149 protein-coding genes, 4 tRNA genes, 1 other RNA gene and 1 pseudogene are annotated in these 173,168 nt (G+C 74.4%); 82 read left to right on the forward strand and 73 right to left on the reverse strand.

Translation table 11 applies throughout. From position 1 onward, the window contains the following. The first annotated feature begins 283 nt into the window (after positions 1-283). Positions 284-1,567: a hypothetical protein gene (locus ACI8AR_RS05350; RefSeq protein WP_457050054.1), complete on the forward strand. Its 1,284-nt coding sequence runs from the start codon at positions 284-286 to the stop codon at positions 1,565-1,567. 3 nt (positions 1,568-1,570) lie between these two features. Here ACI8AR_RS05350 and ACI8AR_RS05355 read toward each other — a convergent pair whose 3' ends face one another. Both ACI8AR_RS05355 and ACI8AR_RS05360 read right to left on the reverse strand, forming a co-directional pair. Beyond that, positions 1,571-3,082, reverse strand: a complete 1,512-nt coding sequence (locus tag ACI8AR_RS05355; protein ID WP_457050055.1) for an aminoglycoside phosphotransferase family protein — start codon at positions 3,080-3,082, stop codon at positions 1,571-1,573. Between the two features lie 237 nt (positions 3,083-3,319). Continuing rightward, positions 3,320-4,108: a glycoside hydrolase family 16 protein gene (locus ACI8AR_RS05360; protein WP_457050056.1), complete on the reverse strand. Its 789-nt coding sequence runs from the start codon at positions 4,106-4,108 to the stop codon at positions 3,320-3,322. 400 nt (positions 4,109-4,508) lie between these two features. On the opposite strand from ACI8AR_RS05360, the gene ACI8AR_RS05365 reads away from it, so the two are divergent. After that, the gene (locus ACI8AR_RS05365; RefSeq protein WP_457050057.1) at positions 4,509-5,561 is read left to right on the forward strand and encodes a GNAT family N-acetyltransferase; all 1,053 of its coding nucleotides are present in this window, start codon (positions 4,509-4,511) and stop codon (positions 5,559-5,561) included. A gap of 175 nt (positions 5,562-5,736) precedes the next feature. Next, positions 5,737-7,092 carry a glycoside hydrolase family 16 protein gene (locus ACI8AR_RS05370; RefSeq protein WP_457050058.1) on the forward strand — a complete coding sequence of 452 codons (1,356 nt, stop codon included), beginning with the start codon at positions 5,737-5,739 and terminating at the stop codon, positions 7,090-7,092. Between the two features lie 40 nt (positions 7,093-7,132). On the opposite strand, the gene ACI8AR_RS05375 is transcribed toward ACI8AR_RS05370, so the two are convergent. From ACI8AR_RS05375 to ACI8AR_RS05390, 4 genes are all read right to left on the reverse strand, one after another. Next, positions 7,133-8,047 carry a beta-1,6-N-acetylglucosaminyltransferase gene (locus ACI8AR_RS05375; protein ID WP_457050059.1) on the reverse strand — a complete coding sequence of 305 codons (915 nt, stop codon included), beginning with the start codon at positions 8,045-8,047 and terminating at the stop codon, positions 7,133-7,135. Beyond that, on the reverse strand, positions 8,040-9,506 hold the full coding sequence (locus ACI8AR_RS05380; RefSeq protein WP_457050060.1) for a lipopolysaccharide biosynthesis protein: 1,467 nt from the start codon (positions 9,504-9,506) through the stop codon (positions 8,040-8,042). The genes ACI8AR_RS05375 and ACI8AR_RS05380 overlap by 8 nt, the downstream gene beginning before the upstream one ends. 31 nt (positions 9,507-9,537) lie before the next feature. Next, positions 9,538-11,622, reverse strand: a complete 2,085-nt coding sequence (locus ACI8AR_RS05385) for a hypothetical protein (RefSeq protein ID WP_457050061.1) — start codon at positions 11,620-11,622, stop codon at positions 9,538-9,540. Positions 11,623-11,977: 355 nt separating this feature from the next. Continuing rightward, the gene (locus tag ACI8AR_RS05390; protein ID WP_457050062.1) at positions 11,978-13,321 is read right to left on the reverse strand and encodes a glycosyltransferase; all 1,344 of its coding nucleotides are present in this window, start codon (positions 13,319-13,321) and stop codon (positions 11,978-11,980) included. Positions 13,322-13,450: 129 nt separating this feature from the next. Here ACI8AR_RS05390 and ACI8AR_RS05395 point away from each other — a divergent pair, with 129 nt between their 5' ends. Continuing rightward, positions 13,451-14,554 carry a GNAT family N-acetyltransferase gene (locus ACI8AR_RS05395; RefSeq protein ID WP_457050063.1) on the forward strand — a complete coding sequence of 368 codons (1,104 nt, stop codon included), beginning with the start codon at positions 13,451-13,453 and terminating at the stop codon, positions 14,552-14,554. Between the two features lie 38 nt (positions 14,555-14,592). On the opposite strand, the gene ACI8AR_RS05400 is transcribed toward ACI8AR_RS05395, so the two are convergent. The 5 genes from ACI8AR_RS05400 to ACI8AR_RS05420 all read right to left on the reverse strand — a co-directional run bounded on the left by ACI8AR_RS05400 (position 14,593) and on the right by ACI8AR_RS05420 (position 20,408). After that, the gene (locus ACI8AR_RS05400; RefSeq protein WP_457050064.1) at positions 14,593-15,969 is read right to left on the reverse strand and encodes a glycosyltransferase; all 1,377 of its coding nucleotides are present in this window, start codon (positions 15,967-15,969) and stop codon (positions 14,593-14,595) included. Positions 15,970-15,980: 11 nt separating this feature from the next. Then, on the reverse strand, positions 15,981-16,829 hold the full coding sequence (locus tag ACI8AR_RS05405) for a polysaccharide deacetylase family protein (RefSeq protein ID WP_457050065.1): 849 nt from the start codon (positions 16,827-16,829) through the stop codon (positions 15,981-15,983). Positions 16,830-16,914: 85 nt separating this feature from the next. Beyond that, positions 16,915-17,841, reverse strand: coding sequence for a glycosyltransferase family 2 protein (locus ACI8AR_RS05410; RefSeq protein WP_457050066.1), 927 nt, complete (start codon positions 17,839-17,841; stop codon positions 16,915-16,917). Between the two features lie 530 nt (positions 17,842-18,371). Next, positions 18,372-19,208: a glycosyltransferase family 2 protein gene (locus ACI8AR_RS05415; protein ID WP_457050067.1), complete on the reverse strand. Its 837-nt coding sequence runs from the start codon at positions 19,206-19,208 to the stop codon at positions 18,372-18,374. Positions 19,209-19,865: 657 nt separating this feature from the next. Then, positions 19,866-20,408 carry a metal-dependent hydrolase gene (locus ACI8AR_RS05420; RefSeq protein WP_457050068.1) on the reverse strand — a complete coding sequence of 181 codons (543 nt, stop codon included), beginning with the start codon at positions 20,406-20,408 and terminating at the stop codon, positions 19,866-19,868. 454 nt (positions 20,409-20,862) lie between these two features. Between ACI8AR_RS05420 and ACI8AR_RS05425 the strand changes: the two genes are divergently transcribed. After that, positions 20,863-21,111 (forward strand): hypothetical protein, encoded by a 249-nt coding sequence (locus ACI8AR_RS05425; protein ID WP_457050069.1) that lies wholly within the window; start codon positions 20,863-20,865, stop codon positions 21,109-21,111. A 44-nt stretch (positions 21,112-21,155) separates the two neighbouring features. Here the strand turns inward: ACI8AR_RS05425 and ACI8AR_RS05430 are convergent, their stop codons facing one another. Continuing rightward, positions 21,156-22,358, reverse strand: a complete 1,203-nt coding sequence (locus ACI8AR_RS05430; RefSeq protein ID WP_457050070.1) for a glycoside hydrolase family 3 N-terminal domain-containing protein — start codon at positions 22,356-22,358, stop codon at positions 21,156-21,158. Positions 22,359-22,444: 86 nt separating this feature from the next. Here ACI8AR_RS05430 and ACI8AR_RS05435 point away from each other — a divergent pair, with 86 nt between their 5' ends. After that, on the forward strand, positions 22,445-23,101 hold the full coding sequence (locus ACI8AR_RS05435) for a TVP38/TMEM64 family protein (RefSeq protein ID WP_457050186.1): 657 nt from the start codon (positions 22,445-22,447) through the stop codon (positions 23,099-23,101). A gap of 21 nt (positions 23,102-23,122) precedes the next feature. Here ACI8AR_RS05435 and ACI8AR_RS05440 read toward each other — a convergent pair whose 3' ends face one another. Then, positions 23,123-24,283, reverse strand: a complete 1,161-nt coding sequence (locus ACI8AR_RS05440) for a nucleotidyltransferase family protein (RefSeq protein ID WP_457050071.1) — start codon at positions 24,281-24,283, stop codon at positions 23,123-23,125. A gap of 243 nt (positions 24,284-24,526) precedes the next feature. Here ACI8AR_RS05440 and ACI8AR_RS05445 point away from each other — a divergent pair, with 243 nt between their 5' ends. Both ACI8AR_RS05445 and ACI8AR_RS05450 read left to right on the forward strand, forming a co-directional pair. Continuing rightward, the gene (locus ACI8AR_RS05445; RefSeq protein ID WP_457050072.1) at positions 24,527-25,726 is read left to right on the forward strand and encodes an asparagine synthase-related protein; all 1,200 of its coding nucleotides are present in this window, start codon (positions 24,527-24,529) and stop codon (positions 25,724-25,726) included. Between the two features lie 2 nt (positions 25,727-25,728). Further along, on the forward strand, positions 25,729-26,136 hold the full coding sequence (locus tag ACI8AR_RS05450) for a lasso peptide biosynthesis B2 protein (RefSeq protein ID WP_457050073.1): 408 nt from the start codon (positions 25,729-25,731) through the stop codon (positions 26,134-26,136). Positions 26,137-26,138: 2 nt separating this feature from the next. Here the strand turns inward: ACI8AR_RS05450 and ACI8AR_RS05455 are convergent, their stop codons facing one another. Next, a complete protein-coding gene (locus ACI8AR_RS05455) occupies positions 26,139-27,869 on the reverse strand; it encodes an ABC transporter ATP-binding protein (protein WP_457050074.1) in 1,731 nt (576 codons plus the stop codon). Between the two features lie 304 nt (positions 27,870-28,173). Between ACI8AR_RS05455 and ACI8AR_RS05460 the strand changes: the two genes are divergently transcribed. After that, positions 28,174-28,308 carry a lasso RiPP family leader peptide-containing protein gene (locus ACI8AR_RS05460; RefSeq protein WP_457050075.1) on the forward strand — a complete coding sequence of 45 codons (135 nt, stop codon included), beginning with the start codon at positions 28,174-28,176 and terminating at the stop codon, positions 28,306-28,308. A 169-nt stretch (positions 28,309-28,477) separates the two neighbouring features. Here the strand turns inward: ACI8AR_RS05460 and ACI8AR_RS05465 are convergent, their stop codons facing one another. From ACI8AR_RS05465 to ACI8AR_RS05485, 5 genes are all read right to left on the reverse strand, one after another. Beyond that, positions 28,478-28,618 carry a lasso RiPP family leader peptide-containing protein gene (locus tag ACI8AR_RS05465; protein WP_457050076.1) on the reverse strand — a complete coding sequence of 47 codons (141 nt, stop codon included), beginning with the start codon at positions 28,616-28,618 and terminating at the stop codon, positions 28,478-28,480. A 127-nt stretch (positions 28,619-28,745) separates the two neighbouring features. After that, a complete protein-coding gene (locus ACI8AR_RS05470; RefSeq protein ID WP_457050077.1) occupies positions 28,746-29,690 on the reverse strand; it encodes a hypothetical protein in 945 nt (314 codons plus the stop codon). Then, positions 29,687-30,892 (reverse strand): asparagine synthase-related protein, encoded by a 1,206-nt coding sequence (locus ACI8AR_RS05475; RefSeq protein ID WP_457050078.1) that lies wholly within the window; start codon positions 30,890-30,892, stop codon positions 29,687-29,689. The genes ACI8AR_RS05470 and ACI8AR_RS05475 overlap by 4 nt, the downstream gene beginning before the upstream one ends. Further along, complete coding sequence (locus ACI8AR_RS05480) at positions 30,873-31,124, reverse strand: PqqD family protein (RefSeq protein ID WP_457050079.1); 252 nt, start codon at positions 31,122-31,124, stop codon at positions 30,873-30,875. Before ACI8AR_RS05480 ends, ACI8AR_RS05475 begins: the two co-directional genes overlap by 20 nt. Before the next feature lie 109 nt (positions 31,125-31,233). Continuing rightward, positions 31,234-31,674: a serine O-acetyltransferase gene (locus ACI8AR_RS05485; RefSeq protein ID WP_457050080.1), complete on the reverse strand. Its 441-nt coding sequence runs from the start codon at positions 31,672-31,674 to the stop codon at positions 31,234-31,236. Between the two features lie 280 nt (positions 31,675-31,954). On the opposite strand from ACI8AR_RS05485, the gene ACI8AR_RS05490 reads away from it, so the two are divergent. From ACI8AR_RS05490 to ACI8AR_RS05505, 4 genes are all read left to right on the forward strand, one after another. Next, on the forward strand, positions 31,955-33,133 hold the full coding sequence (locus ACI8AR_RS05490; RefSeq protein WP_457050081.1) for a glycosyltransferase family 4 protein: 1,179 nt from the start codon (positions 31,955-31,957) through the stop codon (positions 33,131-33,133). Then, complete coding sequence (locus tag ACI8AR_RS05495) at positions 33,130-34,209, forward strand: glycosyltransferase (protein ID WP_457050082.1); 1,080 nt, start codon at positions 33,130-33,132, stop codon at positions 34,207-34,209. Before ACI8AR_RS05490 ends, ACI8AR_RS05495 begins: the two co-directional genes overlap by 4 nt. 222 nt (positions 34,210-34,431) lie before the next feature. After that, positions 34,432-35,892 (forward strand): lipopolysaccharide biosynthesis protein, encoded by a 1,461-nt coding sequence (locus ACI8AR_RS05500; RefSeq protein WP_457050083.1) that lies wholly within the window; start codon positions 34,432-34,434, stop codon positions 35,890-35,892. Next, a complete protein-coding gene (locus ACI8AR_RS05505; RefSeq protein ID WP_457050084.1) occupies positions 35,889-38,321 on the forward strand; it encodes a glycosyltransferase in 2,433 nt (810 codons plus the stop codon). The genes ACI8AR_RS05500 and ACI8AR_RS05505 overlap by 4 nt, the downstream gene beginning before the upstream one ends. A 3,640-nt stretch (positions 38,322-41,961) precedes the next feature. Here the strand turns inward: ACI8AR_RS05505 and ACI8AR_RS05510 are convergent. Further along, positions 41,962-43,266, reverse strand: coding sequence for a glycosyltransferase family 4 protein (locus ACI8AR_RS05510; protein WP_457050085.1), 1,305 nt, complete (start codon positions 43,264-43,266; stop codon positions 41,962-41,964). Positions 43,267-43,394: 128 nt separating this feature from the next. Between ACI8AR_RS05510 and ACI8AR_RS05515 the strand changes: the two genes are divergently transcribed. The 3 genes from ACI8AR_RS05515 to ACI8AR_RS05525 all read left to right on the forward strand — a co-directional run bounded on the left by ACI8AR_RS05515 (position 43,395) and on the right by ACI8AR_RS05525 (position 46,848). Then, positions 43,395-44,456 carry a glycosyltransferase gene (locus ACI8AR_RS05515; protein WP_457050086.1) on the forward strand — a complete coding sequence of 354 codons (1,062 nt, stop codon included), beginning with the start codon at positions 43,395-43,397 and terminating at the stop codon, positions 44,454-44,456. Continuing rightward, the gene (locus ACI8AR_RS05520) at positions 44,453-45,547 is read left to right on the forward strand and encodes a glycosyltransferase family 4 protein (protein ID WP_457050087.1); all 1,095 of its coding nucleotides are present in this window, start codon (positions 44,453-44,455) and stop codon (positions 45,545-45,547) included. The genes ACI8AR_RS05515 and ACI8AR_RS05520 overlap by 4 nt, the downstream gene beginning before the upstream one ends. 575 nt (positions 45,548-46,122) lie before the next feature. Continuing rightward, positions 46,123-46,848, forward strand: a complete 726-nt coding sequence (locus tag ACI8AR_RS05525) for an FkbM family methyltransferase (RefSeq protein ID WP_457050088.1) — start codon at positions 46,123-46,125, stop codon at positions 46,846-46,848. A gap of 159 nt (positions 46,849-47,007) precedes the next feature. Here ACI8AR_RS05525 and ACI8AR_RS05530 read toward each other — a convergent pair whose 3' ends face one another. Continuing rightward, positions 47,008-48,042: an acyltransferase family protein gene (locus tag ACI8AR_RS05530; protein WP_457050089.1), complete on the reverse strand. Its 1,035-nt coding sequence runs from the start codon at positions 48,040-48,042 to the stop codon at positions 47,008-47,010. Between the two features lie 248 nt (positions 48,043-48,290). On the opposite strand from ACI8AR_RS05530, the gene ACI8AR_RS05535 reads away from it, so the two are divergent. After that, on the forward strand, positions 48,291-48,812 hold the full coding sequence (locus tag ACI8AR_RS05535; protein WP_457050090.1) for a helix-turn-helix domain-containing protein: 522 nt from the start codon (positions 48,291-48,293) through the stop codon (positions 48,810-48,812). A gap of 491 nt (positions 48,813-49,303) precedes the next feature. Here the strand turns inward: ACI8AR_RS05535 and ACI8AR_RS05540 are convergent, their stop codons facing one another. The 4 genes from ACI8AR_RS05540 to ACI8AR_RS05555 all read right to left on the reverse strand — a co-directional run bounded on the left by ACI8AR_RS05540 (position 49,304) and on the right by ACI8AR_RS05555 (position 54,997). Continuing rightward, the gene (locus ACI8AR_RS05540; protein ID WP_457050187.1) at positions 49,304-49,807 is read right to left on the reverse strand and encodes an acyltransferase; all 504 of its coding nucleotides are present in this window, start codon (positions 49,805-49,807) and stop codon (positions 49,304-49,306) included. Between the two features lie 360 nt (positions 49,808-50,167). Continuing rightward, positions 50,168-52,054 (reverse strand): glycosyltransferase, encoded by a 1,887-nt coding sequence (locus tag ACI8AR_RS05545; protein ID WP_457050091.1) that lies wholly within the window; start codon positions 52,052-52,054, stop codon positions 50,168-50,170. After that, positions 52,047-53,360 carry an O-antigen ligase family protein gene (locus ACI8AR_RS05550; protein WP_457050092.1) on the reverse strand — a complete coding sequence of 438 codons (1,314 nt, stop codon included), beginning with the start codon at positions 53,358-53,360 and terminating at the stop codon, positions 52,047-52,049. Before ACI8AR_RS05550 ends, ACI8AR_RS05545 begins: the two co-directional genes overlap by 8 nt. Before the next feature lie 2 nt (positions 53,361-53,362). Further along, positions 53,363-54,997, reverse strand: coding sequence for a P-loop NTPase (locus ACI8AR_RS05555; protein ID WP_457050093.1), 1,635 nt, complete (start codon positions 54,995-54,997; stop codon positions 53,363-53,365). Between the two features lie 85 nt (positions 54,998-55,082). Between ACI8AR_RS05555 and ACI8AR_RS05560 the strand changes: the two genes are divergently transcribed. Next, entirely contained in the window at positions 55,083-55,301 is a 219-nt protein-coding gene (locus tag ACI8AR_RS05560; RefSeq protein ID WP_457050094.1) for a hypothetical protein, read from the forward strand. Between the two features lie 258 nt (positions 55,302-55,559). Here ACI8AR_RS05560 and ACI8AR_RS05565 read toward each other — a convergent pair whose 3' ends face one another. Both ACI8AR_RS05565 and ACI8AR_RS05570 read right to left on the reverse strand, forming a co-directional pair. Further along, the gene (locus ACI8AR_RS05565; RefSeq protein ID WP_457050190.1) at positions 55,560-56,090 is read right to left on the reverse strand and encodes an acyltransferase family protein; all 531 of its coding nucleotides are present in this window, start codon (positions 56,088-56,090) and stop codon (positions 55,560-55,562) included. 43 nt (positions 56,091-56,133) lie between these two features. Then, a pseudogene (locus tag ACI8AR_RS05570) lies at positions 56,134-56,724 on the reverse strand (acyltransferase family protein); the annotation flags it as partial. Between the two features lie 234 nt (positions 56,725-56,958). Here ACI8AR_RS05570 and ACI8AR_RS05575 point away from each other — a divergent pair. Beyond that, positions 56,959-58,452, forward strand: a complete 1,494-nt coding sequence (locus ACI8AR_RS05575) for a sugar transferase (protein ID WP_457050095.1) — start codon at positions 56,959-56,961, stop codon at positions 58,450-58,452. Between the two features lie 18 nt (positions 58,453-58,470). Here ACI8AR_RS05575 and ACI8AR_RS05580 read toward each other — a convergent pair whose 3' ends face one another. The 3 genes from ACI8AR_RS05580 to ACI8AR_RS05590 form a co-directional block, all read right to left on the reverse strand. Next, positions 58,471-59,985, reverse strand: a complete 1,515-nt coding sequence (locus tag ACI8AR_RS05580; protein WP_457050096.1) for a sugar transferase — start codon at positions 59,983-59,985, stop codon at positions 58,471-58,473. A gap of 177 nt (positions 59,986-60,162) precedes the next feature. Continuing rightward, positions 60,163-60,291 (reverse strand): hypothetical protein, encoded by a 129-nt coding sequence (locus ACI8AR_RS05585; RefSeq protein ID WP_457050097.1) that lies wholly within the window; start codon positions 60,289-60,291, stop codon positions 60,163-60,165. Between the two features lie 75 nt (positions 60,292-60,366). Continuing rightward, positions 60,367-61,449, reverse strand: a complete 1,083-nt coding sequence (locus ACI8AR_RS05590; RefSeq protein WP_457050098.1) for an LCP family protein — start codon at positions 61,447-61,449, stop codon at positions 60,367-60,369. 316 nt (positions 61,450-61,765) lie between these two features. On the opposite strand from ACI8AR_RS05590, the gene rfbB reads away from it, so the two are divergent. After that, positions 61,766-62,761, forward strand: coding sequence for a dTDP-glucose 4,6-dehydratase (gene rfbB / locus ACI8AR_RS05595; protein WP_457050099.1), 996 nt, complete (start codon positions 61,766-61,768; stop codon positions 62,759-62,761). Beyond that, a complete protein-coding gene (locus ACI8AR_RS05600; RefSeq protein ID WP_457050100.1) occupies positions 62,758-63,603 on the forward strand; it encodes an SDR family oxidoreductase in 846 nt (281 codons plus the stop codon). Before rfbB ends, ACI8AR_RS05600 begins: the two co-directional genes overlap by 4 nt. On the opposite strand, the gene cysC is transcribed toward ACI8AR_RS05600, so the two are convergent. Then, entirely contained in the window at positions 63,584-64,621 is a 1,038-nt protein-coding gene (gene cysC, locus ACI8AR_RS05605) for an adenylyl-sulfate kinase (RefSeq protein ID WP_457050101.1), read from the reverse strand. The genes ACI8AR_RS05600 and cysC overlap by 20 nt on opposite strands. A gap of 316 nt (positions 64,622-64,937) precedes the next feature. Here cysC and ACI8AR_RS05610 point away from each other — a divergent pair, with 316 nt between their 5' ends. Both ACI8AR_RS05610 and galE read left to right on the forward strand, forming a co-directional pair. Next, on the forward strand, positions 64,938-66,257 hold the full coding sequence (locus ACI8AR_RS05610) for a UDP-glucose dehydrogenase family protein (RefSeq protein WP_457050102.1): 1,320 nt from the start codon (positions 64,938-64,940) through the stop codon (positions 66,255-66,257). A 56-nt stretch (positions 66,258-66,313) separates the two neighbouring features. Next, positions 66,314-67,300 carry a UDP-glucose 4-epimerase GalE gene (galE, locus tag ACI8AR_RS05615; protein WP_457050103.1) on the forward strand — a complete coding sequence of 329 codons (987 nt, stop codon included), beginning with the start codon at positions 66,314-66,316 and terminating at the stop codon, positions 67,298-67,300. Here galE and ACI8AR_RS05620 read toward each other — a convergent pair. The 5 genes from ACI8AR_RS05620 to ACI8AR_RS05640 form a co-directional block, all read right to left on the reverse strand. Beyond that, positions 67,288-68,364, reverse strand: a complete 1,077-nt coding sequence (locus tag ACI8AR_RS05620) for a putative glycoside hydrolase (RefSeq protein WP_457050104.1) — start codon at positions 68,362-68,364, stop codon at positions 67,288-67,290. The genes galE and ACI8AR_RS05620 overlap by 13 nt on opposite strands. Before the next feature lie 36 nt (positions 68,365-68,400). Further along, positions 68,401-70,056, reverse strand: coding sequence for a DUF4832 domain-containing protein (locus ACI8AR_RS05625; RefSeq protein WP_457050105.1), 1,656 nt, complete (start codon positions 70,054-70,056; stop codon positions 68,401-68,403). Between the two features lie 149 nt (positions 70,057-70,205). Beyond that, positions 70,206-70,421, reverse strand: a complete 216-nt coding sequence (locus ACI8AR_RS05630) for a hypothetical protein (RefSeq protein WP_457050106.1) — start codon at positions 70,419-70,421, stop codon at positions 70,206-70,208. 70 nt (positions 70,422-70,491) lie between these two features. Next, entirely contained in the window at positions 70,492-72,210 is a 1,719-nt protein-coding gene (gene pelF / locus ACI8AR_RS05635) for a GT4 family glycosyltransferase PelF (RefSeq protein WP_457050107.1), read from the reverse strand. A gap of 79 nt (positions 72,211-72,289) precedes the next feature. Further along, positions 72,290-73,735 (reverse strand): hypothetical protein, encoded by a 1,446-nt coding sequence (locus tag ACI8AR_RS05640; RefSeq protein WP_457050108.1) that lies wholly within the window; start codon positions 73,733-73,735, stop codon positions 72,290-72,292. A 349-nt stretch (positions 73,736-74,084) separates the two neighbouring features. Between ACI8AR_RS05640 and ACI8AR_RS05645 the strand changes: the two genes are divergently transcribed. After that, complete coding sequence (locus ACI8AR_RS05645) at positions 74,085-74,942, forward strand: hypothetical protein (RefSeq protein WP_457050109.1); 858 nt, start codon at positions 74,085-74,087, stop codon at positions 74,940-74,942. 37 nt (positions 74,943-74,979) lie between these two features. On the opposite strand, the gene ACI8AR_RS05650 is transcribed toward ACI8AR_RS05645, so the two are convergent. The 11 genes from ACI8AR_RS05650 to ACI8AR_RS05700 form a co-directional block, all read right to left on the reverse strand. Next, positions 74,980-75,795, reverse strand: a complete 816-nt coding sequence (locus tag ACI8AR_RS05650; protein WP_457050110.1) for a metallophosphoesterase family protein — start codon at positions 75,793-75,795, stop codon at positions 74,980-74,982. Next, on the reverse strand, positions 75,792-77,768 hold the full coding sequence (locus tag ACI8AR_RS05655; protein ID WP_457050111.1) for a PIG-L family deacetylase: 1,977 nt from the start codon (positions 77,766-77,768) through the stop codon (positions 75,792-75,794). The genes ACI8AR_RS05650 and ACI8AR_RS05655 overlap by 4 nt, the downstream gene beginning before the upstream one ends. Next, positions 77,765-79,222, reverse strand: a complete 1,458-nt coding sequence (locus tag ACI8AR_RS05660; protein ID WP_457050112.1) for a lipopolysaccharide biosynthesis protein — start codon at positions 79,220-79,222, stop codon at positions 77,765-77,767. Before ACI8AR_RS05660 ends, ACI8AR_RS05655 begins: the two co-directional genes overlap by 4 nt. Then, positions 79,219-80,337 carry a GNAT family N-acetyltransferase gene (locus ACI8AR_RS05665; protein ID WP_457050113.1) on the reverse strand — a complete coding sequence of 373 codons (1,119 nt, stop codon included), beginning with the start codon at positions 80,335-80,337 and terminating at the stop codon, positions 79,219-79,221. The genes ACI8AR_RS05660 and ACI8AR_RS05665 overlap by 4 nt, the downstream gene beginning before the upstream one ends. Further along, on the reverse strand, positions 80,334-81,503 hold the full coding sequence (locus tag ACI8AR_RS05670) for a glycosyltransferase family 4 protein (protein WP_457050114.1): 1,170 nt from the start codon (positions 81,501-81,503) through the stop codon (positions 80,334-80,336). The genes ACI8AR_RS05665 and ACI8AR_RS05670 overlap by 4 nt, the downstream gene beginning before the upstream one ends. A gap of 5 nt (positions 81,504-81,508) precedes the next feature. Then, positions 81,509-82,933 (reverse strand): beta-galactosidase, encoded by a 1,425-nt coding sequence (locus tag ACI8AR_RS05675; protein ID WP_457050115.1) that lies wholly within the window; start codon positions 82,931-82,933, stop codon positions 81,509-81,511. Further along, complete coding sequence (locus ACI8AR_RS05680) at positions 82,920-84,560, reverse strand: phospholipid carrier-dependent glycosyltransferase (protein WP_457050116.1); 1,641 nt, start codon at positions 84,558-84,560, stop codon at positions 82,920-82,922. The genes ACI8AR_RS05675 and ACI8AR_RS05680 overlap by 14 nt, the downstream gene beginning before the upstream one ends. After that, complete coding sequence (locus ACI8AR_RS05685) at positions 84,557-86,023, reverse strand: glycosyltransferase family 4 protein (RefSeq protein WP_457050117.1); 1,467 nt, start codon at positions 86,021-86,023, stop codon at positions 84,557-84,559. The genes ACI8AR_RS05680 and ACI8AR_RS05685 overlap by 4 nt, the downstream gene beginning before the upstream one ends. Beyond that, positions 86,020-86,883 carry a glycosyltransferase gene (locus ACI8AR_RS05690; protein WP_457050118.1) on the reverse strand — a complete coding sequence of 288 codons (864 nt, stop codon included), beginning with the start codon at positions 86,881-86,883 and terminating at the stop codon, positions 86,020-86,022. The genes ACI8AR_RS05685 and ACI8AR_RS05690 overlap by 4 nt, the downstream gene beginning before the upstream one ends. A 1,973-nt stretch (positions 86,884-88,856) precedes the next feature. Then, positions 88,857-89,909, reverse strand: coding sequence for a PHP domain-containing protein (locus ACI8AR_RS05695; RefSeq protein ID WP_457050188.1), 1,053 nt, complete (start codon positions 89,907-89,909; stop codon positions 88,857-88,859). Then, a complete protein-coding gene (locus ACI8AR_RS05700; protein WP_457050119.1) occupies positions 89,906-90,451 on the reverse strand; it encodes a DoxX family protein in 546 nt (181 codons plus the stop codon). Before ACI8AR_RS05700 ends, ACI8AR_RS05695 begins: the two co-directional genes overlap by 4 nt. A gap of 141 nt (positions 90,452-90,592) precedes the next feature. On the opposite strand from ACI8AR_RS05700, the gene ACI8AR_RS05705 reads away from it, so the two are divergent. Then, a complete protein-coding gene (locus tag ACI8AR_RS05705; RefSeq protein WP_457050120.1) occupies positions 90,593-91,234 on the forward strand; it encodes a hypothetical protein in 642 nt (213 codons plus the stop codon). A 231-nt stretch (positions 91,235-91,465) separates the two neighbouring features. Here the strand turns inward: ACI8AR_RS05705 and ACI8AR_RS05710 are convergent, their stop codons facing one another. Both ACI8AR_RS05710 and ACI8AR_RS05715 read right to left on the reverse strand, forming a co-directional pair. Continuing rightward, positions 91,466-92,908, reverse strand: a complete 1,443-nt coding sequence (locus ACI8AR_RS05710) for a phosphatase PAP2 family protein (RefSeq protein ID WP_457050121.1) — start codon at positions 92,906-92,908, stop codon at positions 91,466-91,468. A gap of 72 nt (positions 92,909-92,980) precedes the next feature. Then, entirely contained in the window at positions 92,981-93,514 is a 534-nt protein-coding gene (locus ACI8AR_RS05715) for a CGNR zinc finger domain-containing protein (RefSeq protein WP_456928309.1), read from the reverse strand. 94 nt (positions 93,515-93,608) lie between these two features. Between ACI8AR_RS05715 and ACI8AR_RS05720 the strand changes: the two genes are divergently transcribed. The 6 genes from ACI8AR_RS05720 (at position 93,609) to ACI8AR_RS05745 (ending at position 98,001) form a co-directional block, all read left to right on the forward strand. After that, positions 93,609-94,811, forward strand: a complete 1,203-nt coding sequence (locus tag ACI8AR_RS05720) for an MFS transporter (RefSeq protein ID WP_457050122.1) — start codon at positions 93,609-93,611, stop codon at positions 94,809-94,811. A gap of 94 nt (positions 94,812-94,905) precedes the next feature. Then, positions 94,906-94,994 (forward strand) — tRNA-Ser (locus ACI8AR_RS05725). Positions 94,995-95,206: 212 nt separating this feature from the next. Then, positions 95,207-96,046 (forward strand): class II glutamine amidotransferase, encoded by an 840-nt coding sequence (locus tag ACI8AR_RS05730; RefSeq protein ID WP_457050123.1) that lies wholly within the window; start codon positions 95,207-95,209, stop codon positions 96,044-96,046. A 59-nt stretch (positions 96,047-96,105) separates the two neighbouring features. Then, complete coding sequence (locus ACI8AR_RS05735; protein WP_457050124.1) at positions 96,106-97,299, forward strand: carboxylate-amine ligase; 1,194 nt, start codon at positions 96,106-96,108, stop codon at positions 97,297-97,299. A gap of 69 nt (positions 97,300-97,368) precedes the next feature. Next, positions 97,369-97,441: transfer RNA gene (locus ACI8AR_RS05740), tRNA-Arg, on the forward strand. Positions 97,442-97,812: 371 nt separating this feature from the next. Further along, positions 97,813-98,001: a hypothetical protein gene (locus tag ACI8AR_RS05745; RefSeq protein ID WP_457050125.1), complete on the forward strand. Its 189-nt coding sequence runs from the start codon at positions 97,813-97,815 to the stop codon at positions 97,999-98,001. Positions 98,002-98,052: 51 nt separating this feature from the next. Here ACI8AR_RS05745 and ACI8AR_RS05750 read toward each other — a convergent pair whose 3' ends face one another. Beyond that, positions 98,053-98,523 (reverse strand): DUF6194 family protein, encoded by a 471-nt coding sequence (locus ACI8AR_RS05750; RefSeq protein WP_457050126.1) that lies wholly within the window; start codon positions 98,521-98,523, stop codon positions 98,053-98,055. 63 nt (positions 98,524-98,586) lie between these two features. Here ACI8AR_RS05750 and ACI8AR_RS05755 point away from each other — a divergent pair, with 63 nt between their 5' ends. Next, complete coding sequence (locus ACI8AR_RS05755; protein ID WP_457050127.1) at positions 98,587-99,327, forward strand: MerR family transcriptional regulator; 741 nt, start codon at positions 98,587-98,589, stop codon at positions 99,325-99,327. 121 nt (positions 99,328-99,448) lie between these two features. Here the strand turns inward: ACI8AR_RS05755 and ACI8AR_RS05760 are convergent, their stop codons facing one another. From ACI8AR_RS05760 to ACI8AR_RS05770, 3 genes are all read right to left on the reverse strand, one after another. Further along, positions 99,449-100,294 (reverse strand): universal stress protein, encoded by an 846-nt coding sequence (locus tag ACI8AR_RS05760; RefSeq protein WP_457050128.1) that lies wholly within the window; start codon positions 100,292-100,294, stop codon positions 99,449-99,451. Beyond that, complete coding sequence (locus ACI8AR_RS05765) at positions 100,291-101,715, reverse strand: amino acid permease (protein WP_457050129.1); 1,425 nt, start codon at positions 101,713-101,715, stop codon at positions 100,291-100,293. The genes ACI8AR_RS05760 and ACI8AR_RS05765 overlap by 4 nt, the downstream gene beginning before the upstream one ends. Before the next feature lie 64 nt (positions 101,716-101,779). After that, complete coding sequence (locus ACI8AR_RS05770) at positions 101,780-103,096, reverse strand: alpha-hydroxy-acid oxidizing protein (RefSeq protein WP_457050130.1); 1,317 nt, start codon at positions 103,094-103,096, stop codon at positions 101,780-101,782. A 264-nt stretch (positions 103,097-103,360) separates the two neighbouring features. Between ACI8AR_RS05770 and ACI8AR_RS05775 the strand changes: the two genes are divergently transcribed. The 9 genes from ACI8AR_RS05775 to ACI8AR_RS05815 all read left to right on the forward strand — a co-directional run bounded on the left by ACI8AR_RS05775 (position 103,361) and on the right by ACI8AR_RS05815 (position 112,643). Continuing rightward, positions 103,361-104,290, forward strand: a complete 930-nt coding sequence (locus ACI8AR_RS05775; protein ID WP_457050131.1) for a hypothetical protein — start codon at positions 103,361-103,363, stop codon at positions 104,288-104,290. 25 nt (positions 104,291-104,315) lie between these two features. Beyond that, the gene (locus ACI8AR_RS05780; protein WP_457046739.1) at positions 104,316-104,813 is read left to right on the forward strand and encodes a MarR family winged helix-turn-helix transcriptional regulator; all 498 of its coding nucleotides are present in this window, start codon (positions 104,316-104,318) and stop codon (positions 104,811-104,813) included. A gap of 101 nt (positions 104,814-104,914) precedes the next feature. After that, entirely contained in the window at positions 104,915-106,405 is a 1,491-nt protein-coding gene (locus ACI8AR_RS05785; protein WP_457050132.1) for an HAD-IIIA family hydrolase, read from the forward strand. Beyond that, positions 106,402-107,412, forward strand: coding sequence for a glycosyltransferase family 9 protein (locus ACI8AR_RS05790; RefSeq protein ID WP_457050133.1), 1,011 nt, complete (start codon positions 106,402-106,404; stop codon positions 107,410-107,412). Before ACI8AR_RS05785 ends, ACI8AR_RS05790 begins: the two co-directional genes overlap by 4 nt. Continuing rightward, positions 107,409-108,389, forward strand: a complete 981-nt coding sequence (locus tag ACI8AR_RS05795) for a glycosyltransferase (protein ID WP_457050134.1) — start codon at positions 107,409-107,411, stop codon at positions 108,387-108,389. The genes ACI8AR_RS05790 and ACI8AR_RS05795 overlap by 4 nt, the downstream gene beginning before the upstream one ends. Next, complete coding sequence (locus tag ACI8AR_RS05800) at positions 108,386-109,630, forward strand: glycosyltransferase (protein ID WP_457050135.1); 1,245 nt, start codon at positions 108,386-108,388, stop codon at positions 109,628-109,630. Before ACI8AR_RS05795 ends, ACI8AR_RS05800 begins: the two co-directional genes overlap by 4 nt. Before the next feature lie 20 nt (positions 109,631-109,650). Continuing rightward, positions 109,651-110,331: a D-sedoheptulose-7-phosphate isomerase gene (locus ACI8AR_RS05805; protein ID WP_456935626.1), complete on the forward strand. Its 681-nt coding sequence runs from the start codon at positions 109,651-109,653 to the stop codon at positions 110,329-110,331. Next, entirely contained in the window at positions 110,328-111,695 is a 1,368-nt protein-coding gene (gene rfaE2 / locus ACI8AR_RS05810) for a D-glycero-beta-D-manno-heptose 1-phosphate adenylyltransferase (RefSeq protein ID WP_457050136.1), read from the forward strand. Before ACI8AR_RS05805 ends, rfaE2 begins: the two co-directional genes overlap by 4 nt. Positions 111,696-111,725: 30 nt before the next feature. Next, on the forward strand, positions 111,726-112,643 hold the full coding sequence (locus ACI8AR_RS05815) for a glycosyltransferase family 9 protein (protein ID WP_457050137.1): 918 nt from the start codon (positions 111,726-111,728) through the stop codon (positions 112,641-112,643). On the opposite strand, the gene ACI8AR_RS05820 is transcribed toward ACI8AR_RS05815, so the two are convergent. The 7 genes from ACI8AR_RS05820 to ACI8AR_RS05850 all read right to left on the reverse strand — a co-directional run bounded on the left by ACI8AR_RS05820 (position 112,634) and on the right by ACI8AR_RS05850 (position 120,770). Next, positions 112,634-114,247, reverse strand: a complete 1,614-nt coding sequence (locus ACI8AR_RS05820; protein ID WP_457050138.1) for a VWA domain-containing protein — start codon at positions 114,245-114,247, stop codon at positions 112,634-112,636. The two genes, ACI8AR_RS05815 and ACI8AR_RS05820, sit on opposite strands and share 10 nt — an antisense overlap. Positions 114,248-114,397: 150 nt before the next feature. Next, positions 114,398-115,375 carry a UDP-glucuronic acid decarboxylase family protein gene (locus tag ACI8AR_RS05825; protein ID WP_457050139.1) on the reverse strand — a complete coding sequence of 326 codons (978 nt, stop codon included), beginning with the start codon at positions 115,373-115,375 and terminating at the stop codon, positions 114,398-114,400. A gap of 169 nt (positions 115,376-115,544) precedes the next feature. Further along, complete coding sequence (locus ACI8AR_RS05830; protein WP_457050140.1) at positions 115,545-116,885, reverse strand: ABC transporter substrate-binding protein; 1,341 nt, start codon at positions 116,883-116,885, stop codon at positions 115,545-115,547. A 112-nt stretch (positions 116,886-116,997) separates the two neighbouring features. Beyond that, positions 116,998-118,161 carry a branched-chain amino acid ABC transporter permease gene (locus ACI8AR_RS05835; protein WP_457050141.1) on the reverse strand — a complete coding sequence of 388 codons (1,164 nt, stop codon included), beginning with the start codon at positions 118,159-118,161 and terminating at the stop codon, positions 116,998-117,000. 5 nt (positions 118,162-118,166) lie between these two features. Next, positions 118,167-119,048: a branched-chain amino acid ABC transporter permease gene (locus tag ACI8AR_RS05840; protein WP_457050142.1), complete on the reverse strand. Its 882-nt coding sequence runs from the start codon at positions 119,046-119,048 to the stop codon at positions 118,167-118,169. Positions 119,049-119,083: 35 nt separating this feature from the next. Then, entirely contained in the window at positions 119,084-119,896 is an 813-nt protein-coding gene (locus ACI8AR_RS05845; RefSeq protein ID WP_457050143.1) for an ABC transporter ATP-binding protein, read from the reverse strand. Next, the gene (locus ACI8AR_RS05850; RefSeq protein ID WP_457050144.1) at positions 119,889-120,770 is read right to left on the reverse strand and encodes an ABC transporter ATP-binding protein; all 882 of its coding nucleotides are present in this window, start codon (positions 120,768-120,770) and stop codon (positions 119,889-119,891) included. Before ACI8AR_RS05850 ends, ACI8AR_RS05845 begins: the two co-directional genes overlap by 8 nt. 177 nt (positions 120,771-120,947) lie before the next feature. Between ACI8AR_RS05850 and ACI8AR_RS05855 the strand changes: the two genes are divergently transcribed. Next, complete coding sequence (locus ACI8AR_RS05855) at positions 120,948-122,183, forward strand: PucR family transcriptional regulator (protein WP_457050145.1); 1,236 nt, start codon at positions 120,948-120,950, stop codon at positions 122,181-122,183. Positions 122,184-122,256: 73 nt separating this feature from the next. Here the strand turns inward: ACI8AR_RS05855 and ACI8AR_RS05860 are convergent, their stop codons facing one another. From ACI8AR_RS05860 to ACI8AR_RS05870, 3 genes are read right to left on the reverse strand one after another with little or no spacing between them, the layout of a single operon-like run. Then, positions 122,257-122,490 (reverse strand): DUF2630 family protein, encoded by a 234-nt coding sequence (locus tag ACI8AR_RS05860; protein WP_456928332.1) that lies wholly within the window; start codon positions 122,488-122,490, stop codon positions 122,257-122,259. A gap of 38 nt (positions 122,491-122,528) precedes the next feature. After that, positions 122,529-123,440: a prephenate dehydrogenase/arogenate dehydrogenase family protein gene (locus tag ACI8AR_RS05865; RefSeq protein WP_457050146.1), complete on the reverse strand. Its 912-nt coding sequence runs from the start codon at positions 123,438-123,440 to the stop codon at positions 122,529-122,531. Beyond that, the gene (locus ACI8AR_RS05870) at positions 123,437-123,880 is read right to left on the reverse strand and encodes a PaaI family thioesterase (RefSeq protein ID WP_457050147.1); all 444 of its coding nucleotides are present in this window, start codon (positions 123,878-123,880) and stop codon (positions 123,437-123,439) included. The genes ACI8AR_RS05865 and ACI8AR_RS05870 overlap by 4 nt, the downstream gene beginning before the upstream one ends. Here ACI8AR_RS05870 and ACI8AR_RS05875 point away from each other — a divergent pair. The 5 genes from ACI8AR_RS05875 to ACI8AR_RS05895 all read left to right on the forward strand — a co-directional run bounded on the left by ACI8AR_RS05875 (position 123,879) and on the right by ACI8AR_RS05895 (position 126,322). Beyond that, entirely contained in the window at positions 123,879-124,586 is a 708-nt protein-coding gene (locus ACI8AR_RS05875) for an O-methyltransferase (RefSeq protein WP_456935614.1), read from the forward strand. The genes ACI8AR_RS05870 and ACI8AR_RS05875 overlap by 2 nt on opposite strands. Beyond that, the gene (locus ACI8AR_RS05880) at positions 124,583-125,086 is read left to right on the forward strand and encodes a tRNA adenosine deaminase-associated protein (protein ID WP_457050148.1); all 504 of its coding nucleotides are present in this window, start codon (positions 124,583-124,585) and stop codon (positions 125,084-125,086) included. The genes ACI8AR_RS05875 and ACI8AR_RS05880 overlap by 4 nt, the downstream gene beginning before the upstream one ends. Further along, positions 125,083-125,739 carry an HAD-IA family hydrolase gene (locus ACI8AR_RS05885; RefSeq protein WP_457050149.1) on the forward strand — a complete coding sequence of 219 codons (657 nt, stop codon included), beginning with the start codon at positions 125,083-125,085 and terminating at the stop codon, positions 125,737-125,739. Before ACI8AR_RS05880 ends, ACI8AR_RS05885 begins: the two co-directional genes overlap by 4 nt. Then, positions 125,736-126,224 carry a nucleoside deaminase gene (locus ACI8AR_RS05890; RefSeq protein WP_457050150.1) on the forward strand — a complete coding sequence of 163 codons (489 nt, stop codon included), beginning with the start codon at positions 125,736-125,738 and terminating at the stop codon, positions 126,222-126,224. Before ACI8AR_RS05885 ends, ACI8AR_RS05890 begins: the two co-directional genes overlap by 4 nt. Before the next feature lie 10 nt (positions 126,225-126,234). After that, positions 126,235-126,322, forward strand: a tRNA-Ser gene (locus ACI8AR_RS05895). Between the two features lie 69 nt (positions 126,323-126,391). Here the strand turns inward: ACI8AR_RS05895 and ACI8AR_RS05900 are convergent. Together ACI8AR_RS05900 and ACI8AR_RS05905 are read right to left on the reverse strand one after the other, a co-directional pair. Further along, positions 126,392-128,071, reverse strand: coding sequence for a protein kinase domain-containing protein (locus tag ACI8AR_RS05900; protein ID WP_457050151.1), 1,680 nt, complete (start codon positions 128,069-128,071; stop codon positions 126,392-126,394). A gap of 43 nt (positions 128,072-128,114) precedes the next feature. Further along, the gene (locus ACI8AR_RS05905; protein ID WP_457050152.1) at positions 128,115-128,462 is read right to left on the reverse strand and encodes a hypothetical protein; all 348 of its coding nucleotides are present in this window, start codon (positions 128,460-128,462) and stop codon (positions 128,115-128,117) included. Positions 128,463-128,626: 164 nt separating this feature from the next. Between ACI8AR_RS05905 and ACI8AR_RS05910 the strand changes: the two genes are divergently transcribed. Then, a tRNA-Ser gene (locus tag ACI8AR_RS05910) sits at positions 128,627-128,711 on the forward strand. Positions 128,712-128,758: 47 nt separating this feature from the next. Here the strand turns inward: ACI8AR_RS05910 and ACI8AR_RS05915 are convergent. Then, a complete protein-coding gene (locus tag ACI8AR_RS05915; protein ID WP_457050153.1) occupies positions 128,759-129,700 on the reverse strand; it encodes a DMT family transporter in 942 nt (313 codons plus the stop codon). Between the two features lie 190 nt (positions 129,701-129,890). Between ACI8AR_RS05915 and ffs the strand changes: the two genes are divergently transcribed. The 21 genes from ffs (at position 129,891) to ACI8AR_RS06020 (ending at position 151,433) form a co-directional block, all read left to right on the forward strand. Then, an RNA gene (ffs, locus tag ACI8AR_RS05920) (signal recognition particle sRNA small type) lies at positions 129,891-129,986 on the forward strand. Between the two features lie 97 nt (positions 129,987-130,083). Continuing rightward, positions 130,084-130,755 carry a YceI family protein gene (locus ACI8AR_RS05925; protein ID WP_457050154.1) on the forward strand — a complete coding sequence of 224 codons (672 nt, stop codon included), beginning with the start codon at positions 130,084-130,086 and terminating at the stop codon, positions 130,753-130,755. 124 nt (positions 130,756-130,879) lie between these two features. Then, positions 130,880-131,740: an IclR family transcriptional regulator gene (locus tag ACI8AR_RS05930; RefSeq protein WP_457050155.1), complete on the forward strand. Its 861-nt coding sequence runs from the start codon at positions 130,880-130,882 to the stop codon at positions 131,738-131,740. Beyond that, positions 131,737-132,207: a pyridoxamine 5'-phosphate oxidase family protein gene (locus ACI8AR_RS05935; RefSeq protein ID WP_387988425.1), complete on the forward strand. Its 471-nt coding sequence runs from the start codon at positions 131,737-131,739 to the stop codon at positions 132,205-132,207. The genes ACI8AR_RS05930 and ACI8AR_RS05935 overlap by 4 nt, the downstream gene beginning before the upstream one ends. Then, a complete protein-coding gene (locus ACI8AR_RS05940; protein WP_457050156.1) occupies positions 132,171-133,445 on the forward strand; it encodes a M20 family metallopeptidase in 1,275 nt (424 codons plus the stop codon). The genes ACI8AR_RS05935 and ACI8AR_RS05940 overlap by 37 nt, the downstream gene beginning before the upstream one ends. After that, positions 133,442-134,482: an ABC transporter permease gene (locus ACI8AR_RS05945; RefSeq protein WP_456939113.1), complete on the forward strand. Its 1,041-nt coding sequence runs from the start codon at positions 133,442-133,444 to the stop codon at positions 134,480-134,482. Before ACI8AR_RS05940 ends, ACI8AR_RS05945 begins: the two co-directional genes overlap by 4 nt. Beyond that, positions 134,479-135,678: a substrate-binding domain-containing protein gene (locus ACI8AR_RS05950; protein WP_456939112.1), complete on the forward strand. Its 1,200-nt coding sequence runs from the start codon at positions 134,479-134,481 to the stop codon at positions 135,676-135,678. The genes ACI8AR_RS05945 and ACI8AR_RS05950 overlap by 4 nt, the downstream gene beginning before the upstream one ends. 4 nt (positions 135,679-135,682) lie before the next feature. Then, positions 135,683-137,200 (forward strand): sugar ABC transporter ATP-binding protein, encoded by a 1,518-nt coding sequence (locus ACI8AR_RS05955; protein WP_457050157.1) that lies wholly within the window; start codon positions 135,683-135,685, stop codon positions 137,198-137,200. Further along, entirely contained in the window at positions 137,197-138,174 is a 978-nt protein-coding gene (locus ACI8AR_RS05960) for an ABC transporter permease (protein ID WP_457050158.1), read from the forward strand. Before ACI8AR_RS05955 ends, ACI8AR_RS05960 begins: the two co-directional genes overlap by 4 nt. Next, on the forward strand, positions 138,171-139,055 hold the full coding sequence (locus tag ACI8AR_RS05965) for an amidohydrolase family protein (RefSeq protein WP_457050159.1): 885 nt from the start codon (positions 138,171-138,173) through the stop codon (positions 139,053-139,055). The genes ACI8AR_RS05960 and ACI8AR_RS05965 overlap by 4 nt, the downstream gene beginning before the upstream one ends. A gap of 28 nt (positions 139,056-139,083) precedes the next feature. Further along, positions 139,084-140,232 carry a pyridoxal phosphate-dependent aminotransferase gene (locus ACI8AR_RS05970; RefSeq protein ID WP_456939108.1) on the forward strand — a complete coding sequence of 383 codons (1,149 nt, stop codon included), beginning with the start codon at positions 139,084-139,086 and terminating at the stop codon, positions 140,230-140,232. After that, entirely contained in the window at positions 140,229-140,888 is a 660-nt protein-coding gene (locus ACI8AR_RS05975; protein WP_457050160.1) for a bifunctional 4-hydroxy-2-oxoglutarate aldolase/2-dehydro-3-deoxy-phosphogluconate aldolase, read from the forward strand. The genes ACI8AR_RS05970 and ACI8AR_RS05975 overlap by 4 nt, the downstream gene beginning before the upstream one ends. Beyond that, positions 140,885-141,856 carry a sugar kinase gene (locus ACI8AR_RS05980; protein ID WP_457050161.1) on the forward strand — a complete coding sequence of 324 codons (972 nt, stop codon included), beginning with the start codon at positions 140,885-140,887 and terminating at the stop codon, positions 141,854-141,856. The genes ACI8AR_RS05975 and ACI8AR_RS05980 overlap by 4 nt, the downstream gene beginning before the upstream one ends. A gap of 59 nt (positions 141,857-141,915) precedes the next feature. Then, positions 141,916-144,234 carry a DNA polymerase III subunit gamma and tau gene (locus ACI8AR_RS05985; protein ID WP_457050162.1) on the forward strand — a complete coding sequence of 773 codons (2,319 nt, stop codon included), beginning with the start codon at positions 141,916-141,918 and terminating at the stop codon, positions 144,232-144,234. A gap of 59 nt (positions 144,235-144,293) precedes the next feature. After that, a complete protein-coding gene (locus tag ACI8AR_RS05990) occupies positions 144,294-144,635 on the forward strand; it encodes a YbaB/EbfC family nucleoid-associated protein (protein ID WP_457050163.1) in 342 nt (113 codons plus the stop codon). Positions 144,636-144,671: 36 nt separating this feature from the next. Next, the gene (gene recR, locus ACI8AR_RS05995) at positions 144,672-145,271 is read left to right on the forward strand and encodes a recombination mediator RecR (protein ID WP_456938477.1); all 600 of its coding nucleotides are present in this window, start codon (positions 144,672-144,674) and stop codon (positions 145,269-145,271) included. A 192-nt stretch (positions 145,272-145,463) separates the two neighbouring features. Next, complete coding sequence (locus tag ACI8AR_RS06000) at positions 145,464-147,170, forward strand: ABC transporter substrate-binding protein (protein WP_456928345.1); 1,707 nt, start codon at positions 145,464-145,466, stop codon at positions 147,168-147,170. A gap of 88 nt (positions 147,171-147,258) precedes the next feature. Then, positions 147,259-148,263, forward strand: coding sequence for an ABC transporter permease (locus ACI8AR_RS06005; protein WP_456928346.1), 1,005 nt, complete (start codon positions 147,259-147,261; stop codon positions 148,261-148,263). Positions 148,264-148,279: 16 nt separating this feature from the next. Continuing rightward, entirely contained in the window at positions 148,280-149,221 is a 942-nt protein-coding gene (locus ACI8AR_RS06010) for an ABC transporter permease (RefSeq protein ID WP_457050164.1), read from the forward strand. Beyond that, on the forward strand, positions 149,218-150,297 hold the full coding sequence (locus ACI8AR_RS06015; RefSeq protein WP_457050165.1) for an ABC transporter ATP-binding protein: 1,080 nt from the start codon (positions 149,218-149,220) through the stop codon (positions 150,295-150,297). Before ACI8AR_RS06010 ends, ACI8AR_RS06015 begins: the two co-directional genes overlap by 4 nt. Next, positions 150,294-151,433: an ABC transporter ATP-binding protein gene (locus tag ACI8AR_RS06020; protein WP_457050166.1), complete on the forward strand. Its 1,140-nt coding sequence runs from the start codon at positions 150,294-150,296 to the stop codon at positions 151,431-151,433. The genes ACI8AR_RS06015 and ACI8AR_RS06020 overlap by 4 nt, the downstream gene beginning before the upstream one ends. A 3-nt stretch (positions 151,434-151,436) precedes the next feature. Here the strand turns inward: ACI8AR_RS06020 and ACI8AR_RS06025 are convergent, their stop codons facing one another. Next, positions 151,437-151,796, reverse strand: a complete 360-nt coding sequence (locus ACI8AR_RS06025) for a Rieske (2Fe-2S) protein (protein ID WP_457050167.1) — start codon at positions 151,794-151,796, stop codon at positions 151,437-151,439. Between the two features lie 99 nt (positions 151,797-151,895). Here ACI8AR_RS06025 and ACI8AR_RS06030 point away from each other — a divergent pair, with 99 nt between their 5' ends. Beyond that, a complete protein-coding gene (locus ACI8AR_RS06030) occupies positions 151,896-153,965 on the forward strand; it encodes a TPM domain-containing protein (protein ID WP_457050168.1) in 2,070 nt (689 codons plus the stop codon). A 32-nt stretch (positions 153,966-153,997) separates the two neighbouring features. Here ACI8AR_RS06030 and ACI8AR_RS06035 read toward each other — a convergent pair whose 3' ends face one another. The 4 genes from ACI8AR_RS06035 to ACI8AR_RS06050 all read right to left on the reverse strand — a co-directional run bounded on the left by ACI8AR_RS06035 (position 153,998) and on the right by ACI8AR_RS06050 (position 157,444). After that, a complete protein-coding gene (locus ACI8AR_RS06035; protein ID WP_456938470.1) occupies positions 153,998-154,426 on the reverse strand; it encodes a PPOX class F420-dependent oxidoreductase in 429 nt (142 codons plus the stop codon). Continuing rightward, on the reverse strand, positions 154,423-155,394 hold the full coding sequence (locus ACI8AR_RS06040; protein ID WP_457050169.1) for a pirin family protein: 972 nt from the start codon (positions 155,392-155,394) through the stop codon (positions 154,423-154,425). The genes ACI8AR_RS06035 and ACI8AR_RS06040 overlap by 4 nt, the downstream gene beginning before the upstream one ends. Before the next feature lie 34 nt (positions 155,395-155,428). After that, positions 155,429-156,340 (reverse strand): DUF5996 family protein, encoded by a 912-nt coding sequence (locus ACI8AR_RS06045; RefSeq protein WP_457050170.1) that lies wholly within the window; start codon positions 156,338-156,340, stop codon positions 155,429-155,431. A gap of 117 nt (positions 156,341-156,457) precedes the next feature. Further along, complete coding sequence (locus ACI8AR_RS06050) at positions 156,458-157,444, reverse strand: pirin family protein (protein ID WP_456928355.1); 987 nt, start codon at positions 157,442-157,444, stop codon at positions 156,458-156,460. A gap of 167 nt (positions 157,445-157,611) precedes the next feature. Here ACI8AR_RS06050 and ACI8AR_RS06055 point away from each other — a divergent pair, with 167 nt between their 5' ends. From ACI8AR_RS06055 to ACI8AR_RS06065, 3 genes are read left to right on the forward strand one after another with little or no spacing between them, the layout of a single operon-like run. Further along, on the forward strand, positions 157,612-159,234 hold the full coding sequence (locus tag ACI8AR_RS06055; RefSeq protein WP_457050171.1) for a circularly permuted type 2 ATP-grasp protein: 1,623 nt from the start codon (positions 157,612-157,614) through the stop codon (positions 159,232-159,234). After that, positions 159,228-160,178 carry an alpha-E domain-containing protein gene (locus ACI8AR_RS06060; RefSeq protein WP_456928357.1) on the forward strand — a complete coding sequence of 317 codons (951 nt, stop codon included), beginning with the start codon at positions 159,228-159,230 and terminating at the stop codon, positions 160,176-160,178. Before ACI8AR_RS06055 ends, ACI8AR_RS06060 begins: the two co-directional genes overlap by 7 nt. Further along, positions 160,175-161,077 (forward strand): transglutaminase family protein, encoded by a 903-nt coding sequence (locus tag ACI8AR_RS06065; RefSeq protein ID WP_457050172.1) that lies wholly within the window; start codon positions 160,175-160,177, stop codon positions 161,075-161,077. The genes ACI8AR_RS06060 and ACI8AR_RS06065 overlap by 4 nt, the downstream gene beginning before the upstream one ends. A 41-nt stretch (positions 161,078-161,118) precedes the next feature. On the opposite strand, the gene ACI8AR_RS06070 is transcribed toward ACI8AR_RS06065, so the two are convergent. Beyond that, the gene (locus ACI8AR_RS06070; protein WP_457050173.1) at positions 161,119-161,892 is read right to left on the reverse strand and encodes a hypothetical protein; all 774 of its coding nucleotides are present in this window, start codon (positions 161,890-161,892) and stop codon (positions 161,119-161,121) included. 221 nt (positions 161,893-162,113) lie between these two features. Between ACI8AR_RS06070 and ACI8AR_RS06075 the strand changes: the two genes are divergently transcribed. Continuing rightward, positions 162,114-163,874, forward strand: coding sequence for an ABC-F family ATP-binding cassette domain-containing protein (locus tag ACI8AR_RS06075; RefSeq protein ID WP_457050174.1), 1,761 nt, complete (start codon positions 162,114-162,116; stop codon positions 163,872-163,874). A 92-nt stretch (positions 163,875-163,966) separates the two neighbouring features. Here ACI8AR_RS06075 and ACI8AR_RS06080 read toward each other — a convergent pair whose 3' ends face one another. Then, positions 163,967-164,674, reverse strand: coding sequence for a hypothetical protein (locus ACI8AR_RS06080; RefSeq protein WP_457050175.1), 708 nt, complete (start codon positions 164,672-164,674; stop codon positions 163,967-163,969). A 185-nt stretch (positions 164,675-164,859) separates the two neighbouring features. Here ACI8AR_RS06080 and ACI8AR_RS06085 point away from each other — a divergent pair, with 185 nt between their 5' ends. From ACI8AR_RS06085 to mnhG, 8 genes are all read left to right on the forward strand, one after another. Then, the gene (locus ACI8AR_RS06085) at positions 164,860-166,035 is read left to right on the forward strand and encodes a sensor histidine kinase (RefSeq protein ID WP_457050176.1); all 1,176 of its coding nucleotides are present in this window, start codon (positions 164,860-164,862) and stop codon (positions 166,033-166,035) included. Then, positions 166,032-166,691 carry a response regulator gene (locus ACI8AR_RS06090; protein ID WP_456938459.1) on the forward strand — a complete coding sequence of 220 codons (660 nt, stop codon included), beginning with the start codon at positions 166,032-166,034 and terminating at the stop codon, positions 166,689-166,691. The genes ACI8AR_RS06085 and ACI8AR_RS06090 overlap by 4 nt, the downstream gene beginning before the upstream one ends. Positions 166,692-166,808: 117 nt before the next feature. After that, positions 166,809-169,676: a Na+/H+ antiporter subunit A gene (locus ACI8AR_RS06095; RefSeq protein WP_457050177.1), complete on the forward strand. Its 2,868-nt coding sequence runs from the start codon at positions 166,809-166,811 to the stop codon at positions 169,674-169,676. After that, positions 169,673-170,191 carry a Na(+)/H(+) antiporter subunit C gene (locus ACI8AR_RS06100; RefSeq protein WP_457050178.1) on the forward strand — a complete coding sequence of 173 codons (519 nt, stop codon included), beginning with the start codon at positions 169,673-169,675 and terminating at the stop codon, positions 170,189-170,191. Before ACI8AR_RS06095 ends, ACI8AR_RS06100 begins: the two co-directional genes overlap by 4 nt. Then, positions 170,188-171,846 (forward strand): Na+/H+ antiporter subunit D, encoded by a 1,659-nt coding sequence (locus ACI8AR_RS06105; protein ID WP_457050179.1) that lies wholly within the window; start codon positions 170,188-170,190, stop codon positions 171,844-171,846. Before ACI8AR_RS06100 ends, ACI8AR_RS06105 begins: the two co-directional genes overlap by 4 nt. Beyond that, the gene (locus tag ACI8AR_RS06110; RefSeq protein WP_457050180.1) at positions 171,843-172,397 is read left to right on the forward strand and encodes a Na+/H+ antiporter subunit E; all 555 of its coding nucleotides are present in this window, start codon (positions 171,843-171,845) and stop codon (positions 172,395-172,397) included. Before ACI8AR_RS06105 ends, ACI8AR_RS06110 begins: the two co-directional genes overlap by 4 nt. Further along, positions 172,394-172,696: a monovalent cation/H+ antiporter complex subunit F gene (locus ACI8AR_RS06115; protein WP_457050181.1), complete on the forward strand. Its 303-nt coding sequence runs from the start codon at positions 172,394-172,396 to the stop codon at positions 172,694-172,696. The genes ACI8AR_RS06110 and ACI8AR_RS06115 overlap by 4 nt, the downstream gene beginning before the upstream one ends. Further along, positions 172,693-173,168 (forward strand): monovalent cation/H(+) antiporter subunit G (gene mnhG, locus ACI8AR_RS06120; RefSeq protein WP_457050182.1); only part of this gene is annotated, 476 nt, incomplete at its 3' end. The genes ACI8AR_RS06115 and mnhG, both read left to right, overlap by 4 nt.

Consider the following 173,168-nt stretch of genomic DNA (forward strand, 5'->3'; position numbering starts at 1 on the left):
CGCCGGAATTGCATGATCAGTCAAAAAGAACACGCTGCGTGATTCCGTGGAGCATTCATCGGGAAGCCGGGGTCGGGAGTTCCGACTCAGCGTGACCGTGGCCGGACCATCCGTCATGCGCCGGCCGGTCGGGGGTGGTCCGGTGCCGTCGGGCGCAGCGTCGGACGCCGGCTCGTCCACCTCCGCATGGACGGCGCAGGAGGCGCCGCCGCCGTCGCCGTCCGTCTAGCGTGAGCCTCGCCGCCGGCGCAGGCGGGGATGCGCGACGTCGAGGAGAGCCAGGATGACCACGGGGCTGGGCGACACATGGCCGACCACCTCTGCGACTGCGCTCGACGAGGCGGTGCTCGCAGCCCTGTCCGCCCTCGACGAAGCCGGGGTGACCTTCGCCCTGCTCCGGGGAGGAGACGAGCCCGCCAGCGGTGGCGACGTCGACGTCCTCGTGGCGGAGACCGACCTCGCCACGACGGAGGGCCACCTGCGTGCTGCCGGCTGGCTGCGGGTCCCCGCCGCCGGGCACGGTTCACACCGTTTCCACGTCCGCTACGACGCGGGAACCCGCAGGTGGTCCGAACTCGACCTCGTCACCCGCATCGACCTCGGCTCGCTGCAGGGCTATCGGACCGATCTCGCCGCGGCCTGTCTGGCCCGCCGGGGGTACCGGGACGGCCTGCCCGTCCTGGATCCGGACGACGCCTTCTGGCTGCTGTTCGCCCAGCAGGCCTGGAAGCCGGCGACCCCGTACCGGCAGCGCCGGCTGGTACAGGCCGCACGGCGGGCGTCTGCCCGGGGCCCGGTCGCCGATCTCGTCGCCTGGCTGCTCCCCGGCGGCGCCGCCGCCCTCGAGCCTGCGCTCGTGGCCGCCCGCGCCGGCGATGCAGGGCGGGTGGCCGCGCTCCAGCGGCGGCTGCGTGCCCGCTGGCGTCGGGCCGACGGCGGTCGTGTCGTCGTGCGGCAGGTCGCCAACTGGGTCCTGCAGCGTGCCCGGTTCGCGCAGGAGCGCGGGTCCTCCCTCGCGTTCCTCGGGCTCGACGGGGCCGGCAAGTCCACCGTCGTGGCCTGCCTGCGGGACGAGGTCCGCTGGCCGACGGTGTCGCTCTACATGGGGGTGTGGCGGGAATCCGCCCTCGACCGCCTCGTGCGGCCGATCGTCGGGGCGCAGCTCCTCCTGCGGCTCGGCCGGTTGGGCCGGACCGCTCTGGTGACCCGGTACCACCGTGCCCTCGGCAGGATCGTCCTGCTCGACAGGTACATCGTGGACGCCACGCTGCCCTCGCCCGACCTGGACTGGAAGGGGCGGGTGAGCGCGGCGCTCGTGCTCCGCACCGCGCCGGCCCCTGACCGGATGGTCTTCCTCGACGCGCCCGCCGAGGTGGTCTTCGCCCGCAAGGGCGAGATCGGCATCGAGGAGCTCGACCAGCGGCGCGCGCACTACCAGGAGCTGCAGGCGCGCTCTCCGCAGTGGGTCACCGTGGACTGCGACCGGCCCCTCGAGCAGGTCCTGGCCGACGTCCACGCGATCGTGTGGGACGAGCTGGTGCGGACGAGGGCCCTTCCGGACTCGTAGCCGTCACGGCAGCAGCCGGTCGAAGCGCGCGAGCGCGTGCTGCCACAGCGCGAAGTCGCGATCCGGCTCGAACGCGTCCGCGAGGAACCTCCTGGTGGCGGCGTCCTCGGACGTCCCGGTGGGCCGCAGCCGCGTGAGCAGGCTCGCCGAGGACCGCGCGAAGGTCGCGAGGACCAGTGGCGCCAGCAGGGCCTCGTCGAGGCCGACGGTGGCGGCGTAGCGCCGCAGCCAGGGTCCGGCCCAGGCGCCGGGACCGGTGAAGGCCTCGTCGAAGGCGCGTCGCTGGCCGGGCCGCTCGAAGGTCGCCCGCAGCGACTCGGCGACGTACTGCAGGAGGAACACCAGGTCGTGTCCCGGCATCCCGTGGACCTCCGCCCTCTCCCAGTCGACCGCACCGAGCCGGCCGTCGCGGGTGCGGACCAGGTTGGGGTGGCCGAGGTCGCCGTGCTCGAAGACCAGCGGCATGTCGCACCCGCGCAGGGGCTCGAGCCGCGTGATGGTGTCGGCCACGAGGTCGGGGACCGGATCGAGCCCGACCGAGGCCGCGACGTCGCCGAGCGGACGTGCGACGAGCCGGTCGAACCAGGCCGGGTCCTGCCGCGTGCTCCCCGTCGTCGGCAGCGTGGAGACGAGACCCAGTGCCGCCTCGAGCAGGCCGTCCGGATCGGCGCGGACCGCCTCCGGTCCCGCGGCAGTCCCCTGCACGGCGGTCTCGAGCAAGAACGGACGGCTCCCGGCCGACAGCGCCAGCACCTGCGGCGCCTGGCCGGACAGGGCGTCGGTGCGGGCGGCCAGCCCCCGCAGGACCGCACCCTCGTGCTCGATGCCGCTGGTGTCAGTGGGACGGCGGGGCGTCTTGGCCACCCCCAGCATCGAGCGGGTGCTGCGGTCGAAGTACAGGCAGATGACGTGCCGGGAAGCCTCGAACCAGGGGGTGATCAGCAGCCGTGACGGCGGGGACGAGCTCCCCGTGAGTTCCCGCTCGGCGGTGTACGGGAGGGGAGCGCCGCGGTCGTCCGGCGGCACGGTCGTCGTCGGGTGGGTCCCGGGCCGGGCGACGACGGTGAGGTCCCGCGCGATGCGCTCCGCCAACCCCGCCTTGTTGAGGGCTCGTGCGACGAGCGACTTGGCCAGGCCGAAGCGGACCCCGTGGTGCCGTTTGAGCATCTCGTCGATCGCCGGCGAGTCGTCGGTGGCGACGAGGTAGGAGCAGCGGGTGCGGTCGGGTGCGTGCCAGTGGGTCCGTTCGACCTCCAGCCCGAGCTCCCGTAGCCGACGGCGAGCCGTCCTGAGCGAACCGGTGCCACCGGGCAGCCGCGACGCCACGCCGCCTCTGCTCAACCGGACCAGGACCCGGCCCCCGGGACCCAGTGCGGAGCCGAGCGGTGCGCGCGGCGAGAGCCCGTCGTTCCCGGTCGGGACGACGAGCACGTCGAGGTCGGTGGACCCGTCCCCGGGCCCCGCCACGACGTCGACACCGAGCTCCTCGAGGACTCGCCGCTCGTCGTCGGGCACCGGGCCGAGGTAGCCGACGCGTCGGAGTGGTCGGTCCGGGAGCAGGAACCGCCAGTCGAGGGACCGCCAGAGCTCGAGGGGGGCCGGTGCGTGACCGGAGGGATCCTCCCCGACGGTGGGGACCCTGACGCTCATCCTTCGGCCTCCATGACCGACACCCTTCGACGAGTGGGACAGCGGTGCCCAGGAGGACGACCGCGTCGTGCCGCCGGTCCGGGGCAGGGGCGCCGCCCACGGTCACCGGGCGGCCGGCCGCCACACCCGGACCCAGTCGACCCTCATCTCCGAGCCCACGGCGGGCTCGTGCCCGTCCTGCACCGAGAGGTTGAGGATCAACATCAACGGCAGCGACGTCACGTCACGGGCGGCGACCTCCGGGTAGGCCTTGCCGTCCACGTACGGAACAGCCTGCGAACCGTCCCACAGCAGGCCGTACACGTGAAGACCGTTCCGGTAGTCGACCTCCTGTTCCCCGTAGGGCGCGGGGCCGGACTTGTCGGCGTCGTCGGGATAGCCCTCGGGGTAGTGGTTGAACGACGGCCGGCGGTCGGACTCCGTGCCGAAGAACTCGAAGACGTCGATCTCCGGCGGCCACCGGTCAGGGGCCACCAGCCAGAACGCCGGCCAGCACCCGTCGCACTGCGGAACGCGGATCCGGGCCTCGACATAGGTCCCTGGGGCGACCTCGTGCTGGGGCTGTGTCGCCTGCACGACACCGGAGCGGTAGGGGTAGGTCCGGCCTTCGAGTCGCCGCTCGTCCTCCTCCACGCGGAGGACCAGTTGCCCGTCGACGACGCGGACGGACGAGGGGGAGAACCAGGCGGCCTCGCTGTCCGGGACGAACGGCGGGTCGCCGGTGTCCGTGCCGTAGCGGTTGGGCTGCCACACCTCGAGGTCCAACGAATCGCCGTCGAACTCGTCGCCCCACGCGAACGTCCACGGACCCGCAGGGCCCACCGGAGCCGGCGGTGTCCCCGTGATCTCCTCGCCGGACGCCAGGACCTGGCCGGTCAGGACCCCCGCCACGACCACAGCCGCCGACGACACGGCCAGCAGACGCCACCGACGAGGCGACGACGACGCGGACCAGCGGGGACTCCCCGCTCCGGATCGAGGGAGCCGGGCACGAGGTGCCCCGGCACGGGATGTCGTGTCGTCGCTGATGACCCACTCCCCCGGCAACCGACGAGACGGCGTCCATCGGCACCGACCCGGCGACGCGCCGCTCTCGCCGGGTGCGCCGCGGCCCGGAGTCTCGCAGGCGAGGAGGGAGCAGTCGAGTGAGGTGGTGACGGAGCCCACGCGCGCGGCGCAGGGCATGTACGTCCGCTGTCATGTGGTGCAGCCTGAGCCGGTTGCCGGGCCGGCGGGACCGCCGGCCCACCCGGCTCTCAGGTTGGGAGGACGTGTGGAGGCGGTCAGGCTCGTGACGCCCGCGCCACGAGACGTCTGGACGAGCGTGCTGGCGGAGTTCCCCGGCGCGACGATCTACCAGACGCCCGAGTGGTTCGACGCCGTCGCAGCGGCCAGCGGATCGACGGACGTCAGCCGGCTGTACGAACTGGAGGACGGCCGCCGGCTGGTCCTACCCCTGCTGCGCAGGACTCCTGTTCCGGGGCTGCGGTTCGACGAGTCCTATCCGAGCAGCTACGGCTCGGGGGGCCTCCTGGCATCGGGCGGTCTCCGGGAGACCGACGTGTCCCTCGTGCTCACCGATCTCCTGGACGGCGACGCCGCCGTCTGCCGGGTCAAGGGCAACCACGACACCTTCGGGGCGTGGGAGGCCGGTCGGGTCCCGGGGGTGACGAGCGTCCCGCGCCAGGTGGAGGTCCTCGACCTCGACGGTGACTTCTCCACCGTGTGGGAGCGGCGGTTCTCCTCGGCCGCCCGCCGCGCGGTCCGCAAGGCCGAACGCTCCGGTCTCGACGTCGAGTGCGACACGACGGGGCGGCTGGTCCCGGACTTCTACCGCCTCTACCTGCAGTGGACCGAGCGGCGGGCGGGCGAATCGGGCGTGCCCCGGCGGGTGGCCGTCCTCCTGGCCCGGCGTCGGGAGCCGCTGGAGAAGTTCCGAGCCGTCGCAGCCATCCCCGGGGACGGATGTCGTGTCTGGGTCGCCCGGCATGCCGGGGAGGCGATCGCCAGCATCGTCACCCTGGTCCACGGGGAGCATGCCGTCTTCTGGCGCGGATACAGCAGCAAGGCCGCGGCTGGGCCGACCGGGGCGAACAACCTGCTGCAGAGGTTGGCGATCGAGGACGCCTGCAGGGCCGGATGTCGCTTCTACAGCATGGGGGAGTCCGGTGGGGTCGAGTCGTTGGTCCGGTTCAAGCGGTCCTTCGGCGCCACCGCCAGGACCGCGGTGGAGATGAGGGTGGAGCGGCTGCCGGTCGGCCGTCTGCAGGCACTGCGGGACGGGGTCCAGAACCGTGCCGCCGAGGTCCTCGCCACCTTCCGGCGGATCCGCAACGGGACGTGAGCGGCGGCGGAGCCGCGGTCCTCTGCCTGCCCGGGAGCCGGACTTGTCTGTACCGTCATCCGCCTTCAGCCCGTGGCCGGGTCCTGCCCCGTGACCGCCCGGGACTGCTGGCCCGCCGAGGAGCAGTGGGGGTCGTGTGCGCGTCGACTGGGTCCGTAGCCGGGGGGCGGGTCTCGTGTACGCGGGTGCCGTCGTGCTGCTGCTGCTGTCCGTCGTGACGATCAGCGAGGCCCGCGAACACGACGAGGCGGTGTTGAACCCCTCCGCGCAGGACCACCTCTCGGACTGGCGGGTGGGATGTGAGGACGGCGCTCTGTCCCTCGGCCGGGCCGAGATCGACGACGGGCCGGAAGGGCGCACCACGGCCGTCGAACTCCGTCATCCGGGTGGTGACCGGGACTGGTGCATGGCCATGGTGGGCCTCCGGGATCCCGAGGACTTCTTCCACGTGGGCCGGACCTACCGGCTCCGGGCCTACGTCCGTGACCTCGACGCCTCCGGGCGGAGCGCCGGGATCCTCCTGGCCAACGACAACTTCGCGGAGCGGCCGACGGAGGAGACGAAGTACGAGGGCTTCACGGACGACTCGTGGCACCTCCTGCAGCGGACCTTCGTCGCCACCTCCCCTGCCGGCCCGGACACGGCCCTGTACGTCGACCTCCCCGTGGAGGGCCCCCTGCACTGGCAGATCACCTCCGCGAGCGTCCAGGAGGTCGAGCTCCCGGAGCCCGCCGTGTTGTGGGGCGACTCCAGCCCGTCCCTGCGCATGACGTTCGACGGGCCGGAGGGCAGCCGCCCGGACGGGGACGTCTGGACGTACGAGGTGGGCGGACACGGCTGGGGCAACGACGAGGTGCAGTCGTACACGGACAGGACCTCGAACGCCGCACTCGACGGTCGCGGTTCCCTGGTCCTCACGGCTCGCGAGGAGGCCGTGACGGGTCCCGACGGGATCGAGCGACAGCACTCCAGCGCACGGCTGTCCACGGTCGGCAAGTTCGCCATCCCGCCGGGCTCGTACGTCGAGGCCACCCTCCGCGCGCCCGCGGACAAGGGGGTCCGGCCCGCGTTCTGGTTGATCGGAGCCGACTTCGAGGAGGTGGGGTGGCCGGCCTGCGGTGAGCTGGACGTCATGGAGGGGACCCAGCGGAGCCGCTCCATGGTGCGCCAGACGATCCACTTCCCTCGTGCCCACGACCTCGACACGGACGCGCCCTACGGCGAGGCCGCCCCGGGGGGCTACACGACACTGGACAGCCCCCGTGACGGGGCGTTCCACCGGTACGGGGTCTACTTCGACGACGAGGTCGTGCAGTTCTACGTGGACGGTGAACCGACGCTGGGCCTGACCAGGACCCAGGCCGAGGAACGTGGTCGGACGTGGCCGTTCGGGCAGCCCCAGACCGCCGTGCTCAACGTCGCTCTCGGGCCGGACCTCACGGAGGTCGACTTCCCGGTCAGCATGGCGGTGGCCGAGATCGCGGTCTGGCGGGGCGGTGTCCCTCCGACGCCGGACGTCCGGGTCGACTGATCAGGCCACGGCCCGTTGGCCGGGGCGCGGATCGGATCGCTCACACCCGCAGTTCCGTGTCGATGAGGTCGAGCACCTCGGGATCCTCGCTGCGGAACTTCCGGGCGAACAGCTTGGCGTGCTCGGGCACACGGTCGGGCGCGAGACCCCGGACTCCAGCCGGCTCCAGGGGACGCGCCCGACGAGCTCGGGCGAGGTCGGCGAAGTCCTCCCTGCTGAGCCACCGGGGGTGGTGCCCGCCACGGGGGAACCTGTAGTACCAGGGATTGGCCAGACACGGCTGCAGCGCGTCGGAGCCCACGATCCCGGGACTCGCCAGCACGGAGGCGGCGAAGCTCTCGTCGGGGACGAACGTGGTCCGCCAGAACCGCATCAGGTCCGGACGGTCCTCCATCACCCGCAGCAGCAGCTGTACGTGGTGCCGGGCGTAGATCTTCCACTGGGAGGACGCGCGGAGCTCGAGCCCCTCGGGGAGGCGCCGTCGTACGGGCCAGCGGAGCGGGCGGCCCCTCACCGTCACGACGTTGTCGTTCCTCACCAGGAAGCGGTACCGGAACCGCCACTCCCCACCGCCGCTCCACTGGGCGAACGGGAGTGCGCGGTTGTACAGGTAGGAGTGGCCCCGCCACGGCTCCAGGGCAGCGAGCAGGCCGTCCACGGACAGCAACGGGTAGTCCGCTCCACTCAGCAGCGCCACGTGTCGAGCGGTCGTGGCCCGGACCGCTGCCTCGAGGCCGGCGAGCTCCGCGCGTACCAGTGACCAGCTCGAGATCCGGGTGTCCAACCGCGGCAACATCGTCACCCGGCCGGCGAGGCGACCCATCTGCTCGTATGGTCCTGGGCCGGTCTTGACGTCGCAGTGCAGGAACACCGGGAGGCCGTCGAGCGCCCGGACGAGCCGGCCCACGTGCGCGGCGTCGGTGTGGGCGAGGACGACGACGGCGAGATCACTCATCCTGCGTCCTCGCCGGTCGTGGACGGGCGGGCGTCACTCCGGTCCGCGCGAGGAAGACGAACGCGAACCAGGCGAGGGCCGCGAGCACCACCGCCGCGCGGGCGACGATTCCGGTGCCGGCGGGGACGGTGGCGATGAGGAGCGTCGCGGCGCCGGTGGCGAGCAGGCCGACGAGGAGCCCGGTCGGAGGTCGCGTCACACGGATCAGGGTCTGCGCCCGCCGGATCATCAGCAGGTGGAGGACCCCCAAGGAGACCAGTGTCGCTGCCGCGGATCCGGTCAACCCGAGGAGTGGGATGAGAACCAGGTTGAGGCCGACGTTCGTGGTCCCGGCGATCCCCTGAGCCAGTGCGACGTACCCGGTGCGGCCCTCGGCCATGAGCGTCCGAGTGGCCGAGAGGCCGGCCGTGTAGGGGATCGCGCTGGCGAGGACCACGGCGTTGACCATCAACAGCGTCTCGGGCTCGTACTCGGGAGGCGCCCAGATCCGGAGCACGAGCGGAGCTCCCGCGGCCAGTCCCACGAGGACGGGCATCAACAACCGGTACAGGGTGTCCCGGCTGGCCGCGATGACCGCTGCCCGTTCGTGGGACTCCTTGAAGGAGAAGATCCGCGGCATCCACGACGTGTTCAGCACCCCGAGGAGCAGCATCGGCAGCGCCCCGACGTTGTAGGCCACCTGGTAGCGGGCGACGGCGGTGGCCCCGAGCTCGGACTGGACCATCAGCCGGTCGGCCGAGTTGAGGACGAACGTGGAGAGCACCGCGGGGACGAGCGGCAACCCGAAGGCGAGGGCCCGCCCGAGCATGGCGCGGTCCCGGGGACGAGGGAGCCTCGGAGGCGTCATGACCAGGGCGACCGTCATGGCCACGACCTGAACGCCGAGCTGTCCCAGGAGGAACATCGTCGCCGTCGGCTCCACGCCGATGACCAGGAGCAGGCTCGTGGCCTCCGCGACGACGGACTGCAGCAGGCTCACCGTGCTGAACGCAGCCAGCCGGTCCTGGCTCCGCAGCAGGGCGAGGGCGCTGTTCGTGACCGCGGACGCGCCCGCCCACAGGACCGCGACCCGGACCGGGCCGGAGTAGGCGTCGAACCCGAGCGCGACGGCCCACAGGGGCCCGGTCAGCTCCAGGCACACCGTCACGCCGGTCGAGGCGACGATGCTGAACCCCAGCAGGGTGGCCGGGTCCCGACGCCCTCCGGACTGTGCGTACCGACGCTGGATGGCGGTGTACAGACCGAGGCCTGCCAGGACGAAGGCGACCTGCATGACCGCGTTGGCAGCGACCACGTCGCCGAACGCCGGCGCGGCCAGAGCCCGGGTCATGAGAGGGGTCACCAGGGCAGCGGCGACCAACTGGACGCCCCACAGGATCATGTAGACCGAGTCGCGGCCGAAGAATCCGCGGAGCGCGTCGGAGACGACGTCGTCCAGACGTCTCTCCTCGGCGCGCACGGGCTCTGACGGTTCGCTGCTCGGCGTCGCGTCAGCCATCCGCGGCTGCCCGGTAGGCGTCGAGGTCGAGGCGGAACAGGTAGGTGCCGTCCTGCAGGAACGAGATGGACCAGTAGGGCGAGGAGGCGAAGGCGTCCCGGAGAGCAGCGGACTGCTCGAGGGACCGCACGCCGTAGGCCTCCCCGTAGCGGGCACCGGTGGGGGACCACAGCGCGTACAGCTCGACCTCGGTGTCGGGCGCCTCGGTGTATCGGACGAGTCCGGCGGTCAGGCTCGTCATCTCTGACGTCGGGTCCAGACCCGCCGCCTCCTCGACCGGTAGGTCGATCACGTCCCTCCCCCAGATGGCGTGCCGGCCACCGACGACGTCCGGAGAGGTCGGGTGATCCCCTGGGTTCAGCAGGAGCATGTAGTACGGCTCGGGGGGGTTGGGGCCGCCCTGGGCGCGGAACTGCCGTACGGCGGTGTAGTCGGAGGAGCGGATCACGTTCGTGGCGTCCAGCCCGAACGAGGCGATCCCGAACGTGGTGGCCAACACCGCCGATGCGACCACGACGGCCACCCGGGAACGCAGGGCCTCGCCGGCCAGGACGGGACCCGCCATCACGGCGAGCCAGGGGATGCCGAAGAGCGCCGCGCGGAACACGCCCTCTTGCCCGTAGGGCTGGAGGGCCACGATGACCAGGCCCACGGACGCGCAGAAGCCGAGCGCCCAGTAGCGGGCCTCGCGTCGGTGCTGCAGGAACGCGACGAACGCCAGGCCCGTGACGATGCCGATCCCGAGCAGGGACGCCCAGACCGTGTGACCGACCACCGGGAGCCGCTCGAGGGTGGGTGCGCTGGTGGTCTCGGGCGGCTCGAAGTTGCTCAGTCGGCCGAACGCGTCCAGCGTCAGGAACCCCGCCACGGCACTCCAGTGCGTCAGGGACCAGGCCAGGGCGGGCCCCACGACGAGAGCGGGCGTCCACCACGGACGCAGCTGCCGGAACGCGACGAGGACGACGAGTACCCCACCCGTGATGTAGGGACTCAGCTGGTGCGAGACGGCCAGCGTGGCACCGGCGATGAGGACGACGGGGAGGCGGGGGACCGCCTGGGTCCGCGTCACCGCGACGGCGATCGTGGCCATGCCGAGCACGAACCCGACCGACTGCGGGGAGAAGTAGTCGGCGCCGATCGCGTCTGCGAGGACGGCCAGCGTCACCGCCACCCAACACTGCGCGGACGTGGTGAGGAACTGGCCCGCGAGGTAGCGCAGCACCACCACGCGGAAGACCCCGAGCAGTGCCGGCCAGGAGGTGGCGAGCACGAGGGGATCGGAGATGCCGGCGACGCTCGACAGCCAGGCCATGGCGTCGAAGAACCCGGCGTAGGCGTTGTACACCGCGACGCTGGAGTCGAGCGTGCCGTGGGCTTGGATCTGCTGGATGAAGTCGACGTGCTTCGCGGCCGACTGGGATCGCGGTCCGTCGTAGACCAGCGCCGGAGTCGCCGTGAGCACCACGACGAGCAGGAAGACCGGGACGGCCTTGCTGTGTTCGGGCCGGCCGCGCAGGGCCAGTGCGCCCAGGACGAGTGCCAGGCCGAGATACCAGAGCGGGCCGACGCGCGTCAGGAACCCGAGATAGCCCGGGTCCAGGTGCCGGTGGCCCAGGGCGGCCGTGACACACGCGAGGCAGCCGACGACCGCCATGGCCGTGGCTGGCAGGCCCTCACGGACGTGCCGGGCAGCCGACGAGCGAGTGGGGGCCAGCGGGAGCCATGGGGACGGCCATGCGGGACTGTCGTCGGCCCGTACCTCGTCCCTGATCCGCAGCAGCCCCAGCAGGTGGAGGGGCAGCGCCACCGCGGCGACGAGCAGGAACGACACCAGTGGATGCCAGTAGCCGATCCCGATGAACAGCATCGGCACCGAGGTCGCGACCGCGATGCCGGTGACGAAGGTGAGAGCCAGGCGTTCGTAGCCACGGATTCCCGGGACGACCTGCCACGGCGCAGCTCCCACCCCGACACCGAGGAAGAACAGCAGGGCGGGCTGTCGGAAGCCGTCGCTGCCGACCAGGGCCGCCAGGGAACCCACGGCGAGGCTCAGCAGGCTGGACAGTCCCAGCACCACGCGGAGGACGCGGCTGGCGGCGGCGTCAGCCTGCCGATCCGATCCCCGCCGGGGGCGGCTGGAGACGCCCTCGGGGAGTTCGACGACACTCACGGAGGCGACGACCTCCCCGCGCCCGTGGTGGCGCGAGGGTCCGCATCGCGTGCCGGGCGGTCCGCTCCGTGCATGGAGGATGGCATCGACATCCCGGCTCTCTCGCCCCCCGCAGGATCTCCCAGACGATCCGGCCCGAGAGTCCGGCCACCGTAACAAGCGAATCGGGATCGGAGAGACCTGCTCGTCCTCAGTTCCACGGGCCGACGCGGTGGCCGGCCGCCGCGTCGTCCCGTGGTCGTCCGGCGCCGCCGGCGGACGATCAACCGCAGTCGGCTCTGCGGGCCGCGAGCCGGCTGCGCAGGTATGCGACCGGGCCGTAGAGGTAGCCGAGACGCTCGAGCCAGCGCAGCTGGGACGGGTACTCGCCCACCCCGGCCTCGGCGCCGCTGCGGTGGGACCGCAGCAACGCCGCCGGCAGCAGCTTCGGCACCCGGCGCGCGAGGTCGGCGGCGATCCGCCGGTCCGAGAGGAACCACTTGGTCAGCAGTGCGGTCATCCCCGCGGAGTAGGTGAACACCTGCCAGTACAGGTCCGGGAACTCCGCCCGGTGCTCGTGACGGACGGAGGCGGTCGGCTCGTAGGCGATCCGGTGGCCGTCGAGGACCACCGCGAGGAACAGGTCGAGGTCCTCCGCCCCGAACGCCGGGGTGGCCGGACCCAGGGTCGTGTCGAACCCGCCCCGGGCGAGGAAGTCCTCACGCCGGAACGCGACGTTGTTGGACGCCCCGAAGACGCCCGCGGTGTAGGGGTAGAGCAGGGTGTCGCCCCGGTTCTCCTCGAGGTCGTAGAGCCTGGGTTCGAAGCCCAGCCCCATGCCGCCGTACACCTCGAAGGCCTGCTGGGCCCGGGTCTCGAGGGAGCCGGGGAGCGTGAGACCGGCGACGCAGACGACCCGCGGGTCCTTCCGGAAGCCGGCGACCAGACCGGAGACCCACAGGGGGTCCACGACGGCGTCGTCGTCCGTGAAGGCGATGATCTCGCCCCCGGCCTTCTCCGCGCCGATGTTGCGCGCCAGCGACGCGCCGGGACGGGTCTCGCGGACGTACCGGATGCGTGGGTCGCCCCCGAACCGGTCCTCGACCACGTCCCGCGTGGAGTCGTCCGGGGGCGCGTTGTCGACCACGACCACCTCGAAGGCCGGGTACGTCAGCTGCAGCATCGAGTCCAGGCAGGCGGTCAACTGCTCGGCGCGGTCGCGCGTCGGGACCACGACGCTGACGAACGGTGCCGGAGGCGTCGGCTCCAGCGCCTCGAGGCAGCGGTGCCGCTCGTGTCCGGGCGGGCACGGCTGGTCCGCGCTGCTGAGCCCGTCACCGCGCAGGTGTCGCGCGATCACGTCGGCCAGCCGGTCCTCCACCCGGCCGCGGACCTGCTCCGGGGTCACGGGGCCGCCCGAGAGGTCGACGTCGACCGAGCCCAGCGGCTGCCCGTGGAGCCGGACGACGACATTCGCGTCGGTCCACCCGTCCGCGTCGAGCTGGGGGAGGGGACCGGACAGCTCGACGTCGAGGACCCTCGTCCTGCGCTGCTCGCCCGTGGCCGGTGCGGGGACCCCCTCCACCCACCGGCGGAGTCGGGAGTCGAAGCGACGACCGAGGCTCACCACCGCATCTCCCCTTGCCTCGGCAGCCTCACCGCTGCGATGTGGGCGTCCTGACGGCCCGGGCTGGCCCATCATGTCCGGGTGCGGCCGGAGGCTAACCGGTCCGCGAGCGAAACGGGGAGGGCTCGAGTGCACGTCGACGTGGTCCGGCCGGAGGAACTCGGGCCGGCGGAACTCGCCGGCTGGGAGCGGATCCAGGCGGACGACAGGACGTTGGACAGTCCCTTCCTCAGCCCGGGGTTCACGCGCGCCGTGGCCCGGGCCCGTCCGGCGACCCGTGTCGCGGTGGTCTCCGGGGACGGTGGCGCGACCGGGTTCCTCCCCTTCGAGCGCGGCCGGCGGGGCACCGGGCTGGCGGTGGGCCTGGGGTTGTCCGACGTGCAGGGGGTGGTGGCGCCGCTCTCGTGCGACCTCGACCTCGGCCTCGTCCTGGGGGCGTCCGGCACCGGCCTCTTCCGCTTCGACCACTGGCTGGCGGCCCAGCGGCGCTGGTTCGGCTCCCTGCCGTCCCGGCTGGTCCCGGAGAGCTCACCGGCCCTCGACCTCGGCGCGGGTTTCGACCGCTACCTGGCACAGCAGCAGGCGTCGTCGAAGTCGCTGTTGCAGTCGACGGCCAGGAAGCGGCGGAAGCTCGAGCGGGAGCACGGACCCGTCCGCTTCGTCCTCCACGAGCCGGACCACGGGATGCTCGACCGGGTGCTCGACTGGAAGTCGAGCCAGTACCGCCGGACCGGCAGGCGTGACCGCTTCGCCGACGAGGGGAACCGCGCGCTGGTGCACTCCCTGCTCGACGTCGACGAGGCGACGTTCGGCGGGTTGCTCAGCGTGCTGTACGCCGGGGACTCGGTGGTCGCCGCGCACCTGGGGCTGCGGTCGCGCACCACGGTCGCCTGGTGGTTCCCCGTCTACGACCCCGGCTTCGCCGCCTACTCCCCGGGTCTGGTCTTCCTCCTGGACCTGGCGCGTGCGATGGCCGAACGCGGCCTCACCCTGCTCGACCTGGGCAAGGGGGACGAGTCGTACAAGGACCGGCTCAGCAACACCCGGCTGCCGCTGCTGCGCGGCTCGGTGGCGCGCAGTCCCCTGCGGCATGCGGCGCACACGGCTCGCCAGTGGCCCGGCGAGCGGTTGGTGCAGGTCGTGCTGGACTCACCCCGCCTGCGCCAGGTCAGCCGCGAGGCCCTGGCCCGGACGGGCGAGCTCCGCGAGCGGCTGGCCCGCTCCCGGCCCTGACCTCGCCCGGCGGGCGGTGCGCCGCCGGGGAGGAGCGGTCACGACGCGGCGGCGCGCGCCCCCGCGGTGTCCGTGGGGGTCGTGTCACCGACGGCGTCGCCGGGTGAGCTCCGGGGGATCGTGTGCGTCCGCGACGTCGCCAGGACCCGTCGCGTGTGGCGCCGACTCCGCAGGTAGGCGACCGGCCCCACGAGGACGCCGAGCAACTCCAGGACGCTCAGGACAGCCGGGAACGACTCGGACTTCCGCTTGTTCTTGTCCGAGGTCGGGCGGAGCAGCAGGAGGACACCGCGGGGGACACGTCGCAGGACCTCCCAGGCCGTCCACGGGTCGTCGAGGCACCACTTGGTGACCGCCGCGGCGAGTCCGATCCCGTAGCGGAACATCTGGCGCCGCAGCGCTTCGTACGAGCGCCGGTGCCGGTGCCACATCAGGGCAGCCGGCTCGTAGACGATCGTGTGCCCCGCCAGGATCGTCCGCAGGGAGATGTCGAGGTCCTCGCCGCCGTGGGCGAGCGTCCCCGCCCCCAGGTCGACGGCGAAGCCCCCGATCTCCCGGAGCACGTCGGCGCGGAACGCCATGTTCGCCCCGGAGCCGAACTGCCCTGCGTTGAAGGGGTACAGCGGGGACGCGTCGCGGTGGGGCGTCGCGTCGAACACCCGCCTCTCGAAGCCCTTGTGGAAGCCGCCGTACTCCTCGAGCCACAGCTGGGCCCGGGTCTCGATCTCCGCCGGCAGGATGGCTCCGGTCACGCAGGCCACGGGCACCGTGGACTCGAACCCCGCGACCAGGCGCTCGACCCAGTGGTGGTCGACCAGGACGTCGTCGTCGGTGAAGACCACGATCGATCCCCGTGCCGCGGCCAGCCCGGCGTTGCGGGCGAAGGAGAGGCCTTGGCGCGGCTCGTGCACCCACCGGACCCGGGCATCACCGGCGAAGTGCTCCTCGAGTGCCCGACCCAGCGCGGCCGGGTCGGCGTCGTTGTCCACCACGACGACCTCGAGCGGTGACCACGAGCTCGTGAGGATCCGCCGCACGCACTCGACCGTCGGGCCCACGTTGCGGAAGCTCGCGACGCTCACCGTGACCAGTGGCGACGCGCCTGCCGTGGACCGCGTCGGGACCGGCCCGTCGGCCCCGGGGATCGTCAGGTCCTCGACGGACCGCGGCGCGGGACGGCCCCGTCGGGCTGCGGCCGCCACCAGCTGCGGCCGCAGTGCCCGCCAGGCCGACTCCGCCGTGGCCCGGGCGACCTCCTCGTCGGGACCGTCGACGTCGAGGATGCCGAGTGGCTCGCCCAGCCAGCGCACCAGCACCCGCGCCGTCGCATGGGTGGGACGCACCTCGGGATCGGGGTACTCCACCTCGCCGGAGGCGAGGTCCACCGCCAGCACCCTCACAGGGTGGAAGGTCACCTGCTGCTCCTTCACCGGTAGTCCGAGCCCGGCCGGCCCCGCAGCACCGCGCGGCCGCGACGGTAGGCGCGCCAGGCGGTCGTGGGGAGGGACTCCCGGGAGGGGAGGCTCTCGGGTTCGCGCGGCTCCAGCCAGGCCCTGAGCTGCTCGGTCGTCGTCGACGCCGTCACGGTCAGGCGGGAGACGCGGAAGTGGTCCTCCGCCGGAGGGCTCAGCCGGTTGCGCACCGCGGCGGCCGACGCGTAGCCGGAGCTGCGGGCCGCACGACGGACCCGGGGCCCGTGGTACCCGTGCGGGTAGGCGACGCTCGGCACCTCGCGTCCGAGCGCGTCCTCCAGCAGGGCCTTGGGCCGGGTGAGCTCGTCCCGGAGGCTGACGCGGTCCAGCGTGTCCAGCTGCGGGTGGCTGTGGCTGTGTGCACCGATCTCGCACCCGGCGTCGACCAGGTCCGCCAGTTGCGACCAGGCCAGCATCCGGTCGCTCGGGCCGGGCTCGCGTGGGGGCCCGCCCTCGAGCCATCCGGTCGTCACGTACACGGTGCCGGCGAAGGACCGTTCGAGCAGTGCGGGGAGGGCGGCGTCGGCGAAGTCTGCGTAGCCGTCGTCGAACGTGACGACGGCCGTCCTGCCGTCGTCGGCCGGCCCGACGCCCTCCGGTCCCGCACCGGAGGACCGCTCCGCGAGCAACTGGCTGAAGGTGGTGCACCGGTAGCCGGCGGCCACGAGGCAGTCCAGCTGGGCCCGGAACGCCTTCGGCGACACGGTGAAGGGCGCTATGTGCGTGCCCGGGGCGTCCGTCACGGCGTGGTAGAGCAGCACGGGCACCGGGGCGGGGCCGCCGGCTCCCGTCCCCCGCGTCACGCCGGCACCCTAGCGATCGGCCGTGACGGCGACCAGGTGCCCGCCGCCGCGCAGGGGGAGACGTCAGGCGCACGCCCCGGCGAGCTCACGTGGAGGGTCCTCCGGAACGGGCCAGCTCCACCCGGCCCCGCAGGTAACCGGCGACCGTGACGGCCGTGCCCTCGACGATCGCCCACGCCCGGGCGCCGCCGGAGCGGTCGCCGCGGGTGAGGTCCCGGAGACCGCGCAGGACCCCGGCGGGCAGCGTCCTCCGGACGTACGCGCGCTCGCTCGACAGCGCGGAGTCGGCGCCGGCGAGCCGGCTGACCAGCGCCTTCGACCGTCCCTCGGCCCAGCAGCGACGACGGAAGTACGCCCGGGTGGCCCGGTCCGCGGTCACCCTGTGCCGGCAGAGCGCCGTCGGCTCCAGGAGGATCCGGGCCCCGGGGCGGACGTGGGCTGCCCGGATGGAGAACTCGGTCTCCTCGCAGCCGGCGGCGTCCTTCCCCAGACGCCCCATGCTCGTGTCGAAGCCCCCGGCGGCGAACACGCTGCGGTGGAAGCTCATGCTCGCCCCGATCGGGTTGCGGACGGCAGCCCGGGTCCGCGGGAGCCCCCTGTAGCTGCACCCCACCACCCACAGGAACTCGTCCGGGAACCACGCCGGTCGCGCGACCAGCCACTCGGGGAGCACGCCGCCGCCGACACCGATGACGCGCTCGTCCGAGTACGCAGCGAGGAGCCGCTCCGCCCACCGCGGGTCGGCGGCGGCGTCGTCGTCCAGGAAGGCGACGACGTCCCCGGTCGCCAGGGCGACCCCGGTGTTGCGCGCGCCGGAGAGACCCCTCGCGCCGGTGTTCGGTGCGGTCCTGACGTCGGGGAAGGCCACCTCGGCCCGGGCCAGCAGCTCCGGGTTGTGGTCGCTGACGAGGACGACCTCCGCCGGCCGGCAGGTCTGCCGCCTCAGGCTCTCGACGGCCGCGCAGATGGCGTCCCACCGCTCCAGGGTGTACGCGCAGATGACGACGCTCATGCGGAGCGGTGGACTCCCGACCGCTGGGCTCCCGGGGGCGGTCACGGGGCCGGGTGGTCGTCTGGCAAGGGATCTCTCCTCGTCACACCGGGGGACACGCACCGGGGTGCAGATGTCTGGCTACTCTGTCGTGGAACGGGGTCTGCGTGTCCACGCTGGATCTCCGTTTCGAGGGACGATCTGGTCGAGTTCCACACGGGGGTCAGCGCCGTGCTCCGGTCCAGCCGAGCGGAGGAGGGGTCCCGATGAGGAAGGCCGTTCCGGTCCGTCCTGCTGAGCAGGCAGCCGAGCGCGCCGCCGTCGCGCCGGCTCCCGCCCCGGCAGCCTCCCCGCAGGCGGTGGGTCGCACCCGGACCTGTGCGTGCGGGCACCCCAGGGCCGCCCACCAGCACCACCGCCGTGGCACCGACTGTGCGCTGTGCGGTTGCGCCGCGTACAAGGGGCGGCTCAGGACCCTGCTGGGCCGTCTCTCCTGAGCCGGTCCAGCAGGGTCCTGAGCCGCGAGGCCGTGGGCGGCACCCGGTGGCCCCTCAGGCGCTGATCGGCGTGACCGGCTCCGGCCGGTCGGTCGACACCTCGGGGGCGCTGCGCGGTCGCGGGATCGCCGCGGCGCCCTGGCCGGCGGGTGAGCGGCGACGTGGCAGCGCCCGGTGTCGCCCACGCCCGCGCCCTCTTCCGTTGACCCGCTCGACGGCGAGCGCCCAGAGGACGCGGCCGCCGTCGCGCCAGGTGTTCAGGTTGCTCTCCCCGTGCAGGCGGGCGAACTCGAAGCTCGGCACCTCGGCGATCTCGAACCCGGCCTTGGCGACCCGGGTGTTGATGATCGTCTCGATCTCGAAGCCGTCCCCCCAGAGCTTGCCGGACCGGCTCCGGTCCGCCGCATCCAGCTCGAGAGCGGGCAGGCAGTACGCCCAGAACGCGTTGTAGCCGTAGCACAGGTCCGTGTACCGCGTGCCGTACAGGAGGTTGACCGCCCGGTTCAGCCAGCGGTTGCCCCAGGCGCGCGTGCGCGTGATGTCCGTACTCCCCCCGCCGAGTGCGAACCGCGTGCCCTTCGCGAAGTCGGCGCCGGCCGTCAGCGCGGCGACGTACTTCGGGATCTCGGCAGGGTCCGTCGACCCGTCCGCGTCGAGCATCACCACGACGTCGCCGGTGGCGGCCGCGAAGCCGCAGGCCAGGGCGTTGCCCTTGCCGCGACGGTTCTGGGAGACCACCCGGACGTCGGGGCGCAGGGACCGGGCCACCTCCACGGTGTCGTCGACGCTGTGGCCGTCCACGACGATCACCTCGTGCAGGCCCCCGGGAAGTCGGCCGAAGACGTGGGGCAGGTTCTTGGCCTCGTTGAGCGTGGGGATGACGACGCTCACCCTCGGCTCGGGTGTCCGCTGGGGGTCCGCCCCACAACGGATCGCGACGACTCTCGGCCGCATGAGATGTCCTCTCACTGCTGGATCGGGGACGGGCCCGGTTTCGCCATTGCTCGCTGCCGGGCCGCGGCGACCAAGAGAGCCCAGCAGGTCATTGCGTACCCGCATGACTGATTTCATCGCCGCGTGACCGCATCCATTGCTCATCACCGGCACCTCCCCCGTGAAGTTGCCGCCCCGGTGACGTGGGCCTCCGGTGACGGCCAGCAATTACTACTTGAGGGTGAAAGTGCTGTCCAGAGTTCCCCGCCCGTTGGTCCGCGGTTCAGGGGCAGCCGTGGGGGTTGCGTGGCAACTCGCCGAAGCCGACCACGTTGAGTGATCGCCGAAACACTGACGTGGGGACGGTCAGCCGGGTGACTGTCGAGTCTCGGTGGTCGACCAGCGGTGAGACCACGATCCGGCGACCGCCGCGATGGCGGGATCGATTGCTCACCGTCACCGCAGCCCGGGACCTTCGGCCCTGGTGTGGTCGACGGAAATGCCCCGCCGATGTGCCGGAGGAGGATGGGACCGGTCATCACGGAAATGGGTCCGAGCAGCCTCAGTCTCTCGAAATCGCCTTCGGGGCGAGGTCGTTGTCGCATGTCCGGATGGTCATGACGCGGGCCGCCTCTCGCGCGGGAAAAGCGACGCACGCACATTCTGGATGACTGCGCACAAGGCAGCGATCACGATGAACCCCGCGTGCACCTCGTACGGCAGCAGCACGGATCGGTCGTCGAAGGGCCAGAGTGCGGGGATCCCGGGTCCGGTCGCCACGTCTCGCGCCAGGTGCAGCAGCACGCCGGCGGCCACGCCGGCTGCCGCCGCCCGCCACCGGGGGACGGCGAGGGCGACGACGGTGGAGACGAGCACGGTGGCGAGCGAGTGCGTCACCGGACGGCCGCCCGGCGCGGCCGTGAACGCCCCCCACAGGTAGAGGGGGACGTGGTCGGCATCGATGGCCACGGCGGCCACCAACGCCCAGGGCACGATCCGGGTCGCGCCGACGGCGGCCAGACCGAGCCAGGCCGTCAACAGGTGCGCCGGTTCGTCGAGCAGGCCGATCACCGGGATCGGCCACGGCCTGGCCGAGGCGACGAGGTCGAGGGTGAGGATGCAGGCGACGGCCAGAGGTGGGGCCGCCAGGCGGAGCACGCGGCCCGGCGTCGCACCTCCCACCCGTCCATCCTGGCGCACGGTGCAGGGGTCACGTCCCCGAGCTCGGCGCAGCAGCACCGGCTGACGCCGAGCGGGTCGGTCGGTGGGGCCGAGGGGGCGCAGGCAGCCGCCGTGCGTCTCGCCGTCGAGCCGGCCACCGCAGGTGGAGCCGTAGTCCTCGTACGGGTCGCCGACGAACGCCTCGAAGCAGAGGTCGTCGCAGGCGGACCTGCTCGCCGGCGCCCGGCGAGCAGGTCCAGCACGACGAGGGGTCGGCGGTATCGGCGCTGGAGGGCTCCGTCCCGTTCGTACGCGACGGAGCGGCCCCGTCGTCCGGCCGTCCAGAGGCGTTCCGCCGGACGGACGGTCGACGCGCCACACGTTCGTCCCACCCCGCGTGGGCGGGACGTCCGGCCGCGCCCGGCCGTTCCTCCCGGATACCGTCCTGCGGGTGATCCGCTGGGCCTGTGCCGTGGTGGTGGGCGCGGTCCTGTCCGGCTTCGCCTTCCTCCTCCTCACGGGGAGGTACGACAACGACGGTCCCGTCGTCGTGCGCATGACGCCGGAGCACGGGCTGCACCTGGGGGACGTCTTCGTGCTCGTCGCGTGGGCGGTTGCCATGGCGTTGTTGCTCGTGCTCGCTCGGACCGGCGGCCGTCCGGCCGGCGGCACGGGCCGGCGTCACGACGGCGCGCCCTGACGACGGCGCGCCCTGACGACGGCGGGCCCCGACGCCGTCGCCCGTCAGCCGAGCAGACCCGCCTGCGCCTTCGCGATGAGTGCGGTGCGGACGGCTGCGTCGACGGTCGCCGAGAACTCCGGGTCGGACTCGGCGCGGGCGAGGACGGCGTCGCGCATCTCCGGGTAGACGTCCTCGGTCACGGTGAGCACGAGCGTGCCGCCGGCCTCGAGGAAGCGGACGGCGCGGTCACCGGGCGGCACGTCCTCGAACGCCGCCGCCGCGCCGACGTCGTCGGTGATCACCACGCCGTCGAAGCCGAGGAAGCCGCGCAGCAGCGTCGTCACGACCTGCCGCGAGAAGGTGGCCGGCGCGCCGGGGTCCAGCCGGGGGTAGGTGGCCGAGGAGAGCATCACGAACGGGTCGGCCTCGGAGCGGGCGAGCTCGCCGAACGCGGCCACCTGCTCGCTGTCGGCGGTGGTCACGTCGTCGGTGACGCCGGCGGCCTCGTCGGTGTTGGCGTCGACCAGCCCGAGGCCGGGGAAGTGCTTGAGCGTCGCGGTGACGCCGTGGGCGGCCAGGCCGTCGACCACGGCGCGGACGTCGGGGACGACGTCGGCCGCGGTGTTCCCGTACTGGCGGCCGAAGGCGCCGATCGGGTCGTTCGCGGCCTCGGTGCCGGCCGGGACGACGTCGGCCACCGGCGCGAGGTCGAGGTTGATCCCGGCCGCGGCGAGCTGGGCGCCGAGGGTGCCGGCGAGGGCGGCGAGCCGGTCGGGCGGGAGCTGCCCCTGTTCGGCCGCGGAGGGCAGCCGGTCGAAGCCCGGGCCCTGGAGCGACTGGACCTGCCCGCCCTCCTGGTCGACGGCGATCCAGGGCCGCGGCCCGGGTGCGGCGTCCGTCCAGCGCCCGGTGACGGCGGCCAGGTCGGTCGCGGCGGCCTGCGAGCGGCCGGCGAGGAAGACGCCGCCCACGCCGTCGGCGACCAGGGCGTCGCCGGGGGAGAGGTCCTCGAGCCGGACGCCGACGACGAACAGCTGCGCCACCTGTGCGCGGCGGTCCATGCCGGCCAGGGCCATGTCCACCTGCTGCGCGACCGGGTCCGCGGGGGGCGCAGTGGGCTCGGCCGTCGTGGTCGGCGGGGGGCTGCTGCTCGACGTGCTGCTGGTCGGCTGCGCGCTGGTCTCCGGGGAGCCCGAGCAGGCGGCGAGGACCAGGCAGACGAGCGCGAGCAGGACGGCCGGGCGGGTCCGGACGGGCGGGCGCATCAGGCTCCTCGGACGGGGCGGCGGGCGGTCTCCCCAGTGTGCCGACCGGGGTCGACGGCCCGGCGCGGCACCATGGGCGGGTGCGGATGACATGGGTGCGGGCGGCCCTGCTGCTCGCCGTCCTCGTCGCCGGCACCGTCGTCGCGCTGACCGTCCAGCTGCCCGACGTCGGCGCGGTGCGCCGCTGGGTCGAGGGCGCCGGCGTGGCGGGACTCGTCCTGCTGGCTCTCGCGAAGGGGGCCCTGCTGGTCGGCCCGGTACCCCGGTCGGCACTGTGCGTGCTGCTCGGTGTCGTCCTCGGGTTCTGGACCGGCGCGGCCGTGGCCTATGCCGGTGGCCTGCTCGGCGCGCTGGCCGCGTTCGCCCTGTCCCGGTCCCTCGGGCGCGACACCGCCGTGCGCCTGGCCGGGCCGCGGGTCACCGCCGTCGACCGCGCGGTGGCCGGCCGGGGCCTCCTCGCCGTCCTTGTCGCGCGGCTGCTGCCGGTGGCGCCGTTCGCCGTGGTGAGCCACGCGGCGGGGCTGTCCGCCGTGCGGTTCCGGGCCTACGCGGCGGGGAGCGCGCTGGCCCTCGTGCCCACCACCGCCCTGCAGGTGGGAGTGGGTGCCTCGGTCCCGGGGCTGGCCGCGCGCGCCGGGTCGCCGGTGGTGCCGGCCCTGATCGGCGGGATCGCCCTCGTCGCGGCGTGCAGCGTGTGGCTGCGCCGGCGGCGGGCCGGTGCGGCTGAGGCGGAGGCCGGCTGAGGCGGACGCGGCGCCCGGGTCTCAGCCCCCGGCCTGCGAGGCCACGAACCGGAGGTAGCGGTCGCGGTCGCCCAGGGCCTCGGGTTCCGCCCGGAGCGGGTTGACCCGCCGGGGTGGGGGACCACGGTGCACCCTGCGCCAGGGGTGGTCCGGGTCGTGGAGCACGGGGCGGACGAGGTCGTCCGCCACCGACCGGAGCAGGGCGCGCCGGCTGCTGGGCGTGTCCGCCCGGCTGGACTCCACGAGGAGGCGACCGGACAGTCTGCGGTCGGTCGGCGCGCCCAGGGGGCGTACGGCATCCACCGCGCGGACGAGGGTCCTCCAGGCCGCGCCCTCGGGTGCCAGCCCGCGGAGCAGCCCGGGGGGGACGACGGCACGGGCCAGCCGTGCTGCGCGCTGAAGCGCGACGGCCGCGACGACCCCTGCGCGCGCCGCGCGGGTCCGCTCGAGCAGCTCACGCCATGCGACGCCCGTAGCGACCACCTGCTGGAGATCCCGGTACCAGGAGAGCTTCTGTCCGCCGGACAGGATCGTGTGCATGCACAGGTGGAGCAGCGTGTCCGTCGTGTCGAAGGTCGGGACGGCCGTTCCCTCGACCCGGACGGTCCGGCGTCGACCGAGCATCCCGCCGATGGAGATGGGGAGCTGGGTGCGGAGCTCCGGTGTGTTGAGGACGTGCCAGTGCAGGTCGAGCGTCGTGCCGTGGGGCAGCAGGAGGACAAGCTCCGCCCGCTGCTGGGCCAGCGCGTGGGTGAAGTTGCGGTCGACGAGTTCGGCTCCGGCGTCCTCCAGTGCCGTGAGCGCCTCCCCGAAGCCCGCCGGGTCGACGACGACGTCGAGGTCGAGGAAGGACCGCTGGCCCGGGGTCGCGTACCAGTGGTCGGCCAGTACCGGACCCTTGACCGCCACCCACGGGACACCGCAGCTCTCGAGGACCCCGGCCATGTCCACCAGGTCGGCGTGCGCCTGCATGCTGCCCACCACCGCGCCCACCGCCTGCCGGCGGAACTCCTGCCGGACCTGGTCCGGGGCATCGGTGCGGTCGAGGAGCCCGTTCACCCGGGGCGAGAGCCCGTGCTCACGGGCGAGCCCGGGGAGCTGCTCCCAGCCCTCGGCGTCCAGCGGGGGCAACGGGGCCTCGTCGGGGAGGGTGGCCACCAGGAACCGCCGTGCCGAGCTCATCGACCTCCTCCCGCAGGTGATCATCCTCGCATCCGTGGACACGGGCCTGTGCCAGCCTCACGCACCCGCGGCCGCCCGGCATCCCCGGCTGGGCTCCGCGCCGGCGCCACCCCGGCGGTGGGGCGTCGCGGGACGACCTGCGCGGACTATCGTCCACCGGGCGCCGCAGGCGGGATCGACCTCGGGGTGACGAGCCCCGGCCGCCCGGCTCCGGTCGCTGCCGGCGAGGCGAGGTGGAGGTCCATGGCGGGGCAGATCGTCCGCCCCGGCGAGCTCCGCCACGTCGCGCGCCTGAGCGGCGACGAGCTGGCGTGGGGATGGCCCCACGGTCTCGACCCCACCGTGACCGCGGTGGGGTCGCGCCGGGCCGAGGGCGGGCATCCGCGGCAGGTCCTCGAGCGGCTGGTCCGGGATGCGCTGACCGCCGGGCCGGTCTTCGTCTCCTTCTCCGGCGGCAGGGACTCCAGCGCCCTCCTCGCCGTGGCGACGCACGTGGCCCGGCGGGAGGGCCTCCCGTTGCCCGTCCCGTTGACCTCCCGCTTCCGCGGCGACCCCGAGGCGGACGAGACCTCGTGGCAGGAACTGGTGGTGCGGCACCTCGCCCTGACGGACTGGGTCGTCGTCGACGCGTCCGGCACGTCCGACGCGGTCGGCGAGTGGTCGACGGCGGTCCTCGACGCGGTGGGGCGCAACGTGTTCCCGCCGGGCGCGACCCGTTCCGGGGTGCGTGCCGTGCACGCCCGGGGCGGCACCCTGATCGGGGGCGAGCCGGGCGACTGGGTGCTCGGGACGCACCGGATGACGTACGTCCGGCACCTCCTCCGCCGTCGCGGCCGGGTCGGCCGTCGGGGATGGACGGCGGTCGCGGAGGCCCTGGCACCCGCTCCCGTCCGCGGCGCCCTGGCCGCCCGGCGCACCGGTTCCCTGCCGTGGCTGCTCCCGGAGGCGGCGCGTCGCCACCGCCGCGCAGCCGCCCGGGACGCCTGGGACGACCCCCTGTCCTGGGACCGGGCGGTGCGCAGCCTGCTGCGCCGGCGCTTCGCCACGCTCGGGCTGCCGACCGTCGCCGCGGTCGTCCGCGCCCACGGAGCCGAGCCACTCGAGCCCTTCGGGACCCAGGCGTTCGTCGACGCGTTCGCTGCCTGGGGCGGCCGGTCGGGCCGGCCGGGTCGTACCGACGTCATGCACCTGCTCTTCGGCGACCTGTTGCCCGCTGAGGTGCTCGGCCGGCAGTCGAAGGCCGGCTTCAACCGTCAGGTGTTCGGTGCGGCGACGCGCGCCTTCGCCGAGTCCTGGACCGGTGCCGGGGTCGACCACGGCGTGGTGGACGCGGAGCGCCTGCGTGAGGAATGGCTGGCCGACCGGCCCGACGGCCGCTCGCTGGGCCTGCTCCAGGAGGCGTGGTTGGCTGCGAGCGCGACACGACGGGGAGGTGCGGTGTGAGGGTGCCCTGGAGGCAGTGGCCGGAGGTGGCCCGGGTCCTCCTCGTGACGCTGCTGGTGGAGGTGGGACTGCACGTCACCACGCTGCCCCGCCTGACCAGGTGGTGCGGCATCCGCCTGGACGTCACGTCGGGGCCGCTCCTGGACGCGCCGCCCGTGCACCTCGCCCGTCCCATCCGGCACCAGGCCCGGATCGTCTACGGCGTCCTGCGGCGCTGGCCCTTCGGGGACACCTGCCTGCGCCGGTGCCTGGTCCTCGGTCAGCGGGTCCGTGACCTCGAGCCGGTCCTGCGGATCGGGGTCGGTGTCGGTGAGGACGGGGGCTTCACGGCGCACTCGTGGCTGGAGATCCAGGGGCAGAGCCTGGACGTGGAGTCCCGGTCCTTCCGCCAGTTCGGCGCCGACGCCTGACCTCAGGACACGCGGTAGGACCCGGCCTGCAGGCCGTACAGCTGGGCGTACAGGCCCTGCCGGGCGATGAGCTCGTCGTGCGTGCCCTGGTCGACGACCCGGCCCTCCTGGAGCACGACGATGCGGTCGGCCAGGTGCAGGTTGCCGTACCGGTGGGAGACGAGGAGGACGGCCCGGTCACCGGCCAGCCGCCGCAGGTCGGAGAAGAGCTCGTGCTCGGTCCGCGGGTCGAGGGCCGAACTCGGTTCGTCCAGGACCAGGAGCGAGCTGGGCCGGACGAGTGCCCGGGCCAGGGCCACGCGCTGCCACTGCCCGCCCGAGAGCTCGACGGCGCCCTCGAAGGAGCGCCCCAGGATCGTGTCCAGCCCGTGGGGGAGTCGCAGGACGGCGTTCTCCATCCCGGCTGCCCGCAGCGCGGCGCGGATGCGCTCGGGGTCGTGGGACGAGGTCAGCTCGACGTTGTCCGCGACGGAGAGGTCGTACAGGACGAAGTCCTGGTAGATGGCGCTGACCGAGGCCCGGACGGCCGCACGCAGCGGGTCGTCCACCGGTTGCCCGTCCCAGCACACCTCCCCCTGCGTCGGGGCGTACAGGCCGGCGACGATCTTCGCCAGGGTCGACTTCCCCGAGCCGTTCTCCCCGACGAGGGCGACGAGCTGGCCGGGGAGGATCTCGAGGTCGACGTCGGCCAGCACGTCGCGGTCGGTCTCCGGGTAGCGGAAACCCACGCCGCGCAGCGCCACGCCTGATCGCAGCGCGAGCGGGGCGGGCGAGGAGGCCGGCATGACGGCCGCCTCCTGCAGGAAGACGTGCAGCTCGTTCAGGAAGTCGCTCGACTCGAGGATGGAGCCGACGGAGGCGAACACCCGGTCCAGCGCCGCGCTGAGCAGCCGGACGGCGACGACGGCCGCGCCGGCGCCCGAGAGGCTCATCCTGCCCGCGGACACCAGCCAGACGATGAGCGTCAGCGCTCCCGCCAGCACGGCCCCGGTGACGAGGGCGTTGGCGACGCCGAGGAGCTGACGCCGGCGGACGTGGCTGCCCAGGCCCGCCCGGTACTCGCCGGAGAGCCGCAGGTGCCGCTGCTCCGCCTCGGGCTGGAGGTGGAAGGAACGCACCTCCTTGGCGAAGGCCTGCTCGCTGAGGACGCGGCGGTAGTAGTGGCGCAGCCGGAAGGACGGGCTCCAGCGACGGACGAAGGCCATCTCGGTGCTGCTGGCCTTCCGCGACAGCAGGATGCTCGGGAGGCCGGCCAGCAGGAGGACCGGGACGAGGAGCGGCTCGATGGCCAGGACCGCGGTCGTGAGGGCGACGACGGTGACGGCGCTGCCCACCAGGCCGAGAGTCGCCGTGGCGATCGTCAGCGGCCGACCGAGGGCGTTGTTCTGCAGCCGGTCGGAGCGCTCGGCGAACGAGGGCGACTCGAGCAGTCCGAGGTCGACCCGTCCGGTGACCTCGAGCAGCTCCCGCCAGGTCTGGGTGCTGATGTCCTCGGCGAGCAGTCGCTGCTGCTGGGCCTGCAGGCTCCCCGCCGCACCGCTCACGGCGGTCGCCAGGGCGAGGACCACGAGGGCGCTGGTGACATCGGTCAGGCTGACCGCGTCACCCGGATCGGTCGTCAGCAGGACGTCGAGGGTCAGCTTGGCGGCGTAGACCAGCGCGGTGGCCGCCACCGCACCCAGCACCTGCAGCAGTGCCGCGAGGACGAACTGGCGCGGGCTCGCCTTCGCCACGAGGCGAAGGGCCCGGAGCGCGGCTGCTGCGGCCGACCCGGCGCGCCGCTGCGGCATGGATCCTCCTCTGACGTCCCGCGGGCCGCCGTACGTGGTGCTGCTGGACCCGGGACCGTAGGCCACGGGCCGTCGCCCCTCTCCGCGGACGGGGCGGCGTCGGCACCCGGACGAGGGACCGGCCCGTGTGAGGTGGCGCACGCCTCCTCTGCGGGCTGTGGTCAGGGCCCCGACGCGTGTCTACCCTGCATTCGAGAAGGACCAGTCCGCACGTCGGGCTCTCGGACGGGGGAGAGGGGGTACACCCATGGAGAAGTACGAGCCTCCGGTCCTCGAGGTCCTCGGTTCGGTCCGCGAGCTGACGTTGGCCACCAGGAGCGGCGACCGGCTGGACGACACGTTCCCGGCCGGCACGCCGATCAGCCAGCTCACCGTCTCCTGAGACGAACGACGACGAGCCTGTCCGAACTCGGTTCGGGCAGGCTCGTCGTCGTCCCGGGAGAGGGCAGCCGACGCGAGGCGCTGGCTCCGAGAAACCGAGAAGAATCGCGAAAAGACTCGTGCCACCTCCCGATGGGAGGTGGCACGAGTTCCTCAGGACCGCGGTCGGGTCAGGAGGTGACGACGATGTCGACGGTGCCCTTCGACTGGCGAGTGACGTTGTCGATCGTCGTGTCCTTCCCGTTCGCGAGGGTCAGCTCACGCACGGAGCCGATCTCGTTCAGCTGGGGCGCGACGTAGGTCTGCTTCATGACATACCTCCCCTCGTTGTCCCCGTGACCTGCAGAAACAATAGCGCGCAACATGATCGTCTAACAGTCCTGGGTGATGCATATCACACGCCATTCGACTTCACTGTCGAAGACGGACGCCCGTCTCCTACCCGGCGGTGATCCCGTTGACGCAGAGCGCCTCCAGCAGTTGGTCGGGAACCGTGGGGTCGAAAGGCGGGCCCCACGGGAGATCCACGACTGCTACCGGGATGACGGAAGCCAGGTCGGCGACGAGCGTGAACTGTTGCGCCAGGGTCGACTGATCACACCAACCCAGCAGTCGGGGGAAACGCAGGAGCGCCGTCATGCCCTCCGCCGGGCTCAACCGGTGCACCGTCACCGCACGGGCTTCCGGAGCAGGCCGGGGGACCAAACAGGCGCGCAGGGGCAGGCGCGGGGACGTGGTCATCGGCAGGTCCACCGCGGTCCGGCCGTCGGCCGTGCGCCGCGCCGCCGTCCCGTCCGCCAGTGCCGCTGCCTTGTCCCGGAGCCGCGACTCCAGGCCTCCGCGGTGGACCTCGACGTCCTGGGGCGGGAGGGACGCGACGTGCAGGACGTCGTCGGTCACGAGCGGGTGGCCGGCCTGGGCGAAGAGGGTCGCTACGGTGGACTTCCCCATGCCGGCCCTCCCCACGAACGCCATTGCGGCACCGGCGACCTCCACGGCGCTGGCGTGGAGGACGAGGCGGCCGGCCAGAGTGAGGTGCAGGCTCACGAGCGCGCCCGCAACCAGGACGGACACGAACGCCTCGTCGATCCCGGGCTGGTGGTGGATCTCCACGTGGCGGACTCCCGGGTCCGCCCGCATGACACACAGCCCCGGCCAGCGCAGGGTGACGCCCTGCTCCGTCCGGCTGAACGAGTAGAAGACCCTCCCGTCGGCATCGGCCAGCGCCAACGGCGAGCTGCCGGGTGAGTCCTCCGACGGCACCGGTTCATCGCTGCCGCGGGTCACCGTGAGGTTGGGGTCGGTCCCGCTGTCGTCCGTCGGCATGGGCAGGTCGTACGACGACGCGATCACGAGGCCGTGGGCGCGGTAGGTGTGCGTCATCGGATTGCCCCCTGCTGCGCCAGCCACGCGGCCTGGAGCAGACTGCTCGTGCCTGCGTCGAGGACGTCGGCCGTCCAAGTCGCCCGGAGCGCGTCGACGTCCACCCATCGCCGGTCGACCCCCTCGCCCGACCACCTCTCGATCACGGCGCGGGTGTGCCGGTGGAAGCGCGAGCCGTTGAAGACCCCCTTCGTCCGGCGTGCGCAGACCGCCTCCGGCAGCGATCCGCCGGACAGCAGCCGGGTACCCGTTCGACGATCGGGGAGCCCCCGGGGTCCACCGAAGGACGCGAGGGCGGCGAGCACCCGCGGATGGGCCAAGGGGGCCGCCAGGCGGCTGCCCCAGCGCTGCGTGAGGACCTCCATGGTGCGTGAGCCCAGGACGGTGCCCCGCCGCGCCGCTGTCGACCGGACGCCGTTGTCCCAGCGCAGAGGATCGTGGAGGCTCTCCCGCGCATCGAGCCAGCGCGACCGCCGGCCGGCTGCCGGGGTGAGCCACTCGAGGCGGCGTCGGGAGGCGAGGATCCCGGCCGCGACGACTCCGCGTGGGAGGGCCGCGTGGAGGGCCTGCCGCCGTCCGGGTGACGGGAGCCGTCCCCGGTGCCGGACGGCTGCACTGAGGATGGTCGCCCGCCGGGCGCCCAGTACCTCGTCCCCGTGCTCTCCGGACAGCACCGTGGCGCCGGCCGCCTCCTGGGCGATGGCGACGGTCGCCCCGATGGCCGGTGGCCAGAGCGAGTGCCCGCGCTCGGCGAGCAGCGGGGCGACGAGGGGACCCACCACGTCCAGCTCGTCGTCGATGTCCCGGATGAGCCACGGCGGCCGTTGCCCGCGTCCCCGGAGGTGGTCCATGAGGAGGTCCTGCCACTCGTCCTCGTCGGCGGCCGGGTCACCGGGATAGCGGAAGGTGAGGGCGGTCGGGAGTTCCACGCCGGCTTCCGCCGCCACGTCACACGCGACGGCCAGGACCAGGGAGGAGTCCCGCCCACCCGAGAACGGCACCACGCAGGGCCCCGCGAGGACCTCCTCCCGCAGCACGGCCCGGAGCGCCTCCGCCGGGTGCTCCGTGGACGGGTCAGTAACGACGGCGTCCGGAGCCCACCCGTACACCCAGGAGACGCTGACCTCGAAGGACGTCGGCTCGTACCAGGCCTCGTCGGCGACCGGCCCCCCCTCTAGGCGATCACTCGAGGAGGCCGGCATCACGGAGGTCGCGCAGGAAGGCGTTCACGTCAGCGCGCAGGACGTCCTCGGTGACCTCGTACCTCTCGAGCAGCGAGGACACCAGCTGGTCCTCGGTCCGCTCCTCGCCGAGCATCGAGACGATGTCCACGCCGACCCCAGAGACGGTCAGGTACCGGGACGACCGCAGGTCCAGGAGCACCATCTCGTCCCCGAGCTCACGTGTGGACAGGTCACCTGAGCGCAGTCGCACGACGCCTCCCCGTTGTCTGCAGGACCATCGGTCCAGTCCTCTCCGGATGTTATGGCCCGCGACCTGCCGGTTCATCCGCAGCTGACCCGTTTGGGGTCGATCACAGGCTTCACCGCCGTGGCGCGGCGCGGGCCGGTGTACCTAGCGCGACGTGGCCGTCGGGGATGTCGTCGATGACGACCGAGCCGGCGGCGACGACGACGTTGTCGCCCAAGGTGACTCCTCCGAGCACTGAGCTTCCGGCGTAAACCTGCACCTTGTCGCCGAGGCGCGGCTGCCCCGTACGGCCCCCATGCCCCAAGGTGACTCCTTGGTAGAGCGCCAGTCCGGCACCCGCGACGACCTCGTGACCCACCACGACGCCGACACTGTGCACCAAGTTCAACCCAGGGCCGATCTGAGCTGCAGGGTGGATCTCCGCACCCGCGATCTTGATGACGTGTCCCTGGATGAGCAGTGCTACGGGCCGTAGGGCCGGCCATTGCCACATTGCATGACTCAAGCGAAACCACAAGACAGCTCGCACGCGCGGGTACAGCAGGACCTTCACGACGGCCTCCAGCAATGCCCGACCCGGCGGGGCGCCCCAGAGACCGGCCATGTGCCGTAGGTCCTCCGTCAGTGTGACTCGCCACCCGGGTGATTGCGACGAGGCGGATGACTCCCCCGATGCGTGTGAAGGTGATTGGCGGCCCGTGTCCACGTGCGGCATCCTCCCTGTTCGGTGCGGGGCCGGCGCGCTGGTGCGCGGCTCGGAGCAGGCGTGTGAACGAGAAATACTCGACTGAGCAGGACCTTGGACCCGGTTGGTCACGTCAGGAAGGCATGCAGTGCACCGGATCATGTACGTCGGCCACACGGCGAAGCCGTCGGGTGGTGAGATCGCGCTGGTCCGGCTGTTGTCCGCCGTTCGCGGGCAGGTTGATCCGCTGGTCGTCCTGGCGGAGGACGGGCCGCTCGTGGCGCTCTTGGAATCTGAGGGCATCGAGGTCTTGGTCCTTCCGCTGTCCGAGTCGACCCGGGAGATGCGGAAGGAACGGCTACGTACGCCTGCGGCGGCCCTGGCGCAGTTCTTGACAGTCGCTGGATACGCGCTGCGACTCCGCCGGTTAATCCGGCAGCGACAGGTGGATGTCATCCACACGAACACACTCAAGGCCGGTTTCTACGGGTGCATCGCGGCTCGCCTAGCCGGCGTGCCGAGCGTGTGGCACGTGCGGGACCGTTTAGCCGAGGACTATCTACCGCGGCTCGGTGTCCTCGCGGCCCGGTTAGCGCTAGCCGTCCTGCCCACGCGCATCATCTGCATCAGCCGAGCGACCGCGGAGACCGTGGAGCAAGGAGTCCTGGCCACTCGGCGGAGCCGGATCCTGGTCGCGCCGGTTTATGACGTGCTTGACGTCCCCCTGTCCTCGTCATCACTTTCGCCCAGGTCCGAGAGCGCCGAGTTCCGCATCGGGATGGTCGGCAGGCTCTCTCCGTGGAAGGGGCAGGACGTGGTGGTGCGGGCCGTCTGCTCGCTGCCTTTCTCGTTCCGTCTCGTTCTCGTGGGTACGGCGATGTTTGGTGAGGACGAGTACGTGGAGCAGCTGCACGCGCTGGTCGAGGACCGGGGGCTGAAGGGGAAGGTCGAGTTTCGTGGATTTGTGGACGACGTACTGAGTGCCCTTCGTGAGTTCGACGTCCTTGTGCACGCGTCGACCGTTCCTGAGCCGTTCGGTCAGGTGGTGGTGGAGGGGATGGCCGCCGGCGTCCCGGTGGTGGCCTCGCGTGCCGGTGGGCCAGGTGAGATCGTCACTGACGGGGTCGACGGACTGCTCTACGAGCCGGGGGACGTCTCCGGGCTCGCGGAGCGGATTCGAGCACTCCACGGGGATCCGGCCCTGGCTGAGCGGCTGGTGCGCAACGGGCTGACCCGCGCGAAGGACTTCGCGCCGGGCGCCGTCGCACCGGCTGTTCTGGCCGTGTACGACGACCTCGTGGCGCGACACGAACGGGGTAGAGCATGAAGGTCGTCATCGTCCACGACTACCTGACCCAGCGCGGGGGGGCGGAGCGGGTCGTCCTAGAGATGGCACGGGCGTTCCCCGGGTCGGCGATTCTCACCTCGGTCTACGCCCCGGACCGCACCTACCCCGAGTTCCGTGACCTGGACGTCGACACCTTCTGGCTGCAGCGCGGCCCGCTGCTGCAACGGGACCCGCGGCTCGCGCTCCCGGTGCTGGCCGACGTCTTCCGGCGGCGGAAGGTGTACGGCGACGTCGTCCTCTGCTCGAGTTCAGGGTTCGCACACAAGGTGGGCGTCCGCGGACGGAAGATCGTCTACTGCCACAACCCCCCGCGATGGCTGCACCAGTGGGACGACTACAAGATGGGTCTGGGTCCCGCTGAGCGGGCGCTGGTCAGCCTGATGCGGCCGTACCTGTGCCGGCTCGACCGGAGCGCGGCACTGGAGGCGGCCAGTTACCTGGCCAACTCCCGCAACGTGGCTGCTCGGGTCCACCAGGCCTACGGCATCGGGGCGACTGTGGTGCACCCTCCCCGCGGTCTCGACCCGGAGGGGCCGCACGAGCCGGTGCCCGGCTTGCCCGAGCGCTTCCTGCTCACCGTGGGCCGCCCCCGGGGATACAAGCGCACCGACCTGCTGGCGCACGCCGTCGCCGGGATGCCCGACCTGTGCCTCGTGACCGTGGGCAGCAAGCCGGACCGGAGGTGGCCGGCGAACATTCACCAGCTGGTCGGGATCTCGGACGCCCAACTGCGCTGGCTCTACGCCCGTGCCGAGGGCCTGCTGGCCTGCTCCTTCGAGGACTTCGGCCTGACTCCCGTGGAGGCGTTCGGCTTCGGCACCCCGGTCGCGGCGACCCGTGAGGGCGGCTACCTCGAGACGTGCGTCAACGGGCTGACGGGCTCCTGGCTCGACGCCACCTCGATCGACTCCCTCCGGGCGACCATCCGCGACTTCACGGAGCGCTCGTGGGACGCAGAGGCCATCCGTCAGCACGGGGAGAGGTGGACCGCTCCTGTCTTCCGCCAGGAGTTGCACGAGGCCGTAAGCCGAGTGCTCAGTGAGACGCACGTCTGAGTCGACGCTCCGTATGTGCCGCCTCATCCGAGCTGTCGATCGTCGCCGTGTGTCTGGAGCAGCTCGGTCGTCCGGTCAGAGGTTGTCGTGACTCAGCACTTACCGAGCGCGGGAGAAAGGGACGACGCCGCCGAGAGGCGTGCGCACCTCCAGCGGGACACAGTCCGGGGCTCCTTATGGACCTTGCTGGCCTCGCTAGTCAGCATGCCCTTGAGCTTCGCCGTGAGCATCGTCGTGGTGCACTCGTTGGGGCCGACGGAGTATGCGCGGTTTGCCGTCTACGTCGCGGTCTTCGCCGTGGTGCTGCCGGCGCTGAACGGCGGCATCAGCGAAGCAACCATGCAGTGGTTGGCATCGATGCACGCGACCGGCGACCGGAGTGGCGTCACCGAACTGGTACGGCGATGTGCCGGCTACCACCTCCTCGTGCAGGGGCCGATCACCGCCCTGGTGACGTGGTTCCTCCTCCGGGACGCCGCTCTCCCGTTCCTGTTCGTGGCCGTCGGGTCGAACGTGGCCTATGCAGCGGTCGAGACGAGTTCAGTGGTTCTCATGGGCACCGCCCGCAATGCCCTGGTGGCACGTTTCGGGCTCGTGATGAATCTTGCGTCATCGGTGGCGGTGGCGGGAACTGCGACGACACAGCACACCGCGACCGCCACGTGGGCGGTACAGGTGGCGGCGACGACGATCGGCCCGTTGTTGGCCTTCCTGGCTCTACCCAGTCATATGCGTCGGGCCGTCCTGACGCCGTTGTTGCCTTGGCGCTTCCCCGTAGGCTTCCGTACGTATGCGGTCAGCGCCTATCTCAGTGGACTCGTGGGAATCCTGGTGTTCGGACGGAGCGAGATCTTCGTCCTGGAGTTGCAGGACGCCGTCCTCCCTGTGGCGCTGTATGCGGTGGCAACAACGGTCGCAGGAAAGATCACCGTGCTCGTCGACTCGGTGATGGGCCCCATAGCCCCCGCCAGCGCCGCCCTGGTCGCGTCGGCTCCGCACCTGGCTGAGCGAGCACTGGCCCGCGCGCTCCGGACGAGCGCTTTGCTCGGCGGAGCGTCCGCAGCTCTGATCCTGCCGTCGGCGACCATCCTCCTGGGCCCTCTCTTCGGCGAGACCTATGAGGCAGCCGAGGGGGCCTTCATCGCTCTAGGCCTGGTCAGTTGTGTCCAGTCCGTCGCCTCGCCCTTGAACGCCTTCGCCTTCGCGACGCGCAGTGCACCGGGAATCCTGAGGATCAACATCATCTGCTTGGCGGTCGATGCGGCCTTGGCGTTCAGCCTCATCCCGTCGTTCGGTCTGACGGGCGCCGTCATCGCCAACTGCGGCGCGCAGATGTTGAGCCTCGCCCTCACCGCGCGGCTGGTCGCTCGTCGGACGGACTCCTCACTGCGGATGGTCGCCCGGTCGAGCCTGCCGTTCGTCTCCGGCCCCATCGCTGCTGCCGTGGCACTAGCCGCTGGTTTGAGCATCCCGTCCCCGATCGGCGGTGTCCTCGTTGCACTGGCAGCGGGTAGCACGGTGCTGCTCCTGTTTCTCATGACTCGACCGGCTCTGCGACTCGAGGATGAGGACGCACAGGCCATCGAAACAGCCTTGCCCGCCGTCCTCCGAAAGGTGTTCTCTCGCATGTCGACGCGCCTGCCGCTCGTTCGCCGCGCACGGGATGGCGAGCCGACGGCATGACTGCCGTCGATCCTGGAGCCCGACCGCTTCATGTCTTGCTGTTCAGTCCGCTGGCGCACCGGGACCCTCTCTCCGGTGACACGTCGTACACCGACTCGCTTCTCGCCGAGCCTCCTGGTGGCGTCACGTACACCACTTACGACCAGGCATTGAAAGACGGGACGCTCCGCGTCCTCGGTCGGAAACCGTGGCGTCGGGGTCCTGGCCGTCGTGATGTCCTCGTCTTCGTTGCCCGGACGGTCGAGCTGGCGCTGAGGCGAATGGGAGTGATGTTCCGCGAACCGGTCTGGCACGTGTCGATCGAGCCCGGGACCTACGACGTCGTGCACCAACACCTCTTTGCAGTACGTCAACTAGGGCAGAGGACTCCCGTCGTATCGAGCGCCGGCTATCCGCTGAGCGACCTCTACCGCGCCCGGGACGGATGGAGCGCCGCACGCGTTGCCGTGGCTCAGCGGCTCGAGCAGTGGTTGTCACGGTGGTGGACTGTGCACACCCCGTGGCTGCACCCGTCCTATGGCAATGTCATGACCGTGTACAGCGAGGCATTCCGCGACTGGCTGGTCGACCGCGGAGTGTCACGCCGGCAGGTCAAGGTGATCTCCACCGGACTTCCCCAACTTCGTGTGCCAGAGAAGCGGGGCGACGGTTGGACACTGGGTGTGATCGCTCGAGCGTTCACTGCCAAGGGTGGGCCTGTCGCGCTGGAAGCCTTTCGCCTCCTCCGAGCAGTCGACTCCAGGTGGCGGATGATCGTCGCCACCACCGAGGCGAACGCGCGTGGGCTCACCGCGCAAGCGGGGGTGGAGGTGATCGTGGATGCCGACCGGAACAGAATCCTGGCGGACGTCCTGCCGCGGGTCGACCTCCTCATCGCCCCCACGAAGGCCGACTGCGGTGCGCCCTACGCGGTGCTCGAAGCGCTTCAGGCTGGGACGTGCGTCGTCACTTCAGACCTGCCGTGGCTCGACGACCGTCTCCAGCCCCCTGCCGTCCACCGGGTACCCCCGGAACCACAGGCGGTGGCGGAGGCCGTCGGGGAGGTGGTTCGAGGCGGACTGAGCGCCGCCCAGGACGCTGCCCGCATGCTGTGGGCCGGTACCTTCTCGATGCAGGCGCTCGGTCGCGATTTGCGGGAGGCCTATGACGAGGCCGTCAATCGCGCCAGGGGTGCGCAACTCCGTCTCCTGGTCGTGGCTCTTCCCAGGGATGTGGCGGACACGCCCTTCGACGGCTTCGCCGTGCGTCATCGAGCGTTGATCGTCGCGCTCGCTGAGGACTTCGACGTGAGCCTGCTGCTCCTCGGCGAGGAGGACGGCCCTGGTGCGGACTGTGTCCCCGGGGTGACGCGCACCGTCCGAACGCACCGGCCTACGTCACCGGGGACGCGGGGTGCGCGGCTGAGGACGGCGTTGCGGACAGCGGTCGGACGGAGAGTCGATGCGGAACGCGAGCTGCAGGACCTGGTCGCGACCTTCGATGCCGACGTCGCCGTCACCATCGGGCCCTGGCTCCACGATGAGTACCGCCCGGTGTGGCGGCAACTGCCGTCAGTGCACCTCTTCGAGGAGGAACTGACGCAGATGATGGAACTGGCGCCCCAATCAGCCCAGGCCCATCTCCTCCGCCGCGTCGAGTGGGCGCTGTACTCGGTGGCGCGGGCACAGCCCCTGGCGGTCGCCGCCATCAGCCCACCGGAACTCGCGCGCGCTTCGATCCGCTTTCCGAGAGCTCGGCGTAGATACCTCCCCTTCACCCTGGATCCCACACAGTGGCCGCGTTATGAGACGGCCGCGGACGGCGACGTTGTCATCGTGGTGGGCAACTTCGCCGAGGAACGTAACGCCGAGGGGCTCGTCGACGTCCTGGACGAGTTGGTGCGCCGGGATCTCGGTGACGGGACGCCCGTGGTCGAGGTCGTCTCGGGCCCGGGGGTCCACCCGTCACTGGAACGTTTCCTCGAGCTTCCTTGGGTCCGGCACGTCCGTCCTCCCGGCCCCATCCACGAGGTCTACCGAGAAGCATGGGCCGCTCTGGTACCTGCCTGGAGGGTGACGGGTCAGAAGACGACGATCCTGCAGGCGTGGGCGTGCGGGGTACCCGTCGTGTCGTCTCGGCAGTGTGCGCGCACGGTGGGCGCGGAGGAGGCGATGGCCGTCGGCGACGATGCGGCCGCCCTCGTCGACCACCTGCTGCAGTTGCGGGATCGACCGGAGGAGCGGCGTCGTCTGGCCGCTCAGGGCTCGGCCACGCTGGCCGCGGACTTCGACCCAGTCGTGCAAGCGAACGCATTCCGGGCGCTCGTCCGCGCCGTGTGGCGAGCCGGCCGAGGCACGGAGCGCCGTAGAAGGCGACGGGCGAGGGCAGCTGCGGCCAACGAGCCGGCACAGACCCCGACGAAGTCGGCCCACCGGGTCCAGTCCCCCTGACCCGCCGTGACTCGAACATCCCCGTCGAAGAGGGACGCGGCTGGCTGAGGTTCCGCCATGGACTCGCTGGCGGGCGCAGCGGCTTCTGACGCATGGCCACTCGTGGCGCCGATCCCGTCAGTCGCCCCAAGGTCCGGGCCCAGGGTCGCCGCCGTCGGTGTCGGTGTCGGTGTCGGTGTCACAGACCCCGCCGGGGGACGTCCCGGTGCCGGCGTCATAGAGGTGGCATCACCTTCGTCCAGGCCGCTGGGATCCTGGGGAGCGGTCGACGCTGCATGTGAGGTGGTGGCGTCCGTGGACGTCCGTGTTGTCGGGGTGTCCGTGGTCGTCGCGGTGTGCGGGACGGCGTTCGCGTCGGAGCGAGACCGTATCGGCTCGATGTCGTACGCCGCCACCTCGAGGACGATGGCCGGGGCTGCCGCGCTTGACCCGAACTCAGCTCTGCTCGCGGCGTCGAGAGGCCACCAGGTCGGGGGCGCGCCTCCGTTGTAGCCGGAGTAGTTGACCGCCTCCACGGTCACGCGCACATCGGTTACGGCTCGGGATGGGAAGGCAAGTTCTGTGCTGCGTTCGTAGAAGACGTCGCGAGCCTCCGCGACGGCGACCCACGGTGCGTCTGCGCCATCACGGACGTCGATGGTGAACGTGCGTAGACCGGGAGGAACGCTCGCCAGAGAGTGGGAGGTGACGATCACCCGATCGATCACCGAGCGCTGACGGAGCCTCATGGTGAGCCATGGCTGCTCATCGCCGGGGGCCGATGCCCAGGCGGCGAGTTGTGGCCACTCCTGGGCGTTCCAGGTGGCGCCGGCCACCCCGTCGACCGCAGCCGCTGCCGGGTTCGGCAGCTGTGCGCTGCTGGCGCTCGCCGATGCTCCTTCGAGCGCGTTCGGCCCGTAGGGCGCAGGCGCGATGACCTCCAGTTGTTCCGCAGCGGGACCGACCAGGTAGGTGACTGCGCCAGATACAGCGAGGGAGGTGCCGCCGTCCGTGATCGTGAGCGAGCCCCGAGCGCCCAACTCGTCGACGCGGGTGACCGCCGACGTGCGGCCAGTCCTCGGCTGGAGGCGTATTTCGGTACGGAGATCGTCGCTCCATACGGCCAGCACGGGCGCCTTGTCCCCGCGGCCCGAACTGAACCTCGCCGCGTAGGTGTGCGGCACGCCGGTGCCCACCCAGCCTGTGAATGACCTGGTGCCCAGGACTGACCGGCTGGTCATGAGGGCCAGCGCGGCCGGCTTGACGTAGTCGTCGATCTCGATGGCGGAGAAGGTGACGCCGCTGTCCCCCCAGTTGCCCTCGGGGAGGAAGTAGGACCAGTGCTCGACGCCCAGCGCACGGTGCCACAGCTGTGCGCGGGCGCTGTAGTCGGCCTGGGCCCACAGGTCGAAAGAGCCGTCGGACCACCAGGCGAGTTCGGTGACCCACGCACGGACGTCGGGCTTCACCGCTCGGGCCTGATCGAGCAGCCGGCGGATCATATCCGGGGTCCCCTGCTCCTCGTAGGAGCGGTTGTGACCCGAGTAGGGGTGGAGTCCGAGGACGTCGAGGGACGCCAGTCCGCCGGACTGGATGATCCCCTGCCAGTAGCCCATGTCCATCCCGACGACACTGCCGCCGACGACCGTTGCGGTCGGATCGGCGGACTTGACCGCCCGGTGGAAGGGCTCCAGCACTCTGCGGACGTAGTCCGCGGCCGAGCCGAAGGTCGCGTTCGGTTCGTTCCATGCTTCCCAGGCGTCGACTCGGTCGCTGAAGTGGGCGACGACCTCGCGGACCTTGCGCTCCCAGGTGCCGTCGTCGACGAAGGCTCGTTCTGGCCCTCCCTGCCCGACCTGCACGACCAGGGCCACCCCTGTGCGTTCGGCCAACGCTGCGGCGGCGGTGAGGTCCGCGGCGTAAGCCTCCCAGTGGAAGGCGCCGTCCCGGTACAGCTGCCGCCAGTCGAGCTGGACTCGCGTGGCACCCGTGCCGAGCACGTCGGCCAGCGCGACGGCTCGTGCCGGTCGGGGACCGCCCCCGTCCGCACCGGGCGGGAGGTCACCGATCCGCAAAGTGTGCTCGGGAGCCCCCACGGCATAGTGCAAACACGTGCCGCTGACAGCCCGGCCGTCGTGGAGGAGGCGGGCGTCCACCTCGTAGACGCCGGGGCGGGGCGTCGGGACGGTGAGGGCAGCGCCACCAGGGACCACGGCGGCGCCGACGGTAAGGCTCCGGGCCGGGACCGTGGTCCTACTGCGGACCTGCTCGGCTGAGCGCACGGTGTAGCTCACAACCCAGGTCCCCGTCCGTGCCGACCAGGACGGGTCGAATACCGCTCGTACCTCCGGCGTCGTGCCGGTGGGGAACCACTGGTCGGGAGCCGCTGTCACCAGGCCTGCCCCGAGACCGAGAACCGGTGCATCGGGTGGGCCGGCCAACGCCTCGACGGTCGCGAGGGGTAGGACTGAGATGGCCTGGTCAGAGGTGAAAGGGGCGCCGCTCGCGTAGTAGAGGTCGGATCCGACGACGGCGGCGGCCGGGTTGTGCGGCAGTTGCCCGAGCACGGCCGTCGAAACGGTGCCCGTGACCACGCCGTTCGTGTCCGTGATGACGAGGCCCTGGTAGCCCGCCAGCAGGAGATATCGACCGGTCGAGCCCAACACAGCCTGTCCGTCGTAGAGCGGCAAGGGAGCGCCGGTGGCAGCGCCCGTGGCGCGGGGGTAAGTGACCTCATTGACGAGACGCATAGCCGCGTCGTAGTGCCGGAACCCGCCTTGACCGCGGACGAGTGCTCCTCCGTCGGGAAGCGGCGTCAGGTGCCCCTCGCTGCCGCTCGCCCAGGGTGCCGTGCCTTGAGGCGTGCCGGTCTCGTCGAACAAGTGTGCTGTCGTGCCCGACACCCGGTCACTCACGACGAGGCGCCAACCAGAAGGAGTCTGCAGGCCAGATACGGCCGTCATGGGAGCCGGGAGGCTGAATTGCCAGGGGAGGGTCCAGACCACCTGCCCCGTGGATGCGCGTTTCACCAGGGTGAATTCGCGGTTGTAGGTGTACGTGGCGCCAGAGGGATCCACCGCGAGCCCCGACTCCCCTTCGACGTCCACGGTCCGCACGGGAGTCCCGTCGAGTGAGAGCACACGGATGATGCCCTGGGTGTCATCGCGGACGAAGAGTTGGCCTCCGTTCACGGCGAAGTCGGACACCGCACCGGCGACCGTGATGACGCGTGGAGTCGCCGAGGTCAGCCCTGGCTGAGCGGTTGGATCGACGACGCCGCACACCGGAACCGCAGTGGTGAAGGAGTCCGGGGACACGGTCGCTGGCCCAGTCGCGTCCGCCGTCGATGTCAACATCGACAGTGCGAACAGCGCTGCCAACAGTACGCACGACTCGCGGAACCCCACACTCATGCATCGGGCGATTGCCGCGGTCAGAAGATCCCCCAGGCCGGTGAATCCTCTCGCTGATCGCCTGGGCAGGAGAACGCAGCGGGTGCCTGCAGCAGCAACGGTGGAGGCCGTTGGACTTCCGCGAGCCGCCGGAGGACCGGAATGCGCGACCGCTGACCCGGTCAGGGGCAGATCGAGACAGGACCGGCCGCAACACGCGGTCGTTGGTCTGCCACGCTCTACCGCGCCAGCGACCCTCCGGGTTGCCGCTAGGTCCTGAGCCGATCGGCGATCGACAGGGCGCCTTCCTGCAGAGCATCGACGACGCGACCCGCTGCTCGCGTCCATGCTGCGTCACGGCGCAGCACGGGTGCGGCGAAGGGGCGCCGCACCCCGCCAGACAGTGTCGCGGTCTGACCGAACTCGGCGACAGCCATGCGGCGCCGCAGCCGTGGACTACGGGGCAGTGGAACCTGCCCGTGCCGTCCGCTGAGTACGTCCTCGTAGAGCTGAGCCTGCCGGGAGGCGACGGCGTCCCAACGGGCAGCAGAAGCCTGTTGCGCGCCCCGTGCGCGGAGCTCCGTGTACCGACACGCGTCGTCCACGGTGGCACGCACAGCGAGCGCGAGGCCGTCCACGTCTCCCTCTGGTACGAGGACCGCGGCGGGACCGCCCACCTCCGGGATCGCCCCGGACGCGTAGCCGGCTACGACCGCTCCTGAGGCCTGCGCCTCGAGGATGATGCGGCCGAACTGCTCCACCCATGTCTGGGTGCGGGTGCTGGGCACCAGCACGACGTGCAGGCCCCGGTAGAGGCGGGCGAGAGCCGCCTCCGACTGCCACGGGAGGAACTCGACCGCCTCGGCGACGCCCATGGCCCGGGCCAGTTCCCCCGCCGGACCACCCTCCGGCCCCGCGCCGATGACCAGGAGCCGAGTGGGCCTGTGGGACCGGAGCGATGCCAGGACCCGGATCGCATCCTGAATCCCCTTCTCGGGTACCCATCGCCCCACGATCCCCATACGGATCTCGTGGTCGCCCGCCGCTTGGGCACCGAGGGAGTACATCGGGTCGACGCCCAGCGGGAGCACCTCGATGCGGCCGGCAAAGCCCTTGCCGCGTGCGACAGCCGCCGCCTGCCGTGTGCAGGGATAGAGCGCCTGGACGCGGCGGTAGGTCGCGGTCTCGTACTGCGCGAACGGTGGCGGTAGACGCTTGTCCACGTTCTGTGCCGTGTACATGGTGACGGGGCAGGTCCCAGCGACCCGGAGCCATTGGCGTGCCGCAAGGCTGAACGGTTCCTCGTGGACGTCGAGCACATCGGGCGAGCGAGCGGACAGGAGGTCCACCAGTGCCGTGGGATCGCGGTAGACGTGACGGTTGACGTCACCGGCTCGGCGGGTCTCCAGTTCAATGACCTCAAAGGGTTCGTCCGACAGGCTCAGCTCCGCCCCGCTCTCAGGCCAGGACCGCGGGACGACGAGCGTGACCTCGATTCCCAGTGCCGTCAGTGCCCGCTCGCGGGCGCGGTGTGCCGGATCCCGTCCGGCGTGGTAGACCCGAACGACCCGCACAAGCCCTCCTTGACCTGGGAGTTCGGAACTATAGTTCTGCTCGCGTGGCGCTGCCGCACAGCGACCTGCGCGGGGGCGGAGGCAGGAGGCTGCTAGTGCGCGAGCGGGCGGAGCCCGGGTCACCCCGCGTGGCCCTCATCAGCCTGGAGGACTGGGACGCGATCTGGCGGCGCAACCAGCACTTGACCGCTCATCTCGTCGGCTCGGGTCTCGTTGACTCGATCGACTTCCTCGAGCCGCCGCTGCTGCGACGTCGCCGGCTTCGGCCGCGGACACCGCTCCCTGGAGTCCGAGCTGTCCCCTTGACCCTGCGTCTGCCGAAGCGGGCGGGAGGGCTCGTGGAGCTCGGGACGAGGCTGCGGCTCGGCGCGCTGAGAAGGGCGGACGTCCTCTGGGTCAACGACCCCGCGCTCGGCGTCCACTGTCTCCGCCGCGGGCAGCCAGTGGTCTATGACGTGACCGACGACTGGCGTTCGTACGACTTCCCGCCCCGCATCGTCCAACGCATCATCAAGGCGGAGGACCTACTCGCCCGGAGGGCGCGCACAGTCGTCTGCAGCGAGGAACTGCGCGACAGGTGGCAGGAGCGTTACTCCGTCGAGGCAGCAGTGGTGCACAACGGGGTCGACGGGGCGGCCTGGCGTGCAGCGGTCCCGCACCGCTACGACGGTCCTGGCCCGCACGTCGGGTACGTCGGGACGCTCCAGCCAGAACGCCTGGACGTCGACCTCGTCCTCCACGTGGCCGATGACGAGGCGATCGGCACGCTGCATCTCATTGGTCCGGACGCGCTGGACGACGCAAGCCGAGGCAGGCTGCGGGCCCATCCAAGGGTGGTCCTGCACGGCCCGGTTCCTTCGGCCGACGTGCCGTCGAGGACTAAAGGTCTGGACGTCGTCCTCAGCCCGCATGTGGTCACGTCCTTCACCTTGAGTCTCGACGCCATTAAGTCCTACGAGTACCTCGCCAGCGGAAGGCCCGTGGTGGCCACTCCGACGAGCGGCTTCCACCTGATGGGCGGTCGTCCCGGCATCTACGTCACGTCGCCGGCATGCTTCACGTCCGCCGTGCGCACGGCGTTGGCCGGACCACGGCCGGCGCCTGTGGCGGACGAGCTCGACTGGAGTGCTCGGGCGCGGCAGTTCGCCGCAGAACTCTTGGCCAGTCTCCCTGAGCGCCGGCCGCGATGAGGGTCTGGTTGGCGCCGAGTGCCTTCGCCCCCCATAGGGGAGGAGTCGAGGAGGTGGCGCTGCGTCTCGCCCAGCATCTGCAGGCGGCCGGCGACGAGGTCCTCGTCGTCACCAACCGCTGGCCGCTCGATCTGCCAGAACAGGATGTGGTGGAAGGCGTCGATGTCATGCGGCTGCCGTTCGCCTTGCCTGCGGCCCGTCCCTCCGCCGTCCTCCGCTTTTTCCGCGAGCGCCGTCGTCATGTCCAGTTGCTGGAAGAACTGAAGCAACCCGACGTCGTCCATGTGCACTGCGCGTCGAGCCAATTGCCCACCCTCGGTGCCTACACGCGACGTCGCGGTGTGCGCTTGGTGCTGTCGACGCACGGGGAAACGGCGATGGACGCCCAGGGGCTCTTCCAGCACAGCGCCTTTATGCGCTGGTCACTCAGACATGAGGCCACCCATGCATCCGCTCTGACCGCGTGTTCCGCGTGGGCAGTGAGGGCGACGGCATCCGTAGCGCCAGTGTTCGCGAGAGCCGAGGTTGTCCTCAACGGCGTAGACATGGGCGCGTGGCCGCAGATGCCGGTACCTGAGGAACCAGTACTAGCCGCCTGGGGTCGACACGTCCCGCAGAAGGGATTCGACCTCTTGTTGCGAGCACTGCCGCTCGTCAGGCAGGTGGAGCCTCGAGTGCGCTTGCTCCTCGGCGGGGCCGGCGAGGAAGCCGAGCACTTGAGGTCCATCGGTGTAGAGGGTGTTGACTTCGTTGGACCACTCGATCGGCCGGCGCTGGTTGCCATGTTGAGACAGAGTCGCGTTGTGGTGGTTCCCAGCAGGGTAGAGCCGTTCGGGCTCGTGGCCGTCGAGGCGTTGGCTGCGGGGCGAGGGCTCGTGTATGCGCGAGGAACCGGACTCACAGAAGCGTCCGGCGGGCTCGGGCGCGCGGTGGACGTCCGCAACCCTACGGCGCTCGCCGAAGCCTTGGTGGCGGAGCTTCGAGATCCGACGCCGGCGGCAGCGGGCCGAGCATGGGCAGCGAGCCTCGACTGGAGTCGGGTCGCTGAGCGCTACCGCTCGTTCTACCTAGAGGCAAACTTCAGCCGCTGACACTGTGGCTTCACTGAGTCAGGCGGACGTCTCCTCAGCTTCACAAGCGCGCGGGGCAAGGGCTTCTTGGTGACCGAGACCGCCCCGCGCCCGCTTGAGTGCGACGGAGGCACCACCCCGAACGGTCCGTGGACACCGCCCATCTATCCGACCCCGCCCACGGCGTCTGCGGTGCCAGAGCCGACCACCCCACCCATGCGGTGACCGCCCCATCCGCCTGCTCGAGGAGCGCCCCGTCGACCCGCCGCGAACCCGTCGAGGTCAAGGAGGACGGCCGCTGATGGCCCGGCTTCCAGTCGCGGTAGCTGCTCGGCAACGACGACCGCGGATGGGTCGCGCAGGTGGAGTACGTGATGCAACACGACTACGGCGCCGGCAAGCACCTGGCGTGCGTGCGCCCGGAACGGGTCCGGGTCGCCGGTTGACCCGTCGCACACCGGCGACACGCTGTACTAATGCTTGTGACGCAATAGCCGCCCAATCCGCCTACCTGCCCACAACATCCTATCTTGAGCGGTAGCAGCGGCCTCTTAACCGGGATGGCTGGCGGACGACAGTCGTGGCAGTCTGCCAGGGTGACACTTTGGGGGCGTATCCAAGGTATTCTCGGCCGCTTCGGCTACCAGTTGCAGAAGATCCCACTCGAGGGCTCCCTCGACCGTGACCTCCAGCGGGTGATCGCTGATCGAGGCATCGACACCGTCCTCGACATGGGCGCACACGTCGGCTCCTACGCCAGCCGACTGAGGCAACACGGGTATGCGGGGCGGATTGTCAGCTTTGAACCGTCGGAGCGGCCGTTCCGAGCGCTGGCCAGTAAGACGGCCGGCAATAGGTCTGCCCGGCAGATCGCCCTTGGCGACACATCAGGTGTCGCCGAGTTGTTCGTGTACGCCGAGCACGAGGAGTTCACCAGCCTGCGGAAGCCGTCTGACTATGGTCGCGAGCACTTCGGCCTAACCGTGCAGGACGTCAAGCGAGTGCCCGTGCGCCGCCTTGATGACGTCGCAGCTGAACTCGAACTCAACCCGACAACGACTTTGGTGAAGATCGACACCCAAGGGCACGATCCTGCTGTCATCGCAGGCTCACCCAACTTCCTAACCCGTGCTGCGGCCCTGCAAGTCGAAGTCCCCATGTTCGGCTTGTACGAGGGGGCGCCCAGCGGACCTGCGTTCGTGCAGAGCATCCTCGACACGGGTTTTGATTTGGTTGGCCTCTATCCCGTGCACGAGCATCCCCGGCCACTCATCCCGGTCGAGTTCGACGGCCTGTTTGCCCGAGGGGCGGCGGCAGGCTAGAGCGTGCACAACGTGATTGGCGCGTGCCTTGAGGAATTGACGGAGAGGACGTCTGGCTAGGAACTGCGGCAGTGGTGCTGCCGGCACCTCGCGAGTCCGCGGTTAGCCCTCGCTCCCGCGATCGACGTGGCGGCCGCTGCCCCCTCCCTCATCTGCCCTTCAGCTCCGCGGTGCGGTACAGCTAGGCCGCCGGGCCGTGGCCGCCAGTAGCAGGCGTTGGCAGGGGCGCTCGACGGCCACGTGCAGCAGGCAGGCGAGCGCCGTGGCAATTACGAGGCCGAGCGCGGCTACGGCGGCCGGGGTGGCGATGTGCTCGTTCAGCCGCTCGAGGACGAACGCGTGGACGAGGTAGAAGGCGTAGGAGACGTCCCCGGCGAAAACGAGCCAGCGGTGCGTCAACCAACCGCGGCGGCCGGCGCGGTCCGCTTGGGCGGCCCAGGCAATGACGAGTGCGAACGCTGGCGCCAGCAGCGTCTCCGGCAACGGGCTGGGCACTTGTAACGCCCGGCACGCCAGCGCGCCGATGAGGAGGGGCCCGAGTGCTACGGGGAGCGGGATCCGCGGCACCCGGCCGGTGCGGAGCGCGCCTGCTAGCAGAACTCCGATGGCGAACTCGCTGCCGCGCAGGAGCGGGTTCACCAGCGCGGCAACTGGGTGTCCAGTGCGGTTCAGCACCTCGCTGAGCACGATGGCGGCGAGCCACCAGCCGGCCACGGCCGCTGGCGCCCAGCGGCGCGCGGCAAGGCGTCGTAGCCCGGGAAAGGCGGCGTAGAAGGCGGCCTCGCAGGAGAGCGACCAAGCGGGGCCGTTGACGCTGAAGGCCAGCGGTATGGAGTCCGTCCAGGCCTGCACGAGGACAATCGCCAGCAGCAGGGCCGCCAAATTTGGGTGGCCGGTGACGCCGAGGTAGGCGGCGGCCGCCAGCAAGGTGAGTAGGTAGACGGGATAGATGCGAGCGAACCGGCGCCAGTAGAAGGTGCGTGCGGCGGTGCCCTCCCTGGCCGTCCAAGCAAGCACAAAACCGGACAGCACGAAGAAGAAGCCGACGCCGATGTAGCTCTGAGAGAAGATCTTGGCGGCCGGCGCCCAGCCGACGTCCCGGCCGACGTGAAACAGGAAGACCGCTAGGGCCGCGAACGCACGCAGGCTGGTCAACCGGGGCAGCCGACTGTGCTCAAAGGCTGGCTCAGTCACCCGAGGGATCCTGCCTCAGCGCTTCTCGCATCGGCATGTCGAACCGTCTTCGCTTCCCCAAGTTGGTGCCAATGAGTCGCCTGCGGACTTAACAGTAGGTGTCGGTCCGGACGCCTACCGTCCGCCCCGTGTCCGCAGACTCTCGCCCCCTTGACTCGGCGCGCGCCGTCAAGGTGCAGTTAGCCGACGGCCGGAAGTGGCCCGCTTACGACCTCGTGCATGGTTAGCCGATGACTTGACCGTGCTGTGTGCAGGACGGGCAGGGTCAAGATGTGTCGAGCACTCTTCCCCGTGCCGCCGCGGTCGCCGATCGCCGGGTGACCGGACTGTCTCGAGAGGTCCTGGCCGAGCTGGTCGCCGAGCGGGGACCGCGCTGGCAGGCGCGCCGGGTCGCGCGGCTGGCCGATCGGCCGCGTCGGCGGGCGATCGGAGCCGGCGCCCGATACCGGCTGGTGTTCGTCGACCGGCTGCTGGCCACCCTGGTCCACCTGCGCCACGGGGTCACCCACGACGTACTGGCCTGCTGGTTCGGGGTGTCCCGTTCGACGATCACTCGGGCCATTGCGGAAGTGCGCCCGCTGTTGGCCGAGCGCGGCTGCACCGTGGGGGGCGGGCTCCGGCTGCGCACCCTGGCCGACGTGGTCGCCCACGTGGGCGCCAGCAGACAGCTCGGCCTGCTCGATGCGACCGAGGTGCGGGTCCGTCGCCCGGCGGCCGGCCGGGCCGGCGGCAGCGGTTGGTCTCGGGCAAGACCCGGGCCAACACCGTAAGGCGCTGGTGATCACCGATGCGGAGGGGCAGCGGTTGTTCTGCGGGCACATCCGGCCGGGCGCCATTCACGATCTGACTCAGGTGCGCCAGGCCGGCCTGGCGGAACAACCAGATCCCGGTCTTCCCCGCCGTCGCCGCGGTGCACGAGGCCGAACGTAGAGCCCATTCCTCGAAGCGGATCTGCGTCGAGCACGGCATCAGCCACCTGAAGAACTGGCGAGCCTTGACTCGCCACCTCGGCCGCCGAGACCACCTCGAGACGATGCTGCCTGCGGTCGCCGGACTGGTCTCCAGCCAGGAACGAGCCCCCCGATCCGAACCGCTCCACCGCTCACCAAGGCCTTACCGGCTGGCACCGCCGCGTGATCGAACTTGCCCCGAGCAGGTCATCGACCGCCCGCCGCTAACCATGCACGAGGCCGTAAGGCCATGACGCAGGAGAGCGTGGCGGATGCGGCGTTCCTGATCGCTTTGGACTCGGTGCGCGCGGTCATCCACCGTCGTGTGCTGATGGGAGTGGCTTCATAGGCCGTGCAGGCACACCGGCGACCAACACGTTCGGGGGCACGTCACGTGTGACGACCGCGCCAGCAGCCACCACCGCTCCCGCCCCCACTGTCACTCCGGGGAGAATCAGGGCTCGTGTGCCGATCCAGGCGCCATCGTGGATCGAGACGGGTAGCAACGTTCTGGGCCCCCCGCGTCGTCGGGGGTCGCTGTAGTCGTGTACCGACGTGAGGATGGAGACGCCGCTTCCTAACGCGACATCTGCGCCAATGGCTACAGGGGCCGATGCGTCGATGAAGCAATCCCGATTGATGAACGACCGTGCACCAATCGTCACTCCAGCCTCTTCCGTGAAGCGGGCCCCAGCGAAGATGATGGCTGTCGAGTCCACGTGGACCCCCAAAGAGCGCACAAGCCTGGGGCGGAACCGGTTGGGTGTCAATTCGTGTGCAGCAATCCAGGCCGCCAGTCGCCCCTTGGTCCCCATCACGCAGCCAACATACTGAAGGTTGGCGGTCAACAGGTCATCGCGGTCGCGCCAGAGAGCAGTGCAGTCGTCGATGGCGGTGGTCGCGTGCTGTCATGCCGTTCCACGGCAGCGGGGACGAGGTCGCTTCGACGCGACCTCGTTCTCGCTGCGCCGGGGCATTCGCATTCGCCGGAGTCCGTCTCAGAAAGTGCCCTGGTGTCGCCGCGGCGTCGGGCACTGGGGTGAAAACCCGACGCCTAGTTGAGGTGGTGAGGGAGGATCGATCTCCTGCGATGGCTGCAGGATGGTGTCAGAGATGGCGTAGAGATCGCGACGTTCGAAATCTCCTGCTCGCCGTGCCTGCCCTTGCTTTGTTGCCTACCTCTCGCGCTGTGGGGAGAGCCCCGAGTAGAGGTCACTCACCACGTTGACATGGTAGTCCAAGTTGAACGCTTCGCGCTGACGCCTGCGTAGTCGCGTCCCCTCGGCCTGCCGCTCGGCCTCCGACATGTCGACGATCTTCCTAAGTTGAGTTGCCGCGGCTGCCACGTCTCCCGAGAGAAAGGTCCAGCCCTCCTCGCCAACAAGTTCGTAGTGGGCGCCACCGTCGCTAGCCAGCACGGGGGTCCCATGCGCCATCGCCTCGGCCACGCTGAGTCCGAACGGCTCCGCCGTCGCTGGTGCAAACAGGAGCGAGGCGCGACGGAGGAGGGTGGCGGTGTCCGCGACGTGGCCGAGGAATCGCACGCTGTCCTGGATCTCGAGGCGAGCCGCCAGTTCCTCGAGTTGTGAACGCTCCGAGCCAGAGCCCGCCACGTGGAGTTCCCACCCGTCCTGGGCAACCCCGCTGGCGGCCCAGGCTTCCAGTGCCACCTCCGTCGCCTTCTCCCGCTCCAGCCTGTTGAGGCACAGAACGACCCGGTCGCGAGGCTCCTCACCGGCGGGCTGCGACCGGACGCCATTGGGGATGACCGTCGCCGGCTCGTGGATGGCGTCAGCGACGAAGGAGCTGATGGCGATCTGGCGGCGGATCCTCGTCCGGACCAGCCGACCAAGGGCCCGCACCGGCAGGGAGGAACCTCGGGGGCCGGCGAAGTGTCGGGTGGAGACGATCGCTGCGCGATGCCAGGGAGACGCCAGGACGGCAGCGAACTCAGCGGCCGTCATGTGCGCGTGGAGGATGTCCTGGCGCCCCAATCGCATCAGCTCTCGGGCCGCGCTCAGCACCGTGGCCGCGGGGCGGTAGCGGGCCGCTCCCAGTTCGGCCGGCATGCGCTCCGGGTCTCCGCCGATGACGGTCACCACCGCACCTCGTGCAGCCTGCTCCCGGGCCACCTCACACACATAGCGTTCGACCCCGGCGAAGGCGTCGGTCACGACGACGTGGGTGATGCGCCGTCCCGCTGGGGCCGTCCGAGAGGGCAGCGCCGCGACCTGGCGCGGTCCTCGGAGGTACAGGGAGGCCCGCGCCCGCGCTGCTACTCCACGGTCGCCGCGCAGGACGAGGCCCCGGATGGCTGCCCCGAGTACAGCAGCGGCCCGGTACGACGCCCAGCCCGACGGGCCGAACCACTTGCGGATGTACGTCTCCGTGCCGGCGTGGAAGAGCACCTCGCGACGGCTGAGGTCGGTACTGGTCCCCGCACCCTCGTGGAGTGCCGTCACCCCGGGGAGTTCGGCCGTCCGCCAGCCGGCCTCCACGGCCCGCCGTTGCCAGTCGGTCTCCTCGGCGTACAGGAAGAACCGCTCGTCGAACCGGCCGACCTGGTCGAGCGCTTCCCGGCGGAGCAGCAGCACCGCGCCGACGCAGAACTCTGGAGGGGGAGGCGCCAACCGCGTCAGGCCTAGAGCCTCTCGCCACATGCGTCCCGGTGTGGGGAACGGCCAGCGAACCTGCTGAAGCTCCTTGTTCGCAGGATCGGCGAGCGCCGGCGAGAGCGCTGCGATCTGCTCGGCTCCCGGTGCGTGGAGAGCGGTGTGCAGGGCGTGCAGGCCGTCGACATCGAGGATCGCGTCGGGATTGAGCAGCAGGACGTCGGTGCCCGGTTCCAGATGCGCGATCCCGAGGTTCACCCCGCCGGCGAAGCCGAGGTTGCCGCCGGCGTCGACGTACTCGGCTGCGTTGCGGTGGGCGACGGCCTCGACGTCGGGGTCAGCGGAGTTGTCCACCACGACCACCGGTGCAGCGCGCTCCAGTGCGCGTAGACACGCGTCGAGCTTCTCGGCTCCGTGATATGCGACGACGACGACGGCGAGATCACCCACGACTCACGTCCAAACGGCGGTTGACGGCCATACCGAGCAGCAACCAAGGCAGTACCGGTGTCCCGCGGACCCAGTACACGTCCACGAACCCGTGCACGATGACCGCGGCCTGCACGGCCAGGGCCACGGCGACGTATGGGTTAACCCGTCGGCGCCGGTAGGCAACGAGCGCCGTTCCCACGACGAGCAGTCCGAAGGCGATCAGTCCCGGGTATCCCACGTCGCCTGCGGTGCGGATCGCCAGGTTGTGGGGGTCGATGGTGTAGGAGTCCTGCCCCGGGATCCCGGTCCGGTAGTTGCCCGGCCCGACGCCGAACACGGGGTTGGCGTCCACCAGTTGCCAGCCCTGGTCGGCGTAGGTCTCCCGGAGCGCCACCGAGTACTGCGCCGCGGTGAGATCGCCCATGGACGTGCCGGCAGCCCCGGTGCTGAAGTCGGTGGTCCGGGACAGGACCTCGTCCGGCAGCAGTCGGTAGCCGACGACGACGAGGACGACGAGGGGGACGACCGCCGCCAACGTCCGGCGCCAGCTGCCCAGCCCGCGCAGGAGCAGGACGACGACGATGCCCACCCCGGCGCCCAGGAGCGCTCCCCGGCTCTGGGTGAACACAAGACCGGCGCCCAGGGGGACGAGCAGCGCCACTCGCCAGGTCCAGGTAGGGGCGAGTGCCAGGGCCAGGACCATCGCGTTGGCGATCATCTGCCCGTCGGGGTTCTTGTTGCCGGTCAGCGGCGGTGCGTCCCCGCCGGTCAGGATCCACGCCAACGCGAGGACCACGGATCCGAGGATGAAGACGGCGACGACAGCGCGAGCGGTCCTGGGCTGCAGGACCACGGTGCCGAGGACGAGGGGGACGAGGAAGAGCTGGTACGTCTGGACGCTGTTCAGGGCCACGGTGACCGATCCGTGCACCAGCATGACTGCGACGAGCCAGACGGCGAAGGCGGCTCCGCACAGGAGCAGCGCACGTGTGTCCCGACCCCGGTCGCGCCACGACGGCTCCAGCAGGAGGCAGACCAGCGCTCCGACGAAGGCCAGGGCGAACAGGGCGTCGGACGCCGTGACCTGCGTTCCGCCGGCGGTCGCCCCGATGCCCAGGAACGGAAGCAGTGCAGCCCCCAGCACGACCGGCACCTGTGGTCGCAGGACCAGGACCAGAAGCAGGGGAGCCGCCGCCATCAGGTACGCGTAGCGGGCGTGCTCCTGGCTCCAGAAGCCCACGAGGAAGGTCAGGGCCAGGAGGGTGACCAGGCCGAGGGCGCGCGACGCCTGCCGCCCGCGGACCGCCGTCGGCAGTACAACCATGGTCAGCCCACTCCGGGGGCGGAGCCCTGCACGCTCTCTTCCCGTCGGGCGGGCTCCATCGTGTCCGGAGGGGCACTGGACCTGCGGTGACTCCGGGGGAGCCGCCGGGGTCCGAGGCGCTCAGGGCTCTCCTCGCCGCCGTTCACAACGAGCCCCACGAGCGGGGCCTGCACCGTGCGCACGGCGTCCCGCGCTCGGCGCAGCCGGTCCTTGGTGGCGACGCCGACGCGGGCGACCAGCAGGACGCCGGCCGAGTGGGCCGCCAGGAACAGGGCGTCCGCCACCGGCAGCACCGGTGGGGTGTCCAGGACCAGGACGTCACAGTCGGCCAGCAGCGCCTGCAGGACCTCCGGGGTTCGCGGCCCGGTCAGCATCTCGAGCTGGTGCGCGTCGGGCGGACCGGCGGGGAGGACCCGCAGGGGCGTCCCCGAGACGTCTCGGAGGGCAGCGGCCACCGTGGACTGCCCCGCGAGCACCTCCGCGAGACCCGGCCCCGCGGGGAGGCCGAAGAGCTCGTGCAGGTGCGGGGCCCGGAGGTTGGCGTCGACGAGCACGACCCGCCGACCGCTGCCGGCCAGAGCGAGGGCGACGTTGGCCGCCAGGGTGGTCACCCCCTCCCCGGACGAGGCGCTCGTCACCACCAGGGACCGGGGTGGGCCGTCGGTGCGGGCGAACGCCAGGCTCGCCTGGACCGCGCGGTAGGCCTCGGCCCGTGGGCTGTTCGGAGCGGCCCGGATGGGCAGCGGCTGCTTGGGCTCCCGCTGGGGGACCACCCCGAGCACCGGGAGGTTCAGCGCCCGCGCCATGTCCTCGGGGTCGTGGATCTCCCGGTCGGTGGCCTCGCGGAGGACCACCAGGCCGACGCCCAGCACCAGCCCGAGCAGCAGGCCCATCGCCAGGTAGAGGCCGCGGTCCGGGCTCGTCGGAGCGCCCGGCAAGGGTGCCGGCGTGAGCGTCGTCAGCTGCTGCGCGCTGCCGGCGACGCCGGGGTCGATGCCCTCTAGAGCGTCGGGAAGTGCTGCCGGGTAGGCGTTGGCCACGGCCTGCGCCCAGGCGGCCTCGCTGTCGGTCACGGTGATGGAGAGGAAGGGGGAGGCGCCGTCCGCCGAGGCGGTGACGTCGATGGGGGTCCTCGCGGGCAGCCCCGCGGCGTCGGCGGCCTCGGCGACGACTTCCTCGACCACCGGTGCGGTGCCGGCGAACCGGGACAGGTCGAGCGCCCGCTGTGCCGCGGCCTGGCTCTGCGACGTCCCGCCGGCGTCCGTGTCGGGAGCAGGACCGGTCGTCGCGACGAGGACAATGGTTGTCTGGTAGGTGGGCGTCTGCAGCCAGGCGGCCGCGGCCGCACCAAGCACGGAGGCCAGGACGATGAGCGCCAGGAGCTGCCACCGCCGCCTCAGCACGCGGACGAAGTGAGTTAGGTCCAACAGGCGCCCCGTTCCGTTGTTGGTCTTCCCGTGATTCTGCCGCTCGGCCGCTGAGGCGCCATTCCACGGCGTCCTCAACCCCACGCCGACCCAGGGGAGTCCTGGAGGTACCGGCCGTGACGGACGCCTGGAGTGGCCCGGCGAGCGGACATCCGACGCTCTCGCCAGGGTCGCACGCCCGGGCTGACGCGCCGAGGGCTCCGCGACCATGCGGCCGGTGAGCTACCCGAAGTGGGGAGGGCGGATCCCCTCGAAACTCGGGTGCGCGCCGGCCGCCCGCGTTACCGTGGGAGAGGTGATCCGGCGGGGCGCGGCTCTCGTGCTGGTCGCCTTCGCGACCGCGTTCGTCGGGTCCCTCGTCTTCCTCGACTACCCGGAGGAGGGGGCCATCGTCGCCTCCTTCTCCCAGTCCCACGGCCTCCACGCGGGGGACCTGCTCCTGCTCGGCGGTTGGGTGCTGGTGATGGCCCTAGCGGTCGTGCTGTACCGCGGGTCGGGCCGGCACCGGGACTGACCGGTCCTGCAAGGCTGCGTGACGATACCGATCTGCAGCCTTCCACTGAGAGATGTCCGGCTGGGCACGCCTCTCCGCCGCTGCGGATCCCATTACCTGGTAGCCGCTGACAGCCACGTTGCCCGGCATCGGATACGCCAGGCGGTACGCGGGTGTTAGCTGCGGACCTCATTCAACCCCGCTGAATAGCGACTGAGCCGCGGCCGACCCTATCCGCGGCGGCTCTACCTCGATCGCTATGAAACGTCGGTCGGCTCGTCAGTGATGACTGACGCTGTCCGCAACCGCACCCGGCCGACGGCTGCGGTGCGAGCGAGTGACGGTCTCCACCCACCGCCACGCCGCAAAGAGCATCACCAGTGTGGCGGGCAGAGCGAGAGCGGTGACGACGAGCGCTGCCGGACGTCCCGAGAGACCCCAGCGGACGCTGGCCCAGATCGCGATGAGCACCAGCGGGATGTGCAGCGCGTACAAGCTGTAGGAGCGCTCACCGAGCCATCGCAGCCATGGCCAGTTGAGCGGATTGCGTCCTGAGGCCGGCACGTCCGCCATGGCGAGCATCAGCGCGACGAAGGCGACCAGCCAGGCGGCATCGTGCGCGTACTCGGACGAGAGCGCCGGCAGTTGGCACATCGCGAGGAGTAGGGCCAGCACGCCGACGGGGGCGCCCAACCACCAGGGAAGGCGCCATCCGCGAGCCAGGACCTCCGCGACGAGGGCGCCGGCGACGAACCACCTGGCCAACCCGAACACGGGGAACCCCAGGTTCAGCAGGCTGATGCCCTTCACGACCGCTACGACCACGACCAGCGACCGCGAAGGGGTTGTAGCGCCGCATCGCCCAGAAGACGAGAGGGAAGAGCAGGTAGAGCTGGACCTCGAACGCGATCGACCACAGCGGTCCGTTGATTTGGTACAGCCAGTCGCTGTTGAGGTTGTGAACGAAGAAGAGGTGGCTGATCAATCCTCCGATGGAAGCCTGTTCGCTGGACCGGTTCTCCGGGCGGAGGGGGATCTCGGGGAGTACCAGGACGGTGACCAGACCGAGCAGCAGCGCGACGTAGTAGACGGGAGCGATGCGCCACGCTCTACGGGCGAGGAAATGCCGGTAGGTCGTCGGAGGGCGCCCCGCCTGTCGCCGAGCCCGCTCGCTGTAGTACAGCGAGAAGCCGGAGACCATGAGGAACAAGAAGACCATCTCTGTCCCGAAACGGAGTGGCCAGATCACATGATCGACGATGGGAGCGTCCCTGATACCCGTCAGTGGCATGGTCGGGACCAGGTAGACCATGTGGCCGAGTGCTACGACGACCGCTGCCAGTCCCCGCAAGCCGTCGATGTACGGCAGTCGTCGCACTCCGTGTTGTGTTGCAGTGTCAGCCGTCCCCGGCGCGTCACCCCCGTGCACCGCGACAGCATGCATCGCAGTGCGTCGAGCAACCACCGCACGCGTTTCTGCTTCCCCGGCATGAGCTGTGCGCCGTCCGGCATGTCATCCGGCTCACAGGCCATCTCCCCGGCATGACGAAGCGGAACATGACTGCTAAGTTGCATGCAACCGGTTGAGGGCTCACCTTCTTGATCACAACGAGGTCCGCCCCCGGGTCTCTTCGCGCAACACGTCGCACGGGGGTGCGCTTTGACGGCACAGGCAGGCATGGAGAGGACCGCCCGACCGGCCCGGCAGACGGCCGGCGCCGGCTGGTCGCTGTTCGCGTCCCGTCTGCGCGGCGAGGGGACCGTCGCACGCCGGGCCTGGCGGTCGGGGTACGTCCGCCGAGCCGTCGCTATCGACGCTCTCTGCGCCGGCGTCGCCGGTCTCGTCGGCTACGGCGTCCGGTTCGGTCCGGACGCCGCGGAGGTCACCCACGGCTCGATCTGGTTCGGCGCCTTGCTGCCGGTCGTGTGGGTCACCGCGATGCTCGTCGCCCGCAGCTACGAGCAGCGCTTCCTCTGGGTCGGCGCGGAGGAGTTCCGCCGGGTGTTCGCCGCCGCCGTCATGCTGCTCGCCGGCGTCGGCACCGTCTCCTGGGCCTTCGACCTCGACGTCGCCCGCGGCTACGTCGTGGCCGCCCTGCCGCTCGCCACCCTGCTGACGCTGGCCGCCCGCTACGCCCACCGGCAGTGGCTGCACCGGCGCCGGGCCGAGGGCCGGTACCTGCAAACGACGCTCCTCGTCGGACACCGGGGTGGTGTCGCCGCCCTCGACGAGCAGGTCGACCGCGAGGCCTACCACGGCCTGCGGGTGATCGGCTGCTGCCTGCCGACCGGTGCCGACAGCGCCGCCGATGCCTTCAACGGCCTGCCGGTGCTCGGCGGCCTCGACGAGGTGGCCGACGTGGTCCGCCGGTACGAGGTGGACACGGTCGCCGTCCTGCCCTGCCCCGAGCTCGACGGGCCGGCGCTGCGTCGGCTGGGCTGGGAGCTCGAGGACACCGAGGCCGAGCTGCTGCTGGCGCCGGCCGTCACCGAGATCGTCGGCCCCCGGGTGCGCATCCGGCCGGTCAGCGGGCTGCCCCTGCTGCACATGGAGCGCCCGGAGCTGCGGGGTGTCCGGCGGCTGACCAAGGAGGCGTTCGATCGCACCGCCGCGCTCCTCGGCGTCCTGCTCCTGGCCCCGCTGCTGCTCAGTGTCGCCCTCGCAGTCAAGGTCACGAGCCGCGGCCCGGTCTTCTTCCGCCAGGAGCGCGTCGGCCGCGACGGCCGGACGTTCCGGATGCTGAAGTTCCGCAGCATGGTCATCGGTGCCGACCGCATGGTCGACGCGCTCGAGGCCGGCAGCGACGGCAACGGCGTCCTGTTCAAGAAGAAGGACGACCCCCGGGTCACCCGGGTCGGCCGGGTCATCCGGCGCTACTCGATCGATGAGCTGCCGCAGCTGTTCAACGTGCTCACGGGGGAGATGTCCCTCGTCGGCCCGCGGCCGCCCCTGGCCCGCGAGGTCGAGCGGTACGGCGTGGACATGCACCGCCGCTTCCTCGTCAAGCCCGGCCTGACGGGCCTGTGGCAGGTCAGCGGCCGCTCGGACCTGTCCTGGGACGACTCGGTCCGCATCGACGTGCGCTACGTCGAGAACTGGTCCCTCGTCTTCGACTTCATGATCCTCTGGAAGACCGTCGGCGCCGTCCTCCGTGGCCGCGGCGCCTACTGACCACGGATCTCGGGACCGTCAGTACGCCCCGGAGCCGCGCAGGACGGCGCCGACCGTCTTCAGCAGGATCATCAGGTCGAACGCCAGCGACCAGTTCTCCACGTACCGGACGTCGATCCGGACCGAGTCGTCCCACGAGAGGTCGGACCGGCCGCTGACCTGCCAGAGCCCGGTGAGGCCGGGCTTGACGAGGAAGCGGCGGTGCATGTCCACGCCGTACTTCTCCACCTCCTTGGCCAGCGGAGGACGAGGCCCGACCAGGGACATGTCGCCCCTCAGCACGTTGATCAGCTGGGGCAGCTCGTCGAGGGAGTACCGGCGCAGCATCCGGCCCACCCGGGTGACCCGCGGGTCGTCCTTCATCTTGAACAGCACCTCGTTGCCCGCACCTGCGGACGACAGCTGCGCCTCCAGTCGGGGGGCGTCCTGCACCATGCTGCGGAACTTGAGCATGGTGAAGGTCGTGCCGCACCTGCCCACCCTCTCCTGACGGAAGAGCACCGGCCCGCGGCTGTCGAGGCGCACGGCCACCGCGATCCCCAGGAGCAGCGGTGCCAGGACGAGCAGTCCGACGGCGGCCGTCGAGCGGTCGACCAGCTCCTTGGTGAACCTGCGGACGCCGGTCAGCTCCGGGCGCTCCATGTGCAGCAATGGCAGGCCCGCGACCGGCCGGATGGACACGCGGGGACCCACCACGTCGGTGACCGCGGGAGCGAGCAGCAGCTCGGCGTCGGTGTCCTCGAGCTGCCAGCCCAGCCGCCGGAGCGCCGCCCCGTGGACCTCGGGCCCGGGCAGCACGGCCACCGTGTCCACCTCGAACCGCGTCACGACGTCGGCGACGTCGGTGATCCCGCCGAGGACCGGCAGGCCATTGAAGGCGTCGGCCGCGGTCGACCGCTCGTCGGCCGGCAGGCAGCACCCGATGACCCGGTATCCCTGGTGGGGTGACCGCTGCAGCTGCTCGTCGAGTGCCGCGACGGCGACCCGCGAGCCGACCAGGATCGTCGTCTGGAGGAACTGCCCGCGCTGCCGCTCGCGGCGCAGCCAGTGCCGGTGGGCGACCCGCTCGACGAGCGTGAGGAGGGTGGCCAGCGGCAGCGTCAGGACGACGAGACCGCGCGCCACCTCCAGCTGCATGGCCCAGGAGATCGTCCCGACGGCGGCGAGCAGCGCCACGGCGGCGCCGAGGACCCGGCGGTACTCTTCGACGCCGATCCAGAGGAACCGCTCCTCGTAGGTCCGAGCCACCAGCATGGCGGGCAGCCACCCGACCGGGACGAGCAGTGCCTCCCACACGGCCGGCCGGGGACCACCCGCGCCGAACACCTCGAACCACAGGTAGTAGCCCAGGGCGCCGGCGAGCACGGCGCACGCGGCGTCGAGGGCCACGGCGCGCCACACGTAGCGCCCGCGCCAGGCCCGCCGGGCCGCCGTGCCCTCCCCGCGGATGCCGGGGGCGAAGACCTCCCAGCCGTCGGCGGAGGAGCGTGCAACGGCTGGATCGCGCGAGCCGTGGATGCTCGTGGCGGACATGTTTCACTCCCCGTTGCCCCCGTGGCGGCTGACCTGCCGAACTGCAGGTCAGCGCTGGGTCATTGCGCCACGGGACCCCGGATCACACCAACGGCAGTGGGCCGGGCCACTCCGGCAGAGCGTGGTCCGGACTGAACGCAGCCGGATCGGTACGCGGAGGTACGGCCACGACCACGCCTACGCGGGGCGGCGGACGAACGTGCGCGCCGGCGCCACCCCGCACAACGCGGCGGCCAGCAGGACGTGCCCGTGCTCGGCGACGAACACGTTGAGCGCCAGCCAGGTGGAGCCGAGGAGGAATGCCACGGACGGATCCTCGGCTCTGCGGCCGCCCGTGATCACGAACGCGTGAGGTGTCCGTGACGGGCGGGGGGGCGGAGGTCAGCGGGGAACGTCGGGCAGGGCCTGACGGTCGAACTCGCCGGCGTTCTGCGACAGGGAGTCGTTGCGCAGGTAGGCCCACATGCGCCCGCCGGTGACCTCGTCGAGGTAGACGACGCTGGCCGCGCCCTCCGTCCCCGTGCCCAGCACGGGGGCGGTGAACGAGTCGACGCTCTCCGGCCGCAGCTCGCGCAGCGAGTAGGCCAGCGACAGCAGGTCGCCGTTGCCGAGGGTGTCGTCGACGGCGACGGCGCTGGTGACGGCGAGCAGCGCGGCGTCGAGCCGGCCGGGGTCCGACAGCGTGCCGGAGCTGAACAGCCGGCTGAAGACTGCCTCGATGAACTGCTGCTGGCGGCGCACCCGGTCGAGGTCGCCGCCCTCTAGGCCGTAGCGCTGCCCCAGGTACCAGCGGGCCTGGTCCCCGTCGAGGTGGTTGACCCCGGCCGGGAAGGTGTACGGGCCGTTGCTGGTGGTCTCGGCGACGACGACATCGACCCCGCCCAGGTCGTCGGTGACCTGGACGATGCCCTCGAAGTCGATGGCGACGTAGTGGTCGATGCGGACGCCGGTCACCTGCTCGACGGTCTGGATGAGCAGGGTCGGCCCGCCGAACGCGTAGGCGGCGTTGATCTTGTTCATCCCGTAGCCGGGGATGTCCACCCACGAGTCGCGGGGGATGGAGACCAGCTGCGCGTGCTGCCGGTCGCCGGAGAAGCGGGCGATCATGATCGCGTCCGAGCGGCCGCCGGAGGCGATGCCCTCGTCCGCGCTGCCGCGGCTGTCGGTGCCGACCAGCAGGAAGGTCACGGGGTCCGCGCCGGCCTCCTCCACCGGCGTCGCGGGAGCCGGGCGCGCGTCCTCGTCCAGGTCGGTGAAGACGTCGGTGACCCGGTCGATGTTGCCCGCGTACCGGTCGGTCAGGAACCACAGTGCGCCGCCGACGAGCACGGCCATCACGGTGAGGAGGACCGCGAGGGCGACGAGGAAGCGGCGCAGCCCCCGCCGTCGGCCGCGCGGCTGTCCCTCCGTGGTGGGCTCGTCGGCGACCAGCGTGGACCCCGCGCGTTCCTGGTCGTCGCTCACAGTGACCCCCGTGACTGGTAGTTGCCCCTGAGGCTAGGGGCGGACCAGCGCATCCGGTGCCCGGGCCCACCCCCGTGGGGTGGGGCGGCGCGAGGCTCGGTAACGCTGTGGAGTGGCTCCTGACACGCTTGGGCAGGACCGGAGCCCCGTCGGCTCTGCGGGACGGAGCACCGTGGGGACACTGGGATGACGCCGGTCCTCTTGCTCCGTGAGGGGGTGCGGAGGGGTCCGTGCGACCGCGGGGACCGGATCGCAGGGCAGGATGGCCCCGCCGCCCGCGGGCGGCCGTGACCCCGCTATCGCAGGAGGACCACCCGTGCGTCTGCTCGTGACCGGTGGCGCCGGCTTCATCGGCGCCAACTTCGTCCACCAGACCGTCGAGCGCTTCCCGCAGTACGAGGTGACCGTCCTCGACGCCCTGACCTACGCCGGCAACGAGGCCTCGCTGGCCGGCGTCAAGGACGCGATCGGCTTCGTGCACGGCTCGATCACCGACGCCGCGCTCGTCGACGACCTGGTCCGCGACAGCGACGCCGTCGTCCACTTCGCCGCCGAGAGCCACAACGACAACTCCCTCGCCGACCCGGCGCCGTTCCTGCAGACCAACGTGATCGGCACGTACACGCTGCTCGAGGCGGTGCGCCGGCACGGCGTCCGGTTCCACCACGTCTCCACCGACGAGGTCTACGGCGACCTCGAGCTCGACGACCCGGCGAAGTTCACCCCCGAGACGCCGTACAACCCCTCGAGCCCCTACTCGTCGACGAAGGCGGCCTCCGACCTGCTGGTGCGTGCGTGGGTCCGCTCCTACGGCGTGCAGGCGACGATCTCCAACTGCTCGAACAACTACGGGCCCTACCAGCACGTCGAGAAGTTCATCCCGCGGCAGATCACCAACGTGCTCATCGGCCGCCGTCCGCGGCTCTACGGCGCCGGCCACAACGTGCGCGACTGGATCCACGTCGACGACCACAACGCCGCCGTCCACGAGGTCCTCGAGCGCGGCCGGATCGGCCACACCTACCTCATCGGTGCCGACGGCGAGGTGGACAACCGCACCGTCCTCGCCACGATCCTCGAGCTGATGGGCCGGCCGGCCGACGCCTTCGACTCGGTCACCGACCGGGCCGGGCACGACCTGCGCTACGCCATCGACGCCACCAAGCTGCGCGAGGAGCTCGGCTGGCGGCCGCGCTACACCGACTTCCGCGACGGCCTGGCCGCGACCATCCAGTGGTACCGGGACCACGAGGACTGGTGGCGGCCGCTGAAGGACCAGGTCGAGGCGGCCTACGCCGCGCGGGGCCAGTGACGACGGTCGTCCTCGGCGCCGGCGGGCAGGTCGGCCGCGCGCTGGCCCGCCGGTTCCCCGGGGCGGTGGCGCTGACCCGGTCGGACCTCGACGTCGGCGACCCCGCCGCGGTCGCTGCCCACGACTGGTCCGGCGTCGACGTGGTCGTCAACGCGGCCGCCTGGACCGCTGTCGACGCCGCGGAGGACCCGGCCAACCTCGCCGCCGTGCGGGCGGTCAACGTCGACGGCGTCGGCGCCCTCACCGACGCAGCGCGCACGCATGGCTTCCTGCTCGTGCACTTCTCCACCGAGTACGTCTTCGACGGCGACCACCACGGGCCGATCCCGGAGGACGCGCCGGTCCACCCGCTGAGCGTCTACGGGCGGAGCAAGGCCGACGGCGACGCGCTGGTCACTGCACTCGACCGGCACCTGCTGCTGCGCACCACCTGGGTGGTGGGGGAGGGGCGGAACTTCGTGCGGACGATGGCCGGCCTCGCCGACCGGGGCATCAGCCCGTCCGTCGTCGCCGACCAGGTCGGCCGGCCCACGCTCGCCGACGACCTCGCCGACGCCGTCGCGCACCTCGTCGAGCGCGGGGCGACGGGCACCTACAACGTCACCTGCGGGGGTGAGCCGGCGTCGTGGGCCGACGTCGCGGAGGTCGTGTTCGCCGACCGCGGCCGAGACCCGCACGACGTCCGGCGGGTGAGCACCGCCGAGTACACCGCCGACAAGCCCGGCCTCGCGCCGCGGCCGCTCAACAGCGTGCTGGACCTGACCCGGCTGGAGGCGACCGGCTTCGCGCCGCGCGACTGGCGCACCGCCGTCGAGGGCTACCTCAAGACCCTGGACGGCTGAGCACCGCCGCGAGCACCTGGTGGGCGCACTCGTCGACGTCGCGCCCGGCGGTCTCCACGGTCACCTCGGCGTCGGTCGGCGTCTCGTAGGGATCGCTGATGCCGGTGAACGCGAGGATCTCGCCGCGCCGCGCCCGGGCGTACAGGCCCTTGCGGTCGCGGGCCTCGCAGTCGGCCAGCGAGGTCGCCACGTGCACGAGCACGAAGCTGCCCGGCCCGGCCTGCGCCTCGACCTCGCGCCGGACGTCCGCGCGCACCTCCGCGTAGGGCGCGATCGGCGCGCAGACGGCGATGCCGCCGTGCTTGGCGATCTGCGCCGCGACCCAGCCGATCCGCCGGACGTTGGTGTCCCGGTCGGCCTTCGAGAACCCGAGCCCGGCGGAGAGGTGGTGCCGCACCTCGTCGCCGTCGAGCAGCGTCACGGTGCGCCCGGCCTCGATGAGCAGCTCCACCAGCCGCGCGGCGATCGTCGACTTCCCGGCACCGGACAGGCCGGTGCAGAGCACCACCGTGCCGCCGGTGCGCGCCGTCCCCGGCCACGGGCGGCTGCCGAGGAGCGAGGCGCCGTGGGCGGCGGCGAGCTCCTCCGGCGTGACCTCCGGCGCGGCCGGGGTGACCGGCACCGGCACCACGATCACGTCCCGCCCGCGCTCGCAGACGGCCGCCCAGGCGGCGGCAGCGGACGACAGCGCCGCGGAGTCCGGGGGCAGGCCGGCCGCGGGCACCAGCGCGAGCAGCCGCTGCGGCAGGTCCGTGACGTCGTCGGGCGGCAGGCCCACCCAGGCCACGGTGTCGGTCCAGCCCTCGTCGTGCAGCCGCTCGGCCACCGCGGACGGTGGCTCCCAGCGGGGCACCTCGACGACGGTCAGGTCGCCGTCGGCCGCCGTCGCGACCAGCACGCCCTGCGCGTCCTCGTACTCCTCGGCGGGCGGCAGGTCGGGGCGGGGCGCGAGGCCCGCGCGGTAGCGGGCAACCGCCGCGACCTGGGTGTCGTCGAGCCGGGCACGGGCGTCGGGCATGGCGTCATCCTGCCCGGATCCCGAGGGGGCCGGTCAGAGACCGCGGCGCACCTCTCCACACCGGCAGGCGTACAGGCCCGCTTGCCCCACCGGGTCGTCGCCCGCCCACCGGAACAGGTGCACGTGCAGGACGCCGGATCGGCGGCCACGGAGCAACTGCAGGGGGAGACGCACGGCGCGATTGTGACAGGCGGGAGCGTGCGTGGGGCGTGACCCGTCCTCCCCCGGACGAGGGCCCGTCCCGGTCCGACGGGCGTGACCAGCACCTTCGTGATGCACTTCGGGAGCTGAGTGTTCCGGACGTGAGGAGGCGGCGGTGCGGATCTCGGTCATCGGCTGCGGCTACCTGGGTGCGGTGCACGCGGCGGCGATGGTGGAGCTGGGCCACGAGGTGGTCGGGATCGACGTCGACCAGCGGAAGATCGCGGCGCTGTGCGCGGGACGGGCGCCGTTCTTCGAGCCGGACTTCGAGCAGCTGCTGGGGCAGGCGCTGGGGTCGGGACGGCTGAGCTTCAGCGCCGACGTCGCCGACGCGGCCGGCGCCCGGGTCCACTTCGTCTGCGTGGGCACTCCGCAGCGCCACGGCGAGTACGCCGCGGACCTGCGGTTCGTGCAGGCCGCCGCGGAGTCGCTGCTGGCGGTGGTGCAGCCCGGGGACCTGGTGGTGGGCAAGTCGACCGTGCCGGTGGGCACCGCGGCGGAGCTGGCGGCGATGTTCGCCGAGAAGGTGCCCGGGGTGCTGCTGGCCTGGAATCCGGAGTTCCTCCGCGAGGGCTTCGCCGTCGCCGACACCCTGCATCCGGACCGGCTGGTCTACGGCCTGCCCGCCGACGGTGACGGCGCGACCGCCGAGCGGCTGCTCGACGAGGTCTACGCGCCGATCGTGGCCCGCGGCACGCCGAAGGTGACCACCGACCACGCCACCGCGGAGATGGTGAAGACCGCGGCCAACAGCTTCCTGGCCACCAAGATCTCCTTCATCAACGCGATGGCCGAGCTGTGCGAGGCCACCGGCGCCGACGTGAAGCTGCTGGCCGACGCGATCGGCTATGACGACCGGATCGGGCGGAAGTTCCTCAACGCCGGCCTGGGCTTCGGCGGCGGCTGCCTGCCCAAGGACATCCGGGCGTTCATGGCCCGCGCCGGGGAGCTGGGGGCGGATCAGGCGCTGACGTTCCTGCGCGAGGTGGACAACATCAACATGCGCCGGCGGATCCGGATGGTGGAGTTGGCCCGCGAGGTGCTCGACGGGTCGCTGCTGGGCAAGAGGGTGGCGGTGCTGGGCGCGGCGTTCAAGCCCGATTCCGACGACATCCGCGACTCCCCGGCGCTCAACGTCGCCGCGCAGCTGCAGCTGCAGGGCGCGGTGGTGTGCGTGACCGACCCGGCCGCGATCGACAACAGCCGCCGGGAGTGGCCGCAGCTGGACTACACGAGCACCCCGGAGGAGGCCGCCGCCGGCGCCGACGCGGTGCTGGTGCTCACCGAGTGGCGGCAGTACCGCGAGCTGGACCCCGTGCAGTTCGGCCGGGTCGTGGCCCGCAGGCGGGTGCTCGACGGGCGCAACGCCCTGGACCGCGAGGCGTGGACCGCCGCCGGCTGGACCTACCGCGCCCTGGGCCGCCGCGCCGGCTGAACCGGTGTGACCGAACGGACCCCGGGACCGGCGCCCGGGGCACCTAGGCTCGGCCGGTGACCTGGCTCGTGACCGGCGGCGCCGGCTACATCGGCGCACACGTCGTCCTCGCCATGCGGGAGGCGGGGGAGGCGGTGGTCGTCCTCGACGACCTCTCCACCGGCGACGCCGACCGCATCCCCGGCGTCCCCCTCGTCGTCGGCAGCGTCCTCGACGGGCCGCTCGTCGGCCGCGCCATGCGGGAGCACGGCGTCACCGGCGTCGTCCACGTGGCGGCGAAGAAGCAGGTCGAGGAGTCCGTCCGCCGTCCGCTGCACTACTACCGCGAGAACGTCGAGGGCCTGCGGGTGCTGCTGGAGGAGGTGACCGGCGCCGGCGTCGACCGGTTCCTCTTCTCCTCGAGCGCGGCGGTCTACGGGATGCCCGACGTCGACCTCGTCGGCGAGGACACCGACTGCCGCCCGGTGAACCCCTACGGGGCGACGAAGCTGGTCGGTGAGCGCATGGTCGCCGACGTCGCGGCCGCCACCGGTCTCCGCTACGTGAACCTGCGCTACTTCAACGTCGCCGGCACCGGAGCGCCCGCGCTCACCGACCGCGGCGTCTCCAACCTGGTGCCGATGGTCTTCCAGCGGCTCCAGGACGGGCAGCCGCCGCTGGTGTTCGGCGACACCTACGACACCCCCGACGGGACCTGCATCCGCGACTTCGTGCACGTCTCCGACATCGCCACCGCCCACGTGGCCGCCGCCCGCGGCCTCGCCGACGGCCGGGTCACCGCGCTGACGGCCAACATCGGCCGCGGCGAGGGGGTCTCGGTCCGGGAGATGGTGCACGTCATCCGCGAGGTCACCGGGACGGCGGGGGAGGCGTGGTCCGAGCCGGTGGTCGTCCCGCCGCGCGCCGGGGACCCTGCCCGGGTGGTCGCCGCCGCGGGACGGATCCGCGCGACGCTGGGCTGGGAGGCGCAGCACGACGTCCGGGCCATGGTGTCCTCGGCGTGGGAGGGCTGGACGGCGTCCCGGGGCGCTCAGCGCCGGTAGACCGCGCCCTCGTGCGGCTGGAGGGTGACCTTCGCCGGCGCGGGCTCCCCGGTGGCGGTCCGCAGCCCCGGCGGCACGGCGAGGGTGACCTTGCGGCGCCTGTTCTCGTTGAGGTTGACCCCCGCCCAGCCGGACTCGAACTCCCGTGACCACGCGTTGCCGCGCTGCTGGGGCCGGCCGAGCGGGGCGCCGAGGTCCCACTCGAGCTCGGGCCGGAACGGCGTCCCGCTGTACCCGTCGTGGTCGGTGGCCGAGTAGTACGCCCGCTCCTCCGGGCCGAAGACCATCAGCGCGGCCAGGCCGTAGAGGAAGTTGGGGTGGTCGTCCCGCCCGTCGGTCGCCGTCCGGACGATGGTGATCCCGGGGCCGGCCAGCTCGTCCATCTGGGCCAGGGAGCTCCCCGGGTCGAGGAAGTCCCCCGGCCCCCAGGCCAGGAAGACCTCCTCGAAGCCCCCGCCGTAGGCGGCGTGCCGCGCCCAGCGGCCGGGATCCCGCCGGGACTCGGCGATGTTGGGGACCAGCAGCTTGCCCATCTCGTTGAGCCGCTTGCCCGCCTGCGGGACGAACTCGTCCATGGTGCGGCGCAGGTCGGCCATCGTCCGCCCGCCCTCGAGCGGCGGGCGCAGCCCGTAGTAGTCGTCGTAGACGTCGTTGTCGGCCATGAGGCCGTCCCACGGGGTGTCCTCGAGGAAGTCGGCCGCGTTGTCGCACCACCGCTCGCGGTAGTCCGGCTCCCAGACCGCCATCTGCCAGTGGCCCGGGTAGGTCGCCCACTGGATGCGGGCGCCGTCCTCGCGGTGGGCGAACCACTCCTCGCCGGCCTCCTCGGCCTCCTCGAGGCTGACCCCGGACGTGTACACGGGCCCGGTCTCGAAGTCGCGCACCGAGGACAGGCACCGGTAGGCGAGCACGGTCATGTCCGGCCGCTGCTCCTTGAGCCGGGCGGCCGCCTCGTCCTCCCAGGGCTGGAGGATGGCGACCTGGTAGTGCTCGACCGCGAAGTCCAGCTGCTCGTCGGACAGGGGGTCCTGGTACCGGATCCAGGCGCCGCGACGGGTGACCATGCCAGCAGCCTGTCAGGTGCGCCGCGCCGGGGCAGGTCAGCCGACGGTGAGGACGTGCCGGAGGTCGTTGCGGCCGGTCGCCGGGTCCCACAGCCCCGCGTTGGCCAGCCGGACGGCGTAGGCCGGGTTCCCGGCCAGCGACGGCGCGGCGTCGGGCAGCGCCAGGGCGAGCGACCACGGGCCCGGCGCCGTCGGGGCCGCGACGTCGAAGGTGAGCGTGCGGGACGTCCCCGGGGTGAGGCTCCGCACCTCCACGGGGACCGGGACGGCGACCGTCTGCCCGCCCTGGCCGAAGACCACCTGCACCGGCCGGTCGGACAGCGGGGCGGCCCAGCCGTCGTTGGTCAGCGTGAGCGTCAGGGACACCGTCTGGCCCGGCCGCGCCGTCGTGGGGAACGAGCCGGACACCAGCCGCAGCCGGTACCCCAGGGAACGGGCGGCGGTCGCCAGGCCGTCCTCGCCCCAGGAGTCGAGGACGCCCCGGTGGAAGTCGGCGTTGAGGAAGGTCCAGTGGTAGCGCGCCAGCTCGGTGGCGGCGGTCGGCCACTGCGAGCGCGTGCCGTACGTCCCGCAGGTCTCACCGCCGACGGGCACCGTCGCCGACTGGGCGGCCAGCCACGTGCGGTCCCCGTCCGAGGCGAACGTGCCCATGTCGGTGTCGCTGGCGAGGAAGCAGTCGTCGTGGATCCCGACCCGCGCGGCGTCCGCGCCGCTCACCAGGCGCTGCTTGACGGCGGGGTAGCGGACCTGCACCCAGATGTCCGGTGACGTCGCGTCGAGGAGGGCGTCGAGCACCTGGCCGCGGCGGGCCCAGTCGGCGTCGGTGAGCGCCCACGGCTCGGCCGGGTCGGAGGCGTACTGCTCGGAGTAGTACCACTCGCCCCAGCGGCCGACGAAACCGGCCTGCAGCACCGCGAGGACGTCCGCGCCGGCGTTCAGCACCGGCGCCAGCTGCCGGACGTGGCCGACCGCTCGGGCCGGGGGCGCGTCGCGACCGTCGTCGGGGGAGTAGGCGAAGCGGACGACCAGCTGCACGCCGGCGGCCCGGGCCGTGTCGAGGTCGGCGGCGACCTGGGCCAGGAAGCGCGCGTCGACGGTGTCCCGGTCCACCAGGCCGCCCAGGTAGAACACGCGGTAGACCAGCGTCACCGCCTCGGCCGTCCGCCACGTCGTCAGCGTGCCGGCGTCCAGCGGCGTGTAGGCGCTGCCGTCAGGGGACCAGCGGGTCTCGGTGTAGTGGGTGAACCCGCGCTCGGGGTTGGCGATGACCTCGTCGGAGGGCGGGTAGGCGACGCCGACGGGCGCGGCCGCGCCGGGGGTCGTGGCCGGCGTCGACGTGGTGGGCGCCGCGGTGGTGCTCGGGGTGGGCGCCGTCGTGGGCGGCGTCGTCGTGAGGGTCGGCGTGGTCGTAGGGCTCGGTGCAGGTGGCCGGCCGCGGCCCGCGCCGAGGCCGGCGGCGGCGGCGCGGAGGGCCTCGCGGACGCAGGGCGAGCGGTCCGCGCAGCGCCCGTCCAGCGCGGAGGGGGCAGCCGCCTCCACGGCGACGTCGGCAGGAGCGGACGGCGCCACGGTCACGGTCACGGTCACCGCCAGGACCAGCGCGCCGAGGGCGAAGGAGAGCCAGCGGAGGCGCCGGCTGCCGCCACGCCGGGGGAGCGGCGTCCCCGGATCGTCCGACGAGTGCCTGCCCACCCGGTACCTCCCGCCAGGGGACGGCCGGCACCTCCCCGCGGAGGAGCACGGGGGACCGGTCCGTCCGTGTGCGGGGTGTAGTCAAGCAAGCACGCAGCGCTGCGTCCATGGGGCAGTCGCACCCGCCCCAGGCGTCACAGGAGAGGTGGTCAGACCTCGAGGACGGGCGCGGGCTCCCGGACGGGCGTGCGGGAGGGCAGCGCGGAGGACTCGCGCCACCACTCGTCGGGGTCGGCCCACGGCTGCACCGGCTGCTGGGCAGGAGGCGTCCAGGCGGGCGTCGCCGCCGGCGTCCCTCGTCCGCGGCGCGCCGTCAGCAGCCAGGGGACGACGAGCAGTGCGCCGAGCAGGAAGACAGAGGCCACGGGAACTCCATCGGCACGTCCCGCGCGGTACCTGACCGCGCGCCCGTCTCCGTCGACGGGCGCGGCGATCTTAGGTCGCCGGACGCAGGCCGAGGAACCCCGGACGCAGCCGGCCGGGCCGGCGGACGACGTCCGCGGACGGCTCCCGGACCACCGGCTCGACCACCGGCGCGGTGCCGGCGTCCGGGTCGGAGGGCGCGACGGTGTTCCGGGGCGGCAGCTCGCCGAGCTCGCGGTAGAGGTCGTTGTAGGCGCGCATGGCGTCGACGAGCTGGAAGAAGTCCTCGACCCGCCCCCGGGCGTTGCGGGCGTACTCCGCGTACAGCGCCGGGTCCCCCATCAGCCGGGACAGCCCGTCGGCGAGCTGCTCGGCCATGTTCGGCGCCTTGTGCAGCGGGTCCACGAGCACGCCGCACGGCCCCCACGTGTGCCCGCCCTCGGTGGTCAGCGGGTCCTCCACCAGCTGGGCCATGCCGCCCACCTCGGTGCCCACGGTCGGGATGCCCGCGGTCATCGCCTCGAGGACGACGATCGGCTGGCCCTCGTTGTAGCTCGGCAGGACGAGGACGTCGTAGCCCCCGATCTCCGCCTTCACGTCCACGACCCCGCGGAAGGTGACGTGCGAGGACAGGCCGAGACGCTCCACCTTCTCCAGGCACGCCGCGTAGTACTCGGGCACGTGGTCCGTCGGGCCGAGCGCGTCGAGGTGGAAGCCGGTCACGCCCCGCTGCAGCAGCAGGTGCACGGTGTCCAGCAGGTCGAGCATGCCCTTGATGGGGACCACCCGGGCGATGTAGGCCAGCCGCCACACGCGGTCCTGGGGTGCGCGCGCGATGTCCTCGAGGGCGCGCAGGCGCTGCTGGTACGCCGGCTCCACCGCCGCGGGCACCATCCCGTTGGGGATGACCACGCTCTTCTCGATCGGCGCGCCCAGGTCGGCGGCCTCGGTGATCGCCTTGGGGTACAGGTAGGTGATCACCTCGGCGCTGGGGTAGCAGAGCCGCCCCATCTCGATCCACCAGGTCATCCACGCCCGCGGGGTCGGCGGGACGTCGAAGGTCCGCCAGTCGGCGGCGGTGACCGGCAGCGCCATGTCCCGGTCGAGCAGCAGGTTCACGGTGTCGCGGACGTAGAGGTTGTGCTCGGTGAGCAGGAACCGGCCGCCGTTCTGCCGGGCCGCGGCGGCGCCCATCAGCGAGGCGTAGCCGGTGGTGTGGGCGTGGTACACCCGCGCCTTCGGGAGGTCGTTGCCGAGGACGGCGCAGGCGAGGGAGAAGAACTCCCTCATCAGCCAGAAGGTGTCCACCAGCGACAGCCCCAGGCCCGCCCAGCGCCGCTGCAGCACCTGCATGAACTCCTGGGTCCCGAGCAGGGCCCACAGCGGGTAGCGCCGGGTGCGCGGGTTCATCCCCTCGTCGAAGAGCGACCACACCGGCTCCGGGTCGCCGGCGACGACGGACTCGAGGGCGTCGAAGAGGCGGTTCGCCAGGGCGCGGCGGCCCCGGCCGGACATGCCCAGGTCCCGCGGCGTGAGGTCGCGGAAGTCGGCCTGGTGCTCCTGCATGCTCAGGTAGAGCGGGTGCACCCAGCGGACGTTCGCCGGGACGCCGTACAGGTCCTCCTGCGGGCTGGCGGAGTCCCACGTGAGGTGGATGATCCCGAAGGTCAGGTCCGGGTTCTCGACCACGATGTCGTGCACGACCGCGGAGACCCCGCCCTTGAGGTAGGGGTAGGTCGACTCCATGACGATCGCGACGTCGACGTCTTCGTAGGCGGGCTGGGATGCCATCCCTGCGGGGCCTCCTCGGGCTCGGGCGGGGTGCACGCTGCTGGACGGTGGAGCGGGGGAAGAGGGTGGGAGCGCTGGGTCACCAGGACGTGGCGTGCCGCCAGAAGAGGCTGTACTCGGGCCGGCCCCAGTGGCGCAGGCAGCTGCGCAGCGCCACCGCCAGGAGCACCACCTCGACACCGGCCAGCAGGAGGTAGACGGCCGGCCCGGGCGGGAGCAGGAGGAAGGCCGCGACGCAGGCGGCCAGGTGCAGGGCGCCGAGGCCCTGGGCGAGCGTCCGTTGCCCGACGTAGTCGAGCTTGTAGGACACGACGGTCGTCATCATGAACGTCCAGGACGCGACGGCGACCGCGGCGGTCAGCCCCGCGGCCCGGGGCTCCCAGGCGACGACGCCGCCGGTGACGACCAGGACGAGCGCGGCCCCGGCCAGCCCTGTGGACAGGATGGCGGAGGCGACCGTGCCGGCCAGCCGGGACGAGTGGCGGTGCAGCCGGTCCAGCGGCTCGTCCTCCATCGCCGCGCGCAGCCGGCCGACCTCCCGGTCGAAGCGCGGCGCGAAGACGACGAAGTACGCGTTGTAGGCCAGGATCGCCGGCAGCAGCGCGAGGAACACCGTGTCGACGGCGAAGTCGCGGCCCGCGGCCAGCAGGAACACGAACTTGTCGGCCCAGAGGACCGCGCCGAGCAGGAGCCCGCGGAGCAGGTCGGCCAACACGTCGCGGCGGTCGAGGACCAGCGGGTCGGCCAGGTGCCGGACGTGCCGGCGCAGCGGGACGAGCAGCACGGCGAGCCCGGCCAGCGGCGGCAGGATCCACACCGTCGGGACGAGGAACAGCGCGGCGGCGTACGCGGTCCAGGACGCCGCCCACAGCCCCCGGTGGTCGGGGCGGTTGGTGAGCACCAGGAGCTGGACGAACAGCAGGTGGGCGACGGTCAGCGCCAGGTACGCGCCGAGCACCTCCAGCGGCCAGTCCAGGACCAACTGCACCGGGACGGCGAACAGCGCCACCACGGACAGGGAGCGCAGCGCGATCAGCGGCCAGGCGCGGCTGAAGGCGTTCAGCAGGGCGTCGGGGTCGGGCCGGTGCAGCGTCTCGCCGATGCCGCGGTAGAGCGGCATGCAGACCGACTGGCTGAGCCACGGGACGGTCATCGACGACGCGAGGACGACGCTGGTCAGCCCGACGTCCCCGATGCGGGCGGCGCTGATCTCCTCGTTCACCAGCGGGAACACGGTGGTGAGCAGCAGGACCGGCGTGAGGTGCAGGACCAGCTGGCCCACGGTGCCGAGCGGGCGCCTGCCGGTGTCCCGCGGCCACGCGAGGACCAGCCCGCCGACGACGAGCACCGCCACGGTCACCGTGAGGCCGAGGACCAGCCCGCGGTCCGGGATCGACGGGAGGAACAGTGCCCCGGCGAGCAGGAGGACGACGACCGGGATGCCTGCCAGATGTGGCCACGCTCCGTGATCGGGTCGTCTGTCGTGCCGGGTCGCCCCGAGCTGTGCGGGCGTGGTGTCGAGCACTGCTGACTCCCGTGGGTGGTACTGCCGGACCTCGCCCGTCAGCACTGACAAGGCGGCAGCGGCGAGTCTGGCACGCATTCCGGTACAGGGGAGTTGCGAAGGAGGGGCCGGCGAACGGTCCGCTACCGGTGTCTCGCGGGCAGTGAGCGGCGCGCGACGCCCGGGGGGATGCTGTGACCAAGCACACAGACCGCGGGTGCGGCCGCCGCACGGCGCGGCCACCGTCGTCACGCGCAGTGTCGGCGTCGTCGCTCGGTCCCACGCGTCAGAACCGGCCCGCCCGCCCCATCTCCCCCTCCGGTGTGACCGGACGGTCACGTCCGGGCCCGGACCTGCCGATGCCGCGCACGTGTGGACGTGGATCGTCGGCGGGCTCGCCGCGTGGGTGGTCGTCGCCGTCGCGCTCGGCGTCGTCCTGGGCAGGGGCATCCGGCTGGCCGACCGCCGCTCGCCGGGCACCGGGGTCGAGAAGCCGCTGACCCCCGCGGCGCTCGGCGGCTCCTCCGCCCCGGTCCGCCCGGTCCGCCGGCGCGTGGCGCTGCCGCCCGTCGGCGTCGGCCTGGCCGCGCTCGCCGTGGCGCTCGAGGCGGTCGGCTACGCCCTGCGCCTGCGGGGCACGACCGGCCCGGTCGCCCAGGTCCTGTCAATGGACGCCCCGTACTCCCTGCCGCGCACGTACGTGGCCGCCCTCTTCGCCGCCGCCGCCCTCGCCGCGGTCGCCGGCGCGGCGCGCAACCCCGGCCGGCGCACCTGGTGGCTGGCCGTCGGCGCGGTGGCCGGCGGGATCGCGGTGGTCAAGGCCGGCAGCACCGTGCACGTCACCGGCATGCAGGCGCTGTCCTCGGTCGTCTCACCCGCGGGCGCCGTCGTGGTGAGCGTGCTGCTCGCCGGCGCGGTCCTCGCCGTCCTCGCGTTCGTCAGCCGCGCCGAGCGCCGCGACCGCCGCCGCGTGCTGAGCACCCTGGCCCTCTACGCCGTCGCCTCGGTCGGGTTGTCCGCCGTCTCGGGCTGGGTCGGACCGCAGTGGTCCGCGATGGCGACCTTCGTCGAGGAGTCCGGCGAGGCGCTGTCCGCCGTCGCCGTGCTCATGGCCGTCCTCGTCGGTGTCGCACCGCGCCTGGTGCTGCCGGCGTCCTGGCTGCGCCGCCGCGACGACGCGCTCTCCCTGGAGGCGCCGGCGCAGCGGACGGTCAGCCCGCAGGACTGAGCGCCTCCCGCGAGCCCGGCTCGCCACGACCGGGCGGTCACCCGGCCCCGACCGGACTGCGGCCGCGCCGGGGAGCGGCCACCCGGTCCAGGAGCCGGCGCGCGTGGAGGGCCGGGGGGAACCACGCCGGCGGCGGCGCGTGCAGACAGCGGTCGGGCAGCCCGTGTCCCCGCAGCGCCTCCGCCTCGTCGGCGACGTCGAAGCCGAGCCGGAGGAACTCGACGGTGCCCGCCGCGTCGTCGAGGACGGCGCACCGGGCCAGCGGGCGTCGTTCGCGGTGCCGGGACTGTCCCACGCTGCCGGGGTTGAGCAGCCACGGACCGGCCGGGCGGCGGCGGGCCCCCCGGGCCGGCAGCGTGCCGCGCCGGGCGTCGACCAGCCACGGCCGGTGCGTGTGGCCGAGCACGAGCGTGTCGGCTCCCGGCGCCTCGTCGGGGAGCCGGGCGAGCAGCTCGAACGCGCGGGGCTCCCGGAACACGTACTCCTCCGGGTCGTCGAGCGAGCCGTGCGCCACGAGCACGTCCCCGACCCGCAGCGTGGTGGGCAGCGCCTCCAGGTACGCCCGGACGTCGGTGGACAGCAGGGTGCGGTGGACCTCGGCGCTCTGCCGGGCGTAGGCGGGGAACCGGGTCGGCGGCAGCCGGTCGAGGACGAGCAGGTCGTGGTTGCCGAGGATGCACCGCGCCCCGGCCTCGGCCAGCACCTCCACGCACTCGTTCGGCCGTGCCCCGTACCCGACCAGGTCGCCGGCCACCAGCAGCTGCTGCACGCCCCGGCGCTCGAGCTCGGCGAGCACCGCCTGCAACGCCGGCAGGTTGGCGTGCACGTCGGAGAGCACCCCGGTGCGGGTCACCAGGACACCTCGGCCGGCCCGCGCCCGCGGAGCCGGCGGTAGGTCGGCCCCAGCGCGCCGACCAGCAGCGGCAGCGGGTCCGTGAGGTCCACCGGTGCCCGCGTCTGCGCCGTCGCGGCGAAGCGCAGCCACTGCCACCGCGTCAGGCCCTCCGCCCGCGCCGCCCGGTGGTCCCGCTCCACCCGGCACCACGCCACGCCGGGGCGCGCCGTGGTCAGCGGCGGCCGGGGCAGCCCGAGCAGGTCGGCCCAGACGATGGCCGGGATGTTGGCCCCCGCCGCGGCGCCGACGCCGTGCCACAGGTTGAAGCGGGCGTTGATCTCGAGCAGCCACAGCCGGCCCTCGTCGTCCCGCTTGAAGTCGAGCTTGGCCACCCCGCGCAGGTCCAGCGCCTCGACCACCTCCCGGCCCAGCCGGGCGACGTCGGGTGCGTCGGAGGTGACCACGGAGGTGGAGTGGCCCATCTCCAGCGGGTAGGTGCGCACCTTCCGTCCGGTGAACTCCGCGGCCACCCGGCCCGCGGCGTCGACGTACACGTGGTGGCTCTCCATGCGGGTCTCCGGGCCGAAGACCGGCTGCTGGACCATCAGCTGCGCGTGCCGGGGGGCCATCGCCTCGACGAGGGCGTCGAGCTGCCCGCGGTCGTGCACGACGGTGGCCTTGGCCGCGGTGACCGCGTCCCAGGAGCGCTCCCGGCGCAGCGGCTTGACCAGCAGCGGGAACGTCAGCCGGTCGTCGAGCACCGGCCGGGCGAGGTCGAGCACGTGCCCGGGAGGGACCGGCAGCCCCGTGCGCTGGGCGAGCTCCTGGAACGCCGCCTTGTCGACCAGCTGCTCCACGAGGTCGGCCTCGGGCACCACGAAGCGCAGCGCGGGCGAGAGCTCCGCGCGCCGGCGGGAGACGAGCAGCAGGTCGTCGTCGGACTGGTAGAAGAGCACCGTCGGCTGCTCGCTGCTGCGGGCCCGCTCCAGCAGCGCCGCGACGAGCGCGTCCTCGTCGGGGCGCGGGTCGTCGACCCATCCGGACACGTACCGCGACCAGCGGTCGGGCCGGATCGGGGAGCCCACCACCGTCACGGGTGCCCGCACCGCGTGCAGCGGGATGGCGACGTCGAGGTACCCCATCACCAGCGCCTGCCCGACCGGCGGACTCCGCCGGGGACGGCCGGTGGCCGTCTCCTCCGACGGCGGCAGGAAGTAGGTCTCCGGCACCGCCGGCACCTCCCCGCCCGGGAAGAGGGCGTCGACCTGGGTGGCGTACCCCTTGACGAGCACCGGCTTGGCGTCGAGGTCGCGGTCCCAGGTCACCGGCGTCCACCCGGGAGTCGCGCGCACCGCGGCGTCCGGGGCGTCCCGCAGCACGTACGGGAAGTCGGCGTACAGCACCGTGGGCCGGGGCAGCCGCTCCGCGAGGGCCCGGGTGAGCAGGTGGTCGACGTGCCGGCCGACCCCCACCGGGCCGAGGACCAGTCCGGCGTCGATGCGTTCGGCGAGCTCGCGCAGTTCGGCGTCGAGCCGGTCGAGCAGCGCGCGGTCCCCCCGGGAGACCCGCCCCCGGTCGATGTCGAGCCGGAAGGTGGGGTAGCGGTGCACCAGCTCGGGGATCACACGTCCTGCCCGCGCCACGACCGGCGGCACGTCCCGCAACCGGAACAGCGCGTCGGGAGCACCCAGGTGGACGTGCCCGACCCCGAGGCCGGCCAGGACGTCGGCGTCCTCCCGCTGCCGGGCCGCGTACAGCTCCGCGGCGTCGCCGATCGTGCACTGCCGGAGGAAGGCACGCGCGGCCCGGCTGTGGGGCGGGGGGCCGGCCTCGGTGAAGAGGGTGGCCACGGTGACCTTCGTCCGCCGGGCCAGCGAGGTGAGCAGCGCACCGCAGGAGAGGACGGCGTCGTCGAGGTGGGCCGACAGCACCAGGACCCCCTGGCCGGCGGCCGCCACCTCCTCCAGGCGCGTGGACAACAGGTCGGTCATCGGATCTCCAGTCCATCGGTCGGCACGTCATCGGTCGGCGCCTCGTCGGGTGCGTCGTCGCTCCGGCGCAGCAGCAGGAGCACCACGCCACCGAGGACGACCACCGCCACCACCCACAGCACCGGTATCGCGCGGGCCGCCGTGAGGACGGCCACGAGTGCGGCCGTGGCGAGCGCGGCGGTCAGCGCGCGGCGCGGCGTCCGCGCCGGCAGCAGGGGCGCGGCGGCGATCCAGAGCGCGCCGGCGGCCAGGAGCGTCGTCCCCGCCACGCCCACGGCCAGGCCGGGGATGCCGGCGACGCGCCAGCCCACCAGCAGGCCCGCCGGCACGAGGACGGCCGCCGCCACCAGCCCCACCTGGCACCGCCGGTACGCCCGCAGGCCCAGCAGCACGGAGGTGAACAGCGTCAGCGCCGCATAGCCGACCCCTGCCGCGGCGAGCACCGGCAGCAGCCGCAGCGAGGCGGCGTAGCGCTCGGGGAACACCAGCAGCATCAGCTCGGGCGGCACCGTGGCGACCACGGCCGCGGCCGTCGTCGCCAGCAGCACGAAGGAGCGCAGCGTCGTGGTCAGGATGTGCTCCGTGCGGGCCCGGGCGCTGCGCAGCAGCGGGTAGGCGACCGCGACCGCGCCGGCCGCGACGTAGACCGGCGCCTTGGCCAGCGTGGACAGGGCCTGGTACCCCGCGGCCTCGGCGTCGTGCGTGGCGAGGAGGGCCACGAGCACGACGTCCGCACCGACCAGCGCGTACACGAGCAGCTGGGTGACGGCGATGTCGCCCGTCTCCGACCAGCGGCTCCGTTCGCGGAGGACACCCGGTCGCCAGCCCAGGTCGCGCCACAGCGCCGCGGGGGCGGTGAGGAGCACGAACACCGAGCCGGCCAGGAACCCGGTCAGCGCGCCGCCGGCGCCCCACCCGGCGAGCACCACGACGACGCCGAGGAGGACCCGGACGGCCACCTCCCCGATGAGCATCACGGCGTTCCGGGCGAACCGCAGTTCTCCGTGCAGCCACCCCCACACGGGGCTGCAGACGCACAGCAGGAGCGCCGCGCCCGCGACCGCGGCCACCACCGCGGGAGGCGCGAAGGCCGCGGTGACCAGCCCGGTCACCAGGGCGGCGACCAGCCCGCCGCCGGTCGAGACCAGCCAGGCGAAGGCCATCCCCCGGCGACGCTCCTCCGACCCGCGGGCATGGCTGCGGATCACGTGGGTGAGCGGCATCGGGATCAGCGCCGCGGCGAAGACGCCGACGCTGCCGAGCAGCGTGGCGGCGGCCGCGTACTCGCTGTACGACGACGGGTCCAGCAGGTGGGCCAGCAACAGCGCGCCGACGTAGCTGACCACGGCGGTCAGCGCCATGGACGCCGAGACCACCGGGCCCTGCTCCGTGACCAGCCGGCCGTCCGCCGGCGTCGGCGCGGTGGTCGCCGTGGTCCTCGGGACCGCGCTCATCGCCCTCCGCCCTCCTGGGACCGCACGGACAGCCGCCCGGCCACCGACCGGAGCCGGCCGACGGTGGCGGTCACGGGGAGCCGCTCGAGGTGGACGGCCGACCACGGGACGGGGACGCCACCCACGCGTTCCTTGAACGCCGCGACGCCGGATCCGGGATCGGACTCGCCGAGGTGGAACCGCCGGGCACCGGCCGCGCACGCGTCCTCGATCGCCAGGGACAGCAGCAGCGCGCCGGCCTGGGTCCGCTGGGCCAGTTCCCTGTCCATGACCGACAGCCAGCCGTAGGCCTGCCTGCCGGACAGGAGCACCACGTTGGCCGCGACCGGCTCGCCGTCCAGCCGGGCCGTCCAGCTGCGCACCGCAGGACCCAGGGTGGCGAGGGCCCAGGCGAGCTGTCCGACCCGGTCGCGTCGCCGCTCCACCTGGCGCGCGAGCCACAGCGGCTGGCCGCGCTGCCGCGCCCACCGCTCGACCGAACGGCGGTTGAGCTCGGCGAAGACCTCGACGATCCCGCTGTCGAGACCGCTCCGGACGTCCAGCCCCGCCTGCCCCGCCTTGCGGACGTCACGCCGCATCCGCGGACGGAAGCGGGTCGACCAGACCGTGTCCCAGCCCCCCTCGAGGTCCAGGACGTGCGCGAGGTAGGGGACGACCACCGCACCCGGCGGGGCGGCGGCGGCCCACGCGTCGGCCGCCGCGGGGCCGGCCACGACCGAGGTGCGCAGCGCCGGACGCCGCGCCAGGTCGGCGAGGACCGCGCGCGCCTCGGCCACGGTGGCGCCACCGCCGCCGGCGACGAGGGGCCCGCCGTAGCCGAGCCCACCGGGCATGGACTCCTCGCACCACCGCGCGCCGACCGGGCCACGGGCCAGCATGGGGAGGAGGAGACGCCGGCCGTTCCGGAAGTCGTAGAGCCGGCTGGCGTCGGCCCACCCGCGGGAGCGGCAGGCCCAGTCGGTCCACTCCGGCGTCTGCGTCGTCAGCACGCCCGGATCGGTGGCCACGAGCTCCCGCCACACGTCCCGAGGAGCCGGTGACACGACGCGCAGACCCCGGACGTCCCGGACCGGCTGCGGCGCCGGCGGCGTCGGGCGACGCAGGGTCGAGGTCACCGGCACACCTCCGCGGTGCGGTGGTACCGCGGACTCCCGGGGACCCCGCCCCGCGACGGGGCCACGGCGGCGCGGTAGACGTCGGCCTGCTGCCGGGCGAGGACGTCCCAGTCGTAACCCGAGGCGAACTCCCGCCCGGCCGTCCCCATGTCCCGGACCAGGTCGACGTCGCGGTACAGCGCGGCCAGCCGCGCACCGAGCGCAGCGACGTCGAAGGGCGGGACCAGCCGGCCGCAGGTGGGCGGCACCACCTCCCGCAGACAGGGGATGTCGAAGGCGACCACCGGGGTCCCGGCGGCCAGCGCCTCGACGGCCACGATGCCGAAGGTCTCCGCCCGCGACGGGACGACGACCAGTCGGCTGGCGGCCAGCAGCCGGGCCTTCTCCGCTCCGCCGACCCAGCCGGTGAACCGCACCCGCCCGGCGACGCCGAGCCGGTCGGCGAGCTGCCGGACGCGGTCCTCGTCGGGGCCGCTCCCGGCGATCACCAGGTCCCCGTCGACCTCGGCGTGGACCCGCGCCCACGCGGTGAGCAGCAGGTCCAGGCCCTTGCCGCCGAGCTCGAGGCGGCCGATGCACAGCACGTCGCGGCCCAGCTGTGCGGGCTGGTCGAACAGGCCCCGGTCCACACCGTTGCCGACGACGTCGACCACGGCCCGCGGGTTCATCGCCGTCAGCCGCTCGGCGACGCCCTCGGACACCGCCACCAGCCGCCGGTGCGTCCGCACGGCGGCACGCTCCACCAGGTGGAAGGGCAGCTTGTACTGACGGGTCTTCTCCCGCGCGTGCAACCACTGGACCATCCCCACCACCGGCCGCCGCGTCCAGAGGGGCGCGGCCATGCTGGAGAACGGCGGCAGGAAGTCCTCGACGACGAGGTCGGCGTCCCGGTGCCGCCGGACGGCGAAGGGCAGCAGGGCCACGTAGCCCAGCAGCCGGGTCAACCGGTTGCGGCCGCGGCCGATGCCGACGTGCTCGTAGCGCACCCCCTCGTGCTCGCCGTCCACGCAACCGGGCCACCGGGTGGTGAGGACGGTGACGGCCATCCCGTCGGCCACCAGCCGGCGGTCGATCTCCCGGGTGCGCAGCGACCCGCCACCGGCCCCGGGCATGAGCGGGTCCTCGAAGCCCAGGTGCAGGACCCGCATCGGGACGGCGGTGTCCACGGCGCTCACCGCCGCGCCCGGACGGGACGCCGTCCGCCGGTGGTCGCGGCCTCGATCCGCCGGGCGTAGTCGGCCAGCCCCGCGCCGGGTCGCTCGCTGAACAGGTCGTCCTCGAACGCCCAGAAGAACACCGCCATCCCGCACTCCTGCGCATACCGCGGCGCGTGGACCATCTGCTCGGCCGAGCTGTCGGTCAGCTCGTTGCCGCCGGTGCGCGGCGTGTCCGGCGACCCGGGGTTCTCGCCGACCACCTCCAGCCCGGCCTGCCGGGCGTTGGCGACCGTCCAGCGCACCGACGACCACTGCTCCACGCCCGGTTCCACGAGCAGGTCGCGATCGGCGTCCTCCGGCCGGCAGCTGTCCTGGGGCGGGTCCAGCTGCCGCGCGGTCACCGCCGTGGCGTCGTCCACGCTGCTCGAGTCGGCGTAGACCGTGCCCCAGCCGTCGCGTTCGGTGCGGGCCAGGCTCTCGGCGATGTGGGGGAGCTGGTCCGGGTAGAACAGCCCTCCCTCCAGGCTGCCGTCGCGGTCGGCGGTGCCGTCGAGCCGGGCGGCCAGCGCGGCCTCGAGGTCGGCGGGCAGCGCGCCCCGGCCGGCGAGCGGCAGGTGGACGTCGCCCTCGTAGCCCAGCTCGCGCAGGGTGCCCACCACCCACAGGACGGCGTCGGCGACGGACCGCGAGTACCAGGAGAACCACGCCCGGACCTGCTCGGTGTCCACGGCGGCGCCGTTCCACGTGGGCGAGCCCGGGGTCCATCCCGGCATGGGGGTCACCTGCGCCCCGTCGGCCAGGCCCTCGCCCCGTTGCGCGGCGGCGTCGAAGGCCCAGAACGGGTTCCTCCCGGCCGCCTCGGTGCCGGGGTAGCCCAGCTCACCGTTGACACCGGTGCCCACGCGGATGGCCGCCGCCCGCTCGAGCCCCACGGCCCGGTCCAGCTCGGCCAGGTAGTCGGCGACGGCGTCCCGCACGCCCGTGCTGAACACCAGGTTGGGCACCTCCTCGGGCCCCGTGTCGCCGTGCTGGTCGACGTAGGCGCCCCCGGGCAGCTCGGCGACCCAGCCGGGAGCCGAGTGCAGGCCGAGCGTGAGCACCACCCCGATGCCGGCGCGCTCGCACGTGTCGAGGTGCCGGCGCACGAAGGTCGCGTAGCCCTCGTCGAACTCGCCGGGGACCGGCTCGAACGCCGCCCAGCTCAGCCCCACCTCGGCGTAGCGGACGCCGGCCTCGTGCAGCGCCGTCATCCGGTCGGCGTCGCACCGTGAGCCCAGGACGCCGAACGCCAGGTCGCCGTCCTCCTGCTCGGTCGTCACCGGCACCGGCTCCTCCGGCTGCCCACCCGAGACGGCCAGCACACCCGTGACCGCGACGACGAGAGCCAGGGCCGCCGCGGCCCACGCCCACCCCCGGCGCGACCGGTCACGGCGTGCCACCGTCACGCTCCTCGACGACCGCCTCACCGGCGGTGCCGGCGTCGACCGGCGGCAGGGAAGGCCCGCCGACGCCCCGCGCGGCCGCCGCGGCCAGGTCCTCGGGGCCGACGGCCCACAGGACCGTCTCGCCGTTGGTGGGGCCCTCGTGCCGGAACAGCGGCGTGCCCTCCTCCTCGAGCCAGTCGAGCAGTTCGGGCCGGGCCCGGGCGTAGCCCTGCTCGGTCGGGAGGCTGACGGTCAGCACGTACCCGGCCCGGTTCGCGGCCAGCTCCTCCGCGGTCGACCACGCGCCGAACCGGTCGTCGTCCCGGAACGCGCGGATCGAGGTGTCGTTGGTGACGCCGACCCGGGCGTCGGCCGGCAGCTCCTCGGCCGCCCAGGCGCGGAAGGACCGGAAGCCGTCGTCGGCGGTCAGCTCCAGCCGCACGCCCATCACCGCGACGACGGCGACCAGGACGACCGCCAGCGAGACCACGGGGACGCGCAGGGACGGGCGGTGCTCCTGCACCATCGCCGCGCAGACGGCGAGGGCGGTCGCGCCCGCCAGCACGATCGGGTAACCGAAGTGCTCCTCCAGGGTGCCGAACACCGCCAGGAAGACGCCGAGGGCGCCCATGACCACGGCGGTCAGGCCGATCAGCCGGCGGCCGGGACGTCGGCTGGCCGCCGCCAGGAGACCGGCCAGCGGGCACAGCAGCAGCAGCAGGTAGCTCGTGCCGTAGGCCGACGCCTGGTCCAGGAGCCGCTCGAACAGGCTCGGGGCGCCGGGGGCGTTGAAGCCGGTGGTCTGTTCGGCGCCGACCAGGCGGAGCAGACCCGCGCCCTTCGCCTCCGCCCACAGCCCCAGGTGTCCGGTGGCCCAGAGGAGGGCGAGGTACCCGGCGTAGGGCAGCGCGATCCCGACGAGCACCGTGCCGGCCTCCCGCGCTCGCAGCGTCCGCCGCCATGCGACGGCCAGCAGCACCGGCACCACCGCGTAGATGGCGAACACGTCCTTGGTGAGGACGCCCAGGCCCAGGAGGAGGCCGGCCCCGAGCAGGCGGGCTCGCGGGCGCCCGCGCTCCGGCGCCTCGAGGTGCCGGACGAGCACCAGCAGCCCGGCCAGGACGGCGAGTGCGGCAGGTGTCTCCAGGAAGACCCGGCTGTTGTTCCGCAGGACGAAGGGCTCGAAGACCAGGAGCAGAGCGGCCAGCACCGCCGGCCAGGTCCCCGCCACCCGCCGGACCAGGAGGAAGGCCAGCGCCACCGTCAGCGCCCCGAGGGACGCGGACAGCCAGCGGAGGTCGGCGACGAGGTCCATGCCGTCCCCGGTCTCCAGGCCGAACAGGTGGATCACGGCGCTCTCGACGGCGAAGAAGGCGGGCGGGTGGAGGAAGAAGGGCCCGTCGGCCAGCGCCGGCATCTCTCCGCGGCCGAGGGAGGCCCCGAGGTCCCCGTAGTGCATCTCGTCGATCCACAGCTCGAAGCTGCGGTTGAGACCGACCGAGCGGACGAGGAGGGCCAGGGCTGCCAGGGCCGTCGCCATGAGGGGCGCGGAGGCCAGCACGTGCCGCCGCGCCCGTGGACGCGGCACCCCGCTCTCGAGCGGGTCACCGGCGGGTGCGACGGGGGGATCGATGACCGTCATGCGCTTCTCTCCAGGTCGAGGACCCCGGTGCCGGGGTCGAGGACGGGGGGTGCTGCGGGACCGGCGAGGAGGATGCGGCGGTCCACGTGCCGCAGGTGCACGTCCTGCGCGCCCATCCGGGCGAGCACGTGCGGGGCGTCGAACTCGTCGCAGCCCACCAGGACGACGGACGTCCGGCCGTCCTCGTCGACCACCTCGTCGGTCGCGCGCAGGGCCTCCTGGGCACCGGCGGCCCCGAAGGCAGGCGGAGTGCGGAAGCCGGCGAGCACGGCCATGTCGGAGCGGGCGGACCGGCGCTCGCGGCGCAGGCCACGGCGGCGGGCCTCGGCGGCGTGCATCTCCTCGAGGACCACGCCGGCCAGGAGGTCGGCGCTGCGGTCCCACGTGAAGCAGCCCGCCCAGGCGCGGCAGGCGGCCGCCGTCCGCTCCGCCGCGAGGGGGTCGGCGAGGAGGCGGAGGGTCGCGACGAGGGCGGTCCCGAAGTCGTCGGGGTCGTCCACCAGCCACCCGGTCTCGCCGTCGAGCACGGAGTCGCGGATCCCGGGCGCCTGCAGGGCCAGACACGGCACCCCCCAGGCCGCGGCTTCGACGACCGAGCAGCCCCAGCCCTCCGCGGCCGACGTCGAGGTGGTGAGCCACGCCCGGGCGAGCAGCTCGTCGCGGACCGCGTCGGAGACGCGGCCGTGGAAGCGGACGGTCGACTGCAACCCCAGGTCGGCCGCCAGGCCCTCCAGGTGCGACCGCTCGGGGCCGTCACCGACGATCTCCACCCGCAACTCGGGCATCTCGGCCGCCGACGTGGCGAGGTGGCCGAGCAGCAGCTCGACCCGCTTGTGCGGCACGAGCCGGCTCACCACGACGACCGTGGGCACCGCTGCCCGCTCCGCGCGCACCTCGGGGACGGGGATCGACCCGTTCGGCACGACGAAGACGGGCCCCCGGAAGGCGAGCCGGCGGCGCAGCTCGGTCCGGGTGGACGGCGAGACGGCGACGGTGGTCCGGGTCCCGTACACCCGGCGCGCGACCGGGCCCTCGAGGAAGCGGCCGACCGCGGCCATCGGCCGGGAGAACCGGGTGGCGAACTGGTCCTGGTGCACGTGGTGGACGACCTGCACCACCGGGACCCCCGCGCCGGCGAACGCCGGTGCGAAGAACGGGATCCCGTTCTGGCAGTCCACCACGGCGTCGAACTGGCCGCGGGTGGCCAGCAGCCGGGCCGCGGTCCGCCCGTAGACGGACAGCGGGCCACCGGCTCGCGACACCCGGACGCCGTCGATCTCCTCCTCGGCGGGCCGGCCGGGGACCGCGGCCGTGAACCACGACACCTCGGCGCCGTGCCGGACCCACCGCCGGGCGATCTCGTGCGCGTACTGCTCGGCGCCACCGGCCTGCGGGTGGCGCACGTCCCGCCAGTTGAGCACCAGGAGCCGGGATCCGCTCAGCCCGGCGGCCGTGGCGCTCACGAGGCCCTCGCCGCAGCGCCGCGCCGCACGTGCCAGACGGCGCCGAAGCTGGCGATGCCGTCCCGCCAGGGGGAGAAGGAGGACTCGCCGGCGTGGCTCCACGCCACGGGGACCTCCACGATCTCCCGGCCGGCCTGCTGGAGCCGGTGCAGCAACTCGACGTCGAAGGCGAAGCCGGTGTCCCGGCAGGTGACCAGCGCGTGCGTCACCGCGTGCCGCTCGAAGAACTTGAAGCCGCACTGGGTGTCGTGCACGCCCCTGACGACGGTGCGGGCCATCAGCCGGAAGGCGGCCCCGCCCAGGCGGCGGCCCGCGGGCTGGGCCTGCACGAACTCCGAGCCGGGCGTGTGCCGCGAGGCGATGACCGCCGCCGCGCCGCGCTCCAGGTGGTCCATCGTGGTCGCGAGGGTCTCGACCGGGGTGGCGAGGTCGGCGTCGAAGAAGCCGACGAAGCGCGACCGGCTGCTCAGCAGGGCACGGCGGACGGCTGCTCCCTTGCCCGGGCGGGCGCAGCCCACCAGCGCGATCGGGATCCGGCCGTCGCCCTGCCGCGCCTGGGCGCGGACGACGTCGGCGGTGCCGTCGCAGCTCCCGTTGTCCACGACGACGATGCGCGAGCTCCACGGCTGGTCCAGCAGGTACTGGACCGTGCGCTCCAGCGTCCGGGGCAGGCGAGCGGCCTCGTTGAAGGCTGGGATGGCGATCTCGAGGTCGGCCGGGGGGCGGGTGTGTGTGGTCCTGGGGTGGCGGGCGACCGGCGTCCGGACCGTGCGCGCCCCGGGTGAGTGGACCCGCAGGGGCCGGTCCGAGGGGGGCAGAGGACGCGGTGCGACGACGGCTGGGGTGAGGGTCTGGCTCATGATCAGCGGTCCTTCGCGTACGTGCGCATGTGCTGTGGGCACGACGGGGGCAGAAGGGAGCGGGGAGGTCCGGGGGTGGGCGGCCGGCACAGGGCCGTGCCCGGCGTCACGCGGGGAGGCGACAGCGGCCTCTCAGAGGCCGCAGGGGAACCGACCGGCGGTCAGTCCGGACGCGCGCCCGGCTCCTCGGAGACGTCGACGACGGCTCCGGACCGACCGGTGGTGCGGCCGGCGGACGCGGTCAGGACCGCGGCGGAGGAGGCGCTCCCGAGGACGGCAGCAGGACCGTCGGAGTGGTGGCTCGAGGTGGACCCGGACGCGGAGGCACCGCTGCCGCCCGGCTGGCACGGCGTGCTGGGGGCCGGCGGCGGGGGCAGGGGGATCGGAACGGGGCCGGCCGGCGACACGGGTGTCGCGGGGGCCGGGGAGACCGGCGCGTCGGCCGGGGTCTCCGACACGGTGCGCGCCGTCTGCCCGCTCCCGGAGCCTCGCGGCTGAGCGTCGTGCCGTCGGTCCGGTCCGCCGTTGACTCCGACGGGACCAGCCGTGGGGTACGCGCTCTGCACGCACGGTCCCGTGTCCACCGGCGGGAGGGACGGGTGGACCTGGAGCGCGGGCTGTGCGGCGCTCGGCGGGCCGGTGTCCGACCCGGCGGCGCGGGGAGCGGCGTCGGAGGCGGCGAGCTCCTGCGTCGTGGCGCCCCGATCCGCCGTCTCCCCGTCTCCCGTCGGGTCCGCCGGCGGCGCCGGGGTGGCCGCGACGGTCGACGTCGTGCCGGAGCTGCCGCTCGTGGTGGTGCCGCTCGTGGTGGTGCCGCTCGTGGTGCCGCTCGTGGTGGTGGTGCAGGGCGAGGGAGGCACGACGGGCGCGGGCGGGAGGGTGCCCGTGGCCGGGACCGTCGAGGTCCCCACGGTCGCGGTCGTGGGCGTGGTCGTGGTCGTGGGCGTGGTCGTCGTCGTGGGCGCGGGCGCGGGCGCGGGGCAGGAGCTGCTGGTGGGTGCCGTGGTGGTGCTGCCAGGAGGCGGTGCCGGGGTGACCGGCGCTACGGGGGTGGCCGGTGCTGTCGGGGGCGCGGGCGCGGCCGTGACGGGCGTGGGCGCGGGCGGCTCGGGCGACGGCGGAGGCGGCGCCGGCTCGGCTCCGTCGTCGGGCGCCTCCGCCTCCTCGTCGCCGGCAGGCGCCCCGGGCCCGGAGGGCTCGGTGGCGCCGTCCCCGGTCCCGTCCGGGTCCGCCGGCGGCGTCTCGCTGTCGGCGGGGACGGAGTCGCCGGGGGCCGGCGCCGGTGCAGGATCCCCCGTCCCGACCCAGGGCTCGCCCGTGTCGTCCGGAGTGGCGGGAGGTGACCCGGGTGCCGCGCCGTCCAGCGGCGCGGGGGTCGTGTCGGCCGAGGGCCTCGCCGCGGTCGCTTCCACGGAGGCGCTCGCGGCGAGCGCGCCCGGATGGGCGGTCTCGCTCGCGGCCGCGCCATCGGCGAGCACGAGCACCGTCCAGGTCCCGGCGGTCAGCACGGCGACACGGAGGAGACGGCGGAGCCAGGGCGCCGGGGCCGATCCGGGCTCAGCGTGCTGCGAGAGGTCGCGGCACGGGCGCGCGACTCCTGTCCCCAGCAGCACTCGAACCCACTCTCGTGTCACTGCGGGGGTGGCCGTGGCCCGGCCAGGAGTCACCCACGCAGGTTGGTGTCAGCGGGGGTGACACTCACGGCGCTCACTCGACCAGGGCAACCCCTTACCTCGCGAACTCGCGACGCGCCGTGACCACCGTCACCCAGGGTGATTCGTCACCCCGATCCCCGTCAGAGGGAGAGAGGCCCGCATCACTCTCAGTGATCGATCCTGCACGACCGTGGCCGTGTGTCGCAGGCGCCGCGCGGCCGTCGACGCCGCCGTCGGACACGGGGAGGAACCCGAGGAGCCGGGGCAGCGCTACCCGGGGACGTGCGCACCGCGGGGCGCCGATCGAGCGGTGACCGCTCAGGTCGCCGTCCAGTCGAGCAGCTCGTCCACGGTCCACGTGTTGACCACCCGGTCGGGATCGACGCCGGTCTCGACGGCGCGCTCGCAGCCGTTGCCCTGCCAGTCCAGCTGGCCGGGGGCGTGCGCGTCGGTGTCGATGGCGAACTGGCAGCCCAGCTCGACGGCGAGGGACAGCAGCCGCAGCGGCGGGTCCAGCCGCTCGGGCCGGGAGTTGATCTCGACGGCGGTGCCGTGCTGCACGCAGGCGGTGAACACGGCCTCGGCGTCGAAGGCGCTCTCCGGCCGCGGCCGCTGCCGTCGTCCCTCCCGCTGCTCGCGGGGGATCAGCAGCCGCCCGGTGCAGTGCCCGAGGACGTCGGTGTGCGGGTCGGCGACCGCGGCGAGCATCCGCTCGGTCATGGCCGCGGACTCGGCGCGCAGATCGGAGTGGACGCTGGCCACCACGACGTCGAGCCGGCCGAGCAGCTCGTCGGTCTGGTCGAGGCTGCCGTCGACGTTGATGTCGCACTCGATGCCGGTGAGGATCCGGAACGGCGCGAGCTCCGCGTTGAGCTCGGCGACGACGTCGAGCTGGCGCTCCAGCCGCTCCGCCGTCAGCCCGTTGGCCACGGTCAGCCGGGGGGAGTGGTCGGTGAGCGCCATGTACTCGTGGCCCAGCCCGATCGCCGCCTCGGCCATCTCGCGGATCGGGCTGCCGCCGTCGGACCAGTCCGAGTGCGTGTGCAGGTCACCGCGCAGGGTGGCGCGGAACTCGGCGACGTCGTCGGCCAGCGGCACGAGCTCGGAGTGGGCCTCCTCGAGCCGGGCCAGGTACTCCGGCACCTCGCCGGCGTGCGCCTGCACGATCGCGGCGCCGGTCTTGGGGCCGATGCCGCGCAGGTCGGTGAGCGTGCGCGTGCGGATCCGCCGGTCGAGCTCCTCGGGCCCGATCGTGTCGACGACGGCCGCCGCGGTGCGGAACGCGGCGACCCGGTGCGTGGGCTCGCGGGCGCGCTCCAGGAGGAAGGCGATCCTCCGGAGCGCGGCCGCGGGTCCCAGGGGGGTGCTCAGCTGGTCTTCCTCGCCTTCCTGGCGGCCTTCTTCTGGGCCTTGGCCGCGCGCCGGGTGGCCTTCTCGTAGTTCTTCTCCGTCGACTGCGCGGCGCGCTTGGCGGCGCGGCGGGCCCGGTAGCCGACCGACGGGCGGCCCTCCGTGTCGACGGCGGCGATCAGCAGGCCGCCGAGCAGGCCGGCGTTCTTGAGGAAGTTCGACAGCTGGCCGAAGCGCTCCTCCGGGTCCTCGTGCTCCCAGAAGCGGTGGCCGGCGAAGGTCGTCGGGACGATGCTGCCTGCCAGCGCGAGCGCGCTCAGGCGGGGCAGCTTGCCGAGCGCGAACAGCGCACCCGCGCCGACCTTGATGCCGGCGTCGATCTTGACCCACTGCTCGGTGTCGCGCGGCACCTGGACCGGCAGCTGCTGGTCCGCCGTCCTGGTGATCGTGTCGACCACCGGCTGGGCCCCCGGCACGCGGGTCTGCGGGTTGCGCAGGGTGTCGACGCCGCCGTAGAGGAACGACGCTGCGAGCAGGGGCCGGGCGATCCGGCGGACCAACATGGAGGACCTCTTCCGTCGATGGGGCGTTCGGCGTGTCCCATGCCCAGGCGGTGGTGCGGGACACCTGATCGGAACCTAGTGATCAGCACCACTCCGCGCTCGGTCAGTGCGCCCGCCGGCCGTGGACGCGATGATCGGCCGGTGCACCCGTCGGCCCGTCCGCAGTGGCGGCCCGCGTGGTGGGTGCTCCTGCTCGGGCTGGCCGCGGTCGTCCTCTTCGGGGTGGCCCTCGGAGTGCGGGTGCACTGCGGGACGGGGCAGTGCGCCGGGTCTGCCGCGCGCCGGCTGCTCGACCTCGACGCGGTCGGCGGACTCCCGCGGCTGTTCACCACCGGCGTCCTCGTCGCCGTCGCGGTGCGCGCGGGCCGCGCGTGCCGCTGGGCCACCGGCCGGGTCCGGCTGTGGTGGGCGGCGCTCGCGGCTGCGGGGCTGGCGCTGGCGGTCCTGAAGCTGGCGAGCGCGCACTCGCTGGTGGAGACGGGGACGTCCCTGCTGACGACGCTGCTCCTCGGGCTCGCCGTCGCCGTCCCGTCGCTGGGGCTGCTGGCGGGGGCGGGACGGGCGTGGGGCGTCGCCGCGACCGCCCCGGTGGTGGCAGTGCTCGCGGGCTACGCGCTCGCCGCCCTGGGCCTCGACGTGCTCACCTCCCTGGCCGGGCTGCTCGGGGGCGGTCTCGGGGCGGCGCCGGCGACGTTCGTCGAGGAGCTGGGCGAGGCACTGGCCGCGGTCGCCGTCCTGGCGGTGGTCCGGTCGGGGACGGCGGCCGCGCGCCCTGGCCGGTGAGCCGGCCCGCGGCGACGGTGGGGCGTGCCGTGTGGCGCCGGTGCCGCCCACGGCACGGCGGCGCCTCGGAGGAGCCACTCCTGCGGCGTCCCGTGCTCTCCTGCGGTGCTACGACACCGCGGAAGCACTGGCGACACCGCAGAGGGTGACCGCCGTGAGGGTGTTCCTCGCGCGTCGCGGGTGCTGCAGGACCGGCAGGGCGCGAGTGACACCCGCAACGGGGGCGCGGGGTCAGGACGTGCGGCTGCAGTACACCGTCAGCGGCGCGCGCTTGCCGAACACGAACGACGACGCCGCCTCGCCCGTCTCACCGTCGTACGCCACGCGCTGCGGGCCCGACCACAGGTGCACGTGCAGCTCCGGCGTCGCGGAGGTGGCGTAGCCGGAGCTGCGGTCGCTGATCCCGAGCAGGGCGCCGAGCACCGCCCGCGTGCGGCTGAACGGGACGTCGGCGCGCAGGTACTGCACGTCGAGCAGGCCGTCCTCCAGCCGCGGCCGCCACGCCGGCGCCAGGCCGCGCGGGGTGTAGCGGCAGTTGCCCACGAACAGGATCCAGACGTCGACCGGCCGCCCGTCGAGCACCATCGACACCGGCGTCCCGCGGCGCAGCACCTGAGCCGCGGCCACCGCCGTCGCGGTCCACCGGCCGAGCCGGCCCTCGAGCGCGTCGCGCCGCCGCACGAGCTCCGGGTAGACGCCGATGCTCGCGGTGTTGAGGAAGGGCACGCCGTTGACGTCGGCGACGTCCACGCACACCGCCTGCCCGGCCGTCACCGCGTCGGCGGCGTCCTCGAGCGTCTCGACCCCGAGGTCGCGGGCGAAGTGGTTGAGCGTCCCCGCGGGGAGGACGGCCAGCGGCAGCCCGGCCTCCAGCGCGACCGCCGCGGCGGCCGCCACGCTGCCGTCCCCGCCGGCCACGCCGAGCGCCGTCGCGCGCCCCGACCGCGCGGCCTCCTGGAGCAGGTCGCCCACGCCGCACCCCTCCGACGCCGTCAGCACCTCGGCGCGGGGCAGCAGGCGCCCGATCTCCTCGGCGTGGTCGTACCCCTCCGGGCCCGACCGCGGGTTGACGGCGACCACGAGGCCCTCGCCGTCGGGCAGGGCGGGGGCGCTGCTCCCGGGCCGCACGCGCGCCGGCTCGGTCGGGCGCACGGGCCACCACCGCCGGCCGGCCAGCGCCACGCCGGCCCCGATGGCCAGCCCGGAGACGACGTCGCCGGGGTAGTGCACGCCCACGTGCACCCGCGAGTAGCCGACCGCCACCGCGAGCGGGGCCAGCGCGGCCCCGGCCAGCGGGTTCTCCATGGCCACGCCGGTGGCGAAGGCGGCCGCCGACGACGAGTGGCCGCTCGGGAACGAGAACGTGTCCGGGGCGCGGCGCAGCTTCCGGTGCGTGGCCAGGTTCGCGAGGTCGGGCCGCACCCGGCCGAACAGCCGCTTGAGCACCGCGTTGACCACGCTGCTGGCCACCGCCAGCGAGCCCACGCCCCGCACCGCGCCCCGCCGCAGCGACCCCCGGCGCAGCCCGAGCACCAGGGCGACCGCGAACCAGAGCTTGCCGTGGTCGGCCGCCCGGGACAGCCGACGCAGCCAGCGGTCGGCCGGGCTCGCGGGCAGCGCGCCGACGGCGGCGTGCAGCCGGGCGTCCCAGTGGCGCAGCCGCAGCGGGGTCACCCGCGGGACGCTAGTGGAGGACCCCTCTGCCCCCCACCGCTCGCAGACCGCGGCGGGAGCCTGCGCGGGGCCTCAGGCCTTCCGGCGGGCCCGGTAGGCGGCGACGGTCGAGCGGCTGGCGCAGGTGTTCGAGCAGTACCGGCGGCTGGCGTTGCGCGAGGTGTCCACGTAGACGTCGTCGCAGCCCTCGGCCGAGCAGACGCCGAGCCGCTGCCACCCGTGCTGGGCCACCACCTGGGACAGCCCCATCGCCACCGTCGTCGTCAGCTGCTCGAGCGCGGAGGCGTCGGGCCGCGCGTAGTGCAGGTGCAGCTCGCCGTCGTGGTCGGTGGCGTAGGGGTGCGGCCGGGCGAGGGCGAGCAGCTCGTTGAGCCGGGCGATGACGTCGTCCTGCGTCCCGGCGACGGCGACCGCGCGGACCAGCTCGGCGGTCGCGCCGGCGCGGCGGGTCTCGGCGGGGGAGAGCTCCAGCGCCGTCTCGGGGGTGAACCACTCGTCGTGGGCGCGCAGGAACGCCACCGCCCAGTCCGGGTCCGCCGCGCGGTCGGCGTTGGCCAGGTCGATGGCCAGCTCCACGGCGTTCGACCCGTAGGTGTCGTAGTCCATGTGACTCCCTACCGCCCTGCTATCGTCGTAGGGGGTCAACGGGTCTTGACCCCCTACTGTTCCTCTTTCGCGATCTTCTGAAGTGAGTTCCGTCGTGCGTTCGTACCTGTCCGTCTGGCGCCTGCCGTCCGCCCCCGTGCTGCTGCTCGCCGGCTTCGCCGGCCGGCTGCCCTCGGCGATGGTCCCGCTGGCGCTGCTGCTCATGGTGCAGCAGCAGACCGGTTCCTACGCCGCCGCCGGCCTCGCGTCGGCGACCTACGGCCTCGCGATGGCCGCCATGGCGCCGGTGCTCGGCCGGCTCGCCGACCGGCGCACCCCGCGCCCCGTCCTGCTCGCCCAGGCCGGCGCCTACCCGCTGCTGCTCGCCGTGCTCGTGGCCGTCGTCCTCGGCGGCGCGCCGACCCCGGTCGTCGTCGCCGCGTCGGGCGCGGCCGGTGCCGCGACGCCGCTGGTGTCGGGCACCGTGCGGGCGTTGTGGTCGCGGGTCGACCCGCGGGTGCGCGGCACCGCCTTCGCCCTCGACGCCACCGCCACCGAGCTGGTCTTCGTCGCGGGCCCCACGCTGGTCGCGACGCTCGCCGTCCTGACCGGCCCGGCGTGGGCGCTCGGCGTCGCGGGCGCGCTCGCGGTGGCCGGCGCGCTCGGCATCGCGACGTCGGCGGCGCTGCGCGACTGGGTGCCCGTGCCGGCCGCCCAGCGCACCAGCCCCTTCGCCACCGTGCTCGCCCCCGGCATGCCGCGGGTGCTGGTCAGCGGCTCGGCGCTGATGCTCGGCTTCGGCGCCCTCGAGGTGGCCATCCCGGCGTTCGCCGACGCCGCCGGCTCGCCCGGGATGTCGGGCCTGCTGCTGGCGCTGTGGTCGCTGGGCTCGGTCGCCGGCGGCCTGTGGTTCGGCGCCCGGGTGGTGAGCGCCTCGCTGCCGCGCCAGTACCGGTGGCTGCTGCTCGGCGTCACGATCGGCCTGGCGCCGCTGGCCGCGGCGTCGAGCCCGTGGGTGCTCGGCGCGCTGCTGTTCCTCGGCGGGACGGCGATCGCGCCGACGCTCACCGTGCAGAACTCGCTGGTCGGCGCGCTCGCCCCGGCGCACGCCACCACGGAGGCCTTCACCTGGCTGTCCACGATGGCCACCGGCGCCTCGGCGGTCGGCGCGGCGCTCGGCGGGGCGCTCATCGACGGCCCGCACGGGGTGACCGGCAGCCTGGTGCTGGCGGTGGCCGGCGCCGCCGTCGCGGTGCTGGTGACCCTGCTGCCCGGCCGCCGCGCGGCGTCGTACCCGCGGGAGCGGGTGGCCGTCTGAGCCACGCCCCCCGGCCCGGACCCCCCGGGCTGGGAGGGCCCCGGAGGCCGCTGGTAGTCTCTTCTCCGGTGGTTCCGGGGGGACTCGGACCCCGGGAGGCTTCGCCTAGTCCGGTCTATGGCGCCGCACTGCTAATGCGGTTTGGGTTAATCCCCATCCCGGGTTCAAATCCCGGAGCCTCCGCGCACGACAACTGCACAGCACGCATGCGTGGCCCTCCGGCTGCGGATCCCGTGCTCAGCGCAGCGCCCGGTCCCCGACCGGGCGCTTCTGCTTCCCCGCCGGCCCTCCCGGGTCGTGCCACCGGGAAGGCCGTCGCCGGCGCCGCCCGTCCACCCGGCGCCTCATCCCCGGCGGGGGAGGCGCGGCGCCGCCGCGGGAGCTCTCATGGCGCCATGTGCCGCTGGCTCGCCTTCTCGGGGAACCCGGTCCTGCTCGAGGACCTGCTCTACCGGCCGGCGAACTCGCTGGTCGTGCAGAGCCTGCACTCACGGCTCGGGGTCGAGACGACCAACGGCGACGGTTTCGGCGTGGGCTGGTACGACGGCCGGCCCCGGCCCGGGCTGTTCCGGAGCACGGATCCGGCCTGGAACGACCGCAACCTGCAGGAGCTGTCCGCGCACGTGGAGGCCCCTCTCGTCGTCGCCCACATCCGGGCCTCGACGGGGACGGTGGTCCAGCAGACCAACTGCCACCCGTTCCGCCACGGCAACTGGCTGTGGGCGCACAACGGCGCCCTGGCCGACTTCCCCCGGGTCCGGCGCGACCTGGCCCTGGCCGTCGCGCCGGAGCTGTTCGCCGGGATCGAGGGCTCCACCGACTCGGAGCTGTTCTTCCACCTCGCCCTCACCTTCGGCCTCCAGGAGGACCCGCCCGCCGCGGTGGCCCAGGCCGTGGGGCTCATCGAGGAGGTCGGCCGGCGGCACGGGATCGACTTCCCGGTCCAGATGACCGTGATCACCACCGACGGCGAGACGCTGTGGGCCTTCCGGTACTCGACCGAGGGGCGGTCGCGGTCGCTGTTCACCAGCACCGACGTCTCGACGCTGCGGGCCCAGTACCCGGACAACCCGCTGCTGCGCCGGGTGACCGACGACGCCCGGCTCATCGTGTCCGAGCCGCTGGGAGACCTCCGCGGCGCCTGGCACGAGGTCCCCGAGTCCAGCTGCGTGGTCGTGCGCGGCGGCCGGCAGGAGGTCCTCCCCTTCACCGCCGCCGTCCCGGCGATGGCCTGAGCCCGGACCCCGCGAGGAGCGCGCATGACGCGGTGCCGGCCGGCGCGGCAGTGGTCCCGGTGACGTCCTCCCCGGTGCCGGTCACCCCGCCGACCGGGAGTGCGAGCGCCGCGGGGATCCCCGCGGCGGCGGCGACGACCATGGGCGTCGAGGAGGAGTTCTTCCTCCTGCGACCGGACGGCACGGCCGCCTCCCTGGCGCCCGAGCTGCTGCACTCCCTGCCCCGTGAGGTGCGCCTCCAGGCCGAGCTCATGCAGTTCCAGATCGAGAGCACCTCGCAGACGCGGACGGACCTGCGCGACGTCGCGGCAGACCTCGCCGGCACCCGGCGCGTGGTGGCCGAGGCGGCCGGTGGGTACGGCGTCCACCTGGTGGCCAGCGGCACCCCGCCCTCCGGCGTGCCCGGGCGCGCCGCGGTCACGGCCTCGGCGCGGTACCGGCTGATGCTGGACCGGTGGAGCCCGGCGGGGGAGGACGTCACCTGCGCGACGCACGTGCACGTGGGCGTGCCGTCCCGGGACCTGGGGGTGGCGGTGGTCCAGCGGGTGCACGGGTGGCTGCCGGTGCTACTGGCGCTCGGGGCCAACTCGCCGTTCTGGCGCGGCCGGGACACCGGCTGGGCCAGCTACCGGCACGCCGTCCTGCGGGCCTGGCCGACGGCCACGCTGGCCCCGCGGCTGCTGGACGCGGCGGCGTGGGACGCGGCGGTCGCCGAGCGGATCACCGCCGGGGACGCGCTCGACCCGGCCAGCGTCTACTGGTTCGCCCGGCTCTCACCGCGCTACCCGACCGTCGAGATCCGGGTCGCCGACGCCGCGCTGACCGTCGCCGAGGCCGTGCTGCTCGCCGGCCTCTGCCGTGCGCTCGTGGTCACCGCCCTGCGGGACGCGGTCGCCGGCCGCCCGCCGCCGCAGCTACCGGATGCGACGGTGGCGGCCTCGGTCGTCGCCGCCGCGCGGCGCGGGCTCGGCGGGCTGCTCCTGGACCCCGCCAGCGGGCGGTGGACGCCCGGGCGCGACGTGCTGCCCGGCCTGCTCGAGCACGTCGGGCCGGCACTCGAGGAGGCCGGGGACGCCGTCCTGGTGCGCCGGCTGTTGGAGGCGCGCCTCGCCGCGCGCTCGGGCGCTGCCCGGCAGCGGGCCCTGCGCCGGCGGGTGGGACCGGGGGCTCTCGTGCCGTCCCTCGCCGCGGCGACCCTGGCGGGTGAGCCGGTCGGGTACGAGCCCCCCGCTCCCCGGACCCCGGTCGACTGAGCCGGCAGGCCCCCGACGGCGGTCCGACGGCACCCGCTACACTCGTCCCCGTGCCGCTCGCGCGGTGCCGCACCCGTAGCTCAACGGATAGAGCATCTGACTACGGATCAGAAGGTTAGGGGTTCGAATCCCTTCGGGTGCACGTCTGGTTGAGACAGCACAGCGACCCCGTCCTCTCCCGAGGGCGGGGTCGTCGTGTGTCCGGCGCCTGTGATCTCCCCCGCTCCCACCGCCGAGCCCTCCCGCCGGGCGATCGGCGACCCACCCTCCGTCGGCCCTCCCCTTTGGTCCGGCAGGTCCGGGGGACCCGGACACCCGGGTCGCGCTGACCCGGACGGACGGGGCGCTCCCGGGTGTCCGGTTCCCGGCCCGCTCGGCAGGGCCTCCGCCGGCGGGCCGGACCCGGCTGTCGGGCTGGCCCGACAGCCGACCGGCCAGCCGGCGGGATCGGCCCACCCCGCTCCGGACAGCAGGGTCGACCCGTCCGCGCCGACAGACAGGCAGGAGAGCGACGTGGACGTGTCCCGCGACCTCGCGGGCAGGGTGGGGCCGGCGGTGATGCAGCTGCTGGGCGAGGCCAACTGGTACCTGCCCCGGTGGCCGCGCCGGCTCCCCGTGCTGCGGCACGACGAGTCGGCGCCGGCCGCCGTGCCCGCGCCGCGGCCGGCGGGGGAGGAGCGTCCCGTCCTCGTCGGCGACTGACCCGCCGGCCCGCCGGCCCCCCGGGGTGCTCCCGGTGGGCCGGCGGGGTCGTCACCGGGCGGTCGCGCGCCGCTCGGTCCGCGCCCGGGCCCGCGCGTGCGCCCGGGTCAGCAGGTCGCGCACCGTCGCCGCCGTCCGCGGCCCGGGGTCGACCACGCAGATCCAGCCCAGCCCGCCGTAGACCGGGTGTGCCAGCACGGTGTCGGCCTCGTCCGGGGCGGGCTCGTCGTCGCCGGCCGGCTCCCGCGGCGCCCGCCCGACGAGCGCGGTGAACTCCTCCCGCCCCACGCCGACGTTCACCCGGAACGTCCCGGGCCGGTCCAGCCGCGAGGACCGGTCGCCGGGCTGGTCCTTCGTCACGACCGTCGCGAACGGCTGGGTCCGCGGCACGACGCCGTCGGGCGCCCAGTAGAGGAAGACGTCGCCCCAGGCCGCCTCCGGCGAGCCGTCGCCGGGCCCCGGTCGCAGCACCAGGACGCCGCCCAGCGCGGTGACGTGCTCGATGATCTCGTCGATGCCCATGCCTTCGAGCGTGGCACTCAGGTGCTCGTGGAGGGTCGGGCCCGAGGGGGCGAGGAGGAACCGGTGCGGAGTCTCCAGTCGGGCCTGCGCACGGTCGACGTCGCCCGGCGGGCCGGGTGCTCGGTGCAGCACGTGCGCGACCTCGAGGCGGAGGGCGTGCTGCCCCCGGTCGGGCGCACCGCGTCGGGGTACCGCACCTTCACCGAGGAGCACGTCCGCGCGGCGCTGGCCCACCGCGCGCTCGCGGCCGCCGTCGGGCCGGTCCACGCGAAGGAGCTGGTCCGCGCCGCCCACCGGGACCCGCCGGGACTGCTCCGCCTCCTCGACGCCGCTCACGCCCGGCTGGACACCGAGCGGCGGGACCTGGCCCTCGCCCGCGAGGCCGCGGAGCTGATCGCCGGCGAGCCGATCCGGGACGTGCGGCCCTCGGACGCGATGGGCGTCGCCGAGCTCGCCGCGGCCCTGTGCGTGCGCCCGTCGACCCTGCGGCACTGGGACGCCGAGGGGCTGGTCAGCCCGCGGCGGGGGGCCGGCGGGGCCCGCCGCTACTCGCCGGCCGACGTCCGGGACGCCCGGATCGTCCACCAGCTGCGCCGGGCGGGGTACCGCATCGGCCCGCTGCGCGAGCTGGTGCCGCAGTTCCGGGAGACGGGTCGGCGCGACGACGTCCTCGCCGCGCTGGCCGCCCGGGACGCCGACGTCGACGCCCGGTCCCGGGCGCTGTTCGAGGGGACCGCCGCGCTCGCCGCGCTGCTCGGCGCGGGAGCCGGGGGAGGAGGTCGAGGGGCGGGGGGCCGGTCCTGACGGTCTGGCCGCGTTGGTCGGTCCACCGAGCTGTCGGTGGCCACTCGATTGCCGGCTGCCCCCGCCCACGTCCACTGTGAGCCCGGTCACACGGGTCGTCAACCCCGCCCGGGCGTGTCCCTCAGCCCTCCGTGCCGCGCGGGACGACGACCACCGGGACCGGCGCCGCGCGCACGATGCGGGTCGCCGTCGAGCCGAGGAACACCCGCGCCAGCGGGCCCAGCCGGGACGAGCCCACGACCAGCAGGTCGCCGTCGGACCACCCCGCGGCGGACACCGCACCGGGCCACCCCGCGCCGCGCGCCACCACCGTCTGCGGCGGGCCGGGCAGGCCGGCGGCCACCCGGTCCAGCTCCTCCCGCGCCTGCACGGCCCACGCGGAGGCCACCTCCCGCTCGACGTGCAGGCCGGTCTCCGAGGGCAGCATCGGATCGCGCTCGGGCGCGAAGGTGACCAGGCGCAGCGGCACGTCCCAGGCGGCCGCGGTCCGCTGCGCCCAGGCGAGCGCGGCGCGGGAGCGGTCGGTGCCGGCCCACGCGCAGCTCAGCCGGGTCACCCGCCGTCCCGGCGAGCCCGCCCGCGCGGCCAGCGCCAGCGGCACCGGCGAGGAGCGCAGCAGGTGCTCGGGCACCGCGCCCTCCCGGCCGAGGACCAGCAGCGTCCCGCCGACCTGCTCCACCACGGAGACCAGCCCGGCCGGCACGGAGGTCGCCTCGACCGCGACCGTCCGCACCTCGGCCACCCCGGCCTCCCGCAGCTCGTGCGCCGCCCGGCCCTGGCGGGAGCGCACGAGTTCGGTGACCCACGTCCGGTACTCGCGGTCCACGCGGGGGTCGAAGAAGCCCCGGGCGGTCACGGTGGCGACCACGACGTCGTCCCCGCCCGTGCGGGCGAGCGTCGCGGCCAGGCGCAGGTGGGCCTCGTCGCGGTCCTCCAGGTCGGCGGCGTGGCCGACGACGAGGGTCACCGGGGCGTCCGCAGCGCCGAGTGGGTGCGGGCGTAGGTGACGTAGACGACCGCGGCGACCGCCAGCCAGCCGGCGAACAGCGCCCAGGTGATCCCGGGCAGCCCCCAGATCAGGTAGAGGCAGAAGGCGACCGACAGCACCGGCACCACCGGGAAGCCGGGCACCCGGAAGCCGCGCGGCAGGTCCGGCTGGGTGCGGCGCAGGACGACCACCCCGATCGACACGACGGTGAAGGCGACGAGCGTGCCCATGCTGGTGAGGTCGACGAGGAAGTCCAGCGGGACGAACCCGGCCAGCAGGCCGACGAACAGCGCGACGGCGACCGTGCCGCGCACCGGGGTCAGCGTGTGGCGGTCGACCCGGCTGAACAGCGACGGGACCATGCCGTCCCGGCTCATCGCGAACAGGATCCGCGTCTGGCCGTACATGGTCACCAGCGTCACCGAGAAGATCGAGACCACCGCCCCGGCGGCCAGGACGATCGCGGGCCAGCGCGACCCGGTGACGTCCTCGAGGATCACCGCGAGGCCAGCCTCCTGCCCCTCGAACGCGCCCGCCGCCTGCGCGCCGACCGCGGCGAACGCGACCAGCAGGTACACCGCCGTCACCACGACCAGCGCGCCGACGATCGCCCGCGGCAGCGTCCGGCGCGGGTCGCGCACCTCCTCGCCGGCGGTGGAGACGGCGTCCAGGCCGATGAAGCTGAAGAAGATCGACGACGCCGCGACGCTGACCCCGGCCACGCCGAGCGGGGCGAACGGCGTGAGGTTGCCGGCGTCGAAGGCGGTGAAGGCGACCGCGGCGAAGAACAGCAGGACGCAGACCTTGAGCACGACCATGACCGCGTTCGCCCGCGCGGACTCGCTCGCCCCGCGGACCAGCAGCAGCGCGCACAGCGTCACCAGCACGATCGCCGGCAGGTTGACCGCGCCGCCCGCGCCGGGCGCGAACGACAGCGCCTCGGGGATGCGCACGCCCAGCAGGTCGTCGAGCAGCTCGTTGAGGTACTCGCTCCAGCCCACCGACACCGCCGCCGAGCTGACCGCGTACTCCAGGACCAGGCACCAGCCGACGACGTACGCGACGACCTCGCCGAGCGTGGCGTACGCGTAGGAGTACGACGAGCCCGCGACCGGGATGGTGGAGGCGAGCTCCGCGTAGCAGAGCGCGGTGAACCCGGCGGTGACCGCCGCCAGCACGAACGAGACGACGACGGCGGGGCCGGCCTCGGGCACCGCCGTGCTCATCACGAAGAAGATCCCGGTGCCGATGGTGGCGCCGACGCCCAGCCCCATGAGCTGGCCGACGCCGAGGCGGCGGGCCAGCGCCCCGCCCTCGGGCTCGGCGGCGCCGGTCTCCTCGACCATGAGCGCGACCGGCTTCCGGCGGAACAGCTGGGAGCGCACGGTGGGAGCACTCACGCGGACCTCCTCGGCGGCGGGTCGACCGCGCCCACCCTCCCGCTCCCGCTCGGGGGCGGCGACTTCAGCCCACCCGGCGGAGCACCTCCGGGCCCAGCTCGGCGACCGAGGTGTGGCCGGTGAGGCCGAGGGTCAGGTCGAACTCGCCGAGGACGTCGGAGACGACCTGGCGCACGCCGGCCTCCCCGCCCAGGCCCAGGCCCCAGGCGTAGGGCCGGCCGAGCAGCACCGCCCGCGCGCCCAGGGCGACGGCGACGAACGCGTCCGCGCCGCTGCGGATGCCGCTGTCCAGCAGCACCGGAGCGCGGTCGCCGACCGCCGCGACGACGTCGGGCAGCGCGTCCAGCGCGGAGATCGAGCGGTCCACCTGCCGGCCGCCGTGCGTGCTCACCACGACGCCGTCGACGCCCTCGTCCAGCGCCCGCCGGGCGTCGTCGGGGTGCAGGATCCCCTTGAGCAGGATCGGCAGCCGGGTGCGGGCGCGCAGCCACGCGAGGTCGGCCCAGGTGATCGAGGGCCGCGAGTAGATGGCCTGGAAGGTCTCGACGGCGGCCCGCGGCAGCGGCGAGCGCAGGTTCTCCCGCAGCGGCCCGGGCCAGGCGCGGGCCATGCCGACCATCGCCAGGACCGCGGCCAGGGTCGGGCGCGGCTGACGGTCCCGGCCGGCGGCCTGCGCGGCCTGGGCGGGCGCGGCGTCCCCGGCCTCGGCCACGCGCCGCTCCACCAGCCGCCGGAAGACCGGGTCCGAGGTGTACTGCGCGATGCCCTTGCCCAGCGCGAACGGCAGGTGGCCGAGGTCCAGGTCGCGGGGGCGCCAGCCGAGCATCGTGGTGTCGAGCGTGACCACCAGCGCCTCGCAGCCGGCCGCCTCGGCGCGCCCGACCAGGCTCTCCACCAGCTCGTCGGAGGTGGACCAGTACAGCTGGAACCAGCGCGGCGCGTCGCCCATGGCCCGCGCGCAGGTCTCCATCGGCACCGACGCCTGGTTGGAGAAGACGAACGGCACGCCCAGCGACGCGGCGGCCCGGGCGACGGCGAGGTCGGCCTCCCGGTGCACCAGCTCCAGCGCGCCGACCGGGCCGAGCAGCAGCGGGGCGGGCAGCCGCCGGCCGAACAGCTCGACCGAGGTGTCCCGGGCGCTCACGTCGCGCAGCACCCGGGGGACGACGGCCCACCGGTCGAACGCGGCGCGGTTGGCCCGCTGGGTGGCCTCCTCCCCGGCGCCGCCGGCCACGTAGGCGTAGGCGCGGGCGGTCAGCCGCTGCCGGGCCCGGCGCTGCAGCGGCCGCGCGGCGGTGGGCACCAGCGGCGTGCGCCCGTACACCCCGGCGCGGTAGACCTCGTTCTGACGGCGGCGACCGGTCCCGGCTGCTGAGTCCACGGGGTCACCGTAGTGACCCGGCTCACCGGTCCCGCCCGCCCCTCGCGCCACCCGCCGCGACGACACGCCGGGCCGTTCGCCGCGACGCGCCGCCGACCCGTCGTCAACGGACGCTCACGGACCGCATCATGGGGGAGCGCCGCCGCCGGGACCACCGGTGCCGCGGCGTGCACGACCGCTCGAGGGGGAAACGTGCCGGTCGGGTCCGTGCCGAGGTGCACGCCCCGCCCCGTCGTGCCGACGGGGCCCGCTCTGCTGTTCGCCGTGTCCGGCCTGCTGGCCGGCTGGGTGGCGCTCGCCGGCCCCGCGCTGGCCGCCGACGACCCGGCCCGGCCCGACGCCCGCGTCACCCACGGGCCGAGCTGCCGCCCCGGCGGGGTGGCGGTCGAGGTGACGGCGGGGACGGTGGCCTACGCGGTCACGCTGGCCACCACGCGCAGCCCGGACGGCGAGGACTCCGCCGAGCTCGCGCCCGGCGAGACCGTGGTGCTGCAGACCGGCGACGTCGACTGGGGCGAGACGGTCGACAGCCGGCTGGAGTACGCCGCGCTCGACGGCTCGGGGACGGCGTACACCGACGAGCTCGACGGGTTCTCCTTCACCCGCCCGGCCGAGGAGGACTGCGCCGCGATCACCGCGCCGTCGCCCCCGGAGCTCCCCGCGGCCCCGATGCCGACCCCCGTCCCGGAGCCCGGGTGGCCCGCGGACGAGGCCGTGCCGATGCCGATGCCGATGCCGGTGCCCGGCCTGCCCGTCCCGGAGCCCGCGCCCGGCGCCCCCGCCGACGGGCCGCTCGCCCACGCCTCGGTGTCGGCCTCGGCCGACCAGGTGGCGGCCGGCGGCGAGGTCGTGCTGAGCGCGGCGGGCTTCGGCGCGGGGGAGGAGGTCACCGTCAGCGGCCCCGACGGCACCGTCCTCGGGACCGCGGCGGCCGGCCCGGACGGCACGGTGGAGGTGGTCGTCCGCATCCCCGACGGCGGCGTCCCCGGGCCGACGACGCTCGAGGTGGTCGGCGCCGACAGCGCGCGCACCGCCGCGGTGGACCTGCGCGTCGCCGCGGCGCAGGCGCCGGTCGACCCCGACCCGCTGCCGCTGCCGCTCGTGGCGGCCGGGCTGGCGCTGGTCACCACCGCCACCGGGCTGGTGCTGGCCGCGGGCCGGCGCCACCCCGCGGACCCGACCGGGAGCGCCTGAGGCGGACCTGGGCGACGATGGGGCGATGCGCCCCGACGACGTGCTGACGACCGGGATCCCGGCCGACCCCGCGGCACTCGCCGGGACCGCGCCGGGCGCCGCGGAGACCTGGCTGCGGATCGTGCAGGTGCACGACCGGATCACCCACCGGGTCGACTCCGCGCTGCACCGCGAGCACGACCTGTCCCTCACCGGCTTCGAGGCGCTGCGGCGGATCGCCGAGGCGCCCGGGGAGCGCGCCACGATGGGCGAGGTCGCCGAGGCCCTCGGGCTGTCCCGCGCCGGGGTCACCAGCACCGTCGGCCGGCTGGTGGAGCAGGGCCTGGTCGTGCGCGAGCGGCGGCCGGGGGACCGGCGGCTGCTGCACGCGCGGCTCACCGAGGCCGGCCGCGAGCGCGTCCGCGCCGCCGCGGTCACCCACGACGAGCTCGTCGCGCACCTGCTCACCCTCCTGGGTGACGACGCCGCCGTCGTCACCGACGCACTCGCCCGGGTCTCCGCGGCCACCCGGATCCGCCGCTGAACAGCGGTTTCCCCCTCGACGTCCGGGAAGGCGAGCCCGGGTCGCCGGGAACTTCAAGCCCGTAGTGTTTGCGGGCCGTCGCGCCCGGGCAGGGCGCGATCATGTCCGTGAGCTGCACCGTCGTCGTGCCGACCATCGGCCGGCCGTCGCTCGACGTGCTGCTCGACGCCCTGGCCGCCATGCCCGGCCCCCGCCCGGCCGAGCTGGTCGTCGTCGACGACCGCCCCGCGGGGTCCCCGCTGGCGGTCGACCGGCCCGGCCTCCCGCCGGTCCGCGTCGTCCGCACCGGCGGCGGCGGGCCGGCCCGCGCGCGCAACCTCGGCTGGCGCACCGCCCGCACCGAGTGGATCGCCTTCCTCGACGACGACGTCGTCCCCGACCCCGACTGGTACGAGCGGCTGGCGCAGGACCTCGCCGACCTCCCCGCCGACGTCGCCGGCAGCCAGGGTCGGGTGCGGGTGCCGCTGCCGGAGGACCGCCGGCCCACCGACTGGGAGCGCGGCACCGCGGGTCTGGCCACCAGCTCCTGGATCACCGCCGACCTCGCCTACCGCCGCGCCGCGCTGGCCGCCGTCGGCGGGTTCGACGAGCGCTTCCCCCGCGCCTTCCGCGAGGACTCCGACCTGGCGCTGCGGGTCATGGACACCGGCAGCCGGCTGGTCCGCGGGCAGCGCTGGATCACCCACCCGGTCCGCCCCACCGACCGGTGGGTGAGCGTGCGCGTGCAGGCGGGCAACGCCGACGACGTCCTCATGCGCCGGCTGCACGGCCCGACCTGGCGGCAGCGCGCCGACGCCGCGGTCGGCCGCCGGCCGCGGCACCTCGCCGTCACCGCCGCCGGGCTCGCCGCGCTCGGCCTGGCCGCCGCCCGCCGTCCCCGCGCCGCCGCGGCCGCGGCGCTGGCCTGGGCCGCCGGCACCGCCGAGTTCGCCCGGGCCCGCATCGCGCCCGGCCCGCGCGACCGGGCCGAGGTGACCACCATGGCGCTGACCAGCGCGGCCATCCCGCCGCTGGCCACCTGGCACTTCCTGCGCGGCGCGGTGCGGCACCGCCGCGTGACCCCGTGGCGCGGGCTGCCCGACCTGGTGCTGTTCGACCGCGACGGCACGCTGGTGCACGACTTCCCCTACAACGGCGACCCCGACTGGGTCCGCCCGGTCGACGGCGCCCGCGCGGCGCTGGACGCCCTGCGCGCCCGCGGGGTCCGGGTCGGGGTGGTGAGCAACCAGTCCGGCGTGGCCCGCGGGATCATCACCCGCGACCAGGTGGACGCCTGCATGGCGCGGCTGGCCGAGCTGCTCGGGCCGTTCGACACGCTGCAGGTCTGCCCGCACGGCCCCGAGGACGGCTGCGACTGCCGCAAGCCCGCACCGGGGATGGTCAAGGCGGCGTGCGCCGAGGTCGACGTCGACCCGGCCCGGACCGTCGTGATCGGGGACATCGGCGCCGACGTCGAGGCCGCCGCGGCCGCCGGCGCGAGCGGGGTCCTGGTGCCCACGCCGGTGACCCGCGGGCAGGAGGTCGCCGCGGCACCGCGGGTGGCCGCCACGCTGACCGCCGCGGTCGACGACGTCCTGGCGGGCCGGTGGTGAGGCCCCGCCGGGGCACCGTCCTCGTCGCCCGGCTCGACAACGCCGGCGACGTCCTCCTGCAGGGGCCGCTGGTCCGCGCCGTGGCCGCGGCCGCCGAGCGGGTGGTGTTCCTCGCCGGCCCGGCCGGCGCCGAGGCGGCCGCGCTGCTGCCCGGCGTCGACGAGGTCTGGACCTGGGCCTGCCCGTGGATCCTCGGCGACCCGCCGCCGGTCGACGCCGCCGACCTCTCAGTGCTCACCGAGCGGGTGCGCGCGCTGGCGCCCGACGAGGCGGTGGTCAGCACCTCGTTCCACCAGTCCCCGCTGCCGCTGGCGCTGCTGCTGCGCACCGCCGGCGTGCCCCGGATCTCCGCGACCAGCGTCGACTACCCGGGCTCCCTGCTCGACGTCCGGCACCGGGTCGACGACGACCTGCCCGAGCCCGAGCGGGCGCTGTCGCTGGCCCGCGCGGCCGGCTTCGACCTGCCCGACGGCGACGACGGCCGGCTCGCGGTGCGCCGCCCCCTGCCGCGCACCGGTCACGAGCCCGGCTACGTGGTGCTGCACCCCGGTGCCTCGGTGCCCGCCCGCGCCTGGCCCGCGGAGCGCTGCGCCGAGGCCGTCGAGGCACTCGCCGACGCCGGCCACCGGGTGCTGGTCACCGGCGGGCCGGGGGAGCGGGCGCTCACCGCCGCGGTCGCCGGCACCCGCGGGACCGACCTCGGCGGGGCCACGAGCCTGCCGGAGATGGCCGCGCTGCTCGACGGCGCCGCGGCCGTCGTCGTCGGCAACACCGGCCCCGCGCACCTGGCCGCCGCCGTCGGCACCCCGGTCGTCTCGCTGTTCAGCCCGGTCGTCCCCGCGGTCCGGTGGGCGCCCTACGGCGTCCCGACCGTGCTGCTCGGCGACCAGGACGCGCCCTGCCGCGACACCCGGGCCCGCGTGTGCCCGGTGCCCGGCCACCCCTGCCTCTCGTCGGTGAGCGCCGCCGACGTCGTCGCCGCCGTCGAGAAGGTGATCGCCGCATGAGGGTCCTGGTCTGGCACGTGCACGGCTCCTGGACGACGGCGTTCGTCCAGGGCCCGCACGAGTACCTGGTCCCCGTCACCCCCGACCGGGGGCCCGACGGGCTCGGCCGCGCGCGCACCTGGGACTGGCCGGCGTCGGCCCGCGAGGTGACACCGGAGCAGCTGCGCGACGAGCACGTCGACGTCGTCGTGCTGCAGCGCGTGCGGGACCTGGAGCTGGTCCGCGAGTGGCTGGGCCGCGAGCCCGGCCGGGACCTGCCGGCGGTGTTCCTCGAGCACAACGCCCCGGGCCTGGAGGAGGGCGCCGCGCCGGTGCCGTACACCCGGCACCCGCTGGCCGACCGCGACGACGTCCCGATCGCGCACGTCACCCACTTCAACCGGCTCTTCTACGACAACGGCCGCGCCCCGACGACGGTCGTCGAGCACGGCATCGTCGACCCCGGCGAGCGCTGGACCGGGGAGCTGGCCCGCGCCGCCGTCGTCACCAACGAGCCGGTGCGCCGCGGCCGCACGGTCGGCGCCGACCTGCTGCCCGGGCTCGCCGCCGCCGCGCCGGTCGACGTCTTCGGGATGGGACTGTCCGGGCTGCACGAGCGGTACGGCCTGGACCCGGACCGGGTCGCCCTGCACGACGACCCGCCGCAGGCGGCGATGCACACCGAGCTGGCCCGCCGCCGGGTCTACGTGCACCCCGTCCGCTGGACCTCCCTCGGGCTCTCCCTGCTCGAGGCGATGCACCTGGGCATGCCGGTGGTCGCGCTGGCGGCCACCGAGGTGGTGGAGGCGGTGCCGCCGGGCGCCGGCGTGCTGTCCACCCGGCCCGAGGTGCTGTGGGACGCGGTCCGCACCTACCTGCACGACGAGGACGCCGCCCGGCTGGCCGGCAAGGCGGCGCGCGCCGCCGCGCTGGAGCGGTACGGGCTTCCCCGGTTCCTCTCCGACTGGGACAGCCTGCTCGAGGAGGTCACCCGATGAGGGCGCACCGGGGCACCGGCGCACCGCTGCGCATCGACCTGGTCAGCGAGCACGCCTCGCCGCTGGCGGCCATCGGCGGCGTGGACGCCGGCGGGCAGAACGTGCACGTCGCCGCGCTGGCCGCGGGCCTGGCCGCACGCGGCCACGAGGTCACCGTGCACACCCGCCGCGACGACCCCGACCTGCCCGACGAGGTGCCCACCGCCGACGGCTACGCGGTCAGCCACCTCACCGCGGGCCCGGCCGAGGCGCTGCCCAAGGACGACCTGCTCGGCCACATGCCGGCGCTGGCCGCCGCGCTGCGCGCCCGCTGGGCGGTGCGGCCGCCCGACGTCGTGCACGCCCACTTCTGGATGAGCGGGCTCGCCGCCGTCGAGGCCGCCGGCAGCCTGCTCACGCCGGTGCCGGTGCTGCAGACCTTCCACGCCCTCGGCTCGGTCAAGCGCCGCCACCAGGGCGACGCCGACACCTCCCCGGCCGGGCGGATCGAGCTCGAGCGGGACCTGTGCGCGACGGTCGACCACGTGGTGGCCACCTGCAGCGACGAGGTCTTCGAGCTGCGCCGGCTGGGCCTGTCCCGCGACCGCGTGTCGATCGTCCCGTGCGGCGTCGACACCGCCGTGTTCACCCCGCGCGGCCCGGTGGCGCCCCGCTCGGGCCGGCCGCGGCTGCTGGTGCTCGGCCGGCTGGTGGAGCGCAAGGGCCAGGAGGACGCCGTCCGCGCGCTGGCCGCCGTCCCGGACGCCGAGCTGGTCGTTGTCGGCGGCCCGCCGGCCGGCGCGGTCGACGCCGACCCCGAGGTCCGCCGGCTGCGCGCCGTCGCCGCGGAGGTCGGCGTGGCCGACCGCGTGTGCTTCGCCGGGTCGGTCGCCCGCGCCGACGTGCCCGCCTGGGTGCGCTCGGCCGACGTCGTCCTGGCCGTGCCCTGGTACGAGCCGTTCGGCATCACCCCGCTCGAGGCGATGTCCTGCGGCCGCCCGGTGGTCGCGACGGCCGTGGGCGGGCTGCAGGACTCCGTCGCCGACGGTGTCACCGGCGACCTCGTGCCGCCCCGCGACCCCGCCCGGCTCGGCGAGGTGCTCGCCGCGCTGCTGGCCGACGACGCCCGGCGCGCCGCCTACGGCGCGGCCGGGGTCCGGCGGGCCCGCGCCCGCTACCGGTGGGCCCGCGTGGCCGCCGACACCGAGGCCGTCTACCGGCAGGTCCTGTCCACCCGGCGTCCCGTCGAGGCCGTCCGATGAGCGCCCCTGGAGGTCGCCCCGTGAGTGTCGCTCCCCACCATGCCCACGAGAGCACTGCCGGCGGGGTCGTCTCGCCCGACTCCTGCACGCACCTCACCGGCCGCGACCACGTCGCGTCGCTGCACGCGGCGATGCGCAGCCTGGACGCCTCGGTCGACACCCTCGACCGCTGGGGCCGGCTGCTGGCCGACGTGCTGTGCGGGGAGTCCCGCGGGCGGCTGTTGGCGGCCGGCAACGGGGGGAGCGCCGCGCAGGCGCAGCACCTCACCGCCGAGCTGGTGGGCCGCTACCGCGCCGACCGGCCGCCGTTCTCCGCGATCTGCCTGACCGCGGAGACCTCCTCGCTCACCGCGATCGCCAACGACTACCCGGCCGACGAGCTGTTCGCCCGCCAGGTCGAGGCGCACGGCCGCGCCGGCGACGTCCTGGTGCTGCTGTCCACCTCCGGCCGCAGCCCGAACGCCGTCGCCGCCGCCCGCCGGGCCCGCGAGTGCGGCATCACCGTCCTGTCGATCACCGGCCCCGCGCCGAACCCGCTGGCCGCGGCGTCGGACGAGGCGGTCTGCATCGACTCCCCGTGGACGGCGACCGTGCAGGAGTGCCACCTGGTCGCGCTGCACCTGCTGTGCGCCGCCTTCGACGCCGCGGTGCTGGCCGAGCCCGCCCGGGTCCCGCAGACCCGGCTCGGGGTGGCCCGGTGAAGCCGCTGGTGGTCGTCGGCGACGCGCTGCTCGACGTCGACCTGGTCGGCACCGCGTCCCGGCTGACCCCCGACGCGCCGGTGCCGGTGGTCGAGGACCTGGAGACCCGCGAGCGCCCCGGTGGTGCGGCGCTGGCGGCGGTGGTCGCCGCCCAGGCCACGGACCGCGAGGTCGTGCTGGTCGCCCCGCTCGCCGACGACGACGGCGCGGCCCGGCTGCGCGCGCTGCTGGCCGGGCGGGTGCGGCTGGTCGCCGTCCCGGCCACCGGCGGCACCGCGGTCAAGCGGCGGGTGCGCGTGGGCGACCACTCCGTCGTGCGGCTGGACAGCGGCGCGCCCACCGTCACCCTCGGCGAGCTGCCCGAGGAGGCGCGCGCGGCCGTCCGCGACGCCGCCGCGGTGCTGGTCGCCGACTACGGCCGTGGCACCACCGCCGACCCCGCCGTCCGGGCGCTGCTGGCCGAGGCCGGCGGGCCGGTCGTCTGGGACCCGCACCCGCGGGGTGCCGACCCGGTGCCGTCGGTCCGGCTGGTCACGCCCAACGGCTCCGAGGCCGCCCGCGTGGCCGCGGACGTGCCCGCCGACGGCGACGGCCTGGCCGCCGTCGGGGCGCGGGCCGAGGCGCTGATCCGGCACTGGGGCGTGGGCGCGGTCGTGGTGACCCTCGGCGCCCGCGGCGCGCTGCTGTCCTACGGCGAGGGCGCGCCGATGGTGGTGCCCGCCGTGCCGGTGACCGGCGGCGACCCGTGCGGCGCCGGCGACTCCTTCGCCGCCGCCGCGGCGCTGGCCCTCGCCGACGGCGCGGTGACCGGGGAGGCGGTGGCCGCGGCGGTCTCGTTCGCCGGCCGGTTCGTCGCCGCGGGCGGGGCCTCGGCGTGGGACGCCGCCGCGGTGCCCGAGCCGAACGTGGCCGCCGAGGACGACGTGTCCGCCCTGCTCGCCCGCGTGCGCGCCACCGGCGGCACCGTGGTGGCCACCGGCGGCTGCTTTGACCTGCTGCACGCCGGGCACGTGGCCACGCTGCGCGCCGCCCGCGGGCTCGGCGACTGCCTGGTCGTGTGCATCAACTCCGACGACTCGGTGCGCCGGCTCAAGGGCCCCTCCCGGCCGCTGGTGACCGCCGCCGACCGCGCGCGGGTGCTCGAGGCGCTGGCGTTCGTCGACGCCGTCGTGGTGTTCGACGAGGACACCCCCGCCGAGGTGCTCGACCGGCTGCGGCCCGACGTCTGGGCCAAGGGCGGCGACTACGCCGGCGCCGACCTGCCCGAGGCGGCGGTGCTGCGGCGGTGGGGCGGCCAGGCCGTCGTCCTGCCCTACCTGGACGGCCACTCGACCACCGCCCTGGTCGAGCGCTCCCGGGTCTGAGTGGTGCACCTCCGCGGACGTGCACGGCCGGTGGCCGTCGTCCTGCGGCCGCTGGGGCTCGGGGACCTGCTCACCGGCGTCCCGGCGATCCGGGCGGTGCGGGCGGCCGTGCCGGACCACCGGCTGGTCCTGGCGACGACGTCCGCGCTGGCGCCGCTGGCCGGGCTGGTGGACGCCGTCGACGAGGTGCTGCCCGCCCGCGAGCTCGAGCCGCTGGACTGGTCCGGGCCGCCGCCGGAGCTCGCCGTCGACCTGCACGGCAAGGGGCCGGCCTCGCACGTCGTCGTCGCGGACCTGCACCCCGGGCGGCTGCTGACCTTCGCCAGCCCCGGCTACCCCGGCCCCACCTGGTATCCCGACGAGCACGAGGTCCGGCGTTGGTGCCGGCTGGTGGCCGAGGGCCTCGGTGTGGACGCGGACCCCGACGCGCTCGACCTCGCCGTCCCGGCCGTACCCCCCGCGGTGGCCGGCGCCGCGCTCGTGCACCCGGGCGCGGCGTTCCCCGGCCGCCGTTGGCCGGCCGAGCGGTTCGCCGCGGTCGCCCGGTGGCTCGCCGACGCCGGGCACGACGTCCGCGTCACCGGCGGCCCGGCCGAGCGCGAGCTGGCCTGCGCCGTGGCGCGCGGGGCCGGACTGTCCGACCACGCGGTGCTCGCCGGGCGCACCTCCACCCTGGAGCTCGCCGCCACGGTCGCCGCGGCGGGGGTGGTGGTCAGCGGCGACACCGGCGTCGCGCACCTGGCCACCGCCTACCGCCGGCCGTCGGTGGTGCTGTTCGGCCCGGTGTCCCCGGCGCTGTGGGGACCGCCGCCGCGACCGCAGCACGTCGTCCTCTGGCACGGCGACGGCACCGGCGACCCGTGGGCCACCGAGCTGGACCCCGCCCTCGCGCGGGTCACCGTCGGCGAGGTCACCGCCGCGCTGGAGCGGCTCGGTCCCTACCTCTGACGCAGCGCGTCGAAGAGGACGCCCTGCAGGTCGTTGGGGTCGACGGCGGAGTAGGCGGCGCCGCCGGTGGCCTGCGCGATCTGCTCGAGCGCCGCGACGTCGGCGTCCGGGCCCAGCGCGACGCCGATGACCTTCACCGGCCGCTGCGGGTCGGCCTCGTCCTGCAGCGTCTGCACCAGCCGGTCCAGCGCGATGCCCGACGAGTCCTCGTTGGTGCCGTCGGTGACCAGGACGACGCTGCTCACCGCGTTGGGGTCGTACTGCTCCCGCGCCGCGCGGACGGCGGCCAGCGCGGTGTCGAACAGGCCGGTGCCGCCGGGGGTCAGCCGATCGGGGAGGGTGTCGAGCTGCTCGTCGAGCGCGTCGCGCTGCGTGCCGCCGTCGACCTCCTCGTCGAGGGTGCGGATCGGCGCGAGCTCCACCCAGTCCTGCTCGCCCTGCAGCTGGAAGGCGAACACCCACAGCCCGATCGACGAGGTGCCGGGGATGAGGGTCAGGGCGCTCTTGGCGGCGTCCCGGGCGAGCGTGGCGCGGGTGCCGTCGCCGGCGGGGGCCTCCATCGACTGGGACACGTCGATGACGGTGAGCAGCCGCGACGGCGCGGCGAGCCGGGCGAGCTCGGCCAGCAGGCCCTGCACCTGCTCGGCGTCGACCGGCAGCACCTCGGGCGCCTGCTCCTGCACGCCGGGGCCGGGGTCGGTCGGCGCGGTCCCGTCCGCGTCGCGGAAGCCGGCGGCGAGGACGGCGGTGCGCGCGGCCTCCGACGTCAGCGCCCGGACGACGGCGTCCACGGCGGCGCGGTCGTCGTCGCCGGGGGAGCCCACCCGCAGCACCGGGTAGTCCAGCTCGGGCGAGCCCTCGGCCGGGTAGACCGCGACCAGCTGCGGGTCCTCGGCGCCGCGGTTGACGCTGATGACCTCCTGCTCGCTCACCGGGACCAGCGGCGACCCGGGGTCGCCGGACCGCGCCGCGGCCAGGGCGTCGGCGGGGCTGACGGCCGGCCCGCGGCGGGCGGCCAGGACCGCCTGGACGACGGCGTTGTCCGCGGCGTCCCCGCCGCCGAGGGAGGAGCGGACGGCGGCCAGCGCGGCGACGCCCTCGGCGCTGGCGGCGAGGTCCGGGACGGCGACCGGGCGGGCGCCGGACAGCGCCTGGCTCCACTGCGGCGCCTGCGCGCTCCAGCCGAGCTCGTCGGCGGCGGCCCGGCTGGTGCCCAGCACGACCGGCGAGGTGGCCATGGAGCCGGACGGGTCCAGCGGCGCGTCGCCGGCCCGCACCGCCCACAGCGAGCTGTCGGGCACCCAGACCTGGGGCAGCGCGGAGCCCTCGAGGGCGGAGAGGTCCCCGACGGTCTGCAGCGGCTCCTGGGCGGTGACCTCGGCCGCCGCGCACGCGCCGCCGCCGAGGTCCTGGGGCCCGGCGAGGAGGTCCTGGGCGACGTCGCCGAGCTCGGGGGCGACGGTCACCCGGACGGTGCGGGTGGTCTCGCACCCGTCACCGCTGCCCGAGCCGGCCAGCCACCACACCACGCCGCCGGCGACGAGGGCCACCACGACCAGGGCCACGACCAGCGCGACGGGTGCGGGGCGCTGCACACGGCGCATGGAACTGGTGTCGGCGTGGCGGCCCATCGATGTCTCTCCGTCAGTGTCCGGTTCCTCGGCGTGCCCCCCAGCCGCCCGACCCAATGTAAACGTGAATCAGGACACGGAGGAGGGGCCCCGCGGAGAAGTGGCCCAGGACACCCGGCGGGCTCAGCCGGCGCGCAGCGCGGCGGCCTCCCGCTGCTCGGCGAACCAGGCCACCGTGCGGCGCAGGCCCTCCTCGGAGGGGACCGTGGGCCGCCAGCCGAGCAGCTCCTCGGCCCGGCGGGTGTCGGGCCGGCGGACCTTCGGGTCGTCGACGGGCAGGTCGATGTACTCGATCCCCGACGACGACCCGGTGAGCTCGACGATCCACTGCGCCAGCCGCAGCATCGACAGCTCGTCGGGGTTGCCGATGTTCACCGGGCCGGGCTGGTCCGAGCAGGCCAGCGCGAGGATGCCGCGGACGGTGTCGTCGACGTAGCAGATCGAGCGGGTCTGCGAGCCGTCGCCGGCCACGGTCAGCGGCCGCCCGGCCAGCGCCTGGCCGACGAAGGCGGGGATGGCCCGGCCGTCGTCGGGGCGCATGCGGGGCCCGTAGGTGTTGAAGATCCGCACGATGGCGGTGTCGGTGCCCTTGGAGGTGCGGTAGGCGGTGGTCATCGCCTCGCTGAACCGCTTGGCCTCGTCGTAGACGCCGCGCGGGCCCACCGGGTTGACGTTGCCCCAGTACTCCTCGGGCTGGGGGTGCACCAGCGGGTCGCCGTAGACCTCGGAGGTGGAGGCCAGCACGTAGCGGGCGCCCTTCTCGTGGGCCAGGCCCAGGGTGTGCAGGGTGCCCAGGCTGCCGACCTTGAGCGTCTCGATCGGCATCCTCAGGTAGTCCAGGGGGCTCGCCGGCGAGGCGAAGTGCAGCACCAGGTCGACGGGGCCGGGGACGTGCACGAAGTCGGTGACGTCGCAGCGCACCAGGCGGAAGCCCGGGTGCTCCATCAGGTGGACGACGTTCTCGGGCGAGCCGGTGAGGAAGTTGTCGAGGCACACGACCTCGACGCCGCGGTCGAGCAGGTGCTCGCACAGGTGGGAGCCGAGGAACCCGGCCCCGCCGGTCACCACCGCCCGCCGGATCGTCCGCGCCGCGTGCACCATGCCGTGCTCCTCGTCTCGCCGTCGTCCCCGGACAGGGGTCTGCGCGGAGCCCTACCCGGAGGTCAACTGCCGACACTTCGGGAGCTGAGTGTTCTCGCGAGGTCACCCGGGACGGCGAACGGGCCGCCGACCCGGAGGGGTCGACGGCCCGTTCGTCGTGCGGGGAGTCCTAGTTGATCGGCTCCTCGTCCGGGATGCCGTTCTCCGGCGGGCCGGCCGGCTCGTCACCGAGCTCCTCGATCTCTGCGTCGCCGTTGTCGGTGACCAGGACCGGGGTGAGGTCCTCGGAACCCTGGCCGGCGATCCGGCTGACCAGCATGCCGCTGAAGCCGGCGTGCTTGTCCTCCGAGTAACGGAACGGCGTGAAGCCCGGGCCCTCCCACTCGGAGCCGGCCTGCTCGACGGCGGCGACGAGGTCGTCACGCGTCGGGTTCTGGCCGGCGGCCTGCAGGGCCTGGACCATCGTGTAGGCCTGCGACATGCCGTAGATGCGGAAGTTGGAGAGCTCGCCCTCCTGGCCGTGCTCGTCCCACACCCGCTGCCACAGCTGCACCCACGGGTTGTCAGGGGCGTCGAGGCCGGGGATGTACTCCGTGGTCAGGGCGCCGTCGAGCAGGCTGGCGTCGCTGACCTGGCCCTCGGAGAAGCGAGCCAGCAGCGAGCCGACCAGCGCCGGGTCCGAGCCGACGTTCGAGTAGAACCACTGCGGGTCGTAACCCAGCTGGAGCGCGGTCAGCTGGGACAGCGCCGTCCACGTGGGTGTGTTGAACCCCAGGACGAGGTCCGCCCCGGCGGCCTGCAGGGCCGAGATCTGCGGACGGACGTCGGTCTGGCCGGGGACGTAGGTCTCCTCGGCGACGATCTGGTCCTCGAGGAACTGGCGGGCACCGGCGGCCCCGTCCTCGCCGAAGTCGTCACCCTGGAGGAAGAGGCCGACCTTCGCGTCGGGGAAGTTCTCGGCCACGTACTGGCCGATGATCTTGCCCTCGATCTCGTAGTCGGGCTGCCAGCCGAAGGTGTACGGCTTCTCCTCGGGGTCGTCCCACAGTCGTGAGCCCGACGACACGAACAGGTCGGGGACGCCCTCGCTGTTGAGGAAGTCGGTGACGGCGTTGTGGGTCGGCGTGCCCAGACCCGACATGAGCGCGAACACCTCGTCCTCGAGGACGAGCTGGTTCACGACCTGGCTGGTGTTGGTGGGGTTGTAGGCGTCGTCGCGGTAGACGAACTCGATCTGCCGGCCGTTGACACCGCCGTTGGCGTTGACGTACTCGAAGTACGCCTCGACCCCACTCGGGATCTCGCTGTAGCCAGGGGCGGCCGGACCGGTCAGCGGGTAGTGCGCACCCAGCTTGATCGAGTCCTCGGTGATGCCGATGTCCGAGGCCTCGTTCCCCTCGCTGCCGCCGCCACCGCCTTCACCGGAGTCACCGCCGCCACAGGCGGCCAGGGTGGTGGCGACGGTCGCCGCGGCGACGATGCCGACGAGGCGTCGTGAGGATCGTGTCAAGGGTTCTCCTCTGGAGGGACCCGGGCGCCTGTGCCCGGGGGTCTTGTGGGGGTGGGGAAGTCGAGATGCGGCCGCTGGCCGGGTCGGGGGACAGCCGTCGGGTCCCGGCTCGTCACCCCCTGGCGCGGGCGGCGGTCCGCCGCGCGCGCTGCTTCATCCAGGCCAGCCGGACGGACCCGACCAGGCCCGCGGGGGCGAAGAGCATGACCAGCACGAGGATCACGCCGTAGACGACGTAGGAGATCTCGGCGGCCTGGGCGGCGTCCATGTCCAGGGACTCGCCGATGTCCCGCAGGTAGCGCGGCAGGAAGACCAGCAGGGCCGAGCCGATCAGCGCGCCGAAGAGGCTGCCCAGCCCGCCGATGACGATCGCGGTCAGCAGGGACAGGGACAGGACGATGGTGAACGCCGTCGGCGCGGTGAGTCGGACGACGAGGGCGAGCACGGCGCCGGCCAGGCCCGCACAGGCGGCGCTGACCACGAACGCGGTCACCCGCCAGGCGCCCAGGTTGATGCCGGCCAGCTCGGCGGCGACCTCCTGGTCGCGCACCGCACGCCAGGTGCGCCCGACCCGGCTGCGCATGAGGTTCGCCAGCAGGAAGAAGGTGATCAGCAGGCAGGCGACGGCGATGTAGGCGATCCACTTCACGCCCGAGGCCGAGTTGCCCGACAGGGTGCGGATCGTCTCGACGAACCAGTCCGGCCGGTCCGGGGTGGAGACCGTCAGGCCCTGCTCGCCGCCCAGGGTGCTCTTGAAGTACAGCGCGAGACCGGGCAGGCCGACGGCGAGCGCGAGCGTCGCGCCGGCCAGGTAGGGGCCGTGCAGGCGGGCCGCGGCGACGCCGACGATCGCGCCGACGATCGAGGTGAGCGCGATCGCGGCGAGGAAGATGACGGCCAGCGGCAGCGGCTCCTCGGCGTCGAGCAGCAGCGCGGTGGTGTAGCCGCCCACCGCCATGAGCGCCCCGTGGCCCAGCGAGATCTGCCCGTTGAGGCCGGTGAGCAGGGTCAGGCCACCTGCGGCGATGGCGTAGAAGGCCACGTAGCCGATCTGCGCGTTGAAGCCGAGGTCGGTGGACTCGAGCAGCAGCACTGCACCGACGGCACAGAGGACCAGGACGAGCAGGTGCCGCAGCAGCGTGTTGCGCGGCAGGAACGTGCGCCCGCCGGTGGCCTGGGCGGAGCTGGCGTCGGCCGCGGCGGTGGCGAGCGACGGCGCGTCGGAGGACGCGGCGCCGGGCTGCGCGGGGGAGGCGGGGGTCTGCAGGTCGCTCATGGCGGTCACGCCCTCCGCGTCTGGGTCGTCGAGAAGAGGCCGCCGGGTCGCACGAGCAGGACCACCACGAGGATGACCAGGGCCGCGATGCCGACGAGGGTCTCGTCGAGGTAGCCGCGGACGTAGCTCAGCAGCAGGCCGAGCAACAGCCCCCCGACGACGGCCCCGACGGGCGAGTCCAGCCCGCCGAGGACCGCGGCGACGAAGCCGAAGACGATCAGCGAGTCCATGAAGGTCGGCGACACGAAGGCCGTCTCGGCTGCGATGAGCATGCCGGCGAGCGACCCGACGACGGCGGCCAGCGCCCAGCCGAGGGTGAGCATCCGGCCGACCCGCACGCCGAGCAGCCGGGCGACCTCCTGGCCGAAGGCGGAGGCGCGCATGGCCAGGCCGACACGGGTGAACCGGAACAGGGCGGTGAGCCCGACCATCACCAGCAGGACCGCGAGGAGCGTGTAGACCGTGTTGGGGCTGAGCGCCAGGGTGAAGTCGCCGACCTTGAAGCCGATGTTCGAGAACGGCGGCACGAACGCCCGCTGGTTGACGCCGAACAGGACCGAGATCAGCGCCTGGATCGCGATGAACAGACCGAGGGTGACGATGACCGCGTTGAGCTCCGGCCCGCCCTCGACCGGGCGGATGACGACGCGCTCGACGACCGCGCCGATGACCAGGCCGGCCAGCAGGGCGACCACGAAGCCGACCCAGTAGGACTGGCCGGACTCGATGAGGGAGAGCGCGATGAACGTCGTGAGCGCGGCCATCGCGCCCTGCGCGAAGTTGACGATCCGGGTGGACCGCCAGATGAGCACGAGGGCGAGGGCGAACGCCGCGTAGACCGAGCCGGTGATCACCCCGCCGAGGGTGAGGTTGACGAACTCTTGCACGTGGGGACTGCCTTCCTGGGCGTGCGGAGCGGGGGCTAGAAGCCGAGGTAGGCGTGCCGGAGGTCCTCGTCGCCGGCGAGCCGGGCGGCGTCGTCGGTGACCACGACCCGGCCCAGGTTCAGCACGACGCCGGTGTCGGCCACCGACAGCGCGCTGCGCGCGTTCTGCTCGACGAGCAGCACCGACAGGCCCTCGGTGTCGACCAGGTGGCGCACCAGGCCGAAGATCTGCGCCACGATCCGCGGGGCCAGGCCCAGGGACGGCTCGTCGAGCAGCAGGACCTTCGGCCGGGCCAGCAGCGCGCGGCCGATGACGAGCATCTGCCGCTCACCGCCGGACAGCGTGTGCGCCGTCTGGTTGCGCCGTTCCCGGATCCGCGGGAAGAGGTCGTAGACGCGCTCGAACTCGTCCTGCGCGACCTTGCCGCGGAACAGCGAGCCGACCCGCAGGTTCTCGTCCACGGTGAGCTCGGCGATGACGCCGCGGCCCTCGGGCACGTGCGCCATGCCCTTGGTGACCATGGCCTCGACCGGGTCGCGGGTGACGTCCTCGCCGTTGAGGGTCACCCGGCCGGCGGTGGGCCGGACCAGGCCGCTGATCGTGCGCAGCAGCGTCGTCTTGCCCGCGCCGTTGGCCCCGAGCACCGCGGTGATCCGGCCCTGCTCGGCGCGCAGGGTCACGCCGTCGAGCGCCTTGACCGGACCGTAGGAGGCCGACAGGCCCTCGACCTCGAGGACGGCGGTGGTGGTCGCCGCGCCGCCCGCGGGGGCCGCCGCGCCCTTGGTCAGGCCGGTCCCGGCGGTGCTGCCGGCAGTGCCCGCCGCCGTGCTGCCGTGCGCCTCAGCCACGGGTCGTCCCCCCGTCGGTCGCGGCCAGCTCGCTGGCGTCGGTCGTGTCGTCGACGGCGTCGCCGAGGTAGGCCTCGGTGACCGCCGGGTCGTTCTGCACCTGCTCCGGGGTGCCGGCGGCGATCAGCTGGCCGGAGTCCAGGACGGTGATCTGGTCGCACACCCGCATGACCAGGTCCATGTGGTGCTCGACCAGCAGGACGCTCATCCGGCCGCTCAGGTGCTGGATGAGCTCGCCCAGCTCGTGCATCTCGTCCTCGCTGAGGCCGGAGGCCGGCTCGTCGAGCAGCAGCAGCTCGGGCTCGGCGACCAGCGCGCGGGCCAGCGCGACCCGCTTCTGCACCGGGTACGGGAGGCTGCCGGGGTAGCGGCCGGCGTAGCCCTCGGCGTCGAGCTCGGTGAGGGCGGCCGTGGCCCGCTCGCGCAGCCGGGCGTCGTCCTTGTCGGAGGTCGGGATCGCGAACAGCGCGGAGAAGAAGCCGGCGCGGGCGTGCTTGTGCGCGCCGACCATCACGTTCTCGAGCACCGTCAGGCCGGGGAACAGGCCCACGCCCTGCAGGGTGCGGGCGATGCCGAGCTTCGCGAGCTGGTTCGGCCGCAGCCGCCGCAGCTCCTGGCCGCGCCACACGATCCGGCCCTCGGTGGCGCGGACCAGCCCGCAGGCCACGTTGAACATCGTCGTCTTGCCGGCGCCGTTGGGGCCGATGAGCCCGTGCACCTGACCCGGCTCGACGGTCAGCGACACGTCGGTGAGGGCCTTCACGCCGCCGAAGGCGACGCTGATCCCGGTCATCTCGAGCCGGGCGGTGGGCGATCGGTCCTGGTGCCGGGTGCTGCTGCCTGTGGTTTCCGGCGGCTGCGCCAAGGTGCCCACGTCTCCTCTGCGTCGGGGAGGTCGCCGCGCTGCCGACCGCCGCCCGAGGGGCGACGATTGGGTCACGGCTACGTCCGTTTGACTCTGCTGGCCGGTGAGGACCGTCACAATGGGCGCACCGCACAGTGATCGGTGGCACGTGTTGTGCTCTGTGCGATGAACACAGGAGGTGAGCGCGTGCGGACTGCCCCCTGGGGTGTGGAGGAGCGCCTCGCCGAACTGGTCCCGGCGCTGCTGGACCGGCTCGACGAGCTGACCGACCGGATGGTGGAGGTCCTGGTCGAGACCGAGCCCGCCTACCGCGAGGCCCTGGTCGGGGGCGACCAGCAGATGCGCGCGACGCTGCGGCGCAACCTCGAGGTCGGCGTCCGCGGCCTGCGGCCCGACGTCCCCGCGGCCTACCACCAGAGCCACGCGGAGGGGGCCCGCGCCGTCGGCCGGCTGCGGGCCGCGCAGGGCATCCCGCTGGAGGCCGTGCTGCGCGCCTACCGGCTCGGCGGCCAGATCACCTGGGAGGCGCTGGTCGCGCTGTCCCGCCAGGGCGACCGGCACGACGACGGGCTGCTGCTCGAGGTCGCGGGCTCGCTGTGGCGCACCAACGACCGCGGCTGCAGTGCCGCCGCGGAGGGCTACCGGGACGAGGAGCGGCGCCGCTCGGGTCTCGACGCCGCCGAGCGCCAGCGGCTGCTCGACGGGCTGCTCGACGGCCGCGGCGGCGACCCGGCCTACGCCCGCACCGCCGCCGACCTGCTGTCGGTGCCGCTGGCCGGCCGGCTGGTGGTCGTCGTCGCGCCGGCCGGCGAGGAGGGGAACGCGTTCCTCGACCCGACGTCGGCGCTGCTCAAGCGCGGCATCCGCTCGGCGTGGGCCACCCGGTCGCAGGCCGCGGTCGGCGTGGTGGCGATGGGGACCCGCCGGCTGCCGGAGCTGCTGGCCTGGCTCGGCGCCGTGGCCACCGGGCCGGTCGGGGTGTCCTCCGTCGTCGAGGGCGCGGCGGCCGTGGCCGGCGCGTACCGGCTGGCCGAGACCGCCGCGCGCACCCTGCCCGAGGACGCCGCCCGGGTGGTCACCATCGACGACCGGCTGCCCGAGGCGCTGCTGAGCAACTCCCCGGAGATCGCCTCGCGGCTGGTCGGCCAGACCCTCGGCCGGCTGCTCGAGCTGCCCGGGGACGAGCGCGAGGTGCTGCTGGAGACGCTGTCGGCCTTCCTCGACGCCGACGGCTCACCGACGCGCGCGGCCGACCTCCTGTACTGCCACCGCAACACGGTCATGCACCGGCTGCGGCGGATCGAGTCGGTGACCGGCCGCAAGCTCACCGACCCGCGGGCCCGGCTGCTGTGGCAGCTGGCCCTGTTGGGCACCGGCCACCACGACGCCGGGCACCGCCGGCCGGTCCGCGACTCCGCCTAGCGACGTGCTGGAACGGCCCCCTCGCAGGGGCCCGCCGCGAGCCTGCGAGCGGTGGGGGCGAGGGGTCCTTCGCCTACTGCAGGTAGCCCTCGACCTCGGACCTCGGGCGCACCTCGGCCGTGTCCGGGTCCTCGTCGTACTGCCGCTTGGCGTCCCGCTGGCGGACCAGGTCCCAGAGCTGGTCCCGCTCCTCCTCGACCTGACGGAGCCGGGTGCGCTGCTCGGCGGTGTGGTCCCCGCTCTCGCGGAGCCGGTGCTCCTCCTCGACCAGTGCGTCGATGCGGCTGCGGATCTCGCTGTCGTCCATGCCCGCCACTCTGCCCGAGGTCCCGCCGGCGTAACCGGTCAGCGCTCGGGGACCCAGCCCTCGACGAACGCGGCCAGCCGCCGGGTCACCGCGCCGCCGGCCCGGCCCAGGGCCAGCAGCGCCACCCGGTCCAGCGGGACGCGGACCGCCCGGCGCCCGGGGACCGGGCTGCGCACCGCGTGCCCGGCGGCGACCAGCTCCGGCCACGGGCGGTCCAGCTGCGCGCGCACCCGCGCCAGCGCGGCGGCCGTCGGCCCGGCGTTGCCCTCGACCATCGCGGTGACGAACGCCGGGTCGCTGCCGGCCACCCGGGTGCCGTCGCGGAAGCTGCCGGCCGCCAGCGCGAGGGCCAGCCGGCCCGCCTCGCCCGCGGCGGCGGCGAGCGCGGCGGCCAGCAGGTGGGGCACGTGGCTGACCGCGGCGACGGCGTCGTCGTGCTCGGCGGCGGTCACCGGCACCACCTCGGCGCCGGCGTCGAGGGCCACCTCGGCGGCGCGGAGCCAGCGCGGCAGCTCGGTCCCCGGCTCCAGGCACAGCGCCCAGCGCGCGCCGCGGAACAGGCCGGGGTCGGTCGCCCCGTGCCCGGACCGCTCGGTCCCGGCCATCGGGTGCCCGCCGACGAACCGGCCGCCGAGCGCCGCCCCCACCGCGGCGAGCACCGGGACCTTCACCGAGCCCAGGTCGGTGACGGTCGCGGCAGGGTCGACGTCGAGTCCGTCGAGGGCCGTGGCCATCGCCGGCAGGGGGACGGCGAGGACGACGACGCCGCCGAGCTCGCGGGTGACCCGCACGCCGCGGGCCGCGGCCGCCTCGCGCGCGGCCGGGTCGACGTCCCACCCGGACACGTCGCGGCCGGCGGCGACCAGCGCGGCCGCCAGGGACCCGCCCAGCTGCCCCAGGCCCACCACCCCGACCGGCGGCGCCGGCATCGTCGGGACCGGGAGGCTCATGCCGGCGCCCCCCAGGGCCGGTCGGTGCGGAAGACGCGGGCGAGCGCGGTGGCCACCAGCCGGCCGTCCTCCCCGCGGGCGTCGATCCGGTAGACGGCGGTGCGGCCGCCGCGGTGCAGCTCGCTGCCCTCGGCCACCAGCCGCTCCCCGGGCCGGCCCGCGACCAGGAACTCGGTGTGCACGTCCTGCGCGACGGCCACCGTGCCGTGGCTGTTGCTCACCGCCGCGTGGACGACGTCGAGCAGCGCCATCGTCGCGCCGCCGTGCGCGGTGCCGACGGCGTTGAGCAGCCGCGGGCCGACGGTCATGGCCGCCCGCGCGTACCCCGGCCGCACCTCCTCGAGCTCGATGCCGAGCAGTTCCGCGAGCGGGTCGGCGGCCAGCTGCGCGAACAGCGCGGCGTCGACCTCGGCTCCGTCGGAGGTGGCGGGATCGGCCATGATCAGAGGCTATGCCGCACTCCCCGCGCTCCCGGCCTCCGGCATGACCCCGCGGTCGTTCCTCCTGTCGCAGGAGGTGTCGGACTACGTGCGGGCCAGCTCCGAGCCCCTGGACGAGGTGGCCGCCGCGCTGGTCGCCGAGACCGCCGCGCTGGCCGACCGGGGCGAGGTCCCGGCCACCTTCCAGATCGCCGTCGAGCAGGGCGTGCTCATGCGGCTGCTCACCGCCGCGCTCGGCGTCCGCCGGGCGGTCGAGATCGGCACCTTCACCGGGTTCTCCGCCCTGTGCATCGCCCGCGGCCTGGCCGAGGGCGGCTCGCTGCTGTGCCTGGACCGCAGCGAGGAGTGGACGGCGATCGCCCGCCGGTACTGGGAGCGGGCCGGCGTCGCCGACCGGGTGGAGCTGCGGCTGGGGGAGGCGCTGGACCTGCTGCGGGCGGTGCCCGCCGAGCCGGTGTTCGACCTGGCCTTCGTCGACGCGGACAAGGGCGGCTACCCCGCCTACGTCGAGGAGCTGCACCCGCGGATGCGGCCCGGCGGTGTCGTGCTGCTGGACAACACCCTGCGCAACGGCCGCGTGCTGGCGCCCGAGAACGACGAGGACCGCGTGCTGGCCGACCTCAACGCCGCGCTGGCCACCGACCCCCGCTTCGAGACCGTGCTGCTGCCGCTGGCCGACGGCCTGACCGTGCTGCGGGTCCGGTGAGCGCCCCGGAGACGGCCGCCCCGCCGAGCTGGGCGGTGCGGGTCGCCCGCCGCGGCGGCCGCTGGCGGGTGGAGCTGCTGGCCGCCGACGCCTCCGACGAGCTGCCGGTCCTCGAGCGGGCGCTGGGCGACCCCGGTGCGGAGGAGTGGCCGGGGCCGTTCGTCGTCGTCGTCGACTCGCGGCTGTACTTCGTCGTGCTCCGGCACGGCCCCGGGGGCATGGTGCGGGCACTGATCTCGGACGCGACCATGCAGGAGTGGGTGCTCGGCGCCGAGGTGGTCGAGCGCTACGGGATCGCCGTCGACGAGGACGGCGCCTTCGACGACGACGAGACCGGATGGCCGGGAGGGGACCTGGACGTGTTCGCCGACGACGGACTGCCCGCGGACGAGCTGCGGCCGATCGTGACCGCCGACGACCTGTGGGCCGACGAGATGGTCGCGCGGATCGCCACCCGGCTGGGCTTCGCCGACGAGCTGGCCGCGGCGGTGGGGGCGTGAGCGCGACCGCGACCGCCGTCGTGTTCGACCTCGGCGGGGTCATCACCGAGAGCCCGATGCTCGCCTTCGCCGCCTACGAGGCCGAGGCCGGCCTGCCCGAGGGCCTGATCCGGCGGCTCAACAGCACCGACCCGGACACCAACGCCTGGGCCCGGTACGAGCGCAACGAGCTCGACGTCGAGGGGTTCGTCGACACCTTCGAGGCCGAGGCGCTGGCCGCCGGCCACCGGGTGGACGCCCGGCGGGTGCTGGCCGCGCTGTCCGGGGAGATCCGCCCGGAGATGGTGGAGGCGGTGCGGACGCTGCGGGCCGCGGGCCTGCCGCTGGGGATGCTGTCGAACAACGTCGCGCCGATGGAGCGCACCGGGCGGCTGGCCGAGCTGCTCGACCTCTTCGACGCCGTCGTCGAGTCCTCGATCGAGGGCGTGCGCAAGCCCGAGCCGGAGATCTACCGGCGGGCGCTGACCCGGCTGAACGAGGCCACCGGCCGCGACCTCGCGTTCTCCGACTGCGCCTACCTCGACGACCTGGGCATCAACCTCAAGCCGGCCCGGGCGCTGGGCATGCACACGATCAAGGTCGCCGACCCCGCGACCGCGCTCGCCGAGCTGTCCGCGCTGGTCGGCCTCCCGCTGGCCGGCGCCCGGACGTGACCGCCCCCGCCGGCGTCCTGCCCGACGACGTCGTCGACGCGGCGATGGTCCGCGCGCTGCAGCTCGCCGTCGCCGCGCAGGAGTGGGGCGACACCCCGATCGGCGCCGTCGTCCTGGGACCGGACGGCGCGGTGCTCGCCGAGGCGGCCAACGAGCGCGAGAAGCGGGGCGACCCGACGGCGCACGCCGAGGTGCTCGCGCTGCGCGCCGCGGCCGCGGTGCACGGGGACGGCTGGCGGCTGACCGGCGCGACGCTCGTCGTCACGCTGGAGCCGTGCACGATGTGCGCCGGCGCCAGCGTGCTGGCCCGGGTGACGCGCGTCGTCTACGGCGCCGACGACCCCAAGGCCGGTGCCGCCGGGTCGCTGTGGGACGTGGTCCGGGACCGCCGGCTCAACCACCGGCCGCAGGTCACCGGCGGGGTCCGGGCCGAGGAGAGCGCGACACTCCTACGTGCGTTCTTCCGCCGGAAGCGGGCCCTGTAGTCTCTTCGGCGGTGGCGTGTCCGAGCGGCCGAAGGAGCACGCCTCGAAAGCGTGTGAGGTGCAAGCCTCCGTGGGTTCAAATCCCACCGCCACCGCCAGCAGGATCCGACGGCGGCGCCCCGCGACGGGGCGCCGCCGTCGTCGTCTCCCGGGTCAGGGTCTCCGGGTCAGGCCACGACGTCGAGGTCGACCAGCAGCTCCCCGTCGTCCCCGCGGACGAACGTCACCGCGTGCGTCTCCACCACGCGCTCCCCGCCCCGCACGAACTCCACCCGGCTGGTCGCGGTGAGCCCGTCGTCCCGCTCGTCGACGTCCCGGACGTCGACGAGCGACACCTCGTCCCAGCGGCCGAAGAAGTCGCGGTAGTAGTCGAAGCTCGCCCGCGACCGCAGGCTCGGCCCGGTCATCGCGTACGCGCTCTCGGGGTCGTCGGGCAGGTACTCGTAGTACTGCTCGAGGGTCTGCCGCGCCTCGCCCTCCACGTCCGACGCGGGCTCGGCCTCGTCCGCAGGGGTCGTCTCCATCGGCTCCGGGGTGGGTTCCCCGGCGGATCCGGTCGCCGTCTCCGGCGCGGGGGTCGGCTCGGTGCCCGGCTCCGTGCCCGGCGACGTCGGGTCCGCCGTGCTCTGCGGTGCGGGGTCGGCCGACGGGCTGCCGCCGTCGCCGCGCACGGCCAGCCAGGTGCCCAGCGACGCGGCCAGCACGACGAGCAGGACCAGCGCGGCCACGAGCAGCGGGCGGCGGCGCCGGCGCCGGGCCCCGACGGTCGGCCTGGTCAGGGGCGGCCCGGGACGGGCGGCGGACCCCGGCTCCGGGCGGTCGGCGGGCTCCGGCCCGGGGGCCGGCGGGCCGGTGGGGGCGGCCGCGGGCTGGACGGTGGTCGGCGGGTCCGCGCGGGCCGCCGGGTCGGTCGGGGGCACCGGCGCCGGCACCGCGGCGGTCCGGTCCCGGTCGCGGGAGGACCGCAGGTCGGTGCGGGCCAGGAGCACCGTCGTCGTGTCGCCGTCGCGGCCGGCGGCCAGCTTGGCGAGCACGTCGCGGACCTCGGTCATCTCCGGCCGGTCGGCGGGGTCGCGGGCGAGCATCCGCAGCAGCGGCCGCTCCAGCGACCCGGCGCGGGCGGGCGGGCGGATCTCCCCGCCGGCGACCCGGTGCAGCAGGCGCAGCGCGTTGTCGTCCATGCCGAACGGGGGCTGCCCCTCCACGCAGGTGTAGAGGGTGGCGCCCAGGGAGAAGACGTCGCTGGCCGGCGTCATCCCGGCGCCCTGCGCGACCTCGGGGGCGAGGAAGGCCGGCGTCCCCGTGATCTGGCCGGTCTGGGTGAGCGTGACGTCGCCGCTGGCGTGCGAGATGCCGAAGTCGGTGATCTTGACCAGGCCCTCGACCCGGTCGCCGCGGCCGATGAGCACGTTGGCGGGCTTGACGTCGCGGTGGACGATCCCGGCCGCGTGGACGGCGGCCAGCGCGTCGGCCAGCTGGGCGCCGACCTGCGCCACCTGGTCGGTGCGCAGCGGCCCGTCCTCGGCCAGCACCTCGGCCAGGCTGCGGGAGGGCAGGTACTCCATGACCAGCCAGGGGATGCCACCCTCCAGCGCCACGTCGTAGACCGAGATGGCGTGCGGGTGGGTGAGCCGCGCGGCGATCCGGCCCTCGCGCAGCGCCCGCTGGAGGTGGTGGTCGGTCGTCTCCGGGTCGGCGCCGGCCGGCAGGAGCACCTGCTTGACCGCCACCCGGCGGTCGAGGAGCTCGTCGCGCCCCAGCCACACCGCGCCCATGCCGCCGCCGCCGATCCGCTCCAGCAGGCGGTAGCGGCCGGCCACCAGGCGGCCGGGGACGGTGGCGGTCACGGGCGGCTCCTACCCCGGAGGCGGGCGCCCGGCACGGGCCGGCTCAGACCGTGCTGGGGACGCCGTAGCGGCGTGCGTACTCCTCCTGCGCCCCCTCGGGCAGGACGTCGTAGAGCTCGCCCAGCTGCTCGACCGCGTCGGGCGCCAGGTCGTCGAACAGCCGCGCCCACGTCGGCGGCTCGTCGTAGCCGCGGGTCAGCAGCAGCTCCCACGCCTGGGCCTGGCGGTCGCGCTTGCTGCGCTCGGCGGCGAACTCCGACAGGTAGCGGTCCTTGGCGGCCGCCTTCTCCTCCGCGGTCGCCGACGGCGGCAGCCCCGCCGGGTCGGCTCCGTGCAGGACGGCGACGATGGCCTCCACGACCTCCGGTCGGACCTGATCCGGCTCGCTCATCCGTCCTGCCTCCTCGGTTCCCCCGTGCGGCCCCGTGCGGTGCCCGTGCGGTGTGCGACCGGTCCAGCCTGCCCCGTGCCGCCCCCGCGGACCACCCGGGGCGGCGCGCCCGTGCCGGGGCGGCGGCTGACCCGCGGCCCGGCGCCCGGTACGATCGGCGCACTGGAGGATTCGCCTAGTGGCCTATGGCGCTCGCTTGGAAAGCGGGTTGGGGGCAACCCCTCGGGAGTTCGAATCTCCCATCCTCCGCACGGACACGACGGGCCCCCGGCTGACGGCCGGGGGCCCGTCGTGGTCTACGCCCCGGCCACCGGCTCCGGCGCCCGGCGCAGCTGGCGGACGTAGAGCCCGGCGACGGCGGCGAGCAGCAGCAGGCCGCCCGCGACGGCGGCCGGGGCCAGCCGCTCCCCGAGGAACGCGGTGGCCAGGACGGTCGCGGTGAGCGGCTCGAGCAGCGTGACGATCGAGGCCACCGCACCGGGCACCGTCCGCACCCCGGTGAAGAACAGGCCGTAGGCCAGCGCGCTCGGTACCAGCCCCAGGTAGAGCAGCACCGCCAGTGCCGCGCCGTCGGTGGGCACCGACAGGCCCTCGGCCAGGACCACCGGGGTCAGCAGCAGCGCGCCCCCGGCGAAGCCGGCCAGGGTGACCGGGACACCGGCCGGCACGCCGCCACCGGCCAGCGTGACGACGGCGTAGCCGAGCGCGGACCCGCTGGCCAGGAGGGCGCCGAGCAGCACCGTCGTCCCGGTGTCCGCGCCGGCGGAGACGCCGACCAGCAGGGTGAGCCCGACGAGGGCGACCGTCAGCGCGACCAGCGTCGCCCGGTTCGGCCGGCCGTGGCCGAGCAGCGTGCCGCCGACGGCGATGAGCAGCGGTGCCAGGCCGAGGGCGACGAGCGTGGCGATGCTCACACCCGCCCGCTCGACGGCGCTGAAGTAGGCGAGCTGGTAGGCGCCCAGCCCGGCGCCGACGAGGGCGAGCCGGACGGCGACCGGCCGGGTCACCGGGACCGCCGTGGTGCGGCGGCGGGTGGTCGCGAGCCAGGCGACCGCGAGGGCGGCGGCGCCGATCGCGAGGCGGTACCAGGCGATGTCCAGGGCGGACAGGTCGCTGCGGTCGGCGATCAGCCGGCCGGACAGGCCGGCGGTGCCCCAGCACAGCGAGGCGAGGACGACGAGGAGGAACCCGCGACTCGCCGCGGGGGAGGAGAGGGCGGGGGAGGACAGGGTGGACACGACGCTCCTGGGCGCTGGTTCCGGGCGGGGGACCGGGTCCGGAGCACGGCGCAGGGGCGGACGGCGGGGGTGCCGGCCGCGCGGGTCAGCCCGCGGTGCTCCGGGTCAGGAGCGGGGCGGGGGCAGGACGAGGGCGCGCCGGGGGGCCATGGACCGTGAGGCTAGCGGGCGGCGTCCTCTACAGTGGTGTGCAGACCCCTCGTGTGGCGTCACCCCGTGAACCTCCCCAGGGCCGGAAGGCAGCAAGGATAAGCGGGCTCTGGCGGGTGCGCGGGGGGTCCCTCTCTTCCCGGGCACGGTCTCCCGCTCCCACGGCGCGGCTCACAGCCGGCTCCCAGGTCGGTGCGCCAGCATCCTCGATCCGTCGAGGAGAGGAGCTCGTCATGGCCCGTCGCCGTCGCGCGTGGTGGATCGTCGGGGGACTGGTCGCGGTCCTCGCCCTCGGCCTGGGCGTCGGCCCGCTGGTCTACGCCGCGCTCGAGGAGGACGCCGCCGCGGCGCCCACCGTGCAGGCGCAGCCCTCCGACGTCGAGCTCGCCGCCGACACCGACGGGACCTGGACGGTCGCCCCGGGCTCCTCGGCCGGCTACCGGGTCGACGAGGTGCTCAACGGGGCGGACGTGACCGTCGCCGGCACCACCGACCGCGTCACCGGCTCGGTGGTCGTGCAGGGCGGGGACATCGCCTCGGCCGAGGTCGCCGTCGACGTCGCGAGCATCGCCACCGATCGCAGCCAGCGGGACAGCTACTTCCGCGACGAGGTCATGGAGGTCGGCACGTACCCGACGGCGACGTTCGCCGTCGGCGGGCCCGTGGACCTGCCCGAGCTCGGCGGCACCCCGGTGACCGTGCCGGTGACCGGCGACCTCACGCTGCGCGGCACGACCCGCCCGGTGCAGACCGACCTGTCCGTCGTCCGCACCGCCGACGGGGTCGAGGTCTCCGGCGCCGTCCCGGTCGTGTTCGCCGACTTCGGCATCTCGGCGCCGAACCTGGGCTTCGTCCGCGTCGAGGACCGCGGTCAGGTCGAGTTCCTGCTCAAGCTCACCCCGTGAGTCCCGCCGGGCGCGCGCCCGGCCGGTCCCGCGCCCGGTGCCGGGGGGCGCTGAGGCGCCGCGAAACGAGATCGTCACGCGCCGGGGTCTTGTGCGGGAACACGATCTCCACAGAATGGACCCCGTGTCCAAAGCCGAACTGGACGCTGCGTCCACTTCCGCGGCCGGATCGGCCAAGGCCCTGGTCAAGGGCCTGTGGCTGGTCGAGCACGTGGCCGACAGCGACCGCCCGCTGCGCCTGGTCGACCTGGTCGAGGCCAGCGGCCTGCCGCGCCCCACGGCGCTGCGGCTGCTCGACGTCCTCTGCCGGGCGGAGGTGCTCCGCGTGGACGGCCAGGGCGCGTACACGCTCGGCCCGCGCGTCGCCGCCTGGGGCCAGTCCTTCCTCGACCGGCTGGACCTGCGCTCACAGGCCGCCGAGCTCATGGAGGAACTGGTCGAGATCAGCGGCGAGACCTGCTTCCTCGGCGTCCTGGACGGCCGGCAGGTGCTCTACGTCGCCGCGGTGAACAGCCCCAAGCCGGTCCGCCCGGCCGCCCGGCCCGGCTCCCGCAACCCCCTGCACTGCACCGGCATCGGCAAGGTGCTGCTGGCCGGGCGGGACGACGACCAGGTGCTCGCGCTGCTGACCGAGCCGCTGGAGCGGCGCACCGAGAACACCCTCACGGAGGTGCCCGCGGTGCTCGCGCACGTGCGCGGCATCCGGGAGCGCGGCTACGCCACCGACGAGATCGAGAACGAGGAGGGCGTGCGCTGCGTCGCCGCCCCCGTCCGCGACCACACCGGCGCCGTCGTGGCGGGCCTGTCGGTGTCCGCGCCCGCCTACCGCTTCACCAGCGACGACGTGCAGCGCCTGGCGCCCGACGTGCTGCGGGTGACCACGGAGCTGTCCCGGCGGCTCGGCGCCCCGCAGCCCGGGGACGGCCTGGCCGGCGCCCTGACCAGCGGCCCGGAGACCCCGGGCGCCGAGAGGAGGACCCCATGAGCGAGGACGAGAGCTGGCGCGGCAAGGTCGGCAAGCTCGACGAGGACGCGGTCGCCGCGTTCCTGGCCGAGCCGCGGATCGCCCGCCTGGCCTGCCTGGACGACCAGGGCTGGCCCTACGTGGTGCCGTGCTGGCAGGAGTGGGACGGCGAGGCGTTCTGGGTGGTGCCCCGCGAGAAGGCGGCGTGGGGCCGCTACCTCGAGGCCGAACCCCGCTGCGCGATCACCGTCGACGAGGAGGGCGCCCAGCGGAAGGTCGTGGCCCAGTGCCGCGCCGAGCTGGTCGAGCGCCCCAACGTGGGCGGGCAGTGGGTCCCCGTCGCCGAGCGCATGTCCACCCGCTACCTGGGCGAGAACGGCCCGAAGTACCTCGAGCCGACCCTCGACAAGCCGCGCTGGCTCTACCGGCTCGTCCCGGTCACGTTCCAGACGTGGCAGGGGCAGGACTGGGCGCGGCGGTACAAGTGACCGGGGCGGCGGACGGACCGGCCGGCGACGTCCTCGACGTCGTCGAGCTCGCGCGGACGCTGGTGCGGACGCCGAGCCCGAACCCCCCGGGGGACGAGCGCGCCGTCGCCGGCGTCGTCCGGGACGCGCTGCCGGCCCTCGGCCTCCCGGCCGCCGAGGTGCTGGCGCTGGACCCGGCGCGCCCCAACCTGCTGGTGACGCTGGACCTCGGGCCCGGCGGCAGCCACCTCGTGCTGTCCGGCCACCTGGACACCAAGCCGGTCGGGGACGCCACCTGGACCGTCGACCCGCTCGGCGCCGACGTCGACGGCGACCGGCTGTACGGGCTGGGCTCGGCCGACATGAAGGGCGCGATCGCGGCCATGCTCGTGGCCGCGTCCCGGCTGGCCCGCGACCCCGGCGGGCGGGGCCGGCTGAGCCTGCTCCTCACCGCCGACGAGGAGGACGGCGCCACCTTCGGCGCGCACCACGTCGCCTCCACGCGCCCGCTGGACGCCGACGCCGTGGTGATCGGCGAGCCCGGCGGGATCGAGGACGACTTCGACCGGGTGCACCTGGTCAGCCGCGGGATCGCCCGGCTGCGGCTGGTCGCCCGCGGCCGTCAGGGCCACTCGAGCCTGTCCGGCGTCCCGGGCACCCGCAACGCCGGGGTCGACGCCGCCCGCCTGGTCACCGCCGTCGCCGACGACCTGGAGCTCGCCGTACCGGCCAACGGTGACGCCCTCGAGGGCTGGGCGGCCACCGTCAACACCGGCATGACCTTCCGCGGCGGCGTCGGCTACGGCGTGCTGCCCGGCCGGGTCGCCGTCGACACCGAGGTCCGGCTCCTGCCGGGGATGGACCGGGGCGCGGTGACCGACGCGTTCACCGGGCTGGTCACCCGGGTGGCCGGCGACACCGGGGCCGACCTCGCGGTGGAGTACGACGCCGCCCCCAACGACTGGCTGCCGCCGGCGGCCGTGCCCGCGGGGCACGCCGTCGCCCGCGCCGCGCAGGAGGCCTGCCAGGCCGTGCTGGGCGGCGCGCCGCCGCTGTCGGTCTTCCCCGGCACCACCGACGCGACCTGGTTCGCCGCCGCCCAGGGGATCGCCACCCTGCCGGCGCTCGGGCCGGGGCTGCTGCGCCGGGCGCACGGGGCCGACGAGTGGGTCTCGGTCACCGCCGTCCGGCGGGCCGTCGAGCTGTACGAGCACCTGGCCCGGGCCTTCACGGCGCAGGACCGGGAGGGGACGTCGTGACCGCGGGGGCGCCGACGCAGGGCACCACGGCGGGGACGGCGGCGGCCGGCCCGGGCACCGGCCGGGACCTCGTGCGCCGGGCCCTGTCGCTGGTGGCCCCGCTGGCCGGGCTCGCGATCGTCCTGCTGCTGGCGGCGATCACGACGCCGGGCTTCTACAGCGGCGGGGTCCTGCGGCTGGTGCTGTTCCAGGTCGGCCTGATCGGCGTGACGGCGATCGGCCAGACCCTGGTGCTGCTGGTCGGGGGCATCGACCTGTCGATCGGCGCCGTCGTCGGGCTGACCACGGTGATCCTCGCCGAGTACACGCAGGGCGACGACGACCGGCTGCTGGGCGCCGTCCTGCTCGCCCTCGGCGCCGGCGCGGTGGTCGGGCTGCTCAACGGGCTGCTCGTCGTCCGGCGGCTGGTCCCGGCGTTCGTCGCCACCTTCGCCACCTTCGTGCTGGTCCAGGGCGTCATCACCGCGTGGACCCGGGGCGCTCCCTCCGGCGACATCCCCGGCGGGCTCGGCGGCCTGGGGACCGGCCGGTGGCTCGGGGTCCCCGTCCCCACCTGGGTCTTCCTCGCCGTCGCGGTGGTCGCGGGCGTCGTGCTGTCCCGCACCGGCCTGGGGCGGCGGCTCTACGCCACCGGGGCGAACGCCCGGGCGACGGCGCTGTCCGGGGTGCGCACCGGCTGGATCGTCGTGGGCTGCTTCGTCGCCTCGGCCCTGCTCGCGGTCCTCGCCGGGCTGATCAACGCCGGCTACATCGGCTACGTGGACGCGCGCCTGTCCCGCAGCCTCGACCTGAACTCCGTCGCCGCCGCGGTGATCGGCGGCATCGCCCTCACCGGGGGACGCGGCCGGATCGGCCAGACGGTCGCCGGCGTGGTCCTCCTGGCCGTGCTGCTCGCCTGGCTGCGGCAGCTCGGCGCCGGGGCGGGGGCGCAGCTGGTGGTGAGCGGCGCGGTGATCCTGCTCGCCGTCTGGCTCCAGAGCAGCGGGTGGACCGTCCGGTCCCCTCGTCGGAACAAGCAGAGGGATGGAGTGCGATGAGGACACACGTCAGCACCTCGCGCCGCCTGGGCCGGCTGCGCCTGCCCCTGGCTCTCGGCATGGCGGCCGCGCTCGTGGCCGCCTGCGGCACGGAGCAGGAGGGCACGTCCGCGAGCGGGGGCGGTGGAGGGGAGGAGTGCGCCAACTCGGAGGAGGCGCAGGCGACCTACCGGGAGGCGTGGACCACGGCGTCCGAGCAGCTCGGCCTCGAGGAGCTCGAGCCCGTCGAGGAGGAGATCTGCGAGGTCGACACCTCCGAGTGGGCCGCCGAGCCGAAGAGCGGCGACACCTACCGGATCGCCTTCGCCGCGCAGGGGCCCACCAACTCCTGGGGCCTGACCAACGAGGAGGCCTTCCGCGCCCACGCCGAGGAGCTCGGCGTCGAGGTCCTCTACGCCTCGGCCAACGGCGACGCGACCGCCCAGGTCGACAACATCCAGCAGCTGGCCTCGCAGGACCCGGACGCGATGGTCGTCGTCCCCATGGGCGACGGCATCACCGGCCAGGTCCAGGCGGCCGCCGCCCAGGGCATCCCGGTGGTCCTCTGCGCCGGCCGGCTCGGCGCGGACAGCGGCGCGGTGTCCACCGTGACCCGCCAGTACGAGCTGCTCGGCACCATGTACGCCGAGTGGCTGGTGCAGCAGCTGGGCGGCGAGGGCCAGGTGGCCGTCCTCAGCGGCCTGGCCGGCGTCCCGACCGCCGAGTTCCAGAAGGCCGCCGCGCTCGAGGTGTTCTCGCAGTACCCGGGCATCGAGGTCGTCACCGAGCAGTACACCGAGTGGTCGCCGACGGTGGCCAAGACGGTGGCCGCCAACCTGGTGACGCAGTACCCGGAGCTGGACGGCATCTGGTCGGACTCCGGCTACGGCGACCTGGGCGTCGTGCAGGCCTACCAGGAGGCCGGGCGCCCCGTGCCGCCGATGACCGGTGACGCGATCAACGCGTTCCTCAAGGCGGTCCAGGGCACCGACGTGAGGTTCGCGCTGTCGTCCTTCCCGCCCGAGCAGAGCACCGAGTGCCTGGACACGGCGATGTCGGTGCTCGAGGGCGAGCCGGTCCTCGACAAGGTCTACATCGACAGCCCGAGCTTCACGCACGAGCAGATCGACGAGTACGTGCGGCCCGAGTGCAGCGACAACCTGTTCGTCCCCTCCGGCCTGCCGGACGAGCAGCTGCGCGAACTGGGGCTGTGCTGAACCGATGGCGTCCTCCACGACGGCCGTCCTGCAGGCCCGGGGACTGACCAAGTCCTTCCCCGGCGTGCGGGCGCTCGACCGGGCCGACCTCTCGTGTCGGCCCGGTCGGGTCCACGCCCTCGTCGGTGAGAACGGGGCCGGCAAGTCCACGCTCGTCCGGATCCTCACCGGCAACCAGGTCCCCGACGAGGGGGAGCTGCTGCTCGACGGCGAGCCGGTGCGGTTCACCGACCCCCGCCAGGCGATGGCGGCCGGGATCAGCGCCGTCTACCAGGAGCTGACCGTGCTCCCGGCCATGAGCGTCGCCGACAACGTGATGCTCGGCCAGGAGCGGACCGCGCGGGGCCTCCTCGACCGCGCGGCCCAGGACCGCGAGGTCCGGGCCGCGCTGGCCCGGGTCGGCCTCGGCGACCTCGACCCCCGCACCCGGGCCGAGGACCTGTCACTGGCCAACCAGCAGATGGTCGAGATCGCCCGCGCGCTGGTGCGGAAGAGCCGGGTGATCGTGCTGGACGAGCCGTCCGCGGTGCTCTCCGGCGACAAGCTCGAGGCGCTGTTCGGCGTCGTCCGCGGGCTGGCCGCCGACGGCGTGGCGGTGGTGTACATCAGCCACCTCCTCGAGGAGGTCACCGACCTCGCCGACGACGTGACCGTGCTGCGCGACGGGCGGGTCGTCTCGACGGGGCCGGCGTCGGACTACGACGTGCCGCGGATCATCCGCGAGATGGTCGGCCGCGACGTCGATGCCGTCTTCCCGCCGCTGCGCGAGCCGGGCGCGGAGACGGTGCTCCGGGTGCGCGGCCTGGTCCCGGTCAGCACCCACCGGACGCCCGCGCCGCTGGACCTCGACGTGCGCGCCGGCGAGGTCGTCGGCGTCGCCGGCATGGTCGGCTCCGGGCGCAGCCGGCTGCTGCGGACCATCGCGGGGGAGCACCGCCGGGCCGCCGGCACGGTCGAGGTGGCCGGGCGCCCGGTGCCCACCGGCACCCGCCGCGCCATCGCCGCCGGCGTCGCCCTGGTCCCGGAGGAGCGCAAGACCGACGGGCTGGTCCTGCCGCTGCCGGTGCGCGCCAACACCACGCTGGCCGCGCTGGGGCAGGTGCTGCGCGGCGGCTTCCTCTCCGCCCGCCGGGAGCGGGCGGTGTTCGAGGAGGAGCAGGTCCGCCTGGGCATCCGGGCGTCCGGTCCGGAGCAGGGCACCTGGCAGCTCTCCGGCGGCAACCAGCAGAAGATCGTGCTGGCCAAGTGGCTGCGGCGCGGGCCGCGCGTGCTGCTGCTCGACGAGCCCACCCGCGGCGTCGACGTCGGCGCCAAGGCGGAGATCTACCGGCTGATCGCCGGCCTCGCGGCCGAGGGGATGGCGGTGGTCGTGGTCTCCAGCGACCTGCCCGAGGTCCTCGGGCTGTCCCACCGCGTCCTGGTCTGCCGCGCGGGGGGCGTCGTCGGCGAGCTGGCCGGCGAGGACGTCACCGAGGAGAACGTCATGCACCTCGCCCTGGACACCGCGGGGGTGACGCGGTGAGCGCCGCGGCCGGGGTCGCCCCCGCCCGCACGCGCGGGTCCCTGCTCGCGAGCCTCACCCGCACCGGGGCGGCGGTCTGGATCGTCGTCCTGGTCGCGGTGCTGGCCCTGACCGTGGCCGACGCCGGCGGCTTCTGGGCGCCGGCGAACGTCGCCAACGTCCTCACGGCCACCGTGGTCCTGGGGCTGGCGGCGCTCGGCCAGCACCTCGTCGTGCTCAGCGGCGGGATCGACCTGGCGGTCGGCTCGCTCGCCACCCTGTCGGCCCTGCTGACGGCGATCCTGATCAACGGCTACCCGATCCGCACGGCGCCCGTCGTCGTCGGGATGCTCCTGCTCGGCGCGCTGGTCGGCCTCCTGCACGGGGTGCTCGTCGCCCGGGTCGGGCTGCCGCCGTTCATCGTCACCCTGGCCACGCTCTACCTCATCCAGGGCGCGGCCTTCACGATCAGCACGACGCCCACCGGGCGGGTCACCACCGCGCTGTCGGCGATCGCGCTGCAGCGGGTCGGCCCGGTGCCCTACTCCTTCGGCGTGCTGCTGCTGGCCCTCGCCGTCGTCGCGTTCGTCCTGCACCGGACGGCGTTCGGGCGGCAGCTGTTCGCCGTCGGCGGGGACCAGGCGGCGGCCCGGTCCAACGGCGTCCCGGTGGCGCGGGTCCTGGTCACCGCCTACGTGCTGGCCGGCGTCCTGGCCGCCCTGGCGGGCGTGCTGCTGGCCGCGCGGGCCACCGTCGGGTCGCCCACCGCCGGGCAGGGCCTGGAGCTGTCGGCCATCACCGTCGTCGTCCTGGGCGGCACGTCGCTGCTGGGCGGCCGCGGCAGCCTGGTCGGCACGATGGGCGGCGTGGTGCTGCTGTCGCTGGTCAGCAGCTCGGTCACCCTGCTCCAGCTGCCGGCGACGCTCACCGACCTCATCCGCGGCGTCGTGATCCTCGCGGCGGCGGCGGTGTTCGTCACCCGGACCCGGCGGTGAGCGGTGTGGTCGACGGGCACGCGCACGTCTTCCGGTCCGCCGCCGTGTCCCCGCGGGGCGTCGACGAGCTGGCCCCGGCGGACCGGGAGGCGCCCGCCGAGGACCTGCTCGCCCGGATGGCCGCCGCGGGCGTCGACGCGGCGGTGCTCGTCGCCCTGGACACCCACGACGACGACGTCGCCGACGCCCTCGCCCGGTTCCCCACCCGGTTCGCCGGCGTCGCCGTCGCCACCGGGGCCGAGCTGGGGACCACCGGCGCCGACCCGGTCGCGGCGCTGCGCCGGCGGCGCGAGCGCTGGGACCTCGGCGCCCTGCGCACCGGCTGGCTCGGCGACCCGTCCCGGCCCGTCGCGGAGTCCCCGGCCCTGCCGGTGCTCCGGCTGATGGCCGAGGAGGGGCTGCCGCTGTGGAGCTACCTGCCGCCGCCGCAGCTGCCGCTGCTCGAGGAGCTCGTGCGGCTGCTGCCCGACCTCGTCGTCGTGCTCAACCACCTGGGCTTCTGCCCCCACGACATGTGGGTGGACGAGCACCGCCGGCCCCGGTTCGACGACCCGCTGCCCGAGCCCCTGGTCCAGCGGCTGCTGCGGCTGGCCGACGCGCCGCGGGTGCACGTGCTCGTCTCGGGCCAGTACGCGCTCTCGGCCGAGGAGCCGCCCTACGCCGACCTGTTCCCGGTCACGCGCCGGCTGGCCGTCGCCTACGGCGCCGACCGCCTGCTGTGGGGCTCGGACCACCCGTGGCCCAGCGACGTCCCGGGGTACGGCACCCTTGCCGGGCTCGTGGCGTCCGCGCTGCCCGGCCTGACCGAGCGGGAGGCGGCCCGCGTGACGGGCGGCACCGCCCGCGCGCTGTTCCCCCGCCTGGCCGCTGCCGCGGCCTGAACCGACCCGACGAGGAGACGACCGACCCATGCCCAGCCTGGCCACCGGGGCGGAGACCATGCCGCGCTCCGGCATCCGACAGGTGATGGACCTCGCGTGGAGCCTGCCCGGCCCGGTGATCGGCCTGCACGTGGGGGAGCCGAGCTTCCCCTCGCCGGCGCACGTCGTCGAGGCCGCGCGGGCGGCGTACGCCGCCGGGGAGACGCACTACGTCCCGAACGCCGGGATCGACCCGCTGCGGCGGGCGATCGCGGAGAAGGTCAGCACCGTCAACGGCTTCCCGACGACGCCCGCGCAGGTGGTCGTCTCCGCGGGCGGGGCGCAGGCGCTGCACAACGCGCTGTCCCTGACGCTCAGCGCCGGCGACGAGGTGCTCATCCCCGATCCCGGCTGGCCGAACTACGCCATGGCGGTGCAGCTGCTGCAGGCCGTCCCGGTCCGCTACCCCCTGCGGCCGGAGAACGGCTTCCGCCCCGACCCCGGCGAGCTGGCCGGCCTGGTCACCGACCGCACCCGCCTGATCGTGGTCAACACCCCGTCCAACCCGCTCGGCACGGTGCTGCCGGCCGCCGACGTCGAGGCGCTGGTCCGCTTCGCCGAGGACCACGACCTCTGGCTGCTGTCCGACGAGTGCTACGACGCGCTGACCTTCGACCGGCCGCACGTCAGCCCCGGCCGGTTCGACCGGGACGGCCGCGTGCTGAGCGCCTTCAGCTTCTCCAAGACCTACGCGATGACCGGGCTGCGCGTCGGCTACCTGGTCAGCCCCGGGGAGGACGTCGCCCGGCAGGCGGCCAAGCTGCAGGAGCCGCTGCTGGCCTGCGTCAACGCCCCCGCCCAGGCCGCGGCGCTGGCCGCGCTGCAGGGCCCGCAGGACGACGTCGTCGCGATGCGGGAGACCTACCGGCAGCGGCGCGACCTCGCCGTCGACGCGCTCGGCGCCTGCGGGATGGGGTACCTGCGCCCCGAGGGTGCCTTCTACCTGTGGGTCGACGTCCGGGACCGCAGCGGCGGGGACGTGGGGGCGTGGTCCCTGGAGCTGCTGCGCCGGGACTCGGTCGCCGTCGCGCCCGGCACCACGTTCGGGCCGCTCGGCGAGGGGTGGGTGCGGCTGTCGCTGGCCACCGACACCGACGACCTGCTCGAGGGCATCCGGCGGATGGGTGCGGCGCGGTGACCGGCGCCCGCCTGCAGCCCGGGCCGGTGCTCACCGGGAGCGGCCTGGTCGCCATCCTGCGCGGCCGCTCCGGGGAGCGGCTGGCCGCCGCCTGCGAGGTGCTCCTCGACGCCGGCGTCCGCTGCCTCGAGGTCACGATGAACACCCCCGGCGCCCTGGACGTGGTCGGCCGGCTGGCCGCCGACGCGGGCGCGGGGACCGAGATCGGCGTCGGCACGGTGCGCCGGCCCGAGGAGGTGGACCGCGCCGCCGACGCCGGCGCCGTCTTCGTCGTCGCCCCGAACACCGACGAGGCGGTCGGGCGGCGCGCGGCCGAGCGGGGACTGGCCTGGTACCCCGGCGCCCTCACGCCCACGGAGATCGCCTGCGCCTGGGACCAGGGCGCGACCGCGGTGAAGGTCTTCCCGGCGGGGTCGGCCGGCGGCCCGCGGTACCTGCGCGAGGTGCGCGGCCCTCTCGACGACGTCCTGCTGGTGCCCACCGGCGGCGTCGGCGTCGAGGACGTGCCCGGCTACCTGCAGGCCGGCGCGCTCGCCGTGGGGATGGGCGGCCCGCTGCTGGGCCGCGCGCTCGAGGACGACGCGGAGCTGGCCGGGCTGGCCGACCGGGCCCGCGCCGCGCTCGACGCGGTGGCCCGCGGGCGGTCCGGCGCGTGAGCGCAGCGGGGGAGCCGGGCGTCGTCCGCGGCGTCGTCACGCTGGGGGAGACCATGGCGCTGCTGTGGCCGCCGGAGGTCGGCCTGCTGCGGCACGCGCCCGCGCTGCGGCTCGGCGTCGCCGGCGCCGAGTCCAACCTGGCCGTGGGGGCGGTGCGGCTGGGCGTGCCGGCCACCTGGATCGGCCGGGTCGGGGACGACGAGTTCGGCCGCCTGGTCACCATGACCCTGCGCGGGCAGGGCGTCACCACGACCGCCGTCGTCGACCCCGGCGCCCCGACCGGGCTGATGGTCAAGGAGCGGCGGGCCGCGCGGGCCACCCGCGTCCTCTACTACCGCTCCGGCAGCGCCGGCTCCCGGCTGTCCCCGGACGACGTCGACCCCGCGGTCGTCGCCGCGGCCGGTGTCCTGCACGTCACCGGGATCACGCCGGCCCTCAGCGCCTCCGCGCGGCAGGCTGTCCTCGCGGCCGTGGAGGAGGCCCGGTCGGCCGACGTGCCGGTGTCGGTGGACCTCAACTACCGCAGCGCGCTGTGGTCCCCGGCCGAGGCCGGACCGGTGCTGCACGAGCTGGTGCGCGCCGCGGACGTCGTCCTGGCGACCGAGGAGGAGGCCCGCCTGCTCGTCGAGGGCCCGGACGACCGGACGCTGCTCGCCGGGCTGCGGGCGCTGGGACCCCGCCAGGTGCTGCTGAAGAAGGGCGCGGCGGGCTCGCTGTCGAGCGTCGACGGCGTCATCCGCCGCGTCCCGGCCCGCCCGGTCGACGTCGTGGACCCGGTGGGGGCCGGGGACGCGTTCGGCGCGGGGTACCTCGGCGGCCTCTGCCTGGGGCTGCCGCCGGAGGAGCGGCTGGCGCTGGCGACCTCGGCGGGGGCGTTCGCGGTGACCGTGCCCGGCGACTGGGAGGGGCTGCCGTCGCGCGCCGACCTCGCGCTCCTGGACGCCGACCCCGACACCGTCGTGCGCTGAGCGGGACCGGCGGACCCGAGGTCCACCGGGCTGTCCGCGGTGCCGCGTAACCTCGCCGCGTGGCTCTGGCGCTCTACCGGAAGTACCGCCCGGCGACCTTCGCCGAGGTGGTCGGCCAGGAGCACGTGACCACCCCGCTGGTCAACGCCGTCGACGGCGGCCGGATCAACCACGCCTACCTGTTCAGCGGCCCGCGCGGCTGCGGCAAGACGTCGTCGGCGCGGATCCTCGCCCGCTCGCTCAACTGCGAGCAGGGGCCGACGTCGACCCCGTGCGGGGTGTGCGGGTCCTGCGTCGCGCTGGCGCCCGACGGCCCGGGCTCGCTCGACGTCATCGAGATCGACGCGGCCAGCCACGGCGGTGTCGACGACGCCCGCGACCTGCGGGAACGCGCGTTCTTCGCGCCGGTGAACAGCCGCTACAAGGTCTACATCGTCGACGAGGCGCACATGGTCACCACGCAGGGCTTCAACGCCCTGCTCAAGGTGGTCGAGGAGCCGCCGGAGTTCCTGGTCTTCGTCTTCGCGACGACCGAGCCGGACAAGGTGCTGCCGACGATCCGCTCGCGCACCCACCACTACCCGTTCCGCCTGGTGCCGCCGACGACGCTGCGCGGCCTGCTGGAGAAGACGTGCACCGCCGAGGGCGTGCAGGTCGAGCCCACGGTGTTCCCGCTGGTGGTGCGGGCCGGCGGCGGCTCGGTGCGCGACTCGCTGTCGATCCTCGACCAGCTGCTCGCCGGCGCCGGGCCCGAGGGCGTCACCTACGCCAGCGCCGTCGGGCTGCTCGGCGTCACCGACGACGCGCTGCTCGACGAGGCGATCGACGCGCTGGCCGCGCAGGACGCCCCCGGCGTCTTCCGGGCCGTCGACCGCGTGGTCGAGGCCGGGCACGACCCGCGCCGCTTCGCCACCGACCTGCTCGACCGGCTGCGCGACCTCATCGTCCTCGACGCCGTGCCCGACGCCGGCGCCAACGGCCTGCTCGACTGCCCGCCCGACCGGCTGGACCTGATGGTGCAGCAGGCAAAGGCGCTGGGGTCGGCGACGCTGTCCCGGCTGGCCGACACCGTGCACGCCGGGCTGACCGAGATGCGCGGCACCACCGCGCCGCGGCTGCTGCTGGAGCTGGTCTGCGCGCGGATGCTGCTGCCGGCCACCGACGACACCGCCGCGGGCGCCCTGCAGCGGCTCGAGCGCCTCGAGCGGCGGCTGGCGATCGGCGGCGTGCCGGAGGCCGCGCCCGCGGCACCGGCGCCCGCCCGCGAGGCCGCGCGGCCCGCGCCGGTCCGCGAGGAGCCGGCGCCGGCCGAGCGCGGCGGCCCGCCGCGGCGCGAGTACGTCCGCCCCTCCCAGCGCACCGCACAGCCCCCGGCCACACCCGGGCCGGCCGCGCCCGCGGCGCCTCCGGCCGCGCCGCCCGCGGCGCCGCCCGCCCCGGCGGCCGCGGGCCCGCTGCCGGGCCCGGCGCCCGCCGCGGCAGCCCCCGCGGCAGCCGACGACGACTGGCCCGAGACCGCGGCGCCCGGCGCCCCGGGCCCCGCACCGGCCGCCGCCGCGGCAGCCCCCGCGGCAGCGGGCGACGACGACTGGCCCGAGACCACGCCGCCCGGCTCGGCGCCGTCCCGCCCGGCGCCCGCCCCGGCCGGTCCCCGGTCCGGCGCGCGGGTCGCCACCGGCGAGCCCGACATCCCGCTGCCGCCCGAGCCGACCGACGACGAGGACTGGCCGCACCCGGCCCAGCCCGCCGCCGCGCGCGCCGCGGCGGCCCGGGTGGCCGAGCCGCGGCCGCCGGCGGCGCCGCCGCGGGCCGCCGCCGAGTCCGCGCCCGCCCCGCGCGGCGGGGAACCGACCCCGGTGGTGTCCGCGAACCCGCCCGCCGACCAGGCCGCGGCCGGGGACGCCGGCGAGGGCGGGCTGGGCACCGGCGACGTCCGCCGGGTGTGGCCCGAGCTGCTCGCCGTCGTCAAGCGGCACAAGCGCACCACCGAGGCGCTGCTCAAGAACGCGCAGGTGCACGAGCTGCGCAACGGCGTGCTCACGCTGTCGACGTCGTCGCCGGCGCTGGCCCGCCGGATCGGCGACGACCTCAACAAGGACGTGCTGCGCGAGGCGCTCAACGAGCTGCTCGGCGTGCGCTGGAAGGTCGAGGCGGTCGTCGAGGGCGCGACCCGCGGCTCCGGCCCGGCCGGCCCGTCCCCGGAGGCCGCGCGCGAGGCGGCCCGGGCGGCGGAGGCGGCCGAGGCGCGCGAGCTCATGGCGCAGCGGGCGGCCGAGGGCGACGACCCCGCCGCCGACCGCGAGCCCTCCGTCGACCCCGAGCAGGCGGCGCTGGCGCTGCTGCGCGCCCAGCTGGGCGCCCAGCCGCTGGAGGGCTGACCCCGCCGGTCCCGGCCCTCGTCCCCCCGGATGTCGGACCGGCGGCCTACCCTCGGGTCATGTTCCCCGGTGGTGGCCAGCCCGACCTGTCGGCGATCCTGCAGCAGGCCCAGCAGATGCAGCAGGCGCTGGCCGCCGCGCAGGAACAGCTGGCGAACGAGGAGGTCACCGGGTCGGCCGCCGGCGGCCTGGTCACGGCCACGATGAGCGGCGACGGCGAGCTGCGGTCGGTCACCATCGCGCCGTCGGCCGTCGACCCCGACGACGTGGAGACCCTGCAGGACCTCGTCGTCGCCGCCGTCCGCGACGCCTCGCGCCTGGCGAGCGAGCTGACCGCCGACCGCATGGGCCCCCTGGCCGGCGGTCTCGGCGGCGGCTTCCCCGGGCTGCCCGGCGCCTGACCGGCCCGTCCGCACCACTCTTCCCCTAGGAGCACCGTGTACGAGGGGGCCGTCCAGGACCTCATCGACGAGCTCGGCCGCCTGCCCGGCGTCGGGCCCAAGAGCGCGCAGCGCATCGCCTTCCACCTGCTGGCCGCCGAGTCCGCCGACGTCGGCCGGCTGGTCGCCGCGCTGCAGCGCGTGCAGGCCGAGGTCCGCTTCTGCGTGACCTGCTACAACGTCGCCGAGGGCGAGCAGTGCCGGATCTGCAAGGACCCGCGCCGCTCCGACGACGTCATCTGCGTGGTCGAGGAGCCCAAGGACGTCGTCGCCATCGAGCGCACGCGCGAGTTCCGCGGCCGCTACCACGTCCTCGGCGGCGCGATCAGCCCGATCGAGGGCGTCGGCCCCGACGACCTGCGGGTCAAGGAGCTCATGACCCGGCTGATGGACGGCAGCGTCACCGAGCTGATCATCGCCACCGACCCCAACCTCGAGGGCGAGGCCACCGCCGCCTACCTGGCCCGGCTGGTCGGCCCGCTGGGCCTCACCGTCTCGCGCCTGGCCAGCGGACTCCCGGTCGGCGGCGACCTCGAGTACGCCGACGAGATCACCCTGGGCCGCGCGTTCGAGGGCCGCCGCCGCATCGACGCCTAGCACCTGCGCCCCCGACGGTCCCCGGCGCCGTCCAGCGAGGTCACAGGATGGTGTCGATGGGAGCCGACGGCTCGGGAAGCGCTCCCCGGGAGATCTAGGGTCCGACGCACGTCCGTGCGGTTCTTCCACCGCGCGGCCGCCCAGCGTCGAACTCATCCGGCCCCGCGGGGTCGAGAAGGCAGGTCTTCCGCGATGCAGCGTCGACCACAGCGTGCGCTGGCCGCCTCGGCGGCCGTGCTCACCGCAGTGACCCTGGCCGCCTGTGCCTCCAGTGACCGGGACTCCGGATCCGGCGGGGAGGGTGGCGAGGCCCAGTCCGGCGGCACCCTCGTCTTCGGCGCGGCCGGTGACCCGGACGTGCTCGACCCCGCCTTCTCCAGCGACGGCGAGACCTTCCGGATCGCCCGGCAGATCTACGAGGGCCTCCTGGGCAACGAGATCGGCGGCACCGAGCCGGTGCCCGCGCTGGCCGAGGACTGGGAGGTCAGCGAGGACGGCCTCGAGTACACGTTCTCCCTGCGCGAGGGCGTGACGTTCCACGACGGCACCGACTTCAACGCCGAGGCGGTCTGCTTCAACTTCGACCGCTGGTACAACTTCGAGGGCCTGGCCAGCAGCCCCGCCGCCTCGTACTACTACCAGGCGGTCTTCGGTGGCTTCGCCAGCACGCCCGACACCCCGAGCATCTACGAGAGCTGCGAGGCCACCGACGAGTCCACCGCGGTGGTCCGGCTCACCCAGGTGACGTCGAAGTTCCCGTCGGCGCTGGCCCTCCCGTCCTTCTCCATGCAGAGCCCCACGGCCCTGCAGCAGTACGACGCGGACAACCTCTCCGGCAGCGAGGACGCGCTCACCTTCCCCGAGTACGCCCTCGAGCACCCGACCGGCACCGGTCCGTTCAAGTTCGAGAGCTGGGACCGCGGCAACGGCGAGGTGACCATCGTCCGCAACGAGGACTACTGGGGCGAGCCGGCCCTCCTCGACGAGATCATCTTCCGCACCATCCCGGACGGGAACACCCGCCGCCAGGAGCTGCAGGCCGGGTCGATCGACGGCTACGACCTCGTCGCGCCGGGCGACTACCAGACGCTGGAGGACGAGGGCTTCCAGGTCCTGGTCCGCGACCCGTTCAACATCCTGTACCTGGGCTTCAACGGCGGGAACGTGCCCGGCACCTCCGCCAACCCGGCACTGCAGAACCCGCAGGTGCGGCAGGCGATCGCGCACGCGATCGACCGCGAGACGATCGTGAACTCGCTGCTGCCCGAGGGCGCCGAGGTGGCCACCCAGTTCATGCCGCCGACCGTCGAGGGCTGGGCCGAGGACGTCACCACCTACGACTACGACCCCGACCGCGCCCGCCAGCTGCTGCAGGAGGCCGGCGCCGAGGGGACGACGCTGCGGTTCTACTACCCGACCGAGGTCAGCCGGCCCTACCTGCCGGACCCGGCCGCGCTGTTCCAGGTGATCAACCAGAACCTGATCGACGCCGGGTTCACCATCGAGCCGGTGGCGCTGCCGTGGAACCCGGACTACCTGGACGCGGTCCAGGCCGGCCAGGCCGACATCCACCTGCTCGGGTGGACCGGTGACTACAACGACGCCTACAACTTCATCGGCACGTTCTTCGCCGAGCAGGCGAACGGCCAGGCGTCGGCAGAGTTCGGGGCGTTCAGCAACCCGGAGATCTTCGCGGCCCTCGCCCAGGCCGACGCCGAGCCCGACGTGGCGGCCCGCACCGAGCAGTACCAGGAGGCCAACCGGCTGATCATGGACTACCTGCCCGGTGTCCCGATCTCGCACTCGCCGCCGGCCCTGGTGGTCGCGGAGAACGTGCAGGGGCTGGAGCCCAGTCCGATCAGCGATGAGGACTTCTCCACGGTGTCGCTCAGCGACTGACCCGCAGTGCCGGCCGCGCCGGGGCAGGTGGATCCTGTCCCCGGCGCGGCCGGCGCCGTTCCTGCCCCCGGAGAGGTGACCCGAGCGCGTGCTCCGCTTCGTCGTCCGGCGGCTCCTGCAGCTGATCCCGATCCTGCTGGGGCTGTCGGTCCTGCTCTTCGCCTGGCTGCGGGCGCTGCCCGGGGGGCCGGCCCAGGCCGCCCTCGGTGAGCGCGCCACCCCCGAGGCGATCGCCCGCTACAACGAGCTGTTCGGGCTCGACCAGCCGCTCTACGTGCAGTACCTGCGCTTCCTGGGCCGCGCCGTGCAGCTGGACTTCGGCACCTCCGCGCGCACCGGCCGCCCGGTCACCGAGGTCTTCCTCGAGCGGATGCCCGGCACCATCGAGCTGACCGTGTTCGCGATGGTGTTCGCGATCGGAGTCGGCATCCCGGTGGGGTACCTGGCCGCCCGCCGGCACGGCAGCTGGCTGGACTCGACGTCGGTCATCGGCTCGCTCATCGGGGTCGCCATCCCCGTCTTCTTCCTCGCCTACCTGCTGCGCCTGCTGTTCGCCGTCGAGCTGGGCTGGCTGCCCGGCTCCGGACGCCAGGAGGTGCGCATCGACGCCACCCGGGTCACCAACTTCTACGTGCTCGACGGGTTGCTCACCCGCGAGTGGGACGCCGCCTGGGACGCCTTCGAGCACCTGATCCTGCCCGGGATCGCGCTCGGCACGATCCCGCTGGCCATCATCGTGCGGATCACCCGGGCCTCGGTCCTGGACGTGGTGAACGAGGACTACGTGCGCACGGCGAACGCCAAGGGCCTGGCGACGGCGACCGTCCGCCGCCGGCACGTCCTGCGCAACGCGCTCCTGCCCGTGTCGACGACGATCGGCCTGCAGACCGGCCTGCTGCTGTCGGGGGCGGTGCTCACCGAGACCGTGTTCGCGTTCGGCGGGGTGGGATCGGCCATCTACGACGCGATCTTCCAGCGGGACTACGCGTTGCTGCAGGGCTTCGTCCTCATGCTGGCCATCATGTACGTGCTGGTGAACCTGCTGGTCGACATCTCCTACGGGCTGCTCGACCCCCGGGTCAGGGTCTCGTGAACCAGGGAGAGGGCCGATGACCGCGGTGGGGGACGTCCGCCGGCGGCGGATCGACGAGCTGGCCGCCCGCGCCGGCCAGGTGCCCGAGGGCGAGGGCGGCGTCTCGCTCACCCGCAGCGCGTTCCGCCGGCTGCGGCGCAACCCGGTGGCGATCCTCGGCGCGGTCATTGTCGTGGTGTTCTTGCTGGTCGCGGCGTTCGCGCCGCTGCTGGCCCCGCGGGACCCGCTGGCGCAGACGCTCCTGTCGGAGATCCGTCCCGGCTACATCCCGGGCGCCCAGGCGGGCTTCCCCCTCGGCGTCGACGAGCTCGGCCGCGACCTGCTGTCGCGGCTGATCGTCGGCTCCCGCCAGTCGCTGCTCATCGGGGTGGTGTCGACGCTGCTCGGCGTCGTCGTCGGCATGTCCCTCGGCGTCCTCGCCGGCGCGTTCGGCGGCTGGGTCGACACCGTCATCATGCGGTTCGTCGACATCATCCTGTCCATCCCGAGCCTGCTGATGGCGATCAGCATCTCGGTGCTCCTGGGGCAGAACCAGTGGTCGCTGATGATCGCGATCGCGGTGACCCAGGTCCCGGTCTTCGCCAGGCTGCTGCGCGGGTCGATGCTGAGCCAGCGGAACAGCGACTACGTCCTCGCCGCCCAGGCCCTGGGCATCAGGCGGGGCCGGATCGTGTTCGGCCACGTCCTGCCCAACTCGCTGTCGCCGGTGATCGTCCAGACGACGCTGTCGCTGGCGACCGCGATCATCGAGGCCGCGGCCCTGTCCTTCCTCGGCCTGGGCGACCCCGACCTGGCCCGGCCGGAGTGGGGGGCCATGCTGTCCAACGCGCAGGACTTCCTGTCCGTCCGGCCGGAGCTGGCGATCTACCCGGCCGTGTGCATCATCGTCGTCGCGCTCGGCTTCACCCTGCTCGGCGAGTCGCTGCGCGAGGCGCTCGACCCGAAGTTCCGGAGGTGAGCCCGCTGACCATCGAGGAGCTGCCGCCCAGGTCCGTCGACCGCACCGGTCTGCCCGTGCTCGAGGTCGAGGACCTCACCGTCACGTTCACGCGGCGCGGCGAGCAGCCGACGCGGGCCGTCGACGGCGTCAGCTTCAGCGTGGCGCCGGGCGAGACGATCGGGCTGGTCGGCGAGTCCGGCTGCGGCAAGTCGGTGACGTCCCTCGCGGTCATGGGCCTGCTGCCGCGCCGCGGCGTGGAGGTCGGCGGGTCGGTCCGGCTCGACGGCGCGGAGCTGGTCGGCGCCCCCGAACGGGAACTGCGGGACCGGCGCGGCGCGGACATGGCCATGGTGTTCCAGGACCCGCTGTCCTCCCTGAACCCGACGGTGCCCATCGGGACCCAGGTCACCGAGGTCCTCCTCCAGCACCGTGAGCTGTCGAAGAAGGACGCCGTCGACGAGGCCACCCGCCTGCTCGACCGCGTCGGCATCCCCGATCCCGGGCGCCGGCTCAAGGAGTACCCGCACCAGCTCTCCGGCGGCATGCGGCAGCGGGCGCTGATCGCGATGGCGCTGGCCTGCGCGCCCCGGCTGCTCATCGCCGACGAGCCCACGACCGCGCTCGACGTGACGATCCAGGCGCAGATCCTCGAGCTGCTGCGCGAGCTCGTCGTCGACTCGGGGACGGCGCTGGTGATGATCACCCACGACCTCGGCGTCGTCGCGGGGCTCTGCGACCGGGTGCACGTCATGTACGCCGGCCGGATCATCGAGTCGGCCGACCGGCACGAGCTGTTCGCCCGGCCCCGCCAGCCCTACACGGGGGGCCTGCTGGCCTCCGTCCCACGGCTGGACGGCGCCCGCGGCACGCCGCTGCACCCCATCCGCGGCTCCGCGCGCGACGCCATCCCCTGGGCCGAGGGCTGCGCGTTCGCACCGCGGTGCGACAACGCCCAGGACGACTGCCTCACCGAGGTCGCGGGCAGCACGGTGCCGCTGGAGTACGACGGACCCGGCCGCGAGCTGCGCTGCCGGCACCCCCTCGAGTACCCCGTGTCCCCGGCCGGGGCCACCGCGTCCGGAGCCGCCCGATGACCGCCGTCCCGTCCGCCGACCCGCTGCTGCGGGTCGAGGGCCTGCAGGTGCACTTCCCGATCAAGCGGGGGGTGCTCGTCGACCGCACCGTGGGACACGTCCGCGCCGTGGACGGCGTCGACCTGAGCATCGGCCGCGGCACCACGTACGGGCTGGTGGGGGAGTCCGGCTGCGGCAAGTCCACCCTCGGGCGCGCCGTCCTGCGCCTGGTCGAGCCCACCGGCGGGCGGGTGGTCTTCGACGGGACCGACGTCAGCTCCCTGTCGGGGGAGCCCCTGCGGACCATGCGCCGGCGCATGCAGATGGTCTTCCAGGACCCGCTGGGCAGCCTCGACCCCCGGCAGAACGTCGAGTCGCTGCTGTCCGAGCCGCTCGCCGCCCACGGACTGGGCGGCGGCCGGCAGGGCATCGCCGAGCGGATCCGGACGCTGCTCGACGCGGTGGGCCTGCCGTCGGCCGCGCTGCGCCGCTATCCGCACGAGTTCTCCGGAGGGCAGCGCCAGCGCATCGGCATCGCCCGCGCGATCGCCCTCGAGCCGGACCTGCTCATCGCCGACGAGCCGGTCTCCGCGCTCGACGTCAGCGTCCAGGCGCAGGTCGTCAACCTGCTCGAGGAGCTGCAGGAGCGGCTGGGCCTGACCTACCTCGTCATCGCGCACGACCTCGCGGTGGTCCGGCACATCAGCGACGTCGTCGGCGTCATGTACCTGGGCGCGCTGGTCGAGCAGGCCCCCTCCGACGTCCTCTACTCCGAGCCGCTGCACCCGTACACGCGGGCGCTCATGAGCGCCGTCCCGGTGCCCGACCCGGTGGTCGAGGAGAGCCGCGAGCGGATCCTGCTGGCCGGGGACCTGCCGTCGCCGGCCGACCCGCCCAGCGGCTGCCGCTTCCACACCCGCTGTCCGTGGCGGCAGGAGACCCGGTGCGACGACGAGGTGCCCGTCCTCCGCGAGCTCGGCACGGGGCACCTGGTGGGCTGCCACTGGGCGGAGGAGATCCGCGACGGGCTGCTCGCACCGCGCTCGCCGGAGGAGGTCGCCGCCACCCAGGGCGTCAGCGTCCGCCCGACCGGCGCGGAGAGCCCGGAGAGCGACGCGCTCGTGCAGGGTCTCGACGCGCCGATCGAGCGGACGTAGCCCTCAGTCCTCCACGACGACGTCGTCGCCGCGGCGCAGCGCCCGCTTCACCCGGAGCCGCAGCACCCTCGCGTAGCCGCGGACGAACTGGGTGTAGCCCGGCGTGGGCCCGTGGTAGCCGAGGAAGCCGCGCGGGCCCTCGACCATGTCGCCGGTGCGGACGTCGTAGCGGGCCTGGTGCCATGGGCAGACCAGGCAGCCGTTCTCGTCGAGGGAGCCCTCGGAGAGGTCGGCGAGCTGGTGACGGCAGCGACGGGAGACGGCGAAGTACTCGCCGTCGCGGTTGCCCACGGCCCACTTCCCGGCCCGGCCCACCGTCCCCGGGGGCAGCCGGTCGGCGGGGATGCGGTCGGTCTCGCTCACGGGTGGTCCTCCTCGGGCCGGGTCCGGGTCGACCGCCCCCTACCCGGTCGCGCCCGTCCTATCCGGCCGGGGAGCGATCACCCACCTAGGGTCGGGAGCGTGCGCCGGCTGATGGGGGTCCTCGCAGTCACGACCGCGGTCCTGGTCGCCGGCGGGAGCCCGGCGCTGGCCGAGCCGCCCTTCGACGTGCCCGACGAGGTGACCGACCGCGCCGGCGTGCTCGGCTCCGGGGGCCTCGCGCAGGTGCAGCAGGCGGTCGACGAGCGGCAGGCCGAGGACGGCACGCAGGCGTTCGTCGTCTACGTGGCCAGCTTCGACGGCGTCGACCAGGGCGCGTGGGCGCAGGCCACCGCGGAGGCGTCCGGGCTCGGGTCGACCGACGTGCTGTTCGCCGTCGCCGTGGACGACCGGCGCTACGGCTACTGGGTCGACGACGCGTTCCCGCAGACCAACGCGGAGATCGAGGACTTCCTGGCGCGAGACGTCGAGCCCGAGCTCGGCGCCGACGACTGGGCCGGCGCCGGGGTGGCCTTCGCCGAGGGCGTGGGCGACGCGGCGGGCTCCGGGTCCGGCTCGGACGGCGGCTCGGGGGCCCTCACCGCCGCGGTCGTCGGTGGGGTCGCCGTCGTCGGCGGGGGCGCCTGGCTGGTGGCGCGGTCGCGGCGCCGCCGGCAGGGCGCGCAGCCCCCGGCGACGACGCGGATCGAGCGGCCCGACCCGAACGCCGGCGTGCCCACCGAGGAGCTGCAGGGCCGGGCCAGCGCCGCGCTGCTCGACCTCGACGAGGCGGTGAAGACCTCGCAGCTGGACCTGGACTTCGCCCGGCTGCAGTACGGCGAGGCCGCCGTCGCCGGGTTCACCGAGGCGCTGGGGCAGTCGCGGCAGGAGCTCACCCGGGCCTTCACGCTCCGCCAGCAGCTCGACGACGAGGTGCCCGAGGACGAGCCGACGCGACGGCGGGTGCTGGGCGAGATCCTGCAGCTCACCGCGGCCGCCGACGCCCGGCTCGACGAGCAGGCGCAGGCCTTCGACCAGCTGCGCGACCTCGAGCGCACCGCCCCGCAGGCGCTGGAGGCGCTGGGCCCGCGGATCACCGCGCTGCACGGCCGGCTGCCGCAGGACGAGCAGCGGATGACCCGGCTGCAACGGCGGTACGCGGCGTCCGCGCTGGCGCCGGTGGCCGACAACCTCGACCAGGCCCGCGCGCGGCTGGCCGCCGCCGAGCAGGAGGTCGCCGAGGCCCGCGCCGCGCTCGACGCCGGCCGCTCCGGCGAGGCGGTGGGCGACCTGCGGGCGGCCGAGGGCGCGGTGGCCCAGGTCGGCACGCTGCTCGACGCCGTCGCCCGGCTCGAGCGCGACCTCGAGGAGGCCGCCGCCCGGCTGCCCGCCGTCCGCGCCGAGACCGAGGAGGACCTCGCCGAGGCCCGCGCCCTGGTGGCCGCGGGGGACGCCGGCGGGCTGCGGCCGCAGGTGGCCCGGGCCGAGGCGGGGCTCGCCGCCGCTGAGGAGGCCATGGGCTCCGCGGACGGCGCGCTGCCCGACCCGCTCACCGCGCTGCGCCGGCTGGAGGAGGCCGACGTCGCGCTGGAGCAGGCGCTCGCCGTCGCCCGCGACGCGCAGACCCGGGCCCGCCGGGCGGCCGCGGCACTGGACCAGACGCTGCTGCGGGCCCGCTCGACGGTGGCCGCCGCGGCGGACTTCGTCGCCACCCGGCGCGGCGCGGTCGGCCCCGAGGCCCGCACGCGGCTGGCCGAGGCGCAGCGCCACCTCGACGCCGCCGTCGGCACCGGGCGCACCGACCCCGAGGGCGCGCTGCGGGAGGCGCAGCTGGCCGACCAGCTCGCGCAGTCGGCGCTGCAGCTGGCGCAGGCCGACGTCGCCGGCTGGTCCTCCGGCTACGGCGGGGGCTTCGGCGGCGGGCACGGCGGCGGCTACGGGCCGGGCTACGGGCCCGGGTACGGCTACGGCGGCGGCCGCGGCGGCGTGGACCTCGGCAGCCTCGTGCTCGGCGGCATCCTGGCCGGCGGCTTCGGCGGTGGGCACGGCCGCGGCCACGGGGGCGGGGGCCTCGGCGGCGGCTTCGGTGGCGGCGCGGGTGGCGGGCGGCCGCGCGGCGGCAGCTTCGGCGGCTCGCGCAGCCGCGGCCGCAGCGGCGGCGGCCGCTTCTGACAGGAGCCGCCCGCCGCCTGAGCCGGGCCGGGTCAGCCGGGCAGCTGGCCGTAGGTGTGCTCGGGGGTGAACCGGACGACCAGGCGCCGCTCGGTCACCATCGCCCGGCGGTAGTCGTCCCAGTCCTGGTGCTCCTCGGAGACGCCGCGGTAGTAGGCGACCAGCTCCTCCACCGTGGCGTCGTGCGGGTCGGCGGCGACCGGGGTGAGCTCCGCGGTGCCCTCGACGGCCACCCACGACCAGAAGTCCCGGGAGGTCACGTGCAGGGTGACCCGCGGGTCGGCCCGGAGGTTGCGGGTCTTGGCCCGGTCGTCGGTCACCGAGATCCGGAACAGCCGCCGCTCCGGGTCGTAGGCGTAGCCGACGTTGGACACCTGGGGCCGCCCGTCGCGCTTGACCGTGGCCAGCACGCCCATCTGGTGTTCCGCCACGAACGCCAGGTGCCGGTCGTGCACGGTCACCGGACCCGCCCCCGGGCCTTGAGCGGCACCGGCGGCAGGGGCGGGGCGAGCTGCCGCTGGTCCTCGTCGAACCCGGCGACGACCCCGAACCGCGGGTCGCCGTCGTTCCAGCGCTCGGCGTACTCGGTGATCTCCTCGCCGGACCGGCCGACGAAGTTCCACCACATGACCAGCCGCTCCTCGAACGGCTCGCCGCCGAGCAGCAGCAGCCTCGTGGCCGCCCCGGTCCGGATCCGCACCGACCGCCGGCCGGTGCCGAGGTAGACCATCGCCCCGTGCGCCAGCGGCGCGCCCTCGACGTCGGCCCCGCCCGAGGCGCCGAGCAGCGCGTGCTCGAAGTCCGGCTCCAGCGGCACCTCGACGTCGGCGCCCGCGGCCAGGTCCAGGTCGACCCCGACGATCGGCGTGTACGCGGTGCCCGGCGACACCGCGCCGCCGAACGCGCCCAGGAGGACCGTCGCGGTCAGCCCGTCGGAGGTGAACCCGGGCAGCGTCGCGTGGTGCTGGAACGCCGGCGCGGTGTCGCGGGCGGCGTCGGGCAGCGCCACCCACAGCTGGGCGCCGTGCAGGAACCGCGGGTGCGGCACCGGCGACTGCTCGGAGTGCGCGATGCCGTACCCGGCGGTCATGAGCGCGAGCTGGCCGGGGCCGAAGGTGACGTCGCTGCCGAGCGAGTCGCGGTGGTGCACCTCGCCCTGGATCAGCCAGGACACCGTCTGCAGGCCGGTGTGCGGGTGCGGCGTCACCTGCATGCCGGAGGTCGCCGCGACGTCGTCGGGGCCGTAGTGGTCGACGAACGCCCAGGCGCCGACCATCCGGCGGCCCAGCGTCGGCAGCAGCCGCCGGACGACGGTGTTCGCACCCAGCGGCACCTCCTTGGCGGGCAGCAGGTCGAGGGCCGGCCCGGCCGGGGTGTCGGCCAGGCCGCCGACCTCCCGCGCGCTGGGACGGGGCTCGGTGTTGCTCATGGGCGGACCTCCGGACGGCGGACGGCGGGCAGGGTCAGCGGGGTTCGGGCGCGGTCGGGCAGCGCAGCGCGGCCAGGTCCCAGCCGGCGCGGCGGGCGCCGGCGGCGTAGGCGCTCTCCAGGAAGTCCAGGACGGTGGCGCGCGGGTCCGCCGCCGTCCGCACGTCCTCGTAGGGCAGCAGCGCCAGGTGCGCGCCGCGGCTGTCGATCCACCGCGCCGCCGCCGGCCGCAGCGGCTCCTCGGCCAGGCCCGCGGGCTCGGGCGCGGTGTAGGAGTAGAACGCCGGCTCCGGGACCTGGTCGTCGCCGAACCAGAAGCCGGCGCTGATCACCTCGTGCGAGTAGGCCTCGCGGGTGACCGGGTCGACCGCCGCCGGCTGCTCCACCCGCCGGTCGGAGAAGCGGGTGACGGCCAGGTCGAGGGTGTGCCAGAAGTGGTGCACCGGGCTGGTCTTGGCGTAGCTGCGGCCGGCGAACTCCTCGAGCACCTGGGCCACCTGGCCGAGCACCACCCAGTAGCGGGTCACCGCGGCGCGGTCGTAGGCGGCGTGGTGCTCGTCCTCGGCGAACGGCGTGCCGTCGGCCAGGTCGAACGGGACGGGCAGCTCGACGGTCGCGGGCAGGCCGAGTGCCGACAGGGTGCCGAGCAGCTGCCGGTAGAACGCCGCCACGCTCAGCCCGGGCAGCGGGAACGACGTCCGCCGCCCGTCGGCCACGGCCACCTCCAGCCGGTGGTCGACCAGGTCGAGGTCGACGGCGAAGACCGGGTCGAAGCCCATCGGCCGGGTGGTCAGGCCGCGGCCGGTGAGGTGGAAGGGGACGTGCCACCAGTGGTTGCGTCGCGGGGCGTTGGCCAGCCGCAGCTTGCCCACGACCTGCAGGAACCGGTGGAGGGTGTCCTTGGTGTCGGCCCACTCGGCCAGCGGGATCGGCGGGAAGACGGACACGGGGGCTCCTCGATCGGCGGTCGCGGCCAGCATGCAGGCCCCGGCGGCGGCGCGGAAGCCGCCACTGGGGCCGTGCTCACCGCGGGTGCTCACCGCGGGGTGCTCACTGCCCGGTGCTCACTGCCCGGTCTCGCCGCGCACGGAGCCGTGCGCGTACGTGGCCGGGATGCTGCCGAGCCGGCCGGCCTGGTGGTCGGCGAACGCGTCGAGCAGCTCCTGCCGGGTGTTCATGACGAACGGCCCGTACATGGCGATCGGCTCGCGGATCGGCCGGCCCCCGAGCACGACGACGTCGAGCGCCGGCGTCCGCGACTCCTGCCGCTCGGCGCCGCGCACCGTCACGGTGTCCCCGGGGCCGAGGACGGCGAGCTGCCCGGTGCGCACCGGCGCCCCGTCGATGCCGACCGAGCCGGCGCCGGAGAGCACGTACACCAGCGCGTTGAACGAGGGGTCCCACGGCAGGTCCAGCGTCGCGCCGGGGGAGACGGTGGCGTGCACCATCGCCATCGGCGTGTAGGTGGAGCCCGGCCCGCGGTGCCCGGCGACGTCACCGGCGATGACCCGCAGGAACGCGCCGGCGTCGGGGCTGGCCAGCAGCACCGACCGGTCGGCGCGCAGGTCCTGGTAGCGGGGCTGCACCCACTTCTGCGCCCGCGGCAGGTTCACCCACAGCTGCAGGCCGTGGAACAACCCGCCGCTGACCACCAGGTGCTCCGGCGGCCGCTCGATGTGCAGCACGCCGCCGCCGGCGGTCATCCACTGCGTGTCGCCGTTGCTGATCGTGCCGCCGCCACCGTGCGAGTCGGCGTGCTCGAAGGTGCCGTCGATGATGTAGGTGACGGTCTCGAAGCCGCGGTGCGGGTGCCAGGAGGTGCCCCGGGGCTCACCGGGGGCGTACTCGACCTCGCCCATCTGGTCCATGTGCAGGAACGGGTCGAGGTCGCGCAGGTCCACCCCGGCGAAGGCGCGGCGGACCGGGAACCCCTCGCCCTCGAAGCCCGACGGCGCCGTGGTCACCGAGCGGGTGCGGCGCCGCACGGTGCCCGGCGCGGGGACCGGGACGCGGGGCAGGGTGGTGGTGTCCTCGACGGTGACGGCGGGCATGGCCGGCCTCCTCAGTTGAGCTCTCAACCAGTAGCGACCGTAGCACCGGGCGGGCCCGGGTTGTTCCCGTCCGGCGCCGGGTGGTGACCGGGTCCGGGCACACCCGCCCGGCGCGTCGTCGCCGTCCGGAAACGCGCGCGACACACGCCCGAACTAGGTTCCGGCTCATGGCGGACCTCTTCGACGGGTATCCCCTCGGGGAGCAGTGGGACGAGATGTTCGGCGGGCCGGCCCAGCCCCGGCCGGCCTACGCCGGGCTGTTCGCCTCGCTGCAGCCGATGGCCGGCGAGGAGCTCGCCGCGCGGGCGGACCTGCTGTCGCAGACCTACCGCGACGCCGGGGTCACCTTCGCCCACGCAGGCGAGGAGCAGCCGTTCCCGCTGGACATCGTGCCGCGGGTGATCGGCGCCGACGAGTGGGCGGTGATCGAGCGCGGCGTCGCCCAGCGGGTGCAGGCGCTGGAGGCCTTCCTCGCCGACGTCTACGGCGCGGGGGAGGTGTTCGCCGACGGCGTCGTGCCGCGCAGCGTGGTCACCACGAGCGCGCACTTCCACCGGCAGGCGCACGGGCTGGTGCCGCCCAACGGCGTGCGGGTGCACGTGGCCGGGATCGACCTGGTGCGCGACGAGGCCGGCGACTTCCGGGTGCTCGAGGACAACCTGCGCTCGCCGTCCGGGGTCAGCTACGTCATCACCAACCGCGCGGCGATGAGCCAGGTGCTGCCCGAGCTGTTCGCCGACCACCGCATCGAGCCGGTCGCCGGCTACCCGACCCGCCTGCTCGAGGCGCTCAAGGCCTCCTCACCGCCCAACGTCAGCGACCCGACCGTCGTCCTGCTCACCCCCGGCGTCTACAACTCCGCCTACTTCGAGCACGCGCTGCTGGCCCGGCAGATGGGCGTGGAGCTGGTCGAGGGCCGCGACCTGGTGTGCGCCGGCAACCAGGTGAGCATGCGCACCACCGACGGCCAGCGCCGCGTCGACGTCATCTACCGGCGCATCGACGACGACTTCCTCGACCCGGTGCACTTCCGCCCCGACTCGGTGATCGGCTGCGCCGGCGTCCTCAACGCCGCCCGCGCCGGCCGGGTGACCATCGCCAACGCCGTCGGCAACGGCGTCGCCGACGACAAGCTGCTCTACACCTGGGTGCCCGACCTCGTCCGCTACTACCTCGCCGAGGAGCCGGTCCTGGACAACGCCGAGACCCACCGGCTCGACGACGAGGACACCGTGCGCTGGGTGCTCGACTCCCTCGACCAGCTGGTGCTCAAGCCGGTCGACGGCTCGGGCGGCAAGGGCATCGTCATCGGCCCGCGCGCCGACGAGGCGACGCTCGCCGAGCTGGCGGTCAAGGTCCGGGCACGGCCCCGCGACTGGATCGCGCAGCGGCCGATCGGGCTGTCGACGTCGCCGACGCTGGTGGGCGGCCGGATCGCCCCGCGGCACGTCGACCTGCGGCCGTTCGCCGTCAACGACGGGGAGAGGGTGTGGGTGCTGCCCGGCGGGCTGACCCGCGTGGCGCTGCCCGAGGGCGAGCTGGTGGTCAACTCCAGCCAGGGCGGCGGCTCGAAGGACACCTGGGTGTTCAGCCCGCCCCGGCCGGCGCCCGAGGCCGACGAGCCGCCGGCGCGCACCCGGATCGAGTTCACCGCCGCCGACCTGCCCGGCGACCCGCCCGGCCAGGACCCCGGACCGTTCGAGGACGCCGTCGCCGGCCAGTCCCAGCAACAGCAGCAGCAAGCGGCAGAAATGGCCATTTCTGCCGCCCAGGAGGGCGTGGAGTGCTGAGCCGGATCGCGGAGTCGCTGTTCTGGATCGGCCGGTACGTCGAGCGCGCCGACGACACCGCCCGGATCCTCGACGTGCACACCCAGCGGCTGGTCGAGGACCCGTGGATCGACGAGCGGCGAGCCTGCGCGAACCTGCTCGGCCTCATGGGCGCGGGCGTGCCCGAGGACGAGGCCGACACCGAGCGGGTGCTGGCGACGCTGGCCTTCGAGCGGGACAGCCCGAGCTCGATCGTCGGGGCGCTGTCGGCGGCGCGGGAGAACGCCCGCGGCGCCCGCGAGGTGCTCTCGGCCGAGATCTGGGAGTCGCTCAACGTCACGCACAACGCGCTGCCGCAGCAGCGCACGATGGCCCGCCGGTACGGGCCGCACTCGCTGTTCCGCTTCGTCCGCGAGCGCTCGGCGATGGTGTTCGGCCTGGCCGACTCCACCATGAGCCGCGACGAGTCCTGGCTGTTCCTCGTCCTCGGCCGCTCGCTGGAGCGCGTGGACATGACCGCGCGGCTGCTGTCGACCCGAGTGCTGGCCGGGGACGCCGCGCCGTCGTGGACGCTGGTGCTGCGCTCCACCGGCGCCTACGAGCCCTACCTGCGCACCTACCGCGGCGTCGTCGACTCCAGCCGCGCCGCGGAGTTCCTGCTGCTGGACCGGCTGTTCCCGCGGTCGGTGTTCGCCGCCCTGGAGCAGGCCGAGGCGTGCCTGGCCGAGCTGGAGCGCTCCACCGTCCGCGACGCCACCCGCATCGGCGTGGCCGGCGAGGCGCACCGGATCGTCGGCCGGGCGCGCACGGTGCTCGAGTTCATGCCGCCGCCCGAGGTGCTGGACCGGCTGCCGCAGCGGCTCGACGAGCTGCAGCGCACCTGCTCGCTGGCCAGCGCGGCGGTCACCGGCCGGTTCTTCACCGAGCAGGCGCCGCAGGTGTGGGTGCCGGAGGGGGTCGCGTGAGCCAGACGCAGGTCCAGGTGCAGGTCCCGGGCGGCCGGCCGCCGCGCCCGGCCGGCGACCGCTGGCGGCTGCAGGTCGTGCACACCACCCGGTTCCGCTACGGCGGGCCGGTGCGCTCCTCCTACAACGAGGCCCGGCTGACGCCGGAGAACAGCGGCCGGCAGACGACGCTGCGCTCGCGGGTCGAGATCGAGCCGGCCGCGACCGCGTTCGCCTACCGCGACTACTGGGGCTCGACGGTCACCGCCTTCGACCTGCACACGCCGCACCGGGAGCTGGTGGTCACCGGCACCTCGATCGTGGAGGCCGGCCTCGACGCCGTCGACCACGACCACGTGGGCTGGTCCGCCCTCCGCGGCCGGCTGGTCCGCGACCGCTTCGGCGAGCTGCTGGCCCCCACGCCCCGCACCGCGATGGACCCGACGGTGGTGCGCGCCGCCCGGGCCGCCGTCGGCGACGCCCCGCCGCACCTGGCCGGGCCCGCGGTGTGCCGGTTCGTCCGCGAGCACATGGAGTACCTGTCCGGCTCGACGTCGGTGCGGACGACGGCGATGCAGGCGTGGACGGCGGGCAGGGGCGTCTGCCAGGACATCTCGCACGTCACCGTGGGCCTGCTGCGCGAGCTCGGCCTGCCCGCCCGCTACGTCTCCGGCTACCTGCACCCCCGCCCCTCGGCCGGCGTCGGCGAGACGGTGACCGGCGAGAGCCACGCCTGGGTGGAGTGGTGGGACGGCGGCTGGTGCGCCTCCGACCCCACCAACGGGGTCCCGATCGGGCCGCGGCACGTGACCCTGGGCCGCGGCCGCGACTACGGCGACGTCCCGCCGTTCACCGGCATCTTCTCCGGCCCGCGCAGCGAGGGGCACACGGTGACCGTGGAGGTCACCCGCCTGGCCTAGGAGCCCCTCGCCCGGGAGACCTGCGCCCGGGAGCGCCTCGCCTAGAAGCCCCGGAGCAGCCGGGCGACGCCGGTGAGCTCCTCCTCGGCGTCGGCGTCGGGGAGCACCTCGCTGCGGTCGGCCAGCCGCGGCCGCCACGCCGGCGGGGCCGACTGCAGCCACGCGGCACCGGCGTCGGTGAGCCGGCCGTCGGAGCGCAGCGGCGCCCAGCCGCGCAGGAAGCGCAGCCCCTCGGCGGCGGTGACCAGGGTGCGGGCCACGCCGCGGCCGCGGTACACCGGCTCCACGGTGACGTCGTCGACCAGGCCGGAGCGGATCCACCAGCGGACCTCGGCGATCCGGTCGGTCATCCGCACCCCGGCGGCGGCGACCTCGTGCGGGCGGACGACCGCGCCGGCCCGGAAGGCGTTGCCGCGGAAGGCCAGGAGCGAGGCGGCGGGGACCGCGCTGGCCGCGTGGGTCACCTCGGCGAACCACATCGGCGGGCAGGTCCCGGACAGCTCCTCGGCGACGTCGATGCGCACCACCCGGCCGTCGGAGGCGCGGTGCCGGACGTCGACCTGCCAGCCGGCGGGGCGGCGGCCGCGGGCGTCGACGGCGGTCATGTCGACGGGGGTGCCGTCGGGGAAGCGGTCGGAGTTGACCGCGACCAGCGAGTACTCGACGGCGCCGGGGCCGCGGCGGAGCAGCCGGGCCCACCACAGCGCCGTCGTCTCCGGGGCGGACTCGGCCAGCGGCGGGACCGCCCGCAGGCGCGGTGCCGCCGGCGCCGGGCCCGGGAACGCCGCGTCGTGGGCCGCTGCCGTCATGCTCATGTCGTCCTCCGCTCGTCCGCCCCGGACACCCGGGGTGTGCTGCCGATGACTCTCCGGACGTCACTTGCGGGTGCCTTGGGGTCCACTAGCGGACCGCCCCCAGGCGGCCGGGGCGTGCGGGCAGCCGGGGATACTGGGGGTCCGATGACCTGGACCCGGCCCTGAGCGCCCCGCTGAACCTGCTCAACCTCGAGCGGGTCTCCAAGGCACACGGCACGACCGTGCTGCTCGACGACGTCTCGCTCGGCGTCGCCGCCGGCGAGCGGATCGGCGTCGTGGGGCGCAACGGCAGCGGCAAGTCCACGCTGCTCGGCGTCCTCACCGGCCGCGAGGATCCCGACTCCGGCCGGGTCACCCGGCGCGGCGACCTCGCCGTCGGCGTCCTCGACCAGTCCGGCACCCTGCCGCCCGGCGCGACCGTCCGCGACGTCGTCCTCCCCCAGACGCTGTTCGCCGCCGAGCACGAGTGGGCCGCCGACCCGGCCGTGCGCAGCGTCCTGACCGGTCTGGAGCTCGACCGGCTCGGCCTGGACTCGCCCGTCGCCCCGATGTCCGGCGGCGAGCGCCGGCGGGTCGCGCTGGCCGCGCAGCTGATCCGGCCGCTGGACCTGCTGGTGCTCGACGAGCCGACCAACCACCTCGACGTCGAGGGCGTCGCGTGGCTGGCCGACTTCGTCAAGCGGCGGGTCGGCGCGCTGGTGGTCGTCACCCACGACCGGTGGTTCCTCGACGAGGTCTGCACGCAGACCTGGGAGGTCGCCGACGGCGCGGTGCACGCCTACGAGGGCGGCTATGCGGCCTACACGCTGGCCCGCGCCGAGCGGGCCCGCGTCGCGGCGGTGACCGAGGAGCGGCGGCTGAACCTGGTGCGCAAGGAGCTGGCCTGGCTGCGCCGCGGCGCGCCGGCGCGCACCAGCAAGCCGCGGTTCCGGATCGAGGCGGCCGAGGCGCTGATCGCCGACGAGCCGCCGCCCCGGGAGACGATGGCGCTCAAGGGCTTCGCCGCCCGCCGGCTCGGGAAGACCGTCTACGACGTCGAGGACGTCGACTACGCGGTGCCCGCCGACGACGGCCCGCGGCCGCTGTTCCGCGACCTGACCTGGCACGTGGGCCCCGGCGACCGGATCGGCGTGGTCGGCGTCAACGGCGCCGGCAAGACCTCGCTGTTGCGGCTGCTGGTCGGCGAGACCGAGCCCGACCGCGGCCGGGTGGTGCGCGGGCAGACCGTCGCCCCGGCCTACCTCTCCCAGCACGTCACCGAGCTGCCCGCCCGACTGAGGGTGCTCGAGGCGGTGCAGGAGGTCGCGCGGATCGCCCGGATCGGCAACCAGGAGATCTCCGCGTCGTCGCTGGCCGAGCGGTTCGGCTTCCCGGCGTCGCGGCAGTGGACGCCGGTCGGCGACCTCTCCGGCGGCGAGCGGCGGCGGCTGCAGCTGCTGCGCCTGCTCATGGCCGAGCCGAACGTGCTGCTCCTCGACGAGCCGACCAACGACCTCGACATCGACACGCTCACCCAGCTCGAGGACCTGCTCGACTCCTTCCCCGGCACGGTGCTGGTGGTCAGCCACGACCGGTACTTCGTCGACCGGGTGTGCGACTCGGTGGTCGCGCTGATGGGCGACGGCTCGCTGGCCGCGCTGCCCGGCGGGGTGGAGGAGTACCTCGCCCGCCGGGCCGCCGGGGAGGCCGCGCTGCCCTCGGCCGGCTCGGGTCTCGCGCCCGCCGGCGGCGCGTCCGCGGCGCACGCGCCGGCCGGTCCCTCGGCGGCCGAGGTGCGCGCCGCCCGCAAGGAGGCCGCCCGGCTCGAGCGGCGGCTGGAGAAGCTGGGCGCGGAGGAGGAGCGGCTGCACGCCGAGCTCGCCGCCGCGGCCACCGACCACGCGAGGGTCATGGAGCTCGACGGCCGGCTGCGGACCCTGCTGGCCGAGAAGGACCAGGTCGAGACCGACTGGCTGGCCGCCGCGGAGCTCGCCGAGGGCTGACGCGGCGCCGTCGTCCTGGCTCACGCGAGCGCGTCCTGGCTCACCGTCGGCGGTGAGCCAGGACGCAGCACGATCAGCTGACCTGATCGTGCTCACGCGGCGACGGCGGCCTCGGCGCGGGTGCGGGCGAGCATCCGCAGGCCGACGACGACCGCCGGGACGGCGCCGACCAGCGCGAGGGCACCGTGGACCGTCGGCGAGAACGGGATCACCGCGGAGGCCACGAGGCAGCCGACGGCCGGGAGCAGCAGCCACCAGCCGGTCACCCCGGCGCGGGCGAGACCCGCGTAGCCGACGATCGGGCCGAGGAGCCCGAACAGCGTCAGGACGCCGACGACCGCGACCCCCGGGTTCGCCCCGACGGCGTCGTAGAGGCCCAGGGCGGTGGCCGGGTCGAGCTCGCGGCCGATGGCCCCGGTCCAGTAGTCGTAGAGCACGAAGCCGGCCACGGTGACCAGGCCGATCGCGGACATCAGCGCCCCGACGACGGCCGGGATGCGCCCGCGGCGGCCCCGCACCAGCGTCGGGACGGCCAGCCAGGCCAGGGCCAGCGCCATGTTGCCGTAGTGCAGCAGCACCGCCGACAGCGTCGTCCGGCCCTCGTCGCGGCCCAGCGCCGCGATGTAGTCGGCCGCGGCCTGGGAGTCCTGCGGCGGGGAGGTCACCATGCCGGCGACGTAGAGCAGCGAGCCGCCGACCAGGGCGGCGCCGGCGATCGGCAGCATGAGCGAGCCTGCGCTGCGGGCCGGGCGCGCCTCGGGGGCGGTGGGAGTGCGGGTGGGGAGCGGGGTGGTGGTCATCGGTCCTCGTCGGTCCAGGCACCGCCGTCTGCGGTGCGTCGGCGAGGACTCTCCGGCCGCGGGGCCCTCCGGCACGTCCGTCCCGGCGGACCGACCGTCCTCCGCCGCGAGGAGGAGGGACGGCGGGTGCCCATCGGCCGCGCGGGGGATCCCGCCCGCGCCTCCCCGCCCCTACCGTGCTCGCCGTGCCCCGCTGGACGTCGTCCCCCTCCGCCCGCCGGCTCGTGTGGCCGGCCCTCGGCGCGCTGCTCGCCGTGCTGTCGGTGCTGGAGACGGTGACCGAGGAGACGTTCCGCTTCCCGCTGGTCACCGCGCTGCCGGGCGTGGCCGTCGGTGCGGTCGTGGCGCTCGGCACGCGGTGGCCGGAGGCGGCCGCGGTCACCGGGGCGCTCAGCGTGCTCGGCAACTACGCGCTCGGGACGCCCGGGCCCGGCGGCGCCCAGCTCATCGCGATGGCCGTCCTCGTGGGGCACGCCGCCGCGGTCCTGCCGCTGCGCCGCGGGCTGCGCGCGGCCGGGTCGGCGACGGCCGTCGTCGTGCTCGCCGGCCTGCTGCTGGGCCCGTCGACCTGGGAGAGCGTCTTCTACCTCGTCGTCACCGGGACCGCCTGGGGCGTCGGCGTGCTGGTGCGCCAGTCGCGCGAGCGGGCCCGCGAGCTGCAGGTCCTCGCCGCGCGGCTGGCCGAGCAGCAGGAGGCGGTGGCCGGCGCCGCGGTGGTGGCCGAGCGGGCGCGCATCGCCCGCGAGGTGCACGACTCGGTGGCGCACGCGGTGAGCGTGATGGTGCTGCAGATGGGCGGCCTGCGCCGGCTGCTGCCCGACCACCCCGAGGCGCAGGACGTGCTGCTCGGCCTCGAGCGGCTGGGCCGCGAGTCGGTCGACGAGATGCGCCGGGTGGTCGGCATCCTCCGCGAGTCCGGCGGCGGCGACCCGGCGCCGCAGCCGTCGCTGTCCCGGCTCGACGCCGTCCTCGCCGAGCTGCGCGCCGGCGGGATGCCGGTGCAGCTCGTCGTGACCGGGGAGCCGGCCGAGCTGCCGCAGCTGGTCGACGTCGCGGCCGTCCGCGTGGTGCAGGAGGCACTGTCCAACGTGGTCCGGCACGCCGGTGCCGCGGCCACCTGCGTGGAGGTCGCCTGGACGCCGGGCCGGGTGACCGTGACCGTCACCGACGACGGCCGGCCGCGGGTCCCCGTGCCGCCGCCGGTCCCCGGCACCGGCGGGCACGGGCAGCTGCACATGCGCGAGCGGGTCGCCGTCGCCGGCGGCGACCTGTCCGTGGGGCCGGTCCGCGGCGGCTACCGGGTCCGCGCCGGCTTCCCGGTGCCCGCCCCGGCGAGCGCGCCCGCGGGGGTGGGCGCGTGACGATCCGGGTGGTGCTGGTCGACGACCAGTCGATGATCCGCACCGGCCTGCGGATGGTGCTGGCGGCCGAGCCCGACATCGAGGTGGTCGGGGAGGCCGGCGACGGCGCCGGCGGCGTCCGGGTGGTCACCGAGCTCGCACCCGACGTGGTGCTGCTCGACGTCCGGATGCCCGGCATGGACGGGCTGGAGGCCGCGCGGCGGATCGTCGAGGCGGGCCTGCCCACCCGCGTCGTCGTCCTCACCACCTTCGACGAGGACGAGTACGTGGCCGCCGCGCTGCGCGCCGGGGTCAGCGGGTTCCTGCTCAAGGTGGCGCCGCCCGAGGACCTGGTCGCCGCGGTGCGCACCGTCGCCGCCGGGCAGGGGCTGCTCGACCCGGCCGTGACGCTGCGGGTGATCCGGTCCTTCGCCGCCGCGCCCGCGCCCGACCCCGGCCGCGCCGCCGAGCTCGGGCAGCTGACCGAGCGGGAGACCGACGTCCTGGCGCTGGTCGCGGCCGGGCTGTCCAACGCCGAGATCGCCGCGCGGCTGTACCTCGGCGAGGCGACGGTGAAGACGCACGTCAGCCGGGTGCTGCTCAAGCTGGGCCTGCGCGACCGGGTCCAGGCGGTCGCGTTCGCCTACGAGTCGGGCCTGGTGACGCCGGGTAGGTGACCCGGTTCTCCGCGCCGTCGGTTTCCCGGCGCGGGAGCGGCGGTACCCCCACGAGGGGGCGACGCCGCCGCACCGCCGTCGTCGCGTGCTCCCCTCCGCTGCCGACCCGGGAGCCCCGTGACCGCACTGCTGCTCGCGCACCTGCTGGCCGCCCTGGCCGCGCCGGTGCTGGTGCGGTGGTGGGGGCGGAACGCCTTCCTCGCCCTCGCGCTGGTGCCGGCGGCCGGGTTCGCCTGGACGCTCGCGCAGCTGGCGGCGGTCGCGTCCGGCGACGACGTCCGCGAGACCGTGCCCTGGGTGCCCGCGCTCGACCTGTCGGTGACGCTGCGGCTGGACCCGCTGGCGCTGGTGTTCGCCGGGCTGGTCACCGGCGTCGGCGCGCTGGTGCTCCTCTACTGCAGCCGCTACGTGGAGCCGGACGCCGAGGGCACCGGCCGGCTGGCCGGCTGCCTGACCGCCTTCGCCGGCTCTATGCTGGCGCTGGTCCTCGCCGACGACGTCTACCTGCTCTACGTCGCCTGGGAGCTGACGACGGTCTTCTCCTTCCTGCTCATCGGCGGGTCGGGGACGGCGCTGGCGGCGCGGCGGGCGGCCGCCCAGGCGCTGGTGCTCACCACCGCCGGCGGCCTGGCGATGCTGGCCGGGCTGGTCGTGCTGGCGCACGCCGCGGGCACGTCGCGGCTGTCGGCGATCGTCGCCGACCCCGGCAGCGGCCCGGCGGTCGTCGCCGGGGTGCTGCTCGTGCTGGCCGGCGCGGTGACCAAGTCCGCGCTGGTGCCGTTCCACTTCTGGCTGCCGGCGGCCATGGAGGCGCCGACGCCGGTGAGCGCCTACCTGCACGCGGCGGCCATGGTGAAGGCCGGCGTCTACCTGGTCGCGCGGCTGGCGCCCGGCACCGCCGACCTGCCCGGCTGGCGGCCGGTGGTGCTCGGCCTGGGCGTGGCCACGATGCTGGTCGGCGGCTACCGGGCGCTGCGCCAGTCCGACCTCAAGCTGCTGCTCGCCTTCGGCACGGTCAGCCAGCTCGGGTTCGTCACCACGCTGGTCGGCGCCGGCAGCGCCGAGCTCGCCCGCGCCGGGCTGGCCATGGTGCTCGCGCATGGGCTGTTCAAGTCCACGCTGTTCCTCACCGTCGGCGTCGTCGACCACGCCACCGGCACCCGCGACCTGCGCGAGCTGTCCGGCCTCGGCCGCCGGATGCCGGTGGTGGCCGCGGTCGCCGGCCTGGCCGCGGCGTCGATGGCCGGGCTGCCGCCGCTGCTCGGCTTCGTGGGCAAGGAGGCGGCGTTCACCGCGCTGCTCGACGGCGGCCTGCCCGACCGCACCGCCGCGCTGCTGGTCCTCGCCGGGCTGGTGCTCGGGTCGGTGCTCACCGTCGGCTACACGCTGCGCTTCGTGTGGGGCGCGTTCGCGACCAAGCCCGGCCGGCCGGCCACGGAGCCGGCGCACCCGCCGGGGCCGCTGTTCCTCGCCGCCCCCGTCGTCCTCGCCGTCCTCGGCCTCGCGGGCGGCGTCCTCGCGAAGGGTCTCGAGCCGGTCGTCGGCCGCTATGCCGAGGGGCTGCCCGCGTACGCGCCGGAGGCCGAGGAGCTCGCGCTGTGGCACGGGCTGCAGCCGGCCCTGGCCCTGTCGGCGCTCACCCTGCTCGGCGGCGCGGCACTGTTCGCCGGGCGGGCGGCGGTGGCCCGGGTGCAGCGGCGGCTCACGGTCCGGGCGTCGGCCGACGAGGGCTACTGGAACGTGCTGCAGGGCGTCGACCGGCTCGCCGTCCTGGTCACCGGGACGACGCAGCGCGGGTCGCTGCCGGCCTACCTCGGCACCATCCTCACCGCGGTCGTCCTGCTGCCCGGCGCGCTGCTCACCACGGTCGCCGAGCGCCCGGAGCAGTGGCGGGCCTGGGACAGCCCGGTCCAGGTGCTGGTCGGCGTCGTGGTGCTGCTGGCCGCGGCGATGGCGGTGCGGGTGCGGCAGCGGCTGTCGGCGGCGCTGGTCGTCGGCGTCACCGGCTACGGGCTGGGGGTGTTCTTCGTGGTCGCGGGGGCGCCGGACCTCGCGCTCACCCAGTTCCTCGTCGAGACGGTGACGATCGTGGCGTTCGTCCTGGTGCTGCGGAAGCTGCCCAAGGACGTGTCCGAGCGGCACCGCCGCCGCGAGCGCACCGGCCGCGGCCTGCTCGCCGCCGGCGTCGGCCTGCTCATGGGCGCGGTGTCGGCCGTGGCGCTGGCCGCCCGCGACGCCGCCCCGGTGTCCGACGAGTACGCCCGGCTCGCCGAGGAGGCGCAGGGGGACAACGTCGTGAACGTGACCCTGGTCGACATCCGCGCCTGGGACACCTTCGGGGAGATATCGGTGCTCATCGTCGCCGCCACCGGCGTGGCCAGCCTGGTCTTCCTGCGGCGGCGCACCGGGGCCATCGAGCGGGCCGAGCGGGAGGACCAGGCCGCCGGGCGGTCCCGGCGCGCGCCGGTCGGGGAGTGGCTGGCCGCCGGCGGCACGCTCGACCCGCGGCGCCGGTCGGTGGTGCTCGAGGTCGTCGTCCGGATGCTGTTCCACACCGTCCTGGTGTTCTCGCTGTACCTGCTGTTCGCCGGCCACAACGCCCCCGGCGGCGGGTTCGCCGGCGGCCTGGTCGCCGGGCTCGCGCTGGTGCTGCGCTACCTGGCCGGCGGCCGCTACGAGCTCGGCGAGGCCGCCCCGCTGGACCCCGGCCGGCTGCTCGGCGCGGGCCTGCTGCTGGCCGGCGGCACCGGCGTCGCCGCGCTCGTGCTGGGCGGGCAGGAGCTCGAGTCCACCTACTGGGAGTGGACGCTGCCGGTCCTCGGCGACGTCAAGCTCGTCTCGCCGCTGTTCTTCGACGTCGGGGTGTACCTGGTCGTCGTCGGCCTGGTGCTCGACGTGCTGCGCAGCCTCGGCGCCGAGCTCGACCGCCAGGAGGACGAGGACGACCCGGTCGAGGTCGCGCCGGGGGAGGTGGTGGCCCGGTGACGCCGACCGTCGTCCTGCCCGTGGTCATCGGCGGCCTGTACGCCGCCGGGGTCTTCCTGCTGCTCGACCGCAGCCTCACCCGGGTGCTGCTCGGCTTCCTGCTGCTGGGCAACGCCACCAACCTGCTGCTCATCAGCGCCGCGGGCCCGGCCGGGAGCGCGCCGCTGCTCGGCCGCGGCGACGGCGACACCGCCGACCCGCTGCCGCAGGCGTTCGTGCTCACCTCGATCGTCATCACCTTCGGCGTCTCGGCGTTCCTGCTGGCGGTGATCCACCGCTCGTGGCGGCTGGCCCGCCAGGAGGCGGTGGAGGCCGACGAGGAGGACCGCCGGCTGGCCACCCGGGAGGGCCGCCGCACCGGCCGCGAGGACCCCGACGAGATCGACCCGGACCGGCTGGCCGCCGAGGACCGGCGCCCGTTCCACGCCGAGCCGCCCCGGCGCCGCGGGCAGCCGCCGCCGGGCACCCCCGCGGACGACGTCGACCTGCCCCCGGCCCGGCGGCGGTCGCGGTGATCCGCGTCCTCGCCCCGCTGCCGGTGGTCCTGCCGCTGCTGGGCGCCGCCGTCTCGCTGCTGCTCAGCCGCCACACGCGGACCCAGCGGGCGCTGAGCGTCGCGGTGCTCGCCGCGGTGCTGGGCGTGTCGGTGACCCTGCTGGTCCTCGCCGACCGGTCGGGGGCGGTCGCGGTGGCGGTCGGCGACTGGCCGGTGCCGCAGGCGATCTCGCTGGTGGTCGACCGGCTGGCGGCGCTGATGCTCGTGGTGGCGCACACCGTGGGCCTCGGGGTGCTGCTGTTCGCCGTCGGCCAGGGCGCCGCCGACGGCGGCGAGCAGGCGCCGGTGTCGATCTTCCACCCGACGTTCCTCGTGCTCATGGCCGGCGTCGGGTTCGCGTTCCTCTCCGGCGACCTGTTCAACCTCTACGTCGGCTTCGAGGTGCTGCTGACCGCCAGCTACGTGCTCATCACCCTCGGCGGGTCCGCGCCGCGGGTGCGCGGCGGGATCACCTACGTCGTGGTCAGCCTGGTCGGGTCGCTGCTGTTCCTCGCCGCGATCGGCCTGGTGTACGCGGCCACCGGCACCGTGGACATGGCCGACCTGTCGGTGCGGCTGGCCGAGGTCCCCGAGGGCACCCGCACGCTGCTGCACGCGCTGCTGCTCATCGCGTTCGGCATCAAGGCCGCCGTCTTCCCGCTGTCGGCCTGGCTGCCCGACAGCTACCCGACCGCGCCGGCGCCGGTGACCGCGGTGTTCGCCGGGCTGCTCACCAAGGTCGGCGTCTACGCGATCATCCGCACGCAGACGCTGCTGTTCCCCGGCGGCGCGCTGGACACCCTGCTGATGGCGGCGGCGCTGGCCACGCTCGTGGTGGGCATCCTCGGCGCGGTCGCGCAGACCGACCTGCGGCGGATCCTGTCCTTCACGCTGGTCAGCCACATCGGCTACCTGGTGTTCGGCATCGCGCTGGGCAGCGTCGCGGGGCTGGCCGCCGCGGTGTTCTACGTCGTCCACCACATCGTCGTCCAGACCACGCTGTTCCTCGTCGCCGGACTGGTCGAGCGCACCGGCGGGTCGACGTCGATCCGCCGGCTGGGAGGCCTGGCCGCCGCCTCCCCGCTGCTCGCGGTGCTGTACCTGCTGCCCGCGCTGAACCTGGCCGGCATCCCGCCGCTGTCGGGGTTCCTCGGCAAGCTGGGGCTGCTGCAGGCCGGCGTCGCCGACGGCCGCCCGCTGGCGCTGGTGCTGGTCGGCGCCGGGCTGGTGACCAGCCTGCTCACCCTGCTGGCGGTGGCCCGGGTGTGGACCCGCGCCTTCTGGCGGCCGCGGGCGCAGGAGCCCGGCGCCGACACCGCGGCCGCGGCGGCGGCCGACGCGGGGCCGCGGGCCGGAGCCCGCCCGTCGGGGAACGGGGCCGCCCGGACCTCGGCCGCCTGGCAGCGGCAGGTGGCGGTGGCGACGGCGTCCGAGGGACCCGAGGAGCCCGACGAGCACCCGGGCGAGCCCGCGGAGCGGCTGCCGCGCGTGCTGGTCGGCGCGACGGCGGCGCTGGTGGCGCTGACCGTCGCCCTCACCGCGCTGGCCGGCCCGCTCTACGGCCTGGCCGGCCGCGCCGCCACCGACCTGCTCGACCGCGAGCCCTACCGCACGGCCGTGGAGGGGGAGCCGTGAGCGACCGCGCCCGCCACCTGCTGCGCCAGCTGCCCGCGCTGGTCTGGCTGGTGCTGGTCTGGGTGCTGCTGTGGGGCACCTGGTCGTGGGCGAACGTGCTGGGCGGGGTGCTGGTCGCCGTCCTCGTCACCCGCGTGGTGCCGCTCCCGGCGGTGGTGGAGAACATCCGCATCCGGCCGCTCGCGCTGCTGCGCTTCCTCGCCGTGTTCGCCGTCGACCTGGCCGTCTCCAGCGCGCAGGTGGCCTGGCGCGCGCTGCGGCCGGGCCCGCCGCTGCGCAGCGCCGTCATCCGGGTGCAGCTGCGCACCGACTCCGACCTGCTGCTCGCCGTCATCAGCGAGGCGCTCAGCCTGGTGCCCGGCTCGGTGGTGCTCGACCTGGACCGCGAGCACCGGGTGCTCGCCGTCCACCTGCTCGAGGTCCGCGACCGCGACGACCTCGAGCGCCAGCGCGCCGGGGTGCTGGCCATGGAGGACCGGGTGGTGCGGGCGTTCGGCCGGTCCCGCGAGCGCGCCGCGCTGGACCGGGAGCCCGCGGAGGTGGCGCGGTGAACTGGGTGGCCGTGGTCGCGTTCGGCCTGGTCGGGGCGGGGGCGCTGCTGGCGCTGGTGCGGCTGGCCCGCGGGCCGTCGCTGCTGGACCGGGTCGTGGCCGGCGACGCGATGCTGGTCATCACGGCCGGCGGGCTCGGCGTGCACGTGGCGCTGTCCCGCGACGCGTCCACGGTGCCGGTGCTCGTCGTCGTGTCGCTGCTGGGCTACATCGGCGCGATCGCGGTGGTCCGCTACGTCGGCGGCATGGTGCTCGACCGGCCCACAGGCGAGGACCCGGCGAGGGAGGAGCGGCCGTGAGCGCGGTCCTCGACGTCGTCGCGACCGTCTGCCTGCTGCTCGGGTCGTTCCTCGCCTTCACCGCGGGGCTCGGGCTGCTGCACTTCCCCGACGTGCTGACCCGCCTCCACGCGGCCACGAAACCGCAGGTCACCGGTCTGCTGCTGGTGCTGGTGGGCGGGGCGATCCGGCTGGCCGGGACGCCCGCGATGTGGGTGCTGCTGCTGGTGGCGATGCTGCAGGTGCTGACCGCGCCGCTGTCGGCGCACATGGTCAGCCGGATCGCCTACCGGCGCCGGCACGTGCGCCGGGACCTGCTGGTCGTCGACGAGGTGGCCGAGCACGCCGGCCGGGACGCGGACCCGGGGGGGGGGGGGGGGGGGGGGGGGGGGGGGGGGGGGGGGGGGGGGGGGGGGGGGGGGGGGGGGGGGGGGGGGGGGGGGGGGCGGGGCGGGGCGGGGTTGCGGTGGGGTGGTTTTTTTGGGTTTACCAC

This window comes from Geodermatophilus sp. SYSU D01036 (assembly GCF_054050435.1).

Excerpts from the sequence above, each read along its gene's own strand:
- ACI8AR_RS05620 (WP_457050104.1), bottom strand. The coding sequence starts at position 68,364 with ATGGTCACCCGTCGCGGCGCCTGGATCCGGTACCAGGACCCCCTGTCC.
- ACI8AR_RS05550 (WP_457050092.1), bottom strand. The coding sequence starts at position 53,360 with ATGGTTGTACTGCCGACGGCGGTCCGCGGGCGGCAGGCGTCGCGCGCC.
- ACI8AR_RS05795 (WP_457050134.1), top strand. The coding sequence starts at position 107,409 with ATGAGGGTCCTGGTCTGGCACGTGCACGGCTCCTGGACGACGGCGTTC.
- ACI8AR_RS05730 (WP_457050123.1), top strand. The coding sequence starts at position 95,207 with ATGTGCCGCTGGCTCGCCTTCTCGGGGAACCCGGTCCTGCTCGAGGAC.
- ACI8AR_RS06020 (WP_457050166.1), top strand. The coding sequence starts at position 150,294 with ATGACCGCCGTCCCGTCCGCCGACCCGCTGCTGCGGGTCGAGGGCCTG.
- ACI8AR_RS05520 (WP_457050087.1), top strand. The coding sequence starts at position 44,453 with ATGAGGGTCTGGTTGGCGCCGAGTGCCTTCGCCCCCCATAGGGGAGGA.
- ACI8AR_RS06000 (WP_456928345.1), top strand. The coding sequence starts at position 145,464 with ATGCAGCGTCGACCACAGCGTGCGCTGGCCGCCTCGGCGGCCGTGCTC.
- ACI8AR_RS05540 (WP_457050187.1), bottom strand. The coding sequence starts at position 49,807 with ATGGGGACCAAGGGGCGACTGGCGGCCTGGATTGCTGCACACGAATTG.
- ACI8AR_RS06055 (WP_457050171.1), top strand. The coding sequence starts at position 157,612 with ATGGCGGACCTCTTCGACGGGTATCCCCTCGGGGAGCAGTGGGACGAG.
- ACI8AR_RS06040 (WP_457050169.1), bottom strand. The coding sequence starts at position 155,394 with ATGAGCAACACCGAGCCCCGTCCCAGCGCGCGGGAGGTCGGCGGCCTG.
- ACI8AR_RS05350 (WP_457050054.1), top strand. The coding sequence starts at position 284 with ATGACCACGGGGCTGGGCGACACATGGCCGACCACCTCTGCGACTGCG.
- ACI8AR_RS06080 (WP_457050175.1), bottom strand. The coding sequence starts at position 164,674 with ATGACCACCACCCCGCTCCCCACCCGCACTCCCACCGCCCCCGAGGCG.
- ACI8AR_RS05655 (WP_457050111.1), bottom strand. The coding sequence starts at position 77,768 with ATGACCGACCTGTTGTCCACGCGCCTGGAGGAGGTGGCGGCCGCCGGC.
- ACI8AR_RS05780 (WP_457046739.1), top strand. The coding sequence starts at position 104,316 with ATGCGCCCCGACGACGTGCTGACGACCGGGATCCCGGCCGACCCCGCG.
- ACI8AR_RS05835 (WP_457050141.1), bottom strand. The coding sequence starts at position 118,161 with ATGAGCGACCTGCAGACCCCCGCCTCCCCCGCGCAGCCCGGCGCCGCG.
- ACI8AR_RS05935 (WP_387988425.1), top strand. The coding sequence starts at position 131,737 with ATGAGCGAGGACGAGAGCTGGCGCGGCAAGGTCGGCAAGCTCGACGAG.
- ACI8AR_RS05555 (WP_457050093.1), bottom strand. The coding sequence starts at position 54,997 with ATGGTCGCGGAGCCCTCGGCGCGTCAGCCCGGGCGTGCGACCCTGGCG.
- ACI8AR_RS05660 (WP_457050112.1), bottom strand. The coding sequence starts at position 79,222 with ATGAGCGCGGTCCCGAGGACCACGGCGACCACCGCGCCGACGCCGGCG.
- ACI8AR_RS05860 (WP_456928332.1), bottom strand. The coding sequence starts at position 122,490 with ATGGACGACAGCGAGATCCGCAGCCGCATCGACGCACTGGTCGAGGAG.
- ACI8AR_RS05375 (WP_457050059.1), bottom strand. The coding sequence starts at position 8,047 with ATGAGTGATCTCGCCGTCGTCGTCCTCGCCCACACCGACGCCGCGCAC.
- ACI8AR_RS05785 (WP_457050132.1), top strand. The coding sequence starts at position 104,915 with ATGTCCGTGAGCTGCACCGTCGTCGTGCCGACCATCGGCCGGCCGTCG.
- ACI8AR_RS05505 (WP_457050084.1), top strand. The coding sequence starts at position 35,889 with ATGACTGCCGTCGATCCTGGAGCCCGACCGCTTCATGTCTTGCTGTTC.
- ACI8AR_RS05465 (WP_457050076.1), bottom strand. The coding sequence starts at position 28,618 with ATGAAGCAGACCTACGTCGCGCCCCAGCTGAACGAGATCGGCTCCGTG.
- ACI8AR_RS05905 (WP_457050152.1), bottom strand. The coding sequence starts at position 128,462 with ATGAGCGAGCCGGATCAGGTCCGACCGGAGGTCGTGGAGGCCATCGTC.
- ACI8AR_RS05700 (WP_457050119.1), bottom strand. The coding sequence starts at position 90,451 with ATGTTGGTCCGCCGGATCGCCCGGCCCCTGCTCGCAGCGTCGTTCCTC.
- ACI8AR_RS05800 (WP_457050135.1), top strand. The coding sequence starts at position 108,386 with ATGAGGGCGCACCGGGGCACCGGCGCACCGCTGCGCATCGACCTGGTC.
- pelF (WP_457050107.1), bottom strand. The coding sequence starts at position 72,210 with ATGGCATCCCAGCCCGCCTACGAAGACGTCGACGTCGCGATCGTCATG.
- ACI8AR_RS05955 (WP_457050157.1), top strand. The coding sequence starts at position 135,683 with ATGGCGTCCTCCACGACGGCCGTCCTGCAGGCCCGGGGACTGACCAAG.
- ACI8AR_RS06070 (WP_457050173.1), bottom strand. The coding sequence starts at position 161,892 with ATGAGCATGACGGCAGCGGCCCACGACGCGGCGTTCCCGGGCCCGGCG.
- ACI8AR_RS05475 (WP_457050078.1), bottom strand. The coding sequence starts at position 30,892 with ATGCCGGCCTCCTCGAGTGATCGCCTAGAGGGGGGGCCGGTCGCCGAC.
- ACI8AR_RS05410 (WP_457050066.1), bottom strand. The coding sequence starts at position 17,841 with ATGAGCGTCGTCATCTGCGCGTACACCCTGGAGCGGTGGGACGCCATC.
- ACI8AR_RS05750 (WP_457050126.1), bottom strand. The coding sequence starts at position 98,523 with ATGGGCATCGACGAGATCATCGAGCACGTCACCGCGCTGGGCGGCGTC.
- ACI8AR_RS05470 (WP_457050077.1), bottom strand. The coding sequence starts at position 29,690 with ATGACGCACACCTACCGCGCCCACGGCCTCGTGATCGCGTCGTCGTAC.
- ACI8AR_RS05495 (WP_457050082.1), top strand. The coding sequence starts at position 33,130 with ATGAAGGTCGTCATCGTCCACGACTACCTGACCCAGCGCGGGGGGGCG.
- ACI8AR_RS05825 (WP_457050139.1), bottom strand. The coding sequence starts at position 115,375 with ATGGTGCACGCGGCGCGGACGATCCGGCGGGCGGTGGTGACCGGCGGG.
- ACI8AR_RS05430 (WP_457050070.1), bottom strand. The coding sequence starts at position 22,358 with ATGCGCCCGCCCGTCCGGACCCGCCCGGCCGTCCTGCTCGCGCTCGTC.
- ACI8AR_RS05925 (WP_457050154.1), top strand. The coding sequence starts at position 130,084 with ATGGCCCGTCGCCGTCGCGCGTGGTGGATCGTCGGGGGACTGGTCGCG.
- ACI8AR_RS06050 (WP_456928355.1), bottom strand. The coding sequence starts at position 157,444 with ATGCCCGCCGTCACCGTCGAGGACACCACCACCCTGCCCCGCGTCCCG.
- ACI8AR_RS05990 (WP_457050163.1), top strand. The coding sequence starts at position 144,294 with ATGTTCCCCGGTGGTGGCCAGCCCGACCTGTCGGCGATCCTGCAGCAG.
- ACI8AR_RS05680 (WP_457050116.1), bottom strand. The coding sequence starts at position 84,560 with ATGACGGTCATCGATCCCCCCGTCGCACCCGCCGGTGACCCGCTCGAG.
- ACI8AR_RS05575 (WP_457050095.1), top strand. The coding sequence starts at position 56,959 with ATGGAGAGGACCGCCCGACCGGCCCGGCAGACGGCCGGCGCCGGCTGG.
- ACI8AR_RS05580 (WP_457050096.1), bottom strand. The coding sequence starts at position 59,985 with ATGTCCGCCACGAGCATCCACGGCTCGCGCGATCCAGCCGTTGCACGC.
- ACI8AR_RS05950 (WP_456939112.1), top strand. The coding sequence starts at position 134,479 with ATGAGGACACACGTCAGCACCTCGCGCCGCCTGGGCCGGCTGCGCCTG.
- ACI8AR_RS05715 (WP_456928309.1), bottom strand. The coding sequence starts at position 93,514 with ATGGACTACGACACCTACGGGTCGAACGCCGTGGAGCTGGCCATCGAC.
- ACI8AR_RS06010 (WP_457050164.1), top strand. The coding sequence starts at position 148,280 with ATGACCGCGGTGGGGGACGTCCGCCGGCGGCGGATCGACGAGCTGGCC.
- ACI8AR_RS05865 (WP_457050146.1), bottom strand. The coding sequence starts at position 123,440 with ATGAGCCTCCCGGTCCCGACGATGCCGGCGCCGCCGGTCGGGGTGGTG.
- cysC (WP_457050101.1), bottom strand. The coding sequence starts at position 64,621 with ATGCCCGACGCCCGTGCCCGGCTCGACGACACCCAGGTCGCGGCGGTT.
- ACI8AR_RS05460 (WP_457050075.1), top strand. The coding sequence starts at position 28,174 with ATGGAGAAGTACGAGCCTCCGGTCCTCGAGGTCCTCGGTTCGGTCCGC.
- ACI8AR_RS05970 (WP_456939108.1), top strand. The coding sequence starts at position 139,084 with ATGCCCAGCCTGGCCACCGGGGCGGAGACCATGCCGCGCTCCGGCATC.
- ACI8AR_RS05820 (WP_457050138.1), bottom strand. The coding sequence starts at position 114,247 with ATGCGCCGTGTGCAGCGCCCCGCACCCGTCGCGCTGGTCGTGGCCCTG.
- ACI8AR_RS05445 (WP_457050072.1), top strand. The coding sequence starts at position 24,527 with ATGGCGGGGCAGATCGTCCGCCCCGGCGAGCTCCGCCACGTCGCGCGC.
- ACI8AR_RS05440 (WP_457050071.1), bottom strand. The coding sequence starts at position 24,283 with ATGAGCTCGGCACGGCGGTTCCTGGTGGCCACCCTCCCCGACGAGGCC.
- ACI8AR_RS05870 (WP_457050147.1), bottom strand. The coding sequence starts at position 123,880 with ATGGCCGATCCCGCCACCTCCGACGGAGCCGAGGTCGACGCCGCGCTG.
- ACI8AR_RS05690 (WP_457050118.1), bottom strand. The coding sequence starts at position 86,883 with ATGAGCCAGACCCTCACCCCAGCCGTCGTCGCACCGCGTCCTCTGCCC.
- ACI8AR_RS05875 (WP_456935614.1), top strand. The coding sequence starts at position 123,879 with ATGATCAGAGGCTATGCCGCACTCCCCGCGCTCCCGGCCTCCGGCATG.
- ACI8AR_RS05435 (WP_457050186.1), top strand. The coding sequence starts at position 22,445 with ATGACATGGGTGCGGGCGGCCCTGCTGCTCGCCGTCCTCGTCGCCGGC.